The sequence below is a fragment of the Pseudomonas sp. LBUM1661 genome (assembly GCF_059695925.1).
In genome coordinates this window covers 573385-795000 of record NZ_CP166794.1, presented here as the reverse complement: position 1 = coordinate 795000, position 221616 = coordinate 573385, and the positions used below count along the sequence as shown (strand labels likewise).

Sequence of the window (221616 nt, the reverse complement as noted above, 5' to 3'; positions counted from 1 at the left end):
AGACGATCGCCAGTGGATACATCCACAGCGGTACCATCGCCGGGAAGTTGAACGGAGTGATACCAGCGACCACGCCCAGCGGCTGGAAGTCCGACCAGGCATCAATGTTCGGGCCGACGTTACGGCTGTACTCGCCCTTGAGAATTTCCGGTGCGGCGCACGCGAACTCGACGTTCTCGATACCGCGTTTCAGTTCACCGGCAGCATCTTCCAGCGTCTTGCCGTGTTCTTCGCTGATCAGTTCCGCGATGCGCGCTTCGTTCTGTTCCAGCAGCTGCTTGAAGCGGAACATCACCTGCGCACGTTTGGCCGGTGGCGTGTTGCGCCAGGCCGGGAATGCAGCCTTGGCCGAATCGATGGCTTTCTGGATGGTTTCGCGGCTGGCCAATGGCAGCTTGTGGATCGCCTGGCCAGTGGACGGGTTGAACACGTCAGCGGTACGACCTTCTTCGGTCACCAGTTCGCCATTGATCAAATGCGGGATAAGACTCATGTAACGCTCCTGAAAAATTGTTCACAGGCGCCCGCTGAAGGGCGCCTCTATAGAGAAAATCAGTCGATCTTGTTCAGCACTTCGCCGACCGCGTCGAACAGGCGATCAAGGTCGTGTGGCTTGCTGTTGAAGGTTGGGCCGAACTGCAGGGTATCGCCGCCGAAGCGCACATAGAACCCGGCTTTCCACAGCGCCATGCCCGCCTCGAACGGACGCACGATGGCATCACCGTCACGTGGCGCGATCTGGATCGCACCGGCCAGGCCGTAGTTACGGATATCGATAATGTTCTTCGAACCTTTCAGGCCATGCAGCGCATTTTCGAAATGCGGCGCGACTTCGGCCACGCTCTGCACCAGGTTTTCCTTTTGCAGCAGGTCGAGTGCGGCCAGGCCAGCGGCGCACGCCACCGGGTGCGCGGAGTAGGTGTAGCCGTGCGGGAATTCCACCGCGTACTCAGGCGTCGCCTGGTTCATGAAGGTCTGGTAGATCTCGGAGCTGGCAATCACCGCGCCCATCGGGATCGCGCCGTTGGTGACTTGCTTGGCGATGCACATCAGGTCCGGGGTGACGCCGAAGGTATCGGCACCGAACATTTTGCCGGTACGACCGAAACCGGTGATCACTTCGTCGAACACCAGCAGGATGTTGTGCTGATCGCAGATCTCGCGCAGTCGCTTGAGGTAGCCCTGTGGCGGAACCAGCACGCCAGCGGAACCGGCCAAGGGCTCGACAAACACGGCGGCGATGTTGGACGCGTCATGCAGTTCGATCAACTTCAGCAGCTCATCGGCCAGGGCGATACCGCCCAGCTCCGGCATGCCACGGGAATAAGCATTGCTCGCCAGCAAGGTGTGCGGCAGATGATCGACGTCCATCATCGCCTGACCGAACATTTTGCGGTTGCCGTTCACACCGCCGAGGCTGGTGCCGGCGATGTTCACGCCGTGATAACCACGGGCACGACCGATCATTTTGGTCTTGGTGGCCTGCCCTTTCAGACGCCAGTAAGCGCGGACCATCTTCACCGCGGTGTCCGCGCACTCGGATCCCGAGTCGGTGAAGAACACGTGGTTTAGATTGCCCGGAGTCAGGTCGGTGATTTTTTCAGCCAGTTGGAACGACAGCGGGTGGCCGTACTGGAAGCCCGGCGAGTAATCGAGGGTGCCCAATTGCTTGGCGACCGCTTCCTGGATTTCCTTGCGAGTGTGCCCGGCGCCGCAGGTCCACAGTCCGGACAGCGAGTCATAGACCTTGCGGCCCTTGTCGTCGATCAGCCAGCTACCTTCCGCCGCCACAATCAGTCGCGGGTCGCGCTGGAAATTACGGTTGGCGGTGTAAGGCATCCAGTGAGCATCGAGCTTGAGCTGGCTGGCCAGGGAAGACGGGGCGTTTTCGGGCAAGTTCATGGGCAAAACCTCGCAGGGCAATGAGCGGCATGGAGATGAAAAGCGTTCTTGCAGCTAAATTGCCACGGGGATAAAGTCGGTGAAATCCAACTCTTCTAATGTTCAGTCAGGCATTCACTAAACTATGAGCAGCCGTCGACCCGATCCACTGGCGCAAGTCAGCGACTTTGATATCCGCCTGCTGCGGATTTTTCGCAGTGTCGTGGAATGCGGCGGTTTCTCCGCGGCGGAATCGGTGCTGGGGATCGGCCGTTCGGCCATCAGCCAGCAGATGAGCGACCTTGAGCAGCGCCTCGGTTTGCGCCTGTGCCAACGCGGTCGCGCCGGTTTTTCCCTGACTGAAGAAGGTCGCGAGGTCTATCAATCGGCGTTGCAGCTGTTAAGTGCGCTGGAAAGTTTTCGCACCGAGGTCAACGGCCTGCACCAGCATTTGCGCGGCGAGTTGACCATCGGCCTGACCGACAACCTGGTCACCCTCCCCCACATGCGCATCACCCACGCCTTGGCGCAATTGAAGGAGCGCGGCCCGGACGTGCAGATTCAGATCCGCATGATCGCGCCCAACGAAGTCGAGCAAGGCGTGCTCGATGGTCGCTTGCATGTCGGCGTGGTGCCGCAAGCCAGCGCACTGTCAGGGCTGGAATATCAGCCGCTCTACAGCGAACGCTCGCTGTTGTATTGCGCGGTCGGGCATCCGTTGTTTTATGTCGACGACAAACAACTGGACGACGAGCGCCTCAATTGCCAGGACGCGATCGCCCCGACCTTCCGTTTGCCGGCGGAAATCCAGGCCCATTATCAGGCGCTCAATTGCACCGCCAGCGCTTCCGACCGCGAAGGCATGGCGTTCCTGATCCTGACCGGGCGCTACATCGGATACCTGCCGGATCACTACGCCGCCCTTTGGGTGCAGCAAGGCCGACTGCGCGCGCTGAAACCAACAGCGCGGTTTTATGACCTGAGCCTCGCGTCGGTCACCCGCAAGGGTCGTCGCCCGCATTTGGTGCTGGAAAGTTTCCTGGAGAGCCTGGCCGCGACGCGCTGAAAACTGTAGGAGCGAGCTTGCTCCTACAGAGGGATGGCGGTGATTACCAGGGAATGGTTTCACCCCGGTAGTTCACGAAGTGATGCCCACCCTTGCCGGTATACGCATTCACCTGATCAACCAACCCGCGCGTGCTGGTGTCCACATCGATATCCGCACCTTCACCGCCCATGTCGGTCTTCACCCAACCCGGATGCAGCGACAGCACGGTAAGTTTCTGTTCGCCCAATTGCATGACGAAACTGTTGGTCATGGAATTCAGCGCGGCTTTACTGGCCTTGTACAACGCCAGCTCCGGGGCGTCCGGCATGGTCACACTGCCGAGCACCGAGCTCATGAACGCCAGCACACCGGTTTCCGCACGAATCTGCCCGGCGAAACGCTGGGCCAGGTTGATCGGTGCCACCGCGTTGGTGAAAAACAACTGACCGACTTCGGCCAGCGTCGCGCCACCCGGCGTCTGGACCTCCGGCCCTTTGACCCCGGCATTGACGAACAACAGGTCAAACACTTCGCCCTTGAGCTGTTGACTGAGGGCAATGACCGCCTGCTGATCGTCCATGTCGAGTTTCTCGATCCGCACCTTGCCCAGGGCCTGCAAGGCTTCGGCGTTTTGCGGGTTGCGCACGGTGGCGGTGACTTGCCAGCCGTCGGCCAGCAAGGTTTTCACCAGGCCGAGGCCCAGGCCCCGGGAGGCACCGATGATGAGTGCGGTTTTTACCGTAGACATAAGTGGCTTCCTTGATAAATGAGGATCACGGATTCAATGGGCAACGTTGCCCGATGCGTTGCTGCAACTCCTGACGCAGCGCACCGAGTTCGTCCATGCGGCTTTCAATCAGCTTGAGCTTGTCTTGCAGCAATTGCGTGACGGCGCTGTCCGGATCGGGCGACTGCCACAACGCGGCGACGCTGTTGCCGATCTCGCCGAGGGTAAACCCCAGCCGTTGAGCGGTCTTGATGTACAGCACCAGTTGCACCATGTCCGGCGGATAGTCGCGATAACCGTTGGCGCTGCGTTGCGCCGCGATCAATCCGCGCTGCTCGTAGAAGCGCAGCGTGTCGCGGCTGACGGCGCTGGCCAGGGCTAATTCACCGATGCGCATCATGACGTCTCGAGAGGGCTTGACCCTGGAGCATACTCCAGGCTTTAGCCTTGTTGCTCCCTGATTCTTTGGAGCAAGACCGATGTGGACTTCTGCGCAATATCGTCAACTGGTGCGCGGCAGCGCGTGGTACGACCTGATCGTCACGGCGGCGTTTGCCACGCCGTGGAGTTTTGCGGCGTTGCATGGGTTGTTATCGAGTGTGAGTCAGGCGTTCAACTTGCCGGGCGAGTTGCCGGCGTTCGAGCCGATGCACATGCTGATGGCGAATCTGTTGGGCTCGATTGTGTGCGTGTGGGCGGTGCTGCGGATTCGCGATCCGCAGCAGATTTACGGTCGGTATGACGCGGCGGGCAGATTCCTGTTTTCAGCTTGGTTGCTGTATGCCCTGGTTCATGGTGCGAGTTCGTTGTTGGTGATTTTCCTGTTCTTTGAATTGGCGTGGGGCGTTGTTCAGGTGTTGCCTGTTCGGGCGCCTTCGCGGGCAAGCCTCGCGCCTACAGGGGGAACGCAAACCCTGTAGGAGCGAGGCTTGCCCGCGAAGAGGCCCGCCCGGTTACCACCTAATGCCCGCCCTGCCACGGCTGCCCCAACGACACCGGGGCATACAACCGTGTCCGCAGCGCATCGCGCGACAACAGCACCAACACCACAATTGTCGCGACATACGGCAGCATTGCCAGCAGGCTCGACGGAATCGCCAGCCCCAACCCCTGCGCCACCAAATGCAGGATGCTGGCGAGTCCGAACAGATAGGCCCCCAGCAGCAACCGCCACACCCGCCAACTGGCAAACACCACCAGCGCCAGGGCAATCCAGCCGCGCCCGGCGCTCATGTTCTCCGCCCACATTGGCGTATAGGCCAGCGACAAATAAGCCCCGGCCAATCCGGCCATCGCGCCCCCGAACAACACCGCCAAAGTACGCACAGCCAACACCGGCAAACCCATCGCACTGGCCGCATCCGGGTTTTCCCCGACGGCCTGAATGATCAGCCCGACACGGCTTTTCAGAATCACCCAAGCCACTAGCGCAAACAATGCGAACGACAGGTACACCAGCCAATCCTGAGCAAACAGCATCCGCCCGATCAGCGGGATTTCACTCAGATAAGGAATCGCCACCGGCTCGAAACCCGCCAGCGGTTTACCGACCCACGCCGCGCCGACAAACGTCGACAGACCCACGCCGAAGATCGTCAACGCCAACCCGGTGGCCACCTGATTGGCGTTGAACACCAGCGCGACCAACGCAAACAGCGACGACAGCAGCATCCCGGCCAGCATCGCCAACAACACACCGAGCCACAGGTTGCCGCTGTTCAGCGCGACGATAAAACCGATCACCGCGCCAAACAGCATCATGCCTTCCTGCCCCAGATTCAGGACGCCGCTCTTCTCGCAGATCAATTCACCGAGAGCGACCAACAGCAACGGCGTACCGCAACGGACCATGGCGTAGAAAATATTGCTCAGCAGATCGATATCCATCACAGCGCTCCTGCGCGTACGGCGGCGGTTGGCGCACGGCGAGCCCAGCGCAGGTTCAGACGCGGTCGGTAGAGAATCAGCACGTCACTGGCCAGCAGGAAAAACAGCATCATTCCCTGGAACAGTTGAGTGATCGCTTGCGGCAGATTCATGCTCATCTGCGCATTCTCGCCACCGATGTACAGCAGCGCCATCAACAGGCTGGAAAACAAAATACCGATGGGATTCAGCCGCCCGAGAAATGCCACGGTGATGGCCGCATAGCCGTAGCCCGGAGAAACCTGTGGGACCAATTGGCCGATCGGCCCGGTGACTTCGCAGACGCCGGCCAAACCGGCCAATCCGCCGCTGATCAACAGCGCCAACCAAATCAGGCGCTTCTCGCGAAAGCCGACAAAACCGGCTGCTCGCTTGTCCAGCCCGAGCACTTTGATCTGGAACCCGACGAAGCTTTTCTGCAGCAGCACCCACACCGCCACCAGCGCGAGCAAGGCGAAATACACACCGGCGTGAACCCGACCGTCCTCCATCAACAACGGCAACCGGCTGGCATCGCCAAACATCGCCGACTCCGGAAAGTTGAACCCGGCCGGATCCTTCAACGGCCCGTGCACACAGAACAGCAGCAGGTTCAGGGCGATGTAATTGAGCATGATGCTGGTGAGGATTTCGTTGGCGTTGAAGCGCGTGCGCAACCACGCCGTCAACCCGGCCCACGCCGCGCCGGCCAGGGTGCCGGTGAGCAGGATCAACACCAGCGCCCAGCGGCTTTGCACATCGATGATGTTCACGGCCAGCGCACTGCCGGCCAACGCGCCGAGCAGCAGCTGGCCTTCGGCGCCGATGTTCCAGATCCGCGCTTGATAGGCCACGGCCAACCCCAACGCGCAGAGCAGAATCGGCAACGCCTTGACCAACAATTCAGAGACGCCATACACGTCGCTGATTGGTGCGATCAGCAGCGTGTGCAAGGTCAGCAACGGGTCGTGGCCCAGCGCGATAAACAGTAACGAGCCGCAGCCCAATGTCAGGACCGCCGCCAGTAATGGCGAGCACCACAGCATCAGGCGCGATTGTTGGCCACGGGGTTCGAGGGAAAGCAGCATGGGTAACTCCGTTAAACCATTGCGGAAGCAGGTGATTGAGGGGCATCGAACTGGCCGGCCATCCAGCCGCCGACGTCGCTGAGCCGGGTGTCGGCGGTCGCCTTGAGCGGCGACAGTCGACCGCCGCACAACCCGCCGAGCCGATCACAGATCTGGAACAGTTCGTCGAGGTCTTCGGAGATCACCAGGATGGCCGCGCCGGCATCGCGCAAGGCAATCAGCGCCCGGTGAATGGTCGCGGCCGCACCGACATCCACGCCCCAGGTCGGGTGCGCGGCCACCAACAGTTTCGGCTGCTGGAGGATTTCCCGGCCGAGGATGAATTTCTGCAAGTTGCCGCCGGAGAGGCTGCGGGCGGGAGCCTGTGTATCGGGCGTCTTGACCCCGAAGCGGCGGATGATGTCCTCGGCCAGGGCTTCAACCTTGCCGCGCTGGATCAGGCCGTTGCTGACCAGTCCCTGTTGAAACGCGGTGAGCAAGGCATTGTCCGCCAGGCTCAATTCCGGCACCGCGCCATGCCCCAGACGTTCGGCGGGGACGAAGGCCAGTCCGAGTTTGCGTCGAGCATCCGGGCGTAAGTGCGCTACGGGTTGGCCGCCGAAACTGATCGTCTTGCCCTCGATGCGGTGCAGGCGTTCTTCGCCGCTGAGCAAGGCCAGCAACTCATCCTGACCATTGCCGGCCACGCCAGCGATACCGACGATTTCGCCGCTGCGCACGTCGAGGTCGATGTCTTTCAACGAGCAACCGAACGGGTCCGGGTTGTGCCAGGACAAGCCACTCACGGTCAAAAAAGTATCGCCGCCCGTGACCTTCGGATAGTCCGCTATCAGCTCGGCCGCTTCACCGACCATCAACCGTGCGAGTTGCTGATCCGAACACTCGGCCGGCACGCAATGCCCGGCCACCCGACCGCCGCGCAGTACGGTCGCGCTGTGGCACAACGCGCGGACTTCACCGAGCTTGTGACTGATAAACAAAATGCTGCAGCCCTCGGCCGCCAGCCGGCGCAGGGTGATGAACAATTCGTCGGCCTCCTGCGGCGTCAGTACCGAGGTCGGCTCATCGAGAATCAGCAGGCGGATGTCCTGCATCAGGCAACGAATGATTTCCACCCGCTGACGTTCACCGATGGACAGGCTGTGGACAAGTCGCTCCGGTTCCAGCGCCATGCCGTAGCGCCGGGACACCTCACGGATCTTCGGCTCAAGCTGTGTCGGCGTACCGGCCGCCGCGCCCATTGCCAGTGCAATGTTCTGCGCCACGCTCAGGGTTTCGAACAGCGAGAAATGCTGGAACACCATGCCGATCCCCAGGCTTCGCGCCTGGGCCGGGTTGCGCAGGGAGACGCGTTGCCCTTGCCAAAGCACTTCCCCGGAATCGGCGTGGGTGACGCCGTAGATAATCTTCATCAGCGTGCTTTTACCCGCGCCGTTCTCTCCGAGCAGGGCGTGGATTTCACCGGGAGCAATGCTCAGGTCGATGGCGTCGTTGGCCAGACAACCGGGGTAGCGTTTGCTGATGTTGCGCAGTTGCAGGCGAGGCGTTTGATTGGGGATCGGCACGGGGTTGGGCATGACAGGCTCGGCTCGACTGAGTTAATGCCTGTGGATAAAGCAATTTCCTGGCCATTGAGTCAGGAAAGTTGCAAAGCCTTATATACAAAGGCATTGAGCGCGCGGCTTGGCGCGGTGTCGATTCAGACTCAGGCACCAATAGAGAGCAAAGCCGTTGATCAGGCTCGGTTTTTGCCCGTAACAATCTGGTCAAAAAACGAGCAACCCCGCGCAAGCCATGCCGGATACGGGGCGGCGACAGGCATGAACGGGTTATCCACAGGTTGCTCCACAGTATTTGTGTGCAAGCTCAAAGGTCGGGCATAAGCACCGAGCGGCTATCTCCTAAAGGTGATAAACCGCTCTAACTCTATGTTTTTAAGTGGATTTGGCATTTTCGATAGCGGATTGGACGAAAAATGAACAAAGCCTTCAAAGCCGCATGACAGAAGGGTTACAGCCGTATGTGCTCAGGTTATCCACAGCCGGGTGCACAGCAGATGTGGGCAAGTGCGGAGCGCGCAGAAAATCACTCATGCCCCAAAAGATCGCAGCCTTTTTAGCGCTGCAACAAAATGCGCCCACGACTCAAATCCGCGAGTTGTGATTGCAACGTTTCGATCTGCGCGTCGCCAATTGCCAATTGCAGCTCGACACCGTTGGCGGTGAACGTTTCCTCCACAACCAGGCCGCCGAGTTCCGCCACCCGAAGCTTCACCAGCGCCAACTCGCCAAACGCACAGGCACAACGCACCGGCACCCGACTGATCAACTCAACCTTCGGCGCCCCTTGCAGGCATTTATTGGCACCGCCGCCATACGCCCGCGCGAGGCCGCCGGTGCCCAGCTGAATGCCGCCATACCAACGAATCACCAGCACCGCGACCTGGTCGCAATCCTGCGCTTCGATCGCGGCCAGGATCGGCCGGCCCGCCGTGCCGCCAGGCTCGCCATCATCGTTGCTGCGGTATTGGTCGCCACATTTCCACGCCCAACAATTGTGCGAGGCGTTCAGGTCACTGTGCTGTTCGATGAACACCTGGGCTTCAGCAGGGTTGCTGATCGGCGCGGCGAAGGTGATGAAGCGGCTTTTGCGAATGTCTTCGCGGTATTCACAAAAACCGCTGAGGGTAAAAGGCATAAGCGTCTCAGAGAACCGGCGTCAGGCCGCAGCCCTTGAGAATGATGCGGATCAGGTTGTTCCCGGCGTCTTCCATGTCCTGCTTGGTCAACTTGGTGCGCCCGGTGACACGGCAGATCTGGGTGGCGAAATCAGCGTAATGCTGGGTGCTTCCCCACAACAGGAAGATCAGGTTCACCGGGTCGACCGGGTCCATTTTGCCGGCATCGATCCACGCCTGGAACACCGCCGCGCGGCCCTGGAACCAGGCGCGATAGTCCTGGTTGAAATACTCGGTCAGGCATTCGCCACCGCTGATGACTTCCATGGCGAAGATCCGCGAGGCCTGCGGCTGGCGACGGGAGAATTCCATCTTGGCGCGGATGTAACGCGTCAACGCTTCGGCCGGATCGTCTTCGGCGGTCAGGGTGTTGAAGGTGCTGTCCCACAACTGGAGGATGTTGCTCAGTACCGCCACGTACAAACCGAGTTTGTTGGTGAAGTAGTAATGCAGGTTCGCTTTCGGCAACCCGGCATTCAGGGCGATGGTGTTCATGCTGGTGCCTTTGAACCCGTGACGGGCGAACTCGTCTTCGGCGGCTTTGATGATGGTCTCTTCGTTCTTCTGACGAATGCGACTGGCAGGTTTGCCGCCGTGAGCTGGGACTTCAAAGGTCATAGGCACTTCCAAACAGGTAGGTGGGTGCAGCCAATGCGTTGATAGCGCACCCACAGGAATCAGACAAGTCCTGACGCAATAAAACCTGAACCCCGACTACCTGTAGGAGCCGAGCTTGCTCGCGAAGGCAGCGTGTCAGTCACCACTTCTGTTGAATGTTGAGCCGCCTTCGCGAGCAAGCTCGGCTCCTACAGGGGTTTTGCACCAGCTGGTCGGCTCGGGCTTGCCCGCAACGCGCTTTTGCTCGAAACTTCGCACCTCGCCTCCCCGGCGACCCTGGATCAGCAGACAGGGTAATCACTGAGCTGGCAACCCTGAACCCCACTTTCAGAGGAGCCGGCCAACATGCCTGCGACCCGTACCTGGTTAAAAAACCCCCTCGCCATTTTCACGGCCAACGCGCTCGATGCCCGTGGCGGCCTGGTGCTGCAAGACGGCTTGATCGTCGAGGTGCTCGCCGCTGGCCAGCAACCTTCCGCGCCCTGTGGACACGTCTTCGATGCCCGCGAGCATGTGATCCTGCCGGGCCTGATCAACACCCATCACCACTTCTACCAAACCCTGACCCGCGCCTGGGCGCCGGTGGTCAATCAGCCGCTGTTCCCGTGGCTGAAAACCCTGTACCCGGTGTGGGCGCGCCTCACCCCTGAAAAACTCGCTCTAGCGTCCAAAGTCGCATTGGCCGAATTGCTGCTGTCCGGTTGCACCACGGCCGCCGATCACCATTACCTGTTTCCCGAAGGCCTGGAAAATGCGATCGACGTGCAAGTCGAAAGCGTGCGCGAACTGGGCATGCGCGCCATGCTCACGCGCGGTTCCATGAGCCTCGGCGAAAAGGACGGCGGCCTGCCACCGCAGCAGACCGTGCAGGAAGGCGAAGTGATTCTCGCCGACAGTCAGCGCCTGATCGCCAAGTACCACGAACGCGGTGATGGCGCACACATCCAGATCGCCCTGGCGCCCTGCTCGCCGTTCTCGGTCACACCGGAAATCATGTCGGCCAGTGCCGAATTGGCGAACACACTCGACGTGCGCCTGCACACGCACCTGGCCGAAACCCTCGACGAAGAAGACTTCTGCCTGCAACGCTTCGGCCTGCGCACCGTGGATTACCTGGACAGCGTCGGCTGGCTCGGCCCGCGCACCTGGCTGGCCCACGGCATCCATTTCAACCCGGACGAAATCGCCCGCCTCGGTGCGGCCGGCACCGGGATCTGCCATTGCCCGAGTTCGAACATGCGCCTGGCTTCCGGCATTTGTCCGACGCTGGATCTGACCGCAGCGGGCGCGTTGCTGGGCTTGGGCGTGGACGGCTCGGCGTCCAACGATGCCTCGAACATGATGCTCGAAACCCGCCAGGCGCTTTACATTCAGCGGCTGCGTTACGGCGCGGAGAAGATCACTCCGGAGTTGGTCTTGGGGTGGGCGACCAAGGGTTCGGCAAGTTTGTTGGGGCGTAGCGATATCGGTGAGCTGGCGGTGGGCAAGCAGGCGGACCTGGCGTTGTTCAAGCTCGATGAGCTGCGTTTCTCCGGCAGTCATGATCCGGTGTCGGCGTTGCTGTTGTGCGGCGCGGATCGGGCGGATCGGGTGATGATTGGCGGCAAGTGGCGGGTGATTGATGGGCAGGTTGAAGGGCTGGATCTCAAAGGCCTGATCGCCGATCACAGCCAGGCGGCCCGGCAGTTGATCGCCGGTACCTGAGTCGACAGAGCTCTAATGTGGGAGCGGGCTTGCTCGCGAAAGCGGTCAAGCAGCCAACATCATCGTTGACTGACACACCGCCTTCGCGAGCAAGCCCGCTCCCACATTTTTGATCCGGTTTCCACAGTGGTTTTGTGTTGGGTTCAGAGACCGAGCAGCGACAACATGATGAACGTCGCAAACAGCACAAAGTGGGTCATGCCTTCGATGGCGTTGGTTTCACCGTCGTTGAGGTTGATCGCGCTGACGATCAGGGTCAGAAAGATCATCACCGTCTGCACCGGGGTCATGGCCATCTGGAACGGCTGGCCGGTGTAGAGCGCCATCGCTTCCATCACCGGCACCGTCAGGATCACCGTCGACAGCGACGCACCCATGGCGATGTTAAGTCTTTTCCGTACTGTCAACCGTCTGTCTATTTTTTTATCAACGTTTTCAGATAGATAGAATTATCTGTGACACCGGCTTTTGACACCGTCCAAACACCTACTAGGTTTACCCTAATGTCTCTGGGGTGGTGGGCGTATGAGGTTTGTCATCGAAGACAACAGGCTGATCTTGCTCCGAGATGATGTCCGCTTCAGAGGCGGGCATAGCAAGAGAATCATCACGGGGCCAGCCAACTCCTCCAGTGCCGACCTGAGCAGGATCGGCGAAGCCTTGGTAGGGTTAACAGCTGGCATGGCGTTCTACACCGAAGGGTCTTACATAAATGCTGCTGCCTCGGTATTAGGCTTTTTGAAACGCCACTCCCCAAACTGGCCCGTCAAAGACCAGTGGCCCATGACCATTTTCAACTTGTACTGTCATCACTACGGTGAAGGTGCCGCTGATGCAGGAAGAACTGTGCAATCCTGCCGTGCGACTTGGGGCAATATCCGCCTCCTTTTATTACGGCTGATGCGAGATGGTGTTATCCCCTCCTGCCCTGTTCCTGCTGCATCACTTCCGGCCAGTACGCCAGTGAACGAATCTGCTGCGAACCTCGTTCTTGGTGAGAAATATGAGTCAGTGCCTCCACCTGAGGCGGTTGAGGACTTAGCTTGGCCTAAGTCATTTATCACGGATCTTTCGTATACAGAGGATAGTGAGACCTTTTTCGACGATATAGCCAAGAGCCTCAGTGACCGATTAGCCGCAACGCATAAAATTTGCGTAGATTATTGGGAGGATATGGTTAATACCCATGATCTAAGTAAATCGTTATCCAGTCAAATATCCCGTACAGAATTACTTAGCGCTCTTGCTGATCCAAAGTGGCATAAGGCCCGGTATGGAAAAACAACTCATATCGCTGACCCGCGCACAGAACGAGGACTCGCTTTTTTTCTTGCCGCCGTAAACTATTATTTTCTTGAAACAGATAGTCTGAATGAGCTTAACTGGGTAAGTCTTAAAAGCATACCCTTCTTAGCCCCCATAACCACCTGCCACAGAATTCAAAAAATAATAAAAGAAAAGCTCATCAACGAAACTGCTAACACACTTGTTGGGGCTCAGTTCCCTGAAATCCTTGGGAGATCGTTGGGATTCTTCAGTACAATGGACTGTTCGGTAGCTGCTGCCATATTGATACATGAACAGCCGAAGTTTAACCCTGACGCTTTAGAAGACGCCGATTTGTATGACAAGAATGGGAAACTTTTGTTATCAGTTGCAGCGACGTCGGGAAGTCATTATACATTTACGGTCGATAAACGACGAGCACACGATCGCAAGGGAGGCATGCTCACGGGACTCGCCTCAGATGTGATTGAAAAAGTATGGGAGAATAACCGCCGCCTACGGATCAAAACCGATAGAAGTCTGCCATCTACCTCTCGAAAGCTGTTTTTAGTTGCGACCAGAAATGGCTACGGCCGTGTCGGCAAACTATGTAACGGACTGAATTCAAATGAATGCACGAACCTTTTTTCTCTGAAACAAACGCAATTCGAAGCGGCTGGTATCGCCCGTGACACGTTAAGTCTGAGCAGGATACGTAATACTCAGGGTATTCTTGTTTGGATTAAAACCACTTCAGTAGCCGCGATGGCGAGCGTGATGGGTAATACGGTTGATACTGTTTTAGCCTGTTACCTACCACCATGGCTGCTACGCCGAATGCACGCCCGCATCGTTAGAAAATTTCAACAAAAAACGATAGTGCTAGCAACAGCCGGGGCAGACTGGCAATTAGCAGCTTCGGACTTTGAAACCGTCGAACAGTTGCATGCGTTCATCGTTCAGATTTTAACTGAGGACAAATACGGCAATCCGTTCTCAGACGCATTCCACCACACTTATTCTAAAGACTTTGGCTCAGGCGAGAACCAAAACGGGCCTTTGAAAAATAAGGATCTCTATCTCTGCCTGTCCCCTGAAGCGATAGCATCGCTAGAAGTATTTTGTGTAAAATATAAGAGTTCGGAGGAGCCAGGACCTCACCGAGACAATGATCTTGAGCCGGAATATTTAATGGGTCTATTTCAGCTAATTTCAAGCGCAGTGCATTCCGCGGATGAAAGTTTCATCGATGAATCAATCCACGATTTACTTAGTGGAACATCCATGGCTCAACTAAAATTTATTTGGCAGAAGTCGCGCAAGCTTGTAGAAACATATAACTCTAAAATTATCGACGCTGACAGGCTCTGACGATGGCCAAATACACCACTCGTGAGTACTCGCACAATGACGTCGAGAAACTTATCGACGCTGCCCGTGCGCTCTACGCTCCGAAACCCACAGTGAACGACATTAAAGCGGACTGGTTGCTGGAAGGGGACATTGGCTCGCATGTATGGAAAACCCAAAACGCTAGCCATGAGTACTTGGAAAATGGCGAATGGAAAGGAACCATAAATGTAAATTTTGCACATCGTCTACCGAACAATACACTACTCACAGATCCAGAGAATTCGGTACCCCTGCATGGTTTGCAACGATGGGCTTTCGCCCTTCGGTCCGGGTTACTCGGTTACTCACCAGGACCTACAAGTTGGCAAGCGGCTGTCCGGTGGGGACTGAACCTGACATCATGGATATATCTACGCGTCGATACACTCGAACCGCAGAAGTTCGGCTTCAGCCTTCTGGATTCAGAAGACATCAAAGAATTAACTTATCAACTCTCTCTAGATAATTGGTCAGAGGCTCTTGAAATAACTCCCAGACTGTTTACAGCTCTTCACAAGCTTACATTTAATCGGAAGCCAACCAAAAAGGCTCTATCTGCTTTGCCATATGTAGACGCTCTAACAACTGTCAAAATAAAAAACAAATTGAGGTCCGAAGGATTATATAAAGATTACACTCCAAAACCTGAATCGCTTGTGTGTAGAGTATTCCTAGCGAATTTAATTCAGCACACGCAAGAAGGCTTTCGCAGCGAAAAAGTGAGAGCATTTCTGAGACAGTTTGAAGAGGGATTGGCTTCTGAGCCACTATTGCTATGCGGCAGAACTCTAACCAATCATCCAACGTTGAACGCTCGCCCCATGGATGAAGTGGAAGATCTCCGGGTTTCAGAGAGCAACATGCTTGCACATCGCTTGTTTTTCGACTACTTCCTAGCGGGGCACCAAATTGAGCATACGTGCATTCCATATATTGAAAGAGCAGCAAAAGATGTAGTTCACGAGCTAAACCAAAACCTAGCACCTTCTCAACATCAGAGACTTATACAAATCAATGATGGACTTGCAGTCCTGAATGAAGCCGCGAGATGGATCATAAACTTCGGCGATGATCTGATAGACATATATAGCCAGCACTTAACAAATTCCAACACAATAGATAAGAAAATGGAGGGCGAGGATTACAATGTTTTAGCGGCAGAGAAAAAACAAACTTTTGATGCTCTTATTGCCAATTATAATGTTACGCTAGCCGACAATTCGAGGTCGCCTAGCATCATTGAATTTGCGGGATTAAATTTCGCCAATAAAAAAGATAGTCGCGACATTGTCCCGGGCAACCTCACATTAGTACAAGCAATTTACATTTTAATCGGCGCATGCACCTACGCACTCGGCATGATGAAACCAATGCGTGAGGGAGAGATAGCGACAATTCCGTATAACTGCGTCCTTCGTAATAATCTAACAAACGGCTGCTGGCTTACGGTCCCGAATGAAAAATCAGCAGTACTTGGTTATTCAACAGAAGTCGACCGACCCATACCCTATTTAACCTACAAAGCAGTATTTCTGCTACAAAAAATTGGTATTGTTACAGCCAAGCACTTTTTCGGCCTGGATGCCAAACCAACCCGGCTACTCTATTTCCCCTCATGGAATGATGGTATGTCCCCGCCCATCAAAGGAACTTCAAGCGGCGCATTGGGAAAAGCTATCACAAGATGCATGGACTATTTCTGCGATCATTTAAACATACCTTTAGATAAGCACGGCCGTAGACAATACTTTCGAATTCATGAGCTTCGCAAGTTTTTCCTCTTAACGTTGTCTTGGGATGAAAAATATCACGGTGATGAGTTGGCAGCTTGGATGGCTGCCCATCGAAACGCAGATTATACGCGAGCCTACACCGATGCAAATATAGATGGAGCAGAATTGTCGGATTTGGAAGCAAGGTATATCGAAAACAAGATAATTGACATCGAGTTGTCTAGAGGAAACGGAATCGACTCTCCAACCGCCGCTACATATCGCAAAATTCTAAAAGAGCTAAAAGTGGATTCAATCTCAGGCCTAGCGCCTGATAAATTCTCATCCTATGTGAGAAATGCTGTAGCGTCAGGACATCTCTCCGCAAAACCAATAAAAATAAGAACAATTATTCCAGGGGATACAGAGTTTACTGATCTCGCCGTTATTATTGGCAAGGATGGTTAAAATGAGCTTGAGCAAACTACAGAATGCCACGAACCGCATCAATTGGCTCCAAGACATTCTAAATGAAAAAAAGAATACGAAAGCAATCGAACCAGAGCAACTCCAAGACGCTAAATCTTTCTGCTCGCTTGAAATTGAAAACTTATTTACCGGAATCTCATATAACACATTGAAAACGTGCCTAAAAACCGCTCCCAACGACCACTTTAGAAGTCACACATTTAATGACAATTGGTCATACTTTCTATCTCTTCGCGAGAAAGCGTATTCACTTCTGTTAGCCAGGTCAGGAAAATCAAAAACGGCACGTGCATCGGACACTCCTATTGATTATAAGCTCGCGCACCGAAACGCGCTATGGCACGCTAACCTGTGCGCAAATGCTTACTTGCAACTCAGAAGAGATGTTCAGGGAATCTTGAAAACCAGCGGCAATCTCGAACTTGACTACAAAAGATTAGAAAAAGCTCTCAAAAAATCATGGTCTACCTATAAGCAAATTATCTCATCCGAGCCAGACAGACCTACACCAAAGCTAACAATCGTAAAGGCAAACACATAATGGGCCGGCAGCTCTATTCGGAATATCAGAATTGTCTTCTGCCACGAACCGGAAGAAGCGGATCTCAAACGAAACCATGGTTTGCTTTATTAGCTTGGCCAAATGGAAAGCCGTGCACCTTAGTAAACTATTGGCTTACTGACTCGGCAACACGAACTACGGGCAAAACATTAAAACAATATTGTGTCGGCATGACCCCTTATGTGCGTTACTGCTATGATAAAGGGATATCTCTCGTCGACTTCAACGACGAGCACATGAATGAACTTTCATTCACGCTCGCAGCTGAAAAATTAGAAAACGGCAGCTTGAAGAAACAAAACGATTATGTAAATTCTATCCTCAGCAATATTATCGTTTTCCTTTCATGGATTCAACTTCATGGCAACCCGACCAATCACAGCAATCTGGTAGGGTTTAAAGCTGGCTCGCCGAATATATGCGTAGTCGAAAAAAAGAATAAGCATGGAAAGACATACTTGCATCACGACTCATTCTTAACGGCCAACTCTCCACTCCATAAAAAAGAAGCAATACCTCGAAAATCTATTCAAGCTATTGAAGATCAGACCTTCCTAGAAAGCGACCCAGAGTTGTATCCCAGCATTTACAAACATCGATATAATAACTCGGACAAAAAAACGTTAATCCAACAAGCTTATTTGTATCAAAGGCGCGTCATGACCCTGTGGGCCTTTAAGCGTCTCGGGCTTAGACCATCCGAACTTGCCGAGATGCCACTGGATGACAACCTGAATGTGGTCAACTCATTAATTCTTTATATACCGACAAAAAAGCTACGTACAGATTCGGTAGTATTACGGCCATTCAAGACTACAAATGATGGTGCCTTGACCGTCAAATATTATCTCGATGCACGAGAAAACTTTATTACTGAATACGGAGCAGCTACGAACAAACCGATCTCATCAACGTCTTTTTTCCTGACAGAAACCGGCCTTCCCCTCAGCGCAGATTCAATGGCTAAAGACTTTGGCCGGGTGGCGAAACGAGCTGGACTAACAGATGTAAGGGTATGCTTCTCCATGTTTCGCCACCGTTTCATAACCCTTGAAATCCTACAACATCTCAAGAAGTTATTCGGAAGCAACCGCCCAACCATGGATATGCTCACGGTGCCGGTAGTTAAAAGCATAGAGAATAGGATTAGAAAAAAAACCGGACACAAATTAGGCGATTCAATCTGGCACTACTTTGATGATGTGTTTGAAGCCATAGATTTCTGGAAATCTGTGGACAGGGCCTTCGCTAATATGCAGCAAATAGGTGACGCGGAAGATAAGCTTCAAAGATTGAAATATGATCAAAGGAAGGCTTACGGGAATCAAGCGCTACGCAGTAAAGAGCTTACTGACATTGAGAAGGACATGGCCGCCATCCGGGCGAAGATGAATATCTTCGATTGAACGTCCTCTCACCTCTGAGTCTTTGCATGTAAGTGCTATGCGTCTTCGTTGGTGGACGATCTCGCGTACTTGATACCGTTTACCGTACAAGACACCGCAGCACCCACTGCTAAGCCCATAACGGCTTGGGCGATGTATCCGTGCAGGTACGACTTCACATCGGCGTTCAAAAACCAATCTGGCAAGGAAAGAGCTGCTTCACTGATAAAGGAGCCCCCAACAAAGAACATCGCTATTGTTCCTATCCATGACAGCAACTTCATTAGCTTCGGTGCGACAGCAATAAGCCCTCCCCCTACGCTTCGTACCGCTTGCGCGAAGACGCCATGGGTGGTGACTTTCTTCATGCGCAACCCCAAGTCATCGATCCGCACAATGCCGGCGACCAGGCCGTACACACCAAACGTGACCAATAGGGCGATCAGGCTCAGCGTAGCGACTTGCTGAAGGAAAGGCGCTTCAGATACAACATTCAACGTGATGACTACGATTTCAGCGCTCAACACGAAATCCGTGGTGATAGCGCCTTTGATCTTCTTAGCTTCATACCTCTTCGCCTCTTCTTCGCTGAGCACCTTCACCTTGCGCGCACCATCCCCTTTGTCTTTGGGGGTGAGCTTCTCAATCAAAGACTCGATGCCCTCATAGCAGAGGTATATGCCACCGACGACCAGAAGCCCGTGCACGATCACTGGGGAGATGTAATTTAACCCAAGCGCCAGGGGGACCAGGATGGCCTTGTTTACCAGCGAGCCCTTGCAGACGGCCCACACTACAGGCAGTTCGCGATCAGCCTTAAGCTCAACCACCTTCTCCGCATTCACTGCCAAGTCATCGGTGAGGACGCTCGCCGTCTTCTTTGCCGCCACCTTGCTCATCACGGAGATGTCGTCCAGCAGCGTTGCTATGTCGTCGAATAATGCAAAAAAACTGCTCGCCATCAGTTAACTCCTTGGGCCCACACCCTAGACATCGGTGACGTCTGGACGTTCTCATCAGCTTGCAGTGGTGCACGTAGGGCTAGATGTGCAGTTGCGGCTCGGCTCTCAGTGGCGTTCGTAAAAATTCGCGGACCAATATCTTACGAACAACTGCTTTTGCGCTATTCATAGTGGGGACCCGCAATCCAAATTGCCAGGCGAAAAATGAATTGGGCTTTTTAGTGTGCGTGGTTGGTTACTGTGCCGTACGTGGTCTAGCATGGCGCTACTAATTGCCCAGAATTACGGATATCCGAGTTTCAGGACTCCATCGTTGAAAGGGCCTACAACAACAAAGGCGCGCAGGCTCCACTACGATTATGAAAATTGACTTCGTCGAACTGAAAAAGTACAGAAACTTCGCAGACGCGCACATAAATTTTGCCAAGAACAGTCTGGTGATCGGAAGCAACGACGTAGGCAAAACAAACATGATTCATGCGTTGCGGCTCTTACTGGACAAGAGCCTATCGGACGCAGATATCGAACCTTCGACACGCGATTTCCATTGCGCCCAGGATGGCACTCAGGCCGACTCCTTTTCCATTCGTATTGCATTCTCTGAAGTGACCCAGGACGCTGTACTTTCCCAGCTAAAGGGCCTTGTCAGCGCTAGTGGCCACTTTTTCCTTGAATTTCGCGCCTACAGTGCGGATCACAGCTACGAAATCGCTGCCGGGCATGACCTCGCCAAGATGGAGGTTATTCCTAGCCGCTATTATCTGAAGTATCTGCACCTCAAGTACATCCATTCCCAGCGGGATTTGCTGCGATATATCCGCTCGGAAAAACAGCACCTACTGCGTCTCGCGCAGGCTGCGCGCAACCAGACTCAGACTGACGCGGACGCTACGCAACTGGTGGCGCTCAGCGAGCTGCTGGAATCCGTGAATAAGGGTGTGAAGAACCTGCACTACGTTGCGGAAGCGACCAAAGATCTGAACGACGAATTGAAGGCGCTCTCCCACCATCACGCTGGTTACAACGTGTCTCTAGATACCGGTGCGATCGGCATTGAGCAGTTCATCGAACAGCTAGAGCTGGGCGCAAGCACCAACGGCTCGCGCGTGATGCTCGGGGGCGATGGTCGTAACAATCAGATCCTCCTGGCCTTGTGGAAGGCCAAGAGCGTGCTGGAGTACGATCAGCACAGCGAGGTGGTGATCTACTGCGTCGAGGAGCCCGAGGCGCACCTGCACCCACACCAGCAACGCAAGCTTGCGAGCTATCTCATCAGCGCGCTGCCTGGCCAGACAATTGTCACTTCGCATTCTCCACAGATCGCTGCAAGCTACCGACCCGACTCGATTGTGCGCCTCCTGCGTGACAACGGCGCCTCCCGCGCGGCAAATCAGGGATGCTCCAATTGCATTGACAGTGCATGGACGGGGCTAGGCTACCGAATGAGCATTCTTCCAGCGGAAGCATTTTTTGCCTCGGCGGTCATGCTGGTCGAAGGGCCATCGGAAATGCTTTTTTACAACGCCCTAGCACGAGCGCACAGCATCGATCTTGATCAGAGCAACGTGTCCCTGCTTTCTGTTGATGGCGTGTCGTTCGAGGTTTACAGGCGCGTGTTGAATGCGCTGGAAATTCCATGGTCCATGCGGACCGACAACGACATCTCGAATATCTCGCTTGGCCCCCAAGGGGCGCAAGTGACTTGGCGCCAAGTGGCGGGCATCAATCGCGCTCTGGCGATGGCTGGCTTACCTCCCCAGCCACATCGCCCAGCGCCTTACGATCAAGCCGCCTCTTTGGCAGATGGCAACTGGCACGCGGTGAGTGCTGCCGCAGCCCCTTCAGGGATCTTTCTCTCGCGGATCGATCTAGAGCACGACATAGCAACCGAACTCCCGACGCTACTAACTGGGTTTAAAGGCCATCAGTTGGCTGAAGCTATCACTTACCTACAAGGCAAAAAAGCCATCCGCATGCAGCAGTTCATTGAGCACTGCGGTGCTCTGCTCCGTGCCCCAGAAGATAGCCATCTGTTAAAACCGCTCATTCATTGTATTAACGCAGCTGCGCAGGCCTAGAAATGACTATTTTTACGCCTAGCTTGGAACAAACCCAAGCCATTCAATGCGAGGGCGACATTGTTATCGTCGCCCGCCCCGGAAGCGGAAAAACCAGCGTCCTGTCATGCAAGGTCCGAAGTTTGGTGTCCGAACTGCGCCCCTATCAGGGCATCATCGCCATTTCCTTCACGAACAAAGCGAGCGATGAGTTGGAACGCCGATGCAAGGCAGACGCCTTCGACGTTAAAAGCTCTTTCTTCGGAACGATCGACGATTTTTGCCTACGCGAAATCGTTTTTCCGTTCGCGCGACAGTTGATGCCTATGGCCGCTGAATTGGAAACGGTCAAGGTTGGAGAGCTACCTGAATCGGTGAGGCGCATGCTGCCGGCAACACCAATTCAGAACGGGTCCGTTGCAAACACGGCCGAGTTTCTACAGTTCATGCATGCAGCACTTGCACAGGGATTTGTCCCCTTGGAGGCCGTGGGTATGCTTGCAAGCTACGTGATCGATCAGTCCCCTGCTTGCCGGAAATACCTCACGGCGCGGTATCGCGGCGTGTTTATCGATGAGTACCAAGATAGCGGCTATTTTCAGCACCACCTCTTTTTGAAGCTCAAGGCTCTGGGGTTGACCGCCGTTGCGGTCGGCGACGGCGACCAGTCTATTTATGTTTTCGCTCACAAGGATCCGCGTTACCTGCTAGCACTTACGACTCCGGGCAGCGGCTTTGCTTCCTTCGCCATCACCATCAACTTTCGCAGTCATCCGTCAATTAGCGACTTTGCACTTCGCCTGCTCAATCCAAATCACCAGATCGCGCCCACGAACGATTCGCGGGTGTTTATCAAGACGATCGATGGGAACCAGCGTGCGATGGGCGCTTGGTTGGAGACAGCTATTCCTAATTTCATGCGTCACTTTCAAGTGGAGTCGGGCGGAAGGGTCGCCGTTTTGTGCCGACATCAGCACTCAGCTAAATTGATTGCTGACCACTTGAATGTTGCCCACCATCTTGTAGAGGAGTTCCCCTTCGAAGCCACACCGTCGGCCGAGGCAAGCATTTACTCGGATCTACTGAGATTGCGCTACGACCAACAGTTGACCGCCGAAACACTGATTGAGCGAGCCGGTGGAGTCAAGTTTGCCCCTCAAGAGCGACGTGCGCTCCGCCGGGCAATTCTAAGTTGCCGGTCTTGCGTAGAGGGCGACCTGGTGACGACCGTACTCGACGCGGCCATACATTTAACGGGACGGCAGTCCTCGCCAGCGGGCACAATGGAACTTAGGGCTATCTGCGCGAATGCCGACAAGCTTCGCAGGTTTCAAAGCCCGAGTCGCGATGCCGTTCAGATCATGACATTGCACAAGGCGAAAGGGCTGGAATTCGACATCGTTTTCCATGCCGATCTTTACGATCACGTAATCCCGACTCGTCTTTACCCTCCGAATACGTATGGTCAGATTATCTTTGCGAATGAAATTCAGTGCCTAAACCTGCATTACGTGGGTATTACGCGGGCAATTAAAGCTTGTGTGTTAATGACGTCGACCACTCGCATCAATGGACAAGGGGAGATTAAAAACGGTGCTCCATCACAGTTCATTGGGAGGAACGGGACTAGCGCAATATCCATTCCCTGGTAACGCCAATGATGGAGTATCCAGTACGCTGTTGAGGAGCCGAAGGTGCTTGATTGGACCCAGGGACGCTTTCGGTCACGCAGCCGTATTCATTCATCAAACACAAATCATTCGTCTTCAAATAGTTTTATCCCGAGAAAGTCAAGAATTTGGGTCGTTAAATCATGCCATAAGGTATAAGCAACATCTGACGCTGATACCTTGCGCTTACGACTCATTATCCCATCTACCGAAATCCATGCTGAGAAATCACTAGTTGGAGCGGACTCTTTCGCATCTAATAGTTCTAACTTTATGCGTTGGTAAGCCAGGCTTTCGACATCAAACCTCAATTGCGCATAGTATCTTTGGCCTAGTTTGGCGTCGTCAAAAATATTGGTAACTTTGATTATCAAATCATGCTTAATGCGCGAGGAAAGGTCAAGAAACGCTGCTCGCCTGTCAAGCTTATCAAGTTCATCCATAACTTTATCGTGCTCTGAGACAGCTTCTTTCAGATACTCCCAGTCAAGATCGCATTTTCGGGCCGTAAAAGTGAGACCATCATAAATTTGACGACTGGCTCTGAACTCCTGAAGCTTTTCCAGTTCTTGCAAAGCAGCTCGCGGATCGGTCGTTTTGAGAATATTATCTATCGCGACTAGCGCTTCCTCCATATCATACAACAATGGACGCAGGCTTTCCCTCGAATCATAAAAGGCCTCAGAAATGTCTGCCTGAGTATTAGGAATTGGCAAAGTATATGCAAAGTCGATATCGCTTCGCTCAATTTTTCGATACGGAATATTGACGCGATCAAGAAATCTTAATGACTCCAAAGATGAGCGATCCGCCAACTCATGCTGAATTTTGTCCAACGCTTGTCGCCGATTTAAAACTTTAAATTTCTCATTGAATGCCTTCTTGCCTGCAATGTAACGTTCTGGGTCACCCTTAGCTCTGTCCAAAGTCGCCACTATCTCAGCGGAGGACAACAAATACATTTCTGATTGGTCCTCCTGCCCTACATGCAATACAGCGAAGAAACCTTTAAGCGGCCGACCTTTATCATCAACCACGTACCGACATGGAATGTACTGAGTCGTAGTCTGGTCTTGGTAGTACTTGGCTTGCACTATCCCAACCCGAGGAGGTGCAGAATCGGTAAAGCGAGTAGAGAGTGAGCGCAACTGAATCAGAAAGTCGGCACCATCAATGTCAACGGATCGCTCCAACACCCAAAAACGATCAAGAAGGAATGCCTTTGTGCGAGCTTCTCCGGAGGCCCCATGCTCCATTATTTTGAGCCAGACAGGTTCGTTCGCTTGGGTCAATTACTACGTCCTCTTTACTTAAGCTGCGATTATTACGGCCCAGTTCAGGCCTTAACGCAAACCGACTTTTAACTATGGAATCACCTCAATTCAGCCAACGGTAGACACTCACCGAGCTTTCAGTTCATCCAGTTCTTTCCTCACCATACGCAGGAGGACCTCAGGATCTGCCTGACTGCCGTAGGCTAACGTGAAGAGCGTCAAAGGATGAACATTCAGCAAATCGGCCAATTCTTCAACACGCGCCCAAGAGGGTGCTTTTGCCCCACTTTCAAGCCTGCTGATGTTGGACTGTGCGAGACCAAGCGCATCCTGAGGCAATTCACGAGCAACACGCACTGCCTGCAACGCTCGACCAAAGGTATGTTTCTGCTTCATTTTTTCCCTTGGCAAATAACAGCCATAGGGCCACAATGCCGCAGAACGAGCCATGCCCCATAGGGCATATTTTCTGGAATATTATATGTTTGAGACCTTTCGGGAATCGCGTATTCCCTCTCCTCCCTTTTTTGATGGAAACACCATCGAGTGGGATATGGTGATGCTGTCCTTGAATTTGCCTTGGTTCCATGTGTCCTGGGGATTTCGGTCCTCTGCCGAACCTAGTAAAGCTAGAGTCGAATTTAGATTTATCTCATCCATTTCGTTGCTGAAAAAACACCTCGAAGAGAACGACCCTGAATATTTCATCGAGGACATTCAGCTGGTTTCCCCAGGGTGGCTAAATCAATCAACACACACGCAAATGCAACCGCTCCTGAGGCTAATCTCTTATGAAGAGTCTTGTGGATCCGGTTTAAACAAGACTGAATTCGCCTATGAAGTTAAAGGCGGGATTCGCTATCCAGTGGGACTCCAATGGGAAAAATTATTATCTGTTAAATCTGTTTTTGAGCAAGCACAGTTGCAAACATTCTGAAGGAAGCCCCAAAAAATGGACTCACAACTTGATAAAGCTCTATGCGCAAGGTACCCATCCTTGCTTCGCAACCACATGGATAACAGCGATCATTTTTTGTTTGAGTGCGGCGATGGATGGTTTGAGATAATTAGTGCGACGCTCAACGTGATTAACAGAGTTTCAACCACAAACTACTTGGAGGTTTCTGTAGTGCAGGTTAAAGAAAAATTTGGCTTGCTCCGCATCTACTGTGCTCACGGCAACGACTATACAACTGCGGCAACTGGTATCGCCGAACTAATTTCAGAGCTAACATGTGAAGTATGCGGAAAAGCGGGAGCGCTCCTAACCATCAAAGGCTGGAATCAAGTTCGATGTGACGCTCACAAACTGACAACTGCTGCTGACTTAAGCAATCCAACCATGGTTACTGATGATTACTCCCCCATCTTGGCAGAGGCAATTGAGTCCGTATTGGGACTTTTCGGCTCCAATCCCCATTGGGCTCTGGAATGGCTCAAAAAACCGCTGATGATACTTGGTTACAAAAAGCCATACGAAATCATGCAAACGAGCGAGGGCTGTTCAGCCGTCATAAGCCTCATCGGCAAAGTAGAACATGGCCTTACCCCATAACTTCGCGAACTGCCGTTTAACAAGGTTAAATATGAATAAAATTTTAGTTATGGCTAACACTCCGCAATTATTGAGCCACCTCCGAAAAGAACTGCAATATGAGTTCAGCCTTGGCAAAGCCCCATTCCACGAAGTGCGGAATCTCGTATCATCTCCGAGACTCTTTGAGCATTACGTTAGAAGGGCACCCATCAAATTATTAGCTAAAGCTGGCAGTACTTATCTTGATGAGCACACTATGCTGACAGACAGACATCAAAAAACTTATGCTGCCTCCATTGAAAAATGGAGGGAAATCGAAAAGACTGTCGAAATTATTTCTGATTTCGAGCCTACAGACAAAACAGTTTCCAACATACAAATTTGGCCGTATGAACCTGCATCGTTAGACAAAGAACAATTTTGTATCGCTGTCGCACTAAGCTTTACCCGCGCTGAGCTTTTATATGAATATCGCACGTGCGGCGCACTGGATACATTATTGGAGCCATACGGTTTTATTGTAGATGAGCCTCTCTATTAACCCTTTAAACCACGGGCTAAAGTTGGGGCACCAGAAGTAAACGATAATCAGCAAATATTGCGGATGAACCACCTATGAGGCAGCGCTAAGTTCACTTTCACCCGTACCGCCAGCAATCGCGAGAACACACTTAAAAATGAGGACTTCGGCAGCTCACGGATGCACACTGGGAAATGGTAGTGACCAGGAAGCACGTAACCACCAACGATGCATTTGCATCAGGTTGATCCCCATGAAAGGACTATGCTGATAGAACGCTGCCCGGCGCCTGCTGATGCATGGTGGAAATATTGCATTAATGACGGTGGGCGTTCCTAAGCATGGTTGTAACCGCTACGCGTGGCCAGGTTTTCTGAGCATCGCGGCCGTGGCGTCGTCCATTTTTAGTCTTACGCGTTGATTTCGGAGGAATAGATGTCGCGAGAAAAGCCGCAGGCTATATCCGAAGAAAAGCCATTGCCTAAGCAGCCATCCTGCGTAGTGGAACGGCCTCTTCCAACCGTCGAGCGACCTAGCTCGAAGCTATCACTGGATGATCTTCTACGGGAAACTCCTGCAAACAATCGAGACGCTCATTGGGAACAAATGCAATCGGTGGGGCTGGAACTCTAATGAGTCGATGAACCAAGCCGTATTTTACCTTCCAATACCCGACCACATAGCTTGCCCGTAGCAGCCGCATCGTTATGGTAGCTTATTCAAAAGTGAATCTAATCCAGCACGTCCCTTGCCAGGTTGGCGCTCAGCCATGGTAGGAGTTGAGCAACGCAAAGCTGCAAGCAGTGATGAACTGCTCAGAGTTAACGGGCCAGTGTCGAGAAAAAGCTCTCTCCAGCCCCCTCTATAATCGCTCTATAATCGCTCTATAATCGCTCTATAATCGCTCTATAATCGCTCTATATTCGCTCTATATTCGCTCTATAGTTCCCTATAAACCCTGTTGGTAGGAGGCCGTGGACCCTGCTTGCATGGCTATCCATACCTGAACGTCCGAGCACAACAAAGGTGGAGCGGCGGGACGGGTGCGAACGGTCGAAACCAGCCCGGTTTCGACTGAGAAAAAAGGCCCCGTAGGACCTTCAAGACTTGTCGTAGTTTTTACTTTTTGAGCCACGACTCGACGGTCGCAGACCCATGCTCAGATTTCCACTGCTTCAAAATCTTGTGATTACCACCTTTTGTTTCAACGCGCTCACCCGTTTTTGGATGTTCATAGATTTTCACCTCGCGCGCTCTCCGAGTCCCAGCTTTCGGCGCATCAGCGGCAGCGCCAGCCCCCCGACGTAAGCTTTTTGGGTCCAAAAGGTTAACGACGTCCTTGAGACTGAAGCCATATTTCGCAAGTAAGTCGCGAAGCTTCGTTTCAAATTCAATTTCTTTTTTCAGCCCGGCGTCGCCCTTCAGTGCTTCAAGGGCCTCTAACTGCTCGGCCAAATGTTTTTCTAACTGACGATATTCTGAAAGCTTGGACATGTAATGCTCCTCAGGTCGAATGGTCACTGCTAGTCAAGTTTGCTTTCGCGCAACGTGAAAGCTGCTCCAGCCAAATGGTAAAGGTAATCTAGCAGGTCTTGCGCGGCTCATTACTGCATCTATCCTGAGCACCGCCCGATACCGGAGACTGCGTTCTGAACAAACAAAGGCAAAATGGAAACCCGCAAGTCGTTTTCAGTTGATGTTATCTAAATGACTGCGGCGAGATTGGAAAATTCCCATCCGACCTTTCTATGGAAGCCAACCGCTTGAATGGTTTCGGCCATTGCCCTGACGATATACAGCTTTTCCACTACCTTGCTTGGTACTCAACAGTGCATCAATAATGTTTCGACGGGCCTTGTCGCAGCTGCTGGTTGAAACGAGAATTGAAGGCGATGCGAGCAAAGTAGTTAAACAGATTCAATCGAAACCAGTTCGAAGTACTTAAACTTGCGTTTCTTCGCCTCCGCCCTCGCTTGCTGTTCGGCAATAAGGGTACTGAGCGTACTCGCCTCATAGACGAGCGTCTCGGCTTTGCCCTCAAATTCCGCCGTTACACGAAGCGTCACCTTCAATTTCGGAGAGCGAGAAGTCGAAGCCGGCCGGGCTTTCGATACGTGCTGCTGATCAGACGTAACCCTCAGATCCTGGGCTTCTGGTGCAGCCTCATTGTTCGCAGTACCGAAAAGCGCATGACGCATTTCTTCTTCACTCAAATTATCTTTCATGCAGGTGTCTCGCTTGCTTTGGCTGGATGACCAGTACTAAGTGGTGAAAACTCAGGACCATACCGCTGCCTACAGAAGCGGCAGCCCAATTGATCGGACTTGTTCGACGCATTCTAACTGAACCACTGAGGCGACTTGATGGAGGGCTAAAAGTCACAACGCAAGAAACGCTAGGAGATACTCTCTTTTGCTAGGCTTCGTTTCACAGGCACGGTGCCCGTGTGGCCCGTTCATATTTTGGCATCACGGATGAAAAAAATGGCCCTATTCTCCCAAGATCAACTCGAAGCGATCGCAAATGCCTTAGGCGACACAGAAACGGGCCTCACTGGTCCGGAAATAGAGCTTTTCCTTGTTTCAGCCAGGATGAACGATCCAGGAAAAATCACAAAACGCATTAGGATTTATAACGCATTTGTCGAAAGCCAAAATGCAAAACGTAACCGTACTCACGTGTTGGAATTTATTCGCCTCGCCATGAAACCAGCCCGATATAACCGATCGCCTGAACGCTTCGAGCCCATGCGCGCACTCGTCAACCAAGCGCTCGCATTTGCTTCACTGATGGTCGATCAAGCGGGTAATCTGACTTCAGCAGAGGCAGTGCAGACTCTGCCAGAGGCCCAGCGCAGAGCGCGCGATCTACGTGCAGATCTCGAAAGTCGAGGAGTGCATCCAGACGTTCTGAGGTTTTGTCGCTCGGAACTGTTAGCAGACAACTACTTCCACGCTGTTCAGGAAGCCGTGAAAAGCGTTGCAGCAAAGATGAGAGAACGTACAGGCCTGACGGATGATGGAGCCCCGTTGGTGGACCGAGTGCTAGGGGGCGATCCGCCACTTTTAGCCATCAATCCACGCTCCACAGTTAGTGAGAAAAGCGAGCAGAGCGGCTTCGCAAATTTGGTTCGAGGTACTTTTGGCATGTTTCGAAACCCTGTTGCTCACGAGGCTCGAATACACTGGAATATGACGAAAGACGACGCAGAAGATTTGCTGACAATCGTATCTCTAATTCATCGGCGTCTGGATAAAGCCTTTATGCCGCCTAGGCTGTGAATTGACCATGCATAGAGTCAGTGGTGGAGTCGCTGTATAACCAGCGATTTTCAACCCCACTACCATTGAAGCCAGCGCGGTCCGAGCAGCGCACCGATAACGGTTGGTATCAACATGCCAAGCAAGTACCAGACGCCCCAGAACGGGACTTCCATTTCAGGGCAATGCAGGCAATAGGCAATGGTAGCCATCGCCCCTGAAAGCAGTCCGCCGCAGGCGCCGGCCAGTCTCAGGCGAGTGGGTGCCAACCCGCGCAGCGCCCAAAAGACCGCAAAGAACCCCGGAATCGAAAGCAAGGTGATGTTCAGCGTACACACGCGCCAGGTTTTACCGAAGATCATCGAAGCACGCACGTCCGGGGCTGCTGTCATCAGGACATAGAGGGCGCCGGCCCACACCGCTGCAACCGCAGTAATGACCAGCAGTTGTCCGGCGCCTGGCGTAAGTCCGGGCCTCGCCAGGCGCACAACCTGGCTCAACGCGCCGACCATCAGGCACAGGGGTAAGGCAATCTTTGCCCAGAAAATCGGAGTTGCCGCCACTTCGGCCAGATCCGGACGTGCGCCAAACATGACCATCACCAGCAAGAAGGCCGTTATCAGACCGACCAGCACCGCGACGCCGAAACGCTTGGCGAGCGCATGCCGGTCGACCGGTGTAACACCGGTCGCCAGCATGGAAATAAGATCGTCAGTTTTCATCGTGTACCTCTAATCCTGTCGGCCAACGCCTTAAGCCCGCGATGGATGCCAATCTTTACCGCTGACTCCGAAAGCCCGGTCATTTGCGCGGACTCGGCGACCGATAAGCCTTCAAGCTTCACCTGCTGGATCGGCAAGCGCTGCCGCTCAGGCAGTTGCTCAAGTAACTTGCCGAGATCGCGATGGGCCTGCTCCGGCTCCAGATGAGGCTCGGCAAACAGCTCCGCCACATCGTCGAGCGAGTCATTGAGCACTTCATTGCGCGACCTGCCACGAAAAAAATCCGTGAGTTTGTAGCGGGTAATGGCAAACACCCAGGCCGTCAGCGGTTGGTCCGCACGGTACGTTTGTCGACCGTTATGGACGGCCAGCAAAACCTCTTGCAGCAAATCCTCGACTTCACCCGGTTGCCGCTGAAGTCGGGTTCGAACAAAGCCGCGTATATGACCACTCAGCTCCTTGAGGAAAGTGCCATAAGCCCGCTCGTCTCCACCCAGGCCCGCGAGGAACAAAGTCTGAAGATGAATTTCCCGGCTGCGCAATGCGTCGTTATGTGTAGTTCGTTCCATCGTCCACTCTGGTTACACGAGGATGAAAATATTCTGTACTTGCATAACGCCAGCGCCAATAACGGGCGATGGATCATGCTTGCCGCCAAAGGCATAAGGCAACAAGCAGATTCATTTTGCGGTTCTAAAAAATATTTTGCGATGGCTGTAACCGGATTTGAAAACTCAGCGAACTACCTTTCGGATCTGAAGCACAGCGCACTCCTGCACTGATGCGACGACCCTCCCTCATGATCCCGGAGAATAACCATGAACAATCTGAAGCTTGCTGCCATCGCCGTTGCCTTTTCCTCCTTTGCTGCCGGCGCCATTGCCGCCGAGACCCCAGCCGCCGCAGGCGCCATGGAAAAATGCTACGGCGTCGCCATGGCCGGTCACAACGATTGCAAGGCCGGTGCAGGTACCACATGCGCAGGTACGGCAAAAATGGATTACCAGCCGAATGCCTGGAAAAACGTTCCCGCTGGCACTTGCACCACCATCAAGACACCAAAAGGCACCGGCACCCTCACACCAATGTAACGTCAACGCCACGGGGCACGTACTTATCATGAACAAGGCATTCCAGATCGGGGCCGGACTTGGCCTCAAACCGAACCATTACCAAGATGCCCACGACTGCACGGTCGAAGGTCTCTGGTTCGAAGTTCATCCGGAAAACTACATGGTTGGTGGCGGCCCCCGTCTGGCATGGCTGGAGGCCATTGGCGAGCGGCACCCATTGTCGTTGCACGGGGTGTCACTTTCGCTGGCGGCCGATTGCCCGCCGGACCCGGAGCACTTGAAGCGCCTGAAACAGCTCGCTGATCGCGTTCAACCGGCACTGATTTCCGAGCACCTGGCATGGTCAGCCTGGCGCGACCAATACCACCCCGACCTGTTGCCTTTTCCCCGAACAAATGAAGCGTTACAACGTATAGCAAGCAATATCCAGCGCACACAAGACGCCCTCGGACGTCGCATTGCCATCGAAAACCCGACCCATTATTTGCACCTGGACGGGCATGACTACAGCGAACTGGAATTTCTCACCGAATTGAGCACGGTGACTGGCTGCGGCTTGTTGCTGGACGTCAACAACGTGCACATCAGTGCGCACAACCTGGGTTTTAACGCCGCCGATTATCTGGATGCCTTTGCGGCCGACGCCATCATGGAGATTCATCTGGCGGGGTTCACCAAGGATCCGGGTGAATCCTCGTTACTGATCGACAGCCATGATGCCCCTGTCGCCGAAGATGTCTGGTCGCTCTACCAGCGGCTGATCGAGCGGATCGGCCAGCGTCCGACACTGATCGAACGCGACGACCATATCCCCGCTTTCGACGTTTTACTGGCCGAGCGCAACCGAGCGCAGACGTTATTGAACCTTGGGCAAAATCAGCGAATGAAGGTGGCGATATGAAGCCCTCTCTCGCAAGCTTTCAGGATGCCTTCGTCGATGCGTTATACGGCACTGGATCATCCACGATGGATTCGCTGACCCAACAACCAGGCTTTGCGGTCTATCGCAATACCGTACTCAAAGGCACGACGGATGCGTTGCTAGCCAACTTCCCTACCGTAGAGCGCCTGGTGGGCACTGACTGGCTTAAAAGCGCCGCCGCCATACATGCCCGGCTTTCACCGCCAACAGATGCACGTTTACTGAATTACGGAGCAGGCTTCCCCGACTTTCTCGACAAATTCGAGCACGCGCAAGACATGCCGTATCTGGGCGACGTCGCCCGTCTGGACCTGCTCTGGACACAGGTTCATTGCGCCGCTGATGAGCCTGGTCTTGGGCTGAACGACTTGGCGCAGATTCCCGCTACGGAATTGGGCAACTTGCGGCTTAAACCACGGGACACCGCCCGTTGGGTCTGGTTGCCGGACTGTCCCGCCTACACGATCTGGTGCGTCAATCGTGAACAACGGGAAATGCCTGAAAAACTCGAATGGCAAGGTGAAGGTGCACTACTGACACGCAAGGCCGGCCGCGTGTATTGGCAAGCTGCCAGCGCCGCAGACTGTGCCTTTCTCGACGCCTGCGCGGCTCACCTGCCCCTCGATGTCGCCGCCGACTGGGCCATTGATGTCGAGTCTGACCTGAATCTGGAAAACCTCATTATTCGCCTTGTGAGTGCTGACGCGTTTGTAACGGCGGAACTCCTGACAACTAGTTACTGAAGCCATCAACGGAGCACAGCATGGATACCATCAACACCCGCTCACCTGCCGCCGACAATTCCCTGCGTGGCCTCTGGAATCGCTTTGCAACCCGTTTGGGCAATCTGATCAGCGATTCGTTTCTGGTGTTGGTGGCGCGCATCGCCATCGCCGCCATTTTCTTCATGTCCGGGCGCACTAAAGTCAGCGACGTTCTGACGATTACGCCGAGTACCTACGAACTGTTCCGTACGGAATACGCCTTGCCTGTGATCTCTCCAGAACTGGCAGCACACCTTTCGACCTACAGCGAGCACCTATTTCCACTGCTGTTGGTCCTCGGGCTGTTCACCCGTCTATCCGCCTTGGCGTTGCTGGGTATGACCTTTGTCATTGAGGTTTTCGTTTACCCCGATGCCTGGCCGACGCACCTGTCTTGGGCGGGATTGCTGCTAATCATCATCGCACGTGGTGCAGGAGCACTTTCGCTGGATCGCAGACTGGGCATCCGGTGATCCATTCACGTATGGGGAACTCTCTAGCAGGAGTTTGCGAGTAGTTATCGCCCACATCAGCGTGAAGTTCGCCGTCATTCCAAGAGCACGCCTTTGTACTGGTTAACAATCCTGAGGCTGCCTCATGTGGGCAAGCGCAGGGCACGCACGCGCATTGCGTAGGCAATACGCAACTAAATAAGCGAATACAGCCGATCTATCTTCAACCAATTTCTACATACCGGTGAAAAATATGCAAAGCAACATCGTACGATTCTCCTGTGTAGGCTGCGGTATTTGCTGCAAGGGCCGACTGATACCGCTGACATTGGCTGAGGCACAACAATGGTTAAACCGCGGTCACGACATCGCGGTGATTCTTGAGGCCTTTGATGAATCAAGTTGGCCTCATTCATCAGCGGAGTTTGCCCACGCCAAAGGCCGATCTGTAAGTGTAAATTGTGGTAAGACCCAGATACAGGTCATCGCTGTGTTTGCCGGCAAAGCACTTGAGCAATGCCCTAATCTCAGAGCTGACAATCTTTGCGGCATCTACGAAGAACGCCCCCTGGTTTGCCGCATTTATCCGATGGAAATCAACCCATTCATCGCGTTACGTCAAGATAACAAAGCGTGCCCGCCACAGGCGTGGGAGAGCGACGACATTCTCTGCACAGATGGGCGTACAGATCCGGCTCTGGAAGCACTCGTCAATCAATCTCGACAAGCAGACAGAGCCGATGCATCAAGCAAAATCGCCATCTGCGCGCAACTGGGCCTGAATGTGGCGAGTTGGAAAGACAACGCGCTGGCCGTTTACTTTCCACCACGAGAAAAACTGCTCGAAGCGATACACCGCGTCAAAAGTACTCTTGAGGAAGATCCAAGCTGCGAGTGGCAGGTGCGGGTCGATGATTTATCGCTGCGCGAGCGATTGACCGCATCGGACGTGTCTCTGGCTGCCAACGAGTCCGCCGAGTACATCTTTCATGTTTTATGAACCGCCTTTAACGCAGAGTTCGCTCATCAATACCGAACTACTGTGCGTACTCGCGCGTTTATTTTTCACGCAATATGACCAAGAGGCCACACGGGTTGATTGCAGTCCTCCGGACGGGCAGCTGTAGCTTCACAGAATAGTTGATCATTTTCACAAGTAGTTGAGCAGACGCCCCCTGACAGGAAAGCGACAAAAAGGCCAATTCTCCGAATTGGCCGAAAGCAGACCTCCGCCATGGATTAGCCATCGCGAAACTCGCGCGACTAGCTTCAGCAAATTCTCCAGCAACTCTTTAAGCTCAGCGCGATACTCATCATTTTCACGGTACGTGTAGCAATGGAAGATCTGCTCAGCCGTCATCAGTGGCCAGCGTTGTCGCAGACCTACACCCTTCCCCATCAGGCAAGATCGATCAGAACCAGCTAGCCCTTTGGAACTGACGCTGTGGGTCGAGGAGCGCGGCTCAGATGAGGTTGGAGGCAATGTGCGCAGTGCGCTGGCAACGATCAGCAAGAACGAAGAGTTCATTAACATGACGTTAGCGGTACTCATGACATCTGAATGACTTCTATTGAAATACAGCAATCGGCCAATTTCAGCTATTGCTGACCGGCAGCTATGGGCCTGTACGCCGGTCGCCAAGCGAGCGATGCAACCCTTAGAGTTTCAGGTCGGGATTACTGTCAGGGCGATACACCATCTTGCAGGGCAAGGCACCCACCCGTCGACTCCAATTGAGAAAGGTTTGATGTACTAGCTATATGCCGCTAAAACTTAAGCGAGGATAAAAATATAGGTGATGACATGGTATCGAGATTTGTTGTCGTTCCGGCGATACCTACCGAGACTGGATCGGTACGTGATGGTGCTCGCTTCTACTCCAGCATGGCGCCTTGTGGCTACAGCATCTACGACAACAAGGAAAAGTGTCGTCTTCACCTGTCATTTCCGACGCGAGATGAAGCGGAGGCTGCGTGCGAATTGAAAAACTCAGAGCAACTATTCAGCTCAATGTCCTGACTGCGACCACCGTGGGACCTCCATAGCACTGCGCACAAACTCTAGAATTTCGACCAGAATCTGCCAATCGATCCAGTAAGGGTGTAAAGATCTGAGTGGTGACCTATGACGGCAAACGAGGATTTGATTGATTGGAATGGCCGCTGGCATATCACTAACGGCGTCGTGTCATGCCGCACGTGCCAAGCACAGCAGAAAGAGATTGATCGTAGTGCAGCGTTTGTACATTCCTCAGGCTGTGGTTATGCAGGACAACTACGGAACCCATGGGATGACTTGGACACCATCTGCAAAAAGTTCGGTCACCGGAGATAGGTAGCTTTAAGTGTTCGTCTTAGACATCTTTGACTAATAGAAGACTTCTCAGTCCGCCGACGGTCCATAGCTACCTGCGGCTCGCCCATCCAGCATAGGCATCGGATCAATTTTGGGGGAGTTAAGAAAAGTAGCCCACGCCTCATACGCCAGCTTCTGGCGATAGGTAGCTTCATTCCACAAGGTCCCCTCCAACTGTCGTGCCGATACGAGCATCATAAGATTGGTGGTGGCTGCATCAAGCTCAAGCAAAAGCTCGTGGGACTGGAAGCGATAGTCGTCTAGGTTGTTCATCATCGAGGTACACCAGTCATGGCTCTGAATTACGAGCTGTTGTTCCGATATAGGTTCAGTGTGACATCAGTTTCATCATCGCATTGATCCGCAAGACAACCGGCTTCATCTTAGGCAAGCTAGAAGGTCAGGTAAACACTTTCCCCCCACTCAAAGCGAGGCAGCATTGCGCAAGGGCTGAGCGACGGCTTTGGCTCGGATTGCGTCCACGCACTGTGACTGATCGTAACCGTCCGCCCAACACACCTTCCCGACCCCAGCACTTAGGGCAATGATGCCAAATCAATCCAAAGTGGACACCTGAAATGGACTCACCCATACCGGCACAGTCGCATTAGTTTCAACTAGGGGTAGTTATTACACTAAGCCGATGTGTGTTGCCCTGCGGTAAAAGGCGTGAATAGCCCACACCACCCCAACAAAAAGCAATGCTGTCCCAAGCGCTTCCATAGGAGAGGGCCAGCGATGGTTGATGAGCAGGCCCATCGCAGTCGCATAAATGGTTCCGCTGGCGATCAATTGCCCGCTTAGCGCCAGAGGTAGGCGCCGAGTTGCGATTGACCATGCCCAGGCACCTGCAAGGGTGGCCCCTAACCCCTGAATCAACCCACAGACTATTAGCGCCTGAGTACCTGCTAACCCGCTCGGATGGCTGGCGAAGTGGGACAGTTTCAAGTACAGCCCAACTGGGATGAAGGCCAGCATTTCGACGCTGCACATGAAGATCAGCATGGCTGACCACAATATGGGCGACATGCTTGGGCGTCGAGCCAAAGCACTTTCATTTATTAGGCCAAAACCAGTCCAAAATCCGATTGCCATCAACGATGCTAGTAGTCCAAACACTATCGAGGTTGTCGGGGACACCACCGTCGCGTTACTTAAATCAAACACGCTAAAGTTGACCAAACTTATGCCTAAAGCCGCCACCAGCAGCGGCCCAGAAATGGCGCGCCAAGGCACGCTGGAGCTTCTAATGTTGCCGGCAATCGCTAGCACGATAGGTACGGACCCCATCATAACCGGAGGGATCACCGGCCCAGCAGCCAAGACCGCAGTGGTTATCAGGAAGAAGTAGCCGATGTACCCTAAGAAGCCCAGTAGCGCAGCGCATGCCCAATCGCTCAACCGCAATTGCCGCACTTCGCTACGGTAAACAAAAAGCACTAGCAGGCTACCCAAACCGGCAAAGGCATAGCTCACCACAGCCAGGTCAAAAAGGCTGTAATCGCCGACTAGTCCTGGAAAGATGTAGAGCAGTGACCAGGAAAAAGTGGCGGCAATGGCCGCTAACAAGCCTAGGGTCATACGCTCTGCTCCTGCTGGCCCTGATTCTGGATCCAGCAATGAGCTAGTTGCCGCGCAGTGTCGAATACCCGAACTTCCTTGCCCATGGCGCCGCTGACAAAACTGCCCTCCAGCAAGATAAACAGCCCCTCAGCAACTACGTCAGGGTCGCTTACTCCGGCGCTCATTGCCAATGCAGTAAGATTTTCGCGTATCCCTTGCTTATGCCTGCTGACTGCCAAATGCACAGGATGGCTAAACTGGGGAAACTCAGCCGCACTGTTGACGAACAGGCACCCGCGCCCGCTATCTTGCAAAAGAAAGCGTTGATACAAATCGAAAAAAGCGAGCATGCCACTGACCGGGTCAGGATGCCCTGCCAAGGTGCGCGCTACCTCTTCACGCCAGCGTCGGTCACGCTCCTCAAGGCAAGCCACTATCAGCGCATCCTTGGAGGCGAAATGGCTGTAGAGCGTCATCTTGGTAACACCCGCCATCGCGGCGATGGCCATCACACCAGTAATGTATATACCTTGTGACAGAAACAGCTTCAGCGCTGAATCAATCAAGCGCTCACGTGTGTTGTCCATGTTGCGGCACTCCGGCATAGCGACGGAGATGACTATACTGACCGGTAAGATTCAGGTGCATCCAGATACGACCTGAATCATGGCCGTTACGACACAGATCGCAGCATGCCAACGCAGCAGTAAATCTTAGGACATGGCCAATCAGGATGTTCGCTACGGTAGCTAAGTGTCCCCGAAATCTACGTGCTTAAACTGATGGCCATTTATGTGGCAGCAGCTCGGTAATATCACTCGCCCGCTGCGTCGGTAGTCGAGTGAGAACATTCATCAGGTGGGGATATGGATAATGTCCATTAAGTTGCGCCGACTGGATCAAACTCATAATCGCAGCCGCCCTTTTTCCGCTGCGTAGCGATCCGGCAAACAACTAATTAGAACCCCCAAGGACCCACGGCCGGATCTGGTTCTCGACCTGGTAGTTGTCGATGGGCACAGCCCCATCGTCCAGGTAGCGCGTCAGCGCTATCCAGCGTTTAAGGCTGTAATCCAAGGCTTTGGCTGTCACTGATTCATTTGGCACCAGATCCCGCTGGGCTTACATCCGGGCATACGATGTTTTGATTATCGGTACTGCCTTTTCCTGCCGTATTCGCCAGCAATCCTCATCGATCATGCCTCGCGCTTGGCGCTCAACTTCGTACAAGCCGCCAATTGAGTGCAGCGCCTGTTCAGCCAGCCGCCGCTCGGAGCGAATACCGTAGCAATAGCCTACGATCAGCATGCGGATCATCAGCTCAGGGTCAATCGACGGACGCCCAATCGGGCTCGAAAAATCGGCGAGGTAATGGCGCAAGTCGCTCAGATCAAGACATTGATCAATGCCGCGCAGAAGGTGATTGGCTGGGATGTGATCTTCAAGGTTGAACGAGTAAAACAGTCGGTCCTGCCCACTCGATAACTGTCCCATCATTTGCGTGCTTCCTTGCTGGCCAATGTAGAGATTTTGCCGCAGGCCAGAGAGGGGAGCTACTTTTTCAACAGAATCGACCAATAGCTGCCCGTCAGAACCGGCGAAGCGGGGGCGATTCAGTATTTGCCGACAGGCTAACGAATATCCAGACGACAAAAAGCCCGCGTATGGCGGGCTTTTTGTCGAAGGGGAACCAAATCCTTTGGTCTTGGCCCAGTATTGCGCAGCAATACACAATGTATCAAGGCAAACCAATTGGAAGATTAAAAGATTTGGATAGCTGGACTAAGTTGAGCTTCTCGCTAACGCACCCGATGAAATTGTCACAACTGGTATTGCGAATCCGGACGCTAGGACGTGGTAAACGGGCTTCCTGGCGAGTCAAAGGCGAAGCGATCAATATCTCCAGAACACAGGTGTCAAAATCACCAGCACCGTCAGAATTTCCAACCGCCCAAGCAGCATGCCGACGGTCAGCAGCCACTTAGCAGCGTCAGGCAACGAAGCAAAATTGCCCGCAGGCCCAATGACCGTGCCAAGCCCCGGCCCAACATTGCATACTGCGGTGGCGGCCCCACTCAAGGCAGTCGTCCAATCCAGTCCAATCAACGCTAACCCCAAAGCGATCACAGCAATAGTAATTGTGAAGAAAAACGAGAAGGTCAACAGCGAACGCAAGACGTCCTCATCGATGGAATGGCCGTTGTACTTTTTCTGGATCACCGCACGGGGATGAATCAGTTGTTTCAAGCCACTCAGGAGCAGCGCAGCGGCAACCTGAAAGCGGAAAATTTTAAGGCCACCGGCGGTTGAGCCGGAGCATCCCCCGACGAAGGTCAGGTAGAAAAACAACAACACGGAAAAACTGCCCCACAATGTGTAGTCACCTACCGCGATGCCGGTAGTCGTAACGACCGAGGTCACATTGACAGCCACGATGCGAAAGGCATCCCACCAGGTGTAATCACTGTGGAAACACAACCAGGTTCCCACTACCAACCAGGTAACGATCAGGAACCCAACAAACCCGCGCACCTGATGATCGTTCAGTAACACACGCCGATGGCCGCGCAATGTTGCGACGTACAAGGTAAAGGGCAGGCTACCCAGAATCATGATGACCACCGCTACCCAGTGAATCGCTGGCTGCGTCCAATGCCCAAGCGAGGCGTCCGAAGTGGAAAATCCGCCAGTAGAGATCAAAGACATTGCGTGGTTGACCGCTTCAAACGGCGTCATCCCAGCGATCCAGAGTGCCAGAGCCCCGGTGCCAGTAAGTCCCAGATAGAGAAAGAGGATGTACTTGGCTGCCACATGAGAACGCGGTGTCACTTTCTCCGACCAGTCTGAGGACTCTGTCTGGAAAAGACGCATGCCACCCACTCGCAACAGTGGAAGGATCGCCACCGCCATGCCGATGAAGCCTATACCCCCCAGCCAGTGCAGCATCGAGCGCCAGATCAACAATCCCGGTGAAGCGGTATCCAAACCACTCAGGACAGTTGAGCCCGTGGTTGTGATGCCGGACATCGTTTCGAAGAAAGCGTCGGTGTAACTGATGTGACTGATAAACACCATTGGCAACGCAGCGAAGGTACAGACCACCACCCAACTGCCAGTCGTCAAAAGGTACATATCCCTCGGACGGAGCTGGCCAGTATCAGGGCGCCCACGCACGATCAAAAGAAGGCCGCAGATGAAGGTAACCAAACTCGACCAGAGAAAGGCCGACAGATCGTCGCTACGCTCATAGGCCACCAGCGTAATCATGGGAATAGCCATGCTTACGGCCAGCGTGATTAGAAAAATGCCTAGGATGAAGCCGATGAGCCGCATTGCCGCGATGGACATAGAAATAGCCTGCCAGATTTAAGCTGCGAAGCCTTTCAATCAGGCCTTCAGAGCGCTACCGACCATCCAACTCATAGCCAACGAGTGGAGAGTATCTGCAACGTTATTGAGTAATGTTTCCTACAAATAAAAAACCCGGCACAGGGCCGGGCTTGCCTGTACTCCCCTACTACACAGTTCCCAAATGAGAGGGATGGAGAACCGACTGAGGAGCACAGGTCGCCGATATTGCCAAAGCACGTTTAGCAAAGCAATCCATCTATGAAAAATGCTCCGACAGCTAACTGTCGCTACACCACTGCGATGAGCAGACTAAAAAACCGCTAATTCATTGCGCCGACAAATCCCAGCTCCAATTGAAATTGTAGGTTTAGAGGGGATCGCGGGTTGGGAAGAATTTCAAGCAGATTCCCCCGAGCTTTGTAGACTGATCATTTTTTCCAAAAATGGGGAACTACCCCCATTGGTTGGGGAAGACCCACCAATATATAGGAATATGCCCCATCATGTTCTGTAAGCGCGCAGAAACACTCTGAAACAACTTACTAATTCATTAGTACTTTTTTTTCGAGGCCAGATGATGGCCTAACAGTTGCAATTTCCCCACTACCGCAGCATCTGCCGTCACTGAACAGGATGGCGGGTTTCGCCGATAGGCATGACGCGAGGGGAATAAAATGAAATCTGCTACACAACATATCCACTCAGTGAGCTATTTACGCAGGGCAGGCCTTACCTCTGCGATGCTCGTGACCCTGGCCACGGCCAACGCGGTACCGCTTGACGATGTCAGCGAGCCGCCAACGACAGACCCATCAGCATACTACACACCTCCCGCCGACCCGCTGGCAGCGGCTGCCGAGTTGGACGCCATCAAAGGCCTGCCCGAAGCCAACCAGGGAGCAATCGCCTATCCCGACGGCGTGTACGGCGACCGAAACACACCGCGCGCCGAAAACGTACTGCCGCCGAGCGTTCAGACCTCGTTCAATTTCCCTACCAACGGCAAGCCCAGCCCGTTGTTCGGCGCCCAGCCTTACACCCAGCAATTGCTGCTGTTCGAGGAGTTCGGTACGGAAAAACTCGACCCCACCCTGCCTGCACCACCACTGACATTCCCGGTACCCACCGTCGGCCCATTGCCGCAGCAAGACCCGAACAGTGTCGCCCGCAGCGGCCCTTCGAGTTCGGCATTGGAAGCCTTCATGCGCCAGCCCGGGCTGTACCCGTTTCCATCGCAGTTCTCCAACGTGCTGGACCGCAACCCTTGGAAGGCGCAGATCGAAACCTTCCTCAACCGCCATCCGGTGGGTTCGCCGGCCGAGGGCCGGCCACCGGGAAAAGGCTGGTCGCATCAACGCTGGAACGAGTTCTATCCACAGGTCGCCTTCAAAACCGTGCAAGCAGGCGCTAAGCTCAATAGCGGCATGCGTGACCGCCGGCAATTGCACAACTATGCCGTCGGTGAGTTCGGGCCAGGCGGGCTCTACTACCAGACCTCGGACATTCCGACCACGACGGGCACGACCAAAGGCATCGATACCCGTTTCCACCCCAGCATGCCGGTTCAGAATCACAATGCACTGTGGACCTTCGACGGCACCTTTCCGCCCAAATTGCTTATGGTGCGTTACGGCCAACCGGTGCTGATGCGTCACTACAACGCCCTGCCGATAGACCCGGCCGCCAACATGGGCTTCGGCCTGCACACCATCAGCACCCACGAACACAATGGCCACTCCCCGGCCGAAAGCGACGGCTACACCAACGCGTTTTTCTTTCCGGGGCAGTACTACGACTATCGCTGGCCGCTACAGCTGGCCGGTTACGACACCATCAACACCAAAGCGCAGGACCCGCGGGCGGCGTTCCCATGCGCACCGGGTGAGAAGCTGTTCGTCAACGACGCCAGCCCCGGTCTGAAGACCTGCGAAAACGGCACGATTAAGATTCGTGGCGACTGGCGCGAAACCATGAGCACCCATTGGTTCCACGACCACATGCTCGATTTCACCGCACAGAACGTCTACAAGGGCAACGCGGTGATGATGAACTACTACAGCGCTCTGGATCGCGGCAACGAAGCTATCGAGGACGGCGTCAACCTGCGCCTGCCCAGCGGTTCGGCAATGCCCTGGGGCAACCGCGACTACGACGTCAACCTCGTGGTCGCCGACAAGGCCTGGGATGCCAACGGCCAGTTGTGGTTCAACCCATTCAATACCGACGGCTTTCTCGGCGATCAGATCCTGGTCAACTGGCAGTACCAGCCACGCTTGAAGGTACGGGCACGCAGTTACCGTTTTCGCATTCTCAACGGCTCGGTGTCGCGCTATTTGAGGATTGCCTTGGTACGTGAAGTCGCCGGCAACGGTGGCGAATTTCCAGGGCCGGCCGGCTCGAATCTGTCTTATACCCGCGTGCCTTTTCACTTGATCGGCAACGACGGCAACATCATGGAACACGCTGTGCCGTTCGACGGAAGCATGGATCTGGACGGCGATGGGGATAAGCAGAACCACAACGCGATCCTGCCCACCCAAGGCATTGCCGAGCGCTTCGACATCATCGTCAACTTTGCGAAAAACGGGATTAAGACCGGCGACAAGCTGTACTTCGTCAATCTGATGGAACACAAGACCGGCAAGGGTCCAGAGAAGAACGCCCTGAGCCTCGCGGACGTGCTGTCCGAGAAGTACAAAGCGGTGATCAAGCAAGGCAGCAAAGGTCCGGAGTGGGACAAGGGCGATCCGGTAGTGGGCAAGTTCATGCAAATGATCGTGCAGCCCTACACCGGTACAGATGTCAGCATGAATCCTGCCGAATATGAGCCCGCCAAACCGGGCAAAGCCGCCGGCAAAGTCATGATCCCGCTGACCCTCGACCGCGATGACCCAGCCGTGCAGGCCAAGCTGAAACTGGCGCGGCACCGCGAGTTCGTCTTCGGCCGCTCCGACGGCACAGACGAAGCTCCGTGGACCATCAAGACCGACGGCGGTTTTGGCTACAGCATGGACCCACGCCGGCTCAACGCGGCCCCGCAACTGGCCAACGGCCCGACCGATGGCGGCTACGTCGGCGACGGTACGCTGGAAGTGTGGAAAATCAAGAACGGCGGCAACGGCTGGAACCATCCAGTACACGTGCATTTCGAAGAAGGCATCATCCTCAGCCGCGACGGCAAGGCACCACCGGAATGGGAAAAATGGGCACGCAAGGACGTGTACCGCATCGGCCAGGGCATCGACAGTTCGGTCGATGTGGAAATGGCGATCCACTTCCGTGAATTCGCCGGGACCTACATGGAACACTGCCACAACACTCAGCACGAGGACACTTCGATGCTGCTGCGTTGGGATATCGAGCATCCCGGGCAGTTCCAGTTGATGCCGACGCCTCTGCCTGGATGGGACGGTGTCACCTACGTCAACTCCGCCGCGCTGCCGACCTTCCGCACTGGCGACGCGAAGAACAATGACGATGATGACGATCAGGGTTCGAACAAAAAACCCGTCGCCAACCCGGACAGCGCCGCCAGCGCCAACGGCCAAGCGGTGACCATCAATGTGCTGGCCAACGACACCGATCCGGACGGTAACCTACCGCTCAAAGTGGTAGGCCTGAATCAGCCGGATTCGGGCATGGGCACGGTCATCACAGACGGTGCGCATGTAATCTACACGCCACCGCCTAGCATCACTGCGCCATTCACCGCGACCTTCTCCTATCAGGCCAGCGACGCCAAGGACGCCGTCTCGGAACCGGCAATGGTGTCCGTGGTGGTCTCGGCACCGGCAGCAGTCAACGAAGACTTGGTTGTCACCAGCGCCACCGTCACCGCCCGCAGCAACAGCCGCTACACCTGGGACCTGGCAGGCACGACGTCGCGAGGCACGGGCAACAGCATCACGGCGACGGCCTCGACCACCGCCGGGCCGCTGAGCCTCGGCACGGCCACTCTAACCCCGACCGGCACGGGTGCGCGCTGGCGGGTGTCGGTGACGACCACCGGTAGCGGTCCGTCGCCGAGCCCAACAGTCACCATAAGCTCGGCGTTTGGAAAAAGCACCACTGCCCCCATCAGCAGTCGTTGAACCGTATTTAGGAGGGCTTTGCGCCACTTGTATGAATTTGGGCATGCTTGTAATCGCCACCGAGCAATAGCAAGTCAGCCGTTGCCGGGTGGCGATTGCATCGTTGCAAACTGGCACATAGTAAATGTGCTTAGTACTTCAGCTTCCCCCAAATCAATCCGATGAGTGCGGCTAAGCCAGACGCCGCGAGCACGCTAAGTTTCGCCGTTGAGAGTAACGCCGGATCAGGGAACGCTAACGACGCTATGAAAATGGACATGGTGAATCCGATACCCGCCAGCAGTCCCACCAGGCCGACACCCGCCCAGGTCACGCCCTCAGGTAGCTCACAAATTTTGAGTTTAACGAGGGTTACGCTGGCCAAAACGATTCCGAGAGGCTTGCCCAGTACCAGTGCCAATACAACCCCAATGAATACATTCAGTGAGACAGCATCTTCCAGGCTGTTGCCCTCTAGACTCACCCCAGCGTTTGCCAGTGCGAAAAGAGGCATAACCCCAAAAGCTACCCATGAATGCAGTCCTGCCTGTACGCGCTGCACTGGGGGCAGTATTTCCCGCTCGGCCTGTCGGAGTTGTTTCAGCGGTGTCGCCACGGCCTGCGGACTATTCCCGGACTGGGCAAGTCGATCCATCAGTTCATGGAACGTGCGCCCGATGGTGTCCAGCGGGCGCTCCGTTGTGGGCTTGGAGCTGGTCGGTGTCATCAGCCCAAGAATTACACCTGCGAGCGTTGGGTGCACCCCCGTCTTCAGGAGGCCAAACCACACAATGGCGCCAGGCAGTATGTACGCGTAGGCCTTGCTGATACCCATTCGCTGAAAAGCCAGCACCAATACCAGTCCACTCAACGCCACCACCAAACCGATATAATCCAGGCTTGAGGTATAGAACACGGCGATGATGAGGATGGCGACTATGTCGTCGATGATGGCCAGTGCCAACAGCAGCACGCGAATACCACCCGGGATCGACTTCCCCAAAAGTGCGAGAACACCCACTGCAAATGCGATATCAGTGGCCGTCGGCACGGCCCAACCTGCACTGCCCTCGGTTCCATGATTGAACAGCGTGTAGATGGTCGCCGGCACCAAGACGCCGCCCAATGCGGCTCCTAGAGGCAGGGTCGCCAACTTGAAGTTCGCAAGCGCGCCGTCATGAATCTCCTGGCGTATCTCCGCCCCAACAACAAGGAAGAAAACTGCCATCAAGCCGTCATTGACTAAGAAGTGTAGTGAGCAAACGACTTTGAATTCACCTAGCCCTAAAGTGAGTTGGGTGTTCCAGAAATGTTCGTAGGAGTCGGCAATCGGGCTGTTCGCCCAGATCAGTGCTACCAATGCCGCGAGTAATAGAACGACACCGCTGACGGCTTCGATATGGGTAAACCGCTCAATCGCTGTCAGCGCGCGTACGGTCAACTCTTGGGGACGTGGAATCGAGGGTGACGCCAAGTTTTTATCAGGCACATTAACTCTCCGCTGGCGGCCCGACCAACGTTTGAGCATTAACCTGCGATGTGCCGTATGCAGCAACGCACCCGGCTCGATGATAGGTAGCTTAACAGCGGGAAGCAAATGACTCCGCCAATGAACCTTCCGCCGGCAATGTCACTCCATCAAAGGTGATCGAGTTGTTGCATTGGCAGACCGAACTTGAATCGTGGACCAGTGACTTCGCTATAAAAGGTATTGAAGATGATCGCTCGTTGGCGCTGGCTGCTACATCAGATGACGAAACGGCTCTGGTTCAGAGCCAGTTTATTTTCTGTACTGGGTGTGGCGACCGCATTGCTCGCCGTTGTCTTCAATGACTACATTCCCGCCTCACTGCCAGCGCGTATCGGCGCTGACGCTGTTGACAAGATTTTGGGCATCATCGCCTCCAGCATGCTCGCCGTGACCACCTTTTCGCTCAGCACAATGGTGACGGCCTACGGCGCCGCTAGCAGTGGCGTAACACCTCGCGCCACCACACTGGTGATGGAAGACCGCACTACCCAAAATGCCCTCGCCACGTTTATCGGTTCATTTCTGTTTAGCTTGGTGGGAATCATTGCATTAAGTACTGGAGCCTATGGCGCGCAAGGAAGGGTTCTGCTTTTTGCAGTGACCATCGGCGTGGTGATTCTGATCGTGTACACACTTCTGCGTTGGATCGATCACCTATCGAGATTGGGGCGGGTGGGTGAAACCATTGATCGCGTCGAAGCGGCCACCATCCATGCGATAAAAAATCGGGTCGAATGGCCTTATCTGGGGGGCGTCGCCTACCCTGCCGATGGGAGTGTTCCGTGCTCAGCGAAAGCCATTACGAGTCTTCAGACCGGGTATGTCCAACACGTCGATGTGCATGCGTTGGGTGCGATTGCTGAAGAGCATGAGACGCAGATTTATCTCGATATTCTTCCCGGCAGCTTTGTGCATGAAGGCATGCGTCTGGCCCAGGTCGTGATTTTAAGCAATGAACACATCGGAGATCCGGGGGCCTGCGCTGAAAAAATCCTGGGTGCCTTGACCATTGGCGTACGCCGAACCTTTGAACACGATCCACGGTTCGGGCTTTCGGTACTGTCGGAGATCGCCTCACGAGCCTTGTCGCCTGCGGTCAATGATCCTGGAACTGCAATTGACGTACTGGGACGCGGGGTCAGGAGCCTTACCTGCTGGGGTAAACCAACAGAACAGATGGCGGAAATAGGTTCAGGGTGCGAGCGAGTCTTCCTGCACGGACTGGATGTCGGTGACCTGTTCGACGATTTTTTCGCTCCCATCGCCAGAGATGGTGCGAGCTTGATTGAAGTGGACGTCCGACTGATGAAGGCCCTGATCAGTCTGGCGCAGATAAATCCGGATATTTTCAAAAGTGCCTGTACCAGACATATGAGTCTACTGCTCCAACGAGCGGAACATGCGCTCACATTGTCGGAAGACCAGGCGAAGCTCAGTGCACTGGCCCGAACACTGGTCCACTAGAACACCCTAAGGATTTGTCTTTCGGGTTGTGACGTCATTATCCGGCGATTGCAGAAAGCCACGAGCCAGCTGCTGATACAACTCGGGCCCCATCCGTGCGCTGACCGCTTTAGCAATCAATGCGACTGCCATGAGGCTGACCACCATCCCATGGCTGTCGATCATCTCCATCACGATAATTGCGGAAGTGATCGGGGACTGTGTTACTGCGGCCAGAAAACCGACCATGCACAACGCAATGATAGGCTGCGTCGCCAAACCAAAGAAGTCCGCGACGTTGGCTCCTACAGCGGCGCCGACTGCCAGGGACGGGGCAAAAATGCCGCCCGGGATACCGGAGAAGTAAGTCACTACCGTCGCAAGAAAACGCGTGATCGGTGCGTGCCATGGCAGGCCGACATCGGACACGATGATCTGCGACGTGATCCCGTAGCCGCTGCCAAATGACATACCGCCACTCAACCAGCCCAGTATTGCCACGATCATTCCACACGCGCCGGCGAACCATACAGGATGCGTGCGCCGCCATTCCCAGAGGACGAATCGATGATGGCGCTGGGGCCACAGCAACATCCGACTAAACAGGCCGCCCAGCAGCCCGCAGCCAATTCCGATCACCAGCACCGGGGCAATGATATCCAGGCCGATTTCGTGTATGTCGAAGTGACCGAAATAATTGTAGTTGCCCTGCAAAGCGATGGCGACCATCCCCGACAGGATGATCGTGCTGAGCAAGACTCCGCTGGTGCGGGTCTCAAGTTTGCGCCCCAGCTCTTCGACGGCAAACGCCACACCGGCCAGTGGTGTATTGAAGGCTGCCGCGATGCCTGCCGCCCCTCCGGCCAGAATAAGGTCCTCGCTGCGGATGATTCGCGCATTGGGCAGATAGCGGTGAAAGAAATGCATGATCGAAGCAGCGACTTGTACCGACGGCCCCTCGCGTCCTGCGGAAAAACCACCGGTCAGCGCCAGTGTGCCAAGTCCTATCTTGGCAAAGGCAATGCGCAGCGACACCAGTTTGTCGACGGGTTTGCCCTGATGAGCCAGGCGCGTGGCGGCAATCACCTGGGGAATGCCGCTGCCTTGGGAGCCGACAAAAAAACGAGTGGTCAACCACACTACCAACATGCCGACCAAGGGTGTGTAAATAAACGGCAACCAGGGCCGTTCGGCAGTCTGTTGCGCAAATTGCGTCAGTGCCAGATCAGCCAACCGAGCAAACATCACGACAAGTAGGCCCGCCAGGGTCGCAGCCGCCCAAAGCGTCACGCGTGTGCGCCAGCGTATGGAGGCGAAGCGGCGGCGCAGTAGCACTATCGGTTTGATCACCCGAGCGAATTCCCATTGAGTTTCAGGACTGTGGTGCTGGCAAGACTAACCGGATATGCGCTGTCGTCCAACGGCTCTAGCGCCAATGCGGAGAACCATCCCGTCACTGCAAGCCTTTATCAGGACTTCCACCGCCGAGATTGGCTCAATCCACCGCTGTCCGCGCCTGAATCAACTACAGTGGAATCACTCTGCATACAGACAAAAACAAGACGGAGATTTCCCATGCGAGTAATAAGCCGCTTTGCCCTGTTAGCCGCCGCTACGTTGGCTGTCACCACCGCAGTTCAGGCCGCTCCAGTATTCATCAACATTCTAACGGGGGGAACCAGTGGGGTTTACTACCCAATTGGTGTTGGCCTGTCACAGATCTATAACGACGGCATCCCAGGCGTGAAGACTTCGGTTCAGGCCACAAAAGCTTCGGTGGAAAATTTGAACCTGTTGCAAGCAGGTCGTGGAGAGTTGGCACTCGCACTGGGGGACTCCGTAGCCGATGCGAAGAACGGCGTGGAAGACGCCGGTTTCAGTGCGCCGTTAACCAAATTGCGCGCCATCGCGGGTGCTTACCCTAACTACATTCAAATAGTGGCCAGCAAAGAGTCAGGAATCAAAACTCTGGCGGACCTTAAAGGCAAGACCATCTCCGTAGGAGCGCCAAAGTCAGGCACTGAACTGAACGCGCGAGCGATCTTCAAAGCCGCAGGCCTGACCTATGAAGACATGGGTAAAGTGCAATACCTGCCCTTTGCCGAATCGGTCGAATTGATCAAGAACCGGCAGTTGGATGCCACCCTGCAATCTTCCGGGTTGGGCATGGCGGCTATTCGCGATTTGTCCTCTGTCATGCCGTTGAACTACGTTGCAATCCCGACTGAGGTGGTCGCAAAAATCGGCAACCCCGCCTATCAGGGCGCGATGATTCCGGCCAATACCTATGATGGGCAACCTGAAGCGGTACCTACGGTTGCGATCACCAATATTCTGGTAACGCGTGCCGATGTATCCGATGAAGTGGCTTATGAAATGACTAAGCTGTTGTTCGAAAACCTGACTCGCTTGGGCAACTCTCATTCAGCGGCCAAGGACATCAAGCTGGAAAATGCAGCTAAAAACCTGCCGATAGCACTGCACTCGGGCGCGGAACGCTACTACAAGGAAAAGGGCGCGTTGTAATGACACAAGGCGTGGCGGCAGGACCGCTACGCCTTCTTTCGCTCTTTTCAATGTGGTCATGAGGCAGGCAGCTAATGAGTGAAGATCATCAGGGCATCTCTGCAAATCCGCGAGACTGGCCAAAAACCCTGTTTTACGTGGCGTTGCTGTTCTCGATCTTTCAGATTGTCACCGCAGCGTTTGCACCCATCTCAAGTCAGGTTTTACGCGCCGTACACGTCGGTTTTTTGCTTTGGGTAGTTTTTCTGAGCTACCCCGCTTACGGCAAGGATCGTCCCTGGCAACCGCAGGCTTGGGTACTCAGTCTGGCTGGGATTGCCACGGCCTTGTATCAGTGGGTGTTCGAGGCTGACCTGATTCAGCGCTCCGGCGATCTGACGACAGCAGACACAGTGATTGGGCTTGTGCTGATCGCACTGGTGTTCGAAGCCGCCCGACGGGTAATGGGAATTGCGCTTCCAATCATCTGCGGCCTGTTCTTGGCTTATGGCTTGTTAGGCGAATATCTGCCCGGCGACTTGGCACACCGGGGATATGGATTTGACCAGATCATCAACCAACTCTCATTTGGTACAGAAGGGTTGTACGGAACACCAACCTACGTGTCGGCCACCTACATTTTCCTGTTCATCCTGTTCGGTGCCTTTTTGGAACAGGCTGGCATGATCAAGTTGTTCACAGATTTCGCCATGGGGTTGTTCGGTCACAAGCTGGGCGGTCCGGCCAAAGTCGCAGTCGCCTCGTCGGCACTGATGGGGACCATAACCGGTTCCGGGATTGCCAACGTCGTGACGACAGGGCAATTCACTATCCCGTTGATGAAGCGTTTCGGTTACCGAGCGGCGTTTGCCGGCGGGGTCGAAGCGACCTCCAGCATGGGCAGCCAGTTGATGCCGCCCGTGATGGGGGCCGTCGCCTTTATCATGGCTGAAACTATCAACGTGCCGTTCGTGGAGATTGCCAAGGCAGCGTTGATTCCCGCTATTCTTTACTTCGGATCCGTGTTCTGGATGGTACATCTGGAAGCCAAGCGCTCGAACCTCAAAGGCCTGCCCAAGGACCAATGCCCCAGTGCACTGGGCGCGGTAAAGAAGAGCTGGTACCTGCTGACTCCTCTCTTGGTTCTGGTTTACCTGCTGTTTTCCGGTCGCACGCCCCTGTTCTCCGGCATGGTGGGGCTGGCACTGACGGCCATCGTCATTCTCGGCTCGGCGATCATTCTCAGAGTGCACAATTTTGGCTTGCGTTGTGCGTTTTGGATCGCCCTCGGAGTTCTGTGCACCGGATTCTTCCAGCTGGGAATCGGCGTTATCTTTTTAGTCATCGCGGTGCTGGTATTGGTGTGCGGATTCATAAAAGGTGGCCGGGAAACGCTGACGATCTGCCTGCATGCGCTGGTCGAAGGTGCGCGACATGCAGTACCGGTGGGGATTGCTTGTGCGCTGGTGGGCATCATCATCGGCGTAGTGTCACTGACAGGCGTCGCCTCAACCTTTGCGGGTTACATTTTGGCCATTGGCCGGGACAACCTGCTGCTTTCACTGGTGCTGACGATGATCACCTGCCTGGTGCTGGGCATGGGCATTCCGACCATCCCCAACTACATCATCACCAGTTCAATCGCAGCACCTGCACTGTTGGAACTGGGTGTGCCCCTGATCGTGTCACACATGTTCGTGTTCTATTTCGGCATCCTAGCCGACCTAACGCCACCGGTGGCCCTCGCCTGCTTTGCCGCAGCACCGATTGCGAAGGAGACCGGATTCAAGATCAGTTTATGGGCGGTCCGTATTGCGCTCGCTGGGTTCATCATTCCGTTCATGGCCGTCTACAACCCGGCGCTCATGTTGCAAGGTGGCAATTTATGGATGACTGCCTACATGTTGATCAAGACAACGTTGGCGGTCGGTCTCTGGGGAATGGCATCAACGGGATACCTGCAACAAAAAATGGCGCTATGGGAACGCTTGTTGAGTGTTGGCGCGGGAGCATTGTTAATCGTGGCGTTGCCGCTGACCGATGAAATTGGCTTTGCACTTGGGCTGCTGGTGATCCTTCAACACGTGTGGCGGTCGAAGCAGGTCGGGACGGCTAACGCATGATTGGATTGTGTCTGGGTCTCGCTGGCGTCGTCTGGGCGCAGTTGCCCATTTCGCAGTTCACGCTGGCGTGGGACCACACTATCGAGAAGATCCGTTGGGAGGAGGACTACCGCGTCACCAAGCAAGGCCTTGTGTTGAAGGAAGCCAGAATCCGGGGCAATGGTGCGGGAATGGAAGTTCCTGAGGACGCCCGACTGGAAAATGGCAGTTGGCACTACCAACGTCAGCTGCCACCGCTGCAACCTCTGCGCTTGGGGCGTACTCCGGAGGCTGGAGACTACCAATTGTGCATTAATGGGGCGTGCAACTTCATGAGCCGGTGGGTTGGAATACCGACCAACAGCCAGCCTTTCATACAGATGTGGAGTTGCGAGACGGGCTAATGCCTGGATATCCGAATTCGGATTTGGAAAGACAGGTAAACGACTTGGCAGACTGAAAAAACGCCTATCGACATTTATGAGCGCATTTTGCCAGCGACCAAAGGTTAGGACGGATCACGAGAAAGGTCATCGCGCCCCATCAGATTTAAACTTTGGCATACGGTCTCTGCTTCTTCACACACTAGGTACTTTTCACTGACGAAGATACCCGTAACCGTGTTGACGATCCGGTAATAAAAATCCGTGTTGGAATTGTTCGCCGCGTCTCGATAAACAGGCCCATCGTCCGTAAGCAATGGACGTTTTTGCACGACAAATATTTCGTCCATTCCCCTCCCAAGTTTTTGCTCACCGATAGACAAAGCCAACCTCTCCAATTCGCGCAAACGATTCGAGCGTCTGTGGCGTAGCAAGATACCTCAAGCGGGAGAAATAGGTCGACTAGTTGCGGGGCCCCGTTGCGACTCCTTTAGTGAATCAGGTGAATGGGACGTATATCGCACGAAGCGCAGACTCAGCGCGCCCACTCCCCCCTGGAACTGCACACCTGTGGTAGACGCCATGATCTGGAAATCTATTGAAATGAAGGTCAGTCGACAGCCTGGAAGTCTCCGTAACCTCTAGGAAGCTCCATCCAAGTGTCAAGAGCTGCGAGCTGCCTGGCGACAGCAGCATCCCACTCGGAACCTACGGCCATGTTTTTACTCATCATGGCGTGGATGACAGCTGTCGCCTGTTGGTACTCATGATGTATTTCCAACGCTTTTGCTAAAAACTCTTTTTGCCGAGTCATAGGGGGCTCCAAAGGCTGAAACCGAGCATTGATCCGCATCCTTATACAATTGACATCAGCATGAATTCGTTGGTTGCAAGAGGCTGGTTGATAGCCCCAGATCTACATCAGGTACACCTGAATGCTTCATGCAGTGACCCAACTTGCGTAGGTACACATCAAACCAAAGGCTAACAAAAAGAACGCCAAATAAGGGGTCATGTTTTCCCTCCTCTCGGTGCGGAGCGCATCAGTTTTCGAATATATCGGTGCTTTGGCATGCATCAAGGTTAAGGTGGGTTAAGAAAATTTAATCTTCGGCCGCTGCGCTGGTCACTAAGGTGGACCTGCCAAGGCGGCATTGAGTCGCAAGCGCTAAGAGCAGGCTGAAGCGGAGGAAGGTATGAATTGCGCATTGGTCATAGAGGACGACAAGGTGACGGCGGAAGTCATCATCACTGAACTCCAACGCCATGGTTTCAGTGCGAAATGGGCCGCAACTGGACGCGACGGATTAGCACTGGCGATTGCGGGAGGTTATGACGCCATTACCCTGGATCGAATGCTTCCCGATTTTGATGGCCTAACCATTGTCAGTACGTTGCGTAGTCTTGGGATTCAAACACCTGTCCTGATGATCAGTGCACTTTCAGACGTCGATGAGCGCGTTCAGGGTCTGCGTGCGGGCGGCGATGATTATCTGACCAAACCCTTTTCTGCTATCGAGATGGTTGCGCGTCTTGACGCATTGCTTAGGCGCACCAGTGTAGACGCAGGCCATCCGCAACTTTGTTGCGGAAACCTGCGATTGGATCTGGTCGAACACAAACTGACTCGAAATGATGAACACATTCTGCTGCTACCGACCGAGTTCAAGCTGCTCAATTACCTGATGCGCAGTGCCGGCCAGTTGGTCACTCGGACCATGCTGTTTGAAGAGGTCTGGGGTTATCACTTCGATCCTGGGACGAACATCATCGATGTTCACATTGGTCGGCTGCGCAAAAAGCTTGAAGGCGACGAAGGCACACCCGTCATTCATACAATACGCGGTGCCGGCTATGTCCTTGCTACCAAAAACTGAGGAGTGGCGCTCATCCGGTAGTCGATTGATCGGGTTCTACGCCATATTTTTTGTGGTTTGGGGGGCACTCTTCACCGGCGTGTTGTACTGGGAAATCTCCCACTACCTGGGCACCGTTGCAGAGCGGACATTATTGCAGCGTGCCCACTACTATCAAAAAATCGATGACAAAAAACTGGTGAAAGAACTGGCTGCCAGTGAAGCCTACTCAACGCCCGGGATCGATGCTTACGGATTGTTCACTTCCGACGGACAACACGTTGCAGGAGACCTGCTCAAACTGCGCTCCAGTTTGCCCGATGATGGCAAGGTTCATTATCTTGAGCGCGGACTGAGCATTGCGTTACCTGACAAAGAAACCAGAAGCAGTTATGCCCTGTTAGCACGCCGCCCTGACGGGCATATTCTTATTCTGGCGCGTGACGGTGGCTCGATCTTGGCCGTTGGCGGGATTATCGAGCAGGCATTGATGTGGGGACTTTCGTTAACACTCATCCCCGGATTGATTGGTTGGCACTTGTTGCGGCGTCTGCCCTTACGCCGTGTCAAACGCCTACAGCTTTGTACCGAGAGCATCGTTTCAGGCAACTTGTCGGAGCGTTTACCCTTATCCGCCCGTCGCGATGAATTGGATATGCTGGCAAATGCCGTGAATACGATGCTCGATCATATCGAGCAACTGATGCATGAGGTCAAAAGTGTTTGTGATGGTGTCGCTCACGATTTGCGTACGCCACTAACTCGGCTGCGTGCAAGGCTTTATCAGCTCCAGCAACTGCCTATAGACAACGATCACGAGCAAATTTTGAACCAAGCCCTTGAGGAAAGCGAATCGATCATGGTGCGTTTTCAAGGATTGCTTCGGGTTGCTGAACTCGACGACATTCGTCGCCGCTCGGCATTTGCACCTTTCAAAATTATGGCGCTGTTACAGCAAGCGCATGAATTTTATGAGCCTTTGGCACTCGACCGCTCTCAGACGCTCTCTCTGGAAATTACCAATAACCTGCCTCAACTGTATGGCGACTCTTCGTTGATGTTTGAAGCCTTGGTCAACCTGCTCGATAACGCCATCAAATTCACCCCGGAGGGAGGGCACATCAAATTGCGGGGAAGTATCAAGGATTCAACGGTCATCGTTGAAGTTGCTGACGATGGCACTGGCATACCCGAGACAGACCGTACACACGTCATTCGCAGGCTCTACCGAGGGGACGCTAGCAGAATGCAACCCGGCCATGGCCTCGGATTATCCCTGGTCGCGGCCATCGTGAAATTGCACGGCTATACGTTGGATATTCAGCCTGCCGCTATGCATAGCGGTACCCGTGTCTTGATTATCTGCCCGACGGTTTCCGGTTGATTTGCGGATCTATCGATACCTGCACATTAAATTTAACTTAATCCAGCTTAATTTTGAGGCTCGACGCCCTGAGGGCTAGCTTGACACCACTTTATGTTGATCTAGGGCCTCTTCCTTGTGAAATACCTGTTGTCCCCGCTTGTGCTAACCGTGTTCTGTCTAACGATGCATGTAGTCTTCGCTAACCATGCGCTGGCTGAAACTAACGCGCCAAGAGCGATGATCCCCGCCGCGCCAAAGCTCGGGGCTAAAGCCTGGATTCTGATCGACGCGGCTACGGGAAGCGTCATTACCAGTCACAACAGCGATAAGCGACTACCTCCTGCAAGCCTGACAAAAATGATGACGGCGTTTGTCGCCACACGTGAGATCAAGGCCGGGCGCATGAAAGATGATGACAGCGTCTCTATTAGCGAAAACGCCTGGCGCACGGGTGGCTCACGAATGTTTCTCGACCCGGGCAGTTCGGTTTCTGTTCACGACTTGCTGAGCGGTGTGATCATTGACTCTGGTAACGACGCAAGCGTTGCACTCGCCGAACATGTGGCTGGAAGTGAGGGCGCCTTCGTCGGGATGATGAATTCGACTGCATCTGTATTCGGCATGAGTAACACGCACTTTGTGAATTCCACCGGGCTGCCTGACCCAGAGCATTATTCATCTGCCCGCGATATGGCTTTGTTGGCGCGGGCAATCATCAGCCAAGAGGCTAACTCTTACGCGCTTTACTCCAAAAAACACTTTTCTTGGAACGGCATTCGACAAGCCAACCGCAATCTACTTTTATGGCGCGACTCAAGCTTTGACGGATTGAAGACTGGCCATACTGAGGCCGCTGGTTATTGCATGGTGGCTTCGTCGCACCGAGCTGGGCGACGCTTGATAAGTGTGATATTTGGCGCCAGCAGCGCGCATAAACGCACGGCAGAGACGGAAAAGCTCATGGGCTATGGTTTTCGCTTCTACGACACCCAAACCTACAAAAAAGCAGGGGAAATACTCACGTGGTCTGCACTCTGGAAGGGTAAAGAACGATTGATCGCCTTGGGATTGTTGGACGATATGACCCTCACATTACCCAAGAATGAAAATCGTGAAGTAGAGACACGTCTGGAGATTGACGGACCACTTGAAGCGCCTATCTCTGCTGGCACCGTCGTTGGAAGACTGGATCTGTACGATGCTGAGCAAAAACTGGGCAGCCTACCACTGGTAGCACTTGAAGACGGTGAACCGGGTGTTTGGTGGAAACGTTGGTGGGACACAATGCATCTGTTTTTTTACCAAACGATCCGCGGTTGGTTCGATGAGCCGCAGATTGCATGACCGTGGCAAAGGCGTCCTCACACTGGGAAGAAAATGCCCAGACGACTCACAGGGCCGGAGTAGCTGATGAACTCGGATGACTTGCGAAGAGAATTAGCGCTGTCGAAGTTCTTCAATGGCGACTCATCACTCAACGACGCCGTCCAAGGACTGAGTCCGGACGATAAAAAATTCTGCATCGAGTCGGCCTTTGAACAAGAGGCCATGCGGCTGGGGATCGAGGTATGGGAGCTAACGCTTACATTGATTTCAGAGTCGCCCGAAGAACTGAAAAATTTGACCCTGGAGTTTCATCGAGAGGTGGCAGAAATGGTAGAAATGGAGTGGGAGGAGTATTGCAAACTGAATGGGATTAATGGGTAGTCTTCTTAAGTCATTGGAGTACGAATATGAGTTATGAAGATTTTTCAGCAGGTCACGAAATTCCCGATGATTTTTTTACGGTCATCGATATCCCTGCAAACCATTCTCCAGTTAATTACGAGGTGGATAAACTAAGTGGGCAGATTTTCGTCGAACGCTTCCTCAGTACAGCAACGCTCTATCCGGCGTACTACGGATTTATTCCAAATACGCTATGTGATGATGGCGATCCTCTGGACGTACTGGTGATTTGCCCTTACCCAGTATCGCTTGGCGTTGTTGTTCGCAGTCGACCAGTTGGTGTTATGTACACAACGAACGAAACCGGCCCGGGAGCCAATATAATAGCGGTCCCGCACGAGAAGCTTAGCGCCTTGTACAGCAACGTGAAGGAATGGGAAGACCTTCCCGTACTACTGCTCGCCCAGATCCAGCATTATTTCGAAAACTCCAGAGTGTTGGAGCCGGGCAAGTGGGTGAAGATGGGCCGCTGGGGGAGCGCAGATGAAGCGAGGGAACAGATTCGCAAGTCGGTAGCCACCTATGTCAAAAGCTAGATTTTGGAACTCCTGAGTCAAAGTGACATATCCATACCTATGATGTGGAACATAAGCGGGCTTAGGCCGATGGCACATTTGCAGTCTCCGCCACCGTTTACTTCATTTTTATCATCCCTGATTGCGTAGACACATGTTTGCGTCAACTTGTGGTTCTATTTGCGCATTATCGCCAGCGACAGATTTTGCTGAGTTCCGCCCTTGCTGACCGACAGCTATGGATCGATTTTAGTCAGTCGCTACAGGTAGAAATCCGCTTTAGCCATCAGTGCAACCCTGAGGCGGGCGATTGGGGGCGCATACCGCAACGCTCTCAAAGTGCCAAGGCCGTTTTAATGGTGACGCTTTACAACACAGCGATCGTTTTAGACCTGGATGAGTCAAGACGATCTGCACCGAACGCAATACGTTCAAACGCCACGAGCGTGAAAGCAAAGGCGACACTGTCTCTACTCCAATCGCACACCGCGCAGGGTTGCTGATTAGCGTTCCTCACCACACTCTTGGAAGCATTGATCATGAAAACCTTCGGAATCGAGACCCACGAAACCAACAGCGCCCAACCCCGTTCAACGCTTGGGTTAAAAACCATGGCGCTTGGTATCTATGGAGCCTATTTTGCGCTATCCGTCATTTACTTCTGGTTCGGCGGGATGAAGTTCACGCACTACGAAGCGCTCGGGCTGGTTCCTCTGGTGAGCAACAGCCCTTTCGTGGGTTGGGTTTACAACATTTTCAGTGTCGACACCTTCTCTAATCTGCTTGGCGTCCTGGAGGTCTCGATCGGTACGCTGATTGCAGGTCGCTTGCTCTCACCGAAGCTTTCTTTGATAGGTGGCGCGCTGTCTGCCGGGCTGTTTTTCACCACATTGAGCTTCATGTTCTCGACCCCCGGCGTGATCGAGCCCGGCCTCGGTTTTCCCGCTATTTCAGTCGTTCCAGGCCAGTTTTTACTCAAAGACATCGGGTTACTTGCCGCCTCGATATTTGTGGCCGGCCATTCTCTGACGGCGATAGAACGCCGTTGAGCCGATGACTGCCCACGGAATGGCCTGAAGCAGTTCGATACGTTCAGGTCAATGCCCGATTTTCTCCGCCTGCCAAGTCTTTAATCCATTCCTGAGGACTGTAGCCAGTCTTGCGTCGAAACGCGCGTGCAAGTGCCGAGGGACTTTCATAACCGACTTCGGCGGCGATCAGTGTAATCGACCGGCCTTCACGAAGACGCTTCTGCGCCAGACTGATACGCCAACTCAACAGATAATCGGCGGGCGTCTGCCCGATAACAGCCCGGAAATGCACTGCGTAAGCCGCGCGAGACATGTTCGATTCGCTCGCCAGTCCCGCAATTGACCAAGCAAGATGAGGTGCGTTGTGAATCTGCGAAAGAGAGCGCGACAACCTCGGGTCAGCCAGTCCAGCCATCATCCCAGTATGCAACTGGCGGTGATCAAGTAGATGTCGAAACAACAGGATGACCAGCAGTTCGAACAACCGTTCCAGCGCTGCCTCCTTACCACAATGCGAGCCCGCCGCCTCGCGGAACATCCATTTCAGCGTATCGGCCAGCATTGGCAGGTCATCCAGGGAAAGCACCAGACAGTCGGGTAATGAAGCCGACAGCGGGTTATCGCCCCCCCCCCAAACTCCATCGATGCACACAACAACTGAGCGCCCTCGGACTCACCGGCAAACAGTTGATGCCGGCTGGGACGCGGCATAAAAATCAGGCTGGGCCGGGTCAGCAGTACCCCCCCTCCATCGGCTCCCAGTAAATTAACACTGCCAGCCTGTAGTAGGTGGATATAGCCACGTCCTTCAGCGCCGTCGTAAGACGCCAAGCCGCACTGTTTGCCGTTGAAAAACAGGTTTGCGCGCACGCCGAACTGCGACAACAAGGTAGACAAGCGATCCATGGGCAATCTCTTGGCAAGAAACACACGATCGGATCATAACACCGACGAAATTCACACCATCGTGGCTCCGATGCTGTACTACCTGTTTGCCCATCATCAATTCATCTTTGCTTGAAGTGACGGTCGCTCAGGGTCGATTGCTGCCTCTGACGAAGGGTTGCAATCGGCCAGGCGCAGTCATTCAATCTCTACGAAACCAGAGGGCGATACAAAGCGACCGTCAGCTTTCAACTGTGCCCGATACACAGGTAGCCTGATCGAGGGCTACGCTAATGCTTGGTAAGGCCCGGTCCAAATCAGCGGTGGCGCACGAACATGGTTTTCTCTTTATTGATGGCGTTGGTATTAGCGTTCCTGATTGGCTGGGTTTCGCAGCGCATGGGCATGTGCCTTGTCAAAGCGAGCGAACAATTGCTGGCGGGGCGCCCGACGTTGTTTGTAGCACTGACATCTTGTGGATTGTTCGGGTTGCTGCTGGCCCCGCTCTATCGTTTCTCCGAGGTCAGCCTGCCACTGTACTCGCCGGGTATTTCCTATCCTTTACTGGTTTTGGGAGGCTTGTTGTTCGGGGTGGCATCGGTGGTGAACAACGGTTGCAGCGTAGGTACGCTGACCAGGTTTGCCTGTGGCAATTTCAATAAACTGTTCACAATGTTCGGCTGGGTCTTGGGGATCGTGCTCTGGTATTACATGCGCATGATGCCCGAACAGAAGACCATTCTGATGCCGGAAATTTCCAGCCGCCATTACTGGCTGTTGATCGCTGTAGTGGCGCTGGTGCTGATTTTTTTGGTCTGTATACATGGTAATAAACACCTGGTTTTCTCCAGCATGCTGCTGGGTGCGTTGACGAGTGCGCTCTATACGTTCGAGCCGTTATGGACACCGAGTGTGTTCTTTTACAACGTTTCACAGTTGTTCTGGCAAGCCGATATGGCAATCAGCGCCCGGCGTATTGCTGTGTTTTTCATGTTGCTGGCAGGCATGCTGAGTTTTACCGTGTACAGGAAAATGTTCCGTTTCGAGGCCATTACCCCATCAAAGGCTGGCGTTCATTTGTTGGCGGGTATTTTGATGGGGATTGGGGCTTCGATGATGCTCGGCGGTAACGACTCGCAAATATTGTTGGTGTTTCCAACACTGAGCCTTGCTTCAAGCATTCCAATGGTGTCGATTGCCACAGGCATTCTGGTGTCATTGTGGTGCAAAAAACGCTTTACGAATTGAACACCCTCAAAATAGTTCCGCTTTTGACTCAATAATATAGACAGTGATGACAGACAGAAACAGCCCAAAGCGGCCATTCAAGTTACCCAAATTAGATTCATACCCGAAAGATTCACATCGACAAACAGCTTGAACTTGCGGCTTGAATTGAAAGGTGGAACACAAGGCAATAGGCCCTTCTGATGAGCGGCCCGCCCCTACTTGGACAGTAGAAAACGCAAAGGTGAGTGATGCATAGAGAGATCCGTGTCTTTCCAAACTCCTGAACGAGCTTAGCTAGATGTCTTTCAAAGATTCTTCGGTCACGCTTTTCCCCGCCAACACGGAAACGATGTCCCTACGCGAAGCTTAAACACCTGGGTCGCCATCTGGATGGCTTCCACTGTGTTCTATTCCAATAGCGGGACAGGCGTATTACGCGATAGGATCTATCGAAGGGTATCTAGGCACAGCCTCGTTTATTTTCGGTTAAATCTCCATTGTCGGCTCATCCCAAATCAAAAACTTCGGACAGGACATCATGGCCTTGGTAATGGGCGGCATTTGTTGCTCGCCGCCAGACATGGCGTCAGCCTGCTGCTTACGTCTTTCTTTCAGTATAGGGAACAGATGGCACATATCCTCGATATCTTCAGCTATGGCTTTGCGACCTATCTCTTGTTAACCAACAGGATGCCATCAATTAGCAGTCATCAATATCAACTATACAGTTTCTACCCCTGGATTTTGCTTGATAGAGCGCGCTATCGGCTGAGACTAACAACTGCTTGAGAGTGGATCGCGATTCATTCATCGAGGCACACCCAATACTGACTGTGATTTTGATTTCTTCATCACCAGCATCGACACTAGATACTTCAATGCTGCTCCTTAGTCGCTCAGCAATCACTGAAGCCTCGACGCTATTACTCTTAGGCAACATGATAATAAATTCTTCGCCTCCAAACCTAGCTATAGTATCTCCGGGGCGAAGAACTCCCTCGGCAATTTTGACTATAGACTTAAGAACTTCGTCGCCAATGGGATGCCCCCAGCTATCATTAACTTGCTTGAAATGATCGGCGTCTAGCATGATTATCGATATTGAGTGCTCGTATCGACTTGCCCGAGCTAACTCTTTCTCTGCCAAGTTGAAAAAGTGAGCGCGATTAACTGCACCTGTGAGGTGGTCCTTAGTGAGCAAATTGGCCAGATTATCACTCGACACTTTTCGCTCAGTGATATCTCGAAATACAACGGTATAGCCAGAAAACTCATCACTTTCGTCGCGCAAAACGGCAATCATTGCTTGAGCAAAAAAATTGTGTCCTGATTTGTGCTGGCAAAGATAGTCTCGTGAATGCCAACCTTCTTCACGTGCAAATGTAAGTTGTTCCTTCAAAACATCAACTTCCAAGGCGGACAAGCTATAGAAGCGGCCCAACGTCTCACCAATAGCCTCGGATTCCGTGTAACCGGTTAAACGCTCTGCCGAAGGGCTCCAACTATTAATTACTCCCTGCTTGGTCAAGCCGAGGACTGCGAAATCGTTAACAATCGTATAGATGGCGTCCAGCCATGAGTCTGTCTGCCTTAGTCTCCTTTCAGTTGCAACTTGAGAAGAGATATCAGTCAGAACTGTTATCAGTACCTCGTCGTTGACCTTTACAATAGTACACGCGAGTACAATACCTCCGTCGGCTGCGGACGACACGTGGATTCTATGATTTACACATATTGATCCGCACGACTCTCTAAAACTCGTTACAAGGTTACGTAACTCAGGCGCCACTGAAGCAAGCGTCTCAAATAAGTTTTCAAGTCCTAGGGACTTAACTAACGGCATTAACAATTGAGTTGCCATGGGATTGAGCATGTCAATCTTGCCGTATGGGTCGGTTCTTACCAACCCTACGGGCGATAGATACATAAATGACACTAGTGCCTCATACTCTGATTCAATTGAACCATTGTCTTGTTCATCACTAATCATTTTGAAGCTGCCCGATCAACTAATAGAAAGCGGGTGCTAGCATCACTTTCTTTAAGCAGTCTTAACCTAACGGGGATTGGCCGCATTCTAAGCGCCAGAACGTAAGAAATGATCACGTCTAACGCAGTTTCATTCTCAAATCTGTGAGCGACCATAGCGTTATTCATGCATGGCGCAATTTCCAAAAATAAATTCTTACCTAAAACACGTTCCTGTCGTAAGGCAGCGCTTTTAGCTTCAAAAGCATTGTAGATTACAACTTCCGAAGCGTCGTTAAAGCCAATTATGCCGAAATTCAGAGTATCTAGCTGATCAGGCGCGCCCAACAATGCTTGTATCGATGTTTCTTCGAATGTAAGATTCATTTCCACACTCACTCGCAAAGTATAACATTAATATTTAAAAGCCCAGACGCGCTATACTCAACCTTCCATATAGCAACAACCCCGCTCTAGCATTAAATTATAAAGTACGGATAGCCACCTTCCAAATTAATATCCCCCCTGCTCCAATGTTTCATATCTCAAGCGCCCACCTTTGAGGCGTTTCAAAAAGAGTCTACTATCAAATCAAGAATAGCTACTCATTTTTATTATGCCGCCCACCAACTGCATATTAGCCAATGCCTGACTGTCACCTTGGGGTTGGTTGGGTGCACTCGAATTGCTGTTTTGGGTCGATTTCTGCCCGTGGCTGCTGACAGCAATTGGCAACTCCCTTCGCTGAAGTTATTTATCCGCCCCCTTATTGAGCAATGCCCCACTCAATCACCGTTCTTTGCCTCCCATGTGGCGAGCAAAAAAACGCAGTCGAGCCGGCAAGATTCACTGCCAGTTCAGCATGGCGTGGGGCGGCCTTCGCCCCGCCCTTTCCTTTTCCGTGGGCATAGCTCAAACGATTCCGAAGCGCCCCCAACCCCTCTATAACTGCTGTGCAGCCACCAAGGATTTGCTTGAACACAACCTCATCATGCTGTGCCTTCGTCAGATTTAGAAGCGTAGCAGTTTGCTTGTAGAGCTTGTTCAGGTCAGTAGTCGTCTCATGGTCGCTCGTTCCGGCTTCGTCAAGAATGTGTTTGCATACCGACTTCAGGAGCGTTCGAGCCATTGTGATAGCTCCCTCGGCATCAGTTGAGCGCCTTTCAAGCGCCTTTGTCCAAGCGATCCGAACGTGCTCAGCGTCAATGCGGTCCAGCGTCTATACATTCGCCTATAGCGTAGCTTTGGCTTGTCGAACGAACATCACGGAATAAAATAATCAGGGCGAACGTCTTCAGGAGAAACTAGCCCTGCGGGCACGTAACTGCGAACTCCGAGCTTCCAGTGATGATTTATGTTCCTCACATACTCATCGGTTACCACTGGCATCATTTCCGCTTGAAACGTCTCCCTATCAAAAATTTTAATGATGACGTTCCACCAACACGGGTCTTCTGCGACGCCGAAAACGTCATCCCATTCCCGTTTAAACTCCTCCAATCTAACCAGCTCACTTCCAGCATCAACCACCAACGTTACGCTACCCGATCGCGCACAGACAAACAGCACTGGAGACAAAACTCCTCTGGCTAAAGCGTCTTCCAGCCACAGGAACAAATTGGGCTCACTCAGCGCACACCACGCCACTCCTATCCGCTGAATGCTCCTGACCATTAACGGTTTTCCGTCCGCAGTTTGCCACTGAACAGCCTGCAAGATGCTGTAGCCACAATGTTCGTCATCAATGAAAGGCCCGCTTTGCTCGTACTCTGTAAAGAAAAACCTAGAATACCGAGAATATTCACTTCTGATTAACATAGCTTCGTGCCCGTTCTTAATAGCTACGAGCAATACAAGACCATAGCTTGAAAAATTTCAAGAATGTTCAATCGGATAACTTGGCTTGCACCTCTCACGACACCGACTATCGGGAAATTTGGAATAATCTGTCTTTTATTGCGCACCCAATAACAGCGCAAATTGTTTGTCTAATAAACGCCCCTCATTTTTCGCGCATCGAGATAAGCGCTACCATCATGCAGATCAATTAGTTACATATCATGACAAAACTCAAACCAACAAGATTATCAACCAATTAATAAACCAGAAAACATCATCTCCTGTTTTTTCGGCTTTGGGTACACCTTGACGATTCGCGCACACTGAACTTTCATTCAAAAGTATACTGGCTAACCAATGAGCGATTGACATGACAGTCCCAAAAAACCCGCAGACGCATGATACCCGGAGTTCCATCGAAGAACTCGAATCAAAACGCCTCCTCGCCTTCCGACTCCCATTGAAACACTCAGACATCAACCAAAAAATCAGTCGTATGACCGGGCACATGGCGCCACAGAATTTGGGCTTGTACTTCTTCTTGACCACGCAAGGTAGCGAAGAGGATGAGTAGCTCTAAATGGATGCTACATCACTTTAATGACCTTGACGTGGACACTGATTGCAGAACCGCTCCAGCTTGGTATTACGAGGCGGCGGAAATACTGCTACTGGACTACGAAGGGGAAGCCTTCCTTGCCTTATACTCCGTAATGAAATTTGGTGGGTTATCTCCGCTATACCCTCTAGTACACGGGGATTGCAGCGGCTACGGTTATAGCGCTGCATTGCTCTTCAAAGCGGGTAGCATCTACCCTACCGGCAAATACATTATGCGTGAGAGGTTGCCATACAAGCCAATGGCGATTGCCTTGCTCAAGTCAGAACTGATCACTGCGGGAGCGCTGGAGGAACCTCAATCTATAATTAGAAACTATGACATGGAGTTAAAGACTGACGATTTACGTGACCTGGATATCGGTCAGGATACCGCTATCGAATACATCCAATCTGAAATCGATGCTATTGCTGACACCCAAAATCGCCCACAACCATCAGAGGTCACTTACGATAGCCCGATATTGTACTGGCAGCCTACCTCGATCGAGACCAAAAACCCCATTACTCTCTACAACGCATTGAGCTTTTCATTTCATAAACTGCGTTTGCCAGCTATTCGATTATTCGGTACTGCCGTAGAAAATTGCCATATATCAAAAGTATACTTTATAATCGATAGACGGGATTACGCAGAATCCATTCAGAATCTGGCAACTGGAATTTATCATGCGCACTCAAATTGCTCGGGATTAGCTTTCTCTCAACTGGGACTTTTAGACGCAAGAATCATAATCACAGATGAATTGCTCTCTCCGGCAGACCAGCCATTGACCATAGAAGAAATAGAGCAATATCACCCTAATGCCATAGTCCCAGCGGTAGACAATCTGACAGTATTTGATTCAAAGATTGATGCAAAAATTTCAGAGGCTATAGAAGCAGCAATAAAAGATGGCAATAATGCTGCGATTGATTTCCGTAAAGCTCATGGTGAACCTAGCTGGCCCTGTGGCGGTGCGCATTCAGAAACTTTTCAGGTCACACACCCAATAGTTCAGCATATGATTCGGAGCGGGCTAGTTAAAACATACGATGATTATGCAGTTTTACATCTACAGGGGATGCATAGTTCAATGTCTCGATACCTGAACGAGGCGGCCTGCACCGCTGCGTGTGAAACCCTAACACGCCGCTTGGGGGTCTCGTTCTATATGTCTGGGTACGATGATTAGCGAGCCATCGAGACATATTCAATATGGCTTTAAGCAACTCGAACGCCTCTAGTTCATAGAGATTTGACGATCCATAACTGATCGAGTTTTGTAGTAAAGCTTTGGCTCATCAAATCCCGCCGCATAGACCATTGTGGATTTGCTGGAACGCTTGCTGCACGCAATGTCCCTCGCCCCCACCTGCCATTAATTTCATCAAGAACACCCATCACCTTGCCCACCGCAGTAGGTTGCGAATAGGCGAACAAGTCATCGGTAAACTCACCGGGCTGGCGCAGATCCATGAGTAACACCTCTGCTTTGCTGTATTTGAACCCAAACCGGAACAGCCGATTGACTGCCTCAGTTGCGGCCTTCGTCATCAACCTTACGTCATTGGTGGGATACGGTAGCTCGACCAATGCGCCGTTTGCATACTTCGCTTCTTCTGGGTTGAACATTCCAGTGCGGATACTGACTCGTATCTTTTTGCAGAGAGAGTTCTGCGCCCGAAGCTTCTCGGCAGCACGCTGGGTGTATGTCGCCACCGCCTCCTTGATTGGCTCGATGTTTGTTAGGCGAGTCCCAAACATTCGACTGCAACAGATTTCCTGTTTCGGTGGGTCGGCCTCCCCAAGCTCCAGGCAAGGAGTACCGGCAAGCTCGCGAGCGGTCTTCTCAATGACCACGCTGAACTTCTGCCTAAGCATCCTTGGATCAGATTTGGCTAGATCCATGGCCGTCCTGATGCCCAGACATTCAAGATGTGCCTTCATTCGTTTTCCAACGCCCCAGACTTCACTCACATCTGTGTTGCGCAGCGTCCAATCGCATTTGAACTGATCGCAGAGGTCCACCACTCCGCCCGTCTTATCGAGCAGACGTTTAGCGGTGTGGTTGGCCAATTTCGCAAGGGTTTTGGTACGAGCAATTCCCACACCAACAGGTATGCCTGTTTGCTTGAAAATCGTTGCGCGGACTTTGCGACCGAATGCTGTCAGATCACCGGGTATCCCCGTGAGATCCGCAAACGCTTCGTCGATGCTGTAAACCTCAAGTGCAGGTACTAGTGACTCGATGATGGTCATCACACGCTCGCTCATGTCTCCATAAAGCGCATAGTTGCTGCTGAATGCCACCACGCCGTTACGACGAAGGTGGTCTTTGATCTGAAAGTATGGCGCCCCCATCTTCACGAAGGGTTTCGCGTCATACGAACGCGCGATGACGCAGCCGTCGTTATTTGACAGCACCACGATGGGCGTCTTTGCAAGATCCGGCCGAAAGACACGTTCACAGCTCGCGTAAAAGCTGTTGCAGTCGATCAGTCCGAAGACCGGTTCAGGTTTTTTCATGAGTGCGCACGCTGTACTTCACCACACCCCAGATTAATAGCTCGTCGCCCTCCATAACGTGCCGCGCAGGGTACTTCGGATTTTCGGACATCAAAATCACTTCGTGCTGACGCATATGCAGACGCTTGCAAATGGGCTCTGAATTTAGCGCTGCGATCACGATGTCACCGTGCTCCGCGTACACGCTACGGTCGACGATCACCAGGTCTCCCCCATAGATGCCGGCTCCCTGCATGCTGTCGCCCTCGATCTTGACGAGATACACATGAGGCGCCCGGATGTTGAACAGTTCATCGAGTGAGATGTGCTTTTCAATGTGATCGGCCGCAGGGGATGGAAAACCCGCCGGTACCTGGAAGGAATAGAAAGGGAGCTTCTCGCCGCCAGACGATAGCGGTCCTAGGAAGGTGATGCTCATGAGACACGCTCTGCGCTGGATTACTGTATATGTATACAGTTAACGATTTGCCTCGCTTGAGGTCAATCTCATATGAAGAAAATTTCGACGGGTGACCGCATGTGCGGGCGTTATTCGATCTACGAGTCCATGGACCACTACCTCAAGGAGCTGGCGCCTAAGCAGCTCATCATCAACGGCTACGACCTCTGGCCTATAGAGCGCTACAACGTTGCTCCAACGACCCGCGTGGAGATTATTCGGCCGGTGGAGGACGGGCTAAGCATCGACAAGGTGCGCTGGGGATGGTCGCCATTCTGGGCAAAGGGGAAGCGGCCTGATCCAATAAATGCCAGAGTCGAGACCGTGATGACAGGAAAGTTCTTCAAGGAGCTTTGGCCACATGGCCGGATGCTTGCGCCGGCAAATGGCTGGTTCGAGTGGGTGAAAGACCCAACAGACCCGAAAAAGAAACAGCCGTATTTCATCAGGCTCAGGGATGAGCGACCGATGTTCTTCGCTGCACTCGGCCACGTTCGACCTGGGCTAGAACCGGACGAGCGAGACGGTTTTGTGATTATCACGGCTGATAGCGACCAAGGAATGGTCGACATCCATGACCGCCGTCCCGTTGTCCTGAGGCCCGAGCATGCTCGGGAGTGGGTTGATCCGAATACCTCAGCACTACGCGCTGAGGAGCTTGCCAGGGAGTGCTGCCTGGATGTTTCGGAGTTCGTCTGGTATCCGGTTGGCAGGGAGGTGGGCAACGTGCGGAATCAGGGGGCTGAACTTATTGACCCACTGGTTGCTGAGTAGCAATGTTCACAGTCACTCACCATGCGATTGTGAGGCTCAACCACCGGACATTCCCCAAGTGATCAAAGGACGGTGTGTGCTCTAAGTGACGCTATTCGGCCTGCCAGTCGGATTCAAGCTGCCGAGATCCTTGCTCCTTTCAAAAAGAACGTATGTGCAGCAGATGGCCTTCCAGCACAGTGCTTGACCCTGTAGCTCGCAATCCGAGTCGCGCAGCTCGACATCAACCCCACGAGCCAGGTCTGATAAAAATCTTGGTCCCAATGGCCATATGGGCTCAACTGAGGTGAGCGCGATAATCACTAGCATGAATGATTTGATGCAGAATCAGATACGCGTGACGAGTCAAAGTGGTCATAGCGAGAAAAATCCAGATGGCGACTCGACTCTCTGATGGCAATTCGCCCCCAAAGAGCACTATGCTCGTGCCTTCGTATGGCCGGTAACGTGTTAAGGCGAACTCGCCAACACAGCCTCCAGAAACAATTTATCTGCCGACTCGCATCAATATTCGTGGCTACGGCCGTCGTCCACTCAGGAAAAGGACATCCAGATGAGCATGATCACATGGGTAAAAAAAGAGAACAAACCCAACGCGGTGATTTTCGTACACGGGCTAAAAGGAGGACAAGAAACCTGGTCTTTTGACGATAACGTCTCATTTCCAAATCTTTTAGCGGCCGACCCACAGCTCATCGACCGTTACGATATCGGTTGTTTCAATTATTTCACCACATTCACCTCATCGTACGGTGTTACCAAAGGTTTATTTGCGCGTCTGTTTAGCTCAAGAAAGAGTATCAGAACAAATCTTCCGATCACTGAAATCGCTCAACTGCTACGTACAGAATTTGAAGTCAATCTCGGTGATTACGAGAAAGTCATGGTCATAGCACACAGCATGGGCGGCCTGGTATCCAAAGCATGCATCCTTGGCCAGTTAGAGGAAACCCAATCAACGGCTGTTAAGGGGTTCATCTCTCTGGCAGTCCCCCACACGGGGGCGAAAATCGCAAACATGGCGTCCTTTATATCCTCGAACGTCCAACTTAGTGATCTTAATGTTTTGAGTGACGCGGTCTACCAGTTCAGCCGCGATTGGATTAATACGTCCACCCCGCCCCCTACGAAGTACATCTACGGTGCCCATGATAAATTTGTTGACAAAAAAAGCGCACTAGCAATTGAAAGTCTGAAAAAAGACTCTAGAGCGGTGGATGAAGATCACTCCAGCATCTGCAAACCTAAAAGTAAAGAAGAAACAGTCTATAAAGCGGTAGTTAAGTATATTCTGGAATTTGAAGCGGCATACAAAGCTCCGCTCGCGGTGCAGGACTTTAAAGACAACAATCAATATGATGATCATTTTTTTGTTCTTAAGATGGTCATAGCAGACGTTCATGAGGGCATTACAGGCAACGCAAAGGGATACTTCTTCAATGCGGAAGAAGCCAGAAAACTGTTTACCAGCGACCATGACAAAAAACTTCTAAGCGTACTATATGGAAAAGTAAGAGAAATTTATCGTCAAGAACACGAACACCATATTGCGAATAAGACTACTCCAGATCAGTTTGTGCAAAGAGTTCATGCCAAAATAATGAGCGAAGACGGTTCATACCTGAAAACTTTGTTGGCTGAGCTAGATGGTGTTCACAAAAAAGGCATGATCCACCAACTTGCCAACAAAGAGGATATTGATGTTGTATGGTCAGCGAATACGTGCCTTGAGGATGTACTGGCGAAAAAAGGGCCCTCACAATGAACCAAACACTACCATACCTACTGTTAGACGATGACTTTTCGCTAAATTATTCCTTGCTTGCACTGATAATTTATAAACTGGGAATGTCCTCCAAGAAAAATGCAGTGCTAGACTTCGAAAAAATTCAAGTATTTATATATCTTACAAAAAACCCATCAAAGATAAACGAAATACTGCGATTAGCAGGAAAAAAATTTGCACCAATCAACTCTCAGTACACCTACACAATTGAGAGTTTATCAACAAACGTGGACATACTCTTTGACCGATCTAAGCTTAAAGCTTTAATCAAAGAATTAGCGGCACGTGGAATGTTAGCATGCGATGACAAAACAGATCCGAATTCAATTAAGTACTTACTGAGCCCGACAGGAAGTTCTTTTGTAGAAAGCTTGATTAGCCCAACCCTCCACGATGCAGTAGCGAACTCGCAATCGACCTCAGCCAGTCAAGATAGCCAAAACTACTTCTCTTCAGTTCAAGAGTTAATAGACAGCCTCTCAGCTTTGCAAACGCAAACAACTAGCAAACTTTATTCATTTCTCAATGAAGCTTTCAAAAGGAATTGAAATTGAAATCTCACATTAGTATTAGCGGCTTGAATCTTGTAGGTTATCGAAAAATATATTCAATACCATTTTTTCCAGGTGTAAATATTATTTATGGCGATTCAGATACAGGCAAGTCGAGTATTTTAGAGTTTATAAACTATTTACTCGGCGCCAGCAGCATCGAACTCTCGGATGAAGTTAAGGCATCCATTGAATATGCCGCCCTAGAGCTGGAAATAAATGGTGCCTCCCTCACTATAAAGCGCAACATTTATGACCCGAAAGAATACATAGAAGTCTATCCATGTGTGTTTGAAAAATGCGCAGATTTCTTTCCAAAAAAATATTCACCTAATTTTACAGACACACAATCTCCTGATGGTTTTTTTTCCGATTTCTTGTTGGATAGCTTAGGCTTCCCGAAAGTGAAAATTAAAGTTTCACCGTCAAAAGCAGATTCTGAAGTAAAACGGCTCAGCTTTCGAAATCTATTTAAATATGTGTACGTCAACCAAGACGATGTCGGAAGCAAGAGCTTCTTAGATTTGAATAACTGGATAAAATCCACTACCAATCGTGAAGTCATTAAATACATTTTTAATGTGCTGGACTCAAGCATAGCAGAGCTAGAAGTCCAAATTGCAGAACAAACTCGCGAAAGCAAGAAACTCCTCAACAAATATACATCCGTTTCTGAGTTTTTGAGAGAGACGGGTTACGACAGTCAAACCTCCATTGATGATTCGATTACAACAATAGACAAAATAATAGATACATTAGAAATTGAATTTACAAAAATCAACAAATCTATGGTCGCCAGCTCTCAAAACCATACTGAACTTAAAGCTATTTTCAACGAACTATCACTGAATGAAAAACATGCAACGCAAGAAATTATCAAAACGAGAGCACAAATAGAAAAATACTCACGTTTGAAAAATGACTATGAAAATGACATCGAGAAAATAAATGGCATTATTCATGCGCAAACTAGAATTGGACAAACCACATCGCACGCTAACCCTTGTCCTGTCTGCGACGCGCCCATCGAGCCAACGCACGCAACGAATAGCTTTCAACCAGTTAACAGAGACACCTTGTCAGATGAGCTGAACTCCATTCAGAAGAAGAAGAAAAGCATACAGTCGCTCATTGATGAACTATCTTCTAAATCGCGCGACTTGTCTAAAGACCATGCAGCATATAATTCGGACCTGTCGCGCGCCAGAGAAATGTTAGACACCGAAAGTCAGGCAATGATCACGCCATATCTCACGCAACGAGATACTCTAGTTAAGGAAATAGCATCCAACAAAAAAGCTCGTGACTTCCTAGTTAATAACATCCGCGTTAGAAATCAACAGCAAAAAATCCATGATGCTTACGAAAACTTAAACCTCATAATTAAGCAACTAAACGAACGCCTAGCTGAACTTCGGGAGACAGCACCCAGTGTTGCAGAGGTGTTAGAGACGCTCGGAGATTACCTGAGCAAATACCTCAAGAAAGTAAACATTAAAAGACAAGAAGGGATTAGCATCAGCCCCAAAAGCTTCGCGCCTATTATCCGAGATCGCGACTACCTGAACATAACTTCGGGAGGACTTAGAACAATATCCTCCGTTGGCTTTATGATTTCTCTCCTAGAGTATGCGGTTGATTCAGAAATAAACCATCCTAGATTATTGATGATCGACACCGTAGGAAAGTATCTGGGAAAAACGACCAAAGAGAAATACCAGGATCAAACTAACGTACAGGAGGATACCCGCGAAGGTATTTCCGACCCCTTGAAGTATCAAAACATCTATGAGTATCTGCTCAGTGTGGCGACCAGAGCCGAAGAAAAAGACGTCCCATGCCAGATTATTTTGGTAGACAACGACGTTCCTGATACTTTTATCAATCGGTATAAGGCTTATATCGTTGCTCACTACAGTTCCACTGGCGAAAACGGGCTGAGCGTGGGGCTGATAGACGATATTGAACAATAAAACACATATAACTTAAGGATGAAGGGGCGGATTTTTTTCCCAATGATAATATATTCTCCCCTTTTTCCATCCCATCAGAGTTGACTTCCCTCGTCGGCAATGGCCAAGTACCTCCTAATTCATCGGGGAGAAGACTTGAGGCAATTAAATTTCACCGACTTCTTATTGCCGATCTTTGCCGATCCAATCGAAGCACGCGGTTCACATAGATGTTCACAACCGTCTGTTTGCATGGAAACAACTCGCCAAGCAAGTGCGATTAACCACCCATTCTATGCCTCTAAGTCTCTAAGTCTCTAAGTCTCTAAGTCTCTAAGTCTCTAAGTCTCTAAGTCTCTAAGTCTCTAAGTCTCTAAGTCTTAAGGCAGTTTACAACGTAAATGAAGCCGAGCACCGCTAGGATTGGCAGAGTCGAAACGCTGAACTGATGCTTTTTCTAGAATAATGAAATTCTGCTATCCACAATATGGATCTTAATCCATGTCATTTGATACTAGCGCACATGCTTCCAATGTCTCGACCATCACATGACCATCTTCTACCATTTCTAGTGCGCTAATGACTTCCTGAACGGTGAGTTTGGTTTCAATTTCGACTTCCACGTCTGGAAAAATAGGATCTGGGACGATCGTGATTTTCTTCAGCGAAGTGGCTTCAGGCAACGCTAGAAAGCTAAGAACATCGTCGCGGCATTCAGCGCGAAAGGAATACGTGCTTATGTGGTTAACGTTCACATTTTTTTTAATCATCATTTCACCATTTATTTGATAATATTTTTGGCGGAAGCTAGCGAGCCGTGTCTAGGTAGTCGAGCCAAAACCGTCCCCGTTGCACCCTCAGGCGCAAGCGCTTTCCGCTCGATTCGATGAACGTAGGTCGGCGTATTCGGCTCGGTCTGATGCGCGAGGTGGAGTGTTAAAGCTTCCAAGCCCATGCATCCGTGCCTTCACACCGTGCGACGTCTCCACCAGAGATAAGCGTTCATAAAAAAACGGCACGCCGGGAAGCAATGGACTGAACTGACGCTCCAGAATGCTTAAGCTGGTGGTTTGTCAGGACGATCAAGCCTAGAGCACTCCCAATCAAAAGCCCTTTTCTAAGGTTTCCCAAGGCAGATCAAGATCCTTATGGAATTTGACACTGAAATGGGGTCTGTCTGGAAAATGACTACCGACTGCATGCGGTTTGCCAACGCCGCGCGCAACGCGGTGAGAATCTCCGGCGCCGCGGAAATCGCCGCCACCAGGATCGCCGTGATCACCGGCGGTGCGCCCGTCCCTTCCAGCCCCAGATCAAGGGTCTTGGACATCACTTCGGCCAATGCGCCAATCACCACCACACCAAACACCAACGTACCGATGCTCAGGGCCAGATTGATCGGCTGCGGTTCTTCGGTAGGTTCTTTTTTACGGCGTTTTTCCGGGTAGCTGTAGCTGAAAAAGTAACTGTGCGGGCCGACCTGCATGCGCAGGAACAAGGTGTAGAGCACGACCATCGCGCCGATGGTGAAGGCCGAATACAGCTTCCAGTTGGCCTCGGGAATAAATTCCGGCACCACCATGGAAACACCCATGGCGGTGAGGATCATCACGCTGTAGCTGCGCGCCGAGTCATCGTTGTAGGACTGTTCGCCGTGCTTGATCCCGCCCATCAACGCCGCCAGGCCGAGGATGCCGTTGATGTCGAGCATCACCGCCGAATAAATCGTGTCGCGCACCAACGTCTTTGAGGCTTCGTTGCTCATCATGATCGCCAGGATCACCACTTCCACCAGCACGGCGGCGAGGGTCAGGATCATCGTGCCGTAGGGGTCACCGACTTTTTCGGCGAGCAGTTCAGCCTGATGGGCGACGCGCATGGAGGCGGCGACGATGAAAGCAATCAACACCAGCCCGGATACCAGCGCGATGGGCTGGCCATTGCTGAGCATCCAGTGCTCCATCGGATAGGCAACGACGGCAGCGACCAGGGCCAGCAGCAGAAAACTTTCTTGCTTGAGGAATGTGAGCATGGCGAGCCTTTTTGCCGAGTGGGGCGAATCAGAGTGATGAGCTACTGACTGCGGGGCGGCGCTAACGTTTCGTTACACCTTAGCGCACCAGTGGGTGGCGGCTGTGCCCGGCCATGCACTTTTATTGGCCTTCGAGGCCTCATCGCGGGCAAGCCCGCTCCCACAGGATTTGCGCAGGCCATGTGGGAGCGGGCTTGCCCGCGATAGCCGTTACGCGGTCTCGAGCCATTTGTTGTCTTGTTGGTCAGTAATTTGCATTGCCCCTGCCAACCTCACAACAACATGGAGTTCGAATTCATGCACAAACGTCCGTTGAAGAAGCTGCTTGGCGCCATTGCGGCGGCAATCGGTCTGAGCGCCAGCCTGACCGCCAGTGCCGCCGACCCGCTGAAAGTCGGCTTCGTTTACATCGGCCCGATCGGTGACCACGGCTGGACGTATCAGCATGAACAGGGGCGCAAAGCGCTCGCGGAGAAGTTTGGCAACCAGATCACCACCAACTACGTAGAGAACGTCGCCGAAGGTGCCGACGCCGAGCGGGTGATCCGCAACATGGCCAAGGACAAGTACGACCTGATCTTCACCACTTCCTTCGGCTACATGAACCCGACCCTGAAGGTCGCCAGACAATTTCCCAACGTGACCTTCGAACACGCCACCGGCTACAAGCAGGACAAGAACCTCGGCACCTACCTGGCGCGCACCTATGAAGGTCGCTACGTCGGCGGTTTCCTCGCGGCGAAAATGACCAGGACCAAGAAGATCGGTTATGTCGCGTCCTTCCCGATTCCGGAAGTGATCCGCGACATCAACGCCATTCAACTGGCCCTGAACAAGTACAACCCTGGCACCGAGATCAAAGTGGTGTGGGTCAACTCCTGGTTCGACCCGGGCAAGGAAGCCGATGCCGCCAACGCGCTGATCGACCAGGGCGTGGACGTGGTCTTCCAGCACACCGACAGCCCGGCGCCGATCCAGGCGGCCGAACGTCGCGGTGTGTATGCGGTGGGCTACGCTTCGGACATGGCGCACTTCGGGCCGAAAGCGGTGCTGACGTCGATCGTCAATGACTGGGGGCCACACTACATTCAGGCGACTCAAAGCGTGCTTGACCACATTTGGAAATCGCAGGATTACTGGGGCGGTCTGGAGGAAAGCACGGTTGAACTGCCGATCAGCGATCTGGTGCCGGTTGCGGTGAAAGCCGAAGCCGAGCAGATCATTGCCGATATCAAGAGTGGCGCCTTCCACCCGTTCACCGGGCCGATCAAGGATCAGGCGGGCGTCGAGAAAATCCCGGCCGGCGTCAGCGCGACCAATGCGCAACTGGCATCGATGAATTACTACGTCGAAGGCCTGAAGGCTGACATTCCCAAGTAATTCCCGCACCAAATCCAAACCCCTTGTGGGAGCGGGCTTGCCCGCGATGACGGCGGCACATCCAGCAATGATGTAACTGACACACCGCTATCGCGGGCAAGCCCGCTCCCACAGGACCTTCAGCGCTTTTAGGGTTGAGTATGACCAGTCTGCCAATCATCGACATCGCCCCGCTCTACAGCGATGACCCATCCGCCTGGCAAGCCGTCGCCACGCAAATCGACCACGCCTGCCGTGAATGGGGCTTTTTCTATATCAAGGGTCACCCGATCAGCCCGTCGCGCATCGACGCCGTGCTCGACAGCGCCAAACGCTTTTTTGCCTTGCCCGCCACCGAAAAACTCCAGATCGACATCACCCAGACCCGTCACCACCGCGGCTACGGCGCGATCGCCACCGAGCAACTCGACCCGAGCAAACCCAGCGACCTGAAAGAAACCTTCGACATGGGCCTGCACCTGCCGGCCGACCACCCGGACGTGCTGGCGGAAAAACCGCTGCGTGGCCCCAACCGTCATCCGTCGCTGCCCGGCTGGGAAGCGTTGATGGAGCAGCACTACGTCGACATGCAGGCCCTCGCCCAAACCCTGTTGCGCGCAATGACGCTGGCACTGGGAATCCAACGCGACTTCTTCGACACTCGCTTCGTTGCTCCGGTCAGCGTGCTGCGGATGATCCACTACCCGCCGCGTCACACCGCCAGTTCCGCAGAGCAGCAAGGCGCCGGCGCTCACACTGATTACGGTTGCATCACGTTGCTGTACCAAGACGCCGCCGGTGGTCTGCAAGTCCGCAACGTAAAAGGCGAATGGATCGACGCGCCGCCCATCGACGGCACGTTCGTGGTCAACCTCGGCGACATGATGGCGCGCTGGAGCAACGACCGTTACCTGTCGACGCCGCACCGGGTGATCAGCCCGCTGGGCGTGGACCGTTATTCGATGCCGTTCTTCGCCGAGCCGCATCCCGACACCGCCATCGAATGCTTGCCCGGTTGCCAGGATGAACAGCACCCGGCGAAATATCCTGCGACCACCTGCGCACAATTCCTGCTCTCGCGCTTCGCCGATACCTACGCCTATCGACGGGAACAGGAAACGCGTTGATGAACCTGCTGGTCAGGTTTTACCAATTGTTGCAGCAAGCATCTGTAGAATGCCGCCATTGCACCTGATGAGATTTCAACTATGTACGACTGGCTGAACGCCCTGCCCAAGGCAGAACTGCACCTGCACCTGGAAGGCTCGCTGGAGCCCGAGCTGCTGTTCGCCCTGGCGGAACGCAACAAGATTGCCCTGCCGTGGAGCGATGTCGAAACCCTGCGCAAGGCGTACGCCTTCAACAACCTGCAAGAGTTTCTAGACCTGTACTACCAGGGCGCCGACGTGTTGCGCACCTCTCAGGATTTCTACGACCTGACCTGGGCCTACCTGTTGCGTTGCAAGGCACAGAACGTGATTCACACCGAACCGTTCTTCGATCCGCAGACTCACACCGACCGTGGCGTGCCGTTCGAAGTGGTGCTCAACGGCATCGCCGCCGCGTTGAAAGATGGCGAGCAGCAACTGGGCATTACCAGCGGTTTGATCCTGAGTTTCCTGCGCCACTTGAGCGAAGAAGAAGCCGAAAAAACTCTCGACCAGGCGCTGCCATTCCGTGATGCGTTTGTGGCGGTCGGTCTGGACAGTTCCGAGATGGGTCACCCGCCAAGCAAGTTCCAGCGCGTATTTGATCGTGCCCGTCACGAAGGTTTCCTGACCGTCGCCCACGCCGGCGAAGAAGGCCCGCCCGAGTACATTTGGGAAGCCCTCGACCTGCTGAAAATCCAGCGCATCGACCATGGCGTGCGCGCCATCGAAGACGAGCGCCTGATGCAGCGGATCATCGACGAGCAGATCCCGCTGACCGTGTGCCCGTTGTCGAACACCAAGCTCTGCGTGTTCGATCACATGTCCCAGCACAACATCCTCGACATGCTTGAGCGTGGCGTGAAAGTGACGGTGAATTCGGACGACCCGGCGTACTTCGGTGGCTACGTCACCGAGAACTTCCACGCGTTGTATACCGATTTGGGCATGACCCAGGATCAGGCCAAGCGTTTGGCACAGAACAGTCTGGATGCCAGATTGGTAAAACCGTAAGCAGTACCGCCCCCCCTGTGGGAGCGGGCTTGCCCGCGATGAGGCCATCAGCTTCAACATCACGTTGACTGACAATCCGCTATCGCGGGCAAGCCCGCTCCCACAGGTTATGCGTTCAACCGACTACCGAAGCCTCGCTCAATTCTTCCAGTGTCTTGCCCCGCGTCTCCATTCCGAACACCCACACCACGCCCGCCGCAATCGCAAAACACATCGCCCCCAGCGCAAACACCCCGCCCTGCCCGGTCATCGGGAACACCAGCCCGGTCACCAACGGCCCCAGCAATGAACCCACTCGGCCAATCGCCGAAGCGAAGCCCGAGCCCGTGGCCCGCGCCGACGTCGGGTACAACTCCGGGGTATAGGTGTAGAGCACCGCCCACATGCCGAACAGGAAGAATTGCATCAACAGCCCGGAAGCGATCAGCAGGCTGACATTGCCGCCAAACACCGCGCTCTGACCGTAAAGAAATGCCATCACCCCGCCGCCCAGCAGTGTCACCACGCACACCGGTTTACGCCCCCAACGCTCGACCAGCCAGGCCGCCATCAGGAAACCAGGAATCCCGCCGAGGGAAATCAATACGGTGTAATACACCGACTGGGTCACGGCGAAACCCGACTGTTGCAGCAGCGCGCTGAGCCACGACGTCAGGCCGTAGAAACCGAGCAAGGCAAAGAACCAGACACTCCAGATCATCATCGTGCGCTGTCGGTACAGCGGCGACCAGATCTGCTGCAACGCGGAAAAGAAGGTGCCCGGCGTACTCGCCACGTGCGGCAATCGAATCGGTTCAGGCAAGTCCGGGCGTCCCAGCGAGGCTCGGACCTTGCTTTCGATACCGAGTAACACCTTGTCCGCTGCCGCATGCCGCCCGGCCTGTTCCAGCCAGCGCGGAGATTCCGGAATGAAAAAGCGGATCGCCAGGACAAACACCGCCGGCACCGCCAGGACCAGGAAGATGTCGCGCCAGCCAATCACCGGCAACAGGAAGTACGACAGCACCCCGGCTGCGACGAAACCCAGCGGCCAGAAACCGTCCATCAACGCGATATAGCGCCCGCGCCCTTTGGCTGGAATCAGCTCGGAAAGCATCGACTGAGCGATGGGAAACTCCATGCCCATGCCGATCCCCAACAGGATGCGGAACAAGGTCAGGGTTTCGACGTTCTGCGCCGTGGAGCACAAGTAACTGGCGATGCCCCACAACACAATGCTCCACTGGAACACCGGTTTGCGTCCAAAGCGGTCGGCCAGCATGCCGGACAACGACGCTCCCACCACCATGCCGAAAAAACTCGAACTCGCCAGCAACCCGGCCTGCGCCGTACTGAGGCCGAACTCGGTTTTGATCGAGCCGAGCAGGAACGTCATCATCGCCAGGTCCATGGAGTCGAAGAAAAACGCCAAGGCAATGATGATGAAAATAATCCGGTGATAACCGCTGATGGGCAGCCGTTCCAATCGTTCTGCCGCGCTGAAGCCTCGTGTTTCCATACCACATCCCCCCAATCCGAAAGTCCCTGGATCGAGTGTGCGCGATAGCCGCCACGGGCTGTTGCTGGATGCGACCTGGCCACAACCCTGAACGACGCCGGTGCGCCCGGACGTCGATCGCGCAGGTGTCTACAATGCCATTTCCAGCTCGGTTTCCTTGGCGAATCGATGGATTTCACGCTGCCCCGCAGCGGTGATCTGCAAGGCACGCGAATCGTTGGGCAGGCTCAACCAGCCGGACTGCATGAACAGTTGCAGCAACGCCGCCCCCAGAGAACCGCCCATGTGCGGGCGTCTTTCGCTCCAGTCAGGACACGCGCAGGCGACCTTGCTGTTGCGATGGGCCAGCGCCTGGATGTACACACCGCGTGTCGCCAGTTGCGTGGCGCCCTTGTGCGTGATCATGACCCGCTGATCGAACTGCTCGATCCACCCCGCATCCAGCAGACGCTGGTAGAGATCGGCGGCCAGGGTGCCGCCCAAATGATCATCACAGAGCCTGGCACGCAACAATGAAGAAGGCGCGGCCTGAGGTTTGACAACGGCGGCCGTGCGCTTGAAAACATCCGGGAGTTCTCGTGGCGTGCTCGCCAGCGTGGCGCTGGCCAGTGCTTCTATCGCGGCGCCGACTTCGGGCGCGGCCAGTCGAAAGAACCGCTTGCGGCCACGGGCTTCGACCTTCAACAGACCTCCAGCGGACAAACGCCCCAAGTGTGCACTGGCCGAAGACGGTGACAGCCCGGCCAATAAGGCCAGCTCTTCGGTTTGCCGCGCCGAGCCGTCCATCAAGGCCCACATCATTGCGCTGCGCTTTGGGTCAGCCAGCAACGTGGCGATCTGACTGATGCAAGGTGCATGTTCCATGTATTCACTCCCTGTTGAATCGTTTCGTCTACTGCTCAGAGACATCTTGACCCGTTATGTGTCGTCGGCCAAGACGTGCAATCCGCCATAAACCTAAGCAAAGCCTCTCCCTCACACAGGCCATTGCTTCGCAGCGGTTGCGAAGCGCCAGGTGGCTAGATCGACGGTGCGTGCATGAGGCGGGCGCTAGTATAAGCGGGTTAACCGCCGGTTCCTGCCCACGGAAAACCATTGCTGCTGATAGTTCCTGAGTGAAATTTCGCTTTTTACCTGCGACTAATGATCGATACCCGATAACAGGGGAAAATGACTGCTTAACCGAGCGCATCGGCTGGCAAGCATTTCCCGCAACAGGTTCACTGGCTTACTCAATTGTGCGCGATGGGCGCACAGCAGATTCAGCGGTGCGCGCTCACACAGCAGCTCCGGCATCAGCACTTTCAAACGACCAGCCATTACATCGGCGGCGACATCGAGCCAGGATTTGTAGGCGATCCCGGCACCCGCCACCGCCCACAAACGCACCACATCGGCATCGTCACTGAAACGATCACCGCTGACGGTCAGGCTGACTTCGCGCTTGCCGTCGTGGAAACTCCAGTGATCGTGGACGCGGCTGCCGAGCATGAACAACAGGCAATTGTGTTGCGCCAGTTGCTCCAGTTGCCGCGGCTCGCCCTGCCGGGCCAGGTATTCGGGTGATGCGCAGAGCACGCGACGGTTGTGCGGCGCGATGGGCAACGCCACCAGGCTTGAGTCTTCCGGCTCGCCGTAACGCAGGGCAATGTCCACCGGTTGCCGGAACAGGTCGGCAATGCGGTCGCCGAGCAGCAAGCGCACGGTGAGTTTGGGATGCTCACGCTGAAATTCGTCCAGCCATGGCAATAGCAGGTTGCGACCGAAGTCCGAAGGCGCCGACAGCTGCAAAACCCCACTGACCTGGTCCTGGCCGCTGGCCAACAAACGACGGCCCTCATCAAGATTGCTCAGAGCCGCCCGGGCGTACTCGAGAAATCCCTCGCCTTCGGCGGTGAGGCGCAGGCTGCGGGTCGAACGGGCGAGCAAGCGGGCGCCCAGTTGCTGTTCGATACGCTTCAACGCCGCACTGGCCACCGCCGGCGACATGTCCATGCCACGCGCTGCCGCCGACAGGCTGCCCAGGTCCGCCGCCCGGACGAACAACTGCAAATCATCGAAACGCAGCATCTTCAGCCCTGATTATCAAAAAAATATTGAAAGAGACTGCTCTTTTAGCGGGTTTTATCTTGCAGAGAAATAACCAATCATCTGTCCCATCGAAATCATCCCATTCCCGGAGTCGACCATGTCCCAGCCGTTTACCGCCATCGCCACCCTCATCGCCAAAGACGGCCAGCAAGCCGCCCTCGAACAGCACCTGCGCGCGCTGCTGGAACCGACCCGCGCCGAAGCCGGTTGCGGTCAATACGACCTGCACCAGGACCTCGCCAATCCTCTGGCTTTCTACATGATCGAAAAGTGGAGCAGCGACGAAGCCCTGCAAGCCCATGACGCCAGCGCGCATATCCAGAACTTTCGCGCCAAGGCCGGGGACTTTCTCGAACACTTCGATCTCAAGCGCCTGCGTACCGTGGCCTGATCCTTCCTTTATTACTTTTTCGGAGCTCTCTTATGAAAGCCATTGCCTACTACGCCTCCCTGCCGATCAGCGACGAGAAATCCCTGCAAGACATCGAACTGCCAGAACCGGTGGCCGGCCCGCGTGACCTGCTGGTCGAAGTCAAAGCCATTTCGGTGAACCCGGTGGACACCAAAGTTCGCCAGAACGTCCAGCCTGAAGGTGGCGCGGCGAAAGTGCTGGGCTGGGACGTGGCCGGGGTGGTCAAGTCGGTCGGCAGTGAGGTGACGCTGTTCAAGGCGGGCGACAAGGTCTTCTACGCTGGCTCCATCGCCCGCGCCGGCGGCAACAGTGAACTGCACGTGGTGGATGAGCGGATCGTCGGCCATATGCCGAAAACCCTCGGTTTCGCCGAGGCCGCCGCATTACCGCTGACGGCCATTACCGCCTGGGAACTGCTCTTCGAACGCCTGCAAGTGCGCGAAGGCAACACCGATGAAGGCCAGAGCCTGCTGATCGTCGGCGCGGCCGGCGGTGTCGGCTCAATCCTCACGCAACTGGCCCATCAGCTCACCGGGCTGAAGGTCATCGGCACCGCGTCCCGCCCGCAAACCCAGAGCTGGGTGCGTGAACTGGGTGCCGACCTGGTGATCGATCACAGCCAGCCGCTGAGCGAAGCGTTGAAACGCGCCGGCCTCGATCAGGTGACCCACGTTGCCAGCCTGACCCAGACCGATCATCACCTGGACCAATTGGTCGAGGTGTTGGCCCCGCAAGGCAAGCTGGCCTTGATCGATGATCCGAAGGCGCTGGACGTGACCAAGCTCAAGCGCAAGAGCCTGTCGTTGCACTGGGAGTTCATGTACACCCGCTCACTGTTCGAAACCGCCGACATGATCGAGCAGCACAATCTGCTTAACCGCGTGGCCGGGCTGATTGATGCCGGGACGTTGAAAACCACGGTGGGCGAGCACTTCGGGACCATCAACGCGGCCAACCTGCGGCGTGCTCATGAGCTGCTGGAAAGCGGGAAGTCCAAGGGCAAGATCGTGCTTGAAGGGTTCTGAAATAGATTGAAACAGTGTCGTCCGCCCGGACGACACCGTCAGTCCGAGAGTTGACCGTTGTCACAATGGTGATCGTATTCGGGGTCTACAATCGAAACTCCGCGGCACCAACTTTACAGAGCATCTTTTACGAGAGGAGAGATCAGCAATGAAGATCCTGATAAAAGAAGTGGCAACATCCTGCTGGCAAGTCCGCCTGGATCAGCATGCTGTGACGTTCCGTAGCGAAGCCGAAGCTCGCGCCTTCACCCGCACCCTTGAAGCGCGCCTGCAAGCCCCTCATCAAATTCCCGTCCAGCAGCAGCGCGCTGCTGGCTGAGTCCCTCCTCAGACCTGGGCTTGTGCCAGTGCCCGGGCATTTTGCAAACGCCGGGTGAGCATCGCGACGCTCACCACCAGAATTCCGCACAGGCTGATGACCAAGGCCATCGGCACGGCGCTGCCATCGTGTAAAACCCCCACCAGCGCCGCAGCCCCAGCCGCGACGCTGAATTGCAGGCAACCGAGCATCGCCGACGCACTGCCGGCCCGCGCGCCCTGGCCGTTCATCGCGCAGGCCGAGGCATTGGGGAGGATGCAACCCAGGCTGGCGATGCAGACAAACAGTGGAATCAGCAATGGCCATAGCTGCTCGGTGTGCAATGAACTGACGGCGAGCAGCGCCAGGCCGCCACCGACGTAAATCCATACCGTGCGCACCAACAGAAACGCCGGGCCACGCTTGGCCAGCATTCTCGCGTTGACCTGCGCCACCAGAATGAACCCCGCCGCGTTGGTGCCGAACAGCCAGCCGAAATGCTCGGCCGGCACGCCGTACAGTTTGATGAAGACGAAGGGTGAACCGGCGATGTAGGCAAACATCCCGGCGATGGCGATGCCACCGGTCAAGGCGTGGCCAAGGTAAATCGGGTCCGACAACAGCCGACCGTACTGACGCAACGCCCCCGACAAAGGCTGACGCGGCACATGGGCCGGCAGACTTTCCGGCAGCCCAAGCGCCACGGCCAGCCCGGCCAGTGCACTGAAACCGGTCAGCACGAGAAAGATCGACTGCCAGCCCGTGGTGTTGACCAACAGTCCGCCGAGCATGGGGGCCAGAATCGGCGCCAACCCCATCACCAGCATCAATTGCGAGAAAACCTTCGCCGAACCGACCGCATCGCATTTATCGCTGACCACCGCCCGCGAGATCACCATCCCCGCGCAACCACCCAAGGCCTGAATGAAACGCGCGCCGATCAGCCATTCAAGATTCGGCGCAAAGGCGCAGGCCACGGACGCAGCGGTGAATAAACCGACACCGGTCAGCAAGGGAATGCGTCGCCCGAAACGATCCGCCACCGGGCCGTAAGCCAGCTGACCGAGGGACAATCCCAGGAAATACGCCGCCAGGGTCAGCTGAACGTGTTTTTCATCGGTGCCGAACGCGAGCGCCATCGCCGGGAACGCTGGCAGATAGAAATCGATCGCCAGCGGACCGAACGCGCTCAGGGCGCCAAGAATCAGAATGGTGCGGAAGTTCATCGGGCATCCCGTTGGACAGAGGTCGGCAGCCCGACAGTCTAGCCGCGCAGGGACGCCTTGAACATTCCGATAGGTCGCTAACTAATAAAAACCTCCGGCAACTAGTGCCTGCCTGCTAAAAACACAAAACCTGTGGGAGCGGGCTTGCTCGCGAAGGCGGCGGCAGTTCCAGCAATGAGGTGACTGAACGTCTGCTTTCGCGAGCAAGCCCGCTCCCACAGGGATTGCGCCTGACCTCAGGCGACTTTGGCGACGTAGCCTTCTTCGGTGATGGCGGCGATCACCTGGTCAGTCGTCAGCGCACTCTCGACGCCGACTTCTTTCGCCGCCAGATCGACCCGCACACTGGCGGCCGGGTCCTTGGCTTGCAGCGCTTGAGTGATGGCTTTGACGCAGTGACCACAGGACATGCCTTCAACGTTGAACACTTGCATGGGGTGACTCCTTGAGTGAGGTTGCCTGCAGTCTCGAGCTTGCCACCATGGCAAGGTCAAGTTCTGCCGCAAACTGCCGGGCTGGCAATCGGCGTCGCGCTCGGCCAAGCTGCGTGCATCAATGACTCGACCTCAGGAGATTCAGCCATGCGCTGGTCAGCTCTCAGCCTGTTTGGCTTCCTCAGCCTTTTCGCCACCGTGCCCTCGGTCAACGCTGCCGGGGAGGACTATGGCGTGCTGATCATTTCCCGCGAGCGCCTGGAAGTGTCGACCAACTGCGAGATCGGTGTGTACATCCAGGATCAGTTGTCGGCGCGGTTGTTCCAGGAACAAAGCACCTCGTTCAATTTGCCGCCGGGCAATGTGTCCTTGCGCCTCAAGCTGCTGCCGGGGCAGGCACCAGGCTGCAATCCGGGCATGCTCGCACCGGGTTCGCAGAACATCACGCTCAAGGCCGGGGATGTGCTGAAGTTCCGGATTGCGATGACGCAGGAAGGGATGTACCTCAAGCCCACCGCCCTCGACTACTGATCCCCCTGTGGGAGCGGGCTTGCCCGCGATAGCGGTCTGTCTGACAAATTGATGTTGGATGTAACGACGCCTTCGCGGACAAGCCCGCTCCCACATTTTGATTTTTGGTGACTGTTGATTGGCGCTTGACCTTGCCCGCATGGCAAGGTTGATCCTGTAGACATCTTCTACAGGGAGCGTGACCGATGTCCGAATCCACCACTTTCGATCTGCCGATTGCCGGCATGACCTGCGCCAGTTGCGCCGGGCGTGTCGAGCGTGCCTTGAGCAAAGTCATCGGCGCCAGTGCTGTCAGCGTCAACCTGGCCACCGAACAGGCCCGGGTTCAAGCCCCCAGCGACAGCCTGCCAGCGTTGATGGACGCCGTGCAGCAAGCCGGCTACAGCGTGCCGCAACAGAACCTGGAATTGAGCATCGACGGCATGACCTGCGCGTCGTGTATCGGCCGGGTCGAACGTGCGCTGGCCAAAGTGCCGGGGGTGAAAAGCGTCAGCGTCAACCTGGCCAACGAACGCGCCCACCTCGAACTGCTCGGCCAGGTCGATCCGCAAATCCTGATCGCGGCCGTGACCAAAGCTGGCTACAGCGCCAGCGTCTGGGAAGTCGAACACCCACAAACCGACAACCAACAAGCCCGCCTGCATCGCGAGCGTTGGGCCTTGATCATGGCCATCGCCCTCGCCTTGCCGCTGGTGCTGCCGATGGTGCTGCAACCGTTCGGCGTGCACTGGATGCTCCCGGCCTGGGTGCAATTTGCGTTGGCCACGCCGGTGCAATTCATCTTCGGTGCGCGCTTTTATGTGGCCGCCTGGAAAGCCGTGCGCGCCGGGGCCGGCAATATGGACTTGCTGGTCGCCCTCGGCACCAGCGCCGGTTACGGCTTGAGTCTTTACGAATGGGCCACCGCCGCCGGGGGCATGCCGCACCTGTATTTCGAAGCCTCTGCAGTGGTGATCGCCTTGGTGCTGTTGGGCAAATACCTGGAAAGCCGCGCCAAGCGCCAGACCGCCAGCGCCATTCGCGCCCTCGAAGCCTTGCGCCCGGAGCGAGCCATTCAGGTGATCGACGGCCGCGAACAGGATGTCGCCATCAGCGCGTTGCGCCTCAACGACCTGGTGATGGTCAAACCCGGCGAGCGCTTCCCGGTCGACGGTGAAGTGGTCGAAGGCCAGAGCCACGCCGACGAAGCGTTGATCAGCGGCGAAAGCCTGCCGGTGCCCAAACAACCTGGCGACAAGGTCACCGGCGGCGCGATCAATGGTGAAGGCCGATTGCTGGTGCGTACCCTGGCGCTCGGCGCGGAAACCGTGCTGGCGCGGATCATCCGTCTGGTGGAGGACGCTCAAGCCGCGAAGGCGCCTATCCAGAAACTGGTGGATAAAGTCAGCCAGGTCTTTGTGCCCGTGGTTCTGCTGCTGGCCTTGGCCACTTTGATCGGCTGGTGGCTGTACGGCGCGCCGATGGAAACGGCGTTGATCAACGCCGTTGCGGTGCTGGTGATCGCCTGCCCTTGCGCACTGGGTCTGGCGACGCCGACCGCGATCATGGCCGGCACCGGCGTCGCGGCACGCTACGGGATTTTGATCAAGGACGCCGAAGCGCTGGAACGTGCGCATGAAGTCAGCGCGGTGGTGTTCGACAAGACCGGCACGCTGACTTCGGGGGCTCCACGCATTGCTCACCTGAGCGCCATCGACGCTGACGAAGCCGCCCTGCTGCAAATGGCCGGCGCCCTGCAACGCGGCAGTGAACACCCGCTGGCCAAGGCGGTTCTGGATACGTGTGCCGAACGCGGTTTGAGTGTGGCCGATGTCAGCGATAGCCAATCGCTGACCGGGCGCGGTATTGCGGGCACGTTGAACGGTCGTCGGTTGGCCCTGGGCAATCGGCGCCTGTTGGAAGAAAGCGGTTTGAACGCCGGTGAATTGGCGGACGCCGCCACCGCCTGGGAAACCGAAGGCCGGACCTTGTCCTGGCTGATCGAGCAAAGCCCCGAGACGCGAGTGCTGGGCCTGTTTGCCTTTGGTGACACGTTGAAACCCGGCGCCCTGCAAGCCGTGCAACAACTCAGTGCACGGAACATCAGCAGCCACCTGCTGACCGGCGACAACCGTGGCAGCGCCAAAGTGGTTGCCGAGGCGCTGGGCATCAGCGATGTCCACGCCGAAGTGCTGCCAGCCGATAAAGCGGCTACCGTCGCGCGACTTAAGAAAACCGGCGTGGTCGCGATGGTCGGCGATGGCATTAACGACGCCCCGGCCCTGGCGGCTGCCGATATTGGCATCGCCATGGGCGGCGGCACCGACGTGGCCATGCATGCGGCCGGGATCACCCTGATGCGCGGCGATCCACGGCTGGTGCCGGCGGCGCTGGAGATCAGTCGCAAGACCTACGCAAAAATTCGGCAGAACCTGTTCTGGGCCTTCGTCTATAACCTGATCGGCATTCCGTTGGCAGCCTTTGGCTTCCTCAACCCGGTGCTGGCCGGCGCCGCTATGGCATTGTCGAGCGTCAGTGTGGTGAGCAATGCGCTACTGTTGAAAACCTGGAAACCCAAGGATCTGGAGGACACCCAATGAACATCGGCCAAGCGGCCCGTGAAAGCGGCCTGAGCGCAAAGATGATCCGTTATTACGAGTCCATCGGTTTGCTCAAGGCGGCTCATCGCACTGACAGCGGGTATCGGGTGTACGGCGCCGATGACCTGCACACCCTGGCGTTCATCAAGCGTTCGCGGGACCTGGGTTTCTCATTGGAAGAGGTCGGCAAACTCCTGACCCTCTGGCAGGACCGCCAGCGCGCCAGTGCTGACGTGAAGGCGTTGGCCCGCCAGCACATCGACGAGCTCAACCAGAAAATCCTCGAACTCGGTCAGTTGCGCGACACCCTGCAGGACCTGGTCGAGCACTGCCACGGCGACCATCGCCCGGACTGCCCGATTCTCAAGAACCTTGAGTCTGGCTGCTGCGCCGCACCCGCTCGCCCCTGATGGCCAACCCCTTCACCACCAGCAACGTGGTGAGGGGAATGCCGTGGAACAGCAGCACCACGGCACCCGGCGTCCACCACGAATAGAACGGCGCGGCGATCAGCATGCCGACGCCGAATCCGGTCATTTGCAACAGCGTCAGGAAGCTGAAAATCGGCAGGCGCAGGCTGTCCGGTTCGCGTTGTAAACGTGACATCAGGCCGACTTCCGAAAAGCCGTCGCCCAATCCCGCCGGCAACACAAACAGCAGCAAACCGTAGAGCGTGTGCTGCTGGAACATCAGGATGAAGCCGCATGACATCAGCAAAACGCCGAAGAAGAATCGCCGCTCCAGGTTCACGTTGTCCGAGCCTTTCAGGCGGCTGGCGATCCGTGCACCGATGAGTTTTCCGCAGGCCCAGACCGCCAGCATCAGGCCCAGCGTGGTGCTGGCGGACTCGGGTGTGAGCAGCCTGGAAATGATCGGGAAACCGACGTTGTGCGCAGCGCTGCCAAGGGTGTCGGCCATGGCGACGGCGAGCATCGCGGCCACCACCGGTGTACTTCGCAACCCCTGGCGCAGGGCTTGCCACTCTCCCCGCTCATTGGCTGACTCGGCACTGGGTGTGGGTTCGGAAAAGCGCAGCGGCACGATGAACAGCGCGGCCAGCAGGTACGTGGCCACGTTCAACGCGAACACCGTTTCAAAGCCGAACGCCGCCACCAACAGTCCTGCCACCAGACTCCCACCAACCATGGCCGCTGAGGACGCCGAGGTGATCCAGGCGTTGGTCTTGAGCAAGTGTTCGCCGTCGATCAAGTTAGGCAACTGACTGTTAAGGCCAATCGCAAACATGGAATTGCCAAACCCCAGGCCGAAGGCGATCACGGGTAGCAACAGCGCTTGTTGCGCGACCGGCAACACCAGCAACAGTCCCAGTAGCCCGGCGCGCAACAGGTCAAAAGCCATCAGCGGCAGGCGCCCGGCCCAGCGCCGGTAAAAAGTCGTGCCGATAAGGCTGGCGAAAATGCCTCCGCCCACGCGGCTCGCGAGGAAGATGCCGACGCTCATGGCACTGTTGCTGAGCAGGTAGACGTAAGTGGCCAGGGCGACCATGTTGAGGAAGGCACCGAAATCCGAGATCAGACGGGCGGCGATGATCAGTTGGGCGTTGCGGGTGGAGTTCACATTCAATCCTTGAGTGTGGAGTGTTACGAGTGCGGCCAGTATGTGGGAGCGAGCCTGCTCGCGAAAGCGGACTGTCAGGCGACCTGAAGTTGGAGGTGATGGCCTCTTCGCGAGCAAGCCCGCTCCCACAAAAAACCCGGCCGAAGCCGGGTTTTGGATTAACCGATCACTGCATCCAGGGCGGAGGCGGTTCTTCGGTTTTGCCGGGGGGCGCGTCATCAGCGGCGCGCACCGCTTGCTTGCGCTCTTCATCGAGGCGTGCGGCCTCGATCTCGCGCATGATCCCGCCAACGTCGGCGATCTCTTCCGGCTCGTCGAACTCGCCGGTCAAGAGGCTGGCCGGGTGCAAGGTGCCGGCTTCGTACAACGCCCACATTTCCTTGGCGTACTTGGTCTTTTTCAACTCCGGCGCAAACCGCCCGAAGTAGGACGCCATGTTGCCCACGTCCCGCTCCAGCATGTTGAACGCGTGGTTATTGCCCGCCGCGTCCACCGCTTGTGGCAAGTCGATGATCACCGGACCGGTCGGAGTCAGCAGCACGTTGAACTCGGACAAGTCACCGTGCACCAGACCGGTACACAGCATCAGCACGATCTGCGAGATCAGGAACGCGTGATATTCGCGCGCCTGGTCCGGTTCCAGCACCACGTCGTTCAGACGCGGCGCGGCATCACCGTACTCGTCGGCCACCAGTTCCATCAGCAGCACGCCTTCCAGGAAGTCGTAAGGCTTGGGAACCCGCACGCCAGCACCGGCCAAACGGAACAACGCCGCTACTTCGGCGTTCTGCCAGGCGTCTTCGGTTTCTTTCTTGCCGAACTTGGAACCCTTGGCCATGGCCCGGGCCTGCCGGCTGTTGCGTACCTTGCGGCCTTCCTGATACTCGGCCGCCTGGCGGAAACTGCGTTTATTCGCCTCCTTGTAGACCTTCGCGCAACGTAGCTCGTTACCGCAGCGCACCACATAAACAGCTGCTTCTTTACCACTCATGAGTGGGCGCAGCACCTCGTCGACCAGACCGTCCTCGATCAGGGGTTCAATGCGTTTTGGAGTCTTCATCAGCTTTTATTGTGGGTCCTTTATTACCAAACACGCGAAAGTCATTCGTTATACGGCAATCCACTCATTCGGGGGAGGGGTTGCCGACCTATGAACGCTCCCATGAACATCAATAAGCACACAATGTGCCGGAATTTCCCGGCAAACCCGACACCCGTCATTATCCGTCCAGGATCATAGCTGACCTAATGTCACCTGTTGCTGTAGGCCTTTGCGGGCATTTGCGACAGAAGCTGACACTCCAATTCATACCCTTCGTAGGATTTTTCTCAATAGTCCTCAATTTCCGTCTCCAGCAGCCGAAGTCCTCAGTGACAGAGTGATTTGTCCGACAATCGTTTCGACAGAAAACAACGATGGCGCACCAAGGACCCTGGTGATCAAAAACGTTTACAGCTGCCAATAATCCGCGAGTCATCTGCACTGCGTGGGCCTACAAGAAAATCTGGAGCGCGGATGAACATCAAACAGAAGTTGACCTGGGCGTTTGCAATCATCGCCTGCTTGCCGGTGGTGCTGGTCGCCACGCTCGTTGTGCTGAACCTGCGCAGTGATGCCAAGGACGCGTTCGTCGACGGCAGTGCCCGCGAGATTCGTCAGGTCAGCAATGCCATGCAGATATTCTTTGACGGCATCAGTCAGAACGTCGATTACCTGGCGACCCAACCGTTGATCAAGAATTCCGACGACAGCCTCAAGACCTACATGAGCGCCAACGCCGAAAGTATTCCCCAAGGCGAGGCGGACAAAAAGGTCTTCGCCCTCCTGCAGAACCTAGGCAACAGCCACCCGTCCTACGCCTATGCCATTCTCGGCACGGCGGCGGGCGGTTATGTGTCCTGGCCGGACGATGCCAAGCTGAACAACTACGACCCGCGCCAGCGCCCCTGGTACAAAGCTGCCCAAGCCAAGCCGGGCAAGCCGTTTCGCACCGAGGCTTATTACTGGGCTCAGGATGACGCGACTTACGTCAGTACCGTGCGCACCATCGACAACAAACTGGGGACCAATGGCGGCGTCGTCAGCATCGACGTGACGCTCAAGCAGCTCACCGAAATCGTCAAACAGATCAAGCTCGGTGAAACCGGCTACCTGATGCTGCTGGAAAACACCGGCACCGTGCTGGTGGACCCGAAGCAACCGGAACACAACTTCAAAGCCTTGAGCAGCCTCGGCGAAGGCTACGCGCAACTGGGCAAGGCCGGCAAAGGCCTGGTGGAAGTCGAACTCAATGGCGAACGCTACATGGCCAACGTCTGGCCGTCGGAGCAGTTGGGCTGGACCTTTATCGGCCTGATCAAGCAGACCGACGTGATGAGCTCGGCCACCCAGCTGACCTGGCTGATCGCGATCATCGCTGCCGTGCTGGCCGTGCTCTTCGCCATCGTCGGTGCCAGTTTCGCCAGCGTCATCGTGCGCCCGATCCGCAGCGTGGCCAGCGGCCTGGAAGGCATCGCGCAAGGTGAAGGCGACCTGACCAAGAACCTGCAAATCCGTGGCAGCGACGAAACCGCGCAACTGGCGAACTGGTTCAACCAGTTCCTGGCGGCGATTCGCAACCTGATCCAGAGCATCGGCGGCGCCGCGACCAAGATCCTCGCCACCTCCAAGAGCTCGACCCAGGTCTCCAGCGACATGGCCGAAGCGGCCGGGCGCCAGCGTGAAGCGGTGGACATGGTGTCCACGGCGTTCCACGAAATGGTCGCCACCGCCAACGAAGTGGCTCGTTCTTGCAGCCAGGCCGCGGAATCCGCCGACAGTGGCCAGCGCCAGGCGCGCGAAGGTCAGCAGCAGATTGATGCGGCAGTGACCAGCGTCGATCGCCTGAGCCAGGAAATCGAACAGTCGGCCCAGTCGATGCAACAGCTGGAACGCGACAGCAACGACATCCAGTCGATCCTCGGGACCATCCGCTCGATTGCCGAACAGACCAACCTGCTGGCGCTGAACGCGGCCATCGAAGCCGCGCGGGCCGGTGAGCAAGGACGTGGTTTTGCCGTAGTGGCGGATGAAGTGCGGGCGCTGGCCAAGCGCACGGCGGACTCCACGGCGGAAATCGACGGACTGCTTGGCAACCTCGCCAAGCGCACCAGCCAGGTTACCCAGCAGATGCACGCCAGCCTGGAAGTGTCCCAGCAATCGGTGACCCGCATCGGCGAGGCACGCAGCAGCTTTGGCTTGATTCGTGAGTCGGTGGATGTGATTCGCGACATGAACACGCAGATCGCCACGGCGGCGGAACAACAGCACCAGGTAGCGGAAGACATCAATCGGCACATCAGCCAGATTCATGGTGATGCGCAGTTGGTGGCGGAACTGGCGAACTCGGCGCGGCTGGATTCGCAGAGCCTGGCCGGGTTGTCGAATGAGCTGGATGGGTTGGTTCGACGGTTCAGGACCTGATCTAAACCCCCGGCGGCCTCTTCGCGGGCAAGCCTCGCTCCTACAGAGAATCGATGGCAGGCACATTTTTGTGTTCACTGAGATTCCCTGTAGGAGCGAGGCTTGCCCGCGAAGAGGCCGTCACTGCCTGAACAACTCTCCCGGGGTAAACCCGAACAAATTCTTGAACGCCGCTATAAACGCCGATGTCGAGTCATACCCGCAAGACAGCGCGGCATTGGTCACGCTGTCGCCCTCCTCCAGCAAACTCAATGACGACAGCAGCCGCATGCGCTGCCGCCACCCTCGAAAGCTCAACCCTGTCTCGCGCTGAAACAAGCGCATCAAGGTCTTCTCCGACGTCCCCAACCGCTGCGCCCATTCCTGCAAGGTCACGTTGCGCTCCGGGCTTTCGATCAGTTCGTTGCACAACCCCAGCAACCGCTGATGACGTGGCAGCGGCAGGGAAAACCCGACCTCAGGCAGATTCGCCAACTGATCCAGCAGCACATTCACCAGCCGCGACTCCGCGCTGTCGCCCTGCGGATATTCCACGGGCAGCAGGCAAAAGCTCTTGATCAGTTCCCGCGCCAACGGCGTCACTTCCAGCACCCGGCAACGCCCGTCCGCCCACTCGCAATCCTCGCGGCGCACATACAGGCTGCGCATTTCGGCGCGCATCGAGGTCACGACCTGATGCTCCAGATCCGCCGGAATCCAGATCCCCCACTGCGGCGGTGCAAAGAAGCTGCCCTCGGCCGTGTGCACGCCGAGCACGCCGCTGATGGCGTAGGAAAACTGCACCCAGTCGTGACGATGCGGCGGTGTCCACGAGCCGGCGTTCAGGCTTTCGGCCCGGGCATACAACGCACGCGGCAACGCCGACAGGGTCGGAATCGTCCGTTCTAGGGAAAGTTGTCCGTTAGTCGGCATTCATTGGCCTTATGTCGCAAGACGACTGATAAGGCCGACGTTAGGCTAAGTCACCATTTCTTACAAATGTATTCGGTGCCTGTCATGCATGCCTTCAAACACCTCAAACGCGTCGTCACCGACTGGTTCTTGTGCGGCATGCTGATCGCCACGCTGCTGTCGTATTTCTTCCCGAGCTTCGGCGCCACCGGTGGCGGCATGCATGCCGAGTACGTGATCAACATCGGTGTGTTCCTGGTGTTCTTCCTGCACGGGGTCAACCTCTCCAGCGAGCAGATCAGCCAGGGTTTGAAAAACTGGAAGCTGCACGTCATGGTCCAGGGTTTCACCTTTGCGGTGTTCCCATTGATCTGGCTGGTGAGCGACAAGCTGCTGGGTTCGCATGTTCCTTCGCTGCTGATGCTCGGTTTCCTCTACCTCTGCGCCCTGCCCTCGACCATCTCGTCTTCCGTGGCCCTGACCGGCAGCGCGGGCGGTAACGTGCCGGCAGCAATTCTCAACGCGAGCCTGTCCAGCGTCCTGGGAATTTTCATTACGCCGTTGCTGGTGAGTGTCGTGGTCGGCAGCGGCGCCGGTGGCATCGACCTCGGCTCAACCCTGCTCGACCTCTGCGCCATGCTGTTGTTGCCGCTGGTGCTCGGGCAACTGGTGCGGCCGTTTTTCGGCAAGTTTTTCGCCCGGCACAAGCGCTACACCAACGTCGTCGACAAGCTGGTGATCCTGCTGCTGGTGTACGCGGCGTTCTGCAATTCGATGGTGTCGGGGATGTGGCAGCAACAGGGCGACAGCGTGATTCTCACGGCGCTGATCGGCAGCGCAGTGCTGCTGGCGGTGATCCTGTGGATGACCACCCGCACCGCCCGCGCCTTGAAATTCAGCCAGGCCGATGAGATCGCAGCGGTGTTCTGCGCCAGCAAAAAATCCCTGGCGGCGGGTGCGCCGATGGCCGCGTTGATCTTCGGTGCCAACCCCGGCCTGGGGCTGATCCTGCTGCCGATCATGATCTACCACCCGTTGCAGCTGATCGTCTGCTCGGTGATGGCCGAGAGTTACGCCAACCGCAAACGCATCGTGCAGCAGGACGCCGAACTGCTCAGCGCTCGATAATCGCCGTCACACCCTGGCCGCCGGCGGCGCAGATCGAGATCAAACCTCGACCCTTGCCTGCCGCGTCGAGCAACTTGGCCAGGTTGGCGACGATGCGCCCACCCGTAGCGGCAAATGGATGCCCGGCCGCCAGTGAACTGCCTTTGACATTGAGTTTGCTGCGGTCGATGGAACCCAACGGCGCGTCGAGGCCCAGGCGGGTTTTGCAATACTGCGGATCTTCCCAGGCCTTCAACGTGCAGAGCACCTGCGCGGCGAAGGCTTCGTGGATTTCGTAGTAATCGAAGTCCTGCAACGTCAGGCCGTTACGCGCCAGCAAGCGCGGCACTGCATAAACCGGCGCCATCAACAGGCCCTCGGCCCCGTTGACGAAATCCACCGCCGCCGCTTCGCCATCTCGCCAGTACGCGAGGATCGGCAAGCCGCGCTCCTTCGCCCATTCTTCACTGCCCAGCAGCACCAGTGACGCACCATCGGTGAGCGGCGTGGAGTTGCCGGCGGTCATGGTGCCCTTGGCACTTTTCTCGAACGCCGGTTTCAACGAGGCGAGTTTTTCCAGGGTCAGGTCCGGGCGCAGGTTGTTGTCGCGGGTCAGGCCGAGGAACGGCGTCATCAGATCGTTGTGCCAGCCTTCGGTGTAGGAGGCGGCGAGTTTTTGGTGGCTTTCCAGTGCCAGTTGATCCTGCTCGGCGCGCGGGATGTTCCAGGTTTGCGCCATCAACTCGCAGTGTTCGCCCATCGAAAGGCCGGTGCGCGGTTCGCCGTTGCGTGGAAACTCCGGGATCAGATGACGCGGACGCACCTGCAAAAAAGTTTTCAGTTTGTCGGCGGTGGTCTTGGCGCGATTGGCTTGCAGGAGAATTTTGCGCAGGCCTTCGTTGATACCGATCGGCGCATCGGACGTGGTGTCGACACCGCCGGCAATGCCGCACTCGATCTGGCCGAGGGCGATTTTATTCGCCACCAGCAACGCCGCTTCAAGGCCGGTGCCGCAGGCTTGCTGGATGTCGTAGGCCGGGGTGGTCGGCGACAGTCGCGAGCCAAGCACGCATTCGCGGGTCAGGTTGAAGTCCCGAGAATGCTTGAGCACCGCCCCCGCCGCCACTTCGCCCAGGCGCAGGCCATGCAGGTTGAAGCGTTCGATCAAGCCTTCGAGCGCTGCGGTGAGCATCGCCTGGTTACTGGCGGTGGCATACGGCCCGTTGGAACGGGCGAAGGGAATACGGTTACCGCCGATAATCGCGACGCGGCGCAGCTGAGTCATGAAAAGCTCCTGATGAACTATCTGAAAGTCGACGCAATCCCTGTGGGAGCGGGCTTGCCCGCGAAAGCGTTGGCTCAATCAACACGGATATTGAATGTGCCGGCCCCATCGCGGGCAAGCCCGCTCCCACAGTGAATGCATTGCCACACAAATCCACCGATCAAACTAATCTGTTTTGATCAAGCGTAGGCCTAATCTCATGGATCGAACGACTGATCGCCATTCGTGGTCCACACTTTGAACCCCAGCTGCTGGAGCGCGTTCCATGTCTGACCGCTATATCGACTTCGCCAATTCGTCCATCGGCCATCGTTTGGTCGGGGCCCTGGGTCTGCCGTCGCCGGTTCGGCTGGAGCGCTGGCAAGCCGGCCGGCTGCGTCCCGTCGAAGGGGCGCTGTTGATCGGCGGCGGCCCGCTGGCGGAGAAAGTCAGCGCCTTCGCCAACCGCCTGACCGATGCGATTTACAGTTACGGCGCCGAGCCTTCACTGGCGACGGCCTGGATTCCCGGCCACGGCCCCAAGCTCAAAGCCGTGGTATTCGATGCCAGCGACCTGGTGCAGACCGATCAGCTCAAACAGCTGCGTGAATTCTTCCAGCCGCTGATGAAAAATCTCGATCACAGCGCGCACCTGGTGATTCTCGGGCGTGCGCCGCAGACCTTGAGCGACCCGTTCGCCGCCAGTGCCCAACGCGCGCTGGAAGGCTTCAGCCGTTCACTGGCCAAGGAACTGCGCAGCGGCGGCACCTTGCAGCTGATCCAGGTCGGCGACGGTGCCGAGGATCAATTGGAAGGTCCGTTGCGGTTTTTCCTCTCGCCGAAAAGCGCGTTCGTCTCCGGGCAAGTGATTCGCCTGGAGGCCTGCGACACCCAAGTGACGGACTGGACTCGCCCACTGTCCGGCCGCAAGGCACTGGTCACCGGCGCGGCGCGCGGCATCGGCGCCGCCATCGCCGAGACCCTGGCCCGTGATGGTGCCGAGGTCATTCTGCTCGACGTGGCACCGGCCAAGACCGACCTCGAAGCCCTCGCCGCCCGCCTCGGCGGACGCAGCATCACCCTGGACATCTGCGCCGAAGACGCCGCCGCACAACTCATCGAACAATTGCCCGACGGCCTCGACATCGTGGTGCACAACGCCGGCATCACTCGGGACAAAACCCTGGCCAACATGACCCCGGAATTCTGGGACGCGGTGCTCGCGGTCAATCTCAACGCACCGCAAGTACTGACCAAGGCCCTGCTCGACAGCGGCACGCTGAGCGACAACGCTCGAGTGATTCTGCTGGCGTCCATCAGCGGTATCGCCGGCAATCGCGGGCAAACCAATTACGCCGCGAGCAAGGCCGGGCTGATCGGGCTGGCCCAGGCCTGGGCCCCGCTGCTCAAGGAACGCGGCATCAGCATCAATGCGGTCGCGCCGGGCTTCATCGAAACCCAAATGACCGCGCACCTGCCCTTCGGCTTGCGTGAAGCGGGTCGGCGCATGAGTTCGTTGGGCCAGGGCGGCTTGCCGCAAGACGTCGCCGAAGCGGTGGCGTGGCTGGCGCAACCGGGCACCGGCGCGTTCACCGGGCAAGCGTTGCGAGTCTGTGGACAAAGTGTTTTGGGGGCTTAGGCATGATCATCGACTGGCACACACTCAACCGCGAACCGAGCCTGCCGACGCTGTACGCCAAGGCCGCGACGCGCCGCAAAATCACCGGCACTACCCTGCCCGATTCCGGCTTGCGCTGCTGGATCAACGTTGATCCGCAACGTTTGGCGGCGTATCGCAACGTCTGCGGTTTTACCGACAACGGCCTGCTGCCGCCGACTTATCCACACATCCTCGCGTTTGCTTTGCAGATGCAACTGCTCACCGCCAAGGAGTTTCCATTCCCGCTGCTGGGGCTGATCCACCTGAGCAACCGCATCCGCGTTCTGCGACCCATGGGCGGAGTGAATCGCGCGCGGATCAGCGTGCACGTGCAAAACCTGCAACCCCACGCCAAAGGTGCGACGTTCGATCTGGTGACGACGCTTGACGATCAGTTGGGGCCGCTGTGGGAAGCAGAAAGCCGGATGTTGTGCCGCGGGGTAAAACTCGACGGCGAACCCATCGAAGAAGTGCTGGCCTCGACACTGGCCATGACCGAAGTCGCCCGCTGGGAAGCGCCGTCAGACATTGGTCGGCAATACGCCAAAGTGTCCGGCGACTACAACCCGATTCACCTGAGTGCCGCCAGCGCCAAACTCTTCGGATTCCCGACGGCGATTGCCCATGGGTTGTGGAACAAGGCACGCACCCTGGCGGCGCTTGCCGACCATCTGCCGACGGCGAATGTCGAGATTGAAGTGCAATTCCGCAAACCGGTGCGGTTGCCGAGCGAAGTGACGTTAATGGCCAGTGCGGCAGGGTCCAGTGGGGATTTGCAGCTGGTGGGGGCGGGGGATCTTGAGCATATGGTTGGGCATTGGCGGCCGGTGGCCTGAGTGTTTGGCGGGGTGATTTTGGCGCCTGTCAGACCGCCTTCGCGAGCAGGCTCGCTCCCACATTCGGACCGGGTGTACCCCGAGAGATTTGCCGGTTCGAATGACGCCATCGCAGGCAAGCCAGCTCCCACAGTTTGAGCGGGTGCATCTGTGAGGAATTGGTCGGGACGAAGGCCGTCTTCGCGGGCAAGCCCGCTCCCACATTTGGACCGGGTGTACCCGCGAGCGATTAACCGGTTCGAATGACGCCATCGCAGGCAAGCCAGCTCCCACAGTTTGAGCGGTGTGCATCTGTGTGCAATTGGTCGGAACGAAGGGCGCCTTCGCGGGCAAGCCTCGCGCCTACAGAAAATCAAAAGCAGAGCGCCGTACCGCTTCGCTTCTCACCACTCATCAGGCCGAGCGTTAGCTCGCCTTCAGTTTTTGATCTTGATCCACCCGCCCCTTCGGGAGGCTGAGTGGAGGTGTTCATCCGGGGAGTGGCGCGCAGCGCCGTTCGACGCAGTCGAACACGCTGCATGTAGGTCGTCGCGAAGCAGACCGGAGGGCAGTGTCCCCGGATGAATACCGGAACGAAGGAACGCCGAGCCTAAGCGAGGGGCCGGACGCTCGGGGCGAGCCTTTTTTTGCTTACTTTTTTTTGGCGTTTGAAAAAAAAGTGAGTCGCCGTAAGGGCGGAACCCCAAGCCGCCGTTACCGCAGCAACGGATCTACACACAAATCAACCAAGAACTTGGTCGGCTATCAGGCCGCCAGCCATCTACTTCGGAGGATAGTTAGCCAATATCCGCCCAACCGTTTCGCGGATGGCCGTACTGCGATCAGACGGGTTCGTTGTGCGACTGAGCATCTGCTCATCACTGCCCCGCCACACCAATTTGCCATCCTTGCCATCAAGCAAATCAATCTGAATAGTCGCCACCTTGTAGCTGATATTGCGGGTTTCGTTATACATCGGCGCGCCCCAATAACCGTTCCATGGATTCCCCCAACCGCCGCCGTAGTTAGTGGTCACCTGCTGCTGGCGCTCTTCGACGATCAGGTAAGTCTGCACGCTCAAATCACCCTTGCCGCCACCGGCAACCGGGCGCAGGCCGCGCTGATCCAATTGATCGGTAACCGCCTGGCGAACGCGTTGTTCGGTCAGGTCACTCTTGATCCGTGGATCATCGGGACGATATTGCAGGGCAGGTTCTTTCCAGCTCCAGCTGCGATAAGCGGCGAAGTCGCGGCTGGCATCAAAGTCATGATTGACCTGGTTGGCGGCGCAGGCACTGAGCAGCACGGCCACAGCCAGTAAAGCGAGACGGCGGAACATGATTGTTCTCCGATAGAAGACATGAACCTGCGCAATGCTTCTTGACGACAGAAGCTAACCAGGAGGATACGCCGACATTGCCTTTTCTACAGCCTTCCTGATCGCATCGGCGCGCTCGCTCTGGCTGCCGCGATTGCTGGTTTCCGCGCTGGCGCTCCACACCGGTTGGCCAGTGCCGGCATCAAACATATCCACCCGCACTACCACAACCTGTTCCTGATAAGTGCGAACAATCGGCACCGTGTTGTACATGCCATAACCGCTGCCATAGCGGTTGTAACCGCCATAACCGCCGCCGTAGTAACCGTAGTCGTCTTGAACCTGGCGCAAGCGGGTTTCCAGATGCAGATCGGCGCTGACAAACAGGTCCGCCGGGCGGTTGTCATGCAGCGGGCGCAGGCCCCGTTGATCGAGGGCATTGCTGACCGCTTCGGCGACTTGCGCCGAATCCGCCCACGCTGTGCCCGGCGGCAGCTGCCCGTTGAGCCAGGCCCAGCTGCGATAACGCCCGTAGTCGCGCGGCGGTGCCGGATATGCGCTGCGGTCGAAGGTACTGGCCGCTTGAGGCGGCGCCGGTGGTAGGGGGTTGGAGGTCGCCACATAAGGGTTGCTGCCCTGACAGGCCGCCAACCCCAGACAGATCACCAGTAACCCTGAACGAGTTTTCATTTCGCGCTCCGATCAGACCGGCCGACAGATCCAGTGCAAATAGCGCCCAAGTCCGGCAAAACTTGGGTGGCGACGGTGGGCGAGTTCCATTTCGAGCAAGTCCACCAGTTCGGCGCGGGCCTGGAATTCCACCGGCATGTAGTCGTGAAAAACCCGCACCCCGCTCTGAGTTTCGACCTGCCACAGGCCTTCAAGTTGCGCCGCCAGTTCTCGTGGATCGAGGGGCTGCTGCGGGGTCAGGCTCTGCTTCTCGCCGGCCATGTCGTTCTTGCGCATCTTGCGGAAGTGGCCCTTGAGCAAGTTGCGATAAATCAACGCGTCGCGGTTGTAGAACGCCAGGGACAACCAGCCGTCTTTTTTAGTGAGCTGATGCAAAACCGGCAGGATCGCGTGGGGTTCGGCGAGCCATTCCAGCACGGCGTGGCACAGCACCAGGTCGTAGGGTTCGGTGAGCTGACCGAGCAGATCCTGCCATGGCGCCTGAATGAACGTGGCGGTCTGCCCGGCGTCGGCGAAGCGCTGGCGGGCGCCGTCGAGCATCGGCCCGGCAGGTTCGGCCAGTGTGACGTCATGACCGCGCTGGGCCAGCCACAACGACATGTGGCCAAGGCCGGCGCCGATGTCGAGTACGCGCAGCGGTCGGTCCGGCAGGGTTTCAGCCAGGTCAGCCTGAAGCACCGCCAGACGGATCGCACCTTTGGCACCGCCGTAGATTTTTTCGGCAAAGCGGGTCGCCAGTTGATCGAAATGACGGTCGCTCATCAGCTGAACCGCCGTTCGCTGTCCGCGAGTTTGCTGCGCACCACTTCATTCATGTCCAACCCCAACTCGCTGCACAGGAGCAAAAGATAAAGCACGATGTCACCGATTTCCTGCCCGGCGTGAGCAAGTTTGTCCGCCGGTAATTGACGTGACTGATCTTCGGTCAGCCACTGGAAGATTTCCACCAGCTCGGACATTTCCACGCTGGCGGCCATGGCCAGGTTTTTCGGGCTGTGAAATTGCCGCCAGTCATTGCGGTCACGGATGGCGTGCAGGCGTTCGGTCAGTTCAACAAGGTTCATCGGGCTCTCCTGAAGGCGTATAGCTTCGGGGGGATGGCCGGGGATGGCAAGCTTCTCCTGTAGGAGCGAGCTTGCTCGCGATGGACGTTAACGATAATGCGTACATCCTGGATAAACCGTGTGCGCTTGAGTTCTTCGCGAGCAAGCTCGCTCCTACAGGGTTCATAAACAGACGGGAATCTTTGCGCCATACTCAAACGATCCTGGTATCAGGGAACTCGACATCGCGATAATGGCCCAATCGCCATCACACTCATCAGGACGATCCTCACATGCAGGTAGAAAGCTTTTTCGAATGGCTCGGCCAGGCGCTCGGTTCGGTCATCCGGTTTATCGTTGACGGCCTCAGTGGCTTGTTCAATCTGCTAAGCCATGCGGGCAGCAACTTTGTCGAAGGGATGTCCCGTGCGCTGGGCATGGATACATCGATCATCAACATCATTGCGTTGATCCTGGGGTTGATGCTGTTGTGGTCGGCGATTCGGGCGTTCATGAATGCATCGATCATCATGGGGATCATCTGGTTGCTGCTGGGGCTTTGGCTGTTGAGCTGGATTATTCACTGACACCACAAATCCTTGTGGGAGCGGCGATGCTTTTTAGATTGCGCTCACCTACCGCTACAATGCCCGCTCCCCAAGGAGCCTGCATGTCCAACCTGATTGCCGACTGGCGCGACCGCCCGACCCATCGTCGGGTCTGGGCGCTGGCCGCGCCGATGATTCTCTCGAACATTTCCGTACCGCTAGTGGCGCTGGTCGACAGTACCGTCATCGGTCACCTGCCCCACGCCCATCAATTGGGTGCCGTCGCGGTCGGGGCCAGCCTGTATACGTTTCTGGCCTGGGCCATGGGTTTTCTGCGCATGGGTTCCACCGGGTTCGCCGCCCAGGCTGCCGGACGCGGGGACGGTGCGGCGCTGCGGCAGATTTTGCTGCAAGGCCTGTTACTGGCCATGGGCCTGGCCGTGGTGTTGGGAGCGCTGGGGGTGCCATTAAGCGGCGTCGCGCTGCACTTCATGCAACCCTCGGCGGAACTGGATCAGCTGACCCGCGAATTCTTCCACACCCGGCTGTTCGGCCTGCCGGCCGCATTGGCCAGTTACGCATTGGTCGGCTGGTTCCTCGGCACGCAGAACGCCCGGGCGCCGCTGGCGATTCTGCTGAGTACCAACCTGGTCAATATCGCGCTGAATTTGTGGTTCGTCCTCGGTCTGGAATGGGGCGTGGTCGGTGCTGCCCGAGCCTCGGTGATCGCCGAATGGACCGGCGCCCTGATCGGCCTGCTGATGACCCGCAAGGCCCTGCGCGCTTACCCCGGCCACATCGCCTGGGCCGCACTGGCCCTGTGGCAGAGCTGGCGACCGCTGTTGGCAGTCAACCGCGACATCTTCATCCGCAGCCTGGCGCTGCAATCGGTGTTTTTCCTGATCACCGTGCAGGGTGCGCGGTTGGGTGATGCCACCGTCGCCGCCAATGCGCTGTTGCTCAACGGCCTGCTGCTGACCGCCCATGCCCTCGACGGATTGGCACACGCCGTGGAAGCGTTGTGCGGGCATGCCATCGGCGCGCGTGACCGGGAGGCACTGCGCCGCTCATTGGTGGTGGCTTGCGGCTGGTCGTTGCTGGCGAGCCTGGGCTTTGCCGTGCTGTTCCTGTTCGCCGGGCACCTGTTCATCGAGATGCAGACCGACATTCAAAGCGTGCGCGACACCGCGTTCATCTACCTGCCCTACCTCGCCGCACTGCCGTTGATTGCGGTCTGGAGTTACCTGCTCGACGGGCTGTTCATCGGCGCCACCCGCGCCCGGGAAATGCGCAACGGCATGCTGCTGACGGTGGTTCTGCTGCTGCCGTTCGCCTGGGTGCTGCAAGGTCTTGGCAACCATGGACTGTGGATAACATTCTTGTTGTTCATGTTGCTGCGCAGCCTGACCTTGGGCACGTTCGCCTGGTACCTGCGCAAGAACGACGGCTGGTTCGCCGGACGAGCCCACTGACCTCGCCTTCAGGCTTGACCGTTCTGCCACACATCGCGCAGCCCATCGAGACGCTCCTGTTGGGTGGCGCCCGTCAACGGCTGCACCAGCACAGCGCTGGGGTGCTGCAAGCGCAACCATAACCAGTCGTCGAGCACCGAACGTTCGCTGAAACCCAGCACCAGCCCTTCCTGCACATGGGACCAAAGGGTGTTGTAATCAGTCGCGGTAGAGATGTTCCAACGCCAGGTATGTTGCTCCAGCAGGCAGGTTTGCAGTTTTTCCCGTTGACCAGGGCTGAGACTTTCTTCGATCCCTAACGGGCTGACGGCAAGCCCCGGATTGAGCAACTGCTGCCAGCACTCACTGCCGATCGCGCGGTCGGCCCAGGTCCCGCCAAACCAGCGCAACTGACTGATCGGGCCGAGCCAGCGACTCAGTTCCCGGGCATCGCAAGCATCAAAAAAGTAACTGGCCGTGTGTGGGTTGTAGTAACTCAATAAGGCCCGGTGATGCAGGCCGACACTGACCGTGAGCATGCGGCGCAAATGCGCCAGCAGCTGTGATGACGACGCCTCGCTGAGCAGCAACAAACCACGCCAGATGTGCGCTTCGCTGTGGCACAACTCAAACAACGCAGGGCATGTCCGCAGGTCGACCAAGGCTGGCCCTTGTTCGCGCAATGCATGCAGCTCTGTGCTTTCGAACAACCAGAACCACCGAGCCTGCATCTGTTGCAGCAGCGCACCCGCCTGCGGTGCACCCGGCACATCCAGCAATAGCCATTGCGGCGGCCCGGCGATCATGCCGCACCGCTCCGGCCAAATTCCATCGCCACCCGGCAGGTGCAGAGCGCTTGCGTGCAATGGCTGAAACTGCCACCACCGGGCATCAGACACAGCAGCATCAAGGGCTCACCCGATCGCAGCCATTGCGACAGGCCCTCGACAACCTGGACCGCCTCGATCGCGGGCACCTCAGCCTTTTCGACAGGCGTCGGATGATGAAGAACGCCGCTGATCAGCGGTCGATCCGGATCACCCTCGACAAAACTCACCACCACCTCGGTCCCTTCATTCAACGGCGAAACGCTTGCCCCTGCGAGCTCTGCGGCCAACGGCAGCCAGCAGTGGCTGGGTATCGCGCCCTCACCCTGATAGAGCCAATCAAACTGCACAGCCACCGGTCTGGACGGATCGGGGTTCGATTCATCGACGTCGACCACCCAGGCCCGTTGCAGGCTGAGCATCCTCGGTTTGAGCGCAGGTTGAGGCGTGACGAAAGGCGCTTCCCAGTGGATGGCACGAATCTGGTTGCAGTAGGGAGTGCCCGGCTCCTGGTTGCCCCGATGTTCGAGGTGGGTCAGCAGCCAGAGACGATTGCACTCGGTCAACGGATGGCCGGACAAGCGCATCAGCCGACCACTGCGCAGTGTCGTCAGGTCCGTGTGGCCTTCAGCACTTTGCGCCGTTGCATCGGCGCAGCCCTGAAGCGAAAACTGACGCACCGCCGGTTGCTCGCCTTCGATCTGGAATAGCGCATCTTCACCCTGGCGAAAATTCCCCTGCCCTGCACCGAAGACCACACAGTGCCCGCGAGCGCCGTGCTCGAAGTGGTAGCGAATGTTCTCCTCGGCGCACAGGCGCTGGAGAAATTGCAGGTCCGATTCCCGGTATTGCGTACAGAAATCACGGGGTGGGTAATCGCCACTCAACTCAAAGCGCCGCGCCTGGCCGGCAATGCCGTGTTCCCTGAGCACCTGGTCGAGGATGTGTGGCACCGAACGGGCGCTGAAGATTCGCTGGCTGAAGCGCTGGGAAAGGCACGTCAACTTGGGGCCCAGCCGCACGTGGCAAAGCCTGACCGTCGGGCCATGTTCGCGCTGGACCAGTTCATGCAGTTGTCCGTGGAAGCCATTGCCCTGCGGCCCGATGTGCAAAAAGGCCGGACGATAGAGCAGGCGCGCAAGGTCGAGTGCCGGGTCTTTGATCAACAGATCGACGTCGAACACGAACGGCTCGCTGATGGCTTCTCTACCGGTAAAGGCCAGGACCTCAAAAGCGTCGGGCAGACCTGCTACATCCAGACGAAATGAAGGCTCGTTGACTGGATCGAACATCGGCGATTCTCTACAGGAGGGGCGACCGGGGATTCTCGCTGAGAGACATGGCCGAGTAGAGTGCCGAAGTACAACTTAGGAAATGGCCTACGTGAAAAGAAGACCATATGGCTTGGATAGCCGGGCGTGTGGGAAGTATCGCGTGGAAAGAGAGAGACACCGCACCAGGTCATCTGAAATTTCCGCAGCGTGCGGAACATTTTCAGACAACCTGATGACAGTGACGACTTACCTCAAGAAGACAGGTAAGACGAACGGGTCAGGCCCAGACGCAGGGCGTCGAGGAACTGGGTGCGCTCGGCGGCCGTGATGCGGGCGCTGGCGCACTTGTCGCGGTAGTGAGTCATCAGTTCTTCTGGCGACAAGTGCACGTAACGCAGCATGTCTTCGATGGTGTCGTGGGTTTCGATACCCGCGTGGTACACGCTGCCGTCGGCATTCTGATAGATGTTCACCGAGTCGGTGTCACCGAACAGGTTGTGCATGTCGCCGAGAATTTCCTGGTAAGCGCCGACCAGGAAGATCCCCAGCAGGTAGTCTTCACCCTCGTTCAGCGCGTGCACAGGCAAACTGGTCTCGATGCTCTGCTCGTCGACGTATTGCTTGATCTTGCCGTCGGAGTCGCAGGTCAGATCCTGCAGCACCGCACGACGCAGCGGCTCTTCGTCGAGACGGTGCAGCGGCAGGATCGGCAGGACCTGGCCGATGGCCCAGGTGTCCGGCAGGCTCTGGAACACCGAGAAGTTGCAGATGTACTTGTCGGCGAGCTTGTCGTTGAGTTCGTCGAGCACTTGGCGGTGGGAGCGCTGACGGGCTTTCAACGAGTTGTGCAGGCGACGGCACACGGCGAAGTAGCATTGCTCGGCCAGGGCTTTCTCGGCCAGGGTCAGCTTGCCATCGGCGTATTGGGTGGCCACGTCGCTCATGTAGTGCGTGGCGCGCCAGTAGGTCTCGGTGACCATTTCGATGTCGGTCGGACCCAGCAGGTCCACCAGCCACTGCACGGTTTCCGGCAGCGCTTCCTTGTTCTCGATCTGCGGCACGTCGTCGTTGTGCTTCTCGACGTCGGTCACTTGCACCACCAGCATGGCGTGGTGCGCGGTCAGGGAACGGCCGCTCTCGGAGAAGATGTTCGGGTGCGGCAGGCTCTGCGCGTCGCAGAATTCCTTGAGCATCCCGACCACGACACCGGCGTAATCGTCCATGTCGTAGTTGATCGAGCTGGCGTTACGCGAGTGGGTACCGTCGTAGTCGACGCCCAAACCGCCACCGACGTCGATGTGGTCCACCGGCAGGCCGAGGTTACGCAGTTCGCCGTAGTAACGAATCGCTTCCTTGAAGCCGTGCTGGTAGTCCGCCAGGTTGGCGATCTGCGAGCCCATGTGGAAGTGCAGCAGGCGAATGCCCTGATCCAGGCCCGCCGCGCGGAAACGCTCGACCACCGAGAGCAATTGCGCCGCCGACAGACCGAACTTGGATTTCTCGCCGCCCGTGTCAGCCCACTTGGACGAGGCCAGGGACGACAGACGCACGCGCAGGCCAACCTGTGGCTTGACCTTCAGCGACGCCGCTTCTTCGATCACCAGCTCAACTTCGGATTCTTTCTCGATCACGATGAACACGTTGTGACCGAGCTTCTGGCCCATCAGCGCCAGGCGAATGAACTCGCGGTCCTTGTAGCCGTTGCAGACGATGGTGCCGCCCTTCGGCGCCAGGGCCAGCACGGCCAGCAGCTCAGGCTTGGAGCCGGCTTCCAGACCGATGGACACGTCCTGGGTGGCGATGATGTTTTCGATCACCGCTTCTTGCTGGTTCACTTTGATCGGGTACAGCGCGGTGTACTTGCTCTGGTATTCCAGACGCTCGATGTTGGCATCGAACGCGCCAGTCAGCTGACGCACGCGGTCTTGCAGGATATCCGGGAAACGCACCAACAGTGGCAAGGACAAGCCGCTCTTGCGCAGCTGGTCGACTTGCTCGAAGAGGTCGATAGGCGAACTGGTCGGACCGTTCGGGCGAACTTCGACGCGACCGGCGTCATTGATCGCGAAATACCCGGCCCCCCAATGGCGAATCCCGTAGACACTGCGGCTGTCCGCAACGGTCCATTGGCTGCCATCGTCTTTACGTGTGCGTCGTACGGACATCGAAGTCCCCTATAAAGAAGTCATAGTGCGTCGCCTGAGTTCAGGCCGGCGCAGTCTAAAGAATGAAAATGACGGTTCGTCAACGAGGGATAGACCTCGCCGACCGCAGTGAGTTTAGAAACCAGTCAGAACAGGCTCTGTGAAAACCATGTAGGCGACGCCAGGCCTGCTGTCAGGACTGGATCAAGCCGAGGGTGGTTTTCACAGAGGCTGCTAGCCGCCGGACTTCTTCGCTTTGAAACCGAGTTTGATCAGCTCGCCCAAGAGTAGCTCGACATGATCGCCCTGGATTTCAATGATTCCGTCTTTCAACGCTCCACCGGTGCCGCACCGTTTCTTCAACGTGGTGGCCAGGTCCTTGAGCGCGTCTTCGGCCAACGGCACGCCGGTGATAGTGGTCACCGTCTTGCCGCCACGGCCCTTGCTTTCGCGACGCACGCGAGCGATGCCGTCGCCGGCCGGGATAACGGTCTGTTTGCAGATACAGGCGTCCACCGGCTTACTGCAATCCGGGCAATGACGACCTGCGTCGGTGGAAAATACCAGGCCACCAAGGGCGGCGAAGGATGCGGCTTTTTTGGCCACCGGCAATCCTCTTGGGAGGACAAAGACTGGTCGCGGCACCTGGGCAGGCGCCATCGACCGCGAAGCCCCACTCAGGCAGGGGCAGCGCTACTGAACCGGTACAACCTTGTGGGAGCTGGCTTGCCAGCGATGGACTTCAACGAAAACGCGTGCATTCAGAATGTACGCGTCGTCTCTGCGTCCTTCGCGAGCAAGCTTCGCTCCTACAGAAAAGCAATGCCGGTTCAGTTTGAAAAGGTCGCGCAGTGTAACGGCAAAAAGCCGACTTGCTAAGAGCCAATCGGCGCCAATTTATGCCTCTTTTGCGACGTCCTGACCACGAGACCGCAAATAGCGCTTCAACGCAGCCAGAGAGTCCGGGCAGTAAGGCTTTTGCTGGATTTCCAGCATGACCTGATCAATGGGGATAAAGCGCGCTTCGAGCACTTCCTCAGGTTGCAGGATCAACGGACCGTCCCACACCGCCGAAAACGCCGAACACCACAGCCGGTTGCCCGTGTCTTCAAAGAAAAAGTGGTCGTGAGCGGTCAGTTCCACGCCGCTCACCCCCAACTCTTCTTCCAGCTCCCGAGCCGCCGATTCGGCGTAGGTTTCAGTGGCGAGCACCATGCCTCCCGCCGCTACGTCCCAGTACCCCGGATAGATCGCCTTGCTCAGGGTGCGCCGATGCACACAGAGCTCACCGGCGGAATTGAACAGCATTATATAAGTGCCCCGGCCGATCAGCCCGCGCTCGCGCAGGTCGGCACGGACCAGGGCGCCGAGCAGGTTGTCCTGCTCGTCGACCCAGGCGATCTGTTCGGCATCCGAAGCCGCACGATGGGCGGCTTCCCTGGCGTTATCGACCATGACTCAGCCCTGATTGAGCAGTTGACGCAAATCGATCACCGCGGCGTTGGCCCGGGAAATGTAATTGGCCATGACCAGCGAGTGGTTGGCCAGCACGCCGAAACCGCTGCCGTTGAGGATCATCGGGCTCCACACCGGTTCTTGCGACGCTTCCAGTTCACGAATGATCTGGCGCACGCTGACCGTGGCATTCTTCTTGGCCAGTACATCGGCGAAGTCGACTTCGATGGCGCGCAGCAGGTGAGACAAGGCCCACGCCTGACCGCGGGCTTCATAGAACACGTTGTCGATCTGCATCCACGGGGTTTCGACGATTTCTTCGTCAACCTGCGGCACCTGACCCGGGGCCACGACTTCGGTTTTCAGGGCGGTATTGAGCTTGACCCGACCGACACTGGCCGACAGCCGTTGCGACAGCGAACCCAGACGGGTGCCCACATCGCCCAGCCAGTTGTTCAGGTTGTCAGCGCGGGCATAGAACAGCGCGCTCTTCTGGTTCGGATCGGACAGGCGCGCCTGATAACGACTCAGGGAATTGATGCCTTCCTGATACTCGGACTCACTGGACGGCAGCACCCAGCTTTTATTGTCGAAGTTGAAACGCGGCTCGGCCTTGGCCAGGTCCGCGTCTTCGGTGGACTGCGACTGGGAACGGGCGAAGTCTTTACGCAAGGCACGGCTCAAATCGCGAACCTGGACCAGCACGCCATATTCCCAGCTCGGCGTATTGTCCATCCACAGGCCCGGCGGGAAACGGTCGTTGGAAATATAGCCACCGGGCTTGGTCAGCAACGTACCGGCAACGGTCTTGAGGGTTTCGACCGTGGTGTAGCCGATGACCATCTGTTTGCCTTCTTTCTCGGCAGCCAGTTGGGCATTTTGCTGAACCGGGAACAGCGCAGGCTCCTGGCTCCAGTACCAGCCCAGGGCAATCGCTACCAGCAGATAAAGGCCGATCAGAGTGGCCAGCGCCCGGCTGAACAACAGGCCGCCAACATAACTGCGGGTGGCCGACTTCGGTTCGGCGGCACGTTCAGGCGCGCTGCCCGCGCGGTTCTTCCAGTCCAGCATGGCGATATCCTTTCAATCACTTGAGTTCATCGGTTCGACCACAACCATACAACAACGTGCCTTTGGCCGGCACCCGTCGTTGGGTTTATCCGGAAAAATCATGACTGAACCCGCGGCAACCGTTGCTGATGAATTCAAGCGATAACGCCGATGAGGCTCATTGAAATCTGCCGCATTTCGTGAAGCGTCAATAGAGGTGCGGCGGGTAGGTACGCCAAAGACTTGAGCAAATCAGTCGGAAACCAACGTCTTGGCGCCATGATGTTGCCAACGGCCTATAGGGGAATCCCTGACCCCTACCCGCCAAAAATCCCGCTCGAATCACACCCGCGAAAAATCAGAAATCCCTGACAGACGAGACCCGAAACTCACTCAGCCGTTTCCTTGAAATGACGCAGGAAGCTTCCGAAACCCCGGCCCACAGGGCCTATGCAGCGTGATGACGACACTATTCAGACCGCTCGGTCAGAAACTGAATGGCATCGCTTTGCAGATTATTGACGTACGACACTCATCCAATACAAAAGAGGTGCTAGCATAGAGCCACCAGTCGACCTCAGCATGCACCCTAACTAGTAGTCAGGATATGACCGAGCCAGAAGACCCCAGCCGTGAGCGCCTCAAGCACCACTTTGCCCAGCGGGTAATTCATCAGGCACGTCAAATTCTTGAGATCTGGCAACGCCTGCAACGCAGTGAGTGGTCCACCACCGACCTATCGGAACTGAGCGAGGCCAACCTGCGCCTGCTGCGTTTCGCCGAGCGCTTCGAACAACCGGAACACTCCCAACTGGCGCGCCACATCGGCCAATCGCTGGAGGCTGTCGACGCCAATCGCGGACGCCTGAGCAGCGGATTGATCACTGACCTCAATCGCTTGATGCAGCGCCTGTCGCGCACCGGCCTGCGTCATGGCGACCAGTTCGAGCACACCTTCCTGCCGCCGCTGCGCAAACCGATCTATGTGATGCTGCAGGATCACGAGCGCGCCGAGCGCCTGGCCAAGCAACTGGAATTCTTCGGCCTCAGCGCCCAGTCCCTGGACAGCGTATCCGCGTTTCGCTCCTCGATGGTCGAGCGTTTGCCGGCGGCGATCGTCATGGACGTGGACTTCAGTGGCACCGGTATCGGCCTGAAACTGGCCGCCGAAGCCCAGGTCGGTCTGGATGAGCCTTTGCCGTTGCTGTTTTTCAGCCTGCACGAAACTGATACGCCGACCCGTCTCGCCGCTGTGCGTGCCGGTGGCCAGGAGTTCCTGACCGGCACCCTCGAAGCCTCGAGCCTGCTGGAGAAGATCGAAGTCCTGACCTGCGTCGCCCAGTACGAACCGTATAAAGTGCTGATCATCGACGACTCCCGCGCCCAGGCGCTGCACACCGAGCGCCTGCTGAACAGCGCCGGGATCGTCACCCGGACCTTGATCGAGCCGATTCAGGCGATGGCCGAGCTGGCGGATTTCCAGCCGGACCTGATTATCCTCGACATGTACATGCCAGCCTGCACCGGTACCGAACTGGCCAAGGTGATCCGCCATAACGATCGTTATGTCAGCGTGCCGATCATTTACCTGTCGGCCGAAGACGACCTGGACAAGCAGCTCGATGCCATGAGCGAGGGCGGCGATGACTTCCTGACCAAACCGATCAAGCCGCGCCACCTGATCACCACCGTACGCAACCGCGCGGCACGGGCACGCAATCTCAAGGCTCGGATGGTCCGCGACAGCCTCACCGGGCTGTACAACCACACGCACATTCTGCAGTTGCTCGAAGATTGCAGCTTCCGCGCTCGCCGCGAAGACAAGCCGCTGAGCTTTGCGATGCTCGACATCGACCATTTCAAGCGGGTCAACGACAGCCATGGCCACCCCATGGGCGACCGGGTGATCAAGAGCCTGGCGCTGTTCCTCAAGCAACGGCTGCGCAAGACCGACTTCATTGGCCGTTACGGCGGTGAAGAGTTTGCCATCGTCATGCCGGACACCGATCTCGAATCGGCCTACAAAGTCCTGGATGAAATCCGTCAGCGCTTTGCCGAAATTCACTACCCTGCCCAGCCCCAGGACTTGTGGTGCACGTTCAGCGCCGGGGTGGTCGAGCTGTGCGAAAACACCGACGGTCTGATGATGGCCAGCCAGGCAGACGAAGCGCTGTACCGCGCCAAGCACGCCGGACGCAATCGCGTACAAGCCGCGCGGACGTCAAAGCAAAGTGCCACCTTTTCATCGGAAACGACCCTCTCGGTCATAACCCTGTAACAGAAACGCAATAACTTCAGGCGCTTACCATTCTGCCGTTGGTAGACCCGCGATGCGCCTGAAGCTGCTGACCAATCTCAATACCCTCCTTTTAGTCGCCGTCTGCGTGGCCCTCGGCGTGACCCTTTGGTGGTCGCAAAAAGCCCTGGAGCGCCCGTACCTGTTGATGGAGCGTTACCTGGGTTTGTCCCAGCAATTCCAAAACGAAGTCGCGCGCAACATCGAGGATTACCTCGCCAGCGGCGATGCCCTGCGCCTGAGCAGCGCCAGCCAGGCCATCGACAGCCTGCAAAAGGAACTCGGTGAATTGCCACCGGCATTGGCCGAAACCCTGCGCCCGAGCCTGACCAACCTCGACGAATTCAGCAAAACCGACCTGCTGGCCGCTGGCAAACTCGCAGGCGACCCGCAAGCTTTGCTGCTGCAAGCCGAGCGGGAACTGGGCGCCAGTCTCGATCAGCTCAGCCAATACGCCAGCAGCAATGCTGCGTACCTGACGCCATTGCTCACCGCGTCGCAGCACTTGGGCAAGCTGTCCCTGGCCCGGGACAAATTGGTCAGCAGCGGTCGCAGCGAACTGGCGGCCGATGTCGAGCGCGAAGTCAGCAACATCCGCTCCCAGGCTGGACTTCTGGACGCCTTGCCGTTGCTGGGCGTGACCAGCAGCAGTGAATCGAGCACCGATGATTTCGCCGCGCTGATGGGCCTGGAGAACACTGAAAAAGCCGCCGCCGAAGATGCGGGTGTCGGCCTCAAGCGTGAACTCAACAGCCTCCTCACCCGCTACCCGGCCGAGTTGACGCGCACCCGCGATCAGATTCAGAAACGCGCCGACCTGAGCGCCGCGACTCACCTGAAAATCACCGCCGTGCAGCAGGCCATCGCCGGGCTGGAACCGGTGGTTCGCGCCCAGCACGGGCAGATCCAGAGCGAAGTGCGGCTAATGCAAGGGCTGATGATCGGCCTGATTCTGTTGATCGCGCTGCTCATCGACACCCTGCAACGACGCCTGGCCCGAACGCTGACCAACCTGGCGCCGGCGCTCTCGACCTGGGCCGAAGGCGACTTCAGCCGGGACATTGAATTGGGCAAGACCAATCGCGAACTGCATGACATTCAAGCCTCGCTCAATCGCTTGCGCGCCTACCTGGTGGACTTGGTGGGGACCATTCGCCTCAACGCCGAGCAGGTCGCCGGCAGCAGCCGCACCCTGGCCGAGCTGAGCAACGACCTGCACAGCGGCGCCGAACATCAGGCCGGCGACACCGCACTGATCCGCGATTCCCTCGGCGAACTGGAAGCGACCATCCAGCAAGTCGCCGGTGATGCCAGCCAGGCTGCCGATGCCAGTCGCCATGCCGGGCTGGCGGTGGAGCACGGGCAGAAAGTCATCGGCCTGAGCCTGACCGGCCTGCATGCGCTGGTGGGCGAAGTGCAAGGCAACGCGCAGATGATCGAACACCTGGCCGAGGAGTCGGCAACCATTGGCGGCGTGTTGACGGTGATTCGTTCGATTGCCGACCAGACCAACCTGTTGGCGCTGAACGCGGCCATCGAAGCGGCCCGCGCCGGGGAAATGGGCCGGGGGTTCGCGGTGGTCGCCGAGGAAGTTCGCTCATTGGCGCAACGCACCGCCGGCGCCACGGCGGAGATCCAGACGCTGATCGCCGGCCTGCAAACCGCCGCGCGGCAATCGGTGGAAGGCATGCGCGCGCAAGTCGAACATGCCGAGGCCACCGCCAATCAGGCGCAAGCGGCCGACGGCGCGCTGGATAAAATCGTCGGGGCGATCCAGACCATTTCCGATACCGCCGTGCGCATCGCCGATGTCACCGCCCAGCAGAGCGGCGCTGTCAGCGAAATCCGCGATCACAGTGAGCGGATTCATCAATTGGGCGGGGATAACCTGCTGCGCATTGGCCAGGGGCGTGAGCAAGGGGAGAATCTTCTTGTGCTCGGCGGACGACTGCACACAGCCGTCCAGGCCTTCCGCGTCTGACAGACCGCCACAACCCTGTAGGAGCGAGGCTTGCCCGCGAACCAGGCGACGGGGTCTTACAGGCAAAGCGCGTTATCGTTCTTCGCGGGCAAGCCTCGCTCCTACAGGGTCGGGGCAATCCGCACGACTGTCCGCTATCATGCCCTCACTTTCGATACGCGAGATTGTCATGCGCCGTTTGCTTTGCCTGCTGTTTCTAATGCTCGCCCTGCCGGCCACCGCCGCCGGCTTGATGGAGAGCCGGCCCAGCGCCACCCTGGGCTCGATCAACAACAGCGCCGACTTCCTGCCGGTGCGCGAAGCCTTTCAACTGAGCCTGGTCGACAGCACGCCGCAATCGATCAAGCTGCGTTTCGTCGCGACCGAGGGTTACTACCTCTACCGCCATCGCTTTCAATTTCGCGCCGATCCCGTCGATGTCAGCCTGGGCGCGGCGCAACTGCCCAAGGGTGAACAGAAGCACGACGAGTACTTCGGCGACGTAGAGGTTTACCACGGCATTCTCGATGTTGAACTGCCGCGCACCGATCAACGTGCCTTCACCCTCGCGGTGACGTATCAGGGCTGCGCCGACAAAGGCCTGTGCTATCCGCCCGAGACCGAACGCCTGAGCATCGACGGCACCGGCAGCGCCACCACAAGTTGGGGCTGGCGAGAACTCGCGCTGTTCTTCCTTGCCGGTCTAGGCCTGACGTTTACCCCTTGCGTACTGCCGATGCTGCCAATCCTGTCTGGCGTGGTGCTGCGCGGCCAGGTGGGTGGTTTGCGCGGTTTCAATTTGTCCCTGGCTTACGTGCTGCCGATGGCCGCTTGCTTCGCCCTGCTCGGCGCGTTGATGGGTATGTTCGGCGCGCAGCTCAATCTTCAGGCGCGGCTGCAATCGGCCTGGGTGCTGGTGCCGTTCGCGTTGTTTTTTGCGGTGTTTGCCCTGGCGATGTTCGGCGTCTTCGAACTCAAGTTGCCGCACGCTATCAGCAGTCGGCTGGACCGCATCGCCGGCCGCACCGAAGGCGGCTCATTGTGGGGCGCGGCGGTACTGGGCGTGGTGTCCAGCCTGCTGGTTTCGCCTTGCGTCTCGGCACCACTGGCCGGCGCGCTGCTGTACATCAGCGCCAGCGGCGATGCACTGGGCGGCGGATTGAAACTGTTCATGCTGGGCCTCGGCATGGGCGCACCGCTGTTGCTGGTGGCCACCGGCGGCGCCGCCTGGCTGCCGAAAAGCGGGCCGTGGCTGATCTATGTGAAAAACGCGATTGGCGTGTTGTTGCTGGGGCTGGCGATCGGTCTGCTCAGCCGAGTCATGCCGGGCCAGATCACCTTGCTGCTGATCGGCTTGCTGGCCGGCGGCGTCGGGTTGTTCATGGGCGCTTTGGAGTTCGTCTACAAACCACCGCGAAAACGCCTGGGGCAATTGCTCGGGATGTTCCTGCTGTTTTACGCGCTGGCCTGTTGGTACGGTGCCTTCAGCGGCCAGACCGATCCGCTCAACCCGATTGGCCAGCCGCGTATCACCACAAGCCGCGAACCCGCGCAAGACAGCAACAATTGGCAAACCATCAGCACGCCGGCCGAACTGGATCGCGCCCTCGCCAGCGCCAAAACCTCCGGCACGCCGCTGCTGCTCGACTGGTACGCCGACTGGTGCATCAGCTGCAAAGTCATCGAACATGAGGTGCTCAACGACGCCAAGGTCGTCGAGCGCCTCAAAGGCTATCGATTGATCCGCTTCGACATCACGGCCAGCAACGCCGAACAACGCGCCCTGCTCGATCGCTACAAACTGTTCGGCCCTCCGGCACTGATGTTTTTCGGCAAGGACGGCGTCGAACGTGCGGATGTGCGGGTGATCGGCGAGATCAACGCCACGGACTTCGCCGAACGTGTCGCGAAAGCAAATGACCGGATTTAATCACTCGGTCATATATTTCGCGCAAACATCGGCCATCGTGCTGGCTATTGCATAGAACTGGACAGTCACAAAGGCTTTGCGGCATAGTCGCCGGGTTCTGACAATTGCACACAGATAACAAGGAACAGCAGATGGCAACGCTACTGGTTCTGCACGGACCCAACCTGAACATGCTCGGCACCCGTGAACCGGGCACCTATGGCGCCACGACACTGGCGCAGATCAACCAGGACCTGGAACGCCGTGCCCGTGAAGCCGGCCACCACTTGCTGCACCTGCAAAGCAACGCCGAGTACGAATTGATCGACCGCATCCACGCTGCCAGCAGCGAAGGCGTGGACTTCATTCTGATCAACCCAGCAGCTTTTACGCACACAAGTGTCGCATTACGTGACGCGCTGCTGGCGGTGAGCATCCCATTCATCGAAGTGCATTTGTCTAACGTGCACAAACGCGAACCTTTCCGCCATCACTCTTACTTCTCCGACGTTGCGGTGGGAGTGATCTGCGGCCTTGGCGCCAGCGGTTACCGACTGGCCCTGGAGGCCGCGCTAGAACAGCTTGAAACACAGGCAACGACTTGAACTACAAGCGTTAAACGCCCCTGACCGACCCTTGGGAGTTGATGATTCATGGATATCCGTAAAGTTAAGAAACTGATCGAATTGCTGGAAGAGTCCGGCATCGACGAGCTCGAGATCAAGGAAGGCGAAGAGTCCGTACGCATCAGCCGTCATAGCAAGACCCCGGCCCAGCAGTACTACGCACCGGCTCCGATGCATGCTCCGGCGCCTGCGCCTGTTGCGGCTGCCCCGGTTGCCGCTGCCGCTCCTGCTGCTCCGGCCGCGCCAGTGCTGAACGGCACCGTTGCCCGTTCGCCGATGGTCGGCACGTTCTATCGCAAATCCTCGCCGTCCTCGCCGTCCTTCGTTGAAGTGGGCCAGACCGTGAAGAAAGGCGACACCCTGTGCATCGTTGAAGCGATGAAGATGATGAACCACATCGAAGCTGAAACCAGCGGTGTGATCGAATCCATCCTCGTCGAAGACGGCCAGCCGGTTGAGTACGACCAACCGCTGTTCACCATCGTTTGAACCGCGGAGAGACTTTGATGACTGCGAAGTTGGAAAAAGTTCTGATCGCCAACCGCGGTGAGATTGCCCTGCGCATCCTGCGCGCCTGCAAAGAGATGGGCATCAAGACCGTCGCCGTTTACTCAAAGGCTGACAAAGAGCTGATGCACCTGGGCCTGGCAGACGAATCCGTCTGCATCGGTCCGGCCTCGGCCGCCCACTCTTACCTGCACATTCCGGCAATCATCGCTGCCGCTGAAGTGACTGGCGCTACCGCCATTCACCCAGGCTACGGTTTCCTTGCGGAAAACGCCGACTTCGCCGAACAGGTGGAAAACTCCGGCTTCGCGTTCATCGGCCCGAAAGCCGACACCATTCGCCTGATGGGCGACAAGGTATCGGCCAAGCACGCCATGATCGCTGCAGGCGTTCCAACCGTTCCGGGTTCCGACGGCCCGCTGCCTGAAGACGAAGAAACCGCTCTGCGCATCGGTCGCGAAGTCGGTTACCCGGTGATCATCAAAGCCGCTGGCGGCGGTGGTGGTCGTGGCATGCGCGTTGTGCATAAAGAAGAAGACCTGATCTCCTCGGCGAAACTGACCCGCTCCGAAGCAGGCGCGGCGTTCGGCAACCCGATGGTCTACCTGGAAAAATTCCTGACCAACCCACGTCACGTGGAAGTCCAGGTGCTTTCCGATGGCCAGGGTCACGCGATCCATCTGGGCGACCGCGATTGCTCGCTGCAACGTCGTCACCAGAAGGTTCTCGAAGAAGCGCCGGCACCGGGCATCGACGAGAAAGCTCGCGCCGAAGTCCTCGCTCGCTGCGTCAAGGCGTGCATCGACATCAACTACCGTGGCGCAGGCACTTTCGAGTTCCTGTACGAGAACGGCGCGTTCTATTTCATCGAAATGAACACCCGCGTTCAGGTTGAGCACCCGGTATCGGAAATGGTCACCGGCATCGACATCGTCAAGGAGATGCTCAGCATCGCCGCTGGCAACAAGCTGTCGTACACCCAGGAAGACGTCGTCATCCGCGGTCACGCACTTGAGTGCCGGATCAACGCCGAAGACCCGAAAACCTTCATGCCAAGCCCAGGCACGGTCAAGCATTTCCACGCGCCAGGCGGCAACGGCGTTCGCGTCGATTCGCACCTGTACAGCGGTTATGCCGTTCCGCCGAACTACGATTCGTTGATCGGCAAGCTGATCACCTACGGCGCAACCCGTGACGAAGCCCTGGCGCGCATGCGCAATGCGCTGGACGAAATCGTTGTCGACGGGATCAAGACCAACATCCCGCTGCACCGCGACCTGGTCCGCGATGAAGGCTTCTGCAAAGGTGGAATCAACATCCACTACCTGGAACACAAGCTGGCTGGCGACAAGCACTAAGCTTTAGCCCATCAACAAAGCCGCCTTCGGGCGGCTTTGTTGTTTCTGGACATTTCATATCATCCGCAGCTGCTACAGGGGTGTTGCGTTTCATCTGAGTGGCATTCGGCGCTGTCCGCTCCCACAAATGCCGCGCGCTCGCGTAAACTTGCGCGCTTCTCGCAGCCCGCTAGGCTGCAATCAATATTTTTCAAAGGTGCCCGCCATGCCTTGGCTGCAAGTCCGTCTCGCCATCAGCCCAGAACAAGCCGAAACCTACGAAGACGCTTTCCTTGAAGTGGGCGCCGTGTCGGTGACCTTCATGGACGCTGAAGATCAGCCGATCTTCGAACCGGAACTCAATACCACCCCGCTGTGGTCGCACACGCACCTGTTGGCGCTGTTCGAAGGTGGCACCGAGCCCGCCAGCGTGCTGGCCCACCTTGAGTTGCTGACGGGCAGCCCGTTGCCCGAGCATCACAGCGAAATCATCGAAGACCAGGATTGGGAGCGCAGCTGGATGGACGGTTTCCAGCCGATGCGTTTCGGCCAGCGCCTGTGGATCGTTCCGAGCTGGCATGCCGCGCCTGAGCCCGACGCCGTGAACCTGCTGCTGGATCCGGGCCTGGCGTTCGGCACCGGCACGCACCCGACCACCGCGCTGTGCCTGGAATGGCTCGACGGCCAGGACCTGAAGGACTGCAACGTGCTGGACTTCGGTTGCGGCTCAGGGATTCTGGCGATTGCCGCCCTGCTGCTGGGTGCCAAGCAAGCGGTCGGCACCGACATCGACGTGCAGGCGCTGGAAGCGTCCCGCGACAACGCCGGGCGCAATAACATTGCCGAAGAACTGTTCCCGCTGTACCTGCCGGAAGATCTGCCGCAGGTTCAAGCCGACGTATTGGTCGCCAATATTCTGGCCGGCCCGCTGGTTTCCCTGGCGCCGCAATTGTCCAGCCTGGTCAAGCCGGGCGGCCGTCTGGCCTTGTCGGGCATCCTTGCCGAGCAAGGTGAAGACGTCGCCAAGGCCTACGCTCAAGACTTCGATCTGGACCCGATCGCCAATCGCGATGGCTGGGTGCGCATCACTGGCCGTCGGCGCTAGAATGGACGCCTGCATAAACCGGATCGCCGCATGACCGACAGCTTCGTCACCCAGTGCCCGCATTGCCAAACCAGTTTCCGCGTCAGCCACTCTCAATTGAGCGTGGCCCGCGGAGTGGTTCGTTGCGGCTCGTGCTTGCAGGTGTTCAACGCCGCCAAGCAGTTGCTTGAGCAACGGATTGGCAAAGATGCGCCCGCGCCGGTGGCCCCGGCCATTGCCGAAGCGCCAGCGCAGCGCGCCATCAGCCAAAAGCAATGGACCGCCGCCGAACTGGATCTGGACACCCTCGACCTGGACGAAGAACTCGCCCGACTCGAACAACGGGAAATCCAGCCGACCACGGAATTCGGCCGGCACCGCGAAGACAGCCTGAGCGCGCGCCGCGATCACGTCGAGACCGAAGAGCCCTGGTCCGACAGCCTCTTCAGCGAATCGGCTGCCGATCGTGCGCAGGCGGCTGAAGATGACTTGCCGGAACTGGAGCTCGAGCCGAGCATCCACGAGCGCACCGAGCCTTCGCTGTCCCTGGAACCGGTGGATCTGGACGATGAGCCCGTGCCGCCCCAGTTGCGCCTGCACGACCCGCTCGACGCCCCGCTGCATCATGAGCGCCTGTCGGCGACTGACGATATCGACGACGACCTGCCTTCGATCGAGCCCTTGCGCAAAAAGCGCGAACCGGCGATGCGCGTGGAAGCGTTGCACGACCTGACCGACGACCCGCTGCAACTGGATTGGCAAAAGCGCCGCTCACCCTGGGGTCGGCGGCTCTTCTGGCTCCTGCTGATTGTGCTGGGTGCCGCCGCGCTCGCCGGCCAGTACATTGCCTACCACTTCGACGAACTGGCGCGGCAGGATCAGTACCGTCCGTGGTTCCAGCAACTGTGCCCGCAAATCGGCTGCACTGTGCCGTCCAAAGTCGACATCGCGAAGATCAAAAGCAGCAACCTGGTGGTCCGCAGCCACCCGGACTTCAGCGGCGCGCTGGTGGTCGACGCGATCATCTACAACCGCGCCCCGTTCTCCCAGCCGTTCCCGTTGCTGGAACTGCGCTTCGCCGACCTCAATGGTCACCTGATCGCCAGCCGTCGCTTCAAGCCCGGCGAGTACCTCAACGGCGATCTCGAAGGCATGGCTGAAATGCCACCACAAACGCCTATCCACATCGCACTGGATATTCTCGACCCCGGCGCGAAAGCCGTGAATTACAGCCTGAGCTTCCACTCGCCCGAGTGAAACGGTTCAGTGTTACCGGTTTGACGGCACATTTCTGACAGAGACCGCTCAGACCAAACCGCTGGCGATAACAGAATAACTGTTCAGATTTTGTTCAATTCAGCCTTTATCCAGTCATCGAGAGCGGGTATCATGCCAACCCTTTTTCGAACTCTCATGATCCGGCCCCACAACAGGGAAGTCCTATGTCGGCGGTACGCATCGGTCCATACACATTGCACAACGGCTTGATCCTCGCCCCCATGGCGGGCGTCACCGATCAACCCTTTCGTCAGCTGTGCAAGCGATTGGGCGCAGGGCTAGTAGTCTCGGAAATGGTCACCAGCGACATGAGTTTGTGGAACACCCGCAAGTCGCGCATGCGCATGATCCACGAAGGTGATCCCGAGCCACGCTCGGTACAGATCGCCGGTGGTGATGCACAGATGCTGGCGGATGCCGCCCGGGCCAACGTCGAACTGGGCGCACAGATTATTGACATCAACATGGGCTGTCCGGCGAAAAAGGTCTGCAACAAGGCCGCCGGTTCCGCACTGTTGAAGGATGAAGCACTGGTGACCGAGATCCTGCAGGCCGTAGTGGCCGCGGTTGATGTGCCGGTCACCCTGAAGATCCGTACCGGCTGGGACCGGGACAACAAGAACGGCCTGACCGTGGCGAAGATCGCCGAGCAGGCAGGCATTACGGCGCTGGCGGTGCATGGCCGCACCCGTGCCGATCTGTACACCGGTGAAGCGGAGTACGACACCATCGCCGCGATCAAGCAGGCGGTGTCGATGCCGGTCTTTGCCAACGGCGATATCGATTCACCAGAGAAGGCCCGGTACGTGCTCGACGCGACCGGTGCCGATGGCCTGTTGGTAGGCCGGGCCGCCCAGGGGCGGCCATGGATTTTTCGTGAGATCGATCATTTCCTGCGTACCGGCGAGAAACTCCCGGCGCTGGAGCTGATCGAGGTGGAACGCATTCTGCTAGAGCATCTGGCTGCACTGCACGTTTTCTACGGAGACGTGATGGGCGTACGCATTGCTCGAAAGCATGTGGGCTGGTATCTCGCAACCTTGCCGGGCGCCAGGGAGTTTCGCGCCCAGTTCAATCGTTTGGAAGATACGGAAGCACAATGCGCCAACGTTCAGGGCTTCTTCGCCGAACGTTATAAGAGCCTGGCAGGGGACGGAGAGTGGGTGGCCGCATGACGATGATGACCGAGACTTTAGTGAGTGGAACAACACCCGTGAGCGACAATGTGAATTTGAAACAGCACCTCAATACGCCAAGCGAAGAAGGTCAGACCCTTCGCGGGAGTGTCGAGAAGGCGCTGCACAATTATTTCGCCCACCTTGAGGGCGCTGCCGTCACGGATGTGTACAACCTGGTGCTGTCCGAAGTCGAGGCTCCCCTGCTCGAGTGCGTGATGAACTACGTCAAGGGCAACCAGACCAAGGCCAGCGAGCTGCTCGGGCTGAACCGAGGCACGCTGCGCAAGAAACTCAAGCAGTACGATTTGCTGTAAGCATTCAATCAAACCAGAAAGGCGCCCGCGTAAAAACGGTCGCCTTTTTTGCTGACTCCTTTGCTTTTGATGGAAATTGAAATGACCGACCAGACTACCCGCCTGCCGATCCGCCGCGCCTTGATCAGCGTTTCCGACAAGACCGGGATCCTCGAATTCGCCAAAGAGCTTGAAGCCCTGGGCGTCGAGATCCTCTCCACCGGCGGAACGTTCAAGCTGCTGCGCGACAACGGTGTTGCCGCAGTGGAAGTCGCGGACTACACCGGTTTCGCAGAAATGATGGACGGTCGGGTGAAAACCCTGCACCCGAAAATCCACGGCGGGATCCTCGGTCGTCGCGGTATCGACGACGCCATCATGAACGAGCACGGCATCAAGCCGATCGACCTGGTAGCGGTCAACCTCTACCCGTTCGAAGCCACCATCAACAAGCCTGGCTGCGACCTGCCGACCGCTATCGAGAACATCGACATTGGCGGCCCGACCATGGTTCGCTCGGCTGCCAAGAACCACAAAGACGTGGCCATCGTGGTCAACGCCAGCGACTACGCCAACGTGCTGGAAGGCCTCAAGGCCGGCGGCCTGACCTACGCTCAGCGTTTCGACCTGATGCTCAAGGCCTTCGAACACACCGCTGCCTACGACGGCATGATCGCCAACTACATGGGCACCGTTAACCAGGCGGCTGAAACCCTCAGCACCGAAGGTCGCAGCGAGTTCCCGCGCACCTTCAACAGCCAGTTCGTCAAGGCTCAGGAAATGCGCTACGGCGAGAACCCGCACCAGAGCGCGGCGTTCTACGTGGAAGCCAAACCGGCCGAAGTCGGCATCGCCACCGCGACCCAACTGCAAGGCAAAGAGCTGTCGTACAACAACGTGGCCGACACCGACGCCGCGCTGGAATGCGTGAAGAGCTTCGTCAAGCCCGCCTGCGTGATCGTCAAGCACGCCAACCCGTGCGGCGTGGCCGTGAGCCCGGACGCCGAAGGCGGCATCCGTCAGGCCTACGAACTGGCTTACGCCACCGACACTGAATCGGCATTCGGCGGCATCATCGCGTTCAACCGCGAACTGGATGCAGAAACCGCCAAGGCCATCGTCGAGCGTCAGTTCGTCGAAGTGATCATTGCCCCAAGCGTCAGCGCAGAAGCCCGCGCGATTGTGGCGGCCAAAGCCAACGTGCGCCTGCTGGCCTGCGGCGAGTGGTCGGCTGATCGCGCCGCTGCCTGGGACTACAAACGCGTCAACGGTGGCCTGCTGGTGCAGAGCCGCGACATCGGCATGATCAGCGCCGACGACCTGAAAGTCGTGACCAAGCGCGCGCCGACCGAACAGGAAATCCACGACCTGATCTTCGCCTGGAAAGTCGCCAAGTACGTCAAGTCCAACGCCATCGTCTACGCCAAGAACCGCCAGACCATCGGTGTCGGCGCTGGCCAGATGAGCCGCGTAAACTCTGCGCGTATCGCTGCGATCAAGGCTGAACATGCGGGCTTGCAGGTGGCAGGCTCGGTGATGGCCTCCGACGCGTTCTTCCCGTTCCGCGACGGCCTGGACAACGCGGCCAAGGTCGGCATCACTGCGGTGATCCAGCCAGGCGGCTCGATGCGTGATGCGGAAGTGATTGCCGCTGCTGACGAAGCCGGCATCGCCATGGTTTTCACCGGCATGCGCCACTTCCGTCACTGATTCAACTCGATCCAAATGTGGGAGCTGGCCTGCCAGCGATAGCATCTCCTCGGTCTAATTGATGAACCGAGTCGCCTGCATCGCCGGCAGGCCAGCTCCCACAGAAAAGCAGCTTTAGTGCTGCCTCCAGAATTAGCGTCATCCGAGGTTTTTGAAATGAATGTTTTGATCATTGGCAGCGGTGGCCGTGAACACGCCCTGGCCTGGAAAGTGGCTCAGGATCCGCGTGTGCAGAAAGTTTTCGTGGCCCCCGGCAACGCCGGCACCGCCATTGAAGCCAAGTGCGAGAACGTTGCCATCGACGTACTGGCCCTTGAGCAGCTGGCTGATTTTGCCGAGAAAAACGTTTCCCTGACCATCGTTGGCCCGGAAGTGCCGCTGGTCGCTGGCGTGGTCGATCTGTTCCGCTCTCGCGGCCTCGATTGCTTCGGCCCGACCGCTGGCGCCGCGCAGCTGGAAGGTTCGAAAGCCTTCACCAAGGACTTCCTGGCTCGCCACAAGATTCCAACCGCCGACTACCAGAACTTCACCGAGATCGAGCCCGCCCTGGCTTATCTGCGTGAAAAAGGCGCGCCGATCGTGATCAAGGCCGATGGCCTGGCCGCCGGCAAAGGCGTGATCGTTGCCATGACGCTGACTGAAGCCGAAGACGCCGTGCGCGACATGTTGGCGGGCAATGCGTTCGGCGACGCCGGTTCTCGCGTCGTGATCGAAGAGTTCCTCGACGGCGAAGAAGCCAGCTTCATCGTCATGGTCGACGGCAAGAACGTATTGCCGATGGCCACCAGCCAGGACCACAAACGCGTCGGCGACGGCGACACCGGTCCGAACACCGGCGGCATGGGGGCTTACTCCCCGGCCCCAGTGGTTACCAGCGAAGTGCACCAGCGCGTCATGGACCTGGTGATCTGGCCGACCGTGCGCGGCATGGCCGAGGAAGGCAACGTCTACACGGGTTTCCTGTACGCCGGCCTGATGATCGACAAGGTTGGTAACCCAAAAGTTATCGAATTCAACTGCCGTTTCGGCGACCCTGAGACCCAACCGGTGATGCTGCGCTTGCAGTCGAGCCTGGTGTTGCTGGTCGAAGCAGCCCTGGCGCAAGCCCTGGACAAGGTCGAAGCGCAATGGGATCCACGTCCGAGCGTCGGTATCGTGCTGGCCGCTGGCGGCTATCCGGGCGACTACGCTAAAGGCGTGGCCATCAACGGTCTGGATGCAGCCGCGGCACTGGAAGGCAAAGTCTTCCACGCAGGGACTGCACTCAAGGACGGTCAAGTGGTAACGGCCGGCGGTCGGGTACTGTGCGCCACCGCCATGGGTGCCAGCGTCGATGCTGCTCAGCAGCAGGCTTACAAGCTGGCGGCCAAAATCGATTGGGAAGGCTGTTTCTATCGCAAGGACATTGGCTACCGTGCCATTGCCCGCGAGCGTGGTGAAAATCAGGAATAGACCCGCCATTCGGCGAGGCAAGGGTGTTGGGCCCTTGCCGGACTATTCGGGCGCCGCGCATAGTTATATTCTGGCATCAACCTACGAAGGGATTTCGCCGTGCGCTGGCTCAGGATTGCCATAGGTTTAACCGTCACACTGCTGACCTTGCTCTGCATGCTCCCGGCCCAGGCCGCGCAAGGCAGTGGCTGGGCGGTATTGCTCGACGAACAGGGCGACCTGCAGCTGAGCGACATCCGTTCTGCTCGCTACACCAATCAATTCAGTCCCATCGAACTCGACCGCCTCACCGCGGCCGAGCCCGAGGGCGCGTTATGGCTGCGCTTCAGGCTCGCGCCGGGCAAGCACGAACAATTGCTGCGGGTATTCGCTCCCGATCTGTCGCACCTTCATCTGTATGTGCTGGACGGCGACACGCTGATCGAGCAACTGAACACCGGCACCCAGCAGCCCCAGGCCGAGCGACCACTGCCCAGCAGTGATTTCATGTTGCCGTTGCCGCAAAGCGACAAACCCCTCGACGTTTACCTGCGACTGGTTTCCGACCACCAGTTGAGGCCTCTTATCACCCTGCAATCGGCAGTCTCGACGGCGGCCAACCAGAATCAGACGCTGATCTACGGCCTGCTGTTCGGCTGCATCGGCATGCTGATCCTGCACAACCTCATTCGTTACGCCTACACCCGTTCGCGCAGCAGCCTCTGGCTGGCCAGCTGCGAAGCGCTGTTGATGCTCAGCCTGGCGCTGCTGTTGAACCTGGTGGGGCCATGGCTGCCGAACTGGCACGCGATACAAACGCCCGGCGCGTACCTCGCCTTGCTGATGACCGCACCGTGCGGCCTGATGTTCGCCTACCGCTTCTTTGCCCCACTCGGCCCGCATCCGCTGAACAAACTGCTGCTGGGCGACATCCTGTTCATCATGGTCTGCAGCCTGTTGCTGCTGTTCGTCAATACGCTGCCGCTGAACATCATTACCTACGCGCTGGTCGCCCTCGCCGGTCTGACCATGCTGTTCGTCAGCGCCTTTCACTGGCAGAAAGGCTATCGCCCGGCGCGGCTGTTCGTGGCAGCCATGGTGGTGTTCAACCTCGGGACGCTGATTATCCTCCCGGCCCTGCTGGGGCTGACCCTGATTGAACCGCAAGGCCTGATCACCATTTTGCTGGGGTTCATCTGCATCAGCGGCCTGCTGATGAGCATTGCCCTGAGCGAACGCCAGCGCAGCATCACCGAGGACCGTTTCAGCGTCAGCCGTGACCTCGCGGCCAGCAACGCCGAGATCAATGCCAAGGCCGAATTCCTGGCCAAGATCAGCCACGAAATCCGCACCCCGATGAATGGCGTGCTGGGCATGACCGAGCTCCTGCTCGGCACGCCGCTGTCGGTCAAGCAGCGCGACTATGTGCAAACGATTCACAGCGCCGGCAACGAACTGCTGACCCTGATCAACGAGATTCTCGACATTTCCAAGCTCGAATCCGGGCAGATCGAACTGGACGATGTGCAGTTCGATCTCAACGCATTGATCGAAGATTGCCTGAGTATCTTCCGCGCCAAGGCCGAACAGCAGAACGTCGAGCTGATCAGCTTTATCCAGCCGCAAGTCCCGCGGGTCATCAGCGGTGACCCGACGCGATTGCGCCAGACTTTGCTGAGCCTGCTGGAAAACGCCCTGAAGAAAACCGATGAAGGCGAGATCCTGATCGTCGTCGCCCTGGACGAACGCAGCGCTAAACCGCGTTTGCGCATCGCCGTGCAAGACAGTGGCGAACCCATGGACGCCGAAGAACGCGATGCGCTGATGCACGCCGAACTGCACAGCAAAAATTTCCTCTCGGCCACTCGTTTGGGCGGCAATCTGGGGCTGGTGATTGCCCGTCAGCTGATTCGCTTGATGAACGGAGAGTTTGGCATCAAGAGTGGCAGCAGCCAGGGCAGTACCTTGTGGCTGACCCTGCCACTGGACCCGGACCGCCTCGAACACCCGACCTCCGACCTCGATGGCCCGCTGCAGGGTGCACGGGTGCTGGTGGTGGACGACAACGACACGTGTCGCAAAGTGCTGGTGCAACAGTGCAGCGCCTGGGGCCTGAATGTCAGTGCCGTAGCATCCGGTAAAGAGGCACTCGCGTTGCTGCGCACCAAGGCGCACCTGCGCGACTACTTCGACGTGGTCCTGCTCGACCAGAACATGCCCGGCATGACCGGCATGCAACTGGCGGCGAAGATCAAGGAAGACCCGAGCCTGAATCACGACATCCTGCTGATCATGCTCACCGGCATCAGCAATGCACCGAGCAAGATCATTGCGCGCAACTCCGGGATCAAACGCATCCTCGCCAAACCGGTGGCCGGCTATACCCTCAAGACCACGCTGGCGGATGAGCTGACTCAACGAAACAAAGGCCTCAGCGTCTCGCCGAACCTGCCCACCGGCCCAACCCTGCCGGTAAAGGTACCCAGCGATTTCCGCATCCTGGTGGCCGAAGACAACAGCATCTCGACCAAGGTCATTCGCGGCATGCTCGGCAAACTCAACCTGCAGCCGGATACTGCCAGCAATGGCGAAGAAGCCTTGCAGGCAATGAAAGCCCAGCGTTACGACCTGGTGCTGATGGATTGCGAAATGCCGATCCTCGACGGCTTCTCGGCTACCCAGCAATTGCGCGCCTGGGAAGTCGGCAACCAGCGGGTTCGCACGCCTGTGGTGGCGCTGACCGCACACATCCTCGCCGAGCATAAAGAGCGCGCGCGCCAGGCCGGCATGGACGGGCACATGGCCAAGCCGGTCGAGCTGTCGCAGTTGCGCGACCTGATCGAACACTGGGTTGCCCAGCGCGATCAACAGATCCGGGCGGCGACGCAAACGTCCTGAGCCGACAGACCCCGCAGCGCCTGATAGACTCCCCCTCGACTTCCCTCGCCAGTGAGCTTGCACCATGCTCCACGTGTTGTTCAGCGTTTACCTGAAGATGCTGGTGCTCTACAGCCCATTCTTCGTTTTGTCCTGCTTCATCAGCCTGACCCGCGGCTATTCGCGCAAGGAACAGCGCCGGCTGGCCTGGAAAGTGGCGACCGCCACGCTGGTCTCCAGCGTCTTGCTGTATTTGTTCGGACGGGTGATTTTCAGTGTGTTCGGCATCACCGTGGACGCGTTCCGCATCGGTGCCGGCAGCGTGCTGTTTATCTCGGCGCTGGGCATGGCCCAAGGCAAGTCGGCGGTGCAGACCGACAACGTGCAACAGGACGTGACCATCGTCCCGCTCACCATCCCGCTGACGGTCGGCCCCGGCACCATCGGCGCCTTGCTGGTGATGGGCGTGAGCCAGCCGCACTGGGACGACAAGCTCACCGCGATCATCAGTATTGCCCTGGCCAGTTTCACGGTCGGCGTGGTGCTTTACCTGTCCAACCGCATCGAGCGCATTCTCGGTGACCAGGGTTTGCAGATTGTCAGCCGCTTGATGGGGTTGTTCGTCTGCGCACTGGCGGCGCAAATTATCTTCACCGGGGTGAAGGGGTATCTGGTGCCGTAACGGCGCCACGGGATACTTTTTTTTGCCGGACACAAAGGCGAGAACTTCGCCCTCCGAAGTTCTCGCACACCTTTACAGCGGGGTCTTGAAGTAAGCCAACCGACTCTTGTCGACCTCGGACTGAATAATATCCTTGACCACGTTATAGGCGCGTCGATTCAACGTTCGGCGGGTAGCGGCGTTATACAACCTGATGTCTTCTTTTCGAAACTTGAAGAACAATACCTTGGTAATGATCTCGCGAGATTCCATTTGCATGGCACATGCAATCATGGTCGGCCGGCCGCCCAGGGAAACACAGGGAACAGCCTGAAAGTTGGCAGCCTTGTTCTTTTTGCTTTTAAGTTCCACCAACTTGATCGCGCCTTCATTTTTCTCCAGCGAATCAAAGGCTGCGGAGATCAGCGGCAGAACCTGTAATTTATCGGCACCCGCAACCAGCGCGATAATCTTCAGGGCCGCCTCATCCAGAGTGAGATCAATTTCCTGACTGATGTACTCTTTGTACGGATCGTTCACGGTCGGCCAACCGCAGTTCGTCACCGCCTTGCTGTATTCGCCATACCACTCACGGCGCTGGGTTTCACGATTGAACAGTTGGTCGGCGCGAATTTCCGCATACAGAATCGTGTCATCGAATGCCTGGCGATCATCTTCCGACAGCGCTTGATCATACGCAGCGACAGTCGAACCCAGAACGGCAGCTGCCTCACTACCGACGGGTTCAGAAACACTACTTAGAGTTGCCATTCGCTGCTGGCGCATCCGTTGTACCGGCGCCTCGGTCAATCCAAAATATTTCAACTGCGCCGCATAGTCGAAAGGTGCAGCCATCGTGGTACTTGCATTCATCTTATTCACTACCCTGTTATTAAATAAGCCTGCCTCATGCAGACCACTAAAACCTAACAACCAAATCCTCCACAGTCAAACCCGCAAAACACCAATGTTATTTAAAGTATTTCGACGCGCCCACAGAGCTCGCAACTAACAAGTCAAAACTAAAGTTCTTATAAGAATATTCAATTGTGGAGTTGGCCGGCATTGCGCTGGCCACTCATTAGTTTATGGCTTGCTGCCATACCACCGGGGTGTGTACACCCACTCCCCTCCGTCTGCACGGGGGAATACACACGTGGTCGACGACCCGATAAGGACCATGGTGCGCATGTCCACCTGATCGGGGGTTAATTGTCCCAGGGTGGTGACCCGCAAGGTCTGCCCTGGACGACCGATATCGCGGCCCAGTACAACGGGCGTATGAGGGAGGCGATGCTGCGCGACAATCTCCAGCGCGCGACCCAATTGCCAGGGGCGTGAGCGGGAAATCGGATTGTAGAAAGCCAGCGCCAGATCGGCTTCGGCGGCCAGGTCCAGACGCTTCTCGATGATCGACCAGGGCTTGAGGTTGTCCGACAGCGACATCACGCAGAAGTCATGCCCCAACGGCGCGCCGGCCTGGGCAGCCGTCGCCAGTGATGCAGAGACGCCCGGCAAAATCTCCAGATCGACGTTGTGCCAGTGGGCATCGGTGGACTCGTGCAAGGCTTCCAGCACGGCGGCAGCCATGGCAAAAACCCCCGGATCGCCAGACGACACCACGACTACCGACCGCCCTTGGGCTGCCAGTTCAAACGCATGACGCGCGCGCTGCATCTCTTCGCGATTGTCGGTGCAGTGCATCACCTGATCGGCGCGAAATGGCCCGGCCATGCGCACATAGGTTTCGTAGCCCAGCACATCATTGGCGCGGGCCAGCTCCGCCTTCACCGCCGGCACCATCAGCTCGGCAGCACCCGGCCCCAAACCAATCACCGCCAGACGCCCGCGCGGGCGACCGATCTGCAAGGGGTCCAGCGGTTGCTCGGCCACCGCGATGGCAATCGTGTCATCGCCGTAGAGCGCAGCAGGTTGCCCGATAGCGTTTTGGGCCAGTTCTCGAACACTCTCGGCACCCGCAGCAAATCGCAACGGCACACCCAGTTCCAGTGCGGCTTCACGCAACGCCGGGCTGGCTATTTCAGTATCGGCGGCCAACAAACAGGCCACCGATTGCACGGCAATTTTTTCTTGATGCAACGCCGCGCGAATCGCAGCCGATACCGCACCGCCATTCACCGCAACCAGTACGTTGCGCGGGTAGATCATCAACTCACTGGCCGCAGGCTCACGCTCGGCATGGCCGACGTGAACCGCCAGCCGCGCCTGTGGGTCTTCAGGCAATTGCGCCTGCGCCAACCACGGCGCCGAGCCTTCGATGCGCAGTGTTTCACCGGCCAACAGATCGGACACGAAACGCTTGCCCAGCTCCAGATCCCCCAAGGCATAGCCGCTGGGTGGATTGAGCAGGCAGGTACCGAAACGCAATTCGCCGCTGGTGGTAATGGCGGCAGCCACGTTGAGATGGGCGGCAATCTCCCGCGCCAATACGTTTACGCCACCCAGGCCGCCGAGCAGCGGCACCACCGCACTGCCGTCTTCGGCCACCGCCAGCACGGGCGGTTCGGCGCCTTTTTCAAGCAGCAGCGGCGCCAGCGTGCGAATCACGATGCCGGCCGCGCACAGGGCGATGATCGGCGTGTCCTGCTGATAGAGCTCACGCAGGGTCGCGCCGAACTCGCGATAGAGACGATCCGCGCCGTCGACCCGTTCAGCCAGTCCATGAATCAGTGCACCGGGGTACAGCTGTTGAATGTTGCGCGCAGTGGCGAGGCTGCCATTACCAAGAATGACAATCGCCGGAGCAGAAAGGGCCATCAGCCTTGCCACCTTTCACCCGGAACGATGATCAACGAGAAGTACGGCGAGGACATCGGCTCGACCTGATCCAGCGGCACGATCTTCTGATTGGCCATCGTCGCGCGTTCGACGTACAGCGCCCGCTCGGCCAGGCCGAGTTCTTCGAGCACCTGGCGAACCTTGGGAAAGTTGCGCCCCAGTTTCATGATCACTGCGGCATCGGCATCGGCCAAACGGCGCTTGAGGTCGTCATGCGGCAACACACCGGATAACACCGACAGGCTCTGGTTGCGATACACCAGCGGCGCACCGAGTACCGAAGCACCGCCGAGCATCGAGCAAACGCCCGGCACGACCTCCGCTTCATAGCGCTCGGCCAGGCGATCGTGCAGGTACATGTAGGAACCGTAGAAAAACGGATCACCTTCGCAAATCACCGCCACGTCACGGCCGGCATCGAGATGCGCGGCGAGTTCTTCGCCCGCTGCATCGTAGAAATCGCTGATCACTTGCTCGTAGGACAGCGGAGCCGGCAACGCCTCGGTGGTCACCGGGTAAATCAGCGGCAGCAAGGTTTGCGCGTCCTGCAAATGCGCTTCGATGATGCCGAAGGCATTGCCTTTTTTGCCCTTGGCCACGAAGTACGCCACCACCGGCGATTCGCGCAGCAGTCGCAGGGCCTTGACGGTAATCAGTTCCGGATCACCCGGGCCCACGCCGAGGCCGATCAAACGTCCAGGTTGCTGCATCATTCGATCTCCGTGGCGAGGGCATTGACGGCTGCGGCGGCCATGGCGCTACCGCCCAACCGGCCTTGCATGATGACGAAGGGCACACCGCGACTGTCTGCCGCCAGCATCGCCTTGGATTCTGCAGCGCCGACAAAGCCCACCGGGAAACCGAGGATAAGCGCCGGTTTCGGTGCGCCGGCGTCGAGCATTTCCAGCAGATAAAACAGCGCGGTCGGCGCGTTGCCGATTACCACCACGCTGCCTTCCAGGTGCGGGCGCCACAGTTCCAGCGCAGCGGCGGAACGGGTGTTGCCCAGCTCACGGGCCAGGTCCGGAACGCTTTCATCACGCAGGGTGCAGATGACCTGATTGTTCGCCGGCAAACGCGTGCGGGTCACGCCTTCGGAGACCATTCGTGCATCACACAGAATCGGAGCACCGGCGGCCAGCGCCTCGCGCCCGGCCTTGCCCGCGCCTTCGGAGAATTGCAGGCCGTCAATCGCATCGACCATGCCGCAGGCGTGAATCACGCGTACGGCGAGTTTTTCCAGATCGGCCGGGATGCGCTCGAGGTTGGCCTCGGCGCGAATGATCGCGAAGGAGTTGCGATAGATCTCCTGACCGTCGCGGATGTAATCAAGCATCAAAAAGGGCTCCGTGAGCGGGCGTCGAGCAAGGCGCCGACCGCTTCAATAGTAAGGTTGCGTGCGTGCAGGGCGCCGAAACCCGGCTGCCCCGCTTCGCGAAAATAGAGGTCGTAGCGACCGGGACTCACGGCCAGCAGCGTGACGGGCGCGACGTGCGCGGCGGCGCAGGAACGCGGGCAACCGGACAGGTGCACGCTCAGCTCAGTGTCTTTTTGCTGGAGCAATGCGGCCAGTTGCAGCCCATCGTGTTTGGTGTCGGCCCGCGACTTTTGACAGCCAGCCGAACCGGTGCAGGCGATTACTCGCGCCAGCGCCTGCGTGGGAGAACAGAGCCATCCAAGTTGCTGCAAGCGCTCGCAGACGTGCGGCGCATCACGCTCGCGCAAGTTGGGCAGCAGCAACCCTTGCCAAGGCGTGAACCGCAACGTGCCGTCGCCGTACTCATCGGCCAATTGGGCCGCACCGCTGAGCATCAGCGGATCGAGCCGACCAAGAGGCGCGACGGTGCCAACATAGACCCGGCCACGAGTACGTTGCGCATGGACACCCAGGTGCAGCGACTGCGTATCGACACGACGACACCAATCGCTGACAGGCACCGGCGCAACGCTCAGGCGCTGCGTCAATTGCGCGAGAAAATCAGCCGCCGGGCACTCGGCCAGCAGGTGGCGCATGCGTGTCTGGTCGTTGCGGGCCAGGTCGAGGAACAACTCCAGAATCTTGAATACCAGTTCGTGCCCAAGGGCCAGGGGCACGGCGGCCAAGGGCGGGTCGATCGGGCTTCCGGCCAGACCAAACGCCAGCATGATCCGGCCTTCTACCTCGATTGCGGAGAGCCACACGTCATGGTGATGTTCGAGCATCGCCAACGCCTCACCGGCGTCGAGTTGCACGGCAAACTTGGCGGACAATTGATGAAAGCGTTGGTGACTTTGCAGGCTGGCGAGGATGTCTTCGGCCAGCGGGCGAATGTCGACCCGCATGTGCCGATCAAGCCCGGCACAAGGGCTCAGCATCAGGTTGCGCACATCATCGCCGCTGACGGTCGACGATCCCAGGCCGGCGCCCACCAGCCGCTCGACCAGCGCTGCATGGGCCTCGCCGATGCCGCGAATCTGCAGGTTGGCGCGGTTGGTCGCTTCGATGACTCCGCCGGCGAACTGCTGCGCGGCCTCAGCAACCGCCCTGGCCTGACCACTGCTGATCGAACCACCGGGCAGCTTGATGCGACAGATCCCGCCGTCCAACGCCTGGACGAGACGAAACAACCCCGGACAAGCCGAGGGGCGCGCAGTCTCTACGAGCGACGGTACAGAGGGTGATGTGTTCAAGGTGAACCCGTGCAAAGCACTTCCTGGGCGGAGGCCGCGTATTATGCCTGCTTTGCTACAGGGTATGAAAAGCTTGTCGGACGACCAGAGCATTCACTGCCCCGGTGCCAGACCCTGCCGGTTCCTCCTCAAATCCGCATCAGATAGTCGCGGCTGCGCTGGGTAATCTTCGCCCGCATCGCGGCGGCCACCTCGCCGAAGCGTTTCTTGTCCAGCGTAAACGCCCCATAGTGCTGAACCAGCGTGACCTCGTGATCCAGCCACTTGATGAACAGAAACCGCTCCGGACTCACCTCGGCGTCATACCAGGAGTGCACCAGCATGAGGGTCAGTTGACCCTTGGCATCATAGGCACAAGGCATCGTTTGAAAATGCCGACTGCGCTCCCGCCCACTTTTTTGCGCGAACAGGATTGAGGCCTGCAAATTGTCTTTCAATGACTCGAAAGCCCCCATTGCAGCGTCGTACACAGGCGCGCTGACGGTGGGCTTCAATGTGTCGAGGATCGCACTGGTTATCGGCTCATACAGTACGGTCAATTGACTTTCGAGCATGACCGGACGCTGATGTATCCAACCGAGATGCCATAAGCCCAGCGTGTAATGTTGCAACCACTCATACCATTGGGTTTCGCGGTTATAGCGCGTGTCTGTGTACTGCTCGAGGTAAAGCGCACAGTCCAGCACGGCCTGCTCATCGCCTTCGGACACAGCCCCGGCGACAGCGACAATTGAGCTACCCGCAACGGATGCACGAACGTTGGCGGAGGTGCTGGCAGCCAATGAGCGTGGCATGGCGTGGGGGCCTCTTGCGTCAGGTGCAGGGAGCAGTCCAAGAAAGGTCAGGCGCTGCTCCAGCGTCGGATACTCCATAGAGGTGTCAAACATAAAATTCCTTTTTATATAATTAAGCTCAGTATTGATGACTGCATCTTCAAACTAACTAAACACGGCGCCCTACAACAACTTCGATATGGCACAAGATATTTAACGGCGCATCACTTAGTTCACCCTTTACTCGCCATAACTCCTCCCGATCCGACTTTCCGCCCAGTACGCGGCATGCGTGAAAAACAGCACAGGCGCGGTATCATCCCGCGCAGGCCCGAACCCGGTGACAACCCATGCGGTGGGCGTTTTTTGAGGAGCACGCAGTGACACCCTGGTTGACGGTAGTAGGCATCGGTGAAGACGGTTTCAAGGGTCTGGGCAAGAACGCCCGGCACGCACTGCTGCGTGCCTCACGGATCTTCGGCGGCCAACGGCATCTGGATTTGCTGCCGCCGTGCATTCGTGGTGAGCGTCAACGCTGGCCAAGTCCGTTTTCCCTTGAGCCGGTCCTGGCCTTGCGTGGCGACCCCGTCTGCGTGCTGGCCAGCGGCGACCCGATGTTTTTCGGCGTGGGCGCCAGTCTTGCGCGGAAATTAACTGGCGATGAAATGCTGATCTTGCCGGCCCCCTCATCTTGCTCTCTGGCCGCCGCGCGACTGGGCTGGCCGTTACAGGAGGTGGTGACGCTGTCAGTGGTCGCCCGTCCCGTCGCCGCACTCAACGCACAACTGTTCAGCGGTGTGCGGTTGCTGGTGCTCAGCAACGATGGCCAAAGCCCCGCCGCGATTGCGGCGCTTTTACGTGAGCGCGGATTCGGCCCGAGTCGCCTCACGGTGCTGGAGCACTTGGGCGGCGCAGCCGAACGACGCATCGACGGCATCGCCAACGACTGGAGCGATCCGGTCATCGCTGATTTGAATCTGATCGCCATCGAGTGCATCGCCGAACCGAATACGCCGCGCCTGTCACGACTGGCCGGCCTGCCGGACGCTGCGTTCAAGCACGACGGCCAACTGACCAAACGCGACGTGCGCGCCATCACCCTCGCCCGCCTCGCCCCGACACCCGGCGAACTGCTGTGGGACGTCGGCGCTGGCAGCGGCTCGATCGGCATCGAATGGATGCGCGCCCACCCGAGCTGCCGGGCGTTGGCTATCGAGGCGGACGAAGGGCGGCAACAATTGATCGAGCACAACCGCGACGCCCTCGGCGTGCCCGGCCTGCAACTGATTCGCGGCAGTGCGCCGCAAGCCCTCGCCGGGCTGGAACACCCGGACGCGATTTTCATCGGTGGCGGCGTCACCCGCGACGGTGTGCTGGACGCGTGCTGGGCTGCACTCAAACCCGGTGGCCGGCTGATCGCCAACGCGGTCACGCTGCAAAGTGAAATGACCCTGATGGCCTGGCGCGAGCAACACGGCGGCGAGTTGACGCGCATTCATATCGCTCAAGCGCAACCGTTGGGCGACTTCGATACCTGGCGTCAGGCGTTGCCGATTACTTTGCTGGACGTGGTCAAACCCTTCGATGCGTGACGAAACCGCCGAACAACCCGCACCGCTGCGCAGCGGCCTGACCACCGGCAGCTGCGCCACCGCCACCAGCCTCGCGGCGGCCCGACTGTTGCTGTGCGGAATCCACTCGGACGCCGTGGAAATCGTCCTGCCCAAAGGCAAGCAGGTGCAGATGCGCCTGGAGTTCTGTCGCTTGATCGATGACGGCGCCGAAGCCGGAACGATCAAGGACGCCGGGGACGATCCGGACGTGACCCACGGGGCCCTGCTCTACTCCCAGGTGCGGTTGAGCGACGAGCCGGGCATTCGATTCAGCGCGGGTCGAGGTGTCGGCACGGTGACCCGACCGGGGTTGGTGCTGGGTGTCGGCGAACCGGCAATCAATCCGGTGCCTCGCAAGATGATGACCGATCACCTGATGCTGCTGGCCGAGGAACTCAAGTATCGCGGCGGCTTCGAGGTCACGGTGAACGTCGAGGGCGGCGAGGCGCTGGCGTTGAAAACCATGAACCCGCGACTGGGGATTCTCGGCGGCCTGTCGATTCTCGGCACCAGCGGCATCGTCCGGCCGTTCTCCTGCGCGGCCTACATTGCTTCGATCCATCAAGGCATCGACGTGGCCAAAACCAATGGCTACCTGCACATCGCCGCGTGCACCGGCAACGCCAGCGAAGACACCATGCGCCGGGTCTACAACCTGCCGGAAATCGCCCTGATCGAAATGGGCGACTTCGTCGGAGCGGTGCTCAAACACCTGCGCAAAGTGCCGGTGGATAAACTCAGCATCTGTGGTGGCTTCGGCAAGATCAGCAAACTGGCGGCCGGCCATATGGACTTGCACAGCCGGCATTCGAGCATCGACCTGCCGCAACTGGCCGAGTGGGCGGCGGCGGTCGGTGCCGATGAGGCGCTGCAGCAAAACATCCGCGACGCCAACACCAGTCAGCAGGCGTTGGCCATGGCCAGCGCCGTCGGGATCGCCCTCGGCGATGCGGTGTGTCAGCACGCCCTCGACTTCGCCCGCAGCGTGGTGCCGGCGCAGGTGCAAGTCGAAGTAGTTGCGATTGATCGCCAGGGCGGAATTGTCGGCCACGCGGGAGCTTTTCAATGAAGCGCATTTTGTTGCTGGGCGGCGTGACGGAGGCCCTGGCCATTGCCAGAATCCTTGGGCCACACCACATCTACAGCCTGGCCGGCGTCGGTCGCGTGCCGACGGACCTGACCTGCGAGGTTCGTGTCGGTGGCTACGGCGGCGCCGAAGGGCTGGCACAGTTCATTCGCGACCAAGGGATCGATCTGCTGCTGGACGCGACTCACCCGTACGCCGCACAAATCAGTCAGAACGCCGCGACGGCCGCGCAGTTGACCGGCATTCCTTGCTGGGCACTCCGGCGCCCGGCCTGGCAACCACAGGCCGGGGATGACTGGCGGGAAGTCAGCGACTGGGCCGAACTGATCGAAGCCTTGAAACCCTTCCGCCGACCGCTGTTCACCCTGGGCCGCGAACCGTTGCAGCACCTGGATGAAATCCCGCCGGAGCAATTCTGGACCTTGCGCGCGCTGGAGGTTTATCCGGGCAACCAGCGTTGTGAAGTGATTGGCGCACGTGGGCCGTTTTTTATTGAAGATGAGCGCGAGCTGTTTGAACGACGGCAGATTGATGTGCTGATCAGCAAGAACAGCGGGAGTACCGCGACCGAGCCGAAGCTGGAAGTGGCGCGGGAGCGTGGGGTGCCGGTGATTATTCTGCAGCGACCGGTGTTGCCGCGTGTGAATCGGGAGTTTTGGTCGGTAGGCGAAGTGCTGCGAGCAATGACAGAACAGCGGTTAACCTGAGAATTGCGAACGCCTGAAGACGCCTTCGCGGGCAAGCCCGCTCCCACAGGGTTTCTAGTCTGGCTCTGGATTTGTGCCCGACGAGGGTAAATGTGGGAGCGGGCTTGCCCGCGAAGGCGTCATGGCTGACGATGAAAAGGTTGGAGCCTACGAATCAAACAGAATTTACGTACAGCCTTTTAAAGTCCAACTGACTGGCTGACACAGCATTCAGGCATTACGTTTCTGACTCCTGCAAACCAGTAGTCAGAAAATTCTAATGACCGAACAATTCACCCGCTTCGACGCCGCCGAATTCCTCAAGACACCGGAAGAAATGGCCGCTTATCTGGATGCCTGCTTTGAAGAGGATGCAGGCGACGGTGTTCTGATACGCGCGGCACTCAACGACATAGCTCGTGCACAGGGCATGACACAAGTCGCGCGTGATGCGGGCCTGGGTCGCGAAAGTCTATACAAAGCATTGGGCAGTACTGGCAATCCAGAATTCGCGACTATCATGAAGGTTATGAAAGCCTTGGGTCTGCGCTTGCATGCCACTGCTATCTGATTGCGCTGCGACACCACACCGCACGCCGCTTTTTTACTTATCGGCACTGATCAGGCTAAATAGCCGCGCCTGATCGCCCACCCACCGGATTTGTCCCATGTCCCGACAACGGCTCGCAATTGCCTGGATCGCCTGCTTCGCAGTGCTGTTCAATATGCTCGCCATGCCGATGACTGGAGCGATGGCGCAGACGGCGAAATCACCCGCCGAACAACTGTTATGGGGCAGTTTCTGTTCGTCCAGCGGCACGAAGATGGTGGCGATTTCCCTGGGCGATATTGAGCAAAAAGCTCCGCAGAGTGACGATCATTCCAACATGCAGCATTGCTGGTGCTGCTCTGGTTCCGCACCCTTGGTAGCGTTGCCAAATCATGTTCCGCAGCTTTATTTCGCACGTTTCGAGGCCAATCGAAGCCTGCCTCCCACCTCTCTCGATACCCCGACACCGCGCCAGCAATGGCCGAACCTCAACCCCCGCGCGTCCCCTCTGGTGTGATTCCTTCTCGCAATTGACCTGCGTTTCGAATCGCTCTGGAGAACTGCCATGTTGAACAAACTCATCGTTCTGGCCGCATTGCTGCTGCCTGCCTGCTTTGCCAACGCCCACGAATACAAGGCTGGCGAACTGCAAATCGCAAACCCCTGGTCACAAGAGTTGCCGCCCAACGCGCCGACCGTTGCGGCGTACTTCGTGATTCACAACGAAGGCAAAACCGCCGACCGACTGCTCAGTGTCGACTCTCCAATTGCTGACGTTGCCCAGTTGCACGAGCACATCATGCAAAACGATCTGATGAAAATGCAGCAGGTGCCAAGCGTGGAAATCCCCGCCGGTGGCGAAGTCACGTTTGCGCCGATGGCCTACCACGTGATGCTGCTAAACCTGAAGGACCGCAGCCTGTTGAGCGACGGCAAGCGCTTCCCGCTGACGATGCACTTCGAAAAGTCCGGTGACGTGACCGTCGAAGTTGCCGTGCAGAAGCAGGCGCCGGACGCCATGCAAGCGCACGTGCACACTCAGTAATCAGCAGAGCAGAAACCGCCCATGCGCCCGCTTAGCGCCAGGTCATCCACGCACCGTCGTCAGTCATTAAGCCTGACGCGCGGCAGCTGGATCAGCCTGTTCGCCATGTTGATGATCTTTATCGGCCCGCTGATTTCTCAGTCGATGCCGATGGATCAACGCGCCTCGGCTCTGATGCAAGTCTCCATGAGCATGTCGATGGACATGAGCATGAGCATGAGCATGGACATGTCGGCGATGGAACACGCCGAGCATGGTGCGCAACCCGCCGCCGAGCACTGTCCGCCAAAAGCCTCACATCACGCGCTCTGGGAAAAATGCGGCTATTGCAGCCTGCTGTTCAACTGCCCGGCGCTGACCGGTGGCGTGTCGTTCGCTGCCTTCGACACCCCGCACGCCAACACCTTCACCACGCCATCCCCTCGCCTGGGTCATGCCCGGCAAACCTTCTTCCCCGGCGCCCGCACCCGCGCCCCGCCCATCGTCGCGTAAACACCCACATCCAATCTCACACGGTTTAGAAGACAGCTGCAGGCTGCCGGCCGTGTCGTTTACGACTGTTCGATGGAAATTGTCATGTCCAGGTTTTCTGCTGACACACGCTTGAGCGCTGCCCAAGCCACTTTTGTACTGAACGAATTCAGTATTCGTTTCAGGCACGCCACCGCACTTCTTTGCGGCGCTCTGCTGACACCGATGGTGCTGGCCGAGGAACACGCGGGCCACACTGAAGAACTGAGCCCGACGGTGATCACTGCAATCGCGCCCAGCTCACCGCTGACCATCGTCACCAATCCAAAAGACCCGCGCCAACCCGTGCCGGCCAGCGACGGTGGCGATTACCTGAAGACGATTCCGGGCTTCGCGCTCGTGCGTAACGGCGGCACCAACGGTGATCCGGTGCTGCGCGGCATGTTCGGCTCGCGGCTGAACATCCTCACCAACGGCGGCCAGTTGCTCGGCGCCTGCCCCGGCCGGATGGACGCGCCGACCTCCTACATCTCGCCGGAAACCTACGACAAACTGACGGTAATCAAGGGCCCGCAAACCGTTCTCTGGGGACCTGGTGCATCGGCCGGCACCATCCTCTTCGACCGAGAGCCGGAGAGCTTCGGCGAACTCGGCACTCGGGTGAACGCCAGCGTGTTAGGCGGCTCCAACGGACGCTTCGACAAGGTGGTTGATGCCGCTGCGGGCGGTCCATTGGGTTACGTCCGAGTGATCGGCAACACCGCGCATTCCGACGACTACAAGGATGGCAACAACGACACCGTGCCCTCGCGCTACGACAAGTGGAACGGCGATGTGGCGGTCGGCTGGACCCCGGACGCCGACACCCTGCTGGAGCTGACCGCCGGCAAAGGCGACGGCGAAGCGCGTTACGCCGGGCGCGGCATGGACGGTTCGCAGTTCAAGCGCGAAAGCCTGGGCCTGCGTTTCGAGAAGTCGAACATCGGCGACGTGCTGGATAAGGTCGAGGCGCAGATCTACTACAACTACGCCGACCACGTGATGGACAACTACACCCTGCGCACACCATCGGGCACCGGGATGATGGCCGGGCCGATGGCCTCCAACGTCGACCGCCGAACGCTCGGCGCGCGAATCAAAGCCACCTGGCGCTGGGCCGATGTGCAGTTGATCAGCGGCATCGACGCGCAGACCAACGAACACCGCCAGCGCAGCGCCATGGGCATCGACGTCTACAAAGACTTGCCCTACACCAAAGACGCCGACTTTCACAACTACGGTGTGTTCAGCGAACTGACCTGGTACGCCGCCGACCGTGACCGACTGATTACCGGCGCGCGCCTGGACCGCGCCTCGGCCAAGGATTTCCGGCAGACCACTGGCTCCGGGATGATGACCCGTCCCAACCCGACCGCCGACGATACCCGCGCCGACACCTTGCCGAGCGGCTTCATCCGCTACGAACATGACCTGGCCGACAGCCCTGCCACGCTGTATGCAGGCCTCGGTCACACCCAGCGTTTCCCGGATTACTGGGAGCTTTTTTCGCCCAATTCCGGTCCCTCAGGTTCGGTGAATGCCTTCGATTCGATCAAGCCTGAGAAAACTACCCAGCTCGATTTCGGCCTGCAATACAAGACCGAAGACCTCGAAGCCTGGGCCTCGGGTTATGTCGGGCAGGTGCGCGATTACATCCTGTTCAACTACACGCCCGGAATGATGGGCATGACCTCGCAAGCCGAGAACATCGACGCGCGAATCATGGGTGGTGAACTCGGGGCGGCTTACAAGCTAACGAGCAATTGGAAAGCCGACGCGACCCTGGCCTACGCCTGGGGCAAGAACAGCAGCGACGGCAACGCGTTACCGCAAATGCCACCGCTGGATGCACGTTTCGGCCTGACCTACAGCGAAGACAACTGGAGCGCCGGGGCGTTATGGCGGGTGGTCGCGGCGCAAAACCGTATCGACCAGAACAAGGGCAACGTGGTCGGCAAGGACTTCGACAAGACCCCGGGGTTCGGCGTGTTCTCGCTCAACGGTGCCTATCGAATCGACAAAAACTGGAAGGTCAGCAGCGGCGTCGACAACGTGTTTGGCAAGGCTTACGCCGAGCATTTGAACCTGGCAGGGAACGCAGGTTTTGGCTATCCGGCCAATGACCCGCAGGCCATCAAAGAACCGGGGCGAACGCTCTGGACCAAGGTGGACATGAGTTTCTAATAAGAAAAGTCAAAAGATCGCAGGCTCCTACATTGGATCGCATACCCCTGTAGGAGCTGTGTAGAAGCTGTCGAGTGAAACGAGGCTGCGATCTTTTAACAAACGACTGAATCGCCAAAGCGGAGCAAACCTGATGAAACAGCCCAAAGTGAATTTCTACAACCTGGCGTGGCGCTGGCATTTCTATGCCGGTCTGTTCGTCGCGCCGTTCATGGTGATGCTGGCCCTGACCGGTACCATTTACCTGTTCAAGCCACAACTCGATCCGTTGATGTACGGCAGCCTGATGAACGTCCCGGCCGGGCATCACAGTCTCCCGGCCGACGACTTGCTCAAACGGGTCAAAGCGGCTTATCCACAAGCAACCATCAAGCAGTACCTGCCGCCGGTCAACGCCGAACGCAGCGCTCAATTTGTCGTGCTCAACGGTGACAATGAACTGAACGTGTTCATCGATCCGTACCAAGGTGACATCCTCGGCGAGCAAGACGCGAAAAAGAATCTGCAAGCGGTTGCGCGGGCGATTCACGGCGAGTTGATGATCGGCACCGTCGGTGATCGGCTGATAGAACTGGCTGCCGGCTGGGGCGTTGTGCTGGTGGTCTCCGGGGTGTTTTTGTGGTGGCCGCGCGGTCAGGCGGCCGGCATCTTGTGGCCACGTTTGAACAGTCGCGGCCGAGTACTCTGGCGCGACCTGCACGCGGTGACCGGCTTCTGGGGCGCGTCGTTGCTATTGGTGATGTTGCTCAGCGGCATGACCTGGACCGGTTTCTGGGGCAAGCAATACGCGGGCGTCTGGAACGTGTTCCCGGATGCAATGTGGAATGACATGCCCAAGTCCGACGTCGAGGCGCGCAGCCTCAACAGCGCCACTCGCCAGACCGTGCCCTGGGCCATGGAAAACACCCCGATGCCGATGTCCGGCGATCACGCTGAACACATGAACCACGGCACCGCGCCAGCCGGCCCTGCGGCACCGACCATCAGCCTGCAAGACGTGAAAAACATCGCCGAGCAACGCAGGGTCGAACCGGGCTACAGCATCACCTTCCCGACCACCGCCACCGGCGTGTTCACCATCGCGGTGTTCGCCGACGACCCGCGCAACGACGCCACCCTGCATGTCGATCAATACACCGGCGACGTCCTTGCCGACGTGCGCTACGAGCAATACGGCACCGTTGCCCGCGCCACGGAAATCGGCGTGATGCTGCACGAGGGCAAGATGTTCGGGTTGTTCAATCAGCTCATCGTGCTGCTGATCTGCCTGATGATTTTGCTCAGCGCCGTCAGCGGTGTGGTGATCTGGTGGAAGCGTCGTCCGCAAGGGAAACTGGGTGTGCCTCCACTGCGTCATGACCTGCCAAAATGGAAAACCGCGATGGTGATCATGTTTGGTTTGGCCGTGGCGTTTCCGTTGGTGGGCGCTTCGCTGGTGGTGGTGTGGTTGCTGGATCGGGTGCTGCTGTCGCGCTTCAACCGGCAAACTGAAAGCGCTTCACCTTCATCGTGAGTCAAGCGAGATGCGCGGGATTAAAGGAGCTGTAAACTGCCCGCGCGTCACCCTGGCCACTCAGGGTTTCCTCTGTGGCCCCTTCGCGAGCAAGCTCGGCTCCTACAGGGCTGTATCGATCACAGATTTGTGAACGACACAGCCCTGTAGGAGCCGAGTTTGCTCGCGAAGGCGTCATCAGCATCAGCAAAAATCCCAGAGTTAACGCATGACCTCGCTCAACCTGACAAACCTCACCTGGTCCCCTCTCGGCCACGGTCATTGTCATCACCAGTTCCAACTGCGTGATGCCTCGTTGCAGGTGGCCGCCGGTGAATTCGTCGGGCTGATCGGGCCCAACGGCAGCGGCAAGACCAGCCTGCTGCGTTGCGCCTACCGCTTCAGCAAACCGCACAGCGGTGAGGTAAAACTCGACCACCACAACGTCTGGAAGCAGTCCTCGCGCTGGTGCGCGCAACGCATCGCGGTGGTCTTGCAGGAATTCCCCGACGCTTTCGGCCTGACCGTTGAAGAGGTGGTCGCCATGGGCCGCACGCCGCACAAAGGCCTGTTCGATGGCGATACGATCGAGGACCGGAACCTCACGACCCAGGCCCTGCAATCGGTCGGCCTCAACGGCTTCGAAGATCATGCGTTCGCCACGCTCTCCGGTGGCGAAAAACAGCGCGTGATTCTCGCGCGCGCCCTGGCCCAGCAACCGCAACTGCTGATCCTCGACGAGCCGACCAACCACCTCGACCCACGCTATCAGCTGGAGCTGTTGCAGCTGGTCAAGCGATTGAAGATCGGCACCCTGGCGAGCATCCACGACCTCAACCTCGCCGCGGCCTTCTGCGATCGGCTGTACGTGATCAATCACGGTCGCATCGTCGCCAGCGGTACACCCAAAGACGTCCTCACCGCTGCGTTGCTGCACAACGTATTCGGCGTCGACGCGCTGATCGATGAACACCCCTTGCACGGCTACCCACGAATCACCTGGATAACCCAACCATGACTTTGCGTTCCCTGCTGCGTTCCAGCCTTTGCATCGCCGCGTTACTGGGCAGCGCCCAGGCGTTTGCCGAGGCCACGCATTACCCGCTGACGATTCAAAGTTGCAACCGCGACGTAACCTTCAAGCAAGCGCCGAAACACGCGGTCAGCCACGACATCAATATGACCCAGATGATGCTCGCCCTCGGTTTGAAATCGCGAATGGCCGGCTACAGCGGCGTGACCGGCTGGAAGTCCGTGACGCCCCAAATGCAGACCATCCTCGACGGCCTGCCGGAACTGGCGGCGAAGTACCCATCGGTGGAAACCCTGCTCAACGCCAACGTCGATTTCTTCTTCGCCGGTTGGGATTACGGCATGCGCGTCGGTGGTGACCTCACGCCGCAGACCCTCCAGCCGTTGGGCATCAATGTCTATGAGCTGACCGAGTCCTGCGCGTTCGTGATGAAGCGGCCACCGGCGACGCTGGAAGATACGTACAACGACCTGCGCAACCTCGGCAAAATCTTCGACGTGCAGGATCGCGCCAACGCCTTGATCGCCGGGATGCAGGCGCAGGTCGCCGAGGTCCGCAAGGACTTGCCCGCCGATAAACCCCGCGTGTTCCTCTATGACAGCGGTGAAGACCGGGCCATGACGTCTGGCCGCCTCGGCATGCCGCAAGCGCTGATCGATGCCGCCGGCGGGCACAACATTCTCGACGACGTCGACGCCAGCTGGACCCGGGTCAACTGGGAAAACGTGGTCGAACGCAATCCGCAGGTGATCGTGATCGTCGACTACGGCGAAGTCAGCGCCGAACAGAAAGAGCAATTCCTGCTGAACAACCAAGCGCTGCAATCGGTGGACGCGATCAAGTACCAGCGCTTCATCGTCATCCCTTATGTGCAAGCCACGCCGGGGATCGATAACGTGCTGGCGGTCGAAACCCTGGCCAAGGGTTTCCACGGCGAATGATCAATCGTCGCTACGCTTTGCTGCTGATAGGCCTCGGCGCGCTGTTGCTGGTGTCGTGCGTGGTGTCGCTGGGCTTCGGCCCGGCGCGGGTGCCGGTGGACGTGGTGTGGCGGATTCTGCTGCACAAGGCGTTCGGTCTCGGTGAGATCAATTGGAGCGCCGGGCAGGAACACATCGTCTGGCTGATCCGCGTGCCGCGCATGCTGCTTGGCGCGCTGGTGGGTGCCGGGCTGGCGTTGATCGGCGCGGTGCTGCAAGCGGTGACGCGCAATCCGCTGGCGGATCCGCACCTGCTAGGGGTCACCTCTGGCGCGACCCTTGGCGCGGTGATCGTGGTGCTGCATGTCGGTGAAATTGTCAGCCTGTTGACCTTGCCCATCGCCGCCTTCATCGGCGCATTGTTGAGCATGCTGATCGTGCTGATGATCGCCAATCGCAACGGCCGGCTCGACAGTGATCGGCTGCTGCTGTGTGGCGTGGCGGTGTCGTTCGTGATGATGGCGATCGCCAATTTGCTGCTGTTTCTTGGCGATCATCGCGCCAGTTCGGCGGTGATGTTCTGGATGCTAGGCGGACTCGGACTGGCGCGTTGGGAATTGCTGGCGGTGCCGGCGGCCAGCGTGTTGCTGGGGCTGGTTTTGCTGCTGGGCATGGCCCGACCGTTGAACGCGTTGATGGCCGGAGAACAGACGGCGGTGACCCTCGGCCTCAATGCACGCACGGTGCGCCTGCGGGTGTTTTTGATTGCGTCGCTGATGACCGGGGTGTTGGTGTCGATCAGCGGCTCGATTGGATTTGTCGGGTTGATGGTGCCGCACATTGCACGTCGATTGGTCGGGGCTGAGCATCGGCGGTTGTTGCCGGTGTGCGTGTTGCTGGGCAGCCTTTTCCTGGTCTGGGTCGATGTCGCTGCGCGGACGATGATTGCCCCGGAAGACTTGCCCATCGGCGTCGCCACCGCCGCCATCGGTGGCCTGTTCTTCATCGGCCTCATGCGCCGCCGCTGATTCACCTCTTTCAAAACTGTGGGAGCGAGCCTGCTCGCGAATGCGGTGTGTCAGACAACATAAAGGGTGACTGACATGCCCTCTTCGCGAGCAGGCTCGCTCCCACAGGTGATCACTGTTGGCCGCCCCAATGTGGCGCACCTCGGCGCACCAACGCCTCGTGCACGTCCCTTCATGGTGCGCCATCCAAACCGCACGACCGCTCTAATACGACATTTCCCTGCCTTTTGCCGACCAGGCACAGCCCTTGCTAAAGAGCCTTCAGTAGTCCGCATCTGCCACCAAAAAAATTCATAAGTTCATGGAGATCGCACAATGAAGCGTCGCAGCTTGATCAAGGCTTTCACACTCACGGCAAGCATTGCCGCGATGGGCATGACCTGGACTGTCCAGGCCGCCGAGACCATCAAGGTCGGTATTCTGCATTCGTTGTCCGGCACCATGGCGATCTCCGAAACGTCACTCAAAGACATGGCGTTGATGACCATCGACGAGATCAACGCCAAGGGCGGCGTGAACGGCAAGATGCTCGAACCGGTGGTGGTGGACCCGGCGTCGAACTGGCCGTTGTTCGCCGAGAAAGGCCGTCAGCTGCTGACCCAGGACAAGGTCGCGGTGGTGTTTGGTTGCTGGACATCGGTGTCGCGTAAATCGGTATTGCCGGTGTTCGAAGAGCTCAACGGCTTGCTGTTCTACCCGGTGCAATACGAAGGCGAAGAGATGTCGCCGAACGTGTTCTACACCGGCGCCGCGCCGAACCAGCAGGCGATTCCGGCTGTTGAATACTTGATGAGTGAAGAAGGCGGCAGTGCCAAGCGTTACTTCCTGCTCGGCACCGACTACGTCTACCCGCGCACCACCAACAAAATCCTGCGCTCGTTCCTGCACTCCAAAGGTGTGGCGGACAAGGACATCGAAGAGGTCTACACCCCGTTCGGTCACAGCGACTATCAAACCATCGTCGCCAACATCAAAAAATTCTCGGCGGGCGGCAAGACAGCGGTCATTTCCACCGTCAATGGCGACTCCAACGTGCCGTTCTACAAAGAGCTGGCCAACCAGGGCCTGAAAGCCACCGACGTGCCGGTCGTGGCGTTCTCGGTGGGCGAAGAAGAACTGCGCGGCATCGACACCAAACCGCTGGTGGGCAACCTGGCGGCGTGGAACTACTTCGAATCGGTCGAGAACCCGGCGAACAAGAAATTCGTCGCCGACTGGAAAGCCTACGCCAAGAAACACAACCTGCCGGGCGCCGATAAAGCGGTGACCAACGACCCGATGGAAGCCACTTACGTCGGCATCCACATGTGGGCGCAAGCGGCGGAAAAAGCCAAGTCCACCGACGTCGACAAAGTCCGCGAAGCCCTGGCTGGCCAGACCTTTGCCGCGCCGTCCGGCTACACCCTGACCATGGACAAGACCAACCACCACCTGCACAAACCAGTAATGATCGGCGAGATCCAGGCCGACGGTCAGTTCAACGTAGTGTGGCAGACCGAAGGACCGATCCGCGCCCAACCATGGAGCCCGTTCATTCCGGGTAACGACAAGAAGCCGGAGTATGCGGTGAAGAGCAACTAAGTCACTGGGTGTCGAGCCTGACGAAATCGTCCGGTCCGACGCAATTCCCTGTGGGAGCTGGCCTGCCAGCGATGGCATCACCTCAGTGCCGCAGTTGCACCGAGTCGCCTGCATCGCTGGCAGGCCAGCTCCCACAATGTCCGCGTCAAGGCGACTCTCTATGCCCACTGTTCTTTACCGAATTCTTCTGGCCATCGCACTCTTGCTACCGATGGCCACCCACGCCAGCGATGCCGAAGACTTCGTCGCGGCCAATCCCGTGCAGCAAGCCAAACTGCTGGAAGCCTGGGCTGCGCAGCCCGACCCGGCTCGAATCGAACTGATCAACGCCCTGCAACAAGGCGAGTTGACCGTCGACGGCCAGCCAAAAACCCTGCGCCTGAATAACCGCCTGCGAGGCCTGATCGACACCACGCTGGCCAGCCACCAATTGCTCGCCGCCGACGCCAAAATCCGCTTGGCCGCTGCGCAGCAATTACAGAAAAGCGCAAAACCGGCGCAGCTGAAATTCCTCGACCTGCAACTGGCAGGTGAAAAAGACGAAAGCGTTCACGCCGCGCTGAGCCTGGCGTTGGCCAATTTGCAACTGGTCGACAGCGACCCCGCCGTGCGCCTCGCCGCCGTGCGCCTGCTCGGTGAAACCGGCGACCCACTGGCTCGCACCCGCCTCGAAAGCCTGCTGGAACCGGGTGTCGAAACCGATGCCGGTGTGCGCACCGCCGCCGAAACCAGCCTGGCGCAGGTCAAGCGCAAACTGCTGATCGGCGAGATGCTCGGCCAGGCCTTCAGTGGCATGTCCCTCGGTTCGATTCTGCTGTTGGCGGCGCTGGGGCTGGCAATCACCTTCGGCCTGCTCGGCGTGATCAACATGGCCCACGGCGAGATGCTGATGCTCGGCGCGTACTCGACGTATGTGGTGCAGTTGATGTTCCAGCGCTTCGCGCCGCACGCCATCGAGTTCTACCCGTTGATCGCGTTGCCGGTGGCATTTTTTGTCACGGCCGCGATCGGCATGGCGCTGGAACGCACGGTCATTCGCCACCTCTACGGCCGTCCTTTGGAAACCCTGCTCGCCACCTGGGGCATCAGCTTGATGTTGATCCAGTTGGTGCGGCTGGTGTTTGGTGCACAGAACGTCGAAGTGGCCAACCCGGCGTGGTTGTCGGGCGGGATTCAAGTGCTGCCCAACCTCGTGCTGCCGTACAACCGCATCGTGATCATCGCCTTCGCCCTGTTTGTGGTGGTGTTGACCTGGCTGCTGCTGAACAAGACGCGCCTGGGCTTGAACGTGCGCGCCGTCACCCAGAACCGCAACATGGCCGCCTGCTGCGGCGTGCCCACCGGGCGCGTGGACATGCTCGCCTTCGGCCTCGGCTCGGGCATCGCCGGCCTCGGCGGTGTGGCGCTGAGCCAGATCGGCAACGTCGGCCCGGACCTCGGCCAGAGCTACATCATCGACTCGTTCCTGGTGGTGGTGCTCGGCGGTGTCGGGCAGTTGGCCGGCAGCGTGCTGGCGGCGTTCGGGCTCGGCATCGCCAACAAGATTCTCGAACCGCAGATCGGTGCGGTGCTCGGCAAGATCCTGATCCTCGCGCTGATCATTCTGTTCATCCAGAAACGTCCGCAAGGCCTCTTCGCACTGAAAGGACGGGTGATCGACTGATGAACCAGCCCCTGATGCTCACGGCCACGCAAAAGGCCGGCCCTAAAGTCACGATCGCCGTTGGCGCGGTGATTCTTGTTCTACTGTTGGCGTTGCCGCTGCTGTCGTTGTTGGCGCCGGACAGTGCGTTGCACGTTTCGGCGTACACGCTGACGTTGGTGGGCAAAATCCTCTGCTACGCCATCGTCGCCCTTGCGCTGGACCTGGTCTGGGGGTACGCCGGCCTGCTGTCCCTCGGTCACGGCCTGTTCTTCGCCCTCGGCGGTTACGCCATGGGCATGTACCTGATGCGCCAGGCCTCGGGCGATGGCTTGCCGGCGTTCATGACGTTCCTGTCGTGGACCGAATTGCCGTGGTATTGGACCGGTACCAGCAGCTTTCTCTGGTCGATGTGCCTGGTGGTATTGGCGCCGGGTTTGCTGGCGTTGGTGTTCGGGTTCTTTGCCTTCCGCTCGCGGATCAAGGGCGTGTATTTCTCGATCATGACCCAGGCCCTGACCTTCGCCGGGATGCTGCTGTTCTTCCGCAACGAAACCGGGTTTGGCGGCAACAACGGCTTCACCAACTTCCGCACCATTCTCGGCTTTGGCATTACTGAACCGGGCACGCGAGCCGTGCTGTTTTTCGCCACGGTGCTGTTGCTGGTGGCGAGCCTGTTCATCGGTTGGCGTCTGGCGCAGAGCAAATTTGGCCGGGTGCTGACAGCGTTGCGTGATGCGGAAAACCGCCTGATGTTCTGCGGCTACGACCCGCGTGGTTTCAAGCTGTTTGTCTGGGTCTTGAGCGCGGTGCTCTGTGGCCTGGCCGGTGCGTTGTATGTGCCGCAAGTCGGGATCATCAACCCGAGCGAAATGTCGCCGACCAACTCGATCGAGGCTGCGGTCTGGGTCGCATTGGGCGGTCGCGGCACGCTGATCGGCCCGTTGCTTGGCGCGGGTGTGGTCAACGGCATGAAGAGTTGGTTCACCGTCGCGTTTCCTGAGTATTGGCTGTTCTTCCTCGGCGCGCTGTTCATCGTCGTGACCTTGTACCTGCCCAAAGGCGTGATCGGTCTGTTGAAGAAAAGGGGCGAACAATGAGAATCACACCAACGGCGGAATTCATGCTCGAACCGGCCTTTTTCCCAGTGGAACCCAACAAGGACGCCGGCACCAGCCGCGATACGATCGGTCTCGGCCAACGCGCAGGTCCAGGCCTGAACACCCGCCACGGCACCATCCTCACGCTTGAAGACATCAGCGTCAGCTTCGACGGTTTCAAGGCGCTGAACAATTTGAACCTGTACATCGGCGTCGGTGAACTGCGTTGCATCATCGGCCCTAACGGCGCGGGCAAAACCACCTTGATGGACGTGATCACCGGCAAGACTCGCCCCAGCCATGGCAAGGCCTGGTTTGGCGAAACGCTGGACCTGACGCAGATGAGCGAGGTGCAAATCGCCCAGGCCGGCATCGGCCGCAAGTTCCAGAAGCCGACGGTGTTTGAAGCGTTGAGCGTGTTCGAAAACCTCGAACTGGCGCAGAAAACCGACAAGTCGGTGTGGGCCAGCCTGCGGGCTCGCCTGACGGGCGAACAACACGATCGCATCGCCGAAGTGCTGGAGACCATTCGCCTGACCACCTCGGTCAATCGCCCGGCAGGGTTGTTGTCTCACGGCCAAAAGCAGTTTCTGGAAATCGGCATGTTGCTGATGCAAGACCCGCAACTGCTGCTGCTCGACGAACCGGTGGCGGGCATGACCGACGCCGAAACCGAATTCACCGCCGAGTTGTTCAAAAGCCTGGCCGGCAAGCATTCGCTGATGGTGGTGGAACACGACATGGGCTTCGTCGGCGCCATCGCCGACCACGTCACCGTGTTGCACCAGGGCAGCGTGCTGGCCGAAGGGTCGCTGGAACAGGTGCAGGACAACGAGCGCGTGATCGAGGTCTACCTCGGCCGCTAGAATTGCGAACACAGAACCTGTGGGAGCGGGCTTGCCCGCGATGAGGATGGCACCTCCAAACTTTTGTTGACTGACACACCGCCATCGCGGGCAAGCCCGCTCCCACAGGGTTCGAGGAGAAACAAAAAATGCTGCAAGTCGAGAAACTGCACCAGTACTACGGCGGTAGTCACATCCTGCGAGGCCTGACGTTTGACGTTAAGGTCGGCGAAGTCACTTGCCTGCTCGGGCGCAACGGCGTGGGCAAGACCACCCTGCTCAAATGCCTGATGGGTTTGCTGCCAGCGAAGGAAGGCGCGGTGAACTGGGAAGGCAAACCGATCACCACGTTCAAGCCGCACCAACGGGTGCATGCCGGGATTGCCTATGTGCCTCAAGGGCGGGAGATCTTCGGCCGGCTGACGGTGGAAGAAAACCTGCTGATGGGCCTTTCGCGGTTTCCCGGCTCTGAAGCCAAGGAAGTCCCGGCGTTCATCTACGAGCTGTTCCCGGTGTTGCTGCAAATGAAGCAACGACGCGGCGGCGACTTGTCCGGTGGCCAGCAACAGCAACTGGCCATCGGACGAGCGCTGGCCAGTCGTCCACGCCTGCTGATTCTCGACGAGCCCACCGAAGGCATCCAGCCGTCGGTGATCAAGGAGATCGGCGCGGTGATCAAGAAGCTTGCGGCCCGTGGTGACATGGCGATTTTGCTGGTGGAGCAGTTCTACGATTTCGCCGCCGAACTGGCCGATCAGTACCTGGTGATGTCCCGAGGCGAAATCGTGCAGCAGGGTCGCGGCGAAAACATGGAAGCCGAGGGTGTACGCGGTCTGGTTACGATCTAATCTGTAGCGTCCTGACGATAATTAGAAACCATGAATCTACCCATTGCCACTGCCCTGTTTACCCCTAGCTGGCACGCCGAGCTGGAACTCGGCTACGCGCGTTTCGGCGACAGCACGCGCCCGGTTCAGCGCCGGCATAAAGGCCCGCTGCGGGTGCAAAAGCACCTGTATGCCGAAGGGCCCGAGGTCTGCCAACACATCATCGTGCATCCGCCGGGCGGGATTGCCGGCGGCGATCGGCTCGATATCTCGGCCAGCGTCGGTCGCGATGCCTGGGCGCAAATCACCAGCCCTGGCGCAGCCAAATGGTATCGCGCCGCCGGGCCCGCTTATCAGCAGCTGACCTTGAACGTCGCGGCCGGTGCGACACTGGAGTGGCTGCCACAAGAGACGATCGTTTTCAGTGCGGCGCAGGCTGAACTCAGCACCTCCATCGACCTTGAAGGCGACGCCCGGCTGTTCTATTGGGACGTCGTGGCGCTGGGTCGCCCGGCCAGCGGCGAGCGTTTCGACCGCGGGCATTTCCAGGCGCACCTGGACATCCGCCGCGACGGCCAGTTGCTCTGGCACGAACGCCAGCGCATTGTCGGCGCGGATGGTTTGCTCGATTCGCCGATTGGCCTGGATGGGCAACCGGTGTTTGCGACGTTGCTGGTGACCGGGGAAATCGATAGCGATTTGCTGGAACAGTGCCGCTCGCTGCCCAATGACGTGCGCGGGGATCTGACCCAGTTGCCGGGGCTTCTGGTGGCTCGATGCCTGGCCAGTGAGGCGCTTCTGGCCCGTGGCTGGCTGATTGATTTGTGGCGACTGCTCAGGCCGGCGTTGCTCGGCCGAGAAGCCGTGCCACCGCGAATATGGAGCACCTGATGTGTGCTTTTTGTGGGAGCGGGCTTGCCCGCGATAGCGGTTTTACAGCCAACATCTGTGTTGGCTGTGATGGCCTCATCGCGGGCAAGCCCGCTCCCACAGGGGATCTGTGCAACCAGAACCAGATCCGAAACTTTTTAATCTGCCCCTAATGGATTCCAACGATGGACCTGACCCCACGCGAAAAAGACAAGCTGCTGATCTTCACCGCCGGCCTCGTCGCCGAGCGGCGTTTGGCGCGCGGCGTGAAACTCAATTACCCGGAAGCCATGGCATACATTTCCGCCGCGCTGCTCGAAGGCGCCCGTGACGGCCGCACCGTCGCCGAGCTGATGCACTTCGGCACCACCCTGCTCAGCCGCGAACAAGTGATGGAAGGCATCCCGGAAATGATTCCGGAGATCCAGGTCGAAGCGACGTTCCCCGACGGCACCAAACTGGTCACCGTTCACCAACCGATCGCCTGAGGCCGCGCCATGACTTACGACATTCGCGATGCCGTGCACACCGACCTGCCGGCGATCCGCGACATCTACAACGACGCCGTGCTCAACACCACGGCGATCTGGAACGAACAGGCCGTAGACCTGGGCAATCGCCAGGCCTGGTTCAGCGCCCGGCAAGCCCAGGGTTATCCGATTCTGGTGATCGTCGACGGCGACAACACTGTGCTGGGCTACGCTTCATTTGGTGACTGGCGGCCGTTCGACGGTTTCCGCCATACCGTCGAGCACTCGGTGTACGTGCGCAGCGACCAGCGCGGCAACGGTCTCGGCCCACAGCTGATGACCGCGCTGATCGACCGCGCCAAACGCTGTGACAAGCACATCATGGTCGCCGCCATTGAAAGCGGTAATGCCGCGTCCATTCGCCTGCATGAACGGGCCGGTTTCGTCACCACTGGGCAGATGCCCCAAGTGGGCACCAAGTTTGGCCGCTGGCTGGACCTGACTTTCATGCAACTGACCCTCAATCCTGGCGCGGAGCCGCCGCCCGCCCACAAGGAGTAACTCTCGATGAACGCCGCCCAACTGCGACGCGTCAATGTTGAAAGCTTTGCGCACTATCGTCAGGGTTTGATTGATCTGCTGCTCGACGCCGTCGGCTATGGCGCCAGCGTCGGGTTCATGGCCAATCTGGACGCGACCCAGGCCCGCGCCTATTTCGATGAGGTTCAGGACAACCTGAACAAGGGCAACGTGCTGCTGTGGGTGGTGGTCAAGGACGAACAGGTACAGGCCAGCGTGCAATTGACCTTGTGCCAGAAGGCCAATGGGCTGAACCGTGCCGAAGTGCAAAAACTGCTGGTGCGTGAACACGCGCGCCGTCGCGGCCTGGGCCAACAGTTGATGAGTGCCTTGGAACAAGCCGCCCTCCAGCACAAGCGCGGCATGCTTTACCTCGACACCGAGGCCGGCTCCCCCGCCGAAGACTTCTACAAAGCCCTGGGTTACACCAAGGCCGGTGAACTCCCCGACTACGCCTGCGACCCGAGCGGCCAGTACAAACCGACCGCCCTCTACTACAAGATCCTCCAAGGAGCCCATTGATGATTCCCGGTGAATACCAGATCCAGCCCGGCGACATCGAACTCAACGTGGGCCGCCGCACAATCAGTGTGAAGGTGGCCAACAGCGGCGACCGGCCGATCCAGGTCGGCTCGCACTACCACTTTTTCGAAACCAACGACGCCCTGACCTTCGACCGCGCCGCCAGCCGCGGCATGCGCCTGAACATCCCCGCCGGCACCGCCGTGCGCTTCGAGCCGGGGCAGAGTCGCGAGGTCGAGCTGGTCGATCTGGCCGGGCATCGTCGGGTGTTCGGCTTTGCCGGGCGGATCATGGGTGACCTGTAATTAATGCGGTATCAGTTTCGACCCCATCGCGAGCAGGCTCGCTCCCACATTGGAATGCGGTCAACTGTGGGAGCGAGCCTGCTCGCGATAGTGAGCGCAGCGAACGATTTCAAATTCAATTGAATCTCAAGGCGAACGAATGAAGATTTCCCGTCAAGCCTACGCCGACATGTTCGGCCCCACCGTCGGCGACAAGGTCCGCCTGGCCGACACCGAACTGTGGATCGAAGTCGAAAAGGACTTCACCACCTACGGCGAAGAAGTGAAATTCGGCGGCGGCAAAGTCATCCGCGACGGCCAGGGCCAGAGCCAACTACTGGCGGCGGAAGTGGTCGACACCCTGATCACCAACGCACTGATCATCGACCACTGGGGCATCGTCAAAGCCGACGTCGGCCTCAAGGACGGGCGCATCGCCGCCATCGGCAAGGCCGGCAACCCGGACATCCAGCCCAACGTCACCATCGCCGTGGGCGCCAGCACCGAAGTGATCGCCGGTGAAGGCATGATCCTCACCGCAGGCGGCATCGACACGCACATCCACTTCATCTGCCCGCAGCAGATCGAAGAAGCGCTGATGAGCGGCGTCACCACCATGATCGGCGGCGGCACCGGCCCGGCCACCGGCACCAACGCCACCACCTGCACTTCCGGCCCGTGGCACTTGGCGCGCATGCTCCAGGCCGCCGACGCATTCGCGATGAACATCGGCTTCACCGGCAAGGGCAACGCCAGTCTGCCGGAACCGTTGATCGAACAGGTCAAGGCCGGCGCCATTGGCCTCAAGCTGCATGAAGACTGGGGCACCACGCCAGCGAGCATCGACAACTGCCTGACCGTGGCCGACCAGTACGATGTACAAGTGGCGATCCACACCGACACCCTCAACGAATCCGGCTTCGTCGAAACCACCCTCGCCGCCTTCAAGGGCCGCACCATTCACACCTACCACACCGAAGGCGCGGGCGGCGGTCATGCCCCGGACATCATCAAGGCCTGCGGCTTCGCCAACGTGCTGCCGAGCTCGACCAACCCGACCCGGCCATTCACCCGCAACACCATCGACGAACACCTCGACATGCTGATGGTCTGCCACCACCTGGACCCGAGCATCGCCGAGGACGTGGCCTTCGCCGAAAGCCGCATCCGCCGCGAGACGATTGCCGCCGAAGACATCCTTCACGACCTTGGCGCGTTCTCGATGATCAGCTCCGACAGCCAGGCCATGGGCCGGGTCGGCGAAGTCATCACGCGCACCTGGCAAACCGCCGACAAAATGAAAAAACAGCGCGGCCCGCTGCCTCAGGACGGCGAAGGCAACGACAACTTCCGCGCCAAACGCTACATCGCCAAATACACCATCAACCCGGCGATCACCCACGGCATCAGCCATGAAGTGGGCTCGGTCGAAGTCGGTAAATGGGCTGATCTGGTGCTGTGGCGCCCGGCGTTTTTCGGGGTCAAACCGACCTTGATTCTCAAGGGTGGCGCCATTGCCGCCAGCCTGATGGGCGATGCCAACGCCTCGATCCCGACGCCGCAACCGGTGCATTACCGCCCGATGTTCGCCAGTTATGGCGGCTCGCTGCACGCCACCAGCCTGACGTTTATCAGCCAGGCAGCGCAGGAAGCGGGTTTGCCCGAAGCCCTCGGGTTGAAGAAAAAAATCGCCGTGGTCAAAGGTTGCCGCGAGGTGCAGAAAACCGACCTGATCCACAATGATTACTTGCCGAACATCGATGTTGATCCACAGACCTATCAGGTCAAGGCCGATGGCGTGTTGCTGTGGTGCGAGCCGGCGGAGGTGTTGCCGATGGCGCAGCGGTATTTCCTGTTCTGAGTGTGAGCGGCTTGCCCAAAGAAAAACCCGATTGTTGGCGACAGCAATCGGGTTTTTCTACTTTATGAGTCAGCTCATCCGGCTTTGTTGCTTGGCGACGATGGCCGCCATTTCCGGTTCGTCCAGATGATCCAGCGCCTTATCCACCAACAAATGCACTCCGTCGGCCATGCGGCTCAGCGCCAAGGCCACGGAGCGGCTTGAGCCTTGCACATGGTCGGCGAGGTCGGCGGCGATGGCACTGATGGACAGCAGATCTTCCGAGGCGTTAGCCAGGAGCGATTCAGTGTTGAAGTCCGGGCAGACGCTGAAGAGTTGGCCCTTGCGTTCGGGTGATTTCTTTTCGGTGGGTGGGAAGTGATGGTCGAGGGCGCGCTCGGCGGCTTCGTGGAGCTTGTTGGAATCGAGGGATTCGTAGGGGGATGCGGGATCGGTTTCCGGCGGGTTTGGCGTTACTTTGAACATGGTAAAACTCCTAGTTGAAAAAACAGGAGCCATAACCCTCGCTACCAAACGAAGGGTGGCGGCCATACGCGGGTTGGTAGACCGGTAACTAGGACCCGGCGCCCCCGAAGGAGCCCTGCGCATGGCCACCATAAAACAGAGTCTTGAAAAGGTCTGCAATGGGTGACGCTATGCGACTAGTTGACCAGGGCTACCAAACCCGATCGCTGTTTTTCAGCGACACAGAAACGATAAAGCCCCGGCACAAAGACGCACAAGCCGGCGGATTCTGGCGCAGCTGTAGGCAACGGCACAAGGTTTTGTAGCTTTCATCAAGTAACATTGAGGCGGTTTAAACAAGCGCCGCCAAATAGCGTTTAATCCGCGAAGATGAACACCTACACGCGATGAAGTTGTTGAAAAAATCGAGGAAATATCCGACGGCATCAGCGGTCGTGTTTTTCTCGCCAAAGGCGCTACTATTCGACTCGTCGTCCCTCGATTCATGCCCAGGTAACCGCCATGCGCCTTTCCGAATTCATCGTCCAACACGTAGACCGCATCGTCGATGAATGGGAGCAGTTCGCCAAAACCATCACCCCGGCCGCCGAATCAATGGATCGCGCCTCGTTGCGCGACCACTCAAAGTCGATCCTGCTGGCCGCTGCGCGAGACATGAGCAAGCCCCAGACGGCCAGCGAGCAACGGGCCAAAGCCCGTGGCGAAGGCCCGGAAAAAACCCCGAGCCTGGACGAAGCCGGTGCCAGCCACGGTGAGTTGCGCCATACCGTGGGGTTCGACCTGGTGCAGATGACCAGCGAATTCCGCCACCTGCGCGCCTGCGTGATTCGCCTGTGGGTCAACAGCCTGGACTCCCCCGAACTGGCCTATTTCCAGGACATGATCCGCTTCAATGAAGCCATCGACGAAGCCCTGGCCGAATCCACCGCCGCCTATGCCGAGCAGGTCGATCGCTCGCGGGACATCTTTCTGGCGATCCTCGGCCACGACCTGCGCGCGCCCCTGCAAGCGGTGAGCATGTCCACCGAAATGCTGCTGCGCAAAACCACCCTCGAAGGCGACGCACTGGCGTGTGCGAACCACATCAAGCGCGGCACCCGGCACATGGCGATGATGGTCAGCGATTTGCTGGAATTGGTCCGCAGTCGCCTGGGCAAGAGTCTGCCCATCGAACCAGCCACCATGGACCTGGCCGAAGCGGCCCATGAGGCGATAGCCCGAGCCTGTGCCGGTCAACCTGAATGTGATCCGACGATTGAGATCCAGGGCGATACCCGTGGGATGTGGGATCCGCGAAGACTCGACCAGATGCTGCAGAACCTGATCGGCAACGCGCTGCAGCATGGATCGAGCAAGCGCGAGGTCACCTTGACCCTCACGGGCGATACCGACAGCGTGCGACTGACCGTGCACAACGACGGCATACCGATTCCGGCAGACGCTATCGCGACGATTTTCGATCCGCTGGTGCGCAGCGCCGACGAAGAACTGGGCGAGCCCTCCACCAGCCTCGGTTTGGGGTTGTTCATCGTCAAGGAAGTGGTCAACGCCCATAAAGGGACGATTGAAGTCAGTTCCAATGAGGCGGATGGCACGTTGTTTACGGTGGTGCTGCCCAGAAACGTGTGACAGCGATAGACCGCGTCACCGTTCATCGCGGGCAAGCCCGCTCCCACAGGGGTTCGTGTCGTTCATACATTGACCATCCACCACAAATCCCTGTGGGAGCGGGCTTGCCCGCGGAGGGGCCATGTCAGGCAACACAAAAACACCCGAACAGCTACTCAACCACCAACCGCCCCAACCGCTGCTTCAACATCCGGTTCTCCGCCCGCAGCTGCTGAACCTCCTCCAGCAAATCCAGCGCCAAAGCCACCCCCTCCCATTCCAGTTCCAGGTCGCGACGAAGCTTGGCGGCGCGCTTGGCCAGCGCCAGTTCATAGTCGGTGAACCGCCAATCCTTGGGCTGTGTGCCCTGAGGTTCGAGGATGCCGTGTTCGACGATTTCGATCACGTAGACGTCCGACAGGTCGGTCGCCTCACAGAATTCTGCCATGTCCAGTTGAACGATCAGGGGGTTGCTCATGATGGGCTACTCCGTCTCTGGGATCAGAAGTTTTCTCGCGGGTTGAACGCGGCTTTTTCGGCCAGTTCCTGCCACAGCGCCTTGACCTCGTCGCTGGAGGTTTTCGGCATGACGGCCTTCAGTTGCACGAACAGGTAACCGCGCTCGCCGGCCTTGTTCAGCAGGCCGTGGCCCTTGGCGCGCATGCGCTGGCCGTTCTGACTGCCGGCCGGGACCTTGAGGTTGATCTTGCCGGTGAGGGTCGGCACGGCCACTTCCGTACCCAATGCCAGCTCCCAGGGAGCCAGCGGCAAGGTAATGATCAGGTTCTCGCCTTCCACGTCGTATTTCGGATGCGGCGCAAAACGGATGATCAGGTACAAATCGCCATTGGCGCCGCCACCGACACCCGGTGCGCCCTGCCCCTTGAGGCGGATGCGCTCGCCGTCGGCCACGCCGGCCGGGATTTTCACGTTCAGGCTTTTGCTGGTGTTGCTGACATGCTGGCCGGCAGCGTTGTACTGCGGCACCTGGAAGGTGACCTTCTTCGATTCGTTCGAGAGGGTTTCTTCCAGAAATACACCAAGTTCCATTTCCACGTCTTGCCCTCGACGACCGCTGCTGCGACGCGATTCTCCACCCCCAAAACCGGGGCCACGGTTGCCGAAGATCGAACTGAAGAAGTCCGAAAAATCGCCTGTGTCCTGACCTCCGCCGAAACCACCGGCACCACGCCCCTGCCAACCCGGCGGGCCCTGGAACGGTTGGCCGTGCTGGCCGTATTTGCGCAAGTCGTCGTATTCGGCGCGTTTGTCGGCACTTTTCAGCGCTTCATAGGCTTCCGAGGCGTCCTTGAACTTGGCCTCGGCGTCCTTTTCCTTGCTGACGTCGGGGTGGTATTTGCGCGCCAGCTTGCGATAGGCGGCCTTGATCGCCTTATCGTCCGCTGTCGGCTCCACACCGAGAATCTTGTAATAGTCTTTGAAGTCCATCGAGGGAATCACCATCCGTTATCAAAATCGCGCCACTGCCGGCAGCATGCGCTCATTGCCAGCTGTCGGGTTGACCGATCTCAAGTGTTGACCGGGCAGCGCATCAGAAGTTTATCGGCAGCGGCAGGCGGTTTTTGCGACCGCCCTGGGGCTGCCAGGGCCAATGCAGACAAGTTTGGGGCAAAGGATAGTCTTTCAAGGCGCTAATCGCTGAGATTTAGCGGATAGTCGGCCTTCGAATATTCGCCGCACTGACATACACTGCGCGGCCGTTTTTTAACCGGAACTCGAAAGACATGAAAAACGCATCTCCAGCCCGTGCCTGCGGTATCGACTTCGGCACGTCCAACTCCACCGTCGGCTGGCTGCGCCCCGGCATGGAAACGCTGATCGCGCTGGAGGACGACAAGATCACCCTGCCCTCGGTGGTCTTCTTCAATATGGAAGAACGCCGCCCGGTGTACGGCCGGCTGGCGCTGCACGAGTACCTGGAAGGCTACGAAGGCCGGCTGATGCGCTCGCTCAAGAGCCTGCTGGGTTCCAAGCTGATCAAGCACGACACCAGCGTGCTTGGTACGGCGATGCCGTTCAAGGACCTGCTCGGGCTGTTTATCGGCCAGTTGAAGAAGCGTGCCGAGACCGCCGCCGGTCGGGAGTTCGAGGAAGTGGTGCTGGGCCGGCCGGTGTTTTTCGTCGATGACGATGAAATGGCCGACCAGGAAGCCGAAAACACCCTGGTGGACGTGGCCCGTGCCATTGGTTTCAAGGATGTGTCGTTCCAGTACGAGCCGATTGCAGCGGCGTTCGACTATGAGTCGACCATCGAAAAAGAAGAGCTGGTACTGATCGTCGACATCGGCGGTGGTACGTCCGACTTCTCGCTGGTGCGCCTGTCCCCTGAGCGCCGCACCCATGACAACCGTCACGATGACATCCTCGCCACGGGCGGCGTGCACATCGGCGGGACCGATTTCGACAAGCAGCTGAGCCTGCAAGGCCTGATGCCGCTGTTCGGCTACGGCAGCCGCATGAAGAGCGGCGCCTACATGCCGACCAGCCACCACATGAACCTGGCGACCTGGCACACCATCAACTCGGTGTACTCGCAGAAGTCGACGTTGGCGCTGGGCAGCATGCGCTACGACATCGAAGACACCGGCGGCATCGATCGCCTGTTCAAGTTGATCGACCAGCGGGCCGGCCACTGGCTGGCCATGGAAGTGGAAGAAACCAAGATCCAGCTGACCCATGCCGACAGCCGCCATGTACCGCTGGACCGCATCGAGCCGGGGCTGAGCGTGGAGCTGAGCCGGGCCTTGTTCGAATCGGCCATCGACAACCTGCTGGAGCGCGTGCGCAACAGCGTGACCCAGTTGCTGAACGACGCCAATGTGCGGGTCGATCAGGTGGATACGGTGTTCTTCACCGGTGGTTCGAGCGGGATTCCGGCGTTGCGCAACAGTGTGTCGGCGATGTTGCCGAATGCGCGGCATGTGGAAGGGAACATCTTTGGCAGCATCGGCAGCGGGTTGGCGATCGAGGCGATGAAGCGTTACGGCACGATGGATTGATCCAAGACCGAGGCGCCCTTATCGCTAGCAGGCTAGCTCCCACCTTGGATCTTTGGTCTTCACAAAACAAGTGTGGGAGCTAGCCTGCTAGCGATGGCGTCATAACAGGCAATACATCTCTTGAATCAAACCATCCCCACCTGCTTCAACTCACTCTTCAGGTACGCGTAGTAAATCGGCCCCGCCACCACCCCCGGCAGGCCGAATGCGGCCTCGAACACCAGCATTGCCAGCAGCAACTCCCACGACTTGGCACTGATCTGCCCGCCGACGATGCGCGCATTGAGAAAGTATTCGAGCTTGTGGATAACAATCAGATAACCCAGCGCCGCCACTGCCACCCAGATCGACAGCGACAGGCCGACGATGGTGATCAGCGTGTTCGACATCAGGTTGCCGATCACCGGCAACAAGCCGAGCAGGAAGGTCAGCACGATCAGGGTTTTGGTCAGCGGCAGCTTGATGCCGAACATCGGCAGGACCACCGCCAGGAAGATCCCGGTGAAGAAGGTGTTGAGCAGGGAAATCTTGATCTGCGCGAACACGATGTTACGAAACGCCTGGACCAGCAGGTGCAGACGATCAAACAGCGCGGCGGCCAGCGGCTTGCGCTTGGTCACGTCCGGCACGCGCTGCAAGGCAATGATCGCCCCCAGCACCATGCCGATCAGCAGCGTCACGAACATGTGCGCCGCGTCCTTGCCCACCAGTTGCAAGTCGCTGAGGTGTTTGCTCATCCACTCGCCGATGGCCACGCGGAACTCGGCGGCACTGGCCGGCAGATAAGCGTCGATGAACGGCGGCAGTTGCCCGCGTGCGCGGTCGACCACGTGCATGAATTTGTCGAGGGATGCGCCGGGGTTTTCCGCTTCGTGCAGCAGAAAGCTGATGGCACCGGCGAAGATCAGCGTCAACACGCTGACCACCAATGTGCCTAGCAACGCCACCGCCAGCCAGCGCGCACGCCGACCTTCAATCAGCCGCTGCAATTGCGGGGTGAGCATGTTGACCAGTTCGAACACCAGGAGCCCGGCCAGCAGGCTGGGCAGCAGGCGCAGCGGAATCACCAGCAGCAGCCCACCGAAAATTATGACCCAACTGATTAGCAGCAAAACTTGGCGTTGAGAAAACGTTGGCATACAGCCTCAAAACGAACGGCGTAAAAGGATTGGCAGTCTGCCAGCGTTCTGATGTCAGCACTAGGGATTGTGTGGGTCGACCTTAGTGGGGCTATTCAGCGTCCTCTCGGGCCTCATCGCGGGCAAGCCCGCTCCCACAGTGATCTCGGATGTCTGCACATTTTTTGTTCAGCACTGATGCCATGTGGGAGCGGGCTTGCCCGCGATGAGGCCAATGTGGTCACCGCAAATATCCTGTACTTACTTATTCTTCAGGCAATCACTCATGAACGCCTTGCGCTCATCACCCTTGAGGGCTTTGGTGGCGGCGTCGGCGTTGCAGGTTTTCATCTTCTCTTGCTGCGGGGTCAGGGTTTTCGCGTCATTGGCGGCGGGCGCCGCTTTCAGGCACGTGCTCATGAATGTCTTGCGCTCGTCGCCCTTGAGGCTTTTTGCGGTAGCGTCGGCGTTGCAGGTGGTCATTTTGTTCTGTTGGGCCGTGGCGGCGAAACCCTGGGAGCAGAGCAGCAAGCCGATCATCAACAAAGGGACACGCAACATCTTCATGGAGTTTTCTCCTTTTACCGCACCGAGGGGCACGGCCTCGTTGTGCAGTGTAGACAAAGCCTGTTACACCTTCCTGCCCTCGAGGTGGCTGCGCCGGTACTGTTCCGGCGTGACCCCGGCCTGACGCTGGAACATCGCAATAAACGCCGAGCCAGTGCTGTAACCCATGTCGAAGGCGATTTCCTGGATGCTGCGTTGGCTGTCCAGCGCTTCAATCGCCGCCAGAAACCGCAAGCGCTGTCGCCACTCACCAAAGCTCATGCCCAACTCGCGCACGAACTGCCGCGCCAGCGTGCGTTCGCTGACATGAATCTGTGCCGCCCACTCCGCCAAACGCCGGTTATCCCCAGGCTCGATCTGCAAGGCTTCGAGTATCCCGAGCAGCCCGGCGCTGCTGGCGTAGGGCAAGTAGCACTCATGCACCGGCGCCTGTTGCAGCTGATCCACCAGCACTTGGGCCAGTCGCTTGTCAGCGTCCTGCTCGGGAATCTTCACGTCCCGGGCAGCAAAGTCTTTGAGGATCGCCTTGAGGATATCGCTGATGGCCAGGGTGCAGGCCTGTTGCGGCAGTTCGCGGCACAACGGCGGAGCCAGGCACACCGCGCGGTAGTTGATCGGCTGGTTGCTGTAGAAACTGTGTTCGGTCTGCGGCGGCACCCACACCGCGTATTGCGGCGGCGACATGAAGCGGCTGCCGCCGATTTCCATGTGCAACACGCCGTGGGCCGAATACTCCAGCGTGCCCCACGGGTGGCGGTGAGCCGAGGCAAAACGGTGCGCGTCAAAGTCGGCATAGCGGAAGTACACCGGGGCCGGCAACTGGCTGAACTTCAGCAGGTCGATGTGTTTACTGGTCATGCTGTCCGTCATCAGGGGCCGATTGTCTGGATCGAAGTATAGGCTTGCATCCAGACAGACGATAATCACCCCTCATTAACGTTCTGGTTTTATCCGATGCAATACGCTTATCCCCTGCTGGCCATTTTCATCTGGGCCGGCAACACCGTGATTACCAAAATGTCGGCCGGGGCGATTTTCCCCGCCGAGATCGGTTTTTACCGCTGGCTGCTGGCCGGCTTGTTGTTCACGCCCTTTATGCTCAAACCGGTGATCGCCCATTGGCCGCTGATCCGCCCGAACCTGGGCAAGATCTTTGTCCTCGGCGTGCTCGGCATGGCGGTCTATCAAAGCCTGGCGTATTTCGCCGCCGGCCTGACCACGGCGACCAACATGGGCATCATTCTGTCGCTGATGCCATTGATGTCCCTGGCCATGGCGATTGTCAGCCTCGGCCAGCGCCTGACTGCCGGCGCACTGGCCGGTGCAGTGCTGTCGTTCGCGGGTGTGCTGGTGGTGGTGTCGTCCGGCAGCCTTGGCGTGCTGCTGGAGCATGGGGTGAATGTGGGCGATGCAATGATGCTGATCGCGACCCTGGCCTACGCGATCTACAGCACCCTGCTGAAAAAGTGGCAGCTGCGTTTGCCGCCGCTGGTGTTGTTGTATTTGCAGGTGTGGGTGGCGGTGGTGGTGCTGTTTCCGCTGTTTCTCTTCTCAGCAAAAACCGGCCTGACCCTGCAAAACATTCCGCTGGTGCTCTATGCCTGTCTGCTGGCTTCGATGATTGCGCCATTGGCGTGGATGCAAGCGGTGGTGCGCCTTGGGCCGAGCCGGACCACGCTGTTTTTCAATCTGCTGCCGTTGATTACTGCGCTGATTGCGGCGGTGGTGCTGCATGAGCAGTTGGCGCCGTATCACCTGGTGGGTGGGATGCTGACGTTGGGTGGGGTGATTCTTTCTGAGCGCTGGACGACGGTGTTGGGCAGAAGGATTAGTGTTGCCTGATCTGACGCCTTCGCGGACAAGCCTCGCTCCTACAGGTATCACCAAACCCTGTAGGAGCGAGGCTTGCCCGCGATGAACGATAACGCGGTCTAAACCCCGGCCGCTTTCAACCGCGCCGCATGCTCGACAAACAACCGAATCGGTTCAGCCCCCTTGCCCACCAGCCCCAACGACTGATTGACGATATCGAAGTGATCCATCGGGTATTCATCGCCAATCACCGTCCCCAGGTGCGAGCTGTAACGCCCGACCATCCCGTCGCAATGCCCGGTTTCCCGAACGAAAGTCCTGGCAAACAAGCGGCAACTGCGATTCGTCCCATCGAACAGATTGCGCCCGCGATCGGTCTTGCCCGGCTGTAACGTCCCGGACCACGAGTAATACCGTACGCCGTTGACCTCTTCCGGCCCATGCCCGCCCCACGTCTCGGGCAAGCCCTGTGGATAACGCTGATTGAACAGCGTCACGCCTTCCGTCGTCAGCGAATGATGGGAGGCATGGATATCCACCGGCAGCTTCGGCCCGCGATAGCCGGTTTCCAGCAGGCTCATCAGCGCCGCGATCCAGCGCAGCAAAACGCTCAGGATCCGCCCCTTGGCACTGTCTCCCGGATAGTGCTTGTGCAGGTAATCCGCCAGCTCCGAACCATGATTGGGCCCGGCCACCGAGGTGACCGAGGCGACCCGGTCCGGGCGTTTGGCGGCGGCGTAGCGCGCGGTCAGCGAACCCTGGCTGTGGCCGATCAGGTTGACCTTCTCGGCCCCGGTTTCCCGGAGGATTTCCTCGATTCGCGCCAGCAGCTGCTCGCCGCGCACTTCGCTGGAATGCAGCGGCGAAACCTGCACCGCGATCACCGTGGCGCCACCCCGACGCAGCGCCGAAATGATCCCGTACCAGTACGGATAGAGCAGCAGACGGATAAACCCGAGCATTCCCGGGACCAACACCAACGGGTAACGCGTGGCGGAACCTTGCGACATGGGCGAACTTCCTTGTGATCGATGAGGTGACGCAAGGCTGAATGCAAGACACCCGCCAAGCATCATCACCGAAGATGACAACTCGACGACCAGTCTATGACATCCGCCCTATTTCAGCCCTACCACGCCCGCCACGATCAACCCGTCCGACACCAGTTTGACCGCCGTCAGGCTTTCACCGAGCAGCGCAATCGCTGATCGGCCTCGGCTGCCCAGATCGCGGCTGCGATCTCTGACACTCAGCAAATTACTTAAAACTTTTCGCAACGCTCATCACTCACACCTTAAGTAGCGATCACGTCCTCAGAGGCGTGACGCCCACCGGATTAGCCTCCAGGAGATCGAGATGAGCGATATGCATTTGTCTGATGTAACCACCCTCCGCGAGCGTGCGCGCAAGAACGTCGAGAATGGTGCGGTGACCGAAAGCTACAGCGCCGACCGTGAAGAAGTGCTGCGCCTGCTCAACGCCTCGCTGGCCACCGAACTGGTCTGCGTGTTGCGCTACAAGCGCCACTACTTCATGGCCAACGGCTTGAAAGCCCAGGTCGCCGCCGACGAATTCCTCGAACACGCGACCCAGGAAGCCGAACACGCCGACCGCCTGGCCGAGCGTATCGTGCAACTGGGCGGAGAACCGGAGTTCAACCCTGACCTGCTGTCGAAAAACTCCCACGCCCAATACGTGGCCGGCAATTCACTCAAAGAGATGGTCTATGAAGACCTGGTCGCCGAGCGCATCGCCATCGACAGCTACCGCGAGATCATTCAGTACGTGGGCGAAAAAGACCCGACCACCCGGCGCATCTTCGAAGACATCCTGGCCCAGGAAGAAGAGCATGCCGATGACATGGCCGACCTGCTGAAAGATATGTAGTGCCGGATAGACCGCCTTCGCGGGCAAGCCTCGCTCCTACAGGTACTGGGCACGACGCAAAACCTGTAGGAGCGAGGCTTGCCCGCGAAGGGGCCCTCAAAAAACACCCGATTACTTGGTGGGCTTGACGGTCACTGGCGCCTTGCCGGCCTTCATCTGCTCCAACAACGGCGCACACTGATTCGGCTCGCCCCCGCTCGGCGCCACCAGCGCCAGCAACCCCGCCGCCGGCGCGGCAATCACGCCCAACGCCACCATCCCCGCCCCACGCAAAATCAGCGGCACAGCCTTCACACCCGCGTCCGGCTTGATGAACTTGCCCCGCACGTACAGCGGCGACCGCAACGAAATCAGCCGCCAGCCTTTCGATTCAGGGGTAATGGTCAGGTCCAGTTGCTCGGTGGCCATGTTCGCCGTGCCGTCGATGTAAATGATTGCGTTCTCGGTATCAAAGACAAACAGCCGCGTCGTCGCCAACCCGGTCTTGATGTCGAAGTCGGCTGCCGCGCAGTTGATCTTCACTTCCTTGTCACCAAAGATTTTGCCAACCACGTAGTTACCCACGTTCAGCCCCGCCAGCTCCATCAACTCGCGGCTGATCGCACCGTCGTTGATCAGCATTTTCAGATTGCCATTGGCGCTGCCCAGCAATTTGGCGACCGAGTTGCCGCGACCGGTGATGTCGGCATCGCCATTGAGCTCGCCGAAGCTGGTTTTCATCGGCTCGAAGGTCGGGAACAACTGCTTGAGCTTGAACTTGCGCGCCGTCAGTTTGGCCCGGCCTTCCAGTGGCTGAGTGTGACCGTTCAAGCGTATCTGCGCATCCAGCGTACCGCCGGCCACGCCGAAACGTAGCGGTTCAAGGCTGAGTACGCCGTCGGTCAATATCAGATGGGTATAAAGGTCTTTGAACGGCAGCTTTTCGCTGTGGACGATGCGCTTGCCGGTGAATTCGACGTCGGCGTCCATGTCGCGCCAGCGATCGGTCTTGAACTCTTCGACCGGCAACACCTTGTCCGTCGGCTGCTTGCTTTCACCGCCACGGGCCTTTTGCTTGGCGTTGGAGTCGGCGCCGATCAGCGGTGCGAGGTCGGTAAACAAAAGTTGATTCGATACCAGCGAGCCGCTCAGCTTGGGCCGTGGCTGGCTGGCGACGTAGGCCAGGCTGCCATGGATGTCGCTCTCGCCGATCTTGCCGTTGAACTCTTCATAGCGAAATTGCGCGCCATTCGCTTCGTGCAGCTTGGCGATCAGGTGACCGTCGGTGGCATACGGCGGTGTGTCCGGCAGGGTCACGCCGGTCAGCGGATACAGATTGCCCAGGCTGCTGCCAGCCAGTTTCAAACGCAAATCCAGCGCGCCGAGGTTCAGCGGATCAGTCAGAGTGCCGGCCAGTTCGACGCTGGTATCGCCAATCTTCACCTGGGCCTGCAGCGGGAACGGCTTGGTCGCGTCCTGCAACGCCAACAGGCCGCCAACCTTGCCGTCGCCAGCAAGCTTCTGGCCGTGGTACTGGCCTTTGACCTTTATGGCAAACGCGTAATCCTGCGGCGCGGCGCCCTTATCCAGCGCGGTTTTCGCCGCTTTGTCGCCAACGATGTCGCTGAACGGAATCGGTTTGCCCAGCGGGTCGATGATCAAGTCGAGCTGAGTCTTAAGGTTCTGATCGTCGAGGGTGACATGCCCCTTGTCGAAACCGATCGCGCCGATGTCCACCACCCACGGTGAAGGCTCGGCGTTCGGGTCTTTCGGGTCGAACTTGAAGGTCCAGTTGGCGCGACCATCGGCCAAACGCTGCAATTCGGCATTGGGTTCGGTGAGGTCGATGCGCGGGATCACCACGCGCTGGGCCAGCAAGGCCAGGGGCGAGATGCGCAACTCGACACGCTTGAGGGTGACCATCTGCGGTTGCTTGGACCAGTCCGGGTTGCCCAGGCTCAGGTCTTCGGCCACCACATGCGGCCACGGCACCCAGGCGCGCCAGCCACCTTCGTCAAGTTCGCGCCGCCAGACCACCGCCAGGTTGCCATTGATGGCGAACGAGCGGTGCAGCTCTTCGGAAACTTTGGCATTAAGCGGTGGTTTGATCCGGTTCCAATCGAAGAACACGATGATCAGCACCAGCACGGCCAGCAAGACAACCAGGCTGGCGAAGATCCAGGCGGCTATTTTTTTCCAAGCAAATTTACGAGTGCGCGTCATTGCACGGGGCTCCTGATACGACTGAGCGCCCGGACTGCGACGCACGTGTGAAACGTTAGGCCAGAACCGGCCTGCCATGGAATCTACGACTGAAAACCGGCTCGCAGGTTTAACCGAAATACCGCTTAACGCTCAAATAATCGGCCGGGAACACCCTGCCCTCCGAATCGAGCGTTACCGACCCCGCACTTTTGCGAGGCGCGAGTGGGTCGAAACTACCCACCCCGGCGCAAAAACGTCCGCCGGAAACGCCTGTTCTAGAGCCTTTCAACGGAACAATCAATTCCGTTGATTATTACCATTGCGTTTATGAACTTTTATATCGACTTATCGAGAGTAGCATTGCCCTCGTACCCACTTTATCGCCCTCCTACGGAGCACCCAATCATGAAACGCCAATTACTGCTTAGCCTTTCCCTCTCTCTTTTAGCCAGCACTGCTTTTGCACTGCCAGCGGCTGATCAGGCTACCCCACAAGTGAAATCCACCCACTCGGTGTTCAGCCAAACTGTTGCTGAAGGTGGCAATGATCGCCTGAAAGAAAAAGGCCTGATCACTCAAGATGGTTCCGATCGCACCCCACAAGGCCAAACCCTGGCGGCTGACGGTTCCGATCGCACCCCACAAGGCCAAACCCTGGCGGCTGACGGTTCCGACCGCACTCCACAAGGCCAAACCCTGGCGGCTGACGGTTCCGATCGCACTCCACAAGGCCAAACCCTGGCGGCCGACGGTTCCGACCGCACTCCACAAGGCCAAACCCTGGCGGCTGACGGTTCCGATCGCACTCCACAAGGCCAAACCCTGGCGGCTGACGGTTCCGATCGCACTCCACAAGGCCAAACCCTGGCGGCCGACGGTTCCGACCGCACCCCACAAGGCCAAATCCTTGCTGAAGGTGGTGGTGACCGTGTGATCGAACGCAACAGCGCCCTGAGCTAAGCGCATGGCGGCCTTGAAAAAAAGCCCAATCCCCGGATTGGGCTTTTGACTTTAAAGCGTTTGACCTTGTAGAAGTCGCACTTCCTCCGCGTGATCCCCTCGATAGTCGTTCGACGCCGGCAAAGCCGATTTGCTAGAGTGCGCCGCTGTCTTATCCAGAAAACACCTTTGCGATGCTGCCCCGCGCCGAACAGAAACAACAGACCCGCAACGCCCTGATGGACGCTGCTCGCCATTTGATGGAATGCGGCCGAGGATTCGGCAGCCTGAGCCTGCGCGAAGTCGCAAAAACCGCCGGGATCGTACCGACCGGTTTCTACCGCCACTTCGCCGATATGGACGAGTTGGGCCTGGTGCTGGTCAGCGAAGTCGGCCAGACCTTCCGTGAAACCATCCGCCTGGTGCGCCACAACGAGTTCGTCATGGGCGGCATCATCGATGCCTCGGTGCGGATTTTTCTCGACGTGGTGTCAGCCAATCGCTCGCAGTTCCTGTTCTTGGCCCGCGAGCAGTACGGCGGTTCGCTGCCGGTGCGCCTGGCCATCGGCCGCTTGCGCGAAGACATCAGCTCGGACCTCGCGGCCGACCTGTCGCTGATGCCAAAACTGCAACACCTGGACCTCGCCGGCCTGAGCGTCATGGCCGACCTGATTGTCAAAAGCGTGTTCGCGACCTTGCCGGACATCATCGATCCGCCGGCCGAAGCGCTGCCTGAGCACCTGACACCTCAGGCGAAAATCACCCAGCAGTTGCGCTTCATCTTTATCGGCCTCAAACACTGGCAAGGCCTAGGCAGCACCGAATAACCCCTGTGGGAGCGGGCTTGCTCGCGAAGGCGCCAGCACATTCAACACCAATGTGACTGGCTTGACGCCTTCGCGAGCAAGCCCGCTCCCACATGAAACATCGACCTCGCTGCAATTTGGTGCGCCAAACATTCTCCCGCACCAAATCAATTCAAAAATCCGTGGCATTTTGAATCGCCCCCGCAACTCCATCAGACATTTCCTACAGATCGCCCGATTGGCAAGGCCCTTGCTCTAGCCTGAGTACTGTCTATAGCTGGAAGCCTTCCGATGCTGGTGATTCATCGTAGAATCGACCCTCAACCTGTCTGGGCCGCCGAGTTGCACCTCAACTTCGAAGCCCGGAGCAAAAGCCGTTTGCGCTGTTTCAGTGCCGAGGGTGAAGACGTCGGGCTGTTTTTGGAGCGCGGTCAGCCGCCGCTGTATGACGGCGAATGCCTGGAGGCCGAGGACGGCCGCATCGTCCGCGTCTGCGCCCGCCCCGAACAATTGCTGCACGTCACCTGTGCCAATGCCTTCGAACTGACCCGCGCCGCCTATCACCTCGGTAACCGCCACGTCGCCTTGCAAGTGGGTGACGGCTGGCTGCGCCTGCTCGACGATTACGTGCTCAAGGCGATGCTCGAACAACTGGGCGCCAGCACCGAGCACATCGAAGCGCCGTTCCAGCCGGAACACGGCGCCTATGGCGGTGGCCATCACCATTCGCGCCACGGCGACGAGGACTTCAACTACCCGCCGAAACTGCACCAGTTCGGCGTCCGTTTATGAACCCGGCCTGGGCACTGTTGCGCCTGGCCAGTCCGCAGTTGCCGATTGGCGGCTACAGCTATTCCCAGGGCCTGGAAATGGCGGTGGATAACGGCCGCGTGAATGATGCCGGCAGTGCGCGCCGCTGGATCAGCGATCAGTTGCTGCTCAATCTCGCCCGTTTCGAGGCACCGTTGCTGCTGGCCCATTGCGTGGCGGCGTCCGAGGAACACTGGGGCGAACTGCTGCAACGCTGCGAAGAACACCGCGCCAGTCGGGAAACCCGCGAGCTGCATCAGGAAAGTCGGCAGATGGGCTATTCGTTGCAGCAACTGCTCAACGGTTTGCCGGAGCTGGATGCGCCGGCCCGCGCCTTTCTCGAACAACGCCCCGAGCCGCACCTGGCGCTCGGCTGGGCGCTGGCTGCACGGGCCTGGCGTATCAGCCCGCAAGACGCCTTGGCCGCCTGGCTCTGGAGCTGGCTGGAAAACCAGTTGGCGGTGTTGATGAAAACCCTGCCGCTGGGCCAGCAAGCCGCCCAGCGCCTGACCAGCGAACTGCTGCCGCTGCTGCAAGAGGCTCAGCAGAGCGCTAGCCGAATCAACCCCGAACACTATGGCAGCGCCGCTTTTGGCCTGTCCCTGGCGTGCATGGCCCATGAGCGCCAGTACAGCCGACTGTTCCGTTCCTAGGGCCTGTTATTTTCGGCCTTTTATTTTGGGCCTTTTATTGTGGAGAAGCACATGAACACACAACCTCTGCGCGTCGGCATCGGCGGCCCGGTCGGGTCCGGCAAAACCGCCCTGACCTTGGCCCTGTGCCTGGCCCTGCGCGACCGTTACAACCTGGCCGTCGTCACCAATGACATCTACACCCGCGAAGACGCCGATTTTCTGGTGCGCAACAAAGCCCTGGCGCCGGAGCGGATCATTGGCGTGGAAACCGGCGGCTGCCCACACACGGCGATCCGCGAAGACGCTTCGATCAATCTTGAGGCGGTGGATCAATTGAACCGGCGCTTTCCGGGGCTGGACCTGATTCTGGTGGAGTCCGGTGGCGACAACCTCTCGGCGACGTTCAGCCCGGAACTGTCCGACCTGACCATCTACGTGATCGATGTCTCGGCCGGCGACAAGCTGCCGCGCAAGGGCGGGCCAGGGATCTGCAAATCCGATTTGCTGGTGATCAACAAGGTCGACCTCGCGCCGTTGGTGGGCGCGTCGCTGGAGTTGATGGACAGCGACACCCAGCGCATGCGCAACGGCAAGCCCTTCGTCTTCAGCAACCAGAAAACCGGCTTGGGCCTGGAAGACATCATCGCCTTCATCGAGCGTCAGGGTTTGCTGACCGCCGCCTGATTCGTTATCCACAAAAAGTTATCAACAAGGAAGCTTATCCATGTCACTTAAACGCATTCTGGGCGCCATGGCCCTGCTGCTGACCCCGGCCATCGCCTTCGCCCACCCAGGGCACGGCGACAACGGCTTGATCGCCGGTATCAGCCACCCGATCGGTGGCCTCGATCATTTGCTGGCGATGGTGGCGGTGGGTTTGTGGGCGGCGCAGCAGAAAGGCGCGGCGCGCTGGGCGCTGCCGTGCACATTCGTCGGCATCATGCTGATCGGCGGATTGCTGGGTTTTGCAGGGCTGAACCTGCCGGCGCTGGAAGGCGGGATTGCGGCGTCGGTGCTGGCATTGGGGCTGGCGGTGGCGTTGGCCGTGCGTCCGCCGTTGAGCGTGGCGGTCGGCGCGACGGCGTTGTTTGCGCTGTTCCACGGTGTGGCGCATGGGCTGGAGCTGCCTGAGATGTCGAGCCCTTGGGCGTATGCCGCCGGGTTTGTCGCGGCGACGGCAGCTTTGCATTCGGCCGGTTATGCGGTGGTGCGGGTGTTGCCTCAGGCGGCGGCGCCGTTGGTTCGGTTGGCCGGCGCGGCTTCGGCGGCGACTGGGGTGTGGTTGCTCGCAGGCTGATTTCTTTGTAGCCCGTTATGGCCTCTTCGCGAGCAAGCCCGCTCCCACATTTGACCGTATTTCTCCAGTTGGAATGCGGTCAAATGTGGGAGCGGGCTTGCTCGCGAAGGCGGCCGGACAGACACCCCATCTTTCTAGGCAGCCTCTCTGCTACCATGTCGCGCAATCGCCCCTGCCGTGACGACGCCAGCCAATGCCGCCTGTTTCCCGCTCCGCCTCCCAGCCTGAATTGACCGCCCTGTTCGCCTCGGTGCAACAGCATTTCCTGGACGTGATCGTGCCGCTCTGGCAAGGCCCCGGCTGGAATGCCGATATGGCATTGCCCTATGAGGCCCTGGACGCCGGGCATCAACCGCTGCCTCCTCAACGCTACCGGGCCATGGCCTGTGCACGGCAGCTGTATCTGTTTTCCAGCCTGATCGGCCAGGTGCCGGGCGCCGAAGCGCGTGCAGCGGCGCTGTTCCGTTCCTTGCAGCAGCATTTCCACGACGCCGAGCACGGTGGCTGGTTCTACAGCATCGACCCGCACGGTGCGCCGCTGGATCAGCGCAAAGACCTCTACACCCACGCGTTCATCCTGTTCGCCTGCGCCCATTACTGGGACAAAGTGCGCGAACCGCTGGTGGAATCGGTGCTGAACGCCGCCCTGGCAGTGCTTGCGCAGCGCTTCGCAACAGGCGACGGCCTGTACGAAGCCAGCCTCGACCGTAACTGGTCGTCACTGAACACCGGGCCGTTGCAGAACCCGCTGATGCACCTGGCCGAAGCCTTCCTCGCCACGCTGTCCGTGCGCGAAGACGTGGTCGTGCAAGGCGCGCTCGTCGAGTTATGCACAGCCATGCAGCAGCGTTTTATCGATCCGCACGACGGTGTGCTGATGGAAAAGCCGCTGGGGGCTGTGGATAACAGGTTTGAACCGGGGCATCAGTTCGAGTGGTATTTCCTGCTGGAATCGTCGCCGCTGCTGCGCGGCTCGGCACTGCACACGTCTCTGGCGCGCGCGTTTGCGTTCACGGAACAGACGGGTGTTGATCCACAGACGGGAGCTGTCCGGGCGATGCTCGGTCTGGATGGCCGTCAGAAAGACGCCACCCAAAGAATCTGGGCGCAAGCCGAATACCTGCGGGCACTGACCTTGCGACCAGGCAGCGAGACGGCCGTGCTGCGCCAGTTGCAGGCGTTGCAACAGCGCTTCCTGCATGCTGGGGGTTGGTATGAGTGTCGGGATGAGAACGGTGATGTGAGCCGTCAGGACATGCCGTCGACCACGCCTTATCACTTGGCAACGTGCTATCGCGGGTTGGTCGACTACCTTCGCTGACTGAGAGATTGCCTTCGCGAGCAAGCCCGCTCCCACATTGGAACGCATTCCCCCTGTAGGAGCGAGCTTACTCGCGATGATCTCGAAGCGTTCACCGGAAAATCAGGCAATCCACTTCCGGTCCCCGGTAAAACTGATCGTCAGCCATCTCGCCGCATCCGGTTTGCCAAGCTTCGCCGAAATCTCCTCGCGCAGGCGGTCCAACTGTCCCACGCTCTCCAGCCGGTAATGCGCCGGCAACACCACATGAATTTCGATGAAACGCGCGCGCCCGTGCTTCTGCACGTATGAAACGTAGTCGTCGAAACCATGCTCGATGGTCGCCGCGTCCATCACCTGGCGCACCTTGTCGTCCAATTGATCCGGCGCAATCCCCAGCACATCGCGCAAGGCCGGGCCGAGGATTTTGAAGGCCGGCGCAAGCATGCTCAGGGCCAGTAGAATCAGGATCAACGGGTCGACGTACACCGCCCACTGGCCATAGCCCTGCGACTTGAGCAGCAGCGCGGTCAGAAAACTCACCAGCAAGCCCACCGACAGCATCGCGTCCACCAGCCAACTGATGTTGTCGTACTGGATCAGCGTTGATTTGAGCGTTCGATTACGATGGCGGACGTAGAAGAAATAGGCGAACTCGACAACGGTAAACACCGCCGCGTAGATGATCACCAGCCCGAGCTCGATCTCGCGGCCACCATTGATGATGCCGAACACACCGTTGAGAAAGGCGTAGATGGCGATCAAGAACAGGAAGCTGCCTTCGATCAGCAGCACCATCGGCTCCAGGTGCCAGAAACCGAACTGGAAGCGCTGGTTACTTTCCTTGGCGATCAGCTTGGCGGTGATCAGCATCAGGACTTTGATAAAGGTCGCGATCAGCGAAAAAAAGCCATCGAACAGGATGGATTGGGCGCCCGAAATAAAACCGGTGACAATCCCGGCGATTGCCACGGCCAACATCAAGATGGTCGATTGTTTGAGCAGCGACTGCTCACCTCGGTTACTCACGTAGCCTCCTCTGAAAACCTTGAAACCGCTGGGTGCGGTGGGGGTGTTGGGCGAGGAGTCTAGCTTATGAACTGTTTGGCCTGTGCTGGCCTCTTCGCGGGCAAGCCTCGCTCCTAGAGGGGTATGCATTCCTCTGTAGGAGCGAGGCTTGCCCGCGAATGGCCGTTACGCGGTACTACGCTTTGCCAGCATTGCGCTCAATGGCAAACCCGCTCCAGGTCTGGCTCACCGGCATCAGCTCCAGGCTGTTGATGTTGATGTGCGCCGGGGCGTTGAGCACCCAGAAGATGGTGTCGGCAATGTCCTGTGGCTGGATTGGCTCAGCCCCGGCGTAGGTCGCGTTGTAACGCTCCTGGTCACCCGCGAAACGCACCAGCGAGAATTCGCTCTCGCACAGGCCGGGCTCGATGTTGCTCACGCGCACGCCAGTACCTTGCAGGTCGCAACGCAGGTTCAGCGAGAACTGTTTAACAAACGCCTTGCTCGCGCCATACACATGGCTGCCCGGGTACGGGTAGCTGCCGGCGATGGAGCCCAGGTTGATGATGCTGGCGCCACGACCGTGGGCGATCAAGCGCGGCAACAGCAGACGAGTGCTGTACATCAGGCCTTTGATGTTGGTGTCGACCATCGTGTCCCAATCATCCAGATCGCACTTCGGCGCCGGGTCGACGCCCAGGGCCAGGCCGGCGTTGTTGATCAGCCCGCGCAGTTTGGCGAAGGACGGCGGCAGGTTGGCAATCGCCTCCTCCATGGCCTTGCGGTCACGCACGTCGAGCACCAGGCCGTGGACTTCGGTCTGTTTCGACAACTCGGCGCACAGGGCATTGAGGCGCTCTTCACGACGGCCTGTCAGCACCAGTTTCCAGCCAGCCTCGGCAAAACGACGGGCACAAGCTTCACCAAAACCGGACGTCGCGCCGGTAATAAACAGGGTGTTGGACATCGTGTTCTCCTTGCTTCGGCTGACGGGCAGCCATTGGAATAGAAAATCAGTTGGCAGCATGCCCGGCCCGGCTTCTACCGGCAACTGGCGCCAAGCAATTGAACAAAATTTGATCAAGCGTCTCGACCCCTTGTTCGCCGTGGCCTGCAGCCATGTACACGCACCTTATCCACAGGCCGGTCCACAGTTTCCGGGGGCAAGTGGAAAAGCTGAAACCCGCTGTGTACAAGGCTTTGCGAGCAATTTGGAAATTTTTTTGCTTGACCCTCAGCAGCCTGCTGTGTAGCCCCAAGGCAAATTGCACGATTGAGAGTCAAACCGACGATGGCGCCAAGCCAGCAACCACGGCCCTCAGCCGAGTCTTTCCAGAGTTTAACCACAGACTTATCCACAGGCCGACGGGATACATTTCACCGCACTTTCGTCGCCAACAAAAAGGTTGACAAAGCCCGCTCAAGGTCCTGCAAAAACGCCTGATCAAAAAACAACCACATCTCTGCACGCCACGGTTTACAAGGCTCTCAGCCAGCTACTCCCACGTTATTCACAGCCAGCTCCACAGCAAACGGGGACAAGTCAAAACCGTGACAAAACAACTATTTGCAGCGGCTTTATGTCGCGGTTTGAGAGCTCGTGAATATTGTTTTCCACAATTTCCCGAATGCACACAGCTGTCCTTGTGGGAGCGGGCTTGCTCGCGAAAGCGGTGGCACATCTGGCATCAATGTGACTGAAACACCGCCTTCGCGAGCAAGCCCGCTCCACAAGGGATTGGTGGTGAATTGGAGAGGTAAAAAAGCCCCGGCGATTGCTCGTCGGGGCTGTGGGTACTTCAGTAGAGGATCAGTGTCCGCCGAGATAAGCGTTACGCACTTCCTCGTTGACCAGCAGTTCCTTACCGGTACCGGTGATGCGGATTTCGCCGTTGACCATCACGTACGCCCGGTCTGACAGCTTAAGGGCATGGTTGGCGTTCTGCTCCACCAGGAAGATGGTCATGCCGGTGCTCGCCAGTTCCCGCAAGGTCGCGAAGATCTGTTTCACCACGATCGGTGCCAGCCCCAGGCTCGGTTCATCGAGCAACAGCAGTTTCGGTCGGCTCATCAGCGCACGGGCGATGGCGAGCATTTGCTGTTCGCCGCCGGACATGGTCATGGCCCGCTGGGTGCGGCGTTCCTTGAGCCGTGGAAACAGCTCGAACATGCGCTGCATGTCTTCGGTAGCGTACTTGTCACCGATCGGGATGGTGCCCATCAGCAGGTTTTCCTCGACGGTCATGTCGGGAAACACCCGCCGGCCTTCCGGCGATTGAGCGATGCCGTGAGACGCGATGTAGTGAGACGACTTGTGGGTGATATCCACACCCTGATAGATGATCTGCCCGTCCGCGGCGCGTGGCTGACCGAAGATCGACATCAGCAGCGTCGACTTGCCGGCGCCGTTGGAGCCGATCAGGCTGACGGTTTCCCCTTCATTGATGTGCAGCGAGACTTTCTTCAGGGCCTGGATCGGCCCGTAAAACACATCCAGTTCCTTGAGTTCGAGGATGGGTTGGCTCATAGCACCACTTCCTCTTCATCGGCGCCCAGGTAGGCCGCAATCACTTTCGGATCGTTACGGATCGCATCAGGTCCGCCCTCGGCGATAACGATGCCGTGGTCCAGTACCACGATGTGGTCGGAAATGCTCATTACCATGCCCATGTCGTGTTCGATCAGCACCACGGTCAGATCGTGCTCATCGCGCAGCAGCCGGATCATCGCGCTCAGCGCTTCGGTTTCCTGAGGGTTGAGGCCGGCAGCCGGCTCGTCGAGGCAGATGATTTGCGGACGCGTGCACATGGCCCGGGCGATTTCCAGACGGCGTTGCTGCCCGTAGGACAATTCGCCGGCCAGACGGTTGGCGCAGTCCACCAGGTCCACCACTTCCAGCCAGTAGAACGCGTGGTCCAGCGCATCGCTTTCAGCCTTGCGATAGCCCTTGGTATTGAGGATGCCGGCCAGCATGTTGCGGTTGACCCACATGTGCTGGGCCACCAGCAGGTTTTCCAGCACCGACATTTCCTTGAACAGGCGAATGTTCTGGAACGTCCGCGCCAGCCCGGCACGGTTCACCAGGTGGGTGCCGCCGAACATCTTGTAGCGCATCCGGGTGATGAAGCTTTTCGGCGAAACGAAATCCGTGGCTTTGAACGATTCGCCCAGCAGCTGGATGACATCGGTACGCTCGCCGCGGGTATTGAGTTCGATCTTGCCACCGGACGCCTTGTAGAAACCGGTCAGGCAGTTGAACACGGTGGTCTTGCCGGCGCCGTTGGGGCCGATCAGGGCAAAGATCGAGTTGCGATGCACCTTGAGGCTGACATCGCTCAACGCCTTGATGCCGCCGAAGTGCATCATCAGCTTCTCGACCGAGAGTACGACTTCGCTCATGGCGCTACTCCTTTACGCGGGGTCACACCGGTACGGCTGATCCGAATCAGGCCGCGCGGTCGCCAGATCATCATCAACACCATCAGCACGCCGAACAGCAGCACGCGATATTCCGCAAAGCCGCGCAGCAGTTCCGGGGCGACGGTCAGCACGAAGGCTGCAATCACCACGCCGATGGTCGAGCCCATACCGCCGAGGACCACGATGGCGAGGATCAGGGCCGATTCGAAAAAGGTGAACGAGGTCGGGTTGACGAAGCCTTGATACGTGGCGAAGAACACCCCGGCCAGGCCGGCCGTCGAGGCACCGATGGTGAACGCCGATAGCTTGACCAGTACGTGGTTCAGGCCCATGGAGCGGCAGGCGATTTCGTCTTCACGCAAGGCTTCCCAGGCGCGGCCGACCGGCATCTTGACCAGACGATGCTTGATGTACAGCACGGCCAGCACCACCAGGAACAACACCGCATAGATGAAGTAATACTTCACGTCCGGGTTATAGGCGATGCCGAAGAACTCATGGAACGGGACACCCCCCTCCTTCGCGCGCTTGCCGAACTCGAGGCCGAAGAAGGTTGGCAATGGAGCCGCCATGCCATTCGGGCCGCCGGTCAGGGACAGCCAGTTGTTGAGGACCAGGCGAATGATTTCACCGAAACCCAGGGTCACGATCGCCAGGTAGTCACCGTGCAATCGCAGCACCGGGAACCCGAGGATGCAACCGGCAAGGCCCGCGGTGATGGCCGCCAGCGGCAGCACCGTCCAGAAACCCAGCCCGAGGTATTGATAGCCCAGCGCCAGGCCGTAGGCACCGATGGCGTAGAACGCCACGTAACCCAGGTCGAGCAGACCAGCCAGGCCGACCACGATATTCAGGCCCAGGCCCAGCAATACGTAGATGAGCCCGAGGATCACCACGCCCAGCAGGTAGGAGTTGGAGAAAAACGGGAACACCACGGCAACGAGGATCACCAGCGGGATGATCCAGCGCAACCGGGATTTATAATCAGGCGGCAGTACATGAACCCCGGAGCCGGTACTTTCAAAGCCTTCAAGAATCTTCAGGCCCTTGGGCGTTTGCAGGAACAGGCTCAGGGCAAAGCGGCCAGCCATGACGATGGCGACAATCCACGCCACCCGGGTCGTTTCCATATTGAAGCCGTAGCCGTCAAGGACCACGCCAACAATCGGGCCGAACACAATCAGGGCGACAAGGCCGGCAAGAATCGCGTCAACCAGGCTTCTTTTGAGATCAATGGTTTTTTTAGTGGTTGAAGACATCGCTTACACCTTCGACACAAGAGGACGGCCGAGCAGGCCTTGGGGCCGAAAGACCAGAACGAGAACGAGCAGCGAGAAGCTGAAGACGTCTTTGTAGTCCGAGTTGACCAGACCTGAGAACAGCGACTCGGAGATCCCGAGGATGATCCCGCCAAGCATCGCACCAGGCAGCGAGCCGATGCCGCCGAGTACCGCCGCGGTGAACGCCTTGATGCCGATGATGAAGCCGGCATAGAAGTCGAACGTGCCGTAGTTCATGGTGATCAGCACGCCGGCCAGGGCCGCCATCGCTGCACCGATGATGAACACGTAGGAAATCACGCGGTCGGTGTTGATCCCCAGAATCGAGGCCATCTTGCGGTCTTGCTGGGTGGCGCGGCACATGCGGCCGAGTTTGGTGTACTTGATGATGTAGGTCAGCAGGGCCATGCCGGCGAATGCGGCAATCAGGATAAACACCTTGGTGTAGGTCAACTGCACGAAACCGGTACCGATCTCGACGCGCCAGGCTCCCGTCAACAAGGTCGGAACGCCCTGTTGTTTGGCGCCCTGGGCGATCTGGGCATAGTTTTGCAGGATCAGCGAAATCCCGATGGCGCTGATCAGCGGTGCCAGTCGGGTGGAGTTGCGCAGGGGCTTGTAGGCGACGCGCTCGATGACCCAGCCATACACCGCCGTGACCACGATGGTGAAGATCAAGGTGCCGAGCATCAACAGCGGGAAGGATTCAATACCGAAGTATGCCAGCAGAGCCAGACTGATTGCCGCGAGGTAAGCGGAAATCATGTAAACCTCGCCGTGGGCGAAGTTGATCATGCCGATGATGCCATAGACCATTGTGTAGCCGATGGCGATCAGGCCATAGACCGACCCGAGGGTCAGGCCGTTGACCAGTTGCTGCAGGAAAATACCATCCATAACGCAATCTCACGCATTTGAGAGACTGCACAGAAGCCGGGTGCAACGGACCGGGGTTCAGCCGCCGAAGCAACTCGGTTGTGTGCAGCTCTACGAGAAAAGACAGGTACTGCACGGACATGTTGTTTGATTGCCCGGTGCACAAGGCACCGGGCAAATCAGCAGTTCATATCACTTCTGCTTTTCCAGCTGATGGTATTTGCCGTCCTTGTCCCACTGGTAAACCACGTAGTCGGAGACTTTCAGGTCGCCCTTGGCGTCCCAGGTCTTCTCGCCCATTACGGTTTTGACCGGGTTTTTCTTCAGCCACTCGGCGGCTTTCTCGCCGCTGTTGGACTTGGCGCCGTTGAAAGCTGCAGCCAGGGTCTGGACCGAAGCGTAGGCGTACAAGGTGTAGCCTTCAGGCTCGGTGCCTTTCTTGCGGAACTCGTCCACCACGGTCTTGCTGTCTGGCAGCAGGCGTGGGTCGGCACCGAAGGTCATCAGCACGCCGTCGACGAATTGCGGACCGCCAGCCGTGGTCACCAGTTCGTCGGTCACGATGCCGTCGTCGGACATGAACTTGACGTCTTTGAGGCCTTGTTCACGAAGTTGGCGAACCAGAGGACCGGCTTCCGGGTGCAGGCCACCGAAGTAGACGATGTCGGCGCCCGCGCCACGGATCTTGGTCACGATGGTGCTGAAGTCTTTCTCGCCACGGGTCAGGCCTTCATACAGCACTGGCGTTACGCCGCGCTTGACCAGTTGCGCCTTGGTGGCATCCGCCAGGCCTTGGCCGTAGGTGTCCTTGTCGTGCAGCACGACGACTTTCTTGCCCTTGAGCACGTCGACGATGTAGTCGCCGGCCACGATGCCTTGCTGGTCGTCACGTCCGCACATACGGAACATGGCGCTCAGGCCGCGTTCGGTAACGGCCGGGTTGGTGGAACCTGGCGTGATTGCGATGATGCCCGCTTCGTCATAGATCTCGGAGGCCGGGATCGTCGACGAGGAGCAGAAGTGACCGACCACGCCGGCGACTTTCTGGTTGGTCAGGTCCTTGGCGACCGTCACAGCCTGTTTCGGTTCGCAGGCGTCATCGCCTTTGACCAGTACGATTTTTTCCCCGTTTACGCCGCCCGCTGCGTTGACCGCATCGGCCGCAGCCTGTGCACCCTTCATGTACTGCTCGCCAAATGCCGCGTTGGCGCCTGTCATCGGGCCCGCCACTCCGATTTTCACGTCAGCCTGTGCAAACGCGGAAACACCCAACGCAGCTGCCACTGCGAGGGCCAGAAAGCCTTTCTTGTAAAACGTCTGGGACATGAGGTGGTGCTCCAAGGTTTTTTTTAGTTGGCACTGCGACTTCCTGAATGCTCAGAGCAAGGGCCGTGCCATCGGTTTTTTATTCTGAAAAAAGTCACTGCTTTATTGTTATTTTGACTGTTTCGAGCCCATTTTCATTGGGCGTGCAACCGTCTAAACCGCGGAAGGTGAAACCATTTATTTTTAAAGGCGCAACCCGCGTGCGCCATCATTGCAACCGCGACGCGAAACGGCGTGCAACCAGCCTGTAACAGCGTGCGTCACCGAAGTGCACACTGCTGGTGCGCAACTGCTACAACCCGCACCTTTTACAGGCTAGTCGCTGCGCCGAAAAGCGCCGCTTCCAGCAACATATTTCAACAATCAAATAACGATCCGCAGGCACTGGCCTGCGTGATACAGCGAAAACCCGGCCTCGTACAGACAGCTGCGCAATCCTGCGCCAGCCAGTGGCTGCATGGGTGCAAAAGGAATCGGTAGCGCTTGCGGATTTCCGTTGCACAAGTAATCGGCAAAGGCTTTGCCGACGACCGTGCCCGTGGTCACGCCCCGACCGTTATAGCCGGTGACGGCCACTAAACCGGGCGCCGGTTCGAACAGGCGCATCAAATGGTCGGGGGTGAAGGCGATGCAACCGGTCCAGGTGCACTCCCATTCCACCGGTTTGAGGTAAGGGAAATAGTGCTGCTGAACCCGATCGGCCCACGCCTTGAGGAACCAGGCCGGCTTTTGATTGCCGTTGCCCAGGCTGCCGAGTAACAGCCGACCGTCTTTGTCGCGACGAATGCTGCTGAGCACCTGACGGGTGTCCCAGGAACCCTGGCCACCGGGAAGGATTTGCTGCGCGGCGTCTTCGGTCAGCGGGACCGAGGCGACTTGATAGTAGTAACCGGGGAAGAAATTACGCCGCAGCTCCGTCCAGTCACCTTCGGTGTACGCGTTGGAAGCGATCACCACTTGCTCGGCCAGCACCGACCCCTGAGCGGTCTGCACCGACCAGCGCTGGCCCTGACGCTCGAGCCGGGTCACCGGAGAATGATCGAACAATTGACCGCCGAGGCCGATGGCCGCTTTCGCCAGCCCCGTGGTGTACGCCATTGGATTGAGGGTGCCAGCACGTCGATCGAGTAGCGCGGCAGCAATCTTTTTGGTGCCCGTTGCTTGCTCGCAGGCTTGGCCGGTCAGCAGTTCAACCGGGGCGCCGCGACGTTTCCATTGTGCTTCACGACTGCGCAAGTCGGCTTCGCCACGGGCGTTGTGCGCCATGTGCAGCGTGCCTTCGCGGCGCAACTGGCAATCGATGTTGTATTTGTCGATCAGGCTGAACACCAGGGACGGCGCTGCGCCCAGCATGCGGTTGAGCTGACTGCCAACCGCTTCGCCGAAACCGGCTTCGATCTCGTCCGGTGGTATCCACATGCCAGCGTTGACCAGCCCGACATTGCGCCCCGAACCGCCATGGCCGGCGCGATGCGCTTCCAGCACACAGACGCTTTTGCCCTGTTCCAGCAAATGCACCGCCGCCGACAGACCGGTGAAACCGGCGCCGATGACACAGACATCCACCTTCACCTCGCCCTTGAGCGCCGAGTTGTCGGGCCTTTGCGGCGTCAGTTTTTCCCACAGACACTCTTCGCGTAACGGCATTGCCAGACTCCAACAGAAACCTAACCAACACACCATTCAAGTGTGGGAGCGGGCTTGCTCGCGAAGACGGCAGCACATCCAGCATCGATGTGACTGATAGACCGCTTTCGCGAGCAAGCCCGCTCCCACATTGGATCTTCATGGGTTCAACAGACTTGTTTAGTCGAACGTAATGCCCTGAGCCAACGGCAATTCCAGCGAATAGTTCACGGTGTTGGTCTGACGGCGCATGTAGCCGCGCCATGCGTCCGAACCGGACTCACGACCACCGCCGGTCTCTTTCTCACCCCCAAACGCGCCGCCAATTTCCGCGCCGCTCGGGCCGATGTTGACGTTGGCGATGCCGCAGTCGCTGCCGACCGCCGACATGAACTGTTCGGCTTCACGTACGTCGGTGGTGAAGATGCACGAGGACAGGCCTTGTGGCACCGAATTGTTCAGGCGCAGCGCTTCGTCGAAATCGTTGTAACCGACCACGTACAGGATGGGCGCGAAGGTTTCATCGCGGACCACGTCGCTCTGCTCTGGCATTTCAACGATGGCTGGCGAGACGTAGTAAGCGTTCGGGTATTGGTCTTCCAGCTGACGCTTGCCGCCGAAAACACGGCCGCCTTCGCTCAAGGCTTGTTCCAGCGCGTCCTGCATGTTCTCGAAGCTGTGCTTGTCGATCAGTGGACCGATCAGGTTGCCCTCAAGCGGGTTGCCGATGCGGACTTTGGAGTAGGCGGCCTTGAGGCGGGTGACGATTTCTTCCTTCACCGACTCGTGGGCGATCAGGCGACGCAGGGTGGTGCAACGCTGGCCGGCCGTGCCGACGGCGCTGAACAGGATGGCGCGAACGGCCATGTCCAGATCGGCGCTTGGGGCGAGGATCATCGCATTATTGCCGCCCAGTTCCAGAATGCTGCGGGCAAAACGTGCGGCGATTTTCGGCGCCACTTCGCGGCCCATGCGGGTGCTGCCGGTGGCGCTGATCAGCGCGACACGCGGGTCATCGACCAAGGCTTCGCCGGCATCGCGACCGCCGATGATAACTTGGCTCAGGTGCGGTGGTGCGTCGCTGAAGTTCTTCAGTACGCGGTCGAACAACGCCTGGCAGGCCAGTGCGGTCAGCGGGGTTTTTTCCGACGGTTTCCAGATCACCGGGTTACCGCAAACCAGCGCCAGCGTGGTGTTCCAGGCCCAGACCGCCACCGGAAAGTTGAACGCGCTGATCACGCCGACGATGCCCAACGGGTGCCAGGTTTCGCGCATGTGGTGGCCAGGACGCTCGGAGGCGATGGTCAAACCGTACAGTTGACGGGACAGACCGACCGCGAAGTCGCAGATGTCGATCATTTCCTGCACTTCACCCAGGCCTTCCTGAGTAATCTTGCCGGCTTCCCAGGAGACCAGCTCACCGAGGTCGGCCTTGTATTCGCGCAGGATGTCGCCGAGTTGGCGCACCAGTTCGCCACGGCGCGGGGCCGGGACCTTGCGCCACAGTTCGAACGCATGATCTGCACGACTGATGTGTTGCTCGACTTCAGCGGCACCTTCCCAGTTCACGGCGGCGATCTGGCTGCCGTCGATAGGCGAATGCACCGGCACTTTGCCGTTCTGGTACAGGGCCGGGTTCACACCAAGACGATCAAGCAATGCGGCAACCATGGGTCACTCCTCGAGCAAAAAACAGAAAACGTCCAGCCGGAAAATCACGACTGATCAGACCTGTAGTTTTAGCGCCCCTGAGGTTACCCAACAAACGACCTTTAAGAGAGATATCATTCCGTTTATTCATGCTGCGAATCTGCCGGTACTAAAAGCAGAGAGAAACAAGAAAAAGGACCACCCATGCTGAATAAACGCTACTTGCCGTCGATCACCGCGCTGCAGTGCTTTGAGGCCGTTACCCGGCACTTGAGCTTCACCCGGGCTGCCGAAGAGTTGAACCTGACCCAGAGCGCCGTCAGCAAACAGGTCGCGCAACTCGAAGAATTGTTACAGCACTTGCTGTTCCGCCGAGTGCGTCGACGCCTGCAGATGACGCCGGCCGGTGATTTGTACCTGGTGGAAGTACGAAAAATCCTCACGCAGGTTGAGATGTCGACCCATTACCTGCGCTCCTACGGCGGTGAAACCGAAGTCTTGCGCGTATCAACGCCTCCTACCTTCGGCGCGCGCTGGCTGGTCCCACGCCTCAAAGGCTGGCGCCTGCGGCATCCGTCGATCCATCTGGACCTGTGCAGCGAACAAGAGGCCGACGACCTGCTGCAAGGTCGCAGCGACCTGGCGTTCTATTTTGGCCAGGGCTCACGGCCCGGCACCGAATGCCTGAAGCTGTTCGGTGAAGAGCTGGTGCCGGTCTGCGCGCCTGGCAGCCTGCCGGACACGCCGTTCACCGACCCGACGCAACTCACCGACCTGGTCCTGCTGCAAAACGCCTCCCGGCCCCAGGCGTGGCACGACTGGTTCGACAATCAGGGCTACCACACCGAACACAGCTACCACGGCCCGCGTTTCGAAACCTTTTATATGTGCATCCGCGCCGCACAAGTGGGCTGTGGTGTGGCGCTACTGCCACGGTTTCTGGTGGAAGAGGAATTGGCCGACGGCAAACTGGTCATTCCCTGGCAGCATGCCATGCCCAGCAGCGACGCCTACTACCTGGCGTACCCGGAACACTCGGCGGAAGTGCCCAAGGTCCGGGATTTTGTGAAGTGGATGCTGGAGCAAGTTGATACTCCGCAAATGCCACAACCTTAGAATTACACACACTACCTGTGGGAGCGGGCTTGCCCGCGATAGCGTCAGTAAATCCAACATTTATGTGGCTGACTGATTGCTATCGCGGGCAAGCCCGCTCCCACAGGGTTCTGCCGCGATCTAAAAAAACGCTGGCAATCCCCACCATTGATATGCGCCACTAGCGCCATTCATTGGAACAGCTGCAACGTCGCTGCCAAGCGCCGCGGCCAGCCTGGAGAGACCCGTTATGAGCGAGAGCGTGTTTGGCGATCGCATCGTGCAGAACCTGCTCGACACCGACTTCTACAAACTGACGATGATGCAGGCGGTGCTGCACAACTACCCTAACGTCGAAGTCGAATGGGAGTTTCGTTGCCGTAACAGTGAGGATCTGCGCCCGTACCTGGCGGAGATCCGTTTCCAGATCGAGCGCCTGGCCGAGTTGAGCCTGAGTGCTGACCAGCTGAGTTTCATGGAGCGCATCAGCTTCATGAAACCGGACTTCCTGCGGTTTCTCGGGCTGTTCCGCTTTAACCTGCGCTACGTCCACACCGGCATTGAAAACGGCGAGCTGTTCATCCGCCTGCGCGGGCCGTGGCTGCATGTGATCCTGTTCGAAGTGCCGCTGTTGGCGATCGTCAGCGAAGTGCGCAACCGCTATCGCTACCGGGAAGTCGTCCTGGAGCAGGCCCGCGAGCAGCTCTATCGCAAGTTCGACTGGCTGACCGCCAATGCCAGCAGCGACGAATTGTCCGAATTGCAGGTAGCCGATTTCGGCACTCGTCGACGCTTTTCGTACCGTGTGCAGGAAGAAGTGGTGAACGTGCTCAAGCACGACTTCCCCGGGCGTTTCGTCGGTACCAGCAACGTGCACCTTTCCCGAGAATTGGACATGAAACCGTTGGGCACCATGGCCCACGAGTGGATCATGGCCCACCAGCAACTCGGCCCGCGACTGATCGACAGCCAGATTGCCGCCCTCGATTGCTGGGTTCGCGAGTACCGCGGCCTGTTGGGGATCGCCCTCACCGACTGCATCACCACCGATGCCTTCCTCGGTGATTTCGACCTGTATTTCGCCAAGCTCTTCGACGGATTGCGCCACGACTCCGGGGATCCGGTGATCTGGGCCGAAAAAGCCATCGCCCACTATCACAAGCTCGGCATCGACCCGATGAGCAAGACGCTGGTGTTCTCCGACAGTCTGACGCTGCCCAAATCGCTGGAAATATTTCGCGCATTACGCGGTCGGATCAATGTCAGCTTCGGCATCGGCACCAACCTGACGTGCGATATTCCGGGTGTCGAACCGATGAGCATCGTGCTTAAAATGGCGGCCTGCAACGGCCAACCGGTGGCAAAAATCTCCGATGAGCCCGGCAAGACTCACTGCAAAGACCCGAATTTCGTCGCCTATTTGCGACACGTTTTCAAAGTACCTGCCGCCCTTTCCAGCACATCAAGCATTACTAGCAAGGAGTGAATTCATGCAAGCCGAACAGCGTGAGATTGCTGAGCAGCTCAAGGTTCAACCGCCGTTCGCCGACCCGGCCGCCCTCAAGGCTGAAGTCGCCCGGCGGATTACGTTCATTCAGGATTGCCTGGTCAATTCCGGGCTCAAGACCCTGGTGCTCGGCATCAGCGGCGGCGTCGATTCCCTGACCGCCGGCCTGCTGGCCCAGCGCGCCATGCGCGAACTGCGCGAGCGCACGGGTGACAGCAGTTACAAGTTCATCGCCGTGCGCCTGCCGTACGAAACCCAGTTCGATGAACACGATGCCCAGGCGTCGGTCGACTTCATCGCTCCGGATGAACGCCACACCGTGAACATCGGCCCGGCGGTCAAAGCCCTGGCCAGTGAAGTCGCCGCCTTCGAAGGCAAGCAGGCGGTCTCGGTGGATTTCGTGCTCGGCAACACCAAGGCGCGGATGCGCATGGTCGCCCAGTACACCATCGCCGGCGCGGCCCATGGCCTGGTGATCGGCACCGATCACGCGGCAGAAGCGGTGATGGGGTTCTTCACCAAGTTCGGTGACGGCGCCTGCGACCTGGCACCGCTGAGCGGCCTGGTGAAAAACCAGGTGCGGGACATCGCCCGCAGCTTCGGCGCGCCGGAATCGCTGGTGGAAAAAATCCCCACGGCGGACCTTGAAGACCTGTCGCCGGGCAAACCTGACGAAGCGTCCCACGGCGTGACTTACACCGAGATCGACGCGTTCCTGCACGGCGAGCCGGTGCGTGAAGAAGCGTTCAAGATCATCTGCGACACTTACAAAAAGACCCATCACAAGCGCGTGATGCCGTTTGCGCCATAAGGATTGGTGGCGTCTGCACTGACGCCATCGCGAGCAGGCTCGCTCCCACAGGTACAGCGCGGTCCTTGTGGGAGCGAGCCTGCTCGCGATGAACGATGACTCGGTCAAATACCGGGCACAAAAAAAGCGTCCCTAGCGGACGCTTTTTTTATCAGCGCGATTTGCTTACTTCAGGGTCACAGTGCCTTTCATCATCGAGATGTGACCAGGGAACGAGCAGAAGAAGCCGTACTTCTCGGCAGCGTCCAGCTTCGACACGTCAAAGGTCACCGAGTCGGTTTCCTTGGCGCCAATGACTTTGGTGTGAGCGATGATGCGCGCGTCACCTTCCGGCAGGTAGTTCTTGTCGATGCCCGCGGCCAGGCCAGCGGTGGCGATCGGCTGCATGTCAGCTTCTTTGCTCAGCACCCAGTTATGGCCCATGACGTTCTTCGGCAGGCTGCCGGAGTGGGTCAGTTCAACGGTGAAGGTCTTGCAGCTTTTGTCGATTTCAATGGCTTTGGTGCTGAAGGTCATCTGATCGGTGGAGTCGATCGTGGTTTTGCACTCGGCAGCCATCAATTGACTGCTGGCCAGTGTCAGCAGGGATACCGCAACAAGTTTGGCAAACATGGTGAATCTCCAAGGCAGGGTTAACAAAAGTGCGAATGGACAGAAGACTGCCTGAAAACTTCGCAAGTTCCTATGACCTGAATCAAAAATTGTATACAACTTTCGGGCTATGACACCTATCGAAACAATCTACCAGCCAGACGTCTAGGGCGGCCCTATCATCAGGTCGTCATCCCCCATCTGGAGCGCCAGTCATGTTCTTCAATAGCCTGTTGTGCAGTTTGCTCGCCGCCTACGCCTGTGGCGCCAGTGGTACCTACGAACCCCCCAAGCGCGAAGTTTAGACCTTGGAACACCGCTTGCCTGCCTTTACTCTGTGGCGATACCGACCATGGAGTAAGGCATGTCTTTAGCGTCCGTTTGTGTATTTTGCGGTGCCAGCACCGGCACCAACCCGGCTTATCGTGAAGCGGCTGTCGCCCTGGGGCGAGCATTGGCCGAACGCAAGCTGACCCTGGTCTATGGCGGTGGCGCCGTCGGCCTGATGGGGATCGTCGCCGATGCCGCACTGGCGGCCGGCGGTGAAGTGATCGGGATCATTCCGCAAAGCCTCAAAGACAAGGAAATCGGCCACAGCGGCCTGACCCGCCTGGAAGTCGTCGACGGCATGCATGCGCGCAAGGCCCGAATGGCCGAGCTCAGCGACGCGTTTATTGCCCTGCCCGGCGGCCTCGGCACGCTGGAAGAACTGTTCGAAGTCTGGACCTGGGGCCAGCTTGGTTATCACGGCAAACCGCTGGGTTTGCTGGAAGTGAACGGTTTCTACAGCAAATTGACCGGTTTTCTTGATCATATCGTCGGCGAAGGCTTCGTTCGCGAAGCACACCGTGACATGCTGCAAGTGAGCGAATCACCGCAAACCCTGCTCGATGCCCTGGATGCCTGGCAGCCGACAGTGGTGCCCAAGTGGACGGAGTTAAAACCCAGCTAACGGCTTGGCACCGATACAGGGCAGAATATGCGCCGCTCAACCTCACCTTCGACCCCAGAGGATCGCCCATGGCAAAACCTAATTATTCCTTCGCCAAACGTCAGAGAGACTTGGCCAAGGAGCAGAAGAAAGAGGAAAAGCTTCAGCGCAAGAAAGCTACAGCTGAAGAAGAAGCAGCAGCACTGAACCCGGATGCCGAAGGCGAAGTGGCTACAGACGAAACTGAAGCACCGAAAGATCAGGCGCCCGACGCCTGAGACCCTCAGGGCCCGATGATCTGATCAGGCCCACCGGATCTGTGTCCAGGGTCAGCAGTTACGGCTGCTGACCCTCACAGGCCACTCTGAACTACCCCCCATTCCCCTGTAGGAGCGAGCTCGCTCGCGATGGTCGTCAACGATAACGCTATACGCCTGATAGCCCGTGGCGTTCTCGGGTTTTTCGCGAGCAGGCTCGCTCCCACAGAAGTTTTAGTTAATCCAGTGGCATTACGGTGACGCGGACTTCCGGGTCGTGGTTGCCGCCGCCCAGGATTACCCCGCGCAACGGCGAGACATCGGAGAAATCCCGGCCCCAGGCCAGGGTGATGTGCTCCAGCGCCGGTTGCACTTTGTTGGTCGGATCGAAATCGACCCAGCCCAGCACCGGGCAAAACACCGAGACCCAGGCATGCGACGCATCGGCGCCGATCAGCCGAGGCTGGCCCGGCGGTGGCTGGGTTAGCAGGTAGCCGCTGATATACCGCGCAGCCAATCCACGGGAGCGCACACAGGCGAGCATCAGGTGCGCGAAGTCCTGACAAACGCCGCGCCGACGCTCCAGCACTTCCACCAATGGCGTTGCCACTTGGGTCGCCTCGGCATCGAAGGTGAATTCGCTGAAGATCTTCTCCATCAACGCCTGAACGCCCAGCAACAGAGGGCGCCCCGCAGGGAAACAGCTTTCCGAGAACTCGACAAAGTTGCGTTTCAAGTGCACGTAGGGCGATTCGAACCGGTAGCGGCACGCTTCCAGCAATGCAGGCGTTAGCGGCTGACTGCTGTAGGTCAGCGCGCTGCGGGTTTCTTCCCAGGCCGGTGATTGATTGAAATCCAACGCTGGCCGAGCCAGCACTTCGACGGTGAGCCGCGCATTGACCAGCAATTCATCATGCGGACGTTCAAACGCCAACCGTGTCAGCGGATTGCCGAACACATCCAGTTCATCCCGACGCGAAGTCGGGTCGGGGCTGATCTGCAATTGCTGCTCGGTGCAGCGTTGCCAGGCACAGGGGCGCGGCCACAGGTGCGCCAGTTGCTGAGCCAGGGACACCGGGCTGTCGTAGTGATAATGGGTGTCGTGGAGAATCTGGTAACGGGCGTTCATCAGACGGACACCGTGCGCTGGCTGACATCATCGACATGGGCGAAATGGCGCAAGGCCAGGCGATCCGACACCTGGCCACTGGCATCGGCGATTTCTTGCAGCAGATCAGCCAGACCTTCGATGGCGGCACGCACGCTGGTTTCGCCGAACAGCGGGTTTTCCAGACAGCCCAGATCGAAGCACGCCAGCCTTTCCACCAGTTGTGGAAGGCCTGCCTCGCGAGGCACGCCAAAGTCGTCGTTCAAGCGTTTGAGCGTGCGGGTCACCAGCTTCAACTGAAACAGCACCGCGTGAGGGTTTTGTTCATCCAGCAGTAGCAGGTCCAGTACCGGGATCAATTGCGCCACTGCCAGATAGCGCGAACGGTAGGTGATGCTGCTGTTCCCCAGCTCCAGCAACCATTCCAGCCCGGCCTGATCGAAGGCCCCGGCGCCACGCAGAAACGCCGCCAGGCTCGCGCTGAGAAACTGCAGCCGCTCGATCCGCCGGCCGATCATCAGGAAACGCCAGCCTTCGTCCCGGGTCATGTCATCGAGGGCAAAACCGGAGAGTGCCGCCAGGGACATCACCAAGCGGTTGAGGAAATCCATCAGCTCGCCGAAATCCGGCTCATCGGTTTCCAGCTCCATCGCCTCTCGTTGCAACTCCACCAGCGCCTGCCAGTTTTCCCGCGAGAGTTTGCCGCGCACCTGCGACGCCGCCCACTGCAAGCGTTGCAGGTTGGAACGCAGGCTGAACGGCCAGTCATCGCCCAGCAGCGCCGCCAGCAACCGCTCGGGCAGATCGCCTTCATCCGGCAACAGATTCAGGCGCTCGCCGAGATCGACGGCCGCCTGCAAGGCCTGCGGATCATCACCGTCGACATAGCGCGCCAGCATGATCCGCAACAACCGTGCGCTGTCATCGCAACGCTCGCAATAACGGCCGAACCAGAACAGGTTTTCCACCACCCGCGACGGCAGATACGGATCACGCCTTACCAGATCGTGCACACCGATCGTGCGCTGGGTTCTCCATTGCTCACCACTCGGCGGACGGTCCCCCAACACCCAAGTGTCCTTGCTCGCGCCGCCGCGCTGCATCGATACCACTTCGGCGTCAGCCTCGGCGGCGACCCGGGTCAGGCCGCCGGGCAACACCCGATAACCGTCGCGACTGGCCACCGCATACACGCGCATGCCGATGGCTCGAGGTTGCAGTTGACCGCCCTCGGCCTGCCAGATCGGCGCCTGGGACAATTGCGCGAGCTCTTGCGCGACATAAGCGTAAGGGCGAGCCTGCATGCGCTCGGCCAAGCTTTGACGCTGCTTTTCGCTCAAATCGCGTCCAAACACAGGCGTAAAGCTCTGCGAGGGAAAGGCCGGTTTGATCAGCAGTTCCGGTAGTTTCTCCAATGCTTGAGCCAGTACGGGTTCTTCACCACACCACCAAGTGGCAATGGACGGCAGGATCAGTTCTTCACCAAACAGGAATTGATTGATCCTGGGCAGGAAACCCAGCAACCCCGGCGACTCCAGCACGCCACTGCCCAAAGCGTTGGCCACCAGCACTCGCCCCTGCCGAACCGCTTCAAGCAAGCCCGGCACGCCAAGGGCCGAATCGGTGCGCAATTCCAGCGGATCGCAGAAGTCATCGTCGAGCCGTCGCATGATCGCGTGAACCCGGCGCAAGCCGCTCAAGGTTTTCAGGTAGACCGTGGCATCGCGGACAGTCAGGTCACCGCCCTCCACCAGTGGATAACCGAGCTGGCGCGCCAGATAAAGGTGTTCGAAATAGCTTTCGTTGAAACGCCCCGGCGTCAGCAACACGATGAGTGGCGCTTCGTCATCGCTCGGCGCCTGACGGGCAAGTGTTTCTTGCAGCGTGCGGAAGAACCCGGCCAGATGCTGCACCTTCAAATCACGGTACAACTCGGGAAAGGCCCGGGACACGATCGTGCGGTTTTCCAGCGCGTAACCGGCACCGGACGGCGCCTGAGTACGGTCCGCCGTCACCCACCAGCGACCGTCGGGTGTGCGCGCCAGATCCACGGCATACAGATGCAGAAAGGCACCGTCAGGCGGCGTGATGCCCTGACACGGCCAAAGGAAATTGTTGTGACCGAACACCAACTCAGCCGGCAGCAGACCTTCAGCGATCAACCGTTGCGGCCCGTACAGATCCGCCAGCACCGCGTTGAGCAAGCGTGCGCGCTGGGCGATGCCGGCCGACAGCTGCTGCCATTCATCAGCGGCAATCACATGGGGCAACAGGTCCAGTTCCCACGGCCGATCGGCGCCCTTGGGGTCGGCGTAGACGTTATAGGTCACGCCGTTTTCCTGGATCTGCCGGGTCAGCAGCGCCTGACGCTGCGCCAGTTGCGCTGGCGTGCTGCGTTGCAATTGGTCGAACAGCCGCCGCCAGTGCGGGCGCACCGCGCCGCTGTCGTCGAGCAGTTCGTGATAAGTGCCCGCCGTCAGCGGGTAGCGGTCTAGCAGGTCAGGCATGGAAAGCTCGGCAGACAGCAATGAACGGTCAGACTAACGCAGGCTCATGACGCCCGGATAGACGAAAAATCCGAGCGTCGCGTACGGTTTAGAAACGTCGTAAATCGAGAGTGAACGGCAGCTCGTCGTTCCTTTCCAGAATCGGTATAGGAAGTTTCCCTGGCGTGTGTCCGATACGGAAGAAACGCGCCATTCGCCGACTCTCGGCCTCATTGGCGTTCACCGGCAGACTGTCGTAGTTGCGCCCGCCCGGATGGGCGACGTGGTACTGACAGCCGCCCAGCGAACGTCCCATCCAGGTGTCGAGCAGGTCGAACACCAGCGGCGCATGCACGGGAATGGTCGGTTGCAGGCAGTTGGCCGGTTGCCAGGCACGGAAACGCACCCCGGCGACAAACTCCCCGACTCGCCCGGTCGGCTGCAAGGGCACCGGAACGCCGTTGCAGGTCAGCAAGTAACGCTGCGGCGCCAGGCCAGTGAGTTTGACCTGTAGGCGTTCCAACGACGAATCGACGTAACGCACCGTGCCACCGACGGCGCCCTCCTCGCCCAACACGTGCCAAGGCTCAAGCGCCTGACGCACTTCCAGCTCAATACCGCTGACCGCGTAATCGCCGACCTTGGGAAAACGGAACTCCAGATGCGCCGCAAACCACTCGGCCCGCACCGGATAACCGGCCGCGTTGAGATCGACAATGACGTCGGCGAAATCCTGCTCGATAAAGTGCGGCAACAGGAAACGGTCGTGCAGTTCGGTGCCCCAGCGCGCCAGTTTCGGCGGCGCATAAGGCTCGCGCCAGAAGCGCGCGACCAACGCCCGCAGCAACAATTGCTGAGCCAGGCTCATGCGCGCGTGGGGCGGCATTTCGAAGGCGCGCAACTCAAGCAATCCAAGGCGCCCGGTGGCGCCGTCCGGCGAGTAGAGCTTGTCGATACAGAACTCGGCGCGGTGCGTATTGCCGGTGACGTCGATCAGCAAATTACGCAGCAGCCGATCCACCAGCCACGGCGCGCACTCCTCGCCCGGTTCGGGCATTTGCGCAAAGGCGATTTCCAGCTCGTACAGCGCATCGTTGCGCGCTTCATCGACACGTGGCGCCTGGGACGTCGGGCCGATGAACAGCCCGGAAAACAAGTAGGACAAGGACGGGTGGTTATGCCAGTAACTGATCAGGCTGCGCAGCAGATCGGGCCGCCGTAGAAACGGTGAGTCAGCCGGCGTCGCGCCACCCAGTACAAAATGGTTACCGCCGCCGGTGCCGGTGTGCCGGCCATCGATCATGAATTTTTCGGTGGTCAGTCGGGTCTGGCGCGCTTCTTCGTAGAGAAACTCGGTGCGTTCGACCAGTTCATCCCACGTCGCGGACGGCTGAACGTTGACCTCGATGACGCCCGGATCGGGCGTGATGCGGAAATTGCTCAGGCGCGGATCGCTTGGCGGTTCATAGCCCTCCAGCAACACTGGGCAATGCAATTCTTCGGCAGTGGCCTCGATCGCGCTGACCAGTTCCAGATAATCCTCGACCCGCTCCAGCGGCGGCATGAACAGGTACAACCGGCCCTCCCGCGCCTCGGCGCAGAACGCCGTGCGCGTCAGCCAGTCGGCGGATTCGTCGATCTTCGGTGCACGCTCCTCAGTCACGGCAGTGGAGCCTTGGCTTTGCAGTTGTGCCGTGTCCGGCAGTGCAGGGAAATCCTGATTCGGGTCCACAGGATGAATGAACGGGTACTCCGCCGCCTTTACCCAGGGCTGCGAGCCGAGCGGCAGGCGATAGCCCAAGGGCGAATCCCCCGGCACCAGTCGGCAATGCTCTTCTCGTAGATACCAACGGCCGCTCTGCCACTGATCACCCTTGGCGGTGCGTGCCAGCGGCAGGACCTGACCGATCACCTTGTCCAGACCCTGGCTGAAAACCTTGCGCAGGCGCGCACGTTCCAGTGGTTCTTCCAGGCGTGAGTCTTCGGCGCTGACGTTTTGCGGCAAGGTGCCTTCGCGCCAGAGGTAGTAGAAATTGTCTTCGTAGGCCGGGAATACAAAGCGCGTGGGAATTTTCAGGCGTTCGGCGACACTCGCCAGAAAACGCCCGGCCAGTTCACCATTGGCGCCGTAGTCTTGCTGCTCATCGGCAATCAGCGCGCTGTTGTGCCAGATCGGCACGCCGTCCCGGCGCCAGTAGCAGTTCAGCGACCATCGTGGCAATTGCTCGCCGGGGTACCACTTGCCCTGACCGAAATGCACCAAGCCTTTGGGCGCGTAGTGCTTGCGCATACGCTGGAACAGTTCGGCGGACAGCCGACGTTTGTCCGGCCCCAGCGCTGCGGTGTTCCACTCGGCGCCGTCCGGGTCATCGATGGACACGAACGTCGGCTCGCCGCCCATGGTCAGGCGCACATCGCCTTCCAGCAGGTCGGCATCGATCTGCCGGCCCAGGGACTGGATCGCCAGCCACTGGTCTTCGGTGTAGGGCTTGGTGACTCGTGGCGCTTCCCAAATCCGTTCAACGGACATTTCGTGGGTGAATTCGCACTCGCACGGTTCCACCAAGCCGCTGATCGGTGCCGCTGAGCCCGGATCGGGACTGCACGCCAACGGAATGTGTCCTTCGCCGGCAAACAGCCCTGACGTCGCGTCCAGGCCGATCCAGCCGGCGCCGGGCAAATAGACCTCGCACCAGGCGTGCAGGTCGGTGAAGTCCACTTCAGTGCCTGACGGGCCGTCGAGGCTTTTGACGTCGGCGGTGAGTTGAATCAGGTAGCCGGAAACGAAACGCGCTGCCAGCCCGAGGTTGCGCAGCAATTGCACCAGCAACCACGCCGAATCGCGGCAAGAGCCAGAGGCCTGTTCAAGTGTGTGCTCCGGCGTTTGTACGCCCGGCTCCATGCGAATCAGGTAGCCGATGTCTTCGCTCAGGCGCTGATTGAGCGCGACGAGGAAATCCACGCTCGGCAGCGGCGTGCGGTCGATGCCCTGCAGATACGCCTGGAACTTCGGCGTCAGGGGCAAGGTTTCCAGGTACGGCGCCAGCTCTTTGCGCTCATCCGCGGCGTAGGCGAACGGGATCTTTTCGGCGTAGGGCTCGAGGAAGAAATCGAACGGATTGAAGACCGCCATCTCTGCCAGCAGGTCGACTTCGATCCGCAACTCAGAGGTTTTCTCCGGGAATACCAAACGCGCCAGGTAATTGCCCTGGGGGTCTTGCTGCCAGTTGATGAAATGCTGCTCGGGCGAGACCTTCAGTGCATAGGACAGTATCCGTGTGCGACTGTGGGCGGCCGGACGCAGGCGAACGATCTGCGGACCGAGCTCGACGGCGCGGTCGTAGCGGTAATGCGTGACGTGGTGCAATGCGACATGAATCGACACGGCGTGCCTCCTGCGAGCCTTAAGCGTATTCGAAAGCGCGCAAGACTTATGCCATCCAGCAGCGCTGGCGCTTTCACAGATTTGCTTAGGGCAGTACAGCACCAAAATCGGGCGATGCAGGAATTTGATTGGGGCAGATTGCACGAATATGTGGCGCAGGTACCGGCCTCTTCGCGGGCAAGCCCGCTCCCACAGGGTTTATCTGTGAACGCAGAATTTGCGAACAATAGAGATCACTGTGGGAGCGGGCTTGCCCGCGATGAGGCCAGTCGCCCCGACAAATCTTTTAAGCGTTGAACGCAAAACGCCAACCCGAAGGTTGGCGTTCTGTTCAGCTCAAGCGAGGCTTAGCGCGGTACGACCGGCTTGCGCGCAGGCTTGGGGCCTTTGCCTTTGGCCGCGTCCTTGCGTTCCTTGGCCGCCTGCTGGTTGCGGGCAAACGCCGCCGCCTTGGCCTGTTCACGCTTGTCCCACGGATTGCCGCCATCGCTGGCGCGCGGTGGCAGGCCGGTGTGCTGGGTCAGGATCTTGGTGGTCTTCTCACCAGCAACTTTGTGGCTGCCAGCCGGTGTCGAGTTCTTGCGACGGGCGCTCTGGTAGCTGTCGGTCGCTGGCTGATGCAGCGGGATCAACTGGTTCTTGCCCGGCCCGATCAGGTCGGCGCGGCCCATGCGGGTCAGCGCTTCACGCAACATCGGCCAGCCTTTCGGGTCGTGATAACGCAAGAACGCCTTGTGCAGACGACGCTGCTCTTCGCTCTTGACGATGGTCACAGCGTCGCTCTTGTAAGTCACCTTGCGCAGCGGGTTCTTGCCCGAATGGTACATCGCGGTGGCGGTGGCCATCGGCGACGGGTAGAACGCCTGCACCTGGTCGGCACGGAAGCCGTTGCCCTTGAGCCACAGGGCCAGGTTCATCATGTCTTCGTCGGTAGTGCCCGGGTGGGCGGCGATGAAGTACGGAATCAGGTACTGCTCTTTCCCGGCTTCCTTGGAGTACTTCTCGAACATGCGCTTGAACTTGTCATAGCTGCCGATGCCCGGTTTCATCATCTGGTTGAGCGGACCTTCCTCGGTGTGTTCCGGGGCGATCTTCAAGTAACCACCAACGTGATGGGTCACCAGCTCTTTAACGTATTCCGGCGACTCGACCGCGAGGTCGTAGCGCAGGCCGGACGCGATCAGGATCTTCTTCACACCCGGCAACGCACGGGCGCTGCGATACAGCTGGATCAGCGACGAGTGATCGGTGTTCAGGTTCGGGCAAATGCCAGGGAACACGCACGACGGCTTGCGGCACGCGGATTCGATTTCCGGGCTCTTGCAAGCGATGCGGTACATGTTCGCGGTCGGGCCGCCGAGGTCGGAAATGACGCCGGTGAAGCCTGGGACCTTGTCGCGGATCTCTTCGATTTCACGAATGATCGACTCTTCGGAACGGTTCTGGATGATCCGGCCTTCGTGCTCGGTGATCGAGCAGAAGGTGCAGCCACCGAAGCAGCCACGCATGATGTTCACCGAGAAGCGGATCATGTCGTAGGCCGGAATCTTTTCCTTGCCGTACGCCGGGTGCGGAATGCGCGCATAGGGCATGCCGAACACGTAGTCCATTTCTTCGGTGGTCATCGGAATCGGCGGCGGGTTGAACCAGACGTCGACTTCGCCATGCTTCTGCACCAGCGCACGGGCGTTGCCCGGGTTGGTTTCCAGGTGCAGCACGCGGTTGGCGTGGGCATACAGAACGGCGTCGCCACGAACCTTTTCAACTGACGGCAGACGAATCACCGTCTTGTCGCGGGTCATTTTCGGGCTGGCCAGAATCTGCACGACCTTGGCTTCGCTCGGGTCCTCAACCGGACCCTTTTCCTGCTCGATGGCGCAGGCCTGGGTGTCCTGGGTATTCACGTACGGGTTGATGATCTTGTCGACCTTGCCCGGACGGTCGATACGCGTGGAATCGACTTCGTACCAGTCTTTCGGCGTATCGCGACGAATGAACGCGGTGCCGCGCACGTCGGTGATGTCTTCGATCTTGTGCCCGTAGGACAGACGCTGGGCGACTTCGACGATCGCCCGCTCGGCGTTGCCGTAGAGCAAAATGTCGGCGCAGGCATCGATCAGGATCGAGTTGCGCACCCGGTCCTGCCAGTAATCGTAGTGGGCGATGCGGCGCAGGGACGCTTCGATGCCACCGAGGACGATCGGCACGTTCTTGTAGGCTTCCTTGCAGCGCTGGCTGTAAACCAGGCTCGCACGATCCGGACGTTTGCCCGCCAGGCCACCAGGGGTGTAGGCGTCATCGGAACGGATTTTCTTGTCGGCGGTGTAGCGGTTGATCATCGAGTCCATGTTGCCGGCCGCGACGCCGAAGAACAGGTTCGGTTCGCCGAGCTTCATGAAGTCGTCTTTGGACTGCCAGTTCGGCTGGGCAATGATCCCGACGCGGAAGCCTTGCGACTCCAGCAGCCGGCCGATGATTGCCATGCCGAACGACGGGTGGTCGACGTACGCATCACCGGTGACGATGATGATGTCGCATGAATCCCAGCCAAGCTGATCCATCTCCTCCCTGCTCATCGGCAGGAATGGCGCTGGACCGAAACATTCGGCCCAGTACTTGGGATAGTCAAATAACGGCTTGGCTGTTTGCATGACGATGACCGGTGTTGAGATGAAAAATCGCGGGCGCGGAATATAGCACAAAAAATAACCAATTCCGACGGCTATGGTCGGAAATTGGTGGCGACCCCATTCGCGGGCAAGCCCGCTCCCACAAGGCCACTGAAATCCCTGTGGGAGCGGGCTTGCCCGCGAAGAGGCCCTATCAGGCGCTACACAATTTACTCGTCGTCGAAATTGTAGCTGCCCGGCGCCAGGTTTTCGAAGCGGGTGTACTTGCCGATGAACGCCAGTCGCGACGTGCCGATCGGGCCGTTCCGCTGCTTGCCGATGATGATCTCGGCGATGCCTTTATGCTCGGTTTCCGGGTGATACACCTCATCCCGGTACACGAACATGATCACGTCAGCATCCTGCTCGATCGCTCCGGATTCCCGGAGGTCGGAGTTGATCGGGCGTTTGTTCGGTCGTTGCTCCAGGGAACGGTTGAGCTGCGACAGCGCCACCACCGGGCAGTTGAATTCCTTGGCCAGGGCCTTCAAGGAACGGGAGATTTCGGAAATCTCGTTGGTCCGGTTATCACCGCCGGAACCCGGGATCTGCATCAATTGCAGGTAGTCGATCATGATCAGGGCGATGTCGCCATGCTCACGCACCAGGCGTCGGGTCCGCGCGCGCATTTCCGACGGGCTGATACCGGCCGTATCGTCGATGAACAGCTTGCGGTCGTTGAGCAGATTGACCGCCGAGGTCAGCCGCGGCCAATCGTCGTCGTCCAGGCGACCGGCCCGGACCTTGGTCTGGTCGATCCGGCCAAGGGACGACAACATACGCATGATCAGCGATTCGCCTGGCATCTCCAGCGAGTAGACCAGTACGCACTTGTCGCTGCGCAGCACGGCGTTTTCCACCAGGTTCATCGCAAAGGTGGTTTTACCCATGGACGGACGGCCGGCGACGATGATCAGGTCGGACGGCTGCAGGCCGCTGGTCATCCCGTCGAGGTCGGTGTAGCCGGTGGACAGGCCGGTAATGGCGTTGTCGGTGTTGAACAAGGTGTCGATGCGGTCGATGGCCTTGGTCAGCAGGTCATTCACGCTCACCGGGCCGCCGGTTTTTGGCCGGGCCTCGGCGATCTGGAAGATCTGCCGCTCGGCTTCGTCGAGAATCTCTTCCGCGGTACGGCCTTCAGGGTTGAAGGCGCTGTCGGCGATCTCGGTCGCGATGCCGATCAGTTGCCGCAAGGTCGCCCGCGCGCGAACGATCTGCGCATAGGCCTTGATGTTGGCGACGGACGGCGTGTTTTTCGCCAGTTCGCCGAGGTAACCAAGACCACCGACTTGCGAGGTCTGCCCTTCCTTGTCCAACTGCTCGGCAAGGGTCACGACGTCGATTGGCGAGTTCCGGTCGGCCAGTTTGGCGATCGCACGGAAGATCAAACGGTGGTCATGCCGATAGAAATCGCCGTCCGAGACTTGATCGAGCACGCGTTCCCAGGCGTTGTTATCCAGCATCAGACCACCGAGCACGGCCTGTTCGGCCTCGATGGAATGCGGAGGCACCTTCAGGGAAGCGGTTTGCAGGTCATATTGCTCAGGAGCGGAGATATCGTTCATGGCCACTTGGAATTAGAGGTGAAAATCAGGAACTGCAGAAAGACAAAGGGCACGACCTGTAAACAGGATCGTGCCCGATGTTACCGGCAAGCACCCGAGGGTGCCAGCCGACAAGTGCTGCTTAAGCTGCTACCACGACAACGCGTACGGTGGCTTCAACTTCGGCGTGCAGGTGCACGGCTACGTCGAATTCGCCTACGTTGCGGATGGTGCCGTTCGGCAGACGAACTTCGCTTTTTGCCACTTCAACGCCAGAGGCGGTCAGTGCATCAGCGATGTCGTGAGTACCGATCGAACCGAACAGCTTGCCTTCGTCACCAGCGGTGGCAGTGATAGTCACTTCCAGCTCAGCCAGTTGGGCGGCACGGCTTTCAGCCGAAGTTTTACGATCTGCTGCGGCTTTTTCCAGCTCAGCGCGACGCTCTTCGAACGCAGCCAGGTTGGCAGCGGTCGCAGCGGTAGCTTTGCCGTAAGGCAGCAGGTAGTTACGACCGTAACCAGCCTTAACGTTCACTTTGTCACCCAGGTTGCCCAGGTTGGTGACTTTTTCCAGAAGGATCAGTTGCATGTGAAAATCCTCTTAACTTTTAACCTTCACCGTTCGCGCTATCGGCATCTTTCGGTGCCGAACGACCGCGAAAATCAATCAGGCTGTCGACGATGGCCAAGACCACCAGCAACGGATAGATCAGCTGCATAAACAGCAACAGCGTGACGTACAACCCCACCAGCCAGAACCTGGCCAGTCGCTTTTGCGCCACCAGCCCATGAATCAGGGCCAGCCCGGCGAACACCAGCGGTACACTGCACAACGGCGTCAACATGGCCATCTGTGGACCGATATTCGGCCCCAGAAGCATGAACGCCAGCAGTAACATCGCCGGCCCCAGCGGGAATCGGATGGCGCGAAACTCGCGACCAAAACCACCCGGGTTGTACAACAACGCCTGCCAGTAGCGCCCGACAATCAGGCTCAGCACACTGACGATTTGCAACAAGGCCGCAATCAGGCCGGTCAGGACCGGTGCAATCAGGGACGCAAAATGCGCTTGCTCGTCTGCCGACAACTTCTCGTAGACATCACCGAGTAGCGACGGCATGACTTTTATCAACGCCTGCGCCAGCATCTCGATTTGGGGACCAAAAGCCGTCCCCAGCACCACTGAAAACACCACTCCCATCGCTATGCTGACCAGCAGCACGCGGTTCCAGGACTCACTTGCGCGCAAAACCAACGCAAGGCTCCAAGACCCCAGCAACACCAGAAGTGAGCGTGGGTCATCGGCGTAAAGCCACCAGATCAATGCCGGCAGCAATCCCAGAGCAAGAACGCTCGAGGCGTCCTTCAATCCGCGCCGCAGGAGCACGAAGCATCCCGCGGCAGCACCCAACCAATACAACAACGGCAATGCCGCGCATCCAGCCACTACCAGAGTGGCCTGCATACGGCCGCGCATGATGAACTCAGCTATGGCACGCATGCTTTCAATCCTTTGCTACGTGTCGACTGCCCGGTCTCAGCGGCCGTGGCTGTCGGTGTAGGCCAGCAGGGCCAGGAAGCGGGCGCGCTTGATAGCGGTGGCCAGCTGACGCTGATAACGTGCTTTGGTACCGGTGATACGGCTTGGAACGATTTTGCCGGTCTCGGATACATAAGCTTTCAGAGTGTTGAGATCTTTGTAATCGATCTCTTTCACGTCTTCAGCGGTGAAGCGGCAGAATTTACGACGACGGAAGAAACGTGCCATGTAATAGGCTCCTCAAAAGGTCCGTGGATTACTCGTCAGCGTTATCGCTGTTGTCGCTGTCATCACTATCAGCGCTTTCAGCGCCTTCGTGCTCAGGACGGTCGCGACGCTCACGGCGCTCACTGCGGTTTTCTTCAGCCTTGAGCATCTCGGATTGGCCGGTAACGGCTTCTTCGCGACGGATGACCAGGTTACGGATCACTGCATCGTTGTAGCGGAAGTTGTCTTCCAGCTCGGCCAGGGCCTTGCCAGTGCATTCAACGTTCAGCATCACGTAGTGAGCCTTGTGAACATTGTTGATTGCGTAGGCCAGTTGACGACGGCCCCAATCTTCCAGACGGTGGATTTTGCCGCCGTCTTCTTCGATCAGCTTGGTGTAACGCTCAACCATGCCGCCGACTTGCTCGCTTTGATCCGGGTGGACCAAAAAGATGATTTCGTAATGACGCATGAATGCTCCTTACGGGTTGTAGCCTGCCGCTCAAAAGCGGTCAGACAAGGAGTGAATGACACTTATGGACTTGCTTGCGATAGACACATGCGTGCCTGCCGTCACAGCAAGGGGCGCAATTGTAGAGAAGGGACAGGAGAGGTGCAAGGCAATTGGTGATTATTTGAACAGCCACGACTATTTGCCCAAAACACAAACCACTGTGGGAGCTAGCCTGCTAGCGATGAGGAAATAACATTCAATATTGATGTTGAATGTGACTCCGCCATCGCTAGCAGGCTAGCTCCCACAGGAGGGGGGTTACCGCTGGATCAGGACTTTTTGGCGGTACCGGCGGCTTTGACGCTGCGCTGGCGTTGGGCCTCGAACAGGCACACGCCGGTTGCCACGGACACGTTGAGACTGCTGACGCTGCCGGTCATCGGCAGGTGTACCAGGTAGTCGCAAAGGTCGCGAGTCAGGCGACGCATGCCGCTGCCTTCCGCGCCCATGATCAGGATGGTCGGGCCGGTCATGTCTTGCTGATACAGACTCTGCTCAGCCTCGCCCGCCGTACCGACGACCCACAAGCCACGCTGCTTGAGTTTTTCCAGGGTGCGCGCCAGGTTGGTCACGGCGACCAACGGAATCACTTCCGCCGCGCCACAGGCCACTTTTCGTACCGTCGGGGTCAGGGTGGCTGACTTGTCCTTCGGCACGATCACCGCCAACGCACCGGCCGCATCGGCCGAACGCAGGCAAGCACCGAGGTTGTGCGGATCGGTCACGCCGTCGAGCACCAGCAGCAGCGGTGCGCCTTCGGTGCGATCGAGCAGCTCGTCGAGCATTGCCTCGCCCCAGACCTGGCTTGGACTCACGTCCGCCACCACGCCCTGATGCACGCCTTCAACCCAGGCATCCAGCTCACGACGCTCGGCGTTGCCGACGGCGACGCGATTTTCGTTTGCCAACTGGATCAGCGTTTGCACGCGCGGATCGCTGCGGCCTTCTGCCAGCCAGATCTGCTTGACGCGTTTCGGGTGGTGACGCAGCAACGCCTCTACCGCGTGTACGCCGTAGATTTTTTCCAGATTACTCATGACTTGGCCTTAGGTTTACGCGCCCCGCCGCTTTTGGCAGCTGGAGCGGTACCCGCTTTTGGCGGGCCTTTACGGTGTTTGCTCGGTTTTGCTGGCTTGCCGCCGGGAGCCTTGTCAGGCACCGACCGTCCGGTCTTTCCCCCAGACGCCGCTTTACCGCCGCTTTTCGCTTCAGACAACAACGCCTGCTTCAATTCACGGCTTTTGCGCAGCTCGGCATTTTTTGCCGCCGCATCGCTTGGGCGATAGGCTTCGACAGCCTTTTCCTTGGCAGGACGACGACCGGTTTTCGCCGGCGCCGGCTCTGCTGCGGTTTTAGCTGCTGGAGCAGTTGTTTCAGCGCCACGCTTTTTACGGCCAATCGGCGCACTGATGGTTTTTTCAGCCATCTCGAAGTCGATCTTGCGTTCGTCGAGGTCAACGCGCATGACGCGCACTTCAACGGTGTCGCCCAGACGGAAGCTGCGACCGGTACGCTCACCGGCGAGGCGGTGGTGCACAGGATCGAAGTGGTAGTAATCCCCCGGCAGCGCGGTGACGTGCACCAAGCCTTCGACGTAGATATCGGTCAGCTCGACGAACAGGCCGAAACCGGTCACGGCGGTGATCACACCCGGGAACGATTCGCCCACGCGGTCTTTCATGAACTCGCACTTGAGCCAGTTCACCACGTCGCGGGTCGCTTCGTCGGCACGGCGCTCGCTCATCGAGCACTGCTCGCCGAGCTGCTCCAGGGCCGCTTCGTCGTACGGATAGATGCGCGCTTTCGGAATGGTCATCGCGCCGGCACGGCGAACGTGCGGCGTATCCTGCTTGGAATGGATAACGCTGCGGATCGCCCGGTGCGTGAGCAAGTCCGGGTAGCGGCGGATCGGCGAGGTGAAGTGGGTATAGGCTTCGTAATTCAGGCCGAAGTGGCCCTGGTTATCGGCGCTATAAACCGCTTGGCTCAACGAACGCAGCATGACGGTCTGGATCAGGTGGAAATCCGGACGGTCCTTGATGCTCGCCAGCAAGGCCTGGTAATCCTTCGGCGACGGGCCCTCCTTGCCTTTGTGCAGGGACAGGCCGAGCTCGCCAAGGAAGGCGCGCAGTTTTTCCAGACGCTCCGGTGGCGGACCGTTGTGCACGCGATACAGCGCAGGAATTTCGTGTTTCTTCAGGAATTCAGCAGTGGCCACGTTGGCCGCCAGCATGCATTCCTCGATCAGTTTGTGCGCATCGTTACGCACGGTCGGACGGATTTCAGCAATCTTGCGCTCAGTGCCGAAGATGATCCGGGTTTCCTGAGTTTCGAAATCGATCGCACCCCGCACGTGACGAGCGGCCAGCAGCACTTTGTACAGTGCGTAAAGCTGCTTGAGGTGCGGCAGAACGTCGGTGTACTCGCCACGAAGCTGACGCGCCTCGGTGAGTTTCGGCGTTTCCAGCATCGCGCTGACCTTGTTATAGGTCAGGCGAGCGTGGGAGTGAATCACCGCTTCGTAGAAGCAGTAGTCGGTCATCTCGCCGGATTTGGAGATGGTCATCTCGCAAACCATGGCCAGGCGATCGACGTGCGGGTTCAGCGAGCACAGGCCGTTGGACAGCTGCTCAGGCAGCATCGGCACCACGCGCTCGGGGAAGTACACCGAGTTACCGCGAACCTGGGATTCGTTGTCCAGCGCCGAACCGATCTTCACGTAGCTGGAGACGTCGGCAATCGCCACGTATAACTTCCAGCCACCGGAGAACAGGCGCAGCTTGCCTGGCTTGGATTCGCAATAAACCGCGTCATCGAAGTCCCGCGCATCTTCACCGTCAATGGTTACGAACGGCAGATGGCGCAGGTCGATGCGCTTCTCTTTGTCTTTCTCTTCGACTTCAGGCTTGAGCTTGGCGGCTTCTTTGAGCACAGCCTCAGGCCATACGTGCGGGATATCGTACGCGCGCAGGGCGACGTCGATTTCCATGCCCGGCGCCATGTAATTACCCACGACTTCAACCACGTCGCCTTGCGGCTGGAAGCGTGGCGTCGGCCAGTGAGTGATCTTCACTTCGACGAATTGACCGATCTGGGCATTGGCGTTGCGACCCGGCGTCACCAGCACTTCTTGCTGGATCTTCGGATTATCCGCAACGACGAAGCCGATACCGCCTTCTTCGAAGTAACGACCGACGATGGTCTCGTGAGCACGGGACACCACTTCGACGATCATGCCTTCGCGGCGACCGCGACGGTCCAGGCCGGAAACACGGGCCAGGGCACGGTCGCCGTCGAACACCAGGCGCATTTGCGCCGGGCTCATGAACAGGTCGTCACTGCCGTCGTCCGGAACCAGGAAGCCGAAACCGTCACGGTGACCGCTGATGCGGCCCAGGATCAGGTCGAGCTTGTCCACCGGCGCATAAGTGCCGCGACGGGTGTAGATGAGTTGAGCGTCGCGCTCCATGGCGCGCAGGCGGCGGCGCAGGGCTTCGATCTGGTCTTCTGTGGTCAGACCAAACTCTTCGACCAATTGCTCGCGGTTAGCAGGCGAACCCCGATCAGCAAGGTGCTGAAGGATCAGTTCGCGGCTAGGAATAGGGTTTTCATATTTTTCCGCTTCACGAGCGGCCTCGGGATCGAGGGACTGCCAATCGGCCATTAGAGAGTTTTCACCTTGTCTATATGCGGGTTAGTTTGGCATAGGCGTAATGAAACGGGAAATTTCAAGCTATGACAGCCCATCTAAAGCCCTTTATCGACCCCGTAAGGCTTACTTGAATGCCATTGGTAACATTTTTCAGGTTTTTTTAAGGCCAGGGGTTTACAGTTAAAAAGACGCTCCGTATAGTGCGCGCCATCGACGACGCACTAGCGTTGCCGATACTGCCCAGATGGTGAAATTGGTAGACACGCCAGCTTCAGGTGCTGGTGACCGCAAGGTCGTGGAAGTTCGAGTCTTCTTCTGGGCACCAATTTCGAGCTTGAGATTAGATCAATTTCAAGGCTCGCACAAAAACCCGCGAAAGCGGGTTTTTTGCATTCCAAGCGTCTGATTTATTAAAACTAAATCAGGGGTTTACAGATCAAAAAGCTCTCCGTATAGTGCGCCACATCAACAGCGGCAACGCTGAAGATTATGCCCAGATGGTGAAATTGGTAGACACGCCAGCTTCAGGTGCTGGTGACCGCAAGGTCGTGGAAGTTCGAGTCTTCTTCTGGGCACCAATTCAAATTTCAGAGTCGATCTGAAATTTCACAAGAACCCGCGAAAGCGGGTTTTTGCGTTTCTGGCGTTTACAAAATCAACGCCCCTACCCCGTACCTCACACGACCTGTCGCAGCCGAACGCAGGCTTCGCCAGCTGCAACAAGAGCACCCCACAACCGCTCTAGCAAACCATTGGCAGCCCCGCAAGGCGCACTTGAGAAACAATATCGTTTATCATTGTTACAAGTTTTTGCAATGTGACAGTGAGGAACCCTGCGAATGATGTTTCGAAATACCCTGCGCCGAGGTCTGACCTTTACCCTCCTCGGCCTGGCTCTCGCCACGCCCCTCACCCAAGCCGCCGACGCGGTTGCCCTGACGCTCTATAACGGTCAACACAAAGAAGTCGGCGACGCCATCGCCAAAGCCTTCGAAGCCAAGACCGGCATTCACGTCAATGTGCGCAAGGGCAGCAGCAACCAGCTCGCCAGCCAGGTCGTCGAAGAGGGCGATCGCTCCCCCGCCGACGTGATCTACACCGAAGAATCACCGCCCCTGAACAAACTCGGCGAGCAAGGTTTGCTGGCCAAAACCGACGACGCCACCCTCGCCGTCCTGCCCAAAGACTATGTCGCCGGCAATGGCACCTGGATCGGCATCACTGCTCGCGTTCGGGTCGTTGCCTTCAACCCGAAGCTGATCGATGAAAAAGACCTGCCCAAATCGGTGATGGAATTCTCCGATCCAAAATGGCAAGGCAAGGTCGGCTTTGTGCCCACCAGCGGCGCGTTCCAGGAACAGGCCGTGGCGATCATCAAAGTGCACGGCATGGACGCCGCCGAAGAATGGCTGACCGGCCTGCGCGCGTTCGGCAAGACTTACAGCAACAACATGGTTGCGCTGAAGGCTGTGGAGAACGGCGAAGTCGCCACCGTGCTGGTGAACAATTATTACTGGTTCGCCCTGCAACGCGAAAAAGGCCAGCTCGATTCGAAACTGCATTACTTCACCGGCGGCGACGTCGGCGGGCTGATCACCGTGTCCAGCGCGGCGGTGCTGAAATCCAGCAAGCATCCAAAAGAAGCCCAACAATTTCTCGCCTACATGGCCAGCGAAGAAGGTCAGCGCGTGATCACCCAGACCACCGCCGAATACCCGCTGCATAAAGGCATGGAATCGGATCGCGGCCTCAAGCCGTTCAGCGAACTGGAGGCACCGAAGGTCACGCCTGCCGACCTCGGCAATGCCGAAGAAGCCCTGGACCTGGAACGTGACGTTGGCTTGAACTGATGAGCACATCGTTATCCGCCCCCGCATTGCGCGGGGGTTACGTACCACGGCGCAAGCGGCCGTCGATCTGGTTGCTGCTGCCGGTTTTGCTGCTGGTCGTGCTCAGCCTTCTGCCGCTGGCGTATGTCGGGCTCAAGGCCTGGCAAGCGGGCTGGGCCGAGGCGATACATTTGCTGTGGCGGCCTTATGTCTTTGGCCTGCTGCGCAACACCCTGGCGCTGATGGTCGGTGTGACGCTGGCCTGCGGTGTGATCGGTCTGTCGCTGGCGTGGCTGCTGGAGCGCAGCAATCTGCCGGGGCGCCGATTGTGGGGCGTAATCCTGTGCCTGCCGTTCGCCGTACCGGCATTCGTCAGCAGTTTTACCTGGGTGTCGCTGAGCGCGCATTTCGAAGGCTTGGGCGGGGCAATCCTGGTGATGACCCTGTCCAAGTACCCGCTGATCTTTCTGCCGGTGGCGGCGACCCTGCGCAATCTCGATCCCTCCCTGGAAGAGTCCGCCCGCACGCTGGGGCAGAATCGCTGGGGCGTGTTCTTCCGGATCACCCTGCCCCTGCTCTGGCCGTCTCTGCTGGCCGGCTCGCTGTTGATCGCCCTGCACATGCTGGTGGAGTTCGGCGCGCTGTCGATCATCGGCCTGCAAACCTTCACTACGGCGATCTATCAGCAGTTCGAACTGGAATTCAGCAACGCCAACGCGGCGATGCTCTCGGCAGTGCTGCTCGCGCTGTGCCTTTTGCTGCTGTGGCTCGAACTGCGAGTGCGCGGCAAGGGCCGGCACGTGCGCACCGGCCAAGGCGCAGCGCGGCATGCCGAACAGGTTCGTCTGGGGCCTTGGGCCGTAACAGGACAAATTTACTGCCTGACGCTGGCGATCATCGGCAGCGGCATTCCGTTGGGCATGCTGGTGTATTGGCTGGCCGTGGGTTCGTCGGCGGCATTCCCGGTGGCGGCGATCGGCGAGGCGTTGCTTTCGTCCCTGGCGCTATCACTCGGCGGTGCGGCGTTGTGCCTGGTGCTGGCGGTGCCGGTGGGGCTGCTGGTGGTGCGTTTTAAAGGTCCATTGGCGATCTGGGCCGAACGCTTGCCCTATCTTCTGCATGCGCTGCCTGGACTGGTGATTGCGCTGACGCTGGTGTATTTCGCCCTGCACTATGTGCCGGTGCTGTACCAAACGTCGGCGTTGCTGTTGATCGCTTATGCGCTGCTGTTCCTGCCTCTGGCTCAAGCGCCGATTCGCACAGCACTGAACAAAGCGGCGCCACAGTTGGAAGAGGCTGCCCGCACGTTGGGCGCATCGTCGTTCAGCGCGTTTTGTCGGGTGACGTTGCCGATTATTTTCCCGGCGCTGGGTGCGGCGTTTGCGCTGGTGTTTCTGGATGCAATGAAGGAGCTGACGGCGACGCTGCTGCTGAGTCCGACCGGGCTTAATACGCTGGCCACCGAGGTGTGGGCGCATACCGCGAATGTCGAGTTTGCGGCGGCGGCGCCCTATGCGGCGTTGTTGATTGTGGTGTCGGGGTTGCCGGTTTATCTGCTGACGACGCGGATGTACTTGAGCCGCTGAAAAGCTTCGCGGGCAAGTCGAATCGTCGCACCGCTCGCTCCTACATTGGATCGTGTGATCCCTGTAGGAGCGAGGCTTGCCCGCGAAGGCGTCAGATTAGCCAACACAAATCCTAAGCCCGAAACTGCCCCAGGCTCGCCTTCAACTGCGCCGCCAACCCATCCAGCACTTTGCCGCTGGCCGTGGTTTCCACCACCGCCTGAGCTGCCTTCTCAGCCTGCGCATGAATCGTCTCGACCCGACCCCGCACCGCTTGCGCACCTTGCGCCTGATGCGCCGCTGCCTGCGTCGCCAGACCGATTGCCGCATGCACTTGCTCGACCGATGCCTGCACCGACTGCTGCAACCGCGCACTGTCACGCAACACCAGCAATCCTTCGCTGGCCTGGCGCCCGGCCTGCCCAATCGCGGCAACGGCCTCACGCGCGCCTTGCTGCAAGGCAACGATGTGCGCCTGGATATCGCCGGTGGAGCTCTGCGTCTTGCTCGCCAACGCTCGCACTTCGTCAGCCACCACCGCAAACCCGCGACCGGTCTCGCCGGCACGCGCCGCTTCGATGGCGGCGTTCAGCGCCAGCAGGTTGGTTTGCTCGGCGATCCCGTGAATCACCGTCAGCACCACTTCAATCTGTTCACTCTGTTGCGCCAGTCGCTCGATGACTTTCGCCCCGGTGTCGACCTGCCCCGCCAATGCCTCGATCAGGCTGCCGACTTTCGCCGAAGTCCGGGTGTTTTCATCGGTGGCCTGACGGATGTCCACCACTTGCTGCAACGCCGCCTGCATGGCGTGACTTTCAGACTGGGCTTCGTCAGCCATCTGCGACAACGCACGCAAGCTCTCGGCCACTTCATCGCGCTGCATACCGGCCGCCGCATCGGCCCCGGCATTGCGCAGGGTCATGGCGCCGATTTCCACGCCGGTACGCTGGGCCACATCACCCGCCTCACGCACGATCGGCTGCAACTTATCCACAAAGCGATTGACCGCCGAGGCCATGTCGCCGATTTCGTCCTTGCTGTTGATCTGCACGCGTTTCGTCAGATCACCTTCACCTGCGGCCAGGTCATCCATGGCGGCAATCAACATTTTCAAGCGATTGACCACTCGACGGCCCAACACCACCGCGAGCAACAGCAGCACACCGCAACCTACCAGCGCCAGGCCCATACCGATGCGCCAGCGCAAAGTGCCCGCTGCTTCCTGCACGGTACTGGTGGTGTTGGCTTTCATTTCAGCAGCGGTGGACTGCGCCGACTGCAGGCGTGCGCCCATTGCCGCAGCGCTATCAGCTGCCGCGCCTTTGAGGCTGTCGCCCACCAACTGATCACTGCTGGCGATCAGCGCCGAGAAACGCTTGTCGAGGGCCGCCAGATCGATTTCCACCGACGCGGTCGAGACGCCCATCAAGACCTTGCCGATTTCCACGCCATTGGGGTTGATCGAGGATTCGAGGTAGTAGACCGACGGATCGTTTTTCGCCGCATCCAGCACCTTGTCCAGCGCCCGCTCGCCCTGGCCTTTCTCCAGCAACGCCTTGTTGATCGGGTTTTCACGGTTCAGGTAGCGCGTCAGGTGCTGCCCCGTGGCGTCGTCGTACACCACAAACAACACGTTGGGATTGCGCTGGGCCCGGCGGGCGAATTCGGACAGGGTTGGAACGTCGCTATCCCACATCGCGCGGGGTGCGACCGAGGCCAGAAGCTGCGCCATATCATTGGCGGAATCCTTCAGGTCCTTTTCCAGCGTCGCGCGCAACTGCGCCTGCTCGTCCTTCAATCGCGAGGACAAACCGGCCGTGAGGCGCTGCCGCGTACTCGCGGAGAGGCTGTCGAGGCTCGACGTGACTTCACGCCCTGCCTGCTCGAGTTCACCGGAGAGCTTTTGGCTGTCGACACCCAGGCGCACACCGAGATCGGCTTCCAGTGCAGTCACTGTGCTCCGGGTCAGGGCGACAGCCACCAGCACCTGCACCAAAAGGGCGATACCAAGGGTAACGAACACCGGCCGCAACAGACGGCTTTGTAACAATGAGAGAATGGCTGACACTTAAAATCCCTCTGCTTGGCGCCATTAAATTGATGGCGCGCTGGAAGCGATGCTTTTAATCAACATCACAGCAAAGGTCGTGCCGTCCGACAGGCACAAACGACAAAGGCCCCGATTAAGGGGCCTTTGTGTTTTACATCAACGACTTATTAAGCGAACGGGTGACGCAAAACGATGGTTTCGTTGCGGTCCGGGCCCGTCGAAATAATGTCAATCGGCGCACCGATCAGCTCTTCGACACGCTTGATGTAAGCACGGGCGTTAGCGGGCAGCTCTTCGATGGTTTTGGCACCCACAGTCGACTCGGTCCAGCCCGGCACTTCTTCGTACACTGGCTGCAGGCCCAGGTAGCTGTCAGCATCAGTCGGGGCAACGGCATTGCCTTGCGCATCGTTGTAGCCGACGCAGATGTTGATGGTTTCGAGGCCGTCGAGCACATCGAGCTTGGTCAGGCAGATGCCCGAGATGCTGTTCACATCGATAGCGCGACGCAGGATAACGGCGTCGAACCAGCCGCAACGACGGGCACGGCCGGTGGTCGCGCCGAACTCGTGACCTTGTTTGGCCAGGTGCGCACCCACTTCGTCAAACAGCTCAGTCGGGAATGGACCCGAACCTACGCGAGTGGTGTAAGCCTTGGTGATGCCCAGGATGTAATCCAGGAACATAGGGCCAACGCCCGAACCGGTCGCCACGCCACCTGCGGTGGTGTTGGAGCTGGTCACGTACGGATAGGTACCGTGGTCGATGTCGAGCAACGAACCTTGGGCGCCTTCGAACATGATGTCTTTGCCAGCGCGACGCAGATCGTGCAGCTCGGCCGTCACGTCCAGCATCAGAGGCTTGAGCAGTTCAGCGTATTCCTTGCACTCGGCCAGGGTTTTTTCGAACTCGATGGCAGGCTCTTTGTAGTAACCCACCAGCATGAAGTTGTGGTAGTCCACCAGCTCACGCAGCTTGTCTTCAAAGCGCGGCATGTTGAGCAGGTCGCCCACACGCAGACCGCGACGTGCAACCTTGTCTTCGTAAGCCGGGCCGATGCCGCGACCGGTCGTACCGATCTTCAGCTCGCCACGGGCCTTTTCACGGGCCTGGTCCAGCGCTACGTGGAAGGACAGGATCAGCGGGCAGGACGGGCTGATACGCAGGCGCTCGCGCACCGGTACGCCTTTCTCTTCCAGCTTGATGATTTCCCGCAGCAGAGCGTCGGGTGCAACCACCACGCCGTTGCCGATCAGGCACTGCACGCCTTCGCGCAGCACGCCCGACGGGATCAGGTGCAAGACGGTTTTCTCGCCATCGATCACCAGGGTGTGACCCGCGTTGTGGCCACCTTGGTAGCGCACTACGGCGGCAGCATGTTCGGTCAGCAGATCAACGATCTTGCCTTTGCCCTCATCACCCCATTGGGTGCCCAGGACTACGACATTCTTACCCATAACACTTGTCCTCATTCGCGCAAACTTGGTGCCGGCCGCGGCCGACAGGAAAACTCAAGAAGCCAGTGGCGATACTTGCCAAAGCCCGTTCTGCTGAATCAATTGCCGGTCGCAGTCCGCTTCACGGGCGGCGGCCAAAGGTTGCCCAGGCAATGCCTGAACGACACGCTGACCCTCACTGCGCAACTGGCAAACCTGCTGCCAGAGTGCCGCATCCGTACTGTCTGGCATCCAGATACCGCCAGACGGTAACTCGATCTCAGCACGCCCCAGGGTCACCAGGGTTTTCAAATCGGTAGAGAAGCCGGTTGCCGGACGAGCGCGACCGAAGTCGGCGCCGATGTCGTCGTAACGACCGCCCTGAGCAATGGACTGGCCAACACCCGGAACGAACACCGCGAACACCACACCGGTGTGGTAGTGGTAGCCGCGCAACTCGCCCAGGTCGAAGTAAAGCGGTAATTCAGGGAAACGCGTGGACAGACGCTCGGCAATCGCCAGCAAGTCGTCCAGAGCGGCCAGAACCGGCGCCGGCGCATTCGCCAGACGCTCGCGGGCAGCGCTCAATACTTCACGGCCGCCACACAAATCCACCAACGCTCGCAGCATGCCCGACAAATCGGCAGGCAAGCCTTCGGTCAAGGTAATGACCTCGTCGATCGCCTTGCGTTGCAATGCATCGAACAACTGTTGCTCAACTTCACCGGACAAACCGGCGGCGCGGGCCAGGCCGCGGTAGATGCCGACATGACCGAGGTCCATGTGCACATCCGGCACATCGGCCAGTTGCAACATGGCCAGCATCAGGCTGATGACTTCCACGTCGCTGCTCGGGCTGGCATCGCCGTACAACTCGGCGCCCAGCTGAATCGGGCTGCGCGAGGACGACAAGGCCCGTGGCTGAGCGTGCAGCACGCTGCCGGCGTAGCACAGACGGCTCGGACCTTCGCGACGCAGGGTGTGCGCATCGATGCGCGCCACTTGCGGCGTGATGTCGGCACGGAAACCCATCTGCCGACCCGATTGCGGGTCAATGACCTTGAAGGTACGCAGATCGAGGTCCTGGCCCGCGCCGGTCAGCAGGGATTCCAGGTACTCGATATGGGGAGTCACGACAAACTCGTAACCCCAGCTCTGGAACAGATCCAACACCTGGCGACGCGCTACTTCGATGCGCGCCGCTTCTGGTGGCAGTACTTCTTCGATGCCATCTGGCAGCAGCCAGCGGTCTACCGTTGCCATTACGCCATTCCCCTATGATCCGGGCGGCAAGCCGTTGGGCGAGCCTTGAGTGAAGCAGAAAATGATCGGTTCGTGCACAAACCACGCGCAAGAACAACGTGGCGAAAAGCCTGATATCGGCTTCGCCAACCACTTTCCTCGAAAAACCTGTCGAGTCATTCAACTCGATGTCTTGCCTGACTACCGCAATCAAACGTGCAGACGCAAAAAAGCCGGGAATTTCCCGGCTGCCGCATCATACACACGTTTTCCCAAAGGATCACCCCGCCCGAGGCTTTAGCCGCCAGGCGGGGGATGATTCAGGTCAACGCCGTATCAAGGCTTGGCTTTTTCCAGGTAACGGAAGAAGTCGCTGCTTGGGTCCAGGACCATGACGTCGGATTTGTTCGCGAAGCTTTCACGGTAGGCGCGCAGGCTACGGTAGAAACCGTAGAACTCCTGGTCCTGGCCGTAGGCCTTGGAGTAGATCGCAGCGGCCTGGGCATCACCATCACCGCGAACCTCTTCAGATTCACGATAGGCTTCAGCCAGCAACACGCGGCGTTGACGATCAGCGTCGGCACGGATGCCTTCTGCCAGCTCGTTACCCTTGGCACGGTGCTCGCGAGCTTCACGCTCACGCTCGGAGCTCATACGCTCGAACACACTGCGGTTCACTTCTTTCGGCAGATCGATAGCCTTGACCCGAACATCGACCACTTCGATGCCCAGCTCTTTTTCCGCCATCTTGTTCAGCGACGCCGTGATATCGGTCATCAGCGCATCGCGCTCACCGGACACCACTTCGTGCAGCGTGCGCTTACCGAACTGGTCACGCAGGCCCGATTCCAGACGACGGGAAAGACGTTCGTCGGCAATCTGCTTGAGGCCGGACGTTGCGGTGTAGAAGCGCTCGGCATCTTTCACGCGCCACTTGGCGTAGGCATCGACCATCACGGCTTTCTTTTCCAGCGTCAGGAAGCGTTGTGTCGGTGCATCCAGCGTCATCAGGCGGGCGTCGAATTTGCGCACCTGGTTAACGTAAGGCACTTTCACATGCAGGCCTGGCTGAACATCAGCCTGGACCACGCGACCGAACTGCAGCAGCACCGCACGCTCGGTCTGAGCCACGATGTAGAAG

195 protein-coding genes, 2 tRNA genes and 7 pseudogenes (2 of these 204 cut by a window edge) are annotated in these 221616 nt (G+C 58.0%); 109 read left to right on the top strand and 95 right to left on the bottom strand.

The features are described 5' to 3' along the window. Together ACA057_RS03590 and aptA are read right to left on the bottom strand one after the other, a co-directional pair. Positions 1–493 carry the 5' end (the start) of a CoA-acylating methylmalonate-semialdehyde dehydrogenase gene (locus ACA057_RS03590; protein WP_497346009.1) on the bottom strand. It extends 1001 nt beyond the left edge of the window, so the window shows 493 of its 1494 coding nt (coding positions 1–493); the start codon lies at positions 491–493; its stop codon lies beyond the left edge, outside the window. Between the two features lie 59 nt (positions 494–552). Beyond that, entirely contained in the window at positions 553–1902 is a 1350-nt protein-coding gene (aptA, locus tag ACA057_RS03585) for an omega-aminotransferase AptA (RefSeq protein WP_497346007.1), read from the bottom strand. Between the two features lie 124 nt (positions 1903–2026). Between aptA and ACA057_RS03580 the strand changes: the two genes are divergently transcribed. Further along, positions 2027–2947 (top strand): LysR family transcriptional regulator, encoded by a 921-nt coding sequence (locus ACA057_RS03580; protein ID WP_497346005.1) that lies wholly within the window; start codon positions 2027–2029, stop codon positions 2945–2947. Between the two features lie 43 nt (positions 2948–2990). Here ACA057_RS03580 and ACA057_RS03575 read toward each other — a convergent pair whose 3' ends face one another. Then, on the bottom strand, positions 2991–3677 hold the full coding sequence (locus tag ACA057_RS03575; protein WP_497346003.1) for an SDR family oxidoreductase: 687 nt from the start codon (positions 3675–3677) through the stop codon (positions 2991–2993). A gap of 25 nt (positions 3678–3702) precedes the next feature. Then, positions 3703–4053, bottom strand: coding sequence for a MerR family transcriptional regulator (locus tag ACA057_RS03570; protein WP_497349801.1), 351 nt, complete (start codon positions 4051–4053; stop codon positions 3703–3705). An 82-nt stretch (positions 4054–4135) separates the two neighbouring features. On the opposite strand from ACA057_RS03570, the gene ACA057_RS03565 reads away from it, so the two are divergent. Then, on the top strand, positions 4136–4576 hold the full coding sequence (locus ACA057_RS03565) for a hypothetical protein (RefSeq protein WP_497346001.1): 441 nt from the start codon (positions 4136–4138) through the stop codon (positions 4574–4576). Positions 4577–4616: 40 nt separating this feature from the next. Here ACA057_RS03565 and ACA057_RS03560 read toward each other — a convergent pair whose 3' ends face one another. The 5 genes from ACA057_RS03560 to ACA057_RS03540 form a co-directional block, all read right to left on the bottom strand. After that, positions 4617–5543, bottom strand: coding sequence for an ABC transporter permease (locus tag ACA057_RS03560; RefSeq protein WP_497345999.1), 927 nt, complete (start codon positions 5541–5543; stop codon positions 4617–4619). Next, positions 5543–6649: an ABC transporter permease gene (locus tag ACA057_RS03555; protein ID WP_497345997.1), complete on the bottom strand. Its 1107-nt coding sequence runs from the start codon at positions 6647–6649 to the stop codon at positions 5543–5545. Before ACA057_RS03555 ends, ACA057_RS03560 begins: the two co-directional genes overlap by 1 nt. An 11-nt stretch (positions 6650–6660) precedes the next feature. After that, positions 6661–8226, bottom strand: a complete 1566-nt coding sequence (locus ACA057_RS03550) for an ABC transporter ATP-binding protein (protein ID WP_497345995.1) — start codon at positions 8224–8226, stop codon at positions 6661–6663. Positions 8227–8764: 538 nt separating this feature from the next. Continuing rightward, positions 8765–9346, bottom strand: a complete 582-nt coding sequence (locus tag ACA057_RS03545; protein ID WP_497345993.1) for an IMPACT family protein — start codon at positions 9344–9346, stop codon at positions 8765–8767. Positions 9347–9353: 7 nt separating this feature from the next. Beyond that, positions 9354–10004: a TetR/AcrR family transcriptional regulator gene (locus tag ACA057_RS03540; RefSeq protein WP_497345991.1), complete on the bottom strand. Its 651-nt coding sequence runs from the start codon at positions 10002–10004 to the stop codon at positions 9354–9356. 345 nt (positions 10005–10349) lie between these two features. Here ACA057_RS03540 and ACA057_RS03535 point away from each other — a divergent pair, with 345 nt between their 5' ends. Then, complete coding sequence (locus tag ACA057_RS03535) at positions 10350–11708, top strand: 8-oxoguanine deaminase (protein WP_497345989.1); 1359 nt, start codon at positions 10350–10352, stop codon at positions 11706–11708. Between the two features lie 143 nt (positions 11709–11851). On the opposite strand, the pseudogene ACA057_RS03530 reads toward ACA057_RS03535, so the two are convergent. Further along, a pseudogene (locus ACA057_RS03530) lies at positions 11852–12097 on the bottom strand (calcium:proton antiporter); the annotation flags it as partial. A 136-nt stretch (positions 12098–12233) separates the two neighbouring features. On the opposite strand from ACA057_RS03530, the gene ACA057_RS03525 reads away from it, so the two are divergent. The 4 genes from ACA057_RS03525 (at position 12234) to ACA057_RS03510 (ending at position 18535) form a co-directional block, all read left to right on the top strand. Next, the gene (locus tag ACA057_RS03525) at positions 12234–14345 is read left to right on the top strand and encodes a hypothetical protein (protein ID WP_497345987.1); all 2112 of its coding nucleotides are present in this window, start codon (positions 12234–12236) and stop codon (positions 14343–14345) included. A gap of 2 nt (positions 14346–14347) precedes the next feature. Further along, complete coding sequence (locus tag ACA057_RS03520; RefSeq protein ID WP_497345985.1) at positions 14348–16546, top strand: hypothetical protein; 2199 nt, start codon at positions 14348–14350, stop codon at positions 16544–16546. Between the two features lies 1 nt (position 16547). Beyond that, complete coding sequence (locus ACA057_RS03515) at positions 16548–17108, top strand: hypothetical protein (protein WP_497345983.1); 561 nt, start codon at positions 16548–16550, stop codon at positions 17106–17108. A gap of 257 nt (positions 17109–17365) precedes the next feature. Continuing rightward, complete coding sequence (locus ACA057_RS03510) at positions 17366–18535, top strand: site-specific integrase (protein WP_497345981.1); 1170 nt, start codon at positions 17366–17368, stop codon at positions 18533–18535. Between the two features lie 35 nt (positions 18536–18570). Here the strand turns inward: ACA057_RS03510 and ACA057_RS03505 are convergent, their stop codons facing one another. Further along, on the bottom strand, positions 18571–19476 hold the full coding sequence (locus tag ACA057_RS03505; protein ID WP_497345979.1) for a DUF808 domain-containing protein: 906 nt from the start codon (positions 19474–19476) through the stop codon (positions 18571–18573). Positions 19477–19835: 359 nt separating this feature from the next. Here ACA057_RS03505 and ACA057_RS03500 point away from each other — a divergent pair, with 359 nt between their 5' ends. Continuing rightward, complete coding sequence (locus tag ACA057_RS03500) at positions 19836–21554, top strand: ATP-dependent nuclease (protein ID WP_497345977.1); 1719 nt, start codon at positions 19836–19838, stop codon at positions 21552–21554. A 2-nt stretch (positions 21555–21556) separates the two neighbouring features. Next, on the top strand, positions 21557–23185 hold the full coding sequence (locus ACA057_RS03495) for a UvrD-helicase domain-containing protein (RefSeq protein WP_497345975.1): 1629 nt from the start codon (positions 21557–21559) through the stop codon (positions 23183–23185). Between the two features lie 104 nt (positions 23186–23289). Here ACA057_RS03495 and ACA057_RS03490 read toward each other — a convergent pair whose 3' ends face one another. After that, positions 23290–24495 carry a hypothetical protein gene (locus ACA057_RS03490; protein WP_497345973.1) on the bottom strand — a complete coding sequence of 402 codons (1206 nt, stop codon included), beginning with the start codon at positions 24493–24495 and terminating at the stop codon, positions 23290–23292. Between the two features lie 108 nt (positions 24496–24603). After that, on the bottom strand, positions 24604–24873 hold the full coding sequence (locus tag ACA057_RS03485) for a helix-turn-helix domain-containing protein (protein WP_497345971.1): 270 nt from the start codon (positions 24871–24873) through the stop codon (positions 24604–24606). 85 nt (positions 24874–24958) lie between these two features. Between ACA057_RS03485 and ACA057_RS03480 the strand changes: the two genes are divergently transcribed. Genes ACA057_RS03480 through ACA057_RS03470 form a run of 3 tightly spaced genes read left to right on the top strand, consistent with a single transcriptional unit; the run spans position 24959 to position 26555 of the window. After that, complete coding sequence (locus ACA057_RS03480; RefSeq protein ID WP_497345969.1) at positions 24959–25414, top strand: hypothetical protein; 456 nt, start codon at positions 24959–24961, stop codon at positions 25412–25414. A gap of 15 nt (positions 25415–25429) precedes the next feature. Then, a complete protein-coding gene (locus tag ACA057_RS03475) occupies positions 25430–26032 on the top strand; it encodes an MbcA/ParS/Xre antitoxin family protein (RefSeq protein ID WP_497345967.1) in 603 nt (200 codons plus the stop codon). A 31-nt stretch (positions 26033–26063) separates the two neighbouring features. Continuing rightward, positions 26064–26555 (top strand): hypothetical protein, encoded by a 492-nt coding sequence (locus tag ACA057_RS03470; RefSeq protein ID WP_497345965.1) that lies wholly within the window; start codon positions 26064–26066, stop codon positions 26553–26555. A gap of 1098 nt (positions 26556–27653) precedes the next feature. Here the strand turns inward: ACA057_RS03470 and ACA057_RS03465 are convergent. After that, the gene (locus ACA057_RS03465) at positions 27654–28028 is read right to left on the bottom strand and encodes a histone-like nucleoid-structuring protein, MvaT/MvaU family (RefSeq protein WP_497345963.1); all 375 of its coding nucleotides are present in this window, start codon (positions 28026–28028) and stop codon (positions 27654–27656) included. Positions 28029–28441: 413 nt separating this feature from the next. Next, on the bottom strand, positions 28442–28759 hold the full coding sequence (locus tag ACA057_RS03460) for a hypothetical protein (RefSeq protein ID WP_497345961.1): 318 nt from the start codon (positions 28757–28759) through the stop codon (positions 28442–28444). A gap of 258 nt (positions 28760–29017) precedes the next feature. On the opposite strand from ACA057_RS03460, the gene ACA057_RS03455 reads away from it, so the two are divergent. Next, positions 29018–29815 (top strand): TIGR02391 family protein, encoded by a 798-nt coding sequence (locus tag ACA057_RS03455; protein ID WP_497345959.1) that lies wholly within the window; start codon positions 29018–29020, stop codon positions 29813–29815. A gap of 59 nt (positions 29816–29874) precedes the next feature. On the opposite strand, the gene ACA057_RS03450 is transcribed toward ACA057_RS03455, so the two are convergent. Both ACA057_RS03450 and ACA057_RS03445 read right to left on the bottom strand, forming a co-directional pair. Further along, on the bottom strand, positions 29875–30516 hold the full coding sequence (locus ACA057_RS03450; protein WP_497345957.1) for a DUF1109 domain-containing protein: 642 nt from the start codon (positions 30514–30516) through the stop codon (positions 29875–29877). Then, entirely contained in the window at positions 30513–31085 is a 573-nt protein-coding gene (locus tag ACA057_RS03445) for a sigma-70 family RNA polymerase sigma factor (protein ID WP_497345955.1), read from the bottom strand. The genes ACA057_RS03450 and ACA057_RS03445 overlap by 4 nt, the downstream gene beginning before the upstream one ends. A gap of 75 nt (positions 31086–31160) precedes the next feature. Here ACA057_RS03445 and ACA057_RS03440 point away from each other — a divergent pair, with 75 nt between their 5' ends. The 6 genes from ACA057_RS03440 to ACA057_RS03415 all read left to right on the top strand — a co-directional run bounded on the left by ACA057_RS03440 (position 31161) and on the right by ACA057_RS03415 (position 34727). Further along, positions 31161–31298, top strand: coding sequence for a hypothetical protein (locus ACA057_RS03440; RefSeq protein ID WP_161599957.1), 138 nt, complete (start codon positions 31161–31163; stop codon positions 31296–31298). Positions 31299–31334: 36 nt separating this feature from the next. Then, positions 31335–31607: a BufA1 family periplasmic bufferin-type metallophore gene (locus tag ACA057_RS03435; RefSeq protein ID WP_010461569.1), complete on the top strand. Its 273-nt coding sequence runs from the start codon at positions 31335–31337 to the stop codon at positions 31605–31607. Positions 31608–31635: 28 nt separating this feature from the next. Beyond that, positions 31636–32490 (top strand): MNIO family bufferin maturase, encoded by an 855-nt coding sequence (gene bufB / locus ACA057_RS03430; protein WP_497345953.1) that lies wholly within the window; start codon positions 31636–31638, stop codon positions 32488–32490. Beyond that, entirely contained in the window at positions 32487–33254 is a 768-nt protein-coding gene (locus ACA057_RS03425) for an HvfC/BufC family peptide modification chaperone (protein WP_497345951.1), read from the top strand. The genes bufB and ACA057_RS03425 overlap by 4 nt, the downstream gene beginning before the upstream one ends. 20 nt (positions 33255–33274) lie before the next feature. Beyond that, complete coding sequence (locus tag ACA057_RS03420; protein WP_347802133.1) at positions 33275–33748, top strand: DoxX family protein; 474 nt, start codon at positions 33275–33277, stop codon at positions 33746–33748. Positions 33749–33980: 232 nt separating this feature from the next. Then, the gene (locus ACA057_RS03415; protein WP_497345948.1) at positions 33981–34727 is read left to right on the top strand and encodes a YkgJ family cysteine cluster protein; all 747 of its coding nucleotides are present in this window, start codon (positions 33981–33983) and stop codon (positions 34725–34727) included. Positions 34728–36110: 1383 nt separating this feature from the next. On the opposite strand, the gene ACA057_RS03410 is transcribed toward ACA057_RS03415, so the two are convergent. The 6 genes and pseudogenes from ACA057_RS03410 to ACA057_RS03385 all read right to left on the bottom strand — a co-directional run bounded on the left by ACA057_RS03410 (position 36111) and on the right by ACA057_RS03385 (position 40994). Then, entirely contained in the window at positions 36111–36359 is a 249-nt protein-coding gene (locus ACA057_RS03410) for a hypothetical protein (protein ID WP_497345946.1), read from the bottom strand. Between the two features lie 354 nt (positions 36360–36713). Beyond that, positions 36714–37664, bottom strand: coding sequence for a DMT family transporter (locus ACA057_RS03405; RefSeq protein WP_497345944.1), 951 nt, complete (start codon positions 37662–37664; stop codon positions 36714–36716). Continuing rightward, a complete protein-coding gene (locus tag ACA057_RS03400) occupies positions 37661–38233 on the bottom strand; it encodes a TetR/AcrR family transcriptional regulator (protein ID WP_497345942.1) in 573 nt (190 codons plus the stop codon). Before ACA057_RS03400 ends, ACA057_RS03405 begins: the two co-directional genes overlap by 4 nt. 187 nt (positions 38234–38420) lie before the next feature. After that, positions 38421–38753, bottom strand: a pseudogene (locus tag ACA057_RS03395) (IS66 family transposase); the annotation flags it as partial. Between the two features lie 144 nt (positions 38754–38897). Next, a pseudogene (locus ACA057_RS03390) lies at positions 38898–39143 on the bottom strand (transposase); the annotation flags it as partial. A 396-nt stretch (positions 39144–39539) separates the two neighbouring features. Continuing rightward, positions 39540–40994 (bottom strand): TrkH family potassium uptake protein, encoded by a 1455-nt coding sequence (locus ACA057_RS03385; RefSeq protein ID WP_497345940.1) that lies wholly within the window; start codon positions 40992–40994, stop codon positions 39540–39542. A gap of 743 nt (positions 40995–41737) precedes the next feature. Here ACA057_RS03385 and ACA057_RS03380 point away from each other — a divergent pair. Beyond that, positions 41738–45088: an Ig-like domain-containing protein gene (locus tag ACA057_RS03380; RefSeq protein WP_497345938.1), complete on the top strand. Its 3351-nt coding sequence runs from the start codon at positions 41738–41740 to the stop codon at positions 45086–45088. A 130-nt stretch (positions 45089–45218) separates the two neighbouring features. On the opposite strand, the gene nhaA is transcribed toward ACA057_RS03380, so the two are convergent. Then, positions 45219–46556 carry a Na+/H+ antiporter NhaA gene (nhaA, locus tag ACA057_RS03375; RefSeq protein ID WP_497345936.1) on the bottom strand — a complete coding sequence of 446 codons (1338 nt, stop codon included), beginning with the start codon at positions 46554–46556 and terminating at the stop codon, positions 45219–45221. 228 nt (positions 46557–46784) lie between these two features. On the opposite strand from nhaA, the gene ACA057_RS03370 reads away from it, so the two are divergent. Beyond that, positions 46785–48062: a DUF2254 domain-containing protein gene (locus ACA057_RS03370; RefSeq protein ID WP_497345934.1), complete on the top strand. Its 1278-nt coding sequence runs from the start codon at positions 46785–46787 to the stop codon at positions 48060–48062. A 6-nt stretch (positions 48063–48068) separates the two neighbouring features. Here the strand turns inward: ACA057_RS03370 and ACA057_RS03365 are convergent, their stop codons facing one another. Continuing rightward, positions 48069–49391, bottom strand: coding sequence for a chloride channel protein (locus ACA057_RS03365; protein WP_497345932.1), 1323 nt, complete (start codon positions 49389–49391; stop codon positions 48069–48071). Between the two features lie 225 nt (positions 49392–49616). On the opposite strand from ACA057_RS03365, the gene ACA057_RS03360 reads away from it, so the two are divergent. The 3 genes from ACA057_RS03360 to ACA057_RS03350 all read left to right on the top strand — a co-directional run bounded on the left by ACA057_RS03360 (position 49617) and on the right by ACA057_RS03350 (position 53052). Continuing rightward, positions 49617–50567 (top strand): TAXI family TRAP transporter solute-binding subunit, encoded by a 951-nt coding sequence (locus tag ACA057_RS03360; RefSeq protein ID WP_497345930.1) that lies wholly within the window; start codon positions 49617–49619, stop codon positions 50565–50567. Between the two features lie 74 nt (positions 50568–50641). After that, complete coding sequence (locus ACA057_RS03355) at positions 50642–52669, top strand: TRAP transporter permease (RefSeq protein ID WP_497345928.1); 2028 nt, start codon at positions 50642–50644, stop codon at positions 52667–52669. Next, positions 52666–53052 (top strand): DUF1850 domain-containing protein, encoded by a 387-nt coding sequence (locus tag ACA057_RS03350; RefSeq protein WP_214380599.1) that lies wholly within the window; start codon positions 52666–52668, stop codon positions 53050–53052. Before ACA057_RS03355 ends, ACA057_RS03350 begins: the two co-directional genes overlap by 4 nt. A 589-nt stretch (positions 53053–53641) precedes the next feature. On the opposite strand, the gene ACA057_RS03345 is transcribed toward ACA057_RS03350, so the two are convergent. Then, positions 53642–53845, bottom strand: coding sequence for a hypothetical protein (locus ACA057_RS03345; RefSeq protein WP_214380598.1), 204 nt, complete (start codon positions 53843–53845; stop codon positions 53642–53644). A gap of 382 nt (positions 53846–54227) precedes the next feature. On the opposite strand from ACA057_RS03345, the gene ACA057_RS03340 reads away from it, so the two are divergent. From ACA057_RS03340 to ACA057_RS03315, 6 genes are all read left to right on the top strand, one after another. Next, a complete protein-coding gene (locus ACA057_RS03340) occupies positions 54228–54908 on the top strand; it encodes a response regulator transcription factor (RefSeq protein WP_214380597.1) in 681 nt (226 codons plus the stop codon). Then, positions 54886–56271, top strand: a complete 1386-nt coding sequence (locus tag ACA057_RS03335) for a sensor histidine kinase (protein WP_497345925.1) — start codon at positions 54886–54888, stop codon at positions 56269–56271. The genes ACA057_RS03340 and ACA057_RS03335 overlap by 23 nt, the downstream gene beginning before the upstream one ends. Positions 56272–56388: 117 nt before the next feature. Next, complete coding sequence (locus ACA057_RS03330; RefSeq protein WP_497345923.1) at positions 56389–57597, top strand: D-alanyl-D-alanine carboxypeptidase family protein; 1209 nt, start codon at positions 56389–56391, stop codon at positions 57595–57597. A gap of 66 nt (positions 57598–57663) precedes the next feature. Beyond that, a complete protein-coding gene (locus ACA057_RS03325; protein WP_497345921.1) occupies positions 57664–57960 on the top strand; it encodes a DUF6388 family protein in 297 nt (98 codons plus the stop codon). 26 nt (positions 57961–57986) lie between these two features. Continuing rightward, complete coding sequence (gene ppa, locus ACA057_RS03320; RefSeq protein WP_497345919.1) at positions 57987–58517, top strand: inorganic diphosphatase; 531 nt, start codon at positions 57987–57989, stop codon at positions 58515–58517. 518 nt (positions 58518–59035) lie between these two features. Further along, complete coding sequence (locus ACA057_RS03315; protein ID WP_497345917.1) at positions 59036–59545, top strand: YkgB family protein; 510 nt, start codon at positions 59036–59038, stop codon at positions 59543–59545. A 43-nt stretch (positions 59546–59588) separates the two neighbouring features. Here the strand turns inward: ACA057_RS03315 and ACA057_RS03310 are convergent. After that, positions 59589–60433 (bottom strand): annotated as a pseudogene (locus tag ACA057_RS03310) (AraC family transcriptional regulator). Positions 60434–60748: 315 nt separating this feature from the next. Between ACA057_RS03310 and ACA057_RS03305 the strand changes: the two are divergent. Next, positions 60749–61660 (top strand): YeeE/YedE thiosulfate transporter family protein, encoded by a 912-nt coding sequence (locus tag ACA057_RS03305; protein ID WP_497345915.1) that lies wholly within the window; start codon positions 60749–60751, stop codon positions 61658–61660. A gap of 468 nt (positions 61661–62128) precedes the next feature. Here ACA057_RS03305 and ACA057_RS03300 read toward each other — a convergent pair whose 3' ends face one another. The 5 genes from ACA057_RS03300 to ACA057_RS03280 form a co-directional block, all read right to left on the bottom strand. After that, the gene (locus tag ACA057_RS03300) at positions 62129–62287 is read right to left on the bottom strand and encodes an ATP-binding cassette domain-containing protein (protein WP_497349799.1); all 159 of its coding nucleotides are present in this window, start codon (positions 62285–62287) and stop codon (positions 62129–62131) included. A gap of 55 nt (positions 62288–62342) precedes the next feature. After that, positions 62343–63632, bottom strand: coding sequence for a sensor domain-containing diguanylate cyclase (locus ACA057_RS03295; protein WP_497345913.1), 1290 nt, complete (start codon positions 63630–63632; stop codon positions 62343–62345). Further along, positions 63629–63997, bottom strand: coding sequence for a phosphonate transporter (locus ACA057_RS03290; RefSeq protein ID WP_172792149.1), 369 nt, complete (start codon positions 63995–63997; stop codon positions 63629–63631). The genes ACA057_RS03295 and ACA057_RS03290 overlap by 4 nt, the downstream gene beginning before the upstream one ends. A 379-nt stretch (positions 63998–64376) precedes the next feature. Further along, positions 64377–64745 carry an abortive infection family protein gene (locus ACA057_RS03285; protein ID WP_497349797.1) on the bottom strand — a complete coding sequence of 123 codons (369 nt, stop codon included), beginning with the start codon at positions 64743–64745 and terminating at the stop codon, positions 64377–64379. 128 nt (positions 64746–64873) lie between these two features. Then, a complete protein-coding gene (locus tag ACA057_RS03280; protein ID WP_497345910.1) occupies positions 64874–65428 on the bottom strand; it encodes a hypothetical protein in 555 nt (184 codons plus the stop codon). Between the two features lie 587 nt (positions 65429–66015). On the opposite strand from ACA057_RS03280, the gene ACA057_RS03275 reads away from it, so the two are divergent. Further along, positions 66016–67242, top strand: coding sequence for a hypothetical protein (locus ACA057_RS03275; protein ID WP_497345908.1), 1227 nt, complete (start codon positions 66016–66018; stop codon positions 67240–67242). A 53-nt stretch (positions 67243–67295) separates the two neighbouring features. Here the strand turns inward: ACA057_RS03275 and umuC are convergent, their stop codons facing one another. Further along, positions 67296–68576, bottom strand: coding sequence for a translesion error-prone DNA polymerase V subunit UmuC (gene umuC, locus ACA057_RS03270; protein ID WP_497345906.1), 1281 nt, complete (start codon positions 68574–68576; stop codon positions 67296–67298). Beyond that, positions 68563–68994: a LexA family protein gene (locus tag ACA057_RS03265; RefSeq protein WP_497345904.1), complete on the bottom strand. Its 432-nt coding sequence runs from the start codon at positions 68992–68994 to the stop codon at positions 68563–68565. The genes umuC and ACA057_RS03265 overlap by 14 nt, the downstream gene beginning before the upstream one ends. Positions 68995–69093: 99 nt before the next feature. Here ACA057_RS03265 and ACA057_RS03260 point away from each other — a divergent pair, with 99 nt between their 5' ends. The 4 genes from ACA057_RS03260 (at position 69094) to ACA057_RS03245 (ending at position 74099) form a co-directional block, all read left to right on the top strand. Then, complete coding sequence (locus ACA057_RS03260; RefSeq protein ID WP_497349795.1) at positions 69094–69789, top strand: SOS response-associated peptidase family protein; 696 nt, start codon at positions 69094–69096, stop codon at positions 69787–69789. A gap of 553 nt (positions 69790–70342) precedes the next feature. Beyond that, positions 70343–71554 (top strand): ABC-three component system protein, encoded by a 1212-nt coding sequence (locus ACA057_RS03255; RefSeq protein WP_497345902.1) that lies wholly within the window; start codon positions 70343–70345, stop codon positions 71552–71554. Next, positions 71551–72123 (top strand): ABC-three component system middle component 4, encoded by a 573-nt coding sequence (locus tag ACA057_RS03250; RefSeq protein WP_497345900.1) that lies wholly within the window; start codon positions 71551–71553, stop codon positions 72121–72123. Before ACA057_RS03255 ends, ACA057_RS03250 begins: the two co-directional genes overlap by 4 nt. Before the next feature lie 2 nt (positions 72124–72125). Continuing rightward, on the top strand, positions 72126–74099 hold the full coding sequence (locus ACA057_RS03245) for an AAA family ATPase (RefSeq protein ID WP_497345898.1): 1974 nt from the start codon (positions 72126–72128) through the stop codon (positions 74097–74099). A 473-nt stretch (positions 74100–74572) separates the two neighbouring features. On the opposite strand, the gene ACA057_RS03240 is transcribed toward ACA057_RS03245, so the two are convergent. Both ACA057_RS03240 and ACA057_RS03235 read right to left on the bottom strand, forming a co-directional pair. Further along, entirely contained in the window at positions 74573–74851 is a 279-nt protein-coding gene (locus ACA057_RS03240) for a hypothetical protein (RefSeq protein ID WP_497345896.1), read from the bottom strand. A gap of 413 nt (positions 74852–75264) precedes the next feature. Beyond that, a pseudogene (locus ACA057_RS03235) lies at positions 75265–76110 on the bottom strand (calcium:cation antiporter); the annotation flags it as partial. Between the two features lie 297 nt (positions 76111–76407). On the opposite strand from ACA057_RS03235, the gene ACA057_RS03230 reads away from it, so the two are divergent. The 3 genes from ACA057_RS03230 to ACA057_RS03220 all read left to right on the top strand — a co-directional run bounded on the left by ACA057_RS03230 (position 76408) and on the right by ACA057_RS03220 (position 79631). Next, positions 76408–77490: a BMP family ABC transporter substrate-binding protein gene (locus ACA057_RS03230; RefSeq protein WP_497345894.1), complete on the top strand. Its 1083-nt coding sequence runs from the start codon at positions 76408–76410 to the stop codon at positions 77488–77490. Positions 77491–77630: 140 nt separating this feature from the next. Next, positions 77631–78596, top strand: a complete 966-nt coding sequence (locus ACA057_RS03225; protein WP_497345892.1) for a 2-oxoglutarate and iron-dependent oxygenase domain-containing protein — start codon at positions 77631–77633, stop codon at positions 78594–78596. 81 nt (positions 78597–78677) lie between these two features. Further along, complete coding sequence (locus tag ACA057_RS03220) at positions 78678–79631, top strand: adenosine deaminase (protein WP_074873526.1); 954 nt, start codon at positions 78678–78680, stop codon at positions 79629–79631. 115 nt (positions 79632–79746) lie between these two features. Here ACA057_RS03220 and ACA057_RS03215 read toward each other — a convergent pair whose 3' ends face one another. The 3 genes from ACA057_RS03215 to vimR all read right to left on the bottom strand — a co-directional run bounded on the left by ACA057_RS03215 (position 79747) and on the right by vimR (position 83199). Continuing rightward, entirely contained in the window at positions 79747–81129 is a 1383-nt protein-coding gene (locus tag ACA057_RS03215; RefSeq protein ID WP_497345889.1) for an MFS transporter, read from the bottom strand. 129 nt (positions 81130–81258) lie between these two features. Continuing rightward, a complete protein-coding gene (locus ACA057_RS03210) occupies positions 81259–81993 on the bottom strand; it encodes an ArsR/SmtB family transcription factor (protein WP_497345887.1) in 735 nt (244 codons plus the stop codon). 276 nt (positions 81994–82269) lie between these two features. Further along, the gene (vimR, locus tag ACA057_RS03205) at positions 82270–83199 is read right to left on the bottom strand and encodes a transcription regulator VimR (protein WP_497345885.1); all 930 of its coding nucleotides are present in this window, start codon (positions 83197–83199) and stop codon (positions 82270–82272) included. A 118-nt stretch (positions 83200–83317) separates the two neighbouring features. Here vimR and ACA057_RS03200 point away from each other — a divergent pair, with 118 nt between their 5' ends. The 3 genes from ACA057_RS03200 (at position 83318) to ACA057_RS03190 (ending at position 84976) form a co-directional block, all read left to right on the top strand. Then, entirely contained in the window at positions 83318–83611 is a 294-nt protein-coding gene (locus ACA057_RS03200) for a putative quinol monooxygenase (protein WP_497345883.1), read from the top strand. Between the two features lie 32 nt (positions 83612–83643). Continuing rightward, entirely contained in the window at positions 83644–84657 is a 1014-nt protein-coding gene (locus ACA057_RS03195; protein WP_497345881.1) for a zinc-binding alcohol dehydrogenase family protein, read from the top strand. 148 nt (positions 84658–84805) lie between these two features. Next, positions 84806–84976, top strand: a complete 171-nt coding sequence (locus tag ACA057_RS03190; protein ID WP_177333666.1) for a hypothetical protein — start codon at positions 84806–84808, stop codon at positions 84974–84976. Positions 84977–84984: 8 nt separating this feature from the next. On the opposite strand, the gene ACA057_RS03185 is transcribed toward ACA057_RS03190, so the two are convergent. Together ACA057_RS03185 and ACA057_RS03180 are read right to left on the bottom strand one after the other, a co-directional pair. Continuing rightward, positions 84985–86181: a multidrug effflux MFS transporter gene (locus ACA057_RS03185; protein ID WP_497345879.1), complete on the bottom strand. Its 1197-nt coding sequence runs from the start codon at positions 86179–86181 to the stop codon at positions 84985–84987. 236 nt (positions 86182–86417) lie between these two features. Continuing rightward, positions 86418–86615, bottom strand: a complete 198-nt coding sequence (locus ACA057_RS03180) for a cation transporter (protein WP_497345877.1) — start codon at positions 86613–86615, stop codon at positions 86418–86420. Between the two features lie 147 nt (positions 86616–86762). Between ACA057_RS03180 and ACA057_RS03175 the strand changes: the two genes are divergently transcribed. From ACA057_RS03175 to cueR, 3 genes are all read left to right on the top strand, one after another. After that, entirely contained in the window at positions 86763–87146 is a 384-nt protein-coding gene (locus ACA057_RS03175; protein WP_497345875.1) for a hypothetical protein, read from the top strand. A gap of 185 nt (positions 87147–87331) precedes the next feature. Then, positions 87332–89725 (top strand): heavy metal translocating P-type ATPase, encoded by a 2394-nt coding sequence (locus ACA057_RS03170; protein WP_497345873.1) that lies wholly within the window; start codon positions 87332–87334, stop codon positions 89723–89725. Further along, the gene (gene cueR, locus ACA057_RS03165) at positions 89722–90135 is read left to right on the top strand and encodes a Cu(I)-responsive transcriptional regulator (protein ID WP_401359872.1); all 414 of its coding nucleotides are present in this window, start codon (positions 89722–89724) and stop codon (positions 90133–90135) included. The genes ACA057_RS03170 and cueR overlap by 4 nt, the downstream gene beginning before the upstream one ends. Here the strand turns inward: cueR and ACA057_RS03160 are convergent. Beyond that, positions 90089–91303: an MFS transporter gene (locus ACA057_RS03160; protein ID WP_497345870.1), complete on the bottom strand. Its 1215-nt coding sequence runs from the start codon at positions 91301–91303 to the stop codon at positions 90089–90091. The genes cueR and ACA057_RS03160 overlap by 47 nt on opposite strands. Before the next feature lie 166 nt (positions 91304–91469). Then, complete coding sequence (locus tag ACA057_RS03155; protein ID WP_059405712.1) at positions 91470–92363, bottom strand: PA4780 family RIO1-like protein kinase; 894 nt, start codon at positions 92361–92363, stop codon at positions 91470–91472. A 456-nt stretch (positions 92364–92819) separates the two neighbouring features. Here ACA057_RS03155 and ACA057_RS03150 point away from each other — a divergent pair. Next, positions 92820–93908: pseudogene (locus ACA057_RS03150) on the top strand (cache domain-containing protein); the annotation flags it as partial. Positions 93909–93998: 90 nt separating this feature from the next. Continuing rightward, a complete protein-coding gene (locus ACA057_RS03145; RefSeq protein ID WP_401359943.1) occupies positions 93999–94766 on the top strand; it encodes a methyl-accepting chemotaxis protein in 768 nt (255 codons plus the stop codon). 120 nt (positions 94767–94886) lie between these two features. Here the strand turns inward: ACA057_RS03145 and ACA057_RS03140 are convergent, their stop codons facing one another. After that, a complete protein-coding gene (locus ACA057_RS03140; protein ID WP_497345868.1) occupies positions 94887–95678 on the bottom strand; it encodes an AraC family transcriptional regulator in 792 nt (263 codons plus the stop codon). Positions 95679–95762: 84 nt separating this feature from the next. Between ACA057_RS03140 and ACA057_RS03135 the strand changes: the two genes are divergently transcribed. Beyond that, entirely contained in the window at positions 95763–96785 is a 1023-nt protein-coding gene (locus ACA057_RS03135; RefSeq protein ID WP_497345866.1) for a bile acid:sodium symporter family protein, read from the top strand. Here ACA057_RS03135 and ACA057_RS03130 read toward each other — a convergent pair. Then, positions 96772–98049, bottom strand: coding sequence for an acetyl-CoA C-acetyltransferase (locus tag ACA057_RS03130; protein ID WP_497345864.1), 1278 nt, complete (start codon positions 98047–98049; stop codon positions 96772–96774). The genes ACA057_RS03135 and ACA057_RS03130 overlap by 14 nt on opposite strands. Before the next feature lie 265 nt (positions 98050–98314). On the opposite strand from ACA057_RS03130, the gene ACA057_RS03125 reads away from it, so the two are divergent. After that, a complete protein-coding gene (locus tag ACA057_RS03125) occupies positions 98315–99667 on the top strand; it encodes a 3-oxoacyl-ACP reductase (RefSeq protein WP_497345862.1) in 1353 nt (450 codons plus the stop codon). Positions 99668–99669: 2 nt separating this feature from the next. Further along, on the top strand, positions 99670–100524 hold the full coding sequence (locus tag ACA057_RS03120) for a MaoC family dehydratase (protein WP_497345860.1): 855 nt from the start codon (positions 99670–99672) through the stop codon (positions 100522–100524). 760 nt (positions 100525–101284) lie between these two features. Here the strand turns inward: ACA057_RS03120 and ACA057_RS03115 are convergent. From ACA057_RS03115 to ACA057_RS03100, 4 genes are read right to left on the bottom strand one after another with little or no spacing between them, the layout of a single operon-like run. Continuing rightward, positions 101285–101842 (bottom strand): DUF4136 domain-containing protein, encoded by a 558-nt coding sequence (locus tag ACA057_RS03115; protein WP_497345858.1) that lies wholly within the window; start codon positions 101840–101842, stop codon positions 101285–101287. A 54-nt stretch (positions 101843–101896) separates the two neighbouring features. After that, entirely contained in the window at positions 101897–102511 is a 615-nt protein-coding gene (locus ACA057_RS03110; protein ID WP_497345856.1) for a DUF4136 domain-containing protein, read from the bottom strand. Positions 102512–102523: 12 nt separating this feature from the next. Next, positions 102524–103273, bottom strand: a complete 750-nt coding sequence (locus ACA057_RS03105; RefSeq protein WP_497345854.1) for a methyltransferase domain-containing protein — start codon at positions 103271–103273, stop codon at positions 102524–102526. Continuing rightward, on the bottom strand, positions 103273–103575 hold the full coding sequence (locus ACA057_RS03100; protein WP_008011269.1) for a MazG-like family protein: 303 nt from the start codon (positions 103573–103575) through the stop codon (positions 103273–103275). Before ACA057_RS03100 ends, ACA057_RS03105 begins: the two co-directional genes overlap by 1 nt. A gap of 272 nt (positions 103576–103847) precedes the next feature. On the opposite strand from ACA057_RS03100, the gene ACA057_RS03095 reads away from it, so the two are divergent. Beyond that, positions 103848–104141, top strand: a complete 294-nt coding sequence (locus ACA057_RS03095; RefSeq protein WP_059405721.1) for a hypothetical protein — start codon at positions 103848–103850, stop codon at positions 104139–104141. Positions 104142–104224: 83 nt separating this feature from the next. Then, positions 104225–105574 carry an MATE family efflux transporter gene (locus tag ACA057_RS03090; RefSeq protein ID WP_497345852.1) on the top strand — a complete coding sequence of 450 codons (1350 nt, stop codon included), beginning with the start codon at positions 104225–104227 and terminating at the stop codon, positions 105572–105574. An 8-nt stretch (positions 105575–105582) separates the two neighbouring features. Here ACA057_RS03090 and ACA057_RS03085 read toward each other — a convergent pair whose 3' ends face one another. From ACA057_RS03085 to ACA057_RS03060, 6 genes are all read right to left on the bottom strand, one after another. After that, positions 105583–106359: a DUF4123 domain-containing protein gene (locus ACA057_RS03085; protein WP_497345850.1), complete on the bottom strand. Its 777-nt coding sequence runs from the start codon at positions 106357–106359 to the stop codon at positions 105583–105585. Further along, positions 106356–107672: a type VI secretion system Vgr family protein gene (locus ACA057_RS03080; RefSeq protein ID WP_497345848.1), complete on the bottom strand. Its 1317-nt coding sequence runs from the start codon at positions 107670–107672 to the stop codon at positions 106356–106358. The genes ACA057_RS03085 and ACA057_RS03080 overlap by 4 nt, the downstream gene beginning before the upstream one ends. A gap of 233 nt (positions 107673–107905) precedes the next feature. Then, complete coding sequence (gene speA, locus ACA057_RS03075; RefSeq protein WP_059405726.1) at positions 107906–109819, bottom strand: arginine decarboxylase; 1914 nt, start codon at positions 109817–109819, stop codon at positions 107906–107908. Between the two features lie 213 nt (positions 109820–110032). Next, positions 110033–110404 (bottom strand): translation initiation factor Sui1, encoded by a 372-nt coding sequence (locus ACA057_RS03070; protein ID WP_008031278.1) that lies wholly within the window; start codon positions 110402–110404, stop codon positions 110033–110035. Between the two features lie 291 nt (positions 110405–110695). Continuing rightward, positions 110696–111253 carry an NUDIX hydrolase gene (locus ACA057_RS03065; RefSeq protein WP_497345845.1) on the bottom strand — a complete coding sequence of 186 codons (558 nt, stop codon included), beginning with the start codon at positions 111251–111253 and terminating at the stop codon, positions 110696–110698. Positions 111254–111256: 3 nt separating this feature from the next. Beyond that, entirely contained in the window at positions 111257–112324 is a 1068-nt protein-coding gene (locus tag ACA057_RS03060; RefSeq protein ID WP_497345843.1) for a DUF2333 family protein, read from the bottom strand. Between the two features lie 586 nt (positions 112325–112910). On the opposite strand from ACA057_RS03060, the gene gcbA reads away from it, so the two are divergent. From gcbA to ACA057_RS02990, 14 genes are all read left to right on the top strand, one after another. Then, entirely contained in the window at positions 112911–114581 is a 1671-nt protein-coding gene (gene gcbA / locus ACA057_RS03055) for a diguanylate cyclase GcbA (protein WP_497345841.1), read from the top strand. 52 nt (positions 114582–114633) lie between these two features. Further along, positions 114634–116580: a methyl-accepting chemotaxis protein gene (locus ACA057_RS03050; RefSeq protein WP_497345839.1), complete on the top strand. Its 1947-nt coding sequence runs from the start codon at positions 114634–114636 to the stop codon at positions 116578–116580. Positions 116581–116749: 169 nt separating this feature from the next. Further along, positions 116750–118489: a protein-disulfide reductase DsbD gene (locus ACA057_RS03045; RefSeq protein ID WP_497345837.1), complete on the top strand. Its 1740-nt coding sequence runs from the start codon at positions 116750–116752 to the stop codon at positions 118487–118489. 131 nt (positions 118490–118620) lie between these two features. After that, the gene (aroQ, locus tag ACA057_RS03040) at positions 118621–119073 is read left to right on the top strand and encodes a type II 3-dehydroquinate dehydratase (protein ID WP_074873434.1); all 453 of its coding nucleotides are present in this window, start codon (positions 118621–118623) and stop codon (positions 119071–119073) included. 48 nt (positions 119074–119121) lie between these two features. Beyond that, positions 119122–119583 carry an acetyl-CoA carboxylase biotin carboxyl carrier protein gene (gene accB, locus ACA057_RS03035; RefSeq protein ID WP_054044024.1) on the top strand — a complete coding sequence of 154 codons (462 nt, stop codon included), beginning with the start codon at positions 119122–119124 and terminating at the stop codon, positions 119581–119583. A gap of 17 nt (positions 119584–119600) precedes the next feature. Continuing rightward, positions 119601–120959, top strand: a complete 1359-nt coding sequence (gene accC, locus ACA057_RS03030) for an acetyl-CoA carboxylase biotin carboxylase subunit (protein ID WP_017336341.1) — start codon at positions 119601–119603, stop codon at positions 120957–120959. A gap of 205 nt (positions 120960–121164) precedes the next feature. Next, positions 121165–122043, top strand: coding sequence for a 50S ribosomal protein L11 methyltransferase (gene prmA / locus ACA057_RS03025; RefSeq protein ID WP_497345834.1), 879 nt, complete (start codon positions 121165–121167; stop codon positions 122041–122043). Positions 122044–122073: 30 nt separating this feature from the next. Further along, positions 122074–123279, top strand: coding sequence for a DUF3426 domain-containing protein (locus ACA057_RS03020; RefSeq protein ID WP_497345832.1), 1206 nt, complete (start codon positions 122074–122076; stop codon positions 123277–123279). A gap of 185 nt (positions 123280–123464) precedes the next feature. After that, on the top strand, positions 123465–124475 hold the full coding sequence (dusB, locus tag ACA057_RS03015) for a tRNA dihydrouridine synthase DusB (protein ID WP_401359810.1): 1011 nt from the start codon (positions 123465–123467) through the stop codon (positions 124473–124475). After that, positions 124472–124792 (top strand): DNA-binding transcriptional regulator Fis, encoded by a 321-nt coding sequence (fis, locus tag ACA057_RS03010; RefSeq protein WP_007907419.1) that lies wholly within the window; start codon positions 124472–124474, stop codon positions 124790–124792. Before dusB ends, fis begins: the two co-directional genes overlap by 4 nt. Before the next feature lie 81 nt (positions 124793–124873). Then, a complete protein-coding gene (purH, locus tag ACA057_RS03005; protein WP_497345830.1) occupies positions 124874–126481 on the top strand; it encodes a bifunctional phosphoribosylaminoimidazolecarboxamide formyltransferase/IMP cyclohydrolase in 1608 nt (535 codons plus the stop codon). A 156-nt stretch (positions 126482–126637) separates the two neighbouring features. Further along, complete coding sequence (gene purD / locus ACA057_RS03000) at positions 126638–127933, top strand: phosphoribosylamine--glycine ligase (protein ID WP_401359805.1); 1296 nt, start codon at positions 126638–126640, stop codon at positions 127931–127933. Positions 127934–128032: 99 nt separating this feature from the next. Beyond that, entirely contained in the window at positions 128033–130810 is a 2778-nt protein-coding gene (locus ACA057_RS02995) for a hybrid sensor histidine kinase/response regulator (RefSeq protein WP_497345827.1), read from the top strand. A gap of 64 nt (positions 130811–130874) precedes the next feature. Continuing rightward, complete coding sequence (locus ACA057_RS02990; RefSeq protein WP_059405740.1) at positions 130875–131471, top strand: MarC family protein; 597 nt, start codon at positions 130875–130877, stop codon at positions 131469–131471. 72 nt (positions 131472–131543) lie between these two features. Here the strand turns inward: ACA057_RS02990 and ACA057_RS02985 are convergent, their stop codons facing one another. The 6 genes from ACA057_RS02985 to ACA057_RS02960 form a co-directional block, all read right to left on the bottom strand. Further along, a complete protein-coding gene (locus ACA057_RS02985) occupies positions 131544–132323 on the bottom strand; it encodes a hypothetical protein (protein WP_497345825.1) in 780 nt (259 codons plus the stop codon). Positions 132324–132536: 213 nt separating this feature from the next. After that, entirely contained in the window at positions 132537–134228 is a 1692-nt protein-coding gene (gene cobJ, locus ACA057_RS02980; protein ID WP_497345823.1) for a precorrin-3B C(17)-methyltransferase, read from the bottom strand. After that, positions 134228–134959 (bottom strand): precorrin-2 C(20)-methyltransferase, encoded by a 732-nt coding sequence (locus tag ACA057_RS02975; RefSeq protein ID WP_497349792.1) that lies wholly within the window; start codon positions 134957–134959, stop codon positions 134228–134230. The genes cobJ and ACA057_RS02975 overlap by 1 nt, the downstream gene beginning before the upstream one ends. After that, positions 134959–135585: a precorrin-8X methylmutase gene (locus ACA057_RS02970; RefSeq protein WP_497345821.1), complete on the bottom strand. Its 627-nt coding sequence runs from the start codon at positions 135583–135585 to the stop codon at positions 134959–134961. Before ACA057_RS02970 ends, ACA057_RS02975 begins: the two co-directional genes overlap by 1 nt. Next, positions 135585–136985, bottom strand: a complete 1401-nt coding sequence (gene cobG / locus ACA057_RS02965) for a precorrin-3B synthase (protein ID WP_497349790.1) — start codon at positions 136983–136985, stop codon at positions 135585–135587. The genes ACA057_RS02970 and cobG overlap by 1 nt, the downstream gene beginning before the upstream one ends. 62 nt (positions 136986–137047) lie before the next feature. Further along, complete coding sequence (locus tag ACA057_RS02960) at positions 137048–137806, bottom strand: hypothetical protein (protein WP_497345819.1); 759 nt, start codon at positions 137804–137806, stop codon at positions 137048–137050. A gap of 266 nt (positions 137807–138072) precedes the next feature. Here ACA057_RS02960 and cbiE point away from each other — a divergent pair, with 266 nt between their 5' ends. The 23 genes from cbiE (at position 138073) to ureC (ending at position 160421) form a co-directional block, all read left to right on the top strand. Then, on the top strand, positions 138073–139284 hold the full coding sequence (gene cbiE / locus ACA057_RS02955) for a precorrin-6y C5,15-methyltransferase (decarboxylating) subunit CbiE (RefSeq protein ID WP_497345817.1): 1212 nt from the start codon (positions 138073–138075) through the stop codon (positions 139282–139284). Further along, entirely contained in the window at positions 139277–140374 is a 1098-nt protein-coding gene (locus tag ACA057_RS02950) for a cobalt-precorrin-5B (C(1))-methyltransferase (RefSeq protein WP_497345815.1), read from the top strand. The genes cbiE and ACA057_RS02950 overlap by 8 nt, the downstream gene beginning before the upstream one ends. Continuing rightward, positions 140371–141099 (top strand): cobalt-precorrin-6A reductase, encoded by a 729-nt coding sequence (locus ACA057_RS02945; RefSeq protein WP_497345813.1) that lies wholly within the window; start codon positions 140371–140373, stop codon positions 141097–141099. Before ACA057_RS02950 ends, ACA057_RS02945 begins: the two co-directional genes overlap by 4 nt. A gap of 259 nt (positions 141100–141358) precedes the next feature. Beyond that, entirely contained in the window at positions 141359–141649 is a 291-nt protein-coding gene (locus tag ACA057_RS02940; RefSeq protein ID WP_497345811.1) for an addiction module antidote protein, read from the top strand. A gap of 97 nt (positions 141650–141746) precedes the next feature. Next, positions 141747–142145, top strand: a complete 399-nt coding sequence (locus tag ACA057_RS02935) for a DUF2946 domain-containing protein (protein ID WP_497345809.1) — start codon at positions 141747–141749, stop codon at positions 142143–142145. 48 nt (positions 142146–142193) lie between these two features. Beyond that, on the top strand, positions 142194–142673 hold the full coding sequence (locus ACA057_RS02930; RefSeq protein ID WP_497345807.1) for a copper chaperone PCu(A)C: 480 nt from the start codon (positions 142194–142196) through the stop codon (positions 142671–142673). Between the two features lie 21 nt (positions 142674–142694). Continuing rightward, entirely contained in the window at positions 142695–143165 is a 471-nt protein-coding gene (locus tag ACA057_RS02925) for a DUF2946 domain-containing protein (RefSeq protein WP_497345805.1), read from the top strand. Between the two features lie 84 nt (positions 143166–143249). Then, positions 143250–145367 (top strand): TonB-dependent copper receptor, encoded by a 2118-nt coding sequence (locus ACA057_RS02920; protein WP_497345803.1) that lies wholly within the window; start codon positions 143250–143252, stop codon positions 145365–145367. 133 nt (positions 145368–145500) lie between these two features. Then, a complete protein-coding gene (locus tag ACA057_RS02915; RefSeq protein ID WP_497345801.1) occupies positions 145501–146880 on the top strand; it encodes a PepSY-associated TM helix domain-containing protein in 1380 nt (459 codons plus the stop codon). A 208-nt stretch (positions 146881–147088) separates the two neighbouring features. Next, entirely contained in the window at positions 147089–147877 is a 789-nt protein-coding gene (locus tag ACA057_RS02910; RefSeq protein ID WP_497345799.1) for an ABC transporter ATP-binding protein, read from the top strand. Continuing rightward, positions 147874–148833 (top strand): ABC transporter substrate-binding protein, encoded by a 960-nt coding sequence (locus ACA057_RS02905; protein WP_497345797.1) that lies wholly within the window; start codon positions 147874–147876, stop codon positions 148831–148833. Before ACA057_RS02910 ends, ACA057_RS02905 begins: the two co-directional genes overlap by 4 nt. Further along, positions 148830–149840 (top strand): FecCD family ABC transporter permease, encoded by a 1011-nt coding sequence (locus ACA057_RS02900; protein WP_497345795.1) that lies wholly within the window; start codon positions 148830–148832, stop codon positions 149838–149840. The genes ACA057_RS02905 and ACA057_RS02900 overlap by 4 nt, the downstream gene beginning before the upstream one ends. A 315-nt stretch (positions 149841–150155) precedes the next feature. Next, positions 150156–151421 (top strand): urea ABC transporter substrate-binding protein, encoded by a 1266-nt coding sequence (urtA, locus tag ACA057_RS02895; RefSeq protein ID WP_059405752.1) that lies wholly within the window; start codon positions 150156–150158, stop codon positions 151419–151421. A 160-nt stretch (positions 151422–151581) separates the two neighbouring features. Then, positions 151582–153084, top strand: coding sequence for an urea ABC transporter permease subunit UrtB (gene urtB, locus ACA057_RS02890; protein ID WP_497345793.1), 1503 nt, complete (start codon positions 151582–151584; stop codon positions 153082–153084). Further along, entirely contained in the window at positions 153084–154163 is a 1080-nt protein-coding gene (gene urtC, locus ACA057_RS02885) for an urea ABC transporter permease subunit UrtC (protein ID WP_497345791.1), read from the top strand. Before urtB ends, urtC begins: the two co-directional genes overlap by 1 nt. Then, on the top strand, positions 154160–155029 hold the full coding sequence (urtD, locus tag ACA057_RS02880) for an urea ABC transporter ATP-binding protein UrtD (RefSeq protein ID WP_401359754.1): 870 nt from the start codon (positions 154160–154162) through the stop codon (positions 155027–155029). Before urtC ends, urtD begins: the two co-directional genes overlap by 4 nt. A gap of 128 nt (positions 155030–155157) precedes the next feature. Continuing rightward, entirely contained in the window at positions 155158–155856 is a 699-nt protein-coding gene (gene urtE / locus ACA057_RS02875) for an urea ABC transporter ATP-binding subunit UrtE (protein ID WP_007979642.1), read from the top strand. A gap of 30 nt (positions 155857–155886) precedes the next feature. Beyond that, the gene (locus ACA057_RS02870; protein ID WP_497345788.1) at positions 155887–156726 is read left to right on the top strand and encodes an urease accessory protein UreD; all 840 of its coding nucleotides are present in this window, start codon (positions 155887–155889) and stop codon (positions 156724–156726) included. 164 nt (positions 156727–156890) lie between these two features. Then, positions 156891–157193 (top strand): urease subunit gamma, encoded by a 303-nt coding sequence (gene ureA, locus ACA057_RS02865; protein ID WP_033055605.1) that lies wholly within the window; start codon positions 156891–156893, stop codon positions 157191–157193. 9 nt (positions 157194–157202) lie between these two features. Then, positions 157203–157736 carry a GNAT family N-acetyltransferase gene (locus ACA057_RS02860; RefSeq protein ID WP_497345785.1) on the top strand — a complete coding sequence of 178 codons (534 nt, stop codon included), beginning with the start codon at positions 157203–157205 and terminating at the stop codon, positions 157734–157736. Positions 157737–157742: 6 nt separating this feature from the next. Further along, positions 157743–158276 carry a GNAT family N-acetyltransferase gene (locus ACA057_RS02855; RefSeq protein WP_497345783.1) on the top strand — a complete coding sequence of 178 codons (534 nt, stop codon included), beginning with the start codon at positions 157743–157745 and terminating at the stop codon, positions 158274–158276. After that, positions 158276–158581 carry an urease subunit beta gene (locus ACA057_RS02850; RefSeq protein WP_401359741.1) on the top strand — a complete coding sequence of 102 codons (306 nt, stop codon included), beginning with the start codon at positions 158276–158278 and terminating at the stop codon, positions 158579–158581. The genes ACA057_RS02855 and ACA057_RS02850 overlap by 1 nt, the downstream gene beginning before the upstream one ends. 139 nt (positions 158582–158720) lie before the next feature. Then, the gene (gene ureC / locus ACA057_RS02845) at positions 158721–160421 is read left to right on the top strand and encodes an urease subunit alpha (protein ID WP_497345781.1); all 1701 of its coding nucleotides are present in this window, start codon (positions 158721–158723) and stop codon (positions 160419–160421) included. Between the two features lie 69 nt (positions 160422–160490). Here ureC and ACA057_RS02840 read toward each other — a convergent pair whose 3' ends face one another. Continuing rightward, on the bottom strand, positions 160491–160886 hold the full coding sequence (locus ACA057_RS02840; RefSeq protein WP_497345779.1) for a DUF6124 family protein: 396 nt from the start codon (positions 160884–160886) through the stop codon (positions 160491–160493). A gap of 501 nt (positions 160887–161387) precedes the next feature. On the opposite strand from ACA057_RS02840, the gene ACA057_RS02835 reads away from it, so the two are divergent. After that, the gene (locus ACA057_RS02835; RefSeq protein ID WP_497345777.1) at positions 161388–162515 is read left to right on the top strand and encodes a sensor histidine kinase; all 1128 of its coding nucleotides are present in this window, start codon (positions 161388–161390) and stop codon (positions 162513–162515) included. A 151-nt stretch (positions 162516–162666) separates the two neighbouring features. Here the strand turns inward: ACA057_RS02835 and ACA057_RS02830 are convergent, their stop codons facing one another. Both ACA057_RS02830 and ACA057_RS02825 read right to left on the bottom strand, forming a co-directional pair. Continuing rightward, positions 162667–162972, bottom strand: coding sequence for a chaperone modulator CbpM (locus ACA057_RS02830; RefSeq protein ID WP_497345775.1), 306 nt, complete (start codon positions 162970–162972; stop codon positions 162667–162669). Positions 162973–162995: 23 nt separating this feature from the next. Continuing rightward, positions 162996–163943 (bottom strand): DnaJ C-terminal domain-containing protein, encoded by a 948-nt coding sequence (locus ACA057_RS02825; RefSeq protein ID WP_497345774.1) that lies wholly within the window; start codon positions 163941–163943, stop codon positions 162996–162998. 296 nt (positions 163944–164239) lie between these two features. On the opposite strand from ACA057_RS02825, the gene ACA057_RS02820 reads away from it, so the two are divergent. After that, positions 164240–165514, top strand: a complete 1275-nt coding sequence (locus ACA057_RS02820; protein WP_145310282.1) for an Hsp70 family protein — start codon at positions 164240–164242, stop codon at positions 165512–165514. Between the two features lie 125 nt (positions 165515–165639). Here the strand turns inward: ACA057_RS02820 and ACA057_RS02815 are convergent, their stop codons facing one another. From ACA057_RS02815 to ACA057_RS02805, 3 genes are all read right to left on the bottom strand, one after another. Continuing rightward, entirely contained in the window at positions 165640–166653 is a 1014-nt protein-coding gene (locus tag ACA057_RS02815; RefSeq protein ID WP_497345772.1) for an AI-2E family transporter, read from the bottom strand. Positions 166654–166893: 240 nt separating this feature from the next. Then, positions 166894–167199: a PsiF family protein gene (locus tag ACA057_RS02810; RefSeq protein WP_497345770.1), complete on the bottom strand. Its 306-nt coding sequence runs from the start codon at positions 167197–167199 to the stop codon at positions 166894–166896. A gap of 63 nt (positions 167200–167262) precedes the next feature. Further along, positions 167263–168057 (bottom strand): AraC family transcriptional regulator, encoded by a 795-nt coding sequence (locus tag ACA057_RS02805; RefSeq protein ID WP_497345768.1) that lies wholly within the window; start codon positions 168055–168057, stop codon positions 167263–167265. Positions 168058–168153: 96 nt separating this feature from the next. Between ACA057_RS02805 and ACA057_RS02800 the strand changes: the two genes are divergently transcribed. Beyond that, a complete protein-coding gene (locus ACA057_RS02800; RefSeq protein ID WP_497345766.1) occupies positions 168154–169041 on the top strand; it encodes a DMT family transporter in 888 nt (295 codons plus the stop codon). Between the two features lie 89 nt (positions 169042–169130). Here ACA057_RS02800 and ACA057_RS02795 read toward each other — a convergent pair whose 3' ends face one another. Then, complete coding sequence (locus tag ACA057_RS02795; RefSeq protein WP_497345764.1) at positions 169131–170021, bottom strand: alpha/beta fold hydrolase; 891 nt, start codon at positions 170019–170021, stop codon at positions 169131–169133. Positions 170022–170129: 108 nt separating this feature from the next. Further along, a pseudogene (locus ACA057_RS02790) lies at positions 170130–170213 on the bottom strand (QacE family quaternary ammonium compound efflux SMR transporter); the annotation flags it as partial. 154 nt (positions 170214–170367) lie between these two features. Here ACA057_RS02790 and ACA057_RS02785 point away from each other — a divergent pair. Beyond that, the gene (locus ACA057_RS02785) at positions 170368–170898 is read left to right on the top strand and encodes a ferritin-like domain-containing protein (RefSeq protein WP_497345763.1); all 531 of its coding nucleotides are present in this window, start codon (positions 170368–170370) and stop codon (positions 170896–170898) included. A 111-nt stretch (positions 170899–171009) separates the two neighbouring features. Here ACA057_RS02785 and ACA057_RS02780 read toward each other — a convergent pair whose 3' ends face one another. Next, on the bottom strand, positions 171010–173100 hold the full coding sequence (locus tag ACA057_RS02780) for an AsmA family protein (protein ID WP_497345762.1): 2091 nt from the start codon (positions 173098–173100) through the stop codon (positions 171010–171012). Between the two features lie 387 nt (positions 173101–173487). On the opposite strand from ACA057_RS02780, the gene ACA057_RS02775 reads away from it, so the two are divergent. The 7 genes from ACA057_RS02775 (at position 173488) to ACA057_RS02745 (ending at position 178890) form a co-directional block, all read left to right on the top strand. Then, the gene (locus ACA057_RS02775) at positions 173488–174042 is read left to right on the top strand and encodes a hypothetical protein (protein ID WP_497345761.1); all 555 of its coding nucleotides are present in this window, start codon (positions 173488–173490) and stop codon (positions 174040–174042) included. Positions 174043–174215: 173 nt separating this feature from the next. Beyond that, on the top strand, positions 174216–174848 hold the full coding sequence (locus ACA057_RS02770) for a TetR family transcriptional regulator (protein ID WP_401359697.1): 633 nt from the start codon (positions 174216–174218) through the stop codon (positions 174846–174848). A 270-nt stretch (positions 174849–175118) separates the two neighbouring features. Continuing rightward, positions 175119–175619: an urease accessory protein UreE gene (gene ureE, locus ACA057_RS02765; protein ID WP_401359695.1), complete on the top strand. Its 501-nt coding sequence runs from the start codon at positions 175119–175121 to the stop codon at positions 175617–175619. Then, a complete protein-coding gene (locus tag ACA057_RS02760) occupies positions 175616–176290 on the top strand; it encodes an urease accessory protein UreF (RefSeq protein WP_497345759.1) in 675 nt (224 codons plus the stop codon). Before ureE ends, ACA057_RS02760 begins: the two co-directional genes overlap by 4 nt. A 51-nt stretch (positions 176291–176341) precedes the next feature. Further along, positions 176342–176956 (top strand): urease accessory protein UreG, encoded by a 615-nt coding sequence (gene ureG, locus ACA057_RS02755; protein WP_497345757.1) that lies wholly within the window; start codon positions 176342–176344, stop codon positions 176954–176956. 40 nt (positions 176957–176996) lie between these two features. Continuing rightward, on the top strand, positions 176997–177569 hold the full coding sequence (locus ACA057_RS02750; protein WP_497345755.1) for a HupE/UreJ family protein: 573 nt from the start codon (positions 176997–176999) through the stop codon (positions 177567–177569). 193 nt (positions 177570–177762) lie between these two features. Beyond that, complete coding sequence (locus ACA057_RS02745; RefSeq protein ID WP_497345753.1) at positions 177763–178890, top strand: AGE family epimerase/isomerase; 1128 nt, start codon at positions 177763–177765, stop codon at positions 178888–178890. A 102-nt stretch (positions 178891–178992) separates the two neighbouring features. Here the strand turns inward: ACA057_RS02745 and ACA057_RS02740 are convergent, their stop codons facing one another. The 9 genes from ACA057_RS02740 to amaB form a co-directional block, all read right to left on the bottom strand. Continuing rightward, the gene (locus tag ACA057_RS02740; RefSeq protein WP_497345751.1) at positions 178993–179898 is read right to left on the bottom strand and encodes a cation diffusion facilitator family transporter; all 906 of its coding nucleotides are present in this window, start codon (positions 179896–179898) and stop codon (positions 178993–178995) included. A 175-nt stretch (positions 179899–180073) separates the two neighbouring features. Beyond that, positions 180074–180844 carry an SDR family oxidoreductase gene (locus ACA057_RS02735; RefSeq protein WP_497345749.1) on the bottom strand — a complete coding sequence of 257 codons (771 nt, stop codon included), beginning with the start codon at positions 180842–180844 and terminating at the stop codon, positions 180074–180076. Positions 180845–181687: 843 nt separating this feature from the next. After that, positions 181688–182404, bottom strand: a complete 717-nt coding sequence (locus tag ACA057_RS02730; RefSeq protein WP_401359680.1) for an ABC transporter ATP-binding protein — start codon at positions 182402–182404, stop codon at positions 181688–181690. Further along, positions 182401–183276 (bottom strand): ABC transporter ATP-binding protein, encoded by an 876-nt coding sequence (locus tag ACA057_RS02725; protein ID WP_497315260.1) that lies wholly within the window; start codon positions 183274–183276, stop codon positions 182401–182403. Before ACA057_RS02725 ends, ACA057_RS02730 begins: the two co-directional genes overlap by 4 nt. Further along, positions 183273–184556 (bottom strand): high-affinity branched-chain amino acid ABC transporter permease LivM, encoded by a 1284-nt coding sequence (gene livM, locus ACA057_RS02720; RefSeq protein WP_109627726.1) that lies wholly within the window; start codon positions 184554–184556, stop codon positions 183273–183275. The genes ACA057_RS02725 and livM overlap by 4 nt, the downstream gene beginning before the upstream one ends. A 3-nt stretch (positions 184557–184559) precedes the next feature. Next, entirely contained in the window at positions 184560–185474 is a 915-nt protein-coding gene (locus ACA057_RS02715) for an ABC transporter permease subunit (protein ID WP_010464150.1), read from the bottom strand. A gap of 171 nt (positions 185475–185645) precedes the next feature. Then, positions 185646–186779: a branched-chain amino acid ABC transporter substrate-binding protein gene (locus ACA057_RS02710; RefSeq protein ID WP_497345747.1), complete on the bottom strand. Its 1134-nt coding sequence runs from the start codon at positions 186777–186779 to the stop codon at positions 185646–185648. A gap of 363 nt (positions 186780–187142) precedes the next feature. Continuing rightward, entirely contained in the window at positions 187143–188426 is a 1284-nt protein-coding gene (gene amaA, locus ACA057_RS02705; RefSeq protein ID WP_497345745.1) for an L-pipecolate oxidase, read from the bottom strand. A 159-nt stretch (positions 188427–188585) separates the two neighbouring features. After that, positions 188586–190076 (bottom strand): L-piperidine-6-carboxylate dehydrogenase, encoded by a 1491-nt coding sequence (amaB, locus tag ACA057_RS02700; protein WP_401359668.1) that lies wholly within the window; start codon positions 190074–190076, stop codon positions 188586–188588. A gap of 183 nt (positions 190077–190259) precedes the next feature. Between amaB and ACA057_RS02695 the strand changes: the two genes are divergently transcribed. The 3 genes from ACA057_RS02695 to nadE all read left to right on the top strand — a co-directional run bounded on the left by ACA057_RS02695 (position 190260) and on the right by nadE (position 193468). After that, on the top strand, positions 190260–191171 hold the full coding sequence (locus tag ACA057_RS02695) for a LysR family transcriptional regulator (protein WP_497345742.1): 912 nt from the start codon (positions 190260–190262) through the stop codon (positions 191169–191171). Positions 191172–191400: 229 nt separating this feature from the next. Beyond that, on the top strand, positions 191401–192636 hold the full coding sequence (gene pncB, locus ACA057_RS02690) for a nicotinate phosphoribosyltransferase (protein ID WP_497345740.1): 1236 nt from the start codon (positions 191401–191403) through the stop codon (positions 192634–192636). A 4-nt stretch (positions 192637–192640) separates the two neighbouring features. Then, entirely contained in the window at positions 192641–193468 is an 828-nt protein-coding gene (gene nadE / locus ACA057_RS02685) for an NAD(+) synthase (RefSeq protein WP_497345738.1), read from the top strand. A gap of 165 nt (positions 193469–193633) precedes the next feature. Here the strand turns inward: nadE and azu are convergent, their stop codons facing one another. Beyond that, a complete protein-coding gene (gene azu, locus ACA057_RS02680; RefSeq protein WP_497345736.1) occupies positions 193634–194080 on the bottom strand; it encodes an azurin in 447 nt (148 codons plus the stop codon). Between the two features lie 343 nt (positions 194081–194423). On the opposite strand from azu, the gene ACA057_RS02675 reads away from it, so the two are divergent. Next, positions 194424–195011, top strand: a complete 588-nt coding sequence (locus ACA057_RS02675; RefSeq protein WP_497345734.1) for a cytokinin riboside 5'-monophosphate phosphoribohydrolase — start codon at positions 194424–194426, stop codon at positions 195009–195011. 68 nt (positions 195012–195079) lie between these two features. Beyond that, a complete protein-coding gene (locus ACA057_RS02670; RefSeq protein ID WP_007947526.1) occupies positions 195080–195268 on the top strand; it encodes a hypothetical protein in 189 nt (62 codons plus the stop codon). Positions 195269–195485: 217 nt separating this feature from the next. Here the strand turns inward: ACA057_RS02670 and ACA057_RS02665 are convergent, their stop codons facing one another. The 11 genes from ACA057_RS02665 to rnr all read right to left on the bottom strand — a co-directional run bounded on the left by ACA057_RS02665 (position 195486) and on the right by rnr (position 212365). Further along, complete coding sequence (locus tag ACA057_RS02665) at positions 195486–196376, bottom strand: transglutaminase family protein (RefSeq protein WP_497345732.1); 891 nt, start codon at positions 196374–196376, stop codon at positions 195486–195488. Next, positions 196376–198862 carry a circularly permuted type 2 ATP-grasp protein gene (locus ACA057_RS02660; protein ID WP_497345730.1) on the bottom strand — a complete coding sequence of 829 codons (2487 nt, stop codon included), beginning with the start codon at positions 198860–198862 and terminating at the stop codon, positions 196376–196378. The genes ACA057_RS02665 and ACA057_RS02660 overlap by 1 nt, the downstream gene beginning before the upstream one ends. 88 nt (positions 198863–198950) lie before the next feature. Beyond that, on the bottom strand, positions 198951–202226 hold the full coding sequence (locus ACA057_RS02655; RefSeq protein ID WP_497345728.1) for a transglutaminase family protein: 3276 nt from the start codon (positions 202224–202226) through the stop codon (positions 198951–198953). A gap of 347 nt (positions 202227–202573) precedes the next feature. Further along, positions 202574–204877 carry a YgiQ family radical SAM protein gene (locus tag ACA057_RS02650; RefSeq protein WP_401359648.1) on the bottom strand — a complete coding sequence of 768 codons (2304 nt, stop codon included), beginning with the start codon at positions 204875–204877 and terminating at the stop codon, positions 202574–202576. 188 nt (positions 204878–205065) lie between these two features. After that, positions 205066–206460, bottom strand: a complete 1395-nt coding sequence (dnaB, locus tag ACA057_RS02645; RefSeq protein ID WP_059405803.1) for a replicative DNA helicase — start codon at positions 206458–206460, stop codon at positions 205066–205068. A 121-nt stretch (positions 206461–206581) separates the two neighbouring features. Then, on the bottom strand, positions 206582–207028 hold the full coding sequence (gene rplI / locus ACA057_RS02640) for a 50S ribosomal protein L9 (protein ID WP_003197251.1): 447 nt from the start codon (positions 207026–207028) through the stop codon (positions 206582–206584). Positions 207029–207047: 19 nt separating this feature from the next. Then, positions 207048–207941 (bottom strand): YybS family protein, encoded by an 894-nt coding sequence (locus ACA057_RS02635; RefSeq protein ID WP_401359646.1) that lies wholly within the window; start codon positions 207939–207941, stop codon positions 207048–207050. Between the two features lie 36 nt (positions 207942–207977). Further along, positions 207978–208208, bottom strand: a complete 231-nt coding sequence (rpsR, locus tag ACA057_RS02630; RefSeq protein WP_002551829.1) for a 30S ribosomal protein S18 — start codon at positions 208206–208208, stop codon at positions 207978–207980. Positions 208209–208236: 28 nt separating this feature from the next. Then, complete coding sequence (gene rpsF, locus ACA057_RS02625) at positions 208237–208659, bottom strand: 30S ribosomal protein S6 (protein ID WP_003217491.1); 423 nt, start codon at positions 208657–208659, stop codon at positions 208237–208239. A 311-nt stretch (positions 208660–208970) separates the two neighbouring features. Further along, on the bottom strand, positions 208971–209738 hold the full coding sequence (gene rlmB, locus ACA057_RS02620) for a 23S rRNA (guanosine(2251)-2'-O)-methyltransferase RlmB (protein ID WP_309677785.1): 768 nt from the start codon (positions 209736–209738) through the stop codon (positions 208971–208973). Then, positions 209735–212365 carry a ribonuclease R gene (rnr, locus tag ACA057_RS02615; RefSeq protein WP_497345725.1) on the bottom strand — a complete coding sequence of 877 codons (2631 nt, stop codon included), beginning with the start codon at positions 212363–212365 and terminating at the stop codon, positions 209735–209737. Before rnr ends, rlmB begins: the two co-directional genes overlap by 4 nt. Positions 212366–212591: 226 nt before the next feature. On the opposite strand from rnr, the gene ACA057_RS02610 reads away from it, so the two are divergent. The 4 genes from ACA057_RS02610 (at position 212592) to ACA057_RS02595 (ending at position 215768) form a co-directional block, all read left to right on the top strand. Then, positions 212592–212678, top strand: a tRNA-Leu gene (locus ACA057_RS02610). A gap of 166 nt (positions 212679–212844) precedes the next feature. Next, positions 212845–212931: transfer RNA gene (locus ACA057_RS02605), tRNA-Leu, on the top strand. 261 nt (positions 212932–213192) lie between these two features. Continuing rightward, a complete protein-coding gene (locus ACA057_RS02600) occupies positions 213193–214203 on the top strand; it encodes an extracellular solute-binding protein (RefSeq protein ID WP_497345723.1) in 1011 nt (336 codons plus the stop codon). Then, on the top strand, positions 214203–215768 hold the full coding sequence (locus ACA057_RS02595; protein ID WP_497345721.1) for an ABC transporter permease: 1566 nt from the start codon (positions 214203–214205) through the stop codon (positions 215766–215768). The genes ACA057_RS02600 and ACA057_RS02595 overlap by 1 nt, the downstream gene beginning before the upstream one ends. Before the next feature lie 112 nt (positions 215769–215880). Here ACA057_RS02595 and ACA057_RS02590 read toward each other — a convergent pair whose 3' ends face one another. The 4 genes from ACA057_RS02590 to hflC all read right to left on the bottom strand — a co-directional run. Further along, the gene (locus ACA057_RS02590; RefSeq protein ID WP_497345719.1) at positions 215881–217815 is read right to left on the bottom strand and encodes a methyl-accepting chemotaxis protein; all 1935 of its coding nucleotides are present in this window, start codon (positions 217813–217815) and stop codon (positions 215881–215883) included. Positions 217816–217964: 149 nt separating this feature from the next. Continuing rightward, on the bottom strand, positions 217965–219254 hold the full coding sequence (locus ACA057_RS02585; protein WP_497345717.1) for an adenylosuccinate synthase: 1290 nt from the start codon (positions 219252–219254) through the stop codon (positions 217965–217967). A gap of 54 nt (positions 219255–219308) precedes the next feature. Further along, complete coding sequence (locus ACA057_RS02580) at positions 219309–220496, bottom strand: ATP phosphoribosyltransferase regulatory subunit (protein ID WP_007939588.1); 1188 nt, start codon at positions 220494–220496, stop codon at positions 219309–219311. 315 nt (positions 220497–220811) lie between these two features. Then, positions 220812–221616: the 3' portion of a protease modulator HflC gene (hflC, locus tag ACA057_RS02575; protein ID WP_059405812.1), read on the bottom strand. The gene runs 65 nt beyond the window's last position; 805 of the gene's 870 nt are visible here — the last part of the coding sequence; its start codon lies off the right edge, out of view — the gene reads right to left on this strand; it ends in the stop codon at positions 220812–220814.

What these genes read in the sequence shown, in the direction of transcription:
- urtE (WP_007979642.1), top strand. Translation starts at nt 155,158, where the DNA reads ATGCTGCAAGTCGAGAAACTGCACCAGTACTACGGCGGTAGTCACATC.
- ACA057_RS02635 (WP_401359646.1), bottom strand. Translation starts at nt 207,941, where the DNA reads ATGCGTGCCATAGCTGAGTTCATCATGCGCGGCCGTATGCAGGCCACT.
- ACA057_RS03220 (WP_074873526.1), top strand. Translation starts at nt 78,678, where the DNA reads ATGTACGACTGGCTGAACGCCCTGCCCAAGGCAGAACTGCACCTGCAC.
- ACA057_RS02725 (WP_497315260.1), bottom strand. Translation starts at nt 183,276, where the DNA reads ATGAGCGAAGTCGTACTCTCGGTCGAGAAGCTGATGATGCACTTCGGC.
- ACA057_RS02820 (WP_145310282.1), top strand. Translation starts at nt 164,240, where the DNA reads ATGAAAAACGCATCTCCAGCCCGTGCCTGCGGTATCGACTTCGGCACG.
- azu (WP_497345736.1), bottom strand. Translation starts at nt 194,080, where the DNA reads ATGTTTGCCAAACTTGTTGCGGTATCCCTGCTGACACTGGCCAGCAGT.
- ACA057_RS02595 (WP_497345721.1), top strand. Translation starts at nt 214,203, where the DNA reads ATGAGCACATCGTTATCCGCCCCCGCATTGCGCGGGGGTTACGTACCA.
- ACA057_RS02960 (WP_497345819.1), bottom strand. Translation starts at nt 137,806, where the DNA reads ATGTTTGACACCTCTATGGAGTATCCGACGCTGGAGCAGCGCCTGACC.
- ACA057_RS03380 (WP_497345938.1), top strand. Translation starts at nt 41,738, where the DNA reads ATGCTCGTGACCCTGGCCACGGCCAACGCGGTACCGCTTGACGATGTC.
- ACA057_RS02670 (WP_007947526.1), top strand. Translation starts at nt 195,080, where the DNA reads ATGGCAAAACCTAATTATTCCTTCGCCAAACGTCAGAGAGACTTGGCC.
- ACA057_RS03315 (WP_497345917.1), top strand. Translation starts at nt 59,036, where the DNA reads ATGAAAACCTTCGGAATCGAGACCCACGAAACCAACAGCGCCCAACCC.
- ACA057_RS02710 (WP_497345747.1), bottom strand. Translation starts at nt 186,779, where the DNA reads ATGTCCCAGACGTTTTACAAGAAAGGCTTTCTGGCCCTCGCAGTGGCA.
- ACA057_RS03120 (WP_497345860.1), top strand. Translation starts at nt 99,670, where the DNA reads ATGATCATCGACTGGCACACACTCAACCGCGAACCGAGCCTGCCGACG.
- ureC (WP_497345781.1), top strand. Translation starts at nt 158,721, where the DNA reads ATGAAGATTTCCCGTCAAGCCTACGCCGACATGTTCGGCCCCACCGTC.
- ACA057_RS03140 (WP_497345868.1), bottom strand. Translation starts at nt 95,678, where the DNA reads ATGCCGACTAACGGACAACTTTCCCTAGAACGGACGATTCCGACCCTG.
- ACA057_RS03525 (WP_497345987.1), top strand. Translation starts at nt 12,234, where the DNA reads ATGAGGTTTGTCATCGAAGACAACAGGCTGATCTTGCTCCGAGATGAT.
- ACA057_RS03135 (WP_497345866.1), top strand. Translation starts at nt 95,763, where the DNA reads ATGCATGCCTTCAAACACCTCAAACGCGTCGTCACCGACTGGTTCTTG.
- ACA057_RS02660 (WP_497345730.1), bottom strand. Translation starts at nt 198,862, where the DNA reads ATGCCTGACCTGCTAGACCGCTACCCGCTGACGGCGGGCACTTATCAC.
- ACA057_RS02735 (WP_497345749.1), bottom strand. Translation starts at nt 180,844, where the DNA reads ATGTCCAACACCCTGTTTATTACCGGCGCGACGTCCGGTTTTGGTGAA.
- ACA057_RS03020 (WP_497345832.1), top strand. Translation starts at nt 122,074, where the DNA reads ATGACCGACAGCTTCGTCACCCAGTGCCCGCATTGCCAAACCAGTTTC.
- ACA057_RS03130 (WP_497345864.1), bottom strand. Translation starts at nt 98,049, where the DNA reads ATGACTCAGCTGCGCCGCGTCGCGATTATCGGCGGTAACCGTATTCCC.
- ACA057_RS03555 (WP_497345997.1), bottom strand. Translation starts at nt 6,649, where the DNA reads ATGCTGCTTTCCCTCGAACCCCGTGGCCAACAATCGCGCCTGATGCTG.
- ACA057_RS03155 (WP_059405712.1), bottom strand. Translation starts at nt 92,363, where the DNA reads ATGAAGACTCCAAAACGCATTGAACCCCTGATCGAGGACGGTCTGGTC.
- ACA057_RS03495 (WP_497345975.1), top strand. Translation starts at nt 21,557, where the DNA reads ATGACTATTTTTACGCCTAGCTTGGAACAAACCCAAGCCATTCAATGC.
- ACA057_RS03410 (WP_497345946.1), bottom strand. Translation starts at nt 36,359, where the DNA reads ATGATGAACAACCTAGACGACTATCGCTTCCAGTCCCACGAGCTTTTG.
- urtD (WP_401359754.1), top strand. Translation starts at nt 154,160, where the DNA reads ATGAGAATCACACCAACGGCGGAATTCATGCTCGAACCGGCCTTTTTC.
- ureG (WP_497345757.1), top strand. Translation starts at nt 176,342, where the DNA reads ATGAACACACAACCTCTGCGCGTCGGCATCGGCGGCCCGGTCGGGTCC.
- ACA057_RS02940 (WP_497345811.1), top strand. Translation starts at nt 141,359, where the DNA reads ATGACCGAACAATTCACCCGCTTCGACGCCGCCGAATTCCTCAAGACA.
- ACA057_RS03505 (WP_497345979.1), bottom strand. Translation starts at nt 19,476, where the DNA reads ATGGCGAGCAGTTTTTTTGCATTATTCGACGACATAGCAACGCTGCTG.
- ACA057_RS03065 (WP_497345845.1), bottom strand. Translation starts at nt 111,253, where the DNA reads ATGGTCGATAACGCCAGGGAAGCCGCCCATCGTGCGGCTTCGGATGCC.
- ACA057_RS03435 (WP_010461569.1), top strand. Translation starts at nt 31,335, where the DNA reads ATGAACAATCTGAAGCTTGCTGCCATCGCCGTTGCCTTTTCCTCCTTT.
- ACA057_RS02810 (WP_497345770.1), bottom strand. Translation starts at nt 167,199, where the DNA reads ATGAAGATGTTGCGTGTCCCTTTGTTGATGATCGGCTTGCTGCTCTGC.
- urtB (WP_497345793.1), top strand. Translation starts at nt 151,582, where the DNA reads ATGCCCACTGTTCTTTACCGAATTCTTCTGGCCATCGCACTCTTGCTA.
- ACA057_RS03295 (WP_497345913.1), bottom strand. Translation starts at nt 63,632, where the DNA reads ATGATTAGTGATGAACAAGACAATGGTTCAATTGAATCAGAGTATGAG.
- urtC (WP_497345791.1), top strand. Translation starts at nt 153,084, where the DNA reads ATGAACCAGCCCCTGATGCTCACGGCCACGCAAAAGGCCGGCCCTAAA.
- ACA057_RS02825 (WP_497345774.1), bottom strand. Translation starts at nt 163,943, where the DNA reads ATGGACTTCAAAGACTATTACAAGATTCTCGGTGTGGAGCCGACAGCG.
- ACA057_RS02805 (WP_497345768.1), bottom strand. Translation starts at nt 168,057, where the DNA reads ATGACCAGTAAACACATCGACCTGCTGAAGTTCAGCCAGTTGCCGGCC.
- ACA057_RS03335 (WP_497345925.1), top strand. Translation starts at nt 54,886, where the DNA reads ATGTCCTTGCTACCAAAAACTGAGGAGTGGCGCTCATCCGGTAGTCGA.
- ACA057_RS02850 (WP_401359741.1), top strand. Translation starts at nt 158,276, where the DNA reads ATGATTCCCGGTGAATACCAGATCCAGCCCGGCGACATCGAACTCAAC.
- ACA057_RS03455 (WP_497345959.1), top strand. Translation starts at nt 29,018, where the DNA reads ATGGCCCTATTCTCCCAAGATCAACTCGAAGCGATCGCAAATGCCTTA.
- ACA057_RS03510 (WP_497345981.1), top strand. Translation starts at nt 17,366, where the DNA reads ATGAATGAACTTTCATTCACGCTCGCAGCTGAAAAATTAGAAAACGGC.
- ACA057_RS03545 (WP_497345993.1), bottom strand. Translation starts at nt 9,346, where the DNA reads ATGCCTTTTACCCTCAGCGGTTTTTGTGAATACCGCGAAGACATTCGC.
- ACA057_RS03230 (WP_497345894.1), top strand. Translation starts at nt 76,408, where the DNA reads ATGCACAAACGTCCGTTGAAGAAGCTGCTTGGCGCCATTGCGGCGGCA.
- cobJ (WP_497345823.1), bottom strand. Translation starts at nt 134,228, where the DNA reads ATGGCCCTTTCTGCTCCGGCGATTGTCATTCTTGGTAATGGCAGCCTC.
- ACA057_RS02665 (WP_497345732.1), bottom strand. Translation starts at nt 196,376, where the DNA reads ATGAACGCCCGTTACCAGATTCTCCACGACACCCATTATCACTACGAC.
- ACA057_RS03570 (WP_497349801.1), bottom strand. Translation starts at nt 4,053, where the DNA reads ATGCGCATCGGTGAATTAGCCCTGGCCAGCGCCGTCAGCCGCGACACG.
- ACA057_RS03405 (WP_497345944.1), bottom strand. Translation starts at nt 37,664, where the DNA reads ATGACCCTAGGCTTGTTAGCGGCCATTGCCGCCACTTTTTCCTGGTCA.
- ACA057_RS03275 (WP_497345908.1), top strand. Translation starts at nt 66,016, where the DNA reads ATGAGTAGCTCTAAATGGATGCTACATCACTTTAATGACCTTGACGTG.
- ACA057_RS02600 (WP_497345723.1), top strand. Translation starts at nt 213,193, where the DNA reads ATGATGTTTCGAAATACCCTGCGCCGAGGTCTGACCTTTACCCTCCTC.
- ACA057_RS02780 (WP_497345762.1), bottom strand. Translation starts at nt 173,100, where the DNA reads ATGACGCGCACTCGTAAATTTGCTTGGAAAAAAATAGCCGCCTGGATC.
- ACA057_RS02910 (WP_497345799.1), top strand. Translation starts at nt 147,089, where the DNA reads ATGACCTCGCTCAACCTGACAAACCTCACCTGGTCCCCTCTCGGCCAC.
- ACA057_RS03480 (WP_497345969.1), top strand. Translation starts at nt 24,959, where the DNA reads ATGTTTGAGACCTTTCGGGAATCGCGTATTCCCTCTCCTCCCTTTTTT.
- amaA (WP_497345745.1), bottom strand. Translation starts at nt 188,426, where the DNA reads ATGCCGTTACGCGAAGAGTGTCTGTGGGAAAAACTGACGCCGCAAAGG.
- ACA057_RS03080 (WP_497345848.1), bottom strand. Translation starts at nt 107,672, where the DNA reads ATGTTCGATCCAGTCAACGAGCCTTCATTTCGTCTGGATGTAGCAGGT.
- ACA057_RS02795 (WP_497345764.1), bottom strand. Translation starts at nt 170,021, where the DNA reads ATGTCGCAAGGTTCCGCCACGCGTTACCCGTTGGTGTTGGTCCCGGGA.
- ACA057_RS02855 (WP_497345783.1), top strand. Translation starts at nt 157,743, where the DNA reads ATGAACGCCGCCCAACTGCGACGCGTCAATGTTGAAAGCTTTGCGCAC.
- ACA057_RS03485 (WP_497345971.1), bottom strand. Translation starts at nt 24,873, where the DNA reads ATGAAGCAGAAACATACCTTTGGTCGAGCGTTGCAGGCAGTGCGTGTT.
- gcbA (WP_497345841.1), top strand. Translation starts at nt 112,911, where the DNA reads ATGACCGAGCCAGAAGACCCCAGCCGTGAGCGCCTCAAGCACCACTTT.
- ACA057_RS02985 (WP_497345825.1), bottom strand. Translation starts at nt 132,323, where the DNA reads ATGAATGCAAGTACCACGATGGCTGCACCTTTCGACTATGCGGCGCAG.
- ACA057_RS03575 (WP_497346003.1), bottom strand. Translation starts at nt 3,677, where the DNA reads ATGTCTACGGTAAAAACCGCACTCATCATCGGTGCCTCCCGGGGCCTG.
- ACA057_RS03210 (WP_497345887.1), bottom strand. Translation starts at nt 81,993, where the DNA reads ATGGAACATGCACCTTGCATCAGTCAGATCGCCACGTTGCTGGCTGAC.
- ACA057_RS02915 (WP_497345801.1), top strand. Translation starts at nt 145,501, where the DNA reads ATGAAACAGCCCAAAGTGAATTTCTACAACCTGGCGTGGCGCTGGCAT.
- ACA057_RS03100 (WP_008011269.1), bottom strand. Translation starts at nt 103,575, where the DNA reads ATGAACCTTGTTGAACTGACCGAACGCCTGCACGCCATCCGTGACCGC.
- ACA057_RS03125 (WP_497345862.1), top strand. Translation starts at nt 98,315, where the DNA reads ATGTCTGACCGCTATATCGACTTCGCCAATTCGTCCATCGGCCATCGT.
- rpsR (WP_002551829.1), bottom strand. Translation starts at nt 208,208, where the DNA reads ATGGCACGTTTCTTCCGTCGTCGTAAATTCTGCCGCTTCACCGCTGAA.
- ACA057_RS03355 (WP_497345928.1), top strand. Translation starts at nt 50,642, where the DNA reads ATGAGTGAAGATCATCAGGGCATCTCTGCAAATCCGCGAGACTGGCCA.
- ACA057_RS03560 (WP_497345999.1), bottom strand. Translation starts at nt 5,543, where the DNA reads ATGGATATCGATCTGCTGAGCAATATTTTCTACGCCATGGTCCGTTGC.
- ACA057_RS02840 (WP_497345779.1), bottom strand. Translation starts at nt 160,886, where the DNA reads ATGTTCAAAGTAACGCCAAACCCGCCGGAAACCGATCCCGCATCCCCC.
- ACA057_RS03050 (WP_497345839.1), top strand. Translation starts at nt 114,634, where the DNA reads ATGCGCCTGAAGCTGCTGACCAATCTCAATACCCTCCTTTTAGTCGCC.
- ACA057_RS03305 (WP_497345915.1), top strand. Translation starts at nt 60,749, where the DNA reads ATGGTTTTCTCTTTATTGATGGCGTTGGTATTAGCGTTCCTGATTGGC.
- ACA057_RS02800 (WP_497345766.1), top strand. Translation starts at nt 168,154, where the DNA reads ATGCAATACGCTTATCCCCTGCTGGCCATTTTCATCTGGGCCGGCAAC.
- ACA057_RS03340 (WP_214380597.1), top strand. Translation starts at nt 54,228, where the DNA reads ATGAATTGCGCATTGGTCATAGAGGACGACAAGGTGACGGCGGAAGTC.
- ACA057_RS03145 (WP_401359943.1), top strand. Translation starts at nt 93,999, where the DNA reads ATGGCCGAAGCGGCCGGGCGCCAGCGTGAAGCGGTGGACATGGTGTCC.
- ACA057_RS03345 (WP_214380598.1), bottom strand. Translation starts at nt 53,845, where the DNA reads ATGACTCGGCAAAAAGAGTTTTTAGCAAAAGCGTTGGAAATACATCAT.
- ACA057_RS03190 (WP_177333666.1), top strand. Translation starts at nt 84,806, where the DNA reads ATGAAGATCCTGATAAAAGAAGTGGCAACATCCTGCTGGCAAGTCCGC.
- ACA057_RS03325 (WP_497345921.1), top strand. Translation starts at nt 57,664, where the DNA reads ATGAACTCGGATGACTTGCGAAGAGAATTAGCGCTGTCGAAGTTCTTC.
- accC (WP_017336341.1), top strand. Translation starts at nt 119,601, where the DNA reads ATGACTGCGAAGTTGGAAAAAGTTCTGATCGCCAACCGCGGTGAGATT.
- ureA (WP_033055605.1), top strand. Translation starts at nt 156,891, where the DNA reads ATGGACCTGACCCCACGCGAAAAAGACAAGCTGCTGATCTTCACCGCC.
- ACA057_RS03550 (WP_497345995.1), bottom strand. Translation starts at nt 8,226, where the DNA reads ATGCCCAACCCCGTGCCGATCCCCAATCAAACGCCTCGCCTGCAACTG.
- ACA057_RS02750 (WP_497345755.1), top strand. Translation starts at nt 176,997, where the DNA reads ATGTCACTTAAACGCATTCTGGGCGCCATGGCCCTGCTGCTGACCCCG.
- ACA057_RS03580 (WP_497346005.1), top strand. Translation starts at nt 2,027, where the DNA reads ATGAGCAGCCGTCGACCCGATCCACTGGCGCAAGTCAGCGACTTTGAT.
- ACA057_RS02930 (WP_497345807.1), top strand. Translation starts at nt 142,194, where the DNA reads ATGTTGAACAAACTCATCGTTCTGGCCGCATTGCTGCTGCCTGCCTGC.
- ACA057_RS02835 (WP_497345777.1), top strand. Translation starts at nt 161,388, where the DNA reads ATGCGCCTTTCCGAATTCATCGTCCAACACGTAGACCGCATCGTCGAT.
- ACA057_RS03180 (WP_497345877.1), bottom strand. Translation starts at nt 86,615, where the DNA reads ATGCAAGTGTTCAACGTTGAAGGCATGTCCTGTGGTCACTGCGTCAAA.
- ACA057_RS03565 (WP_497346001.1), top strand. Translation starts at nt 4,136, where the DNA reads ATGTGGACTTCTGCGCAATATCGTCAACTGGTGCGCGGCAGCGCGTGG.
- umuC (WP_497345906.1), bottom strand. Translation starts at nt 68,576, where the DNA reads ATGAAAAAACCTGAACCGGTCTTCGGACTGATCGACTGCAACAGCTTT.
- livM (WP_109627726.1), bottom strand. Translation starts at nt 184,556, where the DNA reads ATGTCTTCAACCACTAAAAAAACCATTGATCTCAAAAGAAGCCTGGTT.
- accB (WP_054044024.1), top strand. Translation starts at nt 119,122, where the DNA reads ATGGATATCCGTAAAGTTAAGAAACTGATCGAATTGCTGGAAGAGTCC.
- ACA057_RS03445 (WP_497345955.1), bottom strand. Translation starts at nt 31,085, where the DNA reads ATGGAACGAACTACACATAACGACGCATTGCGCAGCCGGGAAATTCAT.
- ACA057_RS03450 (WP_497345957.1), bottom strand. Translation starts at nt 30,516, where the DNA reads ATGAAAACTGACGATCTTATTTCCATGCTGGCGACCGGTGTTACACCG.
- ACA057_RS03370 (WP_497345934.1), top strand. Translation starts at nt 46,785, where the DNA reads ATGATCGCTCGTTGGCGCTGGCTGCTACATCAGATGACGAAACGGCTC.
- ACA057_RS03175 (WP_497345875.1), top strand. Translation starts at nt 86,763, where the DNA reads ATGCGCTGGTCAGCTCTCAGCCTGTTTGGCTTCCTCAGCCTTTTCGCC.
- ACA057_RS02950 (WP_497345815.1), top strand. Translation starts at nt 139,277, where the DNA reads ATGCGTGACGAAACCGCCGAACAACCCGCACCGCTGCGCAGCGGCCTG.
- ACA057_RS03060 (WP_497345843.1), bottom strand. Translation starts at nt 112,324, where the DNA reads ATGCTGGACTGGAAGAACCGCGCGGGCAGCGCGCCTGAACGTGCCGCC.
- purD (WP_401359805.1), top strand. Translation starts at nt 126,638, where the DNA reads ATGAATGTTTTGATCATTGGCAGCGGTGGCCGTGAACACGCCCTGGCC.
- ACA057_RS02715 (WP_010464150.1), bottom strand. Translation starts at nt 185,474, where the DNA reads ATGGATGGTATTTTCCTGCAGCAACTGGTCAACGGCCTGACCCTCGGG.
- ACA057_RS03500 (WP_497345977.1), top strand. Translation starts at nt 19,836, where the DNA reads ATGAAAATTGACTTCGTCGAACTGAAAAAGTACAGAAACTTCGCAGAC.
- ACA057_RS03515 (WP_497345983.1), top strand. Translation starts at nt 16,548, where the DNA reads ATGAGCTTGAGCAAACTACAGAATGCCACGAACCGCATCAATTGGCTC.
- ACA057_RS03250 (WP_497345900.1), top strand. Translation starts at nt 71,551, where the DNA reads ATGAACCAAACACTACCATACCTACTGTTAGACGATGACTTTTCGCTA.
- ACA057_RS03280 (WP_497345910.1), bottom strand. Translation starts at nt 65,428, where the DNA reads ATGTTAATCAGAAGTGAATATTCTCGGTATTCTAGGTTTTTCTTTACA.
- ACA057_RS03045 (WP_497345837.1), top strand. Translation starts at nt 116,750, where the DNA reads ATGCGCCGTTTGCTTTGCCTGCTGTTTCTAATGCTCGCCCTGCCGGCC.
- ACA057_RS02695 (WP_497345742.1), top strand. Translation starts at nt 190,260, where the DNA reads ATGCTGAATAAACGCTACTTGCCGTCGATCACCGCGCTGCAGTGCTTT.
- ACA057_RS02650 (WP_401359648.1), bottom strand. Translation starts at nt 204,877, where the DNA reads ATGCAAACAGCCAAGCCGTTATTTGACTATCCCAAGTACTGGGCCGAA.
- rlmB (WP_309677785.1), bottom strand. Translation starts at nt 209,738, where the DNA reads ATGAGTAATCTGGAAAAAATCTACGGCGTACACGCGGTAGAGGCGTTG.
- ACA057_RS02905 (WP_497345797.1), top strand. Translation starts at nt 147,874, where the DNA reads ATGACTTTGCGTTCCCTGCTGCGTTCCAGCCTTTGCATCGCCGCGTTA.
- rpsF (WP_003217491.1), bottom strand. Translation starts at nt 208,659, where the DNA reads ATGCGTCATTACGAAATCATCTTTTTGGTCCACCCGGATCAAAGCGAG.
- ACA057_RS03085 (WP_497345850.1), bottom strand. Translation starts at nt 106,359, where the DNA reads ATGATCGCCGGGCCGCCGCAATGGCTATTGCTGGATGTGCCGGGTGCA.
- ACA057_RS03225 (WP_497345892.1), top strand. Translation starts at nt 77,631, where the DNA reads ATGACCAGTCTGCCAATCATCGACATCGCCCCGCTCTACAGCGATGAC.
- amaB (WP_401359668.1), bottom strand. Translation starts at nt 190,076, where the DNA reads ATGGTTGCCGCATTGCTTGATCGTCTTGGTGTGAACCCGGCCCTGTAC.
- urtA (WP_059405752.1), top strand. Translation starts at nt 150,156, where the DNA reads ATGAAGCGTCGCAGCTTGATCAAGGCTTTCACACTCACGGCAAGCATT.
- ACA057_RS03200 (WP_497345883.1), top strand. Translation starts at nt 83,318, where the DNA reads ATGTCCCAGCCGTTTACCGCCATCGCCACCCTCATCGCCAAAGACGGC.
- ACA057_RS03110 (WP_497345856.1), bottom strand. Translation starts at nt 102,511, where the DNA reads ATGAAAACTCGTTCAGGGTTACTGGTGATCTGTCTGGGGTTGGCGGCC.
- ACA057_RS02770 (WP_401359697.1), top strand. Translation starts at nt 174,216, where the DNA reads ATGCTGCCCCGCGCCGAACAGAAACAACAGACCCGCAACGCCCTGATG.
- aroQ (WP_074873434.1), top strand. Translation starts at nt 118,621, where the DNA reads ATGGCAACGCTACTGGTTCTGCACGGACCCAACCTGAACATGCTCGGC.
- ACA057_RS02730 (WP_401359680.1), bottom strand. Translation starts at nt 182,404, where the DNA reads ATGAGCCAACCCATCCTCGAACTCAAGGAACTGGATGTGTTTTACGGG.
- ACA057_RS02900 (WP_497345795.1), top strand. Translation starts at nt 148,830, where the DNA reads ATGATCAATCGTCGCTACGCTTTGCTGCTGATAGGCCTCGGCGCGCTG.
- ACA057_RS03520 (WP_497345985.1), top strand. Translation starts at nt 14,348, where the DNA reads ATGGCCAAATACACCACTCGTGAGTACTCGCACAATGACGTCGAGAAA.
- ACA057_RS03540 (WP_497345991.1), bottom strand. Translation starts at nt 10,004, where the DNA reads ATGACCTTTGAAGTCCCAGCTCACGGCGGCAAACCTGCCAGTCGCATT.
- vimR (WP_497345885.1), bottom strand. Translation starts at nt 83,199, where the DNA reads ATGCTGCGTTTCGATGATTTGCAGTTGTTCGTCCGGGCGGCGGACCTG.
- ACA057_RS03425 (WP_497345951.1), top strand. Translation starts at nt 32,487, where the DNA reads ATGAAGCCCTCTCTCGCAAGCTTTCAGGATGCCTTCGTCGATGCGTTA.
- ACA057_RS02860 (WP_497345785.1), top strand. Translation starts at nt 157,203, where the DNA reads ATGACTTACGACATTCGCGATGCCGTGCACACCGACCTGCCGGCGATC.
- speA (WP_059405726.1), bottom strand. Translation starts at nt 109,819, where the DNA reads ATGTCCGTACGACGCACACGTAAAGACGATGGCAGCCAATGGACCGTT.
- ACA057_RS02925 (WP_497345805.1), top strand. Translation starts at nt 142,695, where the DNA reads ATGCGCCCGCTTAGCGCCAGGTCATCCACGCACCGTCGTCAGTCATTA.
- dnaB (WP_059405803.1), bottom strand. Translation starts at nt 206,460, where the DNA reads ATGAACGATATCTCCGCTCCTGAGCAATATGACCTGCAAACCGCTTCC.
- ACA057_RS03420 (WP_347802133.1), top strand. Translation starts at nt 33,275, where the DNA reads ATGGATACCATCAACACCCGCTCACCTGCCGCCGACAATTCCCTGCGT.
- ACA057_RS03265 (WP_497345904.1), bottom strand. Translation starts at nt 68,994, where the DNA reads ATGAGCATCACCTTCCTAGGACCGCTATCGTCTGGCGGCGAGAAGCTC.
- ACA057_RS02585 (WP_497345717.1), bottom strand. Translation starts at nt 219,254, where the DNA reads ATGGGTAAGAATGTCGTAGTCCTGGGCACCCAATGGGGTGATGAGGGC.
- ACA057_RS03260 (WP_497349795.1), top strand. Translation starts at nt 69,094, where the DNA reads ATGTGCGGGCGTTATTCGATCTACGAGTCCATGGACCACTACCTCAAG.
- ACA057_RS02760 (WP_497345759.1), top strand. Translation starts at nt 175,616, where the DNA reads ATGAACCCGGCCTGGGCACTGTTGCGCCTGGCCAGTCCGCAGTTGCCG.
- ACA057_RS02815 (WP_497345772.1), bottom strand. Translation starts at nt 166,653, where the DNA reads ATGCCAACGTTTTCTCAACGCCAAGTTTTGCTGCTAATCAGTTGGGTC.
- ACA057_RS03440 (WP_161599957.1), top strand. Translation starts at nt 31,161, where the DNA reads ATGCTTGCCGCCAAAGGCATAAGGCAACAAGCAGATTCATTTTGCGGT.
- ACA057_RS03385 (WP_497345940.1), bottom strand. Translation starts at nt 40,994, where the DNA reads ATGTCCATCGCGGCAATGCGGCTCATCGGCTTCATCCTAGGCATTTTT.
- ACA057_RS03195 (WP_497345881.1), top strand. Translation starts at nt 83,644, where the DNA reads ATGAAAGCCATTGCCTACTACGCCTCCCTGCCGATCAGCGACGAGAAA.
- nadE (WP_497345738.1), top strand. Translation starts at nt 192,641, where the DNA reads ATGCAAGCCGAACAGCGTGAGATTGCTGAGCAGCTCAAGGTTCAACCG.
- ACA057_RS02580 (WP_007939588.1), bottom strand. Translation starts at nt 220,496, where the DNA reads ATGGCAACGGTAGACCGCTGGCTGCTGCCAGATGGCATCGAAGAAGTA.
- ACA057_RS03360 (WP_497345930.1), top strand. Translation starts at nt 49,617, where the DNA reads ATGCGAGTAATAAGCCGCTTTGCCCTGTTAGCCGCCGCTACGTTGGCT.
- ACA057_RS02785 (WP_497345763.1), top strand. Translation starts at nt 170,368, where the DNA reads ATGAGCGATATGCATTTGTCTGATGTAACCACCCTCCGCGAGCGTGCG.
- fis (WP_007907419.1), top strand. Translation starts at nt 124,472, where the DNA reads ATGACGATGATGACCGAGACTTTAGTGAGTGGAACAACACCCGTGAGC.
- ACA057_RS02775 (WP_497345761.1), top strand. Translation starts at nt 173,488, where the DNA reads ATGAAACGCCAATTACTGCTTAGCCTTTCCCTCTCTCTTTTAGCCAGC.
- rplI (WP_003197251.1), bottom strand. Translation starts at nt 207,028, where the DNA reads ATGCAACTGATCCTTCTGGAAAAAGTCACCAACCTGGGCAACCTGGGT.
- ACA057_RS03415 (WP_497345948.1), top strand. Translation starts at nt 33,981, where the DNA reads ATGCAAAGCAACATCGTACGATTCTCCTGTGTAGGCTGCGGTATTTGC.
- ACA057_RS02975 (WP_497349792.1), bottom strand. Translation starts at nt 134,959, where the DNA reads ATGCAGCAACCTGGACGTTTGATCGGCCTCGGCGTGGGCCCGGGTGAT.
- ACA057_RS03460 (WP_497345961.1), bottom strand. Translation starts at nt 28,759, where the DNA reads ATGAAAGATAATTTGAGTGAAGAAGAAATGCGTCATGCGCTTTTCGGT.
- purH (WP_497345830.1), top strand. Translation starts at nt 124,874, where the DNA reads ATGACCGACCAGACTACCCGCCTGCCGATCCGCCGCGCCTTGATCAGC.
- ACA057_RS02745 (WP_497345753.1), top strand. Translation starts at nt 177,763, where the DNA reads ATGCCGCCTGTTTCCCGCTCCGCCTCCCAGCCTGAATTGACCGCCCTG.
- ACA057_RS02945 (WP_497345813.1), top strand. Translation starts at nt 140,371, where the DNA reads ATGAAGCGCATTTTGTTGCTGGGCGGCGTGACGGAGGCCCTGGCCATT.
- ACA057_RS02920 (WP_497345803.1), top strand. Translation starts at nt 143,250, where the DNA reads ATGTCCAGGTTTTCTGCTGACACACGCTTGAGCGCTGCCCAAGCCACT.
- rnr (WP_497345725.1), bottom strand. Translation starts at nt 212,365, where the DNA reads ATGGCCGATTGGCAGTCCCTCGATCCCGAGGCCGCTCGTGAAGCGGAA.
- cueR (WP_401359872.1), top strand. Translation starts at nt 89,722, where the DNA reads ATGAACATCGGCCAAGCGGCCCGTGAAAGCGGCCTGAGCGCAAAGATG.
- ACA057_RS03090 (WP_497345852.1), top strand. Translation starts at nt 104,225, where the DNA reads ATGTCCAACCTGATTGCCGACTGGCGCGACCGCCCGACCCATCGTCGG.
- ppa (WP_497345919.1), top strand. Translation starts at nt 57,987, where the DNA reads ATGAGTTATGAAGATTTTTCAGCAGGTCACGAAATTCCCGATGATTTT.
- ACA057_RS02990 (WP_059405740.1), top strand. Translation starts at nt 130,875, where the DNA reads ATGCTCCACGTGTTGTTCAGCGTTTACCTGAAGATGCTGGTGCTCTAC.
- ACA057_RS03255 (WP_497345902.1), top strand. Translation starts at nt 70,343, where the DNA reads ATGAGCATGATCACATGGGTAAAAAAAGAGAACAAACCCAACGCGGTG.
- ACA057_RS03290 (WP_172792149.1), bottom strand. Translation starts at nt 63,997, where the DNA reads ATGAATCTTACATTCGAAGAAACATCGATACAAGCATTGTTGGGCGCG.
- ACA057_RS03095 (WP_059405721.1), top strand. Translation starts at nt 103,848, where the DNA reads ATGCAGGTAGAAAGCTTTTTCGAATGGCTCGGCCAGGCGCTCGGTTCG.
- ACA057_RS02935 (WP_497345809.1), top strand. Translation starts at nt 141,747, where the DNA reads ATGTCCCGACAACGGCTCGCAATTGCCTGGATCGCCTGCTTCGCAGTG.
- ACA057_RS03115 (WP_497345858.1), bottom strand. Translation starts at nt 101,842, where the DNA reads ATGTTCCGCCGTCTCGCTTTACTGGCTGTGGCCGTGCTGCTCAGTGCC.
- aptA (WP_497346007.1), bottom strand. Translation starts at nt 1,902, where the DNA reads ATGAACTTGCCCGAAAACGCCCCGTCTTCCCTGGCCAGCCAGCTCAAG.
- ACA057_RS03350 (WP_214380599.1), top strand. Translation starts at nt 52,666, where the DNA reads ATGATTGGATTGTGTCTGGGTCTCGCTGGCGTCGTCTGGGCGCAGTTG.
- ACA057_RS03400 (WP_497345942.1), bottom strand. Translation starts at nt 38,233, where the DNA reads ATGGACAACACACGTGAGCGCTTGATTGATTCAGCGCTGAAGCTGTTT.
- pncB (WP_497345740.1), top strand. Translation starts at nt 191,401, where the DNA reads ATGAGCGAGAGCGTGTTTGGCGATCGCATCGTGCAGAACCTGCTCGAC.
- ACA057_RS03465 (WP_497345963.1), bottom strand. Translation starts at nt 28,028, where the DNA reads ATGTCCAAGCTTTCAGAATATCGTCAGTTAGAAAAACATTTGGCCGAG.
- ureE (WP_401359695.1), top strand. Translation starts at nt 175,119, where the DNA reads ATGCTGGTGATTCATCGTAGAATCGACCCTCAACCTGTCTGGGCCGCC.
- bufB (WP_497345953.1), top strand. Translation starts at nt 31,636, where the DNA reads ATGAACAAGGCATTCCAGATCGGGGCCGGACTTGGCCTCAAACCGAAC.
- ACA057_RS02970 (WP_497345821.1), bottom strand. Translation starts at nt 135,585, where the DNA reads ATGCTTGATTACATCCGCGACGGTCAGGAGATCTATCGCAACTCCTTC.
- ACA057_RS03535 (WP_497345989.1), top strand. Translation starts at nt 10,350, where the DNA reads ATGCCTGCGACCCGTACCTGGTTAAAAAACCCCCTCGCCATTTTCACG.
- ACA057_RS03240 (WP_497345896.1), bottom strand. Translation starts at nt 74,851, where the DNA reads ATGATGATTAAAAAAAATGTGAACGTTAACCACATAAGCACGTATTCC.
- ACA057_RS03215 (WP_497345889.1), bottom strand. Translation starts at nt 81,129, where the DNA reads ATGGAAACACGAGGCTTCAGCGCGGCAGAACGATTGGAACGGCTGCCC.
- ACA057_RS02675 (WP_497345734.1), top strand. Translation starts at nt 194,424, where the DNA reads ATGTCTTTAGCGTCCGTTTGTGTATTTTGCGGTGCCAGCACCGGCACC.
- ACA057_RS02870 (WP_497345788.1), top strand. Translation starts at nt 155,887, where the DNA reads ATGAATCTACCCATTGCCACTGCCCTGTTTACCCCTAGCTGGCACGCC.
- ACA057_RS03105 (WP_497345854.1), bottom strand. Translation starts at nt 103,273, where the DNA reads ATGAGCGACCGTCATTTCGATCAACTGGCGACCCGCTTTGCCGAAAAA.
- prmA (WP_497345834.1), top strand. Translation starts at nt 121,165, where the DNA reads ATGCCTTGGCTGCAAGTCCGTCTCGCCATCAGCCCAGAACAAGCCGAA.
- ACA057_RS03185 (WP_497345879.1), bottom strand. Translation starts at nt 86,181, where the DNA reads ATGAACTTCCGCACCATTCTGATTCTTGGCGCCCTGAGCGCGTTCGGT.
- dusB (WP_401359810.1), top strand. Translation starts at nt 123,465, where the DNA reads ATGTCGGCGGTACGCATCGGTCCATACACATTGCACAACGGCTTGATC.
- ACA057_RS03470 (WP_497345965.1), top strand. Translation starts at nt 26,064, where the DNA reads ATGAATAAAATTTTAGTTATGGCTAACACTCCGCAATTATTGAGCCAC.
- ACA057_RS03170 (WP_497345873.1), top strand. Translation starts at nt 87,332, where the DNA reads ATGTCCGAATCCACCACTTTCGATCTGCCGATTGCCGGCATGACCTGC.
- ACA057_RS02830 (WP_497345775.1), bottom strand. Translation starts at nt 162,972, where the DNA reads ATGAGCAACCCCCTGATCGTTCAACTGGACATGGCAGAATTCTGTGAG.
- ACA057_RS03475 (WP_497345967.1), top strand. Translation starts at nt 25,430, where the DNA reads ATGGACTCACAACTTGATAAAGCTCTATGCGCAAGGTACCCATCCTTG.